Raw genomic sequence first — 230,686 nt, 5'->3', positions numbered from 1 at the left:
AGTGGAGTCCAGAATATAAGCCAGTTTTGAGCGGGAAACATAAAAGCGGTCGGTGACTGGCCGGGAAATCGAACCAACCGCCAAGCTGTTGAAATAATCATCAACAAAAATAAACACGCCAAGAAAAGCCGCTAAAAGTTTTGCACCGCGTTTACTTTTAATCTTAGTTTGCGCCCATTGTGCAAAAGCACGCGTACCGCCAGAGAGCGTCAGTAATGCTGTGGTCATGCCTAATAAAAGCAAGAAAGCAACAATACTCATATTCCAGGTATTGATGCTGTCACCATCTATAAACAGCCCTTCAATTTTGTTTCTCAAATAAGAGACAGTATTGAACATACTGAAATCAGTCAGCAATAACGCACCGATCAAAATGCCAATACCCAGCGAGAGAAGCACTCGTCGAGTAAGAATAGCAAGGCTTAACGCCACGAGTGGCGGTAAAATGGAAATGGAGGATTGGGAAAAATCTACTAGGTTCATGATCTCTACTACAACCGATCGTGGTTGGAGATCTACTGTTAAACACGGTACCGATGTCAACCGTGATGGGAAGCGATATAGGAAAGAGACTGATGCCCCTCCCGACCCCACAGTAGCGCTCCATAGTTAATTGTAAGTTACTATGGCAGTGTTGTCCCTTTCAGTGACAACCCCAGCAAGGTGATTTGACAGACCAGCCTTACTTCGGCATTAGCTCCTTTCACTGACGTTCCTCGGGGTCACCTCCCGCCAGTTACTGATAGATAATGCACCTCTACCCTTAGTCAAGGAATCGCGTATTCTACTTTTTGTTATCTGATTTGCAACTACAGAAAGCCAATATCTGCTACTTTGAGTTAATACTACTGCACTAATCTTCTGTATTTACTTACATTTGCGCCCAAAACGCACTGTAAATGAATATGAAATTATTAGCATTACAGCAAGTTAAAATATTCGTACTCCCCCATTTTATTAACAAGCAAAAAAACGAATGGTGCCGCCTTTCATTGTTCAAAGATAAAGTTCAAGTATAAAAAACCGCCTGATTAATAATGCAAACTAACAATTTTATTTGGCAGTTGGGTTTAAAAAGTATTACTATTGCAGATATAAAGTGATTCACTAATAATTAGTATAACGCCAACAGGAAATTTGAAATGTCTGATGCAATGAAAGCGCTATTAAACCTTCGTAGTCTTCGTGCACTTGCTCGTGAATATTCACTGGAGCAACTGAAAGAAGCCCTGGAAAAACTTCAGACCGTGGTTGATGAACGTGAAGAATCAGAAGCGGAAGAAATCGCGAAAGAAAAAGAGCGCGAAGAAAAACTGAAGCAATACCGAGATATGCTACTGGCTGATGGTATTGATCCTGAAGAACTGATGGCAAACATTGGTAAAGCAAAAACCAAGCGTGCAGCTCGCCCGCCTAAATACAAGTTCATCGATGAAAACGGTGAAGAGAAAACCTGGACAGGCCAAGGCCGCACGCCAAGCGCTCTTAAAAAAGCACTGGATGAAGGTAAATCTCTGGACGACTTCAAGCTTTGATCAAACAAGGTTGATCAAGACCAGATCAAAAAACCCGGCATTGCTACCGGGTTTTTTATTATTCGCAATTAATAACGCATATCGTTTTTTGTTCAGCTAAATCCGCAGCTACCGAATACTGTCTGCCAGTGTACTGACGGCTAACGCAAAATAATGCGACCGGTTCCATTTCAGTAATGTTTGGTAATTACCGTACACTAAGTAAGCTCTGCCATGATTATCGTCTGGTTGCACCAGCCATGCATTGATATCTACCTTAGGTAGCGCAGTGCCATTCAAACGGCGCACACCCAGTTGATCCCACTCAGACAACGTTTTCATCTTTTGGGATTCCACACCTTTCAGGGTATCGCTCAACCTATCTGGAATACGTACCTGGCGTCCCCATGTGTATTTGTCATCCCAACCTGATTTACTCAGGTAGTTGGCCGCAGAAGCAAAAACATCATCTTCCGTTTTCCAGATATCAGCTTTATCGTCGCCATTTCCGTCAACAGCAAAGGTCAGGTATGAGGTCGGCATAAACTGAGGCTGCCCCATGGCACCGGCCCAGGAGCCTTTCATATCCGCTGCAGTAATATGGCCTTGCTGTAAAATAGTTAAAGCCGCCATGACCTGCTCACGGAAGAAGGCTTCACGGCGACCTTCATAAGCAAGCGTCGTCAACGCTTCAATGACATTATACGAGCCGGTTAAGCGACCAAAATTACTTTCCACGCCCCACAATGCCACGATGAACCTGGGCTGAACACCATACTGACGCCCGATTCGCTCCAGTGCCGTTTTATGCTGCTGATAATACTTATTCGCCTGTTCAATTTTCCACTGGGGAACAGCTTTAGGTAAATATTCATCCAGTGTTAACTTCTTTTCTGGCTGATTTTTATCAGCTTTAACTGCACGTTCAATGAATGTGACATCAGCGAAGGCGGACTCAAGAATCGAATCATCTATCCCCTTCTCACGTGCTTCTTGTTTTAGCCCGGAGACATAATTATCAAAACTTTCATCAGCCGATACTATCGGTGATGCAAGGCCTAGTCCTAAGGACACAAAGACAGCTACCCATTGCTTACGCATATCCACCCTTTCATCGTCATGTATTATTTTCTGACTTATTTGCTTTGTATTCGTCTAGAAGGTTAGTCACAGGAGGCGGAATTTGCAGGTAATAACCCTGGGTAGAGAGCAACTCCCGTACCTTATTGATATCCGCCAACGCTAACTTCCTCTCATTACTCAGTTTTAGCACCATAACAAACTGAGGTGTACCAAAAGTGCTCAATAAGGCTTCAGGTACATCTGAAAAATCATCTTTGGTATTGATATATAAATAGGTGTTTTCTTTTTTAGAGCTTTTATAAATTGCACAAAACATGAGCTGACCTGCAGGTTACCAATCACCATTATCTGACCACAAAAAGCAGAAAACATTCCACCCCGAATCAGGATCAGGGTTCCTCTGCGTTCTGCGTTCACCATTGTGGCTATCATTTAAACTTTATACCGAACTCTGACAAGGAGAACTTGCTGAGACCTGCCTGGGAATATAACATGCTATAACCTATGTGATAACGTACCTGAGCGCGAAATTGTCCGCGTAAGATGAATAAGCCATGACAAAAACGGCAGAATTAAAAGGGGGCAGTTACACGCTCTCATCCTTACACTTGGCTGACGGCGGCTTAGAACAGGCAATCAGTTTCCTGAAGGACAAAGTGGAGCAGGCTCCGGCATTCTTTGCCCATGCGCCTCTGGTGATTGATGTCAGCCAGGCTGGCAGAGCACTTGATTTCGAACAACTTCGACAAGGCATTCAGGATGCGGGTATGATCCCCGTCGGGATCAGTGGCTGCAAGCCCTCTCACCTGCAAGCACAGGCGAAATCAGCCGGTTTTGCCATCATGAATGCCGCCAAGCAGGCCCGGGCCACCAGCCCGGTGATGGAGCCAGCAAAAGTGATTCGCACCCCGGTTAGATCGGGGCAACAGATTTATGCAAAAAATTGCGATCTCGTCGTATTGAATCATGTCAGCGCAGGTGCTGAAATTATTGCTGATGGATGTATCCATATTTATGGGTGTTTGCGTGGCCGGGCTATTGCCGGCGCCAGCGGCCAAACTCATGCTCAGATTTTCTGCCATAATTTACAGTCAGAGTTGATATCTATTGCTGGTAATTATTGGCTAAGTGACAAAATTCAAGACGCTTTTTGGGGAAAAAGTGTCGCTATCTCTCTGACTGACAACAATTTAAATATAGAGCATCTGGCTGTATAACTTTGAAAAGGAATAATACAGATGGCACGAATTATCGTGGTGACCTCAGGTAAAGGTGGGGTAGGTAAAACGACCTCCAGTGCGGCCATTGCGTCCGGCCTGGCCTTAAAAGGTAAAAAAACGGCCGTCATTGATTTTGATATCGGCCTGCGGAATCTGGACCTGATTATGGGCTGTGAACGCCGCGTTGTTTATGATTTCGTCAATGTTATCAATGGCGAGGCAAAACTTAATCAGGCGCTGATTAAAGACAAGCGTGTAGACAACCTGTTCGTCTTGCCGGCTTCACAAACCCGTGACAAAGATGCCCTAAGTAAAGAAGGTGTCGAAAAAGTCTTGTCTGAATTAGATGCACTGGGTTTCGACTTTATCATCTGTGACTCACCGGCAGGCATAGAGACAGGCGCGCTGATGGCCTTATATTTTGCAGATGAGGCGATAGTCACTACCAACCCTGAAGTGGCCTCTGTGCGCGATTCAGACCGTATCCTTGGTATTCTCGACTCTAAATCCCGTCGAGCCGAAAACAGTGAATCACCGGTTAAGCAACATTTATTGCTGACTCGTTATAATCCTTCGCGTGTGGTTCATGGCGATATGCTCAGCGTCGCGGATGTTGAAGAAATTCTGCACATTCCACTGCTAGGCGTCATACCTGAGAGCCAGTCTGTTCTGAATGCATCTAACAAAGGTGAACCCGTTATCCTGGACGCCGATTCAGATGCAGGTCAGGCATACCAGGACACAGTTGCACGCTTACTGGGTGAAGATCGCCCGTTCCGATTCTTAGAGGAAGAGAAAAAAGGCTTCCTGAAACGCATATTTGGAGGCTAACCACACTATGGCTTTGCTAGAGTTCTTCCGCCCCAAAAAACAGTCGACCGCGAGTGTGGCGAAAGAAAGGCTGCAGATCATTGTTGCTGAACGTCGCTCCGCGAGTATGGGTAATCCGAGTTATCTGCCCCAGCTCAAACAGGATATTCTTGAGGTTATCCGCCGTTACGTTGATGTCTCACCTGAGCATGTCACGGTACACCTCGATCAGAAAGAAGAAGACCTGTCGGTACTGGAACTCAATGTCACCCTGCCCGATGAAAAATAAAAAAATCCCCGGTTCGCCGGGGATTTTTTTCAGGTGTTAACTTGGTTTGTTACCGTACAAGCTTTAAGCCTGAACCAAAGGCAACACCCGGTGAGCAAAAAGCGCTCTTCGCCAGCCAGACAACATTTCAGGCAACTGATCTTCAGGGCAGCCCTTCTTCCATGCCCAACTCAGCAACTGATTAATTTGCTTCTTCGAGGCAAGAAACTCCGTCGCCAGCCCTGTTTCTTTGGCCACGGCATTTACTTCATCTTTGATGCGTTTAACCATTTGTTTATAGCCGGGCATTTCCATCAAACGAAACAATGGCTGCGGATAATCCAACTGGCTCATTTTTTCAACGTCTTTCACAATGGAAATCAAACGATTACCATGTCTTTGAATCTCACGCTCATCAAAACCTTCCTGAGCCATAACCGCTTTTGAGGTGATTTCATAGCGAGCAATTTTCCAAAGATGCAGCTCTTTGAGCACAAAGTTAAGTGCCAGATCGCGCTTTCTCGCTTCCCGAAGACGCCAGGAAGCCAGCTTCTGTAAGATAGCCAATTGATTAGGGGATAGCTGCCAGGCATTCTTTATGTCTGTGTAAACTTGCTCCGGGTCGGGAACACGGCTGCGCTTTACCAGCATGGTTTCGCATTCCTGACGCAGGGCATCCATCCACCCTTTCGCTTCCACTTTTGCCAAAAGCTGCTGATACAAAGGCAACAGATAAAAAACATCTGCGGCGGCATAATCAAGTTGCTTGTCACTCAGAGGACGAGCAAGCCAATTCGTTCTGGCTTCCCCTTTTTCCAACTCAACGCCCAGATATTCCTGCACTAAGGCACCAAATCCCGTCGACAAGCCGTGGCCGATAAAGGCCGCCATGATCTGAGTATCCAGCATAGGCGCGGGCATGCAGCCAGCAACAGACTGGAACACCTCCAGATCTTCACCACAGGCATGCAGCACTTTCACAACATCAGGATTTTGCATTAACGCCCATAACGGCGACATATCAGTCAGCTTGAGAGGATCAATCAAAGACAGAAGTTCGCCGTCATAAAGCTGGATCAGCCCCAACTGAGCAAACAGGGTCCGTGTACGAACAAATTCGGTATCCAACATTACCGCCTGTTGTTGACTTGCCTGCTGGCAAACCTCAGCCAGTCTGTCATTCGTGGTTATAATCTCAAATTTCAAAACTCACCTTTTTCAACATAACAAGCAGATACCAGCCTGTTTTCTCTGTGTTCTAACGCCATTCTCAGATGAATACTGGCTGCTGGCATAAAACAAAGTGCCGGCTATGTAAGCCGGCACTGAACCTGGAACAAGTTTATCCTAAAATTCAGGATTATGCTTGCGCTGTCTCTTTTTGCGCTACCTTCTCTGACTCTTCACGCAGTGCACGGCGCAGAATTTTACCGACATTGGTTTTCGGTAATTCATCTCTGAACTCCACCACTTTAGGCACTTTATAACCGGTCAAGTATTGACGGCAATGCGACAACAACTCTTCGCGGGTCAAGCTGGAATCGCGTTTCACAACACAAATCTTCACCACCTCGCCCGAAGCTTCATCCGGCTGACCGATTGCCGCCACTTCCAGCACTTTACTGTGCAAAGCGACAACATCTTCAACTTCATTGGGATACACATTGAAGCCAGAGACCAGGATCATATCTTTCTTACGGTCAACGATATGTAAGAAGCCGTCTTCGTCAAAGCGCACAACATCGCCTGTCGATAACCAGCCATCTTCTGTCAGCACCTCACGCGTTGCTTCAGGGCGCTGCCAGTAGCCTTTCATCACCTGAGGGCCATTGACCTGCAGTTCGCCGGTTTGATCCATGGCCAGAACGTTACCCTCTTCATCCACAATACGAATATCTGTCGAAGACACAGGCAGGCCAATCGAACCATTGTACTCAGTCAGGTTATGCGGATAAGCGGCCACCAGCGGCGAACACTCAGTCAGGCCATACCCTTCCAGCAAATAGTTCTTTGTGGTTGCTAACCATTTCTCCGCAACGGCACGCTGTACAGCCATACCACCACCTACAGACAGATGCAGACGGCTGAAGTCCAGTTCAAGAAAATCTTCATTATTGAGCAGCGCATTGAACAGTGTGTTTACACCGGTCAGCGCAGTGAACGGATAACGCTTCAGCTCTTTGACGAAAGCTGGTATATCCCTGGGATTGGTAATCAGCAGGTTCTGGCCGCCCATTTCAATGAACAGCAGACAGTTCACAGTAAGGGCAAAAACGTGATATAGCGGAAGCGCTGTAACCACCTGCTCACGACCATCATGCAAAATGGGTCCGTAGGCTGCTTTAGCCTGCAGCACATTGGCAATCATATTTCTGTGCGTCAGCACTGCGCCTTTCGCTACGCCGGTAGTCCCTCCGGTGTATTGCAGAAAAGCGATGTCCTCTCCTGAAATGAAAGGCTTCACGTATTGCATTCTGCGCCCGCGCTTCAGCGCATGATTCAGCGAGGTGGCATGCGGCAGGTGGTATTTAGGGACCATCTTTTTAATGTGCTTCACCACAAAATTAACCAGAGTGCCTTTGGGCCGGGAAAGTTGATCCCCAAGACTGGTTAAAATGACATGCTCAACACTGGTTTTTTCGACAATTTTCTCCAGCGTATGAGCGAAGTTCGACACAATCACAATGGCTTTTGCACCAGAGTCATTCAGTTGATGCTCCAGTTCACGAGGTGTGTATAGTGGGTTAACATTAACCACCACACAACCCGCACGGAGAATACCGAACAGCGCGATAGGATACTGAAGCAGGTTTGGCATCATGACAGCCACCCGATCACCCTTTTCGAGCTTCAGGTCATTTTGCAGATAAGCCGCAAATGCACGACTGCGTTCTTCCAGCTTTCTGAAAGTCATCACCTGACCCATATTGATATAGGCCGTTTGATCGGAATATTTCTGGACGGACTGTTCAAACAGTTCAACCAATGACGAGTAAGTATCAGGGTTGATTTCAGCCGGTACATCATCCGGATAGCGGTTAAGCCAAACCTTATCCACCATGCACTCTCCTTATATTTATTAGGGCTTAAAGCGCCAAAAATGGCTGTAGCGGGACATTCAAACACTTGTTCTATACAAGCATTACAGCACAATTAACATTGAATTAACACAACTGATTAGACCAGCTTATTGATTTTTGAACTGAGCAGCAAAATCTGCTCACAAACAAGCTGAGGGCTATCAAGATGACAGTGATGACCACCGGGTACCACTATTTGCCCGGCCTGTCTCAGCCATGACAAGCCAGCATCCGGTTCTTTCAGATAGGAAAAGCCTTTATCACCGATCACTGACAATACCGGACACTCAATTTGCCGCATCAGCGCCTTAACCTGTTCCTTTGTCATCCTGAACAACGAATCGCAACGCAATTTATCGTCATGACGCCAGTACCAGTGTTTGCCGTCGGTATAGGTCGCTCGCTGAACCAGCGGCCTGAGCTGATCGGGTGTCAGTCTGTTTACCCGACAACGAACAGATAATGCGGCCTGAAACGAATCCAGTTTAAATTCTGCAGACTGACGCTGCCTGCGCCGCATCCGGCTTTCAATGCCCTGACGCAGCCTTTCAGGCACCCGTTCAGCGCTTTCATGGAGTGGCGCAAGCCCTTCGATCAGCACCAGTCCAGTGACCGATTCGGGAAAGGCCCCAGCATAGGCTGCCGCAACCAGCGCCCCCAAAGAATGGCCAACCAACATAAGGTTTTGAGATGACAGAGACTGTATGATCTGAGCCAGATCGTCGACATAGTCCATGAAATAATAATAATTATCTGTCTGGCGATGTGCAGACAGACCATGCCCGGGCCAGTCGACAGCAACCAGATTGAACCTCACGGCCAGTGGCTCAAACAGCACAGCAAAGCTGGCAGCGTTATCGTGCCAGCCGTGCAGAAACAAGAGCGTAGGACGACGCCTTTCGGCATCGCTTATCGGAATGAGCTTGCCTCGCTGTATACTTTCCCGGCAAGGAGAAAAAGACGTGATTACCGCCAGCTCAGTGTCAGCAAGCGGTAATCGGCTTTCGTACATCATAGTCAGTTTCGCTGTTCAATCAGGCAGGTCGTCGTAACTAAGGAGTAACGCGGTACTGGACATCCAGATTATCTGGCCGTAAACCATAGTGGATATACTGACAGCGGATACCAAGGCAGCGGTAGTAGGCACTCACATCATCAACACGGATCTGCTCTTTGATTTGCCAGATCTGCTGGCCTTTAGCAAACACCACAGGATAGGTGTAATCGAAATCACCAATCTTACCCACCTCGCTGCCACGCAGCTGACCGGCAACGGTCACCAGTTTACCCTGAGCGTATTCGATAGGGTCGGCAAAACCATCAACATAAGCAATAAATCGCCCCTGAGGCGACGCTTTCAATTCAGGCTTGCCTGATTCATCTATAGGCAAGCTGGCTATTTCCAGCCGCGTACGTGACGCTTCATTGACCACTGAGGCAATCACGCCTCCCAGGCGCACCTCTTTACCCTGTACACCCTGAGGGTCTTCAATCACTTGGGTTAAGTCGGTTACTGGTGTTTCGGTCGATGTTTGCAGACTGTCTGGCAGTTGACTGCAACCACTCAATACCATCAAGGCAAATGCCAATATAGATTTTTTCACCACAGGATCCTTGTTAAAAAAGAAATTCGCGTCTGATGCTCTGCCGGCATCGAAGCTCAAACGTAGAAATCCACGCCTAACAAATGAGAGTATTCTTCCCTTTTAGCCTGATGCAGCACATCGAGATAAGCCGACAATGCCTGCTTATTTTTCCCCTGCGGGCTGTCGTACTGCACTCTGGCCTGAACCTCTTCAATAAAAGCCGGATCCTTGATCGTTTCCGCCACCGCTTTAGCAACCACAGTCGGCTGAGAAACAGGCGCAGCTGTCTGCTCAGCCTTTCGCTGTTTATCGGTTCGCTTCGGCCGTTGCGGCGCCTGCGTTGCTGTCGGTAAACGAGGTATGTTGACCATATTGACCTGTGTGTCTTGTTAGCTGTGAATACGCATTATTCACGGCCGGGCAATTTTTTCCACGTTACTTCATCACGCAGATAGACAGGGCTGGCATGTTCAGCGTCTACGGCTTCACCACGCTGCAGAGCAAATTGAGCCAGCCATGCCATATCCTGGGCTTCAGGGTAAAGCACTGTGCCGGCCTGCTTTTCGACAGTCAAAGCCTGTAATTGTTCCTGATAGGTTTGCCAGCCAGTACCTGCGGTAAACCAGCGGGTATCCTGTACAGAGATCAATCGCTGCTCTACCCGTTCTGGACGCAATACGGCTTCTTCACCGAGCACATGCCAGTCACCATCTTGCTGACGCTGATATTGCCCCCAGTAAATTTCGCCCATCCGCGCATCGATAGCAGCCAGGGTATGGCAAGCCTGATGTAAACGGTAGCTTCCCTGAGACATTGCTGCCAGTGTCGACACACCAACCATAGGCAAATCGGCACCAAATGCCAGTCCCTGAGCGATACCTATGCCAATCCGCACACCGGTGAAACTCCCCGGGCCACGACCGAACGCCAGCGCATCTAACTGGGTTAAACGCAAATCCGCTTCGGCGAGGACTTCATCAACCATAGGCAAAATTTTGGTAGTATGTTCACGCGGCGCAAATTCGCAACGCGCAATCACTTCACTGCCCACTAAAAGCGCAACAGAACAATTTTCAGTCGCGGTATCAACCGCTAAAATCTTACTGCTCATTCAAGCCTCTGAATGCTGGCTGTCGGCTGCTTGCTGCTCGGCGTGCAGTCCAGACAGAAATTGTCCGACACCGTCAACATCCCGCGTACGGGGGATCGGCGGCAGACTTCTTAAAAATACAGCGCCATAAGGGCGCGTGACCAAACGATTATCGCAGATAACCAGCACGCCTTTATCCTGCTGGTCACGGATTAACCGGCCTACCCCCTGCTTGAGGGTGATCACCGCATCCGGTATCTGAACTTGCGCGAAGGGGTCCCCGCCGCGCAGACGACAATCTTCTATCCGCGCCTTCAATAATGGGTCATCCGGCGCGGTAAAGGGAAGTTTGTCGATAATAACACAGCTCAGCGCCTGCCCTCTAACATCAATACCTTCCCAGAACGCACCTGTTGCAATAAGCAGCGCATTTCCCAATTCCAGATATTCTGAAAGCAGTTTTTGCTTACTGGTTTCTCCCTGAACCAGCACAGGCAAATCCAGGCAGGCGCGAAAGCCTTCCGCAAGATCCCGTACCATCTGGTGCGAGGTACAAAGGAAAAAACACCGCCCCTGGTTGGCCTCAATCACAGGTGCCATCAGAGTCACCAGTTTGGCCGCCAGTCCGTGACTGTTGGGTTCTGGTAAAAAACGGGGAACACACAGCAACGCCTGCTGCTGATAATCAAACGGGCTGGTCAGCGACATCTGCTCCGCAGGCTGCAGCCCTAAGCGATGACTGAAATGGCTGAAATCTTCATCAACAGCCAGTGTCGCAGAGGTAAAGATCCAGGCGCCTTTTTGCTTTTCTATCTGCTCATGAAACTTCTCTGCGACCGACAGCGGCGTAATATGCAAAGTAAAATGGCGGGGGGTGCATTCATACCAGTAGGAATAGCCAGTGATCGAGGTATCACACAAGCGTGTCAGTCTGGCTTTAAGCAAGGTGGTTCGTTCAAATGCGGCGTCCAGCAACTCACTGCGGCCAAGTGCCAGTTTGAGCACGTCATGTGCCAGATCCAGTGCATCATTCAGCCTCGTCAGCTCCCGTTGAATGGCCGGGCTGTTCACCGCCTCACGCCAGTTGCCGCGATAGCCGGGTTCGCCCATCACCAATCGCATATCAGCAGCGGCCTGACTCAGCCGGTCTGCGGTTTTTTCCAGCTGACGCATATCTCGTGCTTCAGTGCGATAACCGATAGTAATGTCTTTCGCCAGTTCCTGCAGTTGTCTGCTCGACAGACTTTGGCCGAAATACTGGCTGGCAATATCGGGGATCTGATGGGCTTCATCGAAAATAAACACATCCGCTTCCGGGATCAGCTCGCCAAAGCCTGTTTCTTTAATGGCCAGATCCGCCATGAACAAATGGTGGTTAACCACTACAACATCCGCATCCATGGCTTTTCGCCTGGCTTTCACGACAAAGCAGTCTTCAAAAGACGGGCACTCGCGCCCCAGGCAATTGTCGTTGGTTGAAGTAATAGTCGGAATCACCGGGCTGTCTTCGGCAATGGAATCACATTCGCTGATATCACCGGTTTTGGTAGCTGAAGACCAGCTGCGGATCGTCACCAGCTGGCTCAGCATGCCCTGATCGACAAAGCCACCATGGCTTTCGGTGATCTGACGGCTGAGCCTGTCGAGACAGAGATAATTTGAGCGCCCTTTCAGTAACGCCACTTTCCCTGTATAGCCCAGCGCCTGGGTCATCAAAGGTAAATCCCGGTAGAAAAGCTGTTCCTGCAGGTTTTTCGAGCCTGTGCTGATAATGGTTTTATGGCCCTTGAACAACGCCGGCACCAGATACGCAAAGGTTTTGCCTGTGCCTGTACCCGCTTCTACCACCAGTTGCTGCTGGTGTTTAATTGCCCGCCCGACCGCTTCTGCCATATCAATCTGTGGCTGACGTGCCTGAAAGCCAGGTATCGCCTTTTCCAATGCACCGCCGGGTTGAAAGAATTTTGCAATCATGAAGGCCAATCTATTGGTTATTTATCCAGTATCTTTCGGGATTATGCCAAGATTACCCCGTAACAGCCAGCGGCAGTTACCAGGAAAAATTATTGAGTCAGATCACAAAATCTTTTGACGTCGAAATCAAAGCCATGTAAAAAATTAATGACACAACTAATACATATAAGCACGCAACATAAGGACACCATGGAAAAGAAAACCCTGCTCACCGATTGCCCGGATGCCATGGGATTGATTTCTAAGATCACCAACATCTGCTACAAACACCAGCTCAACATTATCCACAACAAAGAGTTTGTCGATCACCGCCATCGGCAGTTCTTTATGCGTACTGAGCTGGAAGGGGTGTTTAACGATGAAACCTTTCTGTTCGATCTGGATCGCGCCCTGCCTGAAGGCAGCCACCGCCGTCTGGTGAGCTCTGCTCGCAAGAAAGTCGTGATTATGGTGACCAAAGAAGCACACTGCCTGGGCGATATCCTGGTAAAAGCCTATGACGGCACACTGGATATTGACATTGCAGCTGTCGTTGGTAACTACGACAAACTGGCTGGCCTGGTGGAAAAGTTTGATATCCCCTTCCACCATGTCTGCCATGAAGGTTTAAGCCGTGAAGAGCATGAAGCCAAATTACTTGACTGTGTAAACCAGTATTCACCCGATTATGTGGTGCTGGCAAAATACATGCGTATTCTGACGCCTGGTTTTGTCGCTCAGTTTCCGCACCGGATTATCAATATTCATCACAGTTTCCTTCCGGCATTTATTGGCGCGAAACCTTACTTGCAAGCCTATGAACGCGGGGTGAAGATCATTGGTGCCACGGCCCACTTCGTCACCAATGATTTGGATGAAGGCCCTATCATTACCCAGAACGTCATTCCGGTTGATCATAACTACAGTGCAGAAGACATGGCCCGTTCAGGACGTGATGTCGAAAAATCTGTTCTGAGCAAGGCACTCAGCCTGGTAGTAGAAGACAAGGTGTTCGTTTACGGCAATCGCACCGTGGTGCTGTAAACCTGTGGCGGAAAAGTGTTCATCGCTTCTCCGCCCTGGCTTTATGGCTCAGATCAGCCTTCACTCTCAATCACAGCTTTCAGCGAACACGGGTGCAGCTTAATGCATACCCCGTCCTTCTTAAACGCAAAGGTCGGGTTAGCCAGCCGCTCTTTCTCTCCTGCCGGTGAACTTGCTTTCACATCAATACCGGCTTGCTTCAAGTTGTCCCAGTCCAATCCGGGAAAACGCGCATCCAGAACCACTTTTAATTCCTCTGTGGTGGACGCCTGACAAGGCACCACAAATTCAACATGCTCCCACCCCTGAACCGGGTATGCTTTATCGCCCGGGTAAGGCAGCTCCAGTGCTTCAATCTGCCATTGGCCCGCTTGCACAGGCTGATGAAAACCAATCACAACAATAGGACGACCATTGATCACATTGGTTGACCACTCTTCACCGTATGCCAGCCATGCCTGATGCAATGCCGTCGCTAACGCAGTACTATTTACGCGCAGGGCAATGTGGTCTGCCTGACAGGCTGAAAGATCCAACCCCAGTAGTTCAGCAAGCCTCTCAATTTTACCCATAAATTCAGGTAATTGTGCCAGCATCTGCTCCGGTTGCAGATTTGCCTGCAGTAAATCTTGCATGTGATTTCTCCTCACTGATCTCAGGTCACCCATTATCCACAGAATCTTTGCCAGCAAAAGCCTTGAGCAACAAGCCTTCAGCCAGCCATTGCAATGAGAAAAATTTCAGCTTCTATCGCCTTTTCACCTTGCCAACTGCCCTGTGTTTATGGGTATTATTACGGCTAACTATTTTTAGTATCCATGCAGCCGCCTTTGCAGCCAGCAAGCTCCCGTCAGCACTACCCGGATGACCTTTTTAAAAACATCAGACAGGGTTGTTTTCACCTTTTCTGGTGTATTGCTGACCACGCTTCTGACCGGTTCAGGTGTAAGACGTAACTGCATAGCTTATTGAATACCCAAGACTTTTGCCTGCCTGTCAGGCTACAGACCGATTTAAAGGATAGACGTGTGAACATTCAAGCACTCATTAACGATAAAGTTTCCCTGGCGCTCGAAGCGGCCGGTGCCCCGGCAGGCAGCCCGGCAGCTGTTCGTCAGTCAGCCAAAGCACAGTTCGGTGATTACCAGGCCAACGGTGTGATGGGTGTTGCGAAAAAACTGGGAGCTAACCCGCGCGAGTTTGCACAAAAAGTCATCGATCAACTCGATCTGGGCGATATCGCAGAGAAAGTCGAGATCGCCGGTCCTGGTTTCATTAACATCTTTCTGAATAAAACCTGGCTGGCCGAGCGTGCAGAAGCGGCACTGACTGATGCCCGCCTGGGTGTGGCCACGCAGGAAAAACAAAATATCGTTGTCGACTATTCGGCACCCAATGTTGCCAAAGAAATGCACGTTGGTCACCTGCGCTCCACCATCATTGGTGATGCTGTGGTTCGTACACTGGAGTTTCTGGGACATAACGTCATTCGCGCCAACCACATAGGCGACTGGGGAACTCAGTTCGGCATGTTGATTGCCAACCTGGAACGTGTTCAGCAAGAATCTGGCGAGATCTCTATGGAACTGGCTGATCTGGAAGCTTTTTATCGTGAGTCGAAAAAACTGTACGATGAAGATGAAGCCTTTGCAGAACGCGCCCGTAACTATGTAGTGAAGCTGCAAAGTGGCGATCAGTACTGTGCTGATATGTGGAAGAAACTGGTCGACGTGACCATGGAGCAAAACCAGTATAACTATGATCGTCTGAATGTATCCCTGACCCGTGACAATGTGATGGGCGAGTCCATGTACAACGATATGCTGGCAGGGATTGTCGCCGATCTGAAAGCGAAGGGGCTGGCCGTAGAAGACGATGGCGCTCAGGTTGTTTTCCTGGATGAGTTCAAAAACAAAGATGGTGAGCCTATGGGGGTTATCATCCAGAAACGTGACGGCGGTTTCCTGTACACAACCACGGATATTGCCTGTGCGAAATACCGCTACGAGCATTTCAATGCCAACCGGGTGCTTTACTTTATCGATTCACGCCAGCACCAACACCTGATGCAGGCATGGACGATTGTCCGCAAAGCAGGTTACATCCCTGACGATGTGTCGCTGGAGCACCACGCTTTCGGTATGATGCTGGGTAAAGACGGTCGTCCGTTCAAAACACGCTCTGGCGGTACCGTTCGTCTGGCTGATCTGCTGGATGAAGCAGAATCACGCGCTAAGGTACTGATCGAAGAGAAGAACCCTGAGCTGGATGCGGCTGAGAAAACCAAGATTGCATCGACCGTCGCCATGGCCGCGGTGAAGTATGCTGATCTGTCCAAACACCGTACCACAGATTACGTGTTCGACTGGGAGAACATGCTGGCCTTCGAAGGCAATACAGCACCTTACATGCAATACGCCTACACCCGTGTCATTTCTGTATTTAAACGCGCAGGCCTGAACGAAAGTGAGCTGACACACCCAGTTGTGATCAATGGCGAGAAAGAGCAAGTGCTGCTGTCAAAACTGCTGCAATTTGAAGAAGCCGTGGAAACCGTGGCCCGTGAAGGCCATCCGCATGTTATGTGCAGCTACCTGTTTGAGCTGGCGGGGAATTTCTCCAGCTTCTATGAAGCCTGCCCGATTCTGAATGCCGATGAACCGGTCAAGCACAGCCGTCTGAAACTGGCGCTGCTGACAGCGAAAACCATCAAACAAGGTCTGGATTTACTGGGTATTGACACACTGGAACGTATGTAATCTGGCAGAACATCACATTTATCTAATTAAGCAAAGCTAAACATGCACAGCCTTCTGAGGTATCCTTAGAAGGCTTTTTTTTGGCACAAATTTTTGGATACCGGCCTTTTTCTGTTACATGGAATGTTGCAATGAGCCTCAATGACTCACACGAAACCGACGACGGTATGACTGACGAATTTCTCACGTCAACTCAAACCTTGCGTAAAGCCATTCCACTGATGATCAAGCATAAAGTCCCGACGACACCGGTGAATTACGCACTGTGGTACAGCTATACCACGAATCAGAATCCGATTCTCACTCAGGCCATAGACCAGAGTTTAGCGCAATACGGGCATTGTCCTCCCAGCCTGAGTGATTCGCTTTACCGAACCCATCTGGCTCATCACCCTGCCAGTGAGCAAGGGCAGGTAAGCCATAGCCTGCAAGCCATCATGGATGAACTTTGCCACACCATGAACGGATCTCAAAAAGAAACGCAGGCATTCCATCAAGCGTTATCCCGGACCTGCCAGCGGCTGAGCCAGAAAGCCGATCAGGGTGTCAACGTGCACGAAGCCAATGATTTGGTACAAGAATTACTGGATGAATCCAGACACATGCATCAATCCAGTACGCTTATGAACCAGCAACTGGAAAACGCTAATAAAGAAATTGAGAATCTGAGAAAAGCTCTGAAAGACAGCCTCAAATGTGCCAACGAAGATCCCTTGACCGGACTACTCAACCGACGCGCCTTTCAGCAAGACCTCAGCAGTTGTATCCAGCACGGCACACCTTTCAGTCTGGTCTTGCTGGATATTGATAACTTTAAAACCTTCAATGATGAATTTGGCCATTTAATGGGCGATAAAGTACTCTGCTCTGTTGCCCGCCACCTTCAATTCTGGTGCGAGCAAGGTATGCAGGCCTATCGCTACGGTGGCGAAGAGTTCGTTATTATCTTACCTGGCACTAACCTGCAACAAAGCAGAGACAAAGCAGAAAAATTACGTAAAACCCTCTCCGGCATTGCCGTGCAGGACAAACAATCGGGAAATACCGTCAGCTCTATTACTGCATCGTTTGGCATTGCAGAACAAACAGGAAAAGAAAACGGTCTGGCAGTGCTGGCCAGAGCCGACAAGTATCTGCTGCAGGCAAAAAATCTTGGCCGGAACCGGGTACTGCCTGTCTTATAACCCATTTACTGCCCGTATCTCGGGCCATGATGCAGATAGCTGATCTCATCTTGTGTCGATAATCTGCCGCAAACGGCATTGCGGTGCGGAAAGCGGCCGAAATCTTTGATGACCTGGAAATGACTGACAGCGTACTGATAGAAGTCGTCAAATTCTGGCTTATGCTCTTTCATGACCTCCTGCCGCAATTGGTCAAAACGAAACACACTCTCTTCCTGATCTTCCAATGCTTCTGAGTGCTCTAACGGCAAATAAAAGAACACTCTCTCAATAGGGGCTAACGCACGATCAAAATTCTTCGCCAGTCCGCGTTTACATATGGCCTGTGCCAATGAATCATAGCGGAAAGCGGCTGCCAAACCCCGATAGATGTTACGACTGAACTGATCAAGCAAAATAATCAGCGCCAGCGTCCCCTTAGGCGTTTCTGTCCACGCATTCAATTCACCCCGACCAGCACGGCTGACCAGATCCCTGAAACGTTCGGTGATTTCACAGTCTACTGCATCCCCGCCTTTAAACCACAGTGCCTGTTTATCTAGTTCGGTAACTTCCCCTTTGAGATTTCCGAACCAATAGGTAAGCACTTCCTCACACTCTGCCATGGTTTCCTCCTGCTTGTTCATAACAATAACTCTGAGATAATTAAGCCGCTTTCGTGCTTATACGTTCTAGTTTATCCTAGGGTGAGCTTGCTCGGTGCGATGGCTTTTTGTTGTAGCCTGATAGCTGACTTGTGAAGCACTTAATAGAAAGAAGGAATATTTCCATGAGTTTCACCCTTCATCCGAGACTAAGCGCGGATACTCAGTGGATTGGCGACTTACCGCTTTGCCGTGTGCTGCTGTCAAAAGAAGCCATTGGTCCCTGGTTGATTCTGGTCCCCAGATATGACGCATTACGTGAGATTCACCATATGTCTGCCGTGGATCAACAGCAGCTGATGGTAGAATCCAGCTCAACCGCCCAACTGCTTGAGACCTATTTCAGCCCCGATAAAATCAACATCGGCGCCTTAGGCAATTTAGTGCCGCAGCTTCATGTCCATCATATCGCCCGCTTTACGACAGATATTGCCTGGCCAGGACCTGTCTGGGGAAATACCGACGGCAGCCTGCACAGCGAAGATGAGCAACAACAACTGGTTGAACGATTGCAATTACTGTTCGGCCAAGTAAACGGCTTTACGCCAGCATAAATAGCTCAGCGAACAGCGACCGAGACGTTAATAACTCCAGCACTACACGCACGAGGGCCAGGCCCCATCGGTGCGACACACAGTCTATAAAGTAAAAAAACGCATCAAACGATGCGTTTTTTCTTTGTTACCCCGGCATAACCGCCAGCAGGTTCTGCCGTTCCCGATTCGCCAGTTTACGATAATCGGTCCGGGTTTTATTAGGCACAGGCTCAGCCTGAGGCAGCGGTACCTTCATGGCGTTCACTGCACGTCCGTATTTCAGCAACTCATAATGAAGATGCGGTCCCGTGGAACGTCCGGTATTCCCACTCAGTGCGATTTTGTCACCCATACGAACTTTCTGACCGACTTTTACCAGTATCTTGCTCAGATGAAGGTAGCGGGTTGAGTATTCCCGACCATGCTTGATCATAATGAAATTACCCGCCAAAGCATGTTTTTGCGCTTTAACTACCACGCCATCGCCTGTCGCAACCACAGGTGTGCCGACAGGCGTTGCAAAATCAGTACCGTTATGTGGCGAGACTCTGTGGGTGACGGGATGCTTGCGATGGGGATTAAACGATGAACTGATCCGAAAACGTTTCTGAGTCGGATATCGGTTCAGCGCCCGGTTCAGGCTTCGGCCTTCTTCGTCATAAAACTCACCATCGTCATAACGCATGGCAAACAGTTCCTGATTACGATTCATATAATACAGAGCCTTCACCTCACCCTGACCCACCGCTTTTCCGTCAATAAATTCACGTTCAAGCGTAATCGCAAAGCGGTCGCCCTTGCGGGCTTCTTTACCTAAATCAAACCGCCACTGCAGCGCTTTGACCAGGGTCTGAATTTGCGTCGGTGACAGACCGGCAGAGCGGGCCGACTGATAGAAGCTGCCGGAAACACGTCCGGTTAAACGTACAGGTTTAAACTCACCGGTGCGCTCCACTTCCTTATGCTCATAACCCTTTGAGGTCAGGGTATAAGTATCCGTCAGTTTCGCACTGCGTTCGATGGACAGTTCGCCGATCCGCCCTTCTTCATCCAGCGACCAGCCAATACTTTGTCCGACACGTAGAAACTGGATCGATTTATCTGCCTCAATCAGTTTGTACATATCTGAAATAGGCAGCGCATACTGAGTGAAAATTTCACCTAAGGTTTCACCGGAAGACACTTTGTGGGAATGTGCAACATCAGTGGCTTGATCCAACTGTTGTTCCAGCTCATCTTTGGGAACCTGAAAGTCCGGGTCTTCCGGGTCAAGCACAACACCAAGCGGTTCACTGTTTTGCTCGGACAGTGACAAGAGCTCCTCTGACAGCAGCGGGACTTCACGCCGCTGTTCCGATTCGCTGCGCGAACCGTAAGAGGGAGAGTGGACGACAGAAGGCTGCCACATAAGGGCAGCCGCAACGATAAGTGATGTAGAAGCAAGCGCAATTCGGTGTTGACGGGGGAGCTGATAAAACCGCCGGGCTGCAACCGTAAATATTTTCATTGTTATTTATTTAAGACATTCGGTAAAACTTCGTCCGAGTTCTTGCAGGAATCGAACATAACCTCCCTGGCCAGAGGCAATATCCGTTGCCATGGGATCCAGGGTTCCAATTTTGATGTCACTGCCATTTGTGACACTGTTAATGACCGCAGGTGAGAACTGCGGTTCCCTGAAAATACACTTAACCTGTGACTTTTTTAGCGTATTGCGGATAGCGATCAAGGTTTTTGCACCTGGGCGGCGATCCGGTGAAACCGTAAAGTGTCCCAGATTATGTAACCCAAACGTTTCCTCAAAATAGCCATAGGCATCGTGAAAAACATAGTACCCATTATCACGCACAGGCTGGAGCTGCTCTTTCAGGTTCTGTACAGTTTCATTAACACTGACAATGAACCGGGACAGGTTAGCCTCATATTGCGCACGATTCAACGGATCCAGTTCAATCAATGCAGTGCTGATCACTTTTGCAGCCTGAATTGCCTGATCCGGGCCCAGCCAAAGGTGCGGGTCGATGCCATCATGATGATGTTCATGCTCTTCGTGACCGCCATTACTTTCGTGACTTTCATGACTTTCGTGACCGTCATGATCTTCATGGCCTTCATAATCCCGGAAAGTAATTGTCTCTTGCGAGGTCAGTGAAAGCGCATTTTCCTGGCCACTGAGTATTTTGGTCAGAAAAGATTCCAGCTCCGGCCCGACCCAAACCACCAAATCCGCGGCTTTCAGCTTTTCCACATCAGATGGACGTAAAGCATAGTCATGGGGAGAGCTGCCGGCAGGCAACAGAGTTTCGCTCTGGCCGACACCTTCGACCAGCTCCTGCACAATCAGATTCACCGGATGTACAGTGGTCACAACATGCACATTGCTTGCTGAAACCGCAAAGGGTACCAACACCATTGCCGCAAAGTACCAGGCTCGAAAACGCAACATCTACCTACCCTAAAAATATTCAATGAAAAGAAGTTTGATAATGTTATAATATAACACCAACCGATAGCAACGAGATTCACACCCATTTATGGCCAGTACAATGTCCACCAAACCTTTGGTAGAACTTCAGAATGTTACTGTTAACGCTTCAGGCCGCCACATTCTTGATCTGGTTTCACTCCAGCTTGAACGCGGCCAGATCACCACTCTGATAGGTCCGAACGGGGCAGGCAAGTCCACGCTGGTGAAAGTCATTACCGGCTTGCGCAAGCCCACATCTGGCCGAGTCATTCGCTCACCGGGGCTACGCATTGGCTACGTACCACAAAAACTGCAGCTCAATGACACGCTGCCGCTTACCGTTGATCGTTTTATGGCATTAGGCGGGCGTTACAGCGCCCAGCAACGTCTGGATGCGCTGGCGCTGGCGAGCAGCGCGCACCTGATACACAGTAATATGCACAGCCTGTCGGGAGGAGAAACACAAAGAGTGCTACTGTCTCGCGCACTTTTGCAAAATCCAGACTTGCTGGTGCTTGATGAGCCTGTACAGGGCGTCGATGTCAACGGTCAGCTCGAACTCTACAGTTTAATTCAGTCGCTCAGAGATAAGCTGAACTGCGCGATAATGATGGTTTCTCATGATCTTCATCTGGTTATGGCTAAAACCGACCATGTCATCTGCCTGCAGCACCATGTCTGCTGTTCGGGTGAACCAGAGTCGATCACCTGTCACCCTTCTTATGTTGCGCTCTTTGGCACACAGCAAAGTGAGCAACTTGCACTGTATCACCATCACCACAATCACGAACACGATCTGGGCGGTAGCCTGGTAGGTCCATGCCAGCACGGAAAAAACAATGCTTGAATTTATGCTACCCGCCTTTGCCGCCGGCATTGGCATCGCTATATTAGCCGGGCCTTTGGGCTCCTTTGTTGTCTGGCGTAAAATGGCCTATTTCGGTGATACGCTGTCCCACGCCTCATTACTGGGCATAGCACTGGGCTTCTTGTTTAATATCAACCTCAACCTCGCTTTGGTGATCTGCTGTCTGACTCTGGCGGTCATTCTGGTCAGTTTACAAAAGCAGCGTTATATCGCTACTGACACGTTACTGGGCATTCTCGCTCACAGTGCGCTGTCGTTAGGCTTAGTCGCAATCAGTTTCATGGATCATGTCCGCATTGATTTGATGGCTTATCTTTTTGGTGACTTGCTGGCGGTGACAACCAATGATCTGGTATGGATTTACGGTGGTGGTGCGCTGGTCATGGCCGCTTTGATTGCATTATGGCGTCCGCTGCTGTCGATGACAGTCAACGAAGATCTGGCTCAGGTTGAAGGGGTTAACGTCGATCTGATGCGGTTATTACTGATGTTGATGGTCGGTATGGTGATTGCGGTAGCGATGAAATTTGTCGGCGCACTGATTATCACATCTTTGCTTATTATTCCGGCAGCCACAGCGCGCCGCTTTGCACAAAGCCCGGAAAGTATGGCAGTGATTGCCGCAATTCTGGGCTGCATTGCTGTGATGCTGGGGCTGTTACTGTCATGGCATTATGATACCCCGGCGGGCCCATCTGTGGTCGTCTCTGCCGCTTTGTTGTTTTTGCTCAGCCAGACAAAACGCTCAGAGGCCTGATCAGCGTAAGAAAGAACGGTATCTGTCCTGACAGGCCTGCTTGATACTCAATGTGGCTTCAAGCCTGCTCGATTTCGGCATGAATTCGAGCAGGCACTGATAGTATTGTTTGTCTTTGTCGGTCAGCAGAATATTATCCAGATACAGTTCACGACAGGCATTGGTTAGCCAGGTAATTGCCGCCGCCTCCTCAGCGGCAGAAACATACTCCAGTATGCAGTCATTGTACTGTTCGCGCTGTTCAGCGAAGCCCGCAGCCCATACAGGACCGTAACTCAGCCAATAGGCCATGCACCCAACCCTGATCAGGTCATTCATTTCTCATGTCTTCACAGCAGCATCCTGTTAACCGAATCTTCTCTATTAAAGATAGTTGACGCTGACAAGGACAGAGACCCCGCCTCAGAGCATTGCTGCGCTGAAAATAAAAAATCCGGGCGGCTTGCACACACCCGGATTTGTTTTCTGCGAAAGGCTTTACCGTTAGCCTCTGGATTTAAGGCATGGATAAGCACTTTTCATTTGTTATCAATTAGATAAAATCACAAGAATGTTGCTCAGCACCACGCGGGGGCTTGTAATGTTGCTTTTTCTGTTCGAGTTGCTGCAATAACACACTTTTGTGTGATTCATTCAGCAAAGTCCAATGGCAACCTTCGATCGCTCCTGCAAACATCCACAACAGTTTCTGATCAACATTTTTCCCCTGAGTCTGTTTTACCTGCAGATACGCATCCACCGCCCCCATCTGATGAAAAATATCAACATCATCGATACCGGATTTTTTCATCATCCTTTCGAGGGTCAAACGCAAGTTCGGCAGATCCCGTAACCGCTTGTTACGGGATGCTCCTTTGACTGTTTTTTCCTGCAATGCTATCGCGATTGAGCTTTGAATCAGCTCATTACAGAGCGATAACCGGGATGCATACAGAGGTGAGATATCGTAATAATTCACGACTGCCACCGTACTGCGCTTCACATGCTTGAACTTGTGGCAGCCCAATTCGAGCAGTTGCTGATCCAGCATTTCTCCACCACGAATATAAAGCTTTTCATTCGACAGCAGAGCATACATGGCCCCCTGAACGAAGATACCTGTCCCGCCAAACATGGAACGCTGTTCATTCGGTACAAAGGTATCCAGGTAATTTATGAATGTTTCTTTTGTAATCGACATAACATAAGTCCTAAATTTATTCTTCTTTGTCGATCTAAAACCAACGCCAACTATCATATGCAACAATGTCACACAGAAATTTTAAATTCCACATATGAAACAAAGTACAGATGAAAATGAGATTCAGAGCAAGTTCTTAAGAAAAATTGAATGCAAATTCAGGTAACTATGGGCATTTATCAATAAGTAATAATAAAAAATCCTGTGTCATATCCGCTGCTGATGATCGTTTTACACTGTGATAACGACTAAGGTTAAGAGAGAAAGGGAGAAAGGAATTAAGAGATATGCCTGATATTGCCCTGTTTCCTTCTGCCAGCCATGTGTTACCGGAAGGCAAACTGGAAATTACCATTACCGAACAGCGTTACCAGCGTATGCTGAAAGAGTCGATTGAAGGCCAGCGGGATTTTGCATTATGCATGCGCAGTGAAGAAGAAGAGAACGACGAGACCATTACCCGCATTCCCGCCATCGCAACCAAAGTCCAGGTGGTGGACTTTAACGCGTTAACTAACGGTTTGCTCAGCATAGTCGTGGAAGGTAAAACGAAAATACGGATTTTGTCGGTAAGGCATGAGAGTGATCGCCTGTTGATTGCTGACTACCTGCCATTCAGGGCATGGCCGCCAACACCTTTAACAGACAAACACCAGTGCTTAGTGGACAAACTGAAACTCTTTTTCGCCACTATGCCAGAAATTGGCGCCTTATATCCAATCAGTGAATTCGACGACTTAAGTTGGGTATGTCAACGCTGGATTGAATCACTACCGCTCGAAGTTCACTATAAGCAGCTATTAATTGCTCAGGATTCCCCTGCCCTCACTGCACGTTTTTTGCACAAGCTACTCGATAATAACCAGTTATTTGATGACGATATCAACTAACCCTTACATTGTTCTCAAAAATCACCTGGTCTGGTGTACTCAACTCATCTGACCAAGATAAAATAAGCAAAATCTCATAGGTTAACGTTCCCTCATGCCGCATGTATCTTTTTTCTGGTTAAAACCTGAAAACGACAAAATTTTGACAGGCCTGCAATCAGAGTTTCACGCGTTAGTGAAGGACGCGATCAAAGAAAACCGTCTGAAGCTACCGCCTATTCCTGACGTCCTGACAGAACTGCAGACCTTATGTAACAGAGACGACTCTACCGTTCGTGATGCAGCCACCTTGCTGCTGAATGACCCCGGTATGGCCGCAACTGTGATAAAAACCTCCAATACCATGATGTTTAATCGCCGTAACATTGTCTGCCACGATATTCAAACCGCTGTCAGTCGGCTCGGTATTTTCCGTGTCAGAGATATCATTACAGCAAAAACAGTCTTGGACATTAAACTGCACAGCAGCTTTGATATTGAATGCAAGTCTCTGTTATTAAACAGTGCCACCCGTTCCAGGCAACTGGCAGGTTCTATGGCATTAATTACCCAGAACCTGCTGCAATACCGTCCAGAGTTGAAAATTGAGCCAGAGAAAGCCCTGCTGGCCGGATTATTTGCCGACATTGGTTTATTCAGCCTGATACATGAATACCAAAACTACCTTGATAGCGGGAATTTTCTGGATATCAATTTTGCCAAATACGTCTTTGAACACTGCTGTAACAAATCCAGTCTGGATATCCTGAAACACTGGGGCTTCGACGAAGATTATCTTGAAGTCGCCTGTAATAAGCGTTTTTTTCCTGCTCACAAGAAAGAAGATGACATCACTTATCTGGATGTCGCCCGCATGGCTAATCATTTGTTACTGTTTAAAGACGATGATGACGCCATCGACGAGCATGAAGTTGAACTGGATCTGGCTGGCGCAGAAGTCATGTTTACTTTGACCAATCTGCCCGATGACGAATTTAACAGCCAAATCAACCACGTGTTGCTCAGCAGTGGTTTTTAATCTATCAGTAAGCCCCTTCCAGCCAGATCTCCTCCACTTAAGCGCTGTAGACACACAGCGCTCTATTGACCCTGTCTTCAACAGCCTGATAAGCTTCTGATTTCATTAACAGCCCATTGACAAAAAGGTTCATTGTCAGGACTGCACCAACCATGCAGTATCCGGGTGCTTTTTTTCGCCAGAACAGGCAACGTATTGTAAGGATACTCATGTTTTCAGGAATGCTTTTTATTTTCCTGCCACTTATCGTTGGCTACCTCATACCGGTCAGGAAAGACTCAGTACTTCAGTTTATTCACGCGCAGACATCACGCCTGGTGCTGGTGATTCTGTCACTGATGGGACTGAGCTTGGCCGGTTTGGACAATCTGGGAGAAAATCTCAGCCAGATCCTGTTATACACAATCACCTTCTTCCTCTGCATCAGCGCATCTAACCTGCTGGTACTGCCGCTGCTTGATAAGCGCTATCCATTGAAAACAGAGCATGGCCACCAGCAGCTTCCCAAAGCCAAAATGTTGCTGGAGTCAGCCAAGCTGATATTGGTCGTCGCCGTCGGGCTCATTGCTGGTCTGTTGCTGAACATGGATTTGAGCTGGGTTGACCGGGCAAGTGAAATCATTCTGTTACTGCTGCTGTTTTTAATCGGTATCCAGCTGCGCAACAGTGGCATGACGCTGCGACAGATCCTGCTCAACAAGCAAGGTATGCTGATCGCTTTAGTGATTATTGCGACCTCTTTACCAGGTGGGTTGCTCGCCGCCTGGCTGCTGGGTATTCCGCTGAATCACGGCCTGGCGATGGCCTCAGGGTTCGGCTGGTATTCGCTGGCAGGTATTTTGATGGGTGATGGCCTTGGACCTGTATACGGTGGCGCATCATTCTTGAATGAGCTGCTGCGGGAGCTGGTTGCGTTAACCATGATACCCGCCGTGATTTCACGCTTCCCTAACACAGCCATCGGCTATGCCGGTGCAACAGCAATGGACTTCACTTTACCTATTATCCAAAACTGTGGCGGTATTCGCTGCGTCCCAATTGCAATAGTCAGCGGATTCATTCTCAGCCTGTTGGTACCAGTGCTGATGCTGTTTTTTCTGTCGCTTTAAACCATAGTAACAATCCGCCGCCATCGGCGGTGAATTAGAAGTGGCAACAAAAAGCCTGGCAACTGCCAGGCTTTGATTATGGTTAAAGAAAAACCGTTACATCGGATTAAGCGTGATTGCGAATCCACTCATCCATTTCTGTACGCAAGTTATCAGACTTAGTCCCGAAGATAGCTTGCACACCGCCAGATACTACAACCACACCGGCTGCACCCAAGCGTTTCAGTTTGTCCTGATCAACGATATCGGTGTCTGCAACGCTGACACGCAAACGTGTAATACAGGCATCGAGGTTAGTGATGTTGGATTTACCGCCGAAGGCTTCAACCAGCTCACCAGCCAGCTCAGAACCCGTTGCGGTTTCAACATCCGCCGTTTCATCTTCACGACCCGGTGTTTTCAGATTCAGGGTACGGATAACAAAAGTGAATACCACGTAGTACAGTACGGCATAACACAGACCCAGAATCACCAGTGTCCACACGTTCTCTGCACGAGGCATCTGAACAATGAAGTCGATGAAACCGTTCGAGAAGGTATGGCCGTGTACAACACCCAGAGCATTGGTCAGTACATATGCCAGACCAGCCAGCAAAGCGTGAATCCCGTACAAGACTGGCGCGATGAACAGGAATGAGAACTCAATAGGTTCGGTAATGCCGGTCAGGAAAGATGTCAGGGCAGCCGATGCCATGATACCCATTACCTTGGCGCGGTTTTCAGGTTTAGCACAGTGAGCGATAGCAAATGCTGCTGCAGGCAAACCGAACATCTTAAACAGGTAACCACCCGCAAGCTGACCAAAACCGTTACCTGCGGCACGGGAAGCATCATCCGCAGTCAGGAAACAAGTCATGATACCACGTGCTGCTTCACCAGCATTGGTCACACAAGAACCCGCTTCATAGAAGAATGGCACGTTCCAGATGTGGTGCAGGCCAAATGGGATAAGAGAACGCTCAACGACACCGTAGATACCGAACGCCAGTACTGGGTTCTGGTTGGCAGCCCAGTCAGAGAATGTGGCAATCGCTGAACCGATTGGCGGCCAGATGAACGACAGCACAACACCCAACGCAATAGACAGAAAACCTGTGATGATAGGCACTGCACGCTTACCGGCAAAAAAGCCCAGGTATTCCGGTAACTGGATCTTAAAGAAGCGGTTGAACGCCCAGGCCGCCACACCACCGGCCAGGATACCACCCAGCACACCGGTCTCAATCTTGGCGACACCCATGACATCGGCCATCACCTTCAGGGTAGCAACCATGATACCGTAACCGACGATGGCAGACAGACCGGCAACACCGTCGTTTTTCGTAAAGCCCAGAGCCACACCAACGGCAAACAGCAGTGCCATCTGACCGAATACCGAGCCACCGGCCTGTTCCATCAAGTGAGAGACTACGTCAGGTAACCAGCTGAAGTTAGCAGCCCCCACACCTAACAGAATACCCGCTACCGGCAGAACCGATACAGGCAGCATCAGCGCCTTACCGACCTTCTGCAGGTTAGCAAAAAAGTTCTTAAACATATTGTGCTCCTGAGTGAGATGTTTGTTTTGTTTCAGCGGTTTCCAGCGACCTACCCCCGTAGTCATAATGCTAGCACCGCTCATTTTTATTGTTCGGCATAAGTATAAAATGCGGCGCCAAATATAACGTGACATCAATCAATATTGCCAACCGAAGATGAAAGTAAGTTTCAGTTTGACGCATAGATCACAATTAACAATCAACTCAAAAAACACATCAAAATCAAACAACTTAATTATAAATCAAATACTTAATGTAAGTATTTGGCATTACAGTCGAATGTAATTATATTTCACTTTTGTATCCCATGTTTCTTTATGTAACGAACGAAGATTTCATGGAATGACAGGTAAAGATTGGGAGGAGATTGAAAAAGGAGAGAAAAAATAAAATAAATGGATAAAACCTATTGGATTAATTTAAAAAAAGGAGCCTCAGCTCCTTTTTTATCCGTTTTAGCGTTTTGCCTGCGAAAAAAGTCGGAAAAAGTTTTCACTCGACACTCTGGCAACCTCAGCGGCAGAAACCCCTTTCAGCAGGCCTATATACTCTGCAACTTCTTTAACATAAGCAGGCTGATTTTCTTTACCGCGATAAGGGACAGGCGCTAAGTAGGGTGAATCTGTTTCCACCAATAGCCGCTCCAGAGGCAAACGACTCACCACATCTTTCAGCTCAGCAGCTTTATTAAAAGTCACAATTCCGGAAATGGAAATATAAAAGCCCAGCTCAATTGCCGCTTCTGCCATTTCCAGGCTTTCAGTGAAACAATGCAATACACCGCCACAGCGCTCAGCGCCTTCTTCGCGCAGAATACGAATGGTATCTTCACGCGCCATGCGGGTGTGAATGATCAACGGCTTGTTCAGCTCAACCGCCAAACGGATATGCTGACGGAAAATATCCTGTTGCTGTTCGGCCAGTTCAGGTTGGTAGTGGTAATCCAACCCGGTTTCACCGATAGCGACGACTTTATCATCACTGGCATATTGCCTCAGCAGGCCATAATCAAAGCCAGCTTCAATATCCAGCGGATGCACCCCACAAGATGCAAACACATGATCGAAAGGGGCAATCATCGCCATCATGGCAGGGAAACTGTTCAGGGTGACACCGACGGACAGAAAATACTCTACCCCCCGAGCCTGTGCTTTTGCCAGTACGTCTGCAACATCAGTATGCAGTTCGTTGTAATTCAATTTATCAAGGTGGCAATGGGAATCTACTAGCACCTGAATATCCTCTCGCGTTTCGGTGTATTTATGTTGCACTGATAAAGCCTGACAACCAGTCAGAGATCAACAACTCATCATTCAAACCGGGATGGCTTTCCAGTTCCCGAATCAGGGCATTAAGCCCTTTTATTTGCGCCAGCAATGTGACCGTGGTCAGCTGCCCCGCGATTTGCCTGACCAAAGGTGCTGATTCACAATGAATCAAGTGCTGCTCAGCGCCTTGCTGTACTTTCAGGCAGTCAACCAGAAAATAGCTCAGCCATTTCAGGCTTGAGTGGCCATCTTTCATGCAGCTGTCAGCCACACTGAACAGGCCACTATGGGGGGGAGACAGAAACTGATGAAAGCCGGCCAGCAAATGCTGATGACGGATATCCTGTCCCTGCTCGATAAACGCTAAGGCTGCCAGAGGCGCATTGCCGTTAAGCCGTACAGCCTCCAGTTTGATTGATTGCATCAGTTTATGTTCAACCCAGCGCTTAACATCCTGCTCAGGCGGCAGAGGCAGACGCCACTTGTTACACCGGCTGTTAATCGTTGGCAGTAAGCGATCCAGCTCAGTGGCGGTTAAGATGAACTGGCAGTTTGCCGGCGGTTCTTCCAGTGTTTTCAGCAAGGCATTCGCCGCCGCCTCACCCATATGCTCTGACTGCTCAATCAGTACCACACGCTTACCGCCAAGCTGGGAGGTTTCCCACGCCCAGTGGTTACACTGACGAACCATATCAACGCCAATGGCTTTGCCATCCTGCGGACTGATACTGTGACAATCTGGGTGGGTACCGGCTTCAAACAACTGGCAGCTGTGGCAGATCCCACAGGACTCTTCAACACCGTTCTGGCAGAGCACAGTTTTTGCCAGCTGGCGTATCAACACGTCCCCGGCGCACCCGGCAGGTGAAATCAACAGCATGGCGTGATGCAAACGATCCTGACTCAAAAGCTGCTGCCATTGCTGCCAGACCGTTGTCAGCCAGGGGTAACTCATGCTGACTCCTGCTGAGCCAGCCAGGCATTCAACTGCTGGCGGATATCCGACGTCACAGCTTCCAGTGATTGGGACGCATCAATAATCACCACTTTGCGGTTATTACGTGACAGCGCTAAAAACCGCTCCCGGGTTCGTTCGAAGAAAGACAGATCCATTTTTTCAATGCGATCCAAAGCCCCGCGTCCCCGAGCCCGTGACAAACCAAGCTCTGGGTCAATGTCCATGTAAATGGTCAGATCCGGTTCAAAATCGCCAAGCACCATGGTTTTGATCCCAGACATCAGCTCAGGGTCAAATCCCCTGCCGCCGCCCTGGTAAGCCTGCGACGACATATCATGACGATCGCCCACCACCCAGTGACCTGCACGCAGCGCAGGCTTAATAACATTTTCTACCAGTTGGCTGCGCGCCGCATACAGCAACAGCAACTCAGCCATATCTGTTAATGGCTCTTCCGGGTGCCCTTCTTTCACCAGCGCTCGCATTTGTTCTGCCAGGGGAGTCCCGCCTGGTTCGCGGGTAGACTGAATGTCGGTGATCCCCCGTGCCGCGAGCGTGTCCAGCACGGTTGCAATCGCGGTACTTTTACCCGCCCCTTCCAGGCCTTCGATGACGATAAATTTTCCGTTCATTTATTGTTTTAATATCTTCAGATAATGGCGAACAGCACGATTATGCTCGCTTAATGTTGTTGAGAAAGTATGGCCACCTTTTCCGTCGGCCACAAAATAGTAGTAACCTGTCTGGGCAGGTTTCACCGCGGCAATCACAGAGGCCGCGCTTGGCATAGCAATAGGTGTGGGTGGTAAGCCGTCTATGGTATAGGTGTTATAGGGTGTCGGTGTTCGCAAATCTTTTCTGCGAATATTGCCGTCAAATTTCTCCCCTAAGCCATAAATCACCGTCGGATCCGTTTGAAGACGCATCCCTTTGTGCAGACGATTCATAAAGACAGATGACACTTTAGCCCGCTCTTCATCAACCGCCGTTTCTTTCTCGATAATGGAAGCCATAATCAAGACTTCGTATGGATTATTGAGCGGAATCGAATCGTCCCGCTCTTTCCAGGCATTATCAAGCAACTCCGTCATATGCTTATAAGCGCGCTTGAGCAAAGCCAGATCAGATGTGCCCGCTGTATAGTGATAGGTTTCAGGTAACAGATACCCTTCCAGCTTATCGACATCGGCGCCGATAGCTTTGGCGATATCCTGCTCTGTCATCTGGGAAGTGTCGTTCTTCAGCATTGGGGCATTTTCCAGCTCAGCCAGCCAGTCGGAAAAACGGCCGCCTTCCAGTAAGGTGATCGCAAACTGGTGTTCTTTGCCCGAGGCCACCGTTTTCAGGATATCGCGCAGGGTATGTGCCTGCTCAATGGCATATGTACCCGCTTTAATTTGAGCCAGTTGCGGTTCGATCCGCCCGATCCAGCGCGCCCAGGGAGAGTCGGCGATCATCCCCATCTGAGTCAGCTGGTAAAGTAAGCCTCGGAAAGTGGAGCCCTGTCTGACCGTGAGATATGGTTCAGTATTTTTTAACAGCGGCTGGTCAATACTTGCTCTTACCTGCACATACGTCCAGCCTGCACCGCCTGCCAGGATGGCCCCCAGCAGTACAAACACCAATGCCAGTTTCTTTAGCACGTGTACAACCTCTTCATTATCGCTTTTAACGCACTGTGTTCAGTGTACGTTCTCATTTGGATTTTCGTGACCGGCACCAGGGCCATCAACGCATTAGTAATAAAGACTTCATCAGCGCAAAGCAAGGTGTCGAGCGGGCTTTTGACAAACTCAAGACAATAGCCCAAATCGCTTGCCTGCTGACAGACGTGCGCCCGCATTAAGCCATGCACCCCAGCCAGATCCAAAGCTGGCGTGTATAGCCTATTACCGCAACGCCAGAAAATATTGGAGGCACTGGTTTCCGCCACATGGTCATTCGCATCTAGCACTACAGCATCAAGCCAGCCATTCCGTTCAATTTCCTGCTTCAACAGCACCTGCTCCAAACGGTTCAGGTGCTTTAAGCCGGCTAACATGGGAGAAAGCCCGAGCCGCTGCTGACAAACTCCTAACTCGATACCTTCCTGCTGCCATTTCTCGTAAAAGGCTGGCCAGGTAAAGTCGGAAATAATGACCTGAGTCTGATGGCAGCCTGCAGGGCTGTAGCCTCGGCCTCCGGCACCCCGGCTGATAAGTATTTTTACAACCCCTTTTTCAGGGTATCCCCTGGCAAGAGACATCACCTTATCTGTTAGGGGCGACCAGTCTGGAGCATCAATGTCCAGTCTTTTCAAGGTCGTTTGCAGGCGTTCAAGGTGCAGATGCCAAAGCCTGGGTTCACTGTGTTCAACCAGCACAGTCGTAAAACAACCGTCGCCGTACTGCAAAGCACGAGCAGACACATCAACCGTGTCTTGTTCCACATAACCCTTTGCAACACTGTTGATCCACACCATTGCGACCCCCATAAAAAAACGGCCCGGTTAGATGACCGGGCCGTCTAGCATAACAGAATCGACTTAGATTTTCTTGAACAGCAAGGAGCCATTCGTGCCGCCGAATCCAAAGGAGTTACACAGTGCGTACTCCATCGAAACCTGACGGGCTTCACCCGGGACATAATCCAGGTCGCAACCTTCGTCTGGATTCTCCAGGTTGATAGTTGGCGGTACCGCCTGATCAACCAGAGACATAACAGTAATAATGGATTCCACAGAACCTGCTGCGCCCAGCAAGTGACCAGTCATTGACTTAGTTGAAGACACAAGCACCTTGTCTGCCGCTGCACCCAAGGCACGTTTAATGCCCAGTGTTTCGGCAACGTCACCAGCCGGTGTAGAGGTACCGTGTGCATTCACATAGCCAATCTGATCTTGCGAAATAGCAGCATCACGAATAGCAGCTTCCATAGCCAGGGCACCGCCAGAACCATCAGCACTTGGCGAGGTCATGTGAAAAGCATCACCACTCATACCAAAGCCAACCAGCTCAGCATAAATCTTGGCACCGCGCGCTTTCGCGTGCTCATACTCTTCCAACACCATCATGCCGGCACCGTCACCCAGGACGAAACCGTCACGATCTTTGTCCCAAGGACGAGACGCGCCCTGAGGATCATCGTTACGGGTAGACAGCGCTTTCGCCGCAGCAAAGCCTCCCATACCCAGCGGTGTTGAGGCTTTTTCTGCACCACCAGCCAGCATCATGTCCGCATCTCCGTATACAATCATACGGGCGGCGTGACCAATGTTGTGCAGGCCAGTCGTACAGGCAGTAGAAATTGCAATGTTTGGACCGCGCAGGCCATACATGATAGACAAATGACCGGCAATCATGTTGACAATAGTGGATGGTACAAAGAATGGGCTGATTTTACGCGGACCCTTCTCAAGCATTGCCTGATGGTTGACTTCAATCAGGCCAATACCACCAATACCTGAACCGATAGCAACACCAAAGCGACTGGCGTTGTCTTCGCCGACTTCAATACCAGAGTCTTTCAGCGCCTGAATACCAGCAGCCACGCCATACTGGATGAACAGATCCATTTTGCGGGCATCTTTCTTTGACATGTAATCTTCGCAATTGAAGTCTTTGACCATGCCAGCAAAACGGGTTGCAAAATCACTCGCATCGAAGTGCTCAATATTGCTGATACCACTCTGGCCTGCCAACAAGGCTTTCCATGAAGATTCGACAGTATTGCCAACCGGCGACAGCATACCCATGCCAGTTACAACTACGCGACGCTTAGACACGATTTATTCTCCGGGAACTGAAGTATTAAATAAGGATTTACAAATGAAAATCAGGCGGTCATGGAGACCGCCTGGAAGTGTTCTTGAGATTACTCAGCAGAAGCGCTTACAACGTAGTCGATAGCTGCCTGAACTGTAGTAATTTTCTCAGCTTCTTCATCTGGAATTTCTGTGTCGAATTCTTCTTCCAGAGCCATTACCAGCTCAACAGTATCCAGAGAGTCAGCACCCAGATCGTCAACAAAAGAAGCTTCGTTCTTTACTTCAGACTCATCTACGCCCAGCTGCTCAACGATGATTTTTTTTACGCGTTCTTCGATGTTGCTCATACTAATCTATTTCCTTAACAAGAGTTCGCTATTGCGATTTGCTGTAGTTTATTCATTACTGTAAAAGTTGCAACACTCAGGGTGCTGGTCAAACCACGATTCTGCGTCAAATCTACGTGAGTTTGACCTGCATCCAAAAAGATTTCAACTTTTTTGCTTAAATCATGTACATGCCGCCATTAACGTGCAGGGTTTCGCCTGTAACGTAACCAGCATCGTCAGAGGCTAGAAATGCAACAGCTGCTGCAATTTCACGCGGCTCGCCTAAACGTCCCGCAGGCACAGCAGACAACGTAGAGGCACGTTGCTCATCATTCAGAGCTTTGGTCATATCCGTTTCAATGAAACCAGGTGCCACAGCGTTCACTGTGATACCACGTGAAGCCACTTCGCGTGCCATGGATTTAGTGAAACCGATCACACCGGCTTTTGCCGCTGAATAGTTTGCCTGACCCGCATTACCCATAGTACCGACCACAGAACCAATGCTGATAATACGCCCATAACGCTTTTTCATCATTGAACGTAGCACAGCTTTAGACAGACGGAAAATCGAGGTCAGGTTAGTGTTGATGATATCCTGCCATTCGTCATCTTTCATTCGCATCAGCAGGTTATCGCGCGTAATACCGGCGTTGTTCACCAGAATATCAACATCACCAAATTCTTCTTTGATCTGCTTCAGTACTGCATCAATAGACTCAGGAGAAGTCACATTCAGTGCCAGACCTTTACCTTTATCACCCAGGTAAGCGCTAATCGCTTCCGCGCCACTTTCAGAAGTGGCAGTGCCGACTACGGTTGCACCACGTTCAACCAGGATTTCTGCGATCGCACGGCCGATGCCACGGCTTGCGCCGGTGACCAGAGCAACTTTACCTTCCAGGCTCATGTTTTTTCCTCTTTATATAGCCTGTCATTGTTTACAGGCTGATTATTCGGTTTGCCGCGTACTGACCAGCAGCTATCGCGACAACGTCAGATTATTTAGCCGCTGCCAGGCTGGCTGGATCATTCACAGCAGCGCCATTGAGCGATTTATCAATGCGCTTAGTCAGACCTGTCAGCACTTTGCCTGGCCCCACTTCCAGCAGCAGTTCGATACCTTCAGCGGCCATACGCTCGACAGATTCTGTCCAGCGCACAGGGCCATAGAGCTGTTTAACCAGCGCCAGCTTGATCGCTGCCGGGTCGGTTTCAGTCGCGACGTCCGCATTGTTAATCACTGGAATAACCGGCGGATTGAAAGTGACTGACTCAAGCGCCACGGCCAGCTTATCGGCAGCTGGTTTCATTAACGCGCAATGAGACGGTACAGACACAGGCAACGGCAGTGCGCGTTTCGCGCCTGCGGCTTTACACAGATCGTTCGCACGTTCCACTGCCGCTTTATGCCCTGCAATAACAACCTGACCCGGTGAATTAAAGTTAACCGGTGCAACCACCTCGCCCTGAGCCGCTTCTTCGCACGCTTTAGCAATAGCGTCATTGTCCAGACCAATGATAGCCGACATAGCACCCACACCGGCTGGTACCGCTTCTTGCATCAGTTGGCCGCGCAGCTCAACCAGCTTAATAGCATCGCTAAAATCCAGCACACCAGCACAAACCAATGCAGAATATTCGCCCAGACTATGGCCGGCCAGAACAGCAGGCTGTGCGCCCCCTTCTTGCTGCCAGACACGCCAGATAGCAACCGAAGCCGCCAAAAGAGCAGGCTGAGTGCGGTGAGTCTGGTTCAGATCTTCGGCCGGGCCATTCTGAATCAGCGCCCACAGGTCATAACCCAGGGCATCAGATGCTTGTGCAAAAGTTTGCTGTACGCTTTCATACTGCTCAGCCAGTTCAGCCAGCATGCCAACAGCCTGAGACCCCTGACCAGGGAAAACAATCGCGAACTTAGACATTCGAGAATCCTTATACAAAGAGAAATGGCATCCAAGATGCCATCAATGATGCGGTAATCAGGCGACTATTGATTAATTCCGCCTGTGCCTCATAGTAAAAAACGTGCGGTTCTATCAGAATTTCACCAGTGCCGAACCCCAGGTGAATCCACCACCAAAGGCTTCCAGCAACAGTGTCTGTCCCCGCTGGATGCGGCCGTCTCGTACGGCTTCATCCAGCGCGGCCGGCACCGTTGCCGCTGACGTGTTCCCTTGCTTATCCAAAGTCACGACAACCTGATCCATCGACATTGACAGCTTTTTCGCCGTCGCCGTAATAATGCGCAAATTGGCCTGATGCGGCACCAGCCAGTCCAAATCGGATTTTTCCATATTATTGGCGGCCAGTGTATCCGTCACCAGATTCGACAGCTGAGTGACGGCCACTTTGAAGACTTCATTGCCTGCCATGTAGAGCCATTTATTACAATCAAATGTCTCACCGTGTTCAGGCACAGCCAAACTGAGCAAACCGCCAAAATGGCCATCTGCATGTAGATGGGTAGAAATGATACCGGCTTCTTCACTGGCGCCCAGCACAACGGCCCCTGCACCATCACCAAATAAAATGATGGTGGAACGGTCTTGCGGGTCGCACTTATGGGACAGCGCATCCGCACCGATAACCAGAACCTTCTTCGCCATACCGGTTTTGATGTGTTGATCCGCCACACTCAAGGCATAGACAAAACCGGAACAGGCCGCCGCAAGATCAAATGCCGGGCACCCTTTGACGCCAAGCATGCCCTGTACCTGACAGGCTGCAGACGGAAAAGCATGGCTGGCTGAGGTTGTCGCAACAATAATTAAATCAATCTCGTCAGCCGCAACACCGGCCATTTCCATCGCACGGCTTGCAGCGTGATACCCCATTACTGCGACTGTTTCCTCTTCTGCCGCGATGCGACGCTCACGAATACCAGTGCGAGCGACAATCCACTCATCGCTGGTATCCACCATTTTCTCCAGATCCGCATTGGTACGAACCTGCTCTGGCAGATAGCTGCCAGTGCCTAATATTCTGCTATACATGAAGACTAAAAATGCCTCTCAAGTAGTACGTGTTCCAAACGGTCACTGATTTTTGCCGGTATCTTCCGCTTGATTTCATGTACTGCTTCACCAATTGCATTGGTAAAAGCAGCAATATCAGCACTTCCATGGCTTTTAACGACAATACCGCGCAATCCTAACAGACTTGCGCCATTGTACTGGTCGGGGTTCAGGCTTTGTATCTGACGGAACAGGTCACTAAACAGCCACTTAGCGATCAATCGCTTGATAGGATGCTGGCTGACAGCCTGTTTAAAGCTCTCTATAAAGAGATTAGCAACCCCTTCGCTGGTTTTCAGGCTAACATTGCCGACAAAACCATCACAGACAACCACGTCGGCTTTACCGTCATAGAGTTCATTGCCTTCAACATAGCCAATGTAATGTACATCCGGTGAACGGCTCAGCATAGATGCACAGCGTTTAACAAGATCGTTGCCTTTTATTTCTTCAGAACCAATATTGAGCAGGGCCACTTTGGGCGGCCTGCCCGTCATTTCCTGCTCCGCCAGTACCGATCCCATCACAGCAAACTGAAACAAAGTATCAGCATCACAAGATACATTGGCACCCAGATCCAGCAGCCATGTTTTGCCACCGCGGCGGCTGGGGATTGCGGACACTAAAGCAGGACGCTCCACGCCGGGTAATTGCTTCAACGTATAACGAGCCAATGCCATAAGAGCGCCGGTATTCCCTGCACTGACACAGGCATCCGCGTCACCTTCTGCCACAGCATCCAATGCCCGCCGCATAGACGAACCCTGGCTTTGGCGTAATGCTTGAGACGGACGAGTGTGATCAGCGATGGCACGATCGCAATGGACAACAGTCAGACGGGGATGATGAGTAGAATTGAGCGATGAGAGTTGAGCGGTGATTGCACTTTGATCACCGAAGAGGAGCAGATTTAGCGACGGGTATTGTAACAGTGCCTGCACGGCGGCAGGCACTGTTACCTGAGGACCGAAGTCCCCACCCATTGCATCAAGTGCAACGGTTAGACCAGTCAAGGTTCAACCTTATTTGTTGATAACCTTGCGGCCACGGTAAAAACCGTCAGCAGTCACGTGGTGACGCAGATGGGTTTCACCGCTGTTCTGATCGACAGATACAGCAGCGCCAGTCAGTGCATCGTGTGAACGACGCATACCACGTGCTGAACGTGATTTTTTGCTCTTTTGTACGGCCATTAACCCTACTCCTTATTACTTTTACTCAAGTTTTTTAATACTGCAAACGGATTCGGACGCTCATCAGCAACAGGGATCTCACCGAAGCTCATACCTGATGCAGTGACTGAACAGTCAGCTTCATCATGCATTGGCACTTGCGGTAACTCCAGAATCAGCTCATCTTCGATGAGTTGAAGCAGATTGATCTCACCATTTTCGTCGACTTCAGCCGGCTCATAAGCTTCCGGAAACTCATCTGCTTCCTCGGGTCTGAGGAGCGGACTATAACAGAAATCCACACTGTAATGGTGTTGGAATTCTTCCTGACATCGCTGGCAGGTTAACATCACATCAACATCAGCATGCCCACGCATGAATGCGATATGACGCTGGTCAAAGTCAAATGATAAGATGACGTTTGCATCACTTAAAACGCTGGAAGCCGATTCAGCCAGACGCTCTAAAAGCTCGGCTTTGATGATGCCATCATAGTCGAGCTTTTTTTGAGCAGCGCGGACCGGATCTACCGTCAGCGGCAATTTTACCTTTTGCATAGGGCGCGAATATTAGCCTTCTAATTGGTTTGAGTCAAAGGAAATGTGTCCGAAATCCCAGCTTTTGACCATTTCCCCCCAAGGGGTTTTCATTGCCCGTCCAAGTCCATGGTACGGCAGGTATAATAAGGTTGGTTCTGAGTTAAAACTAGCGTAGATTTCAGCTTATTGCTCCCCCAATCTCTGGGGGTAAAAACGCACTGAACACACCTACACATTGAGTCAAATCATGAAACAACCGCTACTTCTGGCTTCTACTTCTCCCTTCCGTCGCAGTCTGCTGGAGAAGTTCGGTTTACCGTTCGACTGCGCATCACCCAATATTGATGAAACACCGTTTCCTGATGAATCGGCTGAAACACTGGTAAAACGGCTGGCTGAAGCCAAAGCCCGAGCATGCCGGGCAGAACATCCGTCTCATATCATCATCGGCTCGGATCAGGTCTGCGTCATTAACGGCAAGATAGTGGGTAAACCTCATACCGCAGAGCAGGCCTGTGCCCAGCTCGCCGCCGCCAGCGGTCAGACAGTCACTTTTTATACTGGCCTGTGCGTCTATAACGCTCAGACTGATAACAGCGACGTCATCTGTGAACCCTTTCTCGTGCATTTTCGCACTCTGACGCAGGTTGAGATCCAACGTTATATTGAACGTGAACAACCATTACAGTGCGCCGGCAGCTTCAAAAGCGAAGGCTTAGGTATCGCGTTGTTTGACCGCCTTGAAGGCCGGGATCCCAATACCCTGATCGGTTTGCCCCTCATCAGTTTACGGGAGATGCTGTCCCGACAGGGTATTGACGTCCTTTGAATGCATTAACGCTGGCGAAGCGCCTCCAGCGTTCTGTTGAGCATGGCATCCATGGGCGCATTGATTTCCACTTTCTCACCCGAGTGCGGGTGTTCAAACTGAATATTCGCTGCATGTAAAAAGAGACGACTCAGCCCGGCCGTCTTGGTATACGCATCAAAACGCGGGTCACCGTATCTGTCATCCCAGGCAATGGGGTGACCTGTATACTGACAGTGCACACGGATCTGGTGCGTACGACCTGTGACCGGACTGGCCTGCACCAGCGTGGCCTCTGTAAAACTTTCCAGTACTTTAAAACGTGTATCAGACGCTTTACCGTTCGGATTAACCCGAACAATACTGTTGACTTCGTTTTTCAGCAGCGGAGCGGTGACTTTACGGCACTCTTTCGGCCACTGCCCCATGACTAACGCAAAATAATATTTCTGAACCGTTTTCTGCCTGAACTGTTCCTGAAGTTTACGCAGGGCTGAACGTTTCTTTGCTATCAGCAAAATGCCTGAAGTGTCTCTGTCTATCCTGTGTACTAACTCCAGAAAGCGCGCATCCGGGCGCAACGCCCGCAGTGCTTCGATGGCACCAAATTTCAGGCCACTGCCACCGTGTACAGCAGTACCTGACGGTTTATTGAGGATAAGCATGTGCTCATCTTCGTAAATGATGCAATTTTCCAGCTCAGCGACTTTGTCCAGTTTAGTGCTGACAGGTGCCGCTGCTTCTTTCTCTGGCAAGGTCACAGGCGGTACTCTCACCAGATCCCCTTCCTGGAGTTTGTACTCCGGTTTTATCCGTTTTTTGTTTACTCGCACCTCACCCTTACGCAAAATCCGGTAAATCATACTTTTGGGCACGTTTTTCAGTCGGGCACGGAGAAAATTATCAATCCTTTGCCCGGCAAAATCATCAGCAATAGCGATGAATTGCACTTTTGGTTTGTCATCTTTCATAGCCCAAGATTCTATCACGGCTATAAAGCAGATTGCCGCAAAAAAGTCACCCTGCTATGATTGCAGTCTGGAATAGGGGAATTTCCCACTTTCCGTGCCATGACGGTCATATTTTCGTCATGATGAATGTTTTTTATCCTGCTCTGCTTGGCGTCGCTGCAATAGGCGTAAGACGATAAGTCATGCAGAGTCATTATTAGTGTTCCGATTGCAGATTTTTTATCGGTGTTAGAGATACAACCGCGATGACGCGGTGTTACCGGCTGAGTACCGTAGGGTCTTAAAGCCACTTTTAATGGTCTTATACCATCTTTAAGTACAGCTGGCAGATACGTGTAGCCATAGAGCACTCCTGAAACATCCAACCGTGAGGTTGCAACCGTAAATCAGACTTGGGGTCAGGCAGCATCGGTAGAAAATCCAATATTGGCTCACTAAAACAACGACAATAAATGAGTACACAGAATGAAAAGAATGTTGATCAACGCAACTCAGAAGGAAGAGTTGCGCGTCGCATTAGTGGACGGTCAAAAGCTATTCGATCTTGATATCGAAAGCCCAGGACACGAATCTAAGAAAGCAAATATCTACAAAGGCCGCATTACCCGTATCGAACCTAGTCTTGAAGCCGCTTTCGTCGACTATGGTGCCGAGCGTCACGGTTTCCTCCCTCTGAAAGAAATTGCACGCGACTACTTCCCAGCCAACTACACCTATCAGGGTCGTCCTAATATTAAGGAAGTGCTGAAAGAAGGTCAGGAAGTTATCGTTCAAGTGGATAAAGAAGAACGCGGCAACAAAGGGGCTGCGCTGACAACCTTTATCTCTCTGGCGGGAAGTTACCTGGTACTGATGCCAAACAACCCTCGTGCCGGCGGTATATCGCGCCGAATCGAAGGGGAAGAACGCACACAACTGAAAGCCGCACTGAGCACCCTGCAGCTACCGGATGGCATGGGCCTGATCGTACGTACTGCTGGCGTGGGCAAATCCGCTGAAGAACTGGAATGGGATTTAAACGTACTGCTCAATCACTGGAGTGCAGTGAAAGAAGCCGCCGATGCCCACCCTGCTCCTTTCCTGATCCATCAGGAAAGTAACGTGATTGCCCGTGCTATTCGTGACTATCTGCGCCGTGATATTGGCGAGATTTTGATCGACAGCCCGAAAATCTTCGACCGCGCCCGCGATCACATCAAACTGATACGTCCTGATTTTCTGCCTAAAGTAAAACGTTACGAAGGCGAAGTACCGCTGTTCAGCCACTATCAGATTGAAAGCCAGATTGAATCGGCTTTCCAGCGTGAAGTGCGACTGCCTTCCGGTGGTTCTGTGGTTATTGACCCGACAGAAGCTCTGACTTCTATCGATATCAACTCAGCCCGCGCCACGAAGGGCGGTGATATCGAAGAAACCGCGCTGCAGACCAACCTGGAAGCGGCCGACGAGATCGCCCGTCAACTGCGTTTGCGCGACTTAGGCGGCCTGGTGGTTATCGACTTCATCGATATGACCCCGGTTCGTCACCAGCGTGAAGTGGAAAACCGCCTGCGCGAAGCCGTGCGAATGGACCGTGCCCGCGTGCAAATCGGCCGTATCTCCCGCTTCGGCCTGCTGGAAATGTCACGTCAGCGTTTGAGTCCTTCTCTGGCTGAAGCCAGCCACCATGTCTGCCCACGCTGTACAGGTACAGGTGTGGTACGTGATAACGAGTCGCTGTCTCTGTCTATTCTTCGCCTAATTGAAGAAGAAGCACTCAAAGACAACAGCTCTCAGGTACAGGCTATCGTACCGGTTGCTGTCGCGTCCTACCTGCTGAACGAGAAACGTCGCTCTGTACAACACATCGAAAAATATCACGATGTAAGAGTGGTGATCGTTCCTAACGCTGATATTGAAACACCGCATTTTGAAGTGCTGCGTGTACGTACCGGCGAAGAAAAAGACACCTTGTCTTACCACATTCCGCAAGTGCTGGAAGCTACACGTGAGACAGAAGCAGCGGAAGCGGCACCAGAGCGTGCAACCAAAAAGCGTGAAGAGCCCATTCTGCAAGGATTTACTGCGCCAAAAGCACCAGCGCCGGTTGTTAAGCCTGCACCTGCCACAGTCTCTGAGCCGACGGCCAAAGCAGCAAGCAAGCCTGGTCTGTTCCAGCGACTGTTCAGCGCTCTTGCCAGCTTCTTTAGCAGCACCGCTGAAGAGAAGCCTGCAGAAAAGCAAGAGACTACACCTGCCGTACGCCAGGATAACCGACGTGACAACCGTCGTGATAACCGCCGCGGCAAAGACGGCAGCCGTCAGGGTCAGAGCCGTAACCGTCAGGATGATGATCGCGATTCACGCGACGCGAAAGCTGGCGAAAAAGGTCAGCGTCAGCAGCGTCGCCGCAATGAGCGTCCTAAGCAAGACCGTAACGCCCAGGCTGAAAAGCCAGCGAAAGCGGCGGCACCGCGCACAATAGCTGATGAAGAAATCAAAGAGCAAAAACGCCAACGCCGCGATGAAGTGCAAAAGCAACGCCGTAAAGAAAAGCAGCAACAGGCTGAAACGGCAGAGGTAATTGACACCGTTGAAGCGACCACCGACAACGTTGAGCAACCAAAGACCGAGAAGGTAAAACAACGCCGTCAACGTCGCCAGCTGCATAAGAAGATCCGCCTGGAATCTGCAGAGCTGCAGCCAGCCGGTGACACAGAGCAAGCTCCTGCTGCGGTCAGCGATAAGACGCCAAGCCGTGTTAAGAACGTCGGTATCGAAATGGCCAAAGAAGCCAACTCTGCCGCTGAGCTAGAATCTGCCGATGTGCAGTCGGAAACAGATGCTCAGGAAGGTCAGGAAGGTCAACGCCGTAACCGCCGCTCACCACGACACCTGCGTGCCAGCGGTCAACGTCGTCGCCGCATCCGCGATACGCGTCCTCAACAGGATGAAGACCAGGTCGATCAGGCAGTCTCTGATGCCATTACCCATGCGGTAGAAGAAGTGTCTGACAGCCTGGGCGAAATGGAAAACGTGGTCTCCATTGTTGAGCGTCCTAAGCGTCGTCCAACTACCGGTGTGGCGTCTCCTGAAATGGCAATGGGTAAAGTCTGGCCTCGTCACGACAAGCCAGCTGTCCATGCAGAAGATACCGCCGCAGAAGATAGCGCCGAAGAAACTGAAACCCTTGCAGTAGCAGTACAGGCTGAGCAATCCGCCGAGGCACAGGCTGCATCACTGAGCGGTGTGGCCATGCCGGAACTGGCAATGGGTAAAGTCATGCCACTTCGTCAGACTGCAGCGCAAAGTGAGCCAGTACAAGCCCGCGTTGAGCAAGCCGAAACGGCAGCTGTGGCTGAAGCACCTGAAACCACCCAGGTTTCTGAGAGCGCGGCTCCCGACACTGACGTTTCCGTGCCTCTGGTAGCAGAAACTGTCACTGAAGCCGTCGCAGAAACTGTTGCGGAAAAGCAGGCAGAAGAAGCCAGTCCGCAAGAGACCGTTGAACCGCCTGTTATGGCCCAAGTGACAGCAGCCGTTAAGCAGCAAGTGACGGCAAGCGCACCCCGCGGGATTCACAGCGTGTCTCCGATGACTAAGGCACCTGCTCCACAGCAAGTGCTGGATACGACACCGGTAGCGATTGCACCGTTACGTACCAGTCAGATTCAAGCCCGTCAGGCAGGTAGTCAGACAGCAACTAACGTTGCTTCGGCGCCAATGACCAAAGCAGCCTCAGAGACACAAGAGTAACTCTGACGCAGTAATAAAGACAAAAAGCCATGCGTTTGCATGGCTTTTTACTTTCTGTGTTTCGGATTAACGTACATCTCCAGTCAGGCCACTTAACTCAGAGCCACTTACAGTGCACGCCAGATCACCTTTGTTTCAGACCAGCAACTATCCTGTCCGCAGCAGCTTCGATTAAATCCAGCACATGCTCGAAACCCTCCTCGCCGCCATAGTACGGGTCCGGTACTTCATCTTCCTCTGCATCCGCAAAGGCCAGTAACAAGGACAGCTTAGAAAGATATTCTGCCGGACAGATGGCTGTCAGATCAGACAAATTTTGCCTGTCCGCAACCAGAATTAAATCAAACTTTTCGAAATCGCCGACAACTATCTGGCGGGCGCGGATCCCCTCAAAGCTGTATCCTCTGGCTTCCCCGGCAGCACGCGAACGACTGTCCGGCCGTTTTCCTTCGTGATACCCAATCGTACCTGCAGAATCGATCTCAACCTCGACGCCCGCTTTCACTGCCTTAGCACGCAACACAGCTTCTGCGGTTGGCGAGCGGCAAATATTGCCCATGCAGACTAACAGCACGGACGGTTTTCTCTTATCTGGCATCCATTTCCCTCATCACTATCAGGTTATCTTTACGCTTGATTACAGAGTACGCATCCCTGCCAGGTCAATGCAATATTCAAACAAGCACAGCCTATCTGTGTCTTGCCTGTCGTTGTTTGCGCTGAGCTGCCACAACCACCACAGCCGCATGACGGATCACAGAGGTCAAACAATCACCACCGCCATAGGCGGTGGTTTAGAGGCGACAAAAAAGGGAGCGAAATCGCTCCCTTTTTGTCTGAGTCTCTGATGTTCTTTGCGTTATCTGATTAACAGCATAGGAACAGTGGCATCCACCAGAAGCCGGGTGGTATTACTGCCGACAAAGAACTGGCGCAGCTTAGAGTGACCATAAGCCCCCATCACTATCATGCCAATCGATTTTTCCTGCTGATATTGCAAAATTGCACTGCCTACTGATCCCGTCAGGCACACTTTAGTAACGTTAATACCTGCGTTGCTCAGGGTCTCGGCCGCAGACTCAAAGGCGTCGCGTTTGTTGTCAGCATCTTCCACCATCACTAAGTGGCACGCCATCCCCTTGAGTAACGGGGTATCAATGGCCTTCTGCACCAGCTTCTGGCTGGTTTCGCTGCCATCAAACGCCAGCAGATACTCAGCCGGTTCACTGAAATCGCCGTTAGCAATCAGAGTGTGGGTCGAAAATGCCCGAACCACACTTTCCAGCTGCGAGCCAATCGCCTTGGCATCCTGCTGATGTAACTCGCCGGATTTACCCAGCACCAGTACCCGAATTTCCGGCTCCAGTTCCAGTAACGTCTCGACAAGATGCCCATGCAGTTGCTGTTTCACCACAGCAGGGACGCCAGTATCAGTGACCAGAGATTCCAGATCATTGAGCAAAGCTTTGCTGTGCTGTATTTCCAGTTTGGAGCGTTTTTCATCCAGCTCGCTGAGCTCTTTCAGTAACGCTTCACGGCTGCCCAGACCAATTGTTCCGGACAGCTGAGAATCAGCCTGATACCTGTCTTTATCCAGCACGTGCAGCAGTTTTAGCGGTGTATCCAAACGCCTGGCTGTCCAGGCTGCCAGGTCCACCACGGCTTTCGAGTAATGCTGGCCGTCTATACATGCGGTAATATATTGCGTCATGATATCTCCTTAATGGCCGCCCATCAGTTTTTCAACTTCTTCCGGCTTGTCATGAACACCAAATTTATCAACTATGGTCGCTGTTGCTTCATTCATGCCAATGAGATCCACCTGAGTACCTTCGCGGCGGAACTTAATGACCACTTTATCCAGCGATGAGACGGCTGTGATATCCCAGAAGTGAGCCGATGACAGATCAATAGTGACACGCTCCAGCACTTCCTTGTAGTCAAAAGAGGCTAAAAATTGATCTGAAGAGGCAAAAAAGACTTGTCCTACAACACGATAAGTTCTTGCTTCGCCATTTTGTTCCAGATCACTCTTCACCACCATAAAGTGGCCGATCTTGTTGGCAAAGAACAAGGCTGCCAACAGAACACCGACAAACACACCGATAGCGAGGTTATGTGTTGCCACGACCACAGCAACGGTGGTGACCATCACAATATTGGTAGACAGCGGGTGTGATTTCAGATCTTTAATCGAAGACCAGGAGAAAGTACCAATAGACACCATAATCATGACAGCAACCAGCGCTGCCATTGGGATCTGCTTGATCCAGTCGCTGAGAAAAACCACCATAATCAGCAGGAACAAACCCGCGATAAAAGTTGATAATCTGCCCCGACCACCGGACTTGATGTTGATAATCGACTGACCAATCATGGCACAACCAGCCATACCGCCCAGGAAGCCCGTGGCAATATTTGCAACCCCCTGACCTTTACACTCACGGTTTTTGTCACTGCTGGTGTCAGTGAGATCATCGACGATTGTGGCTGTCATCATGGACTCCAGCAAACCGACTATGGCCAGGCCAGCTGAATATGGCAGGATAATCCATAAGGTTTCCAGGTTCAGCGGAACATCCGGCCACAGGAAAACAGGCAATGTATCAGGCAATTGCCCCATGTCGCCAACAGTGCGAATATCAATGCCAAAGGTCAATGTGACTGCAGTAATAACAAGAATACACACCAGTGGCGATGGAAGAACTTTGCCGACATAAGGCAAATAAGGGAACAGGTAGATAATACCCAAACCGGCCGCCGTCAGAGCATAAACGTGCCAGGTTACATCAGTCAGTTCAGGTAACTGGGCCATAAAGATCAAAATGGCTAATGCGTTAACAAATCCCGTGACGACCGAACGGGAAACAAATCGCATTAAATCACCCAATTTCAGATACCCGGCCGCGATTTGCAAGATACCGGTTAATACTGTGGCTGCCAGCAGATACTGCAAACCATGCTCTTTGACCAGAGTCACCATCAACAGCGCCATGGCACCGGTTGCCGCTGAAATCATGCCAGGACGGCCTCCGGTAAACGCAATAATTACCGCGATACTGAATGAGGCATACAGGCCGACTTTCGGGTCAACGCCGGCAATAATGGAAAAAGCAATCGCTTCTGGAATAAGAGCCAGTGCAACTACAAGCCCAGACAATACATCACCACGCACATTGGATAACCAATCGCGCTTTATCGTTTCTATCATAAAATTTCTCAAAAATTTGTGTAAACAAGAGGTTAGAAAGATTAGGGGTGGGTTGTCGGCTAAGGCGGCGTAATTGACATCTGTCTCTCCATGGCGTGTAAAAAGTGTGATCCTATTCACTCCTTTCGACCTAGTCAATAAAAATGCCTTTTTATCCAATCTGTTCGGGATCAGGCGCAACCTGAGTAAACCGAATGAAAAATATCTGCTGCTTCAGTAAATCCCCCTGAAGTGAAGCCATTATGGTTAAATAGCGCCTGAAAACCCACACACTGAAAATACGCCCATGACAGAACTGAAAACCCTGATGCTGTTTTTATTCACCGCACTGGCAGAAATACTTGGCTGCTACCTTCCCTATTTATGGTTGAGGGAAGGCAAATCCATTTGGCTGTTGTTCCCTGCTGCTATTTGCCTGGCGCTGTTCGCCTGGCTTTTGTCTTTGCACCCCACAGCGTCCGGCCGGGTATACGCTGCCTACGGCGGGGTTTATATCTTCGCTGCCATATTCTGGCTATGGTTGGTTGATGGCATCCGCCCTACGTTTTGGGATTTGCTCGGTGCGTCTGTCGCCATTACGGGCATGTGTATCATCATGTTTGCACCAAGGCATACATAGATATTTTCATCCGGTAAGGCTGATGCATATCTGTCAGTCTTTACTGCCAGTCTTACCTCAAATCGCACTGCAACGACATCAAATAGTGCTTTGCCCTTCGTCATTCACGGCGAATCACCACTACACTTGAACATTGACGTTATTAGCCTGTGTCAGTATTCAAGGAAAAAGTATGAAAAAATTATTAATCATCTTCGGCAGTACCCGGCCTAACCGTGGTGGCTTACCAGTTGCTGAGTGGGTAGTACAAGAAGCAGAAACTGCAGGACAGTTTGAAGTGGCATTTGCTGATCTGAAAACAGTGAACTTGCCCTTACTGGACGAACCTGATCACCCTGCCCAGCAAAAATATACCCAAGCTCATACTAAGCAATGGAGCCAGGCCGTCACTGCTGCGGATACCATTCTCTTTGTGACCCCGGAGTACGACTACTTTCCCCCTGCCGCATTAGTCAACGCCATTCAATTTCTGGCCAAAGAATGGGCTGGAAAGCCAACCGGCATTGTCAGTTATGGCGGGGTGTCCGGCGGGCTGCGTTCAACTCAGGCATTACGGCTGCTGCTGTCTGGCGTCGGTACGCTTACCCTGTCAGCTTCCGTGCCTATTGCCTTTTATAACCAATACATTAATGACCAAGGCGTGCTGGAAGCCAATGACGCAATGAAAAAAGGTCTCACGGGTTTGCTGACAGAATTGCAAAGAATGACCGAGCTTGTCGCGAGGGTATAAACACTGGCCAGACTCATCCGAAACATCAGACAGGCCACAAGATAGTGGCCTGTCCAATTCTACCCGTGCAAGCTAAACCACAGGATTATTTATCGGTGAAGCCTCAGCGCTAAAGAATAGACTACTGAGGCACTACCCGTGCGGTTCTGCCGGTGACATTAATCCGGACTTTCTGCCCCACCCGAAAAAGCATATTAGGATCAACAGCCTGGACGATGGCTATGGTTTCGCCTGAATCGAGTTTAATCGTCAGATTCACACCGTTACTTTCCGACAGATTCTGTGAGGCTTTACTCCCGGCATAACCACCCAGCAAGCCACCCCCGATGGCAGCAATGTCTGAACCGCTGCCGCCACCGATTTTCGATCCCAGTATCCCGCCCACAGCTGCACCGGCTATGGTGCCAACCACATTCTGCTCACCTTCTAAGGTCACAGGATCAATCTGAACAATAGTGCCGTATTTCACTTGCTGGATCTGCTGTGCCTGAGATCGGCCATAAGAATCACCGTAAGGGTTTCTTGCGCAGCCACTCACTGCCAGCGACACAATGAAAAAGACGAAAAGGACGAATTTCACAACATCACCTTCCTTACCTGCTAGGGTTCACGCTAAAAGTATAGCAATCCCTATTTTCCTCCATTGGCTAAGGAATGAGAGAGTCAGGTTGTCATTAAACCGCCAATCCCACTTGCGTCTTATGCTCTGCTCGAACACAATCATCTCTTTTCTATTCCGCAGGAACGCCAACTTAAAGAGGCAGTTATGACAGACGAACACAATAAACAGGATCGTTACAAAACCCGGCAGCAAAAAGTCAAAGAAGAAGTCGATGCCCGAGTGGCTGCAGCTCAGACAGAAAAAGGCATCCTGCTGGTCATTACCGGTAACGGTAAAGGTAAATCCACCTCTGGTTTCGGCACTATTGCCCGCGCGGTCGGTCATGGTCAGAAATGTGGTGTCGGTCAGTTTATCAAAGGCACCTGGGACAATGGCGAGCGGAACCTGCTAGAACAACACGACGTCACTTTCGCTGTCATGGGCACAGGATTTACCTGGGACACGCAAGACAAAGAAGCCGATACACTCGCGGCGCAGACCACCTGGACTGAATGCAAAAAAATGCTGACAGACGCCAGCTATGACGTGGTATTGCTCGACGAGCTGACTTACATGCTGACTTACGGCTATCTGGATATCGATGAGGTGCTGGACACTATCGCGCAGCGCCCACCGGAGCAATCCGTGGTGGTAACAGGCCGCGCGGCTCACCGTCGCCTGACTGACATGGCCGATACCGTTTCAGAAGTTCGCAACATCAAACACGCCTTTGAGAGCGGTATTAAAGCCCGCAAAGGCGTAGACTGGTAATCAGGACGACGGCAGCGCCGAATGATGACAGGCCTCAGACGTATGGCAGAGGTCTGCATCAATATCCTGACTGCCCAACAGGCGCAGCCACAAAGAAGGTAAATGTTTTATCCGCACCGCAGGACTGCTCAATTGCACTGGCAGCGGGAATTGCCAGTCTTCATGGTTCTCCCGGCTGGCAAACACAAACCGGAACGGCAGATAATCCACCATGCCCAGACGCAGATCTGTGGCGATGATCTGGCTGCCGTTATCTTCATAGCGAATGAACTGACGGGTAAAACGTTCAAGCGCCTGTAATGTTGAAGGCTTGTCGGTCAGTGGCCAGTGACCACGGGCTTTCTCAAGAAAGTCTACAGTGTCTGATCCATCCAGCAGTGACGACAACCCTTCCCAGTAGCTGTCCTCGCCTAACACCACAATTCGCCATAACACGGTATTAAAAGGCGTTGGCGAAACAAAAACCGGCTTGCCTTCCAGTGGCGTTCCTGCCACCTGATTTTCTACTCTCTGCTCAATCATGTGCAACGCCACTACTGACCATATCAGGTACAGACTGGACAGGATAACACCGGCTTTGCACAGGCTGGCAATACGATCACGCCACAGCAGCGTGGCCAGCAACGTCACTAACAGCGGTAGGGTATAAAGCGGATCAATAATGAAGACACTGGACACCGCCACGCTGACAGGTAAAGGCCACAAAAGCTGAGTACCGTAAGCGGTAAAGGCATCCAGAATGGGATGGGTGATCAGGCAGGCCGCCACCAGGCCCCACAACCGCAAGAAACTGAATGAGCTGGCTGGCCGCCATCGGTGCCAGCACCACGCCAGTAACAACGAAAGCGGAAACAGCACAAAAAGAGAGTGGCTGAAGCCGCGATGCTTCACCATATCCGATACAGGATCGCCATAATCGATCAACACATCCAGATCCGGCAAGGTTCCCAGCATGGCACCGGCCACCAGCACTTTGGGTGAGGCTTTTCGGCCAGCTATCATGCCGGCAACAGCAGCGCCCAACGCCGCCTGTGTAACTGAATCCAAGGTCACTCTCCATGGTTTTTTGCTGATTGTACCAAACCGCTCAGTCAGAGATAGCCCAACTACATTATCAGTAACAAAATAGCGGCAGGCACTAAAAAGGCCAGCGGTTTACCCGACTGGCCCTGATCTCATTGGTTTGACGCAAACTGCGCGTTAGTTAAACAGTCCTTTCAGCAACTTATCCGTAGCTTCTTTGACTTTATCGTCACCGGCTTTGTCGCCCAGCAATTTATCCAGACCGCGTTGCACTTCCTTGTTGGCCTTTTCTTCCAGTCTGTCGGCTTCTTTTTCGGCTTTTGCTTCCAGTTCTTTCGCCCGCTTATCCAGCTCGCTGTTCCGCTTCACCAGCTCTTTAAAGTTGATGGCATAATCTGGCGCCTGCCAGGTCCCGGTAATATCAAGCGGCACTGTGATATCCGCGACTTCGTCTACCGATTTACCGCCCTGTCCTTTACTGGTGGCCACCACAGAGGTGTCAATCTGAAACGCCAGTGACTGCTCGGTCAGATCCGTATTCCCTTTGCCATCGACACGCAGCAGAGGCGAAGCCAGATGCATATTATTGGTCGCCGCTTTGCCGTCCTTCAGTATGAAGGTCGCCGTCAGCGCAGAGAAATCTGTCTTTTTCGGCTCGTCCTGTACAGTATCAGACTGGCCTTTCAGTTTGGCCTTGGCTTCACGGATCATCTTGGGAATATTGATCCCGTTAACCGCACCATCGGCAAAATTGATGGCGATTGTTCCATCCAGGTTCTTCTTGAGCCGCGACTCTGCCAGGCCTTTGCCTGCCACTTCGACATCAATGTTACCCGTGCCAGCCAGAATATCATTCTCGGCAACATCGACCAGTAAAGGCTGTACCTGTACACCCTGAATGGTATTGCTGATCTGGTACACCGGCAATGAACCGTTCGCATCCAGTCTGGCTGTGGCGGATATTGTCCCGTCATACAGATCTGCCGCGAATTTGTTGAGAGTAAACACGCCATTTTTAACCGCTATCGCCAGATCAACATTGCTCAGCCTGGCGTTGGCCGCCACAAAGCGCTTGACCTTCACAGTGCCGTCGACATCGAGCTGTTTCAAGACCGACAGATCAGGCTCCTGTTCGCTGACAGGTGCATCGCCAGCCGGTGCAGAAGCCGTGCCTGAGGTGTCTGACGGTTTGGCCTCCTCACTGGCTGCAGCCTCTGCGTCGCCACCGGTCCAGTTGTCGACATTGATCTCCTCACTGCTGAGCGCAAAACGGATCACCGGAATATCGGCCTGTTTGAAAGAGGCATCGCCGTTCAACGCCAGTTCATCCGCCTTCACTGTCAATCCGCTCAGGGTCGCCATAGCGGCTTTAAGATCGTATTCAGCATCGCCAGACATGGCCACTTTCATCGTCGGCCGGGGCAGAGCGGCACCTTCGAGATCTGATTTCAGATCCAGCGCCTGCAGCGAAATGTTCGCCTTATCCTGGCTGACCCTAATCCGGGTTTTACCCTCAGCATTGAAGGCAAGATCAGGGATCTGCCCTTTGGCTGACAGTGTCACGTTACTCCACTCGCCCAGATTAAAGGCATCCAGTTTCACCGTGACATTATCCAGCTGAGTGCCGGCTTCTGTCATGCTGGCGGAGAGCTCGGTGTTTTTCAGCGCCGCGTTATCCAGATTTTCCGCCAACTGCAGGCTGGTTTTGCCCTGGGCAGAGAAGCGCATCGCACCGTTTTGACCCGCCAGATCAAAATTCAGATCCGCCCATTCACCCGGTGCAAACTGGCTCAAATTCATGTTCAGCGAGTCCAGCGCAGTGACAGTACCTGCCTGATCGTCCCGCAGGCTGACACTGGCATTTTCAAGCGCTATGCCTGCCAGACTGATCACCCATTTCTCACCGGTTGCTGTTTCGCCTTCGGCCACCACTTCACCCTCACCTGACGCTGTCGGCTGTGCCTCAGTTTCCCGGGAGTCAGACGCCCTGTCTGTGGTCGTTTTATCGCCACCTAAGCCATCCAGATTACTGACGCCATCTTTGCGCGTCTGAATAAACACACGGGCATCTTTGAGCGTGACCTGACCAATTTCCAGCCGGTTGGACAGCAACGGAAGTACAGACACAGACACACCCGCTTCGTTGAACTGAACCAGGTTAGCTTCATCAAAACCTGCCGGATTACGAAACTCGGTCCGGCCTATCGCAAAGCCCACGCTCGGGAAAAAACGCCAGCCGATATCGCCTTCAATAACCAGATCACGGCCCGTGGCCTTTTTCACCTGTTCCGCAATCAAAGGCTTAAATTGGTTCGGGTCGACCAGCGTCACCAGAACGCCAATCGCCACCACCACAACCAGCACGATCGCCAGCAGTACATAGAGAATTTTTTTCATTCTGTCCTCGGAATGTGTGCCATGTTGAACAACATTTATTGACCTGTGACACACTAAAAATGCCAACAAAAAATGTCAAAATACCTGATTTATTAAAGCAAAAAATAAGGCCACCGTTAAGGTGACCTTATCATTCTGACTACAATTTAATGCGCTTCTGACAAAAATCAGCGATGTTTCTTCTCGTCTTCATTGATTCGGCTGGCAACCGCACCCTGCTGATTATGATATTTCGCATTGGCGCGCTTGTTGTAAGGTTTCTCAGCAGAACCTGACAGCACCTCAAAACTCAGAGCACCAATGGGCATGTGCGGACGCAGTGCCAGCGGCAGCCGGCCACTGTTATAAAATTCCAGCACAATCCTGCCAGCCCAGCCCGGGTCGATACGGTGCGCTGTGACGTGTACCATCAAACCCAAACGGGCCAGCGAAGAGCGTCCGTCCAGCCAGCCGACAATGTTATCCGGTAAGGTGACAGATTCATGAGTCACCGCCAGCGCCAGTTGTCCCGGATGCAGGAAAAAGGCATCGCCATCGGCGACTTCAATCTCATCACTCATGACTTTTTCGAGCTGTGCCGCAACATCTTCTTTTTTGCCGGAGAGATCGATAAACGGCGCACCGTGGTCAGTAAAAATACGGAAATTATTACCTAAGGTGACATCGATTGTCAGACCGCTAATCACATCATTTGACGGGCGCGGCTCAATACTGATCTTACCTTCATCAAGATAGGCCTTGATGTCCTTGTCACAAAGTCTCATGTTGCGGGTTATCTCCAGGGCAAAAAATCATAAATACTATCGGAAATGCTTGCCGCCACTATAACGACCTGTTCGCAGCAGGTCTATCTTTGCAGCCGCTTGCGTGACATGTTGTCACGCCTTTTAATACAACACCGAATTCAGGAGACAAAAAAGGCTGACCTGAGCCAGCCGTTGCCATACCTTACGCTTTAAGCAAGCGGGCAATATGCGCTTTTAACACATCGATAGCAATTCGGTTCTTGCCGCCTCGTGGCACAATAATATCGGCATATTGTTTCGACGGTTCAATGAACTGCATAAACATAGGGCGGACGGTTTTCTGATATTGCTGCAGTACCGATGACATTGTCCGGCCGCGTTCTGCCACATCGCGCTGCAAACGGCGCAGCAGGCAGATATCCAGCGGGGTATCCATGAACACAGTTGCATGCATCAGGTCACGTAAACGGGGATCCGTCAGCAGCAGGATACCTTCCAGAATGATCACCTTCTTTGGAGTCAGCGAGGTGGTTTCCGTCATGCGAGTGTGCTCGCTGTAGCTATACTGCGGCACTTCCACCGCTTCACCACGCATCAGGGTTTCGAGGTGCTCACAAAGCAAATCATGGTCAAGGGCATTGGGATGGTCATAATTGGTCTTTACCCGTTCATCCATACTCAGGTGACTTTGATCGTTATAGTAACAATCTTCCGTAATAACACCGATCTGTTGATCGCCAACTTTTTCTCTAAGTTCGTTGTAAACCGTTCTGGCAATCAAACTTTTACCGGAAGCAGACGCGCCTGCAATCCCGATAATTACGCATTGGTGTGAATGTTCAGACATATCAGAAAGCACCTGTAAGAATATCTAGCGGGTTATTACCCAAATTCAGTAACCGGCCCCACTCAGCGGCACAGCACTATACTGCAGGTAAAAATTAAACCGCACGATTATAAGGAGTTGACGCCTTGGATACCAGAGCAAATGCGATCTTGCGCTCAAAACATTATGCAAATGCAACGGCAAACAAGGCTGAAACAGTTACATTGACTGCAATTAGAGAGTTTTAATACTGATCTGCTCTGCCACAGGTTGCCCATGCCAATAGAGTCGGCTGGCTACGCGCCCGGCTAACTCTATATAAGCCTGAGCCTGCTCACTGTCAGGTGATGACGCCACTGTCGGTGTGCCTTCGTCAATATCCTGACGAATCTGAATATGCAGTGGCACCTGAGCCAGCAAAGGAATCGCGTAGTCCCGCGCCATTCTCTCCGCCCCTCCGGTGCCAAAAATCGCCTCATGGTGACCGCAGGCGCTGCATATGTGGTAGCTCATGTTTTCCACCACGCCGAGTACGGGCACATGCACTTTACTGAACATATTTACTCCCTTAATGGCATCAGCCAGGGCCAGATCCTGCGGGGTGGTGATCACCACAGCCCCGGTGACCGGCATTTGCTGCGCCATGGTCAGCTGGATATCTCCCGTGCCAGGCGGCATGTCCACCACCAGATAGTCCAGCTCCGGCCACAGAGTTTCATTCATGATCTGCGACAGAGCTTTCGATGCCATCGGGCCGCGCCACACAGTCGCATTATCAGCCGGCACCAGGTAGCCGACAGAATTGGTATACAGGCCATGCGCCAGCACCGGGGACATCATTTTTCCGTCCGGTGAGGACGGTTTTTCATCTACCGCGCCCAGCATCATAGGCACAGATGGCCCATAAATATCGGCATCCAGCAGCCCGACCCGGGCGCCCAGCGCCTGTAATCCCAGCGCCAGATTCACGGCTGTCGTCGACTTGCCTACGCCGCCTTTGGCCGAACTGACGACCAGCAGATTCTTAACGCCTTTCAATAGCGGCTTGTCATTGGCGGCCAGCGGCGTAACCCGCACTTTGACACTGACGTTCAGATCAGTGGCAATCTGCTGAGCCTGCTGATCAGCAATCCAGTCTGTCAAGGCATCGGCCACAGACGAAGCGGCAAAAGGCAGCGTGATGATCACCGCCTGATCACCTTGCCAGTGGACGAGACCGGGAGTATCCGCCCACTCATGTACCAGCCAGGGATGTGTAAACTGATTTAACCAGTCACACAATGCCGCTTTATCGGCAAAAGGACTGTTAGGATTATTCACCATGAGAAAGACCTGCTTTGTTCGTTGTAATACGCTGTTTTTATCCTATCACTTTGCGTCTGAAACCGCTCTAATTGTCAGTGATTTCGGCTATGAATCAGGCCTGCCTTGGGGTACTATTCAAGGCTTATTATCTTTTTTACCCATCATGAGCGAATAGAGAAATATGGCTGCAAACCCAAGAAAAATTCTGGTGACCTGCGCCCTGCCGTACGCTAACGGTTCTATCCACCTTGGCCACATGCTTGAGCATATCCAAGCGGATATCTGGGTGCGCTATCAGCGCCTTCGCGGCAACGAAGTTCATTTCATCTGTGCAGACGACGCGCACGGTACGCCAATTATGCTTAAGGCCCAACAGATGGGGATGGAGCCTGAGCAAATGATTGACGAAGTGAGCAAAGAGCACCAGGCGGATTTTGCTGGCTTCGATATCAGCTTTGATAACTACCACAGCACGCACTCTGAAGAGAACCGCGAGCTGTCTTCTTTCATCTATAACGAACTCAAGAAAAACGGCTTTATTACCAGCCGCACTATTTCTCAGCTGTTCGATCCAGAGAAAGAAATGTTTCTGCCGGACCGTTTTGTCAAAGGCACCTGCCCGAAATGTAAAGCAGACGATCAGTACGGTGATAACTGTGACAACTGTGGTGAAACTTACAGCCCGACGGATCTGATCAACCCGAAATCTGCAGTTTCTGGCGCCACGCCTGTAATGAAAGATTCAGTGCACTTCTTCTTTGACCTGCCTCAGTTTGAAAGCATGTTAAAAGCGTGGACCAAATCCGGTGCGCTGCAGGAAGAAACATCGAATAAGATGCAGGAATGGTTCGATGGCGGACTGCAGCAATGGGATATCTCCCGTGATGCGCCTTACTTCGGCTTTGAAATCCCGGGCGAAACCGGCAAGTATTTTTATGTCTGGCTGGACGCGCCTATCGGTTACATGGGTTCATTCAAAAACCTGTGTGACAAGCGTGACGATCTGAACTTTGATGAGTTCTGGAACAAAGACAGCTCCACTGAGCTTTACCATTTCATCGGTAAAGACATAGTGTATTTCCACAGCCTGTTCTGGCCAGCCATGCTGGACGGTGCCGGTCTGCGCAAACCGAGCAATGTCTTTGTTCACGGCTATGTCACAGTCAACGGTGCCAAAATGTCCAAGTCTAAGGGGACATTTGTCAAAGCCAGCACTTATCTGGAACATTTGGATCCTGAGTGCCTGCGATACTACTACGCCGCCAAACTGAACAACCGTATTGATGATCTCGACCTGAATCTGGAAGACTTCTCACAACGCGTCAACAGCGATGTCGTGAACAAGATTGTCAACCTGGCTTCCCGTAACGCAGGTTTCATTACCAAACGCTTCGATGGCAAACTGGCCGACACCTTCGCAGAACCGGCGCTGTACCAGGAATTCGTGGCGGCGTCTGACCGTATTGCCGAGTTATATGAGAACCGTGAATTTGGTCGTGCCATCCGCGAAATTACTGCCCTGGCTGACAAAGCTAACCAGTACGTCGATGAGAAAGCACCTTGGGTTGTAGCGAAAGAAGAAGGCAAAGATTCTGAACTGCAGTCAATCTGCTCTGTCGGTATTAACCTGTTCCGCGTGCTGATGACTTACCTCAAACCTGTGATGCCAAAACTGGCAGAGCGCGTTGAAGGATTCCTCAATGAAACCCTGACCTGGGATGGTATTGCACAGCCGCTGACAGGCCATGAGATTGCCAAGTTCAAAGCCCTGTTCAGCCGAATCGACAGCAAACACATTGAAGCTATGGTTGAGGCGTCTAAAGAAGATGCTGCCGCTGAAAAAGCCGCAACAACCCAGCCCGCCGCGGGCCCATTAGTCGATGAACCAATCGCGGATGAAATCGAGTTCGATGACTTTGCAAAAGTGGATCTGCGTATCGCAAAAATCATCAGTTGTGAGTCTGTGCCAAAAGCGGACAAACTGCTGAAATTCCAGCTCGATATCGGCGGCGAAACCCGTCAGGTTTTCTCTGGCATTAAGTCAGCCTATAACCCGGAAGATCTGGTCGGCAAGCTAACGGTTGTCGTGGCTAACCTCAAACCGCGTAAAATGAAGTTTGGTATGTCAGAAGGCATGATCCTGGCTGCCGGTCCTGGCGGCAAAGAGCTATGGCTGCTGGAACCTCATGAAGGTGCCCAGCCTGGCATGCGTGTAATGTAAAGCGGTTTCACAGAAAAACACCTGAAAAAAGGAGCTGTCGCTCCTTTTTTTTATCCTTCTTTCCCCTTGTTCCGCACGTTCACCCGCCGGCGACTCTCTCGCATTCATGCACTTCTCAGCAGCACCTACAGCCTACACACTCAGCTTTTGATTTCATCAAAATCGCAAAGAGCAGACGATATAACCAAAAAATGCTTGCTATATCAGTATATAAAGCAATCAAACGGTTTCTGGTTTGTTAATAAGAATAAGGCTTTATTAACAACAAACCCAATAAAGTGTGATCTCATACAAGCTTTAAATCATGACATTGATTTTACATCGCGGGTTTGTAACTGGAACTGGTAATCTGCTCCGCGCTCTGAGGATCAGTAACAGAGCCACATATAATAAGGAGTGTTCTTTCATGAAAACCCAAAACAAAAAACTGTCCCTGACCGCTCGAGTCATTCTCGGTATGGTGCTGGGTATTTTGACTGGATTTATCATCCGCTCGCTTTTCGCTGACACGGCATTTGTTCAGGACTACATAGTGAACGGCCTGTTCGAAGTAGGCGGCTCAATCTTTATTGCCAGCCTGAAGATGCTGGTTGTGCCACTCGTTTTCGTCTCACTGGTATGCGGTACCAGCACTCTGAGCGATATCAGCACTCTTGGCCGTCTTGGCGGTAAAACACTGGCTTTCTATCTCACCACTACGGCTGTGGCTATTACGCTTGCCCTGACAATGGGCACGCTGTTTAAGCCTGGCGAAGGTGCAGATCTGGCGGCCGCGACCTCATTTGCAGCCAAGGAAGCACCTTCACTGGGTGAAGTGATCATTGGCATGTTCCCGACCAACCCTATCAATTCCATGGCTCAGGGCAATACGCTGCAGATCATCGTATTTGCCATTCTGCTCGGTATTGCCATCAGTGCAGCAGGTAAAGCGGGTGAACGCATTGCCGGCGTCTTTGCCGATCTGAACGAAGTGATCATGAAACTGGTGGCATTGCTGATGCACATCGCGCCATACGGTGTATTCTTCCTGATGGCAAAACTGTTCACCGGTCTGGGTTTGGATGCTATCTATAACCTGATGGGTTACTTCCTGGTACTGAGTTGTACCCTGATTCTGCATGCCGTGTTCACTTACGGCCTGATGCTGAAAATGTTCTCGGGCCTGAGCCCATTCGTTTTCTTCAAGAAGATGGAAGATGCGATCATGTTCGCCTTCTCAACGGCCTCTTCCAATGCCACCATCCCGGTGACGATGGAAACGGCGACCAAGCGCCTGGGTGTCAGCAATAAAGTGGCCTCATTCACTGTACCATTGGGCGCGACCATCAACATGGATGGCACCGCCATTATGCAAGGTGTGGCCACTGCCTTTATTGCTCAGGCATTCAATATCGACCTGACCATGGGCGATTACATGGCAGTGATCATGACAGCAACGCTGGCCTCAATCGGTACCGCCGGTGTCCCTGGTGTCGGGCTGATCATGCTGGCGATGGTATTGAATCAGGTAGGGTTGCCGGTAGAAGGTATTGCTATCATCATGGGTGTTGACCGCCTGCTGGATATGATTCGCACTGCCGTCAACATCACAGGCGACAGTGTTGTCACCTGTATTGTCGGTAAATCTGAAAACGAGATAGATATCAGCCGCTTTAACGATCCAAAAGCGGGTGAAGCTGACGAAGAAGTGCACCTGCACAAAGCCTGATGCGAAAGCTGGATAGTAACCTCTGAGGCCCCATATCGGGGCCTCTTCTTTTATCTGCTCAACCAATTTCTCTCCTTGCCTCATTCTGTGGCATCACAAGTTTTTAAATGCACCAAAACAGTGCAATCAAAGTGTACCAATGACGCTACCTTAAAAAATTTCCCAATTTAATCATATAGATAGAAAATGATACCTGCTAAAAAATCTGGCTCGCTTTTTGCGTTATGGCTAGGTCGTTAAGAAACTGCAACTCAGGCTTAAACAAGCTGACCCAGAAACAGAATCAAAACGTCAAAGAGGATCAACAAAGTATTTATGCCATTTACTGGCATTCAGGGAGTCGATATGTGGATTATTCTTGGTTTAACACTGACTGTGCTGGCACTCACTGCTTGGTATTTCTACAACAAACAGCAGCAGGCACAAACTGAAGCACACTTCGATCAGATCCTTGGGCTTCGGCAGCTCATTCAACTGCTGCGCCAGCACAGGCGTCTGTCCCATAGCCATCTTATGAAAAGCCAACTCACAGAAAGTCGAGGCGAAATCCTGCCGGTTTTTCCTGAACAGAATGCCATCCTGAGTTTGAGCCATACTCTGCTGAGTCAGGCCGGGCTTGAGCAAAAACCCATGTACCGGATTCTGACTCAGCATTTGCAGCAGTTAAGCACTGAGTGGCCGCAGTATTCTATGTCGCGTAACCAGGCCAGTCATGGCAAAAACATTCGCCATGTTATGTATCTGATTGATGACCACTTAACTACCAGCCTGCTCATTGCAGACAAAAGCACCCTGTTCGAGCAGTATCAGCAGTTCTGGCCGGTCACACTGAATGCACTGGATACCCTGGCCCAGTTCCGCTCAACAGTGGCGGTGTTTCATCCGGGTAACAGTAAGCAGGAAGTATTACTGCGCAGGCATCTGCATTTGCTGCAACGCCGACTGGGACAAATGAACCTGATGCTCAAAATACCCGGGCCGTCGCTAATGGCAGATCAGCTGGAGAACGACCTGACCACTTTGCTGCAATCGGCCAGTGCAAGCAAAGCATGCCGGCTGGCACTGTATAAGTTCTCACTCAGCTTGTCGGATAACATTTTCTATTTATTTGATGCCAAATTGACTGAGATTGCTCATTCGCTGGCGATAGACGATTTCCCGCTGGATATCAGCGCCAGTCTGCTTCCCCTGCTGGAACAGGCTGAATCTGAAGCTGCTGGTCAAACCGAACTCAAGCTTCAAGCCTGATAACAATGCCCCCGCCTCTGACGCAGCGGCCAGAACAGGTAGCAGTCAAGGTAACTAGCGGTCAAAGTAGGTAACAGGACATAAAAAAACCCAGCGCGCAGGCTGGGTTTTTCATTTGACTGTCATCACGGAAATTAACCGATGTGAGTCAGACCGCCCATGTACTGACGCAGCACTTCAGGGATCTCAATGCAACCATCAGCCTGCTGATAGTTTTCCAGCACTGCGACCATGGTGCGGCCAACCGCCAGACCCGAGCCATTCAGAGTATGTACCAGCTCAGGCTTCTTCTCGCCTTTACGGCGGAAGCGTGCCTGCATCCGGCGTGCCTGGAAATCACCCACATTGGAGCAGGAAGAGATCTCACGGTAAGTATTCTGCGCCGGCAGCCAGACTTCCAGATCGTACGTCTTCATCGCACCAAAGCCCATATCACCAGTACAGAGAATCACTTTACGGTAAGGCAGTTCCAGCAGTTGCAGTACTTTCTCTGCCTGGCCGGTCAGCTCTTCCAGTGCCGCCATAGAATCTTCCGGACGGGTGATCTGAACCAGTTCCACTTTATCGAACTGATGCATACGAATCAGGCCACGGGTATCACGACCATAGGAACCGGCTTCAGAGCGGAAGCAAGGCGTATGTGCCGTCATCTTGATTGGCAGTTCAGCTTCGTCAACTATGGTATCGCGAACCATATTGGTCAGCGGCACTTCCGCGGTCGGGATCAGCGACATACCCACGCCTTCTTCGGTCGCAGGCTTGGTATTGAACAGATCTTCGCCGAATTTCGGCAACTGGCCCGTACCGTACAGGCTGTCTTGATTGACCAGGTAAGGGACATACATTTCGGTATAGCCATGCTCCTGGGTGTGGAGATCGAGCATGAACTGCGCCAATGCACGGTGCAGACGGGCGAACTGGCCCTTCATTACGATGAAACGGGAGCCAGAGAGTTTTACCGCGCTGGCAAAGTCCAGACCTTCAGCCATCTCGCCCAGATCAACGTGATCTTTCACAGCAAAATCGTAAGTCTTAGGTTCGCCCCAGCGTGAAATTTCGACGTTCTCGTCTTCATCTTTACCGATTGGCGCGGAGTCATCCGCTATATTCGGAATAGACAGCTCAATGTCGCTGAGCTGAGACTGAATCTCAGCCAGCGCTTTTTTAGCGTTATCCAGCTCAGAACCCAGGCCAGCGACCTCTGCCATGACTTTATCGGCTTCTTCGTGCTCGCCCTTGCCTTTCAGCTGACCAATTAACTTCGAGCGGGAATTACGCAAGGACTGCAGTTCTTCCGTTTTCACCTGAATCGACTTACGTTGCTCTTCCAGGGAACGAAGTGTTTCTACATCAAGGGTAAACCCACGGTGCGCTAATTTTTCTGCTGTCGCGTCCAGCTCAGTTCGAAGAAGTTTTGAATCTAGCATGCTAATCCTGTGCTCGTCATAGAATGTTGCACAAAATTTAACCCGTTCGCGGGTTAAATAAGTTGAAATCTGAATACGTTAGAATCACTAACGCAAGTTGATAAACGATACCCAAAAAGCCTGATTATTGATAGCGTTTCTGCGGGCTTTTTGCATCCAAGGAAGCCAGATATTCCAGCTTCTCAGCAATTTTACTCTCTAAACCACGCTCTGAGGGCTGATAGTACTTCCTGCTCTGTAGCTCAGGGGGCAGATAGCACTCCCCTGCCGCATACGCGCCAGGCTCATCATGGGCATACCGATACTCAGCACCGTAACCCAGATCTTTCATCAGTGTGGTTGGTGCATTTCTCAGATGAGGAGGGACTTCGTAGTCGGGCAGATTGGCCGCATCCGCTTTTGCCTGATTAAATGCAGTGTAGACCGCATTACTTTTGGGTGCAGAAGCAAGATACACAATGGCTTGCGCGATCGCCCTTTCACCTTCATAAGCGCCCACCCGGGTGAAACAATCCCAGGCCGCAATCGCGACTTGCATGCCACGCGGGTCGGCATTGCCGACATCTTCAGACGCTATGGCCAGTAATCGGCGGGCGACATAAAGGGGATCGCAACCTGCCTGTAGCATGCGCGCATACCAGTATAAGGCGCCATCCGGACTGGAGCCGCGGATTGACTTGTGGACCGCGGAAATCATGTCGTACCAGAGATCGCCTTTGTTATCAAAACGGGTGTTCTTCTCACCGGCGACTTCAGCCAGCAGCGCTAAAGTGATGACTTTACTGCCCTGATGCGCCTCTGCCATATCCGCCAGCAGCTCCAGGTAGTTCAGTGCCATACGCGCATCGCCATTAACCAGTGCCGCCAGGTTTTCTTTCACATCCGGAGCAAAGGTCAGGCTGTCGTCCCTGATGCCGCGCTCTGCATCATCCATCGCCTGATTGATGACTGTCAGTATGTCGTCTGTCGTCAGAGACTTAAGCTTATAGACCCGGGCGCGGGATAACAGTGCATTGTTCAGCTCGAAAGACGGATTTTCAGTGGTCGCGCCAATGAATGTCACAGTGCCATCTTCAATATGCGGCAAAAACGCATCCTGCTGGCTTTTATTGAAACGGTGCACCTCATCGACAAACAAAATGGTGCGCCGGCCGGCGTGCTGATTCTGACGTGCTTTATCTATGGCAGCACGAATATCTTTGACGCCCGAGGTCACTGCCGATACACGCTCTACTTCAGCATTGGCATAGTGAGCCGCAACTTCCGCCAGCGTCGTTTTGCCGGTGCCGGGCGGCCCCCAGAGAATCATGGAGTGTAGATGCCCGGCCTCCAGCGCTCTTCGTAAAGGCTTGCCCTGGCCGAGTATATGTTGCTGGCCAATGTACTCTTCTACCGTACGCGGACGCATGCGCGCAGCCAGGGGGCGAAAATCCGAGGAAAAATTTAAGCTGAGGTTATCCACGCTGACCATCCATCACTGAAAAAGGCGGTATCTCTACCGCCTGAATAAGACTCTCTCGTTTTTAACGCAATCAGCGCTTATCGTCCAGCTCTACGCCCGGAGGGGGAGCGAAGCTGTATTGCTTACGATCTTGCTTGCCACGCGTAAACCGGGCAAAGCGAAACTGGCTGAGCTGACCGTCCTGCTCTTCAACGGAAAAACCGCGAACCTGGCCATCCCGGCCGACTGTGACCACAAACTTCCCGGTCACTGCAGCGCTGTCTTTTGGCGTCAGTGTAAACGTATCAGCCGTCTGGGCTACGTTGTATCTCGCCCAATCCTGATTCTGGTTGCGAATCAATAAAACAAAGGGAGTCTGCGCGGTGGCATCGTCCAGTTTCATCGCCGTTACCTGCTCTACCATAGGGGTGTAGTACCAGAGGGTACGGCCATCTGACACCAGCAGATTTTCATCCGGCGTGTCGGCATGCCATCTGAACAAATTCGGGCGCTGAACCGAAACATTCCCCTGACCCTCAACCAGCAAATCCCCTTCAGGGCTGGTGACCTTCTGAGTGAATGTGGCACTGAAGGCATCGACTTTATTCAGACGCTGACTCAACTCCTGCTGGGCACTGGCTAATGCCAGTACTGGAAACAGTGCAGCGGCCAGAATCACGCCCTGAATGGTTTTTGTTATTTGCTGATTTTTCATCATACATCAATCTCCTGCTGGAGCCGGCGCCAGCACTTCGCGGTTACCATTATGGCCCGGAGGACTGACAATACCGTGTGCTTCCAGCTGTTCTACAATACGGGCGGCGCGGTTATAGCCAATTTTGAAACGGCGTTGTACGCCAGAAACGGATCCGCGACGGCTCTCTGCCACGAAGGCAGCGACCTGATCAAAGAGCTGATCAAGATCATCCTCACCACCGGATGAAGTTTCCCCTGGCAACATGGCTTCCGACCCCTGGTCTGAGTTCAGAATTCCGTCGATATACTGGGGTTTGCCCCGGGCTTTCCAGTCGTTCACCACATTATGGACATCATCATCGGATGCAAAGGCACCGTGAACACGTATGGTGTGACTCTGACCTGCCGGCAGATACAACATATCACCCATGCCCAGCAACGATTCTGCCCCACCCTGATCCAGAATAGTCCGTGAGTCTGTCTTGGTTGAGACGGTAAACGCCATACGGCTTGGAATATTGGCCTTGATCAGACCGGTAATCACATCCACCGACGGACGCTGAGTCGCCAGCACCAGGTGAATACCAGAGGCTCGCGCTTTCTGCGCCAGACGAGCGATCAGCTCTTCCACTTTCTTGCCGACCACCATCATGAGATCGGCAAACTCATCCACTATGACCACAATACTTGGCATTTTCTCCAACAGCGGTGGATGTTCATCCATACTATCGCCAGGTTTCCACAGCGGATCATGGATTGGGTGACCGGCGGCGGCAGCTTCTTTCAGCTTGGCATTATAACCGGCCAGGTTTCGCACCCCTACCGCGGCCATCAGTTTGTAGCGGCGTTCCATTTCCCCCACACACCAGCGAAGCGCATTACCGGCGTCTTTCATGTCAGTGACGACTTCGGTCAGCAGATGCGGAATGCCTTCGTAAATAGACAACTCCAGCATTTTCGGGTCGATCATGATGAAACGGCAATCCTCTGGCTTACATTTGTAAAGCAGGCTGAGGATCATCACGTTGACACCCACAGATTTACCAGAGCCTGTGGTACCGGCCACCAGTAAGTGAGGCATTTTACTCAAATCAGCGGCAACCGCCTCACCGGCAATGTCATAGCCCAGCACGATAGGAAGTGGACCGCGCATGTTCATAAAGCGCTCACTGCCCAGCACTTCAGACATATAAACCGTTTCGCGGCTCTCGTTCGGCAATTCCAGACCGATATAAGGCTTGCCCGGGATCACTTCCACAACGCGCACTGCATAGGCAGACAAAGCACGGGCCAGATCTTTCGCCAGCCCTGAGATGCGGCTCACTTTGACACCGGGTGCCAAATCCAGCTCATAGCGCGTGATCACCGGGCCAGGATAAATCCCAACCACCTTGGCTTTAATTTTGTAATCCGCCAGCTTAGATTCCACCAAACGGGCGGTATTCTTTAATTCTTCTTCACTGGTTGGCTGCACATTTTGTGTTGGCGGCTGCAGGAGATCCAAAGTCGGCATCGGTGAAGTCGGTTTAGGCAAATCGACATCTTTTTTCATCAGGAACGGATTATCCAGCCCCGCTGCGTAGGCTTGCTGCTGTTGTGCCTGCTGCGCTTCGCGAATTTTGCGCTGAAAAGCCTCTTCATCAGATTCTTGGTCATCAGCGTATTCAGCCTCGTCCTCAGTTTCTGAGGCTATGCCAGCACGCTCCAGTTCAGACATACCATCACGGACACCGATCTCAATATCCGTATCGGGCATGGGTTCGTCTTGCCAGGGTATATCCTCATCAGGTTCAGCAACTGCGTACTCCTGCTCCGGCGCAGATTGGTACTCAGACATCACCGGCTCTTCCCCGACCAGGGACAGATCGCCGATAACGGGTTCATCCACCCTGTCATGAGTGGACGGGTCCTGCTGGCTCAGTTGGTCCTGACCCGGCTGTTCATAACTGTCTGTAAGAGTGTCGGCCTGGGCGTTGTCCGACTCGGCGGCATACACGCTGTAATCATCATTTTCAGCCAGCTGGGACTGCAAGTCCGCAATCGTCACGCCAGCGATATCCGGATTGGATCCCAGCGGCTGACTGGCGGAGGCTGCAGCGGGCTTGCTGCGTTCTGGCATCACAATGGCAGGTTCTGACTGCCCAGGCGCATGCGCCGGCTTAACCTCAGGGCGAGCCTGATTGATCTGAGCCGGCTTCTCAACAGCCGTATCCGAAACCCGTGTGTCGGCCAGCGGCGTTGGAGTATAGGCAATACGTTCTGGACGACGCAGTAATACGTCATCCTCGTCAATGTCTGTCTCGTCCTTGTGCGTCAGCCTGGCGGCATAAGCTGTCTGGCTTTCGTCTGGAATATCAGCAGCAAAAGGCGTCAGTGTCTGCGGCTTTTCGCCACGGACTCTGTTGAGCAACCAGCCTAACATCCCTAAGGTTGTCTCACCTATGCCATCCACCACGCGCAGCCAGGAAATGCCGGTCAGCAGGGTAAAACCCACCGCCCATAAAAACATCAGAACCAGTGTCGTGCCAAGCAGGCTAAACAGCGGCAGAGTCAGATTGGCGACGACATCGCCGATAACACCACCGGAGGAGAAGTACCAGATATCATCAAAGTTCAGATCGGCAAGGCCACAACTGGTCAGAAACAGTAACAGCAAGCCTAACAGGCGGGTGCCGTATATCATGTAGTCCGCCGCTTCCCGTTCACCACGACGACGGAACATCACCCAGGTCACTCCCAGCATAACAAGCGGTAAAGGGTACGCCAGCGAGCCAAAAGTGAAAAAGGCGGTGTCGGCCACCATAGCACCGAATGCGCCGGCTTTATTTTGCACCGTACCCTGCCAGGCCGTTTGCGACCAGGACGGATCGGCCGGGTTAAAACTGACCAGGGCAACCATGATATACACTGCGGCAAGAATACCGATGATCAAAAAACTTTCCAGCAGGCGCTGTCCGCCTGACAGGCGTATAGGCTGAGTTTTGCCTCTAACTATCCTCAAAAACTCTCTCCGGTCTTGCTAATACTGACTGTAAGCCGGGGGTAATCAACGTCCTGTGGGTGACCCAGCTGAATTTGCGTTTGATATATCACCCAGGCCGCTTTAAGGGGCTTGGGTGTTGTGGCCTATTTTATACCACTTAACGGGTAATGTTACCTGCCTGAGAAAATGTGGGAGCAAAGTAGGAAAACGATGTGAACAACACAGAATGCACGCCCGTTGACACTTTCACTCACTTTGCGCACTCCCGCAGCACGCTTGGCTCCACCCTACAAGCTGTAATTGTAGTTTGTTGATAACACAAATAATTCATCCCAATGTCAAATAGATGATGGGATGCCGACTTTTTCAGCAATTGAGACACAAAACAGTATAACTGCCACAAAAACGAAACAAGCGGCGCAAGGCCGCTTGGTATTGATTGAAATCAGACTGGCTCCGGGCCAATTAACGCGTTTTGATAACCAGGTTATTGGTCTGTTTCACTTCTTCCATTACAACATATGTACGAGTGTCGTTTACACCCGGTAAGCGCAGCAGGGTTTCACCCAGCAGCTTACGGTATGCAGACATATCCGATACACGTGTTTTTAACAGGTAGTCGAAATCGCCCGACACCAGATGGCACTCTTGAATATCTTCCAGCTCCTGAACCGAACGGTTAAATTGCTCAAAGACATCGGGTGCACCACGATTAAGGGTAATTTCAACGAAAACGAGCAGAGATGCGTCCAGATATTGCGGGTTCAGCAACGCAGTATAGCCGCTGATGTACCCCTGGCGCTCCAGGCGACGTACACGCTCCAGACAAGGAGTTGGAGACAATCCAACACGTTTAGACAACTCAACGTTTGAAATTCGTCCGTCCTTCTGAAGTTCGTTCAGAATGTTGCGGTCGATGCGATCCAACTCCTTGGAGGGTTTCTTTTTGGTATCTACCATTTTTTATTCCACCTATTTACTTCCTTGCAAAAAAATATACTACATCTACTAGTTATTTAGTATCAAATACTCTTTTAGTCAAACTATACTGCCATTAGCTCTGTCATTTCAACCTTGTCCATAGCTAACCCTGCTACATAGATCAAGGAGCACAGCATGATCATCGGTGTGCCTAAAGAAATCAAAGACCACGAATACCGAGTAGGCCTTGTAACCAGCAGCGTCAGAGAACTGGTTTCGCTAGGTCATCAGGTACTGATTGAAACCCAGGCCGGAGCAGGTATAGGGTTGTCCGATGCAGATTATCAATCTGCCGGAGCAACGATTCTTTCGACTGCTTCAGAAGTTTTTACCAGATCAGAGCTAATTATTAAAGTAAAAGAACCCCAGACCGTCGAAAGAGCCATGCTTCGCGAAGGGCAAATTCTATTCACTTATCTACATCTGGCCCCTGATTTTGAGCAGACAAAGGAGCTGATTCAGAGCAAATCTATTTGTATTGCTTATGAAACGGTAAAAGACCATAAAGGCCGGCTTCCTTTACTGGCGCCCATGTCTGAGGTAGCCGGCAGGATGTCGGTTCAGGCCGCTGCGCAAACGCTGGAAAATACCCGTGGCGGCAGAGGTTTGCTGCTCAGCGGTGTACCCGGGGTCGAGCCAGCCAAAGTCCTCATTTTAGGCGGTGGTGTTGTGGGTTCGAATGCCGCCCGTCTGGCGGTAGGGATGCGTGCTGATGTCACTGTGCTGGATCGTAACCTGGATACGTTACGGGCGCTGGACTGCGAGTTTCAGGGCAAAGTGAAGCTGCTTTACTCGACGGATGATCTGATTGACCGTCTGGTGCCTGATACCGATGTGATTATCGGCGCGGTGCTCATTCCCGGTGCAGCTGCCCCTAAGCTCATCACGGCCGGGCACGTTAAAGCTATGAAGCACGGTTCATGCCTTGTTGATGTGGCGATTGATCAGGGCGGCTGTTTTGAAACTTCTCATCCGACCACGCATACCAACCCAACCTACATAGTAGACAATGTCGTGCACTACTGTGTCGCCAATATGCCCGGTGCGGTGGCACGAACTTCGGCGTTTGCGCTCAACAATGCCACGCTGCCGTATATCATCAGTCTGGCCGGTAAAGGCTATAAGCAGGCGTTACGGGATGATCCCGGCTTTCTGGCCGGTTTAAATGTCATACACGGTAAAGTGACATATCGCGAAGTCGCTGAAGCCTTTAACCTTCACTATACCGATCCGACGGTTGCCCTGAGCATGCACTAAACTGCGCCTGTTACATTTCGCTGCCCCTAGCGCTGAAAACCTGGTTTCCGGCGCTTTTTCGTTGAGTTTCCTGAACAGCTATGGTCTGCTCTTTCCTTACGCCTGCATTTTCCCTACAATCGATGCCTTATTGATAAGTGACGCTGACTAAGTCTGGAGAAACAATGAGTAACGCAAAACACAGTAAACTACTCATCCTAGGTTCTGGCCCCGCCGGTTATACGGCAGCTGTCTACGCGGCCCGTGCCAATCTCAATCCAGTCATGATTACTGGCATGCAGCAAGGCGGCCAGCTTACCACGACGACAGAAGTTGAAAACTGGCCTGGCGACGCGGAAGGACTGACAGGTCCGGCACTGATGGACCGCATGAAAGAGCATGCTGAAAAATTCAATACTGAGATCATTTTCGATCACATCAACGAAACCGATTTCAGCCAGCGTCCTTTCCATCTGAAAGGCGATAACGGTGAATACACCTGCGACGCATTGATCATTGCAACCGGTGCGTCCGCAAAATATATCGGTCTGGATTCCGAACAAACGTTCCAGGGCCGCGGTGTCTCTGCCTGCGCCACCTGTGACGGATTTTTCTACCGTAACCAGAAAGTTGCTGTGGTCGGCGGTGGTAATACCGCAGTAGAAGAAGCCCTGTATCTGGCCAACATCGCGTCCGAAGTGCATCTGGTACACAGACGTGACACCTTCCGCGCCGAGAAAATTCTTATCGATCGCCTGATGGACAAAGTCCATAACGGCAATATCGTCCTGCACACAGATCGCACCCTGGAAGAAGTGCTGGGTGATGACATGGGCGTGACAGGTGTACGCCTGAAAGCGACCCAGTCTGATAAAACTGAAGATCTGGACGTGATGGGCGTGTTCATTGCTATCGGCCACCAGCCGAACACCGGCATTTTCAGCGGTCAGCTGGCAATGGAAAATGGCTATATCAAAGTCCAGTCCGGCCTGGAAGGCAATGCAACACAAACCAGCGTTCCTGGTGTATTTGCCGCCGGAGATGTCATGGATCACGTCTACCGCCAGGCTATCACCTCTGCTGGCACAGGTTGCATGGCCGCGCTGGATGCGGAACGCTACCTTGACGCGTTAAACAGCAAGTAAAAACTGAAACTACGGCCACGGCAATCGACCGCGGCCTTTTTTGCCTTCCCCCTTTGGGAAACCAGAATTTGACCAACCATACAGCGCTACTTTAAAAAATGGATAAACAATTACAGCGCGAATTGACCAAATGGTTAAAATCGCAAAGCAAGCTTGCCAAACCCTGGCTCATGCTGAGTGTCGGCATGGGATTCCTGTCGGGTCTGCTCCTGGTAGCCCAGGCCGGACTGCTCGCCTACATTTTGCAGCAACTGATCATTGAACACACTGACAAGTACCAGCTGATCGCGCATTTTGCCGGCCTGATTGCTGTGGTTGCACTGCGTGCCGCCTGCAGCTGGGGTCGTGAAGTGGCAGGATACCGGTGCGGAGAGCATATCCGCCTGCATATCCGTCAGCTGATCATTCAACGGCTGCATCAGCTTGGCCCGGCGTTTATCAAAGGTCGTCCTGCCGGTTCCTGGGCCAGCCTGATTCTGGAACAGGTTGAAGAAATGCAGGATTTCTTTGCCCGCTATATCCCTCAGATGGCGCTGTCTGTCCTTATCCCGGTTGTCATTCTGGTGGCGGTATTTCCGTTTAACTGGGCGGCCGGCCTGATTTTCCTGATCACTGCGCCGTTAGTTCCCTTGTTCATGGCGCTGGTCGGTATGGGTGCTGCCGATGCAAGCCGACGCAACTTTACAGCCATGCAACGCCTGTCCGGCCACTTTTATGACCGCCTGCAGGGCCTGGCAACACTGCGACTGTTCAACCGCGCAGACGCTGAAGCAGAAAACCTGCACGATGCCGCCGATACACTGCGCAAACGCACTATGGAAGTGCTGCGCATGGCCTTTCTGTCATCCGCCGTGCTGGAATTTTTCACGGCCATTTCCATCGCACTGGTCGCGGTATATTTTGGTTTTTCTTTCATTGGCGAACTGGATTTCGGCCATTATGGCCTGCCTATCACTTTGTTCACCGGTTTCTTTATTCTGCTGCTGGCACCTGAGTTCTATCAGCCGCTGAGAGATCTGGGCACCTATTACCACGCCAAAGCACAAGCCATTGGCGCCGCAGAATCCATAGTGACATTCCTCAATACCCAGGCCGACGACATGAGTCAGGGTGAGCAACCGCTGCCTTCACCCGAGACCATCCGCATCAGTCTGACCGACGTCAAAGTGCTCAGCCCGCAAGGACAGGTTCTGGCAGGCCCGCTGAGTTTTGATATTGATGCGAAACAACAAGTGGCTCTGGTTGGCCCCAGCGGTGCCGGTAAAACCAGCCTGTTAAATGCCCTGCTGGGTTTCCTGCCCTATGAAGGCAGCATCAAAGTAAATGGTGCTGAACTGCGCGAAATCGACCCAGCCCAATGGCGCCAGGCTATCAGCTGGGTTGGCCAAAATCCGCTGCTTATTCACGGCAGCATTCGCGATAATATTACACTAGGCAACCCATTAGCTACCAACGAGCATATCCGGCAAGTGGCTGACAAAGCCTTCGCCAGTGAGTTTATTCAACATCTGGAACGGGGCTTTGATCATCCGGTCGGTGATCGTTCAGCCGGTCTGTCCGTGGGCCAGGCACAGCGGCTGGCCGTCGCCCGTGCCCTGCTTCAGAACGGCAGTTTCTGGCTTTTAGATGAACCCACCGCCAGCCTGGATGCTAACAGCGAACACCTGGTGCAACAGAGCCTTAACCAGGCTACACAAGGCCAGACCACCCTGATGATCAGCCACCGTCTCGACCAGCTGACCAGTATGGATAAGGTGCTGGTGCTGGAAAACGGCCAGATTGTTCAGCAAGGCCATTTCAGCCAGATTAGCCGCGAAGGCTTATTAGCCGACATGTTGTCCCACACAGATAAGAGGGATCTCGATGCGTGATTTAATCCCTTACATTAAACTCTACCGTCGTCATTGGTTTGGCCTGACCCTGGGTATGTTGCTGGGGCTGGCGACCCTGCTTGCTGCCATGAGCCTGCTGACACTGTCTGGCTGGTTCCTTGCCGCCTCTGCCGTTGCGGGTATGACGATTGCCCGTGAAACCTTCAACTACATGTTACCTGCATCGGGTGTGCGTGGTTTTTCCATCGCCCGTACCGCTGGCCGGTGGGGAGAACGTGTTGTCAGCCACAATGCGACCTTTAAGCTACTGGCCGATCTGCGCATTTTCTTCTTCCGTAAGCTCATTCCGCTGATTCCCGGCCGTCAGACCAATCTGCGCGACGCCGATTTGCTAAACCGCCTGGTTGCTGATGTGGATGCCATGGACCACGTTTACCTGCGGCTGATCAGCCCCTTAGTGATTGGGGTGATTGGTATCCTGGCGATCAGTGGCTTTCTGGCCTGGTTTGACCCTGCGCTTGGCCTGGTACTCGGTTGCCTGCTGTTTACCCTGATGCTTTCTCTGCCGGTTGTCTTTTATAAACTGGGCAAGAAGCACGGTGAAACGCTGACGATGGCAAAAGCCGGATTCAGAATACGCCTGCTCGACTGGTTACAAGGCCAGGCCGAGCTCTTACTGTTTAACGCAGAGCCCGCGTACAGAGAGCGGACACTGAGTGAGCAAAGTCAGCTGCTGCTGGCACAGCGCCGCATGGCCAGCCTGACAGGGATGGCGAATGCGATGTTATTGCTGGCCACCGGATGGTCTCTGGTACTCATGCTGTGGTTAGCGGCTGACGGTGTGGGGGGCAGCACGCCCGATCCTATGATTGCGCTCGCTGCTTTTGCCACTATGGCCAGCTTTGAGCTGATGATGCCGGTTGCCGGGGCTTTCCAGTATCTGGGGCAAACACTCTCCTCGGCCAGACGCCTGAATGAAATCATTCATGCCACGCCCGACACACAGTTTGATCCTCAGGGCCATCAAGCCAGTGTTAGGGGCGAGATTAAAATTCAAGACGTCAGCTTTAGCTACTTCGGCAGCGAACAATCCGTGCTCAACCATGTCACTCTTGAGCTCAAAGCCGGTGAAAAACTGGCGCTGCTTGGACGCACAGGCTGTGGTAAATCAACCCTGCTGCAATTGCTGACCCGTAACTGGGATCCGCAGCAAGGTCAGATCACACTGGATGGCACGCCGCTTTGTCAATGGCAGGAAGCGGCACTGCGTGATGCTGTCAGCGTGGTCAGCCAGCGTGTCGATATCTTTAACGGCACAGTGCGCGATAACCTGCAACTAGCCAAACCGGATGCCACCGACAGCGAGCTGACAGCCGTACTGACCAAAGTCGGACTGGAGAAACTGCTGGACGGTAATGGCCTGAATACCTGGCTGGGTGACGGGGGCCGGCAAATTTCCGGGGGCGAACGCCGCCGTATGGGCATCGCCCGTGCGCTTCTTTATGATGCCCCCATTTTACTGCTCGATGAACCAACCGAAGGGCTGGACCGCCGGACTGAACAACAGATCCTGTCTTTGCTGTTCGAGCACATGCCGGATAAAACAGTGGTCTTCATTACCCACCGTCTGGTCGGGCTGGAGCAAATGGATCAGATTTGTCTGATGGATCAGGGCAACATCATAGAACGTGGCAATCACGCTTCTCTGATGGCCCTGAACGGGCGCTACACTGAACTCTGGCGTCGGGTTTAACTCATGCAACAGAAAGGCGCTGGAGCGATTCCAGCGCCTTTCTCTCAGTCTGGCTCACATTTGTTCTGACTCACTTGTTCTGGCTATGGATAAGTGCGGTCAACTCTGACCCCTTCGTCAAAATAGAGAATCCGGACGTTATCACCTGACTGAAACAGCATATTCGGATCAATATCCTGAATCACATCCACCAGCTTACCGTCATCGGTTTTTATCAGTAATTCCACCAGCTTGTACTGCCGGATTGACTGACCAATATGCTGATTTTGATAGGCAACTCCAGCGCCCGCCAAAGCACCAACCGTGGTCGCGACCTCACGGCCATGTCCTCCTCCGAACTGATTACCGATCAAGCCGCCCACCACTGCACCTAATAAAGTCTGCCAACCGTTATGTTCGGAGTTGACCACTTGCTGCTGGGTAATATAACGTACCGTTTCCAGTTGACCGAAAACAACCTGATTGACCGGGCGCGCCTGATTGCGATTATAAGGCGCGGCTTGCGACACGCACGAAAACAGCAAAACGAACCATAACCACTTTCTCATACTGATATTCTCCACCTACATTGTATTTATATGGCTATATATTTGCCTGAGCTCGACTCAGTCGACTTACAGTTTCCCCATCCGAGCACAGCGCTTGATGATCCCAATGGCCTGTTGGCATTTGGTGGTGATCTCAGTGCCCAGCGACTTGTTCATGCTTATCGGCAAGGCATCTTCCCCTGGTACGCTGAAGGTGAGCCCCTGTTATGGTGGAGCCCGTCTCCCAGAGCGATTATCCTGCCAGAGATATTTCAGCCAAGTAAGAGTCTGAAAAAGTTTTACCGCAAATCAGGCTATCAGGTCACTCTGAACCATGCCTGTCATCAAGTCATAGAGAAATGCGCTTACAGCCGCGGGGTTGATGCCACCTGGATCACTTCCGCCATGATTAAAGCCTATCAGCACTTACATAACCAGGGTCACTGCCATTCCGTTGAAGTCTGGCATGACGACCAGCTTGTTGGCGGCTTATATGGCATTAGCGTCGGTACCGTCTTTTGCGGTGAATCCATGTTTTCGCTCGCCGACAATGCCTCAAAGATTGCATTCTGGCACTTCTGCCGGCATTTCAGCGCACATAACGGCAGTCTTATCGACTGTCAGATTATGAACTCGCACCTTGCTTCTCTGGGCGCGCAGGAAGTGCCTCGTGACGCATTTTTGCAAACCTTAGGACAACAAAGATGCGCCATACTTAAATCAGGTTGTTATTCGCCCCAGGTTATTGCGTAGTAGGTTATCATGAGTCTTCCCACTATACGCTTAGGCTTTACTCCGGAAATCAGTTGCAGTTATTTACCTGAGCAAAAAGAGCAGCTTGGCGTAGTTGTTGACCATCGCTGGTTAACGGCTTCTGGCTACGGCGCTCTGCTTGGCTGCGGATATCGTCGCAGCGGTCAGGCCATTTATAAACCTATGTGTGACCAGTGCCATGCCTGTACTCCCCTTCGTGTTGACTGCACTAACTTCACTCCCAGCAAAAGCCAGAAAAGGCAGTTAAAACAGCTCAATGGCTTTCGGGCTGAATTCAAGAACCAGCTTAATGATGACTGGTTCCCTCTCTATGAACGATATATCCGGGAAAGACATGCGCACGGGGCCATGTATCCGGCCAGCAGACAGCAGTTTTTTGAGTTTTGCCAGGCAAACTGGATGGAAACCCGTTTTTTGCACCTCTATCAGGATCAGCAATTACTGGCTGTCGCCGTCACCGATTTTTTTGACCAGGCACTGAGCGCAGTCTATACCTTCTTCGAGCCGAACTACCCGTTATCGCTGGGCACTCTCTGCGTGCTGAAGCAAATCCAGTACTGCCGGGATACCGGACGACGCTGGCTCTACCCCGGTTATCAGATTGATGACTGCCCTGCGATGAACTATAAAACCCGCTTCAGGCCTTACCAAAAGCTGATTCAGGGCCAATGGCAATAAGATTATTATTTATCCCCCCTGCTTCTGCCTCATTAAAAGGAACGAAGTTTGCAACAAAAGCTGACAAAGGGCAGCAGCAAGGGTAAAATTGCGGGCCTGAACTTTACACTTAAACAGTTTCAAGGCATTATCCGGCCCAATCAGATGCAAGGCACGGTAGCCTAAGAGGATTCAATGGCAAAAGAAGACGTAATCGAAATGCAAGGTACTGTACTGGATACACTACCTAATACTATGTTCCGCGTTGAGCTGGAAAACGGTCACGTAGTGACTGCACACATTTCTGGCAAAATGCGCAAAAACTACATCCGTATCCTGACCGGCGACAAGGTGACAGTTGAGCTGACTCCTTACGATCTGTCTAAAGGCCGCATCGTCTTCCGTTCACGCTAATTTGCGCCGGGCTGGTGAACATCAGACTGGCCCAGCTGCGAAGCACACCATACTATCGCCTTCATAAGCTAAGGCATAAAAAACGGGACTCTCAAGTCCCGTTTTTGTTAGCTGTCACTGGCTGAAGCCGGCGTTTTAATGCGCGGGTTCCATCTCACTGCTGAAGCGGAAATCCAGTGTACCGTCATCTTTTAAGGTTACACGCACCGAACCACCATTGACCAGCGAGCCGAACAGCAACTCGTTCGCCATAGGTTTTTTCAGGTTTTCCTGAATGACCCTGGCCATTGGCCGGGCACCCATAGACTTGTCATAGCCTTTATTTGCCAGCCATTCACGTGCTTCATTTGACACTTCCATTGAGACGCCACGGGCATCCAGCTGGGCCTGCAGCTCAACAATGAATTTATCAACAACCTGATTGATAACATCTTTTTCCAGGTGATTGAACCAAATGATGTTATCCAGACGGTTACGAAATTCAGGTGCAAAGACCCGCTTGATTTCCGACATCGCATCATGGCTGTGATCCTGCTGAACAAGCCCAATGGATTTACGTACCGTCTCCTGAACACCGGCATTAGTCGTCATCACCAAAATCACGTTGCGGAAATCCGCTTTACGTCCGTTATTATCAGTCAGGGTCCCGTTATCCATTACCTGCAGCAACAGGTTAAAGACGTCCGGGTGCGCTTTCTCTATTTCATCCAGCAGCACAACAGAGTGCGGATGCTTAATGACGGCATCGGTCAGCAAACCACCCTGATCAAAACCAACATAGCCCGGAGGCGCACCAATCAAACGGCTGACAGTATGGCGCTCCATGTACTCAGACATATCAAACCTCAGCAGTTCGATGCCCAGCATTTTCGCCAATTGCACCGTCACCTCGGTTTTACCTACCCCTGTCGGGCCGGCAAACAGGAATGAACCCACGGGTTTATTATCAGCCCCTAACCCGGCACGGCTGAGTTTGATAACTTCGGTCAGCGCTTCTATCGCCTTATCCTGACCAAAGACCAGCATCTTAAGCTTGTTGTCCAGGTTCAGCAGAACCTCTTTATCGCTTGAGGAAACCGATTTTTCAGGGATACGGGCAATACGCGCGATCATGGCTTCAATGTCGCTGACATTGATGGTTTTCTTACGCTTACTGACAGGTGCCAGACGGCAACGCGCACCGGCTTCATCAATGACATCAATTGCCTTATCAGGTAAATGGCGCTCATTGATATACTTAGCAGAAAGCTCAACTGCCGCCCGAATGGCTTTATTGGTGTACCTGACTTCATGGTGGGCTTCGTATTTCGTTTTCAGCCCCATGAGTATTTTCGTGGTATCGTCCAACGAAGGTTCAACAATATCAATCTTTTGGAATCGACGAGCCAGCGCTCTCTCTTTCTCAAAAATATTGCTGTATTCCTGATAAGTGGTTGACCCCATACAACGGATTTTACCGCTGCTCAGCAAAGGCTTGATCAAATTAGCCGCATCAACCTGTCCACCAGAAGCCGCTCCCGCGCCTATGATGGTATGAATTTCATCGATGAACAGGACGGCTTTCTCTTCTTTCTCAAGCTGCTTCAAAATCGCTTTGAAGCGTTTCTCAAAGTCGCCACGATACTTAGTGCCGGCCAACAGTGAGCCGATATCCAGCGAGTAGATAACACAATCTTTAATAATGTCGGGGACCTGACCTTCAACGATACGCCAGGCAAGGCCTTCCGCGATAGCCGTCTTACCCACCCCGGCCTCACCGACCAGCAAAGGGTTATTTTTACGACGACGGCACAACACCTGAACGGTACGTTCAAGCTCATATTCACGGCCAATTAATGGATCGATAGCACCGGCCCGGGCCAGCTGATTGAGATTTGTGGCAAAGTTTTCCAGACGGTCTTCACCGCCTTCAGCACGAGGATCGTCAGGACTGACCTCTGACTGATTCAAATCATCACTGTCACTGTCTTTTACTGTGCCATGAGAAATGAAATTGACCACATCAAGTCGACTGATATCACTTTTCTTAAGCAGATAGGCCGCATGCGATTCCTGTTCACTGAAAATAGCCACCAGCACATTGGCACCGGTCACTTCGCTGCGGCCCGATGACTGTACATGGAAAACCGCGCGTTGTAGTACGCGCTGAAAGCTCAGTGTTGGCTGGGTTTCCCTGCTTTCGTCATCGGCAGGGATTAATGGCGTGGTTTGTTCAATGAAGGCATCCAGTTCTTTTCGAAGGGTGTCCAGATTAGCACGGCACGCTAACAGGGCTTCCTGAGCAGCAGGATTCTCCAATAGCGCCAACAGCAGATGCTCAACCGTCATAAACTCATGGCGTTTTTCCCTTGCCCGCGCGAAGGCACCATTGAGACTGGTTTCAAGTTCTTTATTTAGCATAAGGCACCTCCCCTAAATACCACTTGATTTGGCGTGCCGGAAAAAGTCAGGCTTTTTCCATGGTACACAGTAGCGGATGTTCATGCTCTCTTGCATACATCATGACTTGAGCCACTTTGGTTTCAGCGACTTCGGCAGTAAAAATGCCGCACACTGCCTTCCCCTCATAATGCACAGCCAGCATCAACTGTGTTGCTCTCTCCAAATCCATGGAGAAGAACTTCTGTAACACTTCTATCACAAAATCCATCGGTGTGTAATCATCATTATTTAAAATCACTTTATACATCGATGGCGGCTTAACCTGAGTGTCCTCCTTATTCAGTATGTCTGACTCTGGGCTAATCCTTTCGCTTAACTTACTCATATTCTCATCTTAGTCATTTGTTCAATCGGTTGCTAGATTGCGACGGACAAAAAAGATTTCATCCAAATGTTACAAGTCTTGCTTGACTGTCTAAGTCTTTTTACTAAAGTGTACCTTGTAGTAGATACTAACTGCATCAAAATAGCATTTATATTCAAGTCATGTTAAAACAGTACTGATAAATAAATGCTAAATGGAAATTGAATGCAAAGAGGGATGTAAAAGCATGGCAACAGGTACAGTTAAATGGTTCAACAACGCAAAAGGCTTCGGTTTCATTTGTCCTGAAAACGGTGAAGGCGATATCTTTGCACACTATTCAACTATCCAGATGGAAGGATATCGAACGCTGAAAGCAGGTCAACAAGTTAACTACACCGTTCAAACTGGCCCGAAAGGCTATCACGCCAGTGAAATCGTCCCCATCGATGTTGAAAGCGCCAGTAAATAAACGTAGCTGACACATTTACATCACTTTATCCAGGTGGGCGACTGCTCACCTTTAGCTATTGCCTCTCCCACCCTACTGACAACCTACTCTTCAAGCATTTCATCTCTGGTTATGCTTTTTCATCACCACTTCATTGACAATCAAGTGAATAAACAGTGAATAAATCACAAGAAAACAAGTAATTAACAATTCAGTTAACAACTGGCTATTCAGCCCGCGTTTTCTTATCGTTTTGAACAAGCGCTTGTGGGCTAATTATGACCGATCTCATAGAAACAACACAATGCCAGGGGCATGCTTTTCTCAGGCCATGGGATAAATAATCGAGTAAAAACAAAAAGGCCCAGCCGAAGCCGAGCCTTTTTCAAAGCGATTAAACTGACTTACATTTGTTCAATCATATCGCCAGCGAACTCTGAACATTTACGCAGTGTTGCGCCGTCCATCAGACGTTCAAAGTCGTAAGTCACAGTCTTGTTGCGGATTGCCGCTTCCATAGACTTGATGATCATGTCGGCAGCTTCAGTCCAACCCAGGTGACGCAGCATCATTTCAGCAGACAGAATCAGAGAACCCGGGTTCACTTTATCCTGACCAGCATACTTAGGTGCAGTACCATGAGTAGCTTCAAACAGTGCAACACCATCACCGATGTTGGCACCAGGTGCGATACCGATACCACCTACCTGAGCAGCCAGTGCATCAGAAATGTAGTCACCGTTCAGGTTCATAGTCGCAATCACATCATACTCAGCCGGACGCAGCAGGATCTGCTGCAGGAATGCGTCTGCAATGCTGTCTTTGATGATGATTTCTTTACCTGTGTTAGGGTTTTTCAGCGTCATCCATGGGCCGCCATCCAGCAGCTCAGCACCGAATTCTTTCGCTACTTCGTAACCCCAGTCTTTAAAGGCACCTTCAGTAAACTTCATGATGTTGCCTTTATGAACCAGCGTCAGTGAATCACGGTCATTGTCGATGGTGTACTGTACTGCTGCACGTACCAGGCGCTTAGTACCTTCTTCAGATACTGGCTTGATGCCGATACCGCAGTCTTTAGAGAAGCGGATCTTAGTCGCGCCCATCTCGTCTTGCAGGAACTTGATAACTTTATCTGCTTCGGCTGTACCCGCTTTGAACTCGATACCTGCATAGATATCTTCTGAGTTTTCACGGTAGATAACCATATCAGTCAGTTCAGGTTGTTTCAGCGGGCTTGGTACGCCTTCAAAATAACGAACCGGGCGAGCACAGATATACAGATCCAGCTCTTGGCGCAGTGCAACGTTCAGAGAACGAATGCCGCCGCCAACAGGTGTAGTCAGTGGACCTTTAATTGCAACTTTGTATTCACGAATAAAATCAAGTGTTTCTTGAGGAAGCCAAGCATCTTCACCGTAAATCTGAGTCGATTTTTCACCGGTGTAGATCTCCATCCAGGAAATTTTACGGTCGCCGCCGTATGCTTTCTGAACTGCCGCATCAACCACTTTGATCATTGCAGGGCTTACATCAACGCCAATACCATCACCTTCAATAAAAGGAATGATCGGGTTGTTAGGAACGACCAGCTTACCATTGGCATCAAGGGCAATTTTCTGACCTTCTGCTGGTACAACTACTTTACTATCCATTAAATTCTCCTAGCGTCCGTTTGTTATCTTTTTGTAAGATGCGGGGGAATCATACTTGAAAATTCACCAGCACGCCATGGGTGGTTTTTTACGTTATAATGGTGCGCTCACAAAATACTTATCCCCTTTACTTTGTATCGCCATGAAAACTCAACGTACCCGACGCACCACCCGGAACGACGATCGTAACCCGTCCCGTCAGCCTGGCGCCAAACCGCGAAAATCACGTACTACCTCTCAGCCAGGCCGTCACCGTGGTCCGCAGAAGATCATTCTTTTTAACAAGCCCTTCAATGTGTTGACGCAATTTAGCGGAGAGCCGGGAGACAAAACACTCGCTGACTACATCCCGGTAAAAGATGTCTATGCCGCAGGGCGTTTGGACAAAGACAGCGAAGGCCTGCTGGTGCTGACCAATGACGGTATCCTGCAAGCGCGCCTGACACAGCCCAGCTCCAAGCAGCCCAAAACTTACTGGGTGCAGGTCGAAGGCATTCCAGATGAAGAGCAGCTCAAAGCATTACGTACAGGTGTTACATTAAAAGACGGTATGACATTGCCGGCCGATGTCACCGTCATTGAAACACCTGCGGTTTGGGACAGGCATCCGCCGATTCGTGAGCGTAAAAATATCCCGACCACCTGGCTCAGCATAACCTTAAGAGAAGGACGAAACCGGCAAGTCCGCCGTATGACGGCCCATATAGGTCACCCCACTCTCAGATTGATCCGCTATCAAATGGCTGACTGGACTGTCGATGGTCTGGCTCCCGGTGAATGGCGGGAAGTCTCTCTCTGACAACGACAGGCTGGCCGGGGAGATTTACCGGCGCGTTAATTTTGCTAAAACACTACACATTAGCGGAGAGTTACACTATCATTGCCGGCAAATAGCAAACGATTGCGTTAGTGGTGATTAACGAGTGATCGCACAGGCTGACAGCCCAATTTGCCGATAAAAGATGAATAAAGTGTGAAGCGGTTCTCGATCTGTTTCAGTTCGCAGCTTTCTGTTAGAATTACGCCCTTATCACTTATTCAAGATTGAAGAGAAAAATGTCAGATAACAGCCAGAAAAAAGTTATTGTCGGCATGTCCGGCGGCGTCGATTCCTCGGTTTCTGCTTACCTGCTACTTCAACAAGGCTACCAGGTAGAAGGCCTGTTCATGAAGAACTGGGAAGAAGATGACAATGACGAGTACTGCTCAGCGGCAGAAGATCTCGCGGACGCACAGGCTGTGTGCGACAAACTGGGCATTCATCTTCATACGATCAACTTTGCTGCTGAGTACTGGGACAATGTGTTCGAATACTTTCTTGCAGAATATAAAGCTGGCCGTACCCCAAACCCTGACATTCTGTGTAACAAAGAAATCAAATTTAAGGCATTCCTGGAGTTTGCCGATGAAGTGCTGGATGCTGATTATATTGCCATGGGACACTATACCCGTCGCACTTTCCCTACCCAGCCCGGCCAAAAAGCACAGATGTTACGCGGACTGGATAACAACAAAGACCAGAGCTATTTCCTTTATACCCTGAGCCACGATCAGGTAGCACGTAGTCTGTTCCCTGTCGGTGAACTGGAAAAACCGGAAGTACGCCGCATCGCTGAAGAGCAAGGGCTGATCACCGCCAAGAAAAAAGACTCTACCGGTATCTGTTTCATCGGCGAGCGCAAGTTCACCGATTTTCTGGGTAAGTACCTGCCTGCACAACCAGGCGATATTGTGACGGCAGAAGACGGTAAAGTTATCGGACAGCATCAGGGACTGATGTATCACACCCTGGGCCAGCGCAAAGGCCTGCTGATTGGTGGTTTGAAAGACAGCTCAGATGAGCCCTGGTATGTCGTTGATAAAGATATTGAGAAGAACCTGCTGATTGTCGGACAAGGAAAAGATCATCCGCGCCTGCAATCTAACGGTCTGATCGCCGCTCAGCTGCACTGGGTGGATCGCGAACCAGTGCGTGAGCCGGTGAAATGCACGGTAAAGACTCGTTATCGCCAGCAGGATACGCCTTGCACCCTTATTCCTGTTGATGACAACAGCATCAAAGTCATTTTTGATGAGCCGCAAATCGCAGTGACGCCAGGCCAGTCAGCGGTGTTTTATCAGGGTGATGTGTGTCTTGGCGGCGGCATCATTGAAGAGCGGATTTAAAGGGGCAGTCCATGGCTTATACAATTTATGACAGAACCATTGCGTTTGCAGGTATTTGTCAGGCAGTGAAATTAGTACAGACTGTTGCTCGCACAGGTACTTGTGATAACGATGCTTTCGTCACCTGTTTACGCTCCCTGACCTCGACAAGCCCAAACAACGTAATTGAAATTTTTGGTGAAGAAGCTGACCTCAGGTTAGGCCTCAGCACCATGATCAATGAAATTGACAATACACCTGCAGGCAGTGAAATTACCCGCTATCTGGTCAGTGTGATGGCGTTGGAGCGTAAGCTGGCCAGTCGTCGCGACAGTATGGCGCAGTTGGGCGACCGGATTGATATGGTGAAACGCCAGCTGGATCATTTCGACCTGCTTGATGACCAGATGATCAGCAACATGGCCAGTGTGTATCTGGATATCATCAGCCCGCTTGGCCCGCGCATTCAGGTCACAGGGACGCCGGCTCAGTTGCAACAGCAACAAGTGCAGCACAAGGTACGTGCCCTGTTGCTGGCTGCTGTTCGCAGTGCCGTATTGTGGCGTCAGGTCGGCGGTAAGCGCCGTCATCTGATTTTTGGCCGCAAACAGATGCTTGAACAGGCAAAAATCATTCAGGCCCGAAGCTAAACACTATTCTCAGAGAACGCCTGCTGGGCGTTCTGTAACTCAGCTATAACCCTTTAATCAGGAGAGAGACATCATGGAACTGTCAGCATTGACTGCTGTTTCCCCGGTAGACGGCCGCTACGGTAGCAAAACCAGCGCACTGCGCAGTATCTTCAGTGAATTTGGTCTGCTGAAATACCGTACCATCGTTGAAATTCGCTGGCTGCAAAAACTGGCAGCGACTGACGCTATCGCGGAAGTTCCGGCCTTCAGCGCTGAAGCCAATGCCTTCCTGGATCGTATTGCCGCTGAATTCAGCGAGCAAGATGCACTGCGTATCAAAACCATTGAGCGCACGACCAACCACGATGTGAAAGCCGTAGAGTACTTCCTGAAGGAAAAAGTGGCTGATAATCCTGAGCTGCACGCGGTGAATGAATTCATTCACTTTGCCTGTACGTCTGAAGACATCAACAACCTGTCGCACGCTTTAATGCTAAAAGAAGCGCGTGAGCAAGTCATGCTGCCTGAAGTACGTAACGTGATTGACGCCATTAAAGCACTGGCAGCGGAGTACCGTGAAGTGCCTCTGTTGTCCCGTACACACGGCCAGCCGGCTTCACCAAGTACCATGGGTAAAGAAATGGCTAACGTGGCGTACCGTATGGAACGTCAGTACCGTCAGATTGAACAGGTAGAACTGCTGGGTAAAATCAACGGCGCTGTCGGTAACTACAATGCCCACCTTTCTGCTTATCCGGATATCGACTGGCACCAATACAGCGAAGAGTTCGTCACCTCTCTGGGTCTGGACTGGAACCCGTACACCACGCAAATTGAACCACACGATTACATCGCAGAACTGTTTGACGCCTTTGCACGCTTCAACACTATCCTGATCGATTTTGATCGTGATGTCTGGGGCTATATCGCTCTGGGCCACTTCAAGCAAAAGACCATTGCCGGTGAAATCGGTTCTTCCACCATGCCGCACAAAGTCAACCCGATTGACTTTGAAAACTCAGAAGGCAACCTGGGTCTGGCGAATGCTATCTTTGCTCACCTGGCTCAAAAACTGCCGATTTCCCGCTGGCAGCGTGACCTGACCGACTCTACGGTATTGCGTAACCTGGGTGTTGGCTGCGGTTATGCCATCATTGCTTACACTTCTACCCTGAAAGGGATCAGCAAGCTGGAAGTCAACCAGGCTGCACTGGAAGCCGAGCTGGACAAAAACTGGGAAGTGCTGGCCGAACCGGTACAAACAGTGATGCGTCGTTACGGTATCGAAAAGCCGTATGAGAAGCTGAAAGAGCTGACCCGCGGCAAACGTGTCGACGGCGAGGGTATGCGTCAGTTCATCGATGGTCTGGATTTGCCGGAACACGAAAAAACACGCCTGAAATCCATGACACCGGCTAACTACATTGGTGATGCAATTAAACTGACTGATCAACTCTGATCGGCTTATTTATTGTGTCTCAAGGCCAGCATAGGATGCTGGCCTTTTTAGTTTCTGCCGGTCTGCCCCCAATCACTGATATAATCGCCCTTAAATTTCTAACCGATGAAGACTATGTATCAATTTACCTTCTCGTTCAGCGAGTTCTTATCGACTTACTGGCAAAAGCAACCCACAGTGATTAAAGGCGGTTTTGCCGATTTCGTTGACCCTATCTCGCCAGATGAACTGGCCGGACTGGCGATGGAAGAAGAAGTCGACTCCCGTTATATTGCACGTCAGGGTGAAGACTGGCAGGTCGAACAAGGGCCGCTGAGCTTCGAAAACCTGCCGGATGATCACTGGTCTTTCATGGTGCAGGCAGCCAACCACTGGCACAGCGGCGCGGCCAGGCTGGTCAAACCGTTTCAGGCAATGCCCGGCTGGCTGTTTGATGATCTGATGATCAGCTACTCCACCCCTGGAGGCGGTGTCGGCCCTCATTTCGACCAGTATGATGTTTTCATTATTCAGGGTTCCGGACAACGCCGCTGGCGTGTCGGCCCGCGCAAAGAGAACTACGAGGAGTGCTTCCGTCATCCGAATCTGCGCCAGATCACCGGGTTCGACCCAATCATAGATGAAGTGCTGGAGCCGGGCGACATTCTGTATATTCCTGCCGGATTCCCCCATGACGGTTATGCACTGGAAACCGCAATGAGCTACTCAATGGGGTTCCGTTCACCAAAGCAACAGGAGCTTTTGAGCAGCTTTGCCGATTTCATCATCGAAAATGAACTGGGCGATGAACATTATCACAACCCGGATCTTCCGGCTCGTGACAAGGTCGGCGAACTGCCAGCCAGCGAATGTCAGGATCTGATAGCCATGATGCGCAACCTGATGGAAAAACCGGAAACCATGCATCAGTGGCTGGGTGAATACTTAAGCCTGAGCCGTCATAATATGGATGTGATCGCAGCTGATCCGGCCTGGTCGGGTAATGAAATCGTGGGCGCGCTGATGCAGGGCGAAACGCTGTTTAAGATTGGCGGTCTGCGCGCTTTTTACCATCAGGGGCACCCGCACACTGTCTATATTGATGGCGAGCGCTACCAGTTACCCGCCGGTTGTGAACAGGCCGCCGACTGGCTTTGCAATCAGGACAGTTTCTCCATCGCAGAGGTGGGTGAGCTCATCAATAACTCAGCATTAATTTTACTGCTGACCCAATGGGTTAACATGGGTTACTGGCATCAGGCCGACTAAATCAGGTTCCCGTTAAGGTAGAAAAGCCCGCACTGCGGGCTTTTTTTGGTCACGCTGACAGCGGCGGCGCTGTCACACTTTGAACTGACCTGCTAACTCTTGCTGTTTATGAGACAAGGAGGTTAAACGCTGGCCTATAGTGGCCGAATTTTCAGCCTGACCGAGAATGGTTTCACTCAGCTCGCGGATATTCGATACATTACGGTTCACTTCTCCGGCGACCGCACGCTGCTCACCCGCGGCATGCATAATTTGCTCATTCATAGACTGAATCGCACGGACCGCTTCGGTAATACGCTCCAGACTCGCGACAGCTTCACTGACCTGACGGGCGGTATCACCTGCCAGCTGGTTGCCTTCTTCAATCGCATTCACCACATCACGGGTGCCCTGCTGCAACACCTCAATCACGTTGCGGATCTGGCCGACAGAGTCCTGAGTCCGGCTGGCGAGCTGACGCACCTCGTCCGCGACCACTGCAAACCCACGGCCTTGCTCCCCGGCCCGCGCCGCTTCAATGGCCGCATTCAGGGCCAGCAGGTTTGTCTGTTCTGAAATGCCGGCAATCACCTGCAGGATCTGATTGATATCTTCGCTGTTGCGTTCCAGGTCACGGGCGACAGGCACAGCCGTTTCCATCCGGGAAACCAGATGGTTCATGGATTCTGCTGAGGCATGAATCACACTCTGGCCCTCTACAGCAGCTGAGTCTGCATCCCGGGCAGCACCAACCGCTGTTTCGGTATGACTGACAACCTGCTCGGCCGTCTGCGACATCTCTTCAGAAGCCGTCGCTACCATGTCGACTTCTTTAAACTGCGCCTGGCTGCCGTCACGGGTATGGCTCGCTACCTGTGCGGCCTCATTGGCCGTGGTGCCGACTTCATCAACCGCAATGATCACTTGCGAGATGGTGTGCTGCAATTTATCCAGGAAACGGTTAAACCAGGTTGCCAGCTCCCCCAGCTCGTCTTGCTGGCCAACATGAAGGCGCTGGGTTAAATCCCCTTCTCCTGAGGCAATATCTTTCAATCGTTCGGCAATCTGACGAATCGGGGCAACCAGACGAGCGGCAGCAAACCACAGCATCAGCAAACCAGCCGCTGCAATCATCAGGCTGGCCATCAACTGAATAGCAGAAGATTCATCTCGCTGTTTTTGAATCGCATTATCCAAGGCCGTTGCTTCCACCAGCACTTTTTCAGCCGGTAACTGAATAACCACACCCCAGGTTGTCTGACCCAGTTCAACCGGATTGTAAGCGGTCAGCCAGCTTTGATCCTGACTCCAGCCCACCACTTGCGTGCCCTGTCTGAGCCAGTCAGTCAGCGTAGCAGGAAGGCCATCGCCTGGCATTACCGTGCTGCCCACCCTGTCACTGGCCTGATCCCAGGCAACAACGGTGCCATTCTGACTGATCAGAGAAACCTTACCGCTGGCGTTAAACAGGTTATCGTCTACGGTATTGATGACACTCTGCAAGGTATCCAGCTTCACATCAATACCCATCACACCAACGGCTTTACCCTTTACAATCAGCGGAATAGTAATGGAGCTCAGCAGTACCTTCTGGCCATTATCGGTAGAGAATACCGGATCCTGAACACAGGATTCCCTGCCATTGAGGCTGCAGGTATACCAGGCATTGCTAGCCTTATCGCCAATTTTCGCTTCACTGATAATGCGTTGCTCAGCTTCGCCACTGTCGCCGCGGTACCAGTAGGGTGAAAATCGCCCGGTCGCATTGGCTCCGACATAGGCAGCATCGGCGTAGTTGCCATCTTCACCATCCAGGGCGTCCGGCTCAAACACCACAAACGCGCCATGAATGTTGGCAAATTCATTGACAGAACGGCGGAGTAACTCGGTAATTGAGCCGCGAAGTTCTGCACTGTTGGTGTAATTTTCTTCCGCGTTATATTTCAGAAACAGCACACTCTGAGCCAGCATCTCTGCCCTGTGTGACGCTTCATCAAAAAATTGCTGAACAGAAATCGCCTGTCTTTCAGCCTGTGCTTTTACCAGCTCTTGCGACTGATTTCGCAACGAACTGAATGACTGCTGGCTAACCAGTTGCTGACTTTGTCCCGAGAAGTAAAACGAAAGGCTGGTGAGTACCGCAGCGGTTGCCAGTAAGGCAAACCCCGCCATCAGGGTAATTTTCCACTGAACCGAAAGTGACCGCATATAACCGTCCTTGTAAGTCAAATCAGTCAAAATGTAACTTTTGATGATAACAACATCAACAAGTTGTTAACAAAACACTCAAAAGTTTGATTTTTATTCAATTTATCAGAGATGTAACAAAAAAAGCGCGGGTTTTACACCGCGCTTAAAGCCTGTCACAGGCTTAAATCAGTGCACATTCAAGCAAGCCACAGCATGCACGTCTCCGCCTTCTAATTGAGGCTTTTTCTGCGCACAGCTGTCGGTTGCCTGCGGGCAGCGTGTTCTGAACACGCAGCCCGAGGGTGGATTCATGGGTGAAGGTAAATCACCTTCAAGCAACTGAATGGTCTTATTGCGCTCTTTCTCCGGATCCGGAATAGGAACAGCCGACATCAGTGCCTTGGTATAAGGGTGCTTAGGTCCGTCAAACAGTGCATCTCCCTCACCGATTTCAACGGCATTACCCAGATACATCACCATGACACGATCCGAGATATGCTTCACCACCGACAGGTCGTGGGCAATAAATATCAGGCTCAGGCCCATCTCTTTCTGAAGTGATTTCAACAGGTTGACCACCTGAGCCTGGATAGACACGTCCAGTGCCGACACCGGCTCATCACAGATAATCAGTTTTGGCCTCAGGATCAACGCACGTGCAATACCGATACGCTGACACTGACCGCCGGAGAACTCATGCGGATAACGATTGATCACGTTAGGTAACAAGCCTACCTTATTCATCATTTCTTTCACCCTGGCCTTGACTTCATCTGTCGTCAGCTCCGGATAAAAGGTTTTCAATGGCTCGGCAATGATATCTCCCACCGTCATACGCGGGTTCAGAGAGGCCAGCGGATCCTGGAAAATCATCTGGATTTCTTTGCGTTTTTCACGCATCGCATTGTGTTCCAGCTTGGTCAGATCCTGCCCCAGCCAGACAACATTGCCTTCTGTAGCTTGCACCAGACCAATGACTGCACGGGCAAAGGTCGACTTACCACAGCCCGACTCACCCACAACGCCCAGAGTTTCTCCTTCGTACAAACGAATTCCGACCCCGTCGACAGCTTTCAGCTTAAGCGGTTTGGTCCAGGGCCAGGCTGACTTGGGTGCAATGTTGAAGTGAACCTTGAGATCTTTAATATCGAGTAAAACTTTCTTTTCTGCTTGCATTACCACGTCCCCACATCAGAAAAACATGCACGTAAACGCCCCTCAGCAAAAGGTTCCAGTGAAGGGGCTTCCTGTGAACAGCGGCTGCTGACACGGTGGCAACGCTCCTGATACGGACAGCCGACAGGCAGGCGCAGTAAGTTAGGCGGATTGCCAGGAATCGTCGGCAATTCTTCACCTTCGGTATCCAGACGGGGAATCGCTCTCAGCAGACCTTCGGTGTAAGGGTGAGCAGGTTTATAGAAAATCTCATCGATTTTGCCATATTCCATGGTACGGCCAGCGTACATGACCAGCACTTTGTCACAGCTACCGGCTACTACGCCCAGATCATGGGTGATCATAATAATGGCGGTGTTGAAGTCGCTTTTCAGCTCGTTGAGCAAATCCATGATTTGCGCCTGTACGGTAACGTCCAGGGCCGTGGTTGGTTCATCGGCAATCAGCAGTTTCGGACGACACAGCAACGCCATAGCGATCATCACACGCTGGCGCATACCGCCGGAAAACTCGTGCGGGTACATGGTAATTCGCTTGCGTGCTTCCGGAATTTTCACTGCATCAAGCATGCGTACACTTTCTTCGAAAGCTTCGGCACGCCCCAGACCTTTATGCAGCATCAGCACTTCCATCAGCTGATCGCTGACTTTCATGTAAGGATTCAGCGATGTCATCGGGTCCTGGAAAATCATCGCGATCTGCTCGGCGCGGATCTTATTGAGTTCACGCTCCGGCAAATTCAGGATTTCACGGCCTTCAAATTTCGCGCTGCCGCTAATCTTACCGTTCTTGGCAAGCAAACCCATAATGGAGAACACGGTCTGGCTTTTGCCTGAACCCGACTCACCCACTATCCCCAGGGTTTCCCCCTGGTTAAGAGAAAAATTCAAATCATTCACTGCGGTGACAATACCATCTTGCGTGGTGAACTCTACCCGCAGATCTTTGACATCTAATAAGCTCATATTTCACTTCCTTATCTTGCCGCCGTGCAGTCAGTGTTCCAGCAAGGTAACCTGAACAGCGGCAATGAATATTCCTTGGTTTTATCTGTCTTTCGGATCCAGCGCGTCGCGCAGGCCATCGCCAACATAGTTAAAGCAGAATAAAGTCAGGACCATAAATATCGCAGGGAACAACAGCTGCCAGATGGCAATCTCCATTGTTTGTGCCCCTTCTTGCAGCAAGGCGCCCCAGCTGGTCATTGGCTCCTGTACACCCAGACCAAGGAAACTCAGGAAAGATTCGGTCAAAATCATCTGCGGTACCAGCAGTGTTGAATACACAGCAACAATACCCAGTACGTTAGGCACGATATGACGGGTAATAATATTCCAGCGGCTGACACCAGACACATGGGCAGCTTCGATAAATTCTTTGCTGCGCAGTGACAACGTCTGACCACGTACGATACGGGCCATATCCAGCCAGGAAATAGCGCCAATCGCCACGAAGATCAGCATGATATTACGACCAAAGAAGGTCACCAGGACGATCACAAAGAACATAAACGGAATCGAGTACAGAATTTCCAGAATACGCATCATGACACGGTCGGTGCGGCCGCCAAGAAAGCCGGACGTTGCGCCGTACAAGGTGCCGATAACAACAGCAACCAGGGCACCGAGAATGCCGACCATTAATGAGATACGGCCGCCGGTCAGGGTACGCGTATACAAATCACGCCCCAGACTGTCTGTGCCGAACAAGTGACCTTCCGAACCAAGGCTTGGTGCGGCATGCAATGCATACCAATCGGTGTCATCAAAGGCGTACTGACTGAACATAGGCCCGAAAATAACAGCCAGGCAGATCAAAGACAGAATAGCCAGGCTGATCATAGCGGCTTTGTTACGTGTAAATCGGGTACGGGCATCCTGCCACAGACTGCGGCCTTCAATTTCCAGCTGCTCTGAAAACTTCTCTACCGCGTTTACGTTTTCTTTTTTAGTTAACATCATCGGTCAGCTTCCTCAGTAGCGGATTTTCGGATCGATATACGCCAGAACAATATCAACAATAGCGTTGAACAGAATGGTAAGCGTACCGATCAGAATAGTAATACCAAGCACCAGTGAATAATCACGGTTGAAGGCTGCATTCACGAAAAGCTTACCAATTCCTGGCAGACCGAAGATGGTTTCAATCACAACAGAACCAGTAATAATACCGACAAATGCAGGGCCCATATATGAGACAACAGGCAACATCGCTGGCTTGAGCGCATGCTTGACAATGATATACGGGTAACTCAGGCCTTTGGCACGGGCAGTACGGATAAAGTTGCTGTTCAGTGTTTCAATCATGCTGCCACGGGTAATTCGGGCAAATGTCGCCACATACAGCAGCGCCATCCCTAACATAGGCAGCAGCATGAATTTAACCGAACCATCCTGCCAGCCACCAGCAGGTAACCATTGCATGTTAATTGAAAAGATATAAATGAGGACAGGCGCCAGAATAAAGGATGGCATCACCACCCCAGCCATGGCCGTAGACATTATCAGGTAATCAAGCCAGGTATTTTGCTTGAGTGCGGCAAGGGTTCCGACAGTGACCCCCATCACCAGCGCAAACACAAAAGCAAAAAAACCAATTTTTGCAGAAACCGGCAAGGCATCCTGAACCAGCTCATTCACGCTGAAATCTTTATATTTAAAAGACGGGCCAAAGTCGCCCTGCAGAATATTACCCAGGTAAGTGGTGTACTGTTCGAAAACAGGCTTATCCAGACCATACTTAGCTTCGATATTTGCCATCACTTCCGGCGGAAGTGGGCGCTCACTTGAGAACGGATTACCCGGCGCGAAGCGCATCAGGAAAAATGAGATTGTGATCAGAACCAACAGCGTTGGGATCGCCTCAAAAATCCGTTTTGCAACAAATTTAATCATAATTGTTACCGACTAATAGCTGTGACAGAATTGCCGCATCTCCTCACCCTACTGAGGAGGAGATGCGGGCTAGTCTTATATTTTTGATTCTTACTGTTTATTATTCAGCAATGATGTACATGTCTTTGGTGAACATCTTGTCTTCCGCATTATTACGTGGGTAACCACCCACTTTCGGGTTCACAAGACGTGCTTTCACGTACTGATAGATAGGCGCGATTGGCATATCTTTCGCCAGCAGTTTTTCAGCCTCGACGTACAGTGCTTCACGCTCAGCATCAGACGTTGAGTCAAGAGCTTTTGCCATGATGTCGTCGTACGCTTTGCTGTGATAGCGAGGATCATTTGAAGAGTTGTTGCTTTGCATCAGAGACAGGAAGCTCGATGCTTCATTATAGTCACCACACCAACCGGCACGTGTGACAGAGAAATTACCCTGACGACGGTTGTCCAGGTAGGTCTTCCACTCCTGATTTTCCAGCTCAGCGGTCACACCCAGGCTCTTCTTCCACATTGAGGCGATAGCAACTGCAATTTTCTTGTGGTTTTCTGAGGTGTTATAGAGCAGTGTAAAGTTCAGCGGGTTGCTGCTGTCGAAACCTGCTTCTTTCAGCAGTTCTTTGGCTTTCGCCACACGCTCTTTCTGCGTCATACCCGCATATTCTGGCGCAACCGGATCAAAGCCAGCTGTGATTTCCGGTGTCAGGAAGTAAGCCGGTTTCTGGCCCTGGCCCAGCAGTGCTTTAGTGATGATGTCACGGTCAATCGCGAAAGACAGGGCTTTACGCACACGCACATCATTGAATGGTGCTTTTTCGTTGTTAAAACCATAGTAGTAAGAACACAGGTTACCCGAGATAGCCACATCTTCAGGGTGCTCTTTTTCCAGGCGACGGAAATGCTCATTGGGCAATTCGTTGGTGATATCAATTTCACCGGCCAGGAAACGGTTCATTTCTGCAACCTGGTTTTCGATTGGCAGGTAAGTCACTTTGTCGATGACAGTGTGCTCGTTATCCCAGTAGTAAGGGTTGCGCTTCATTTCGATGCGTTCATTCACAACCCAGTTGTCCATTACGTAAGCACCGTTACCCACGAAGTTTTCTGGCTTGGTCCAGTCATCACCAAATTTTTCAACCACTTTCTGGTTGACGGGTTTCACTGTGGTGTGGCCCATCATCTTAACGAAGTAAGGAACGGCCTGCTCAAGCTCGATGCGCAGTGTGTTGTCATCTACTGCGAAAACACCCAGCGAGCTAACTTCTTTCTTCCCAGCAATAATATCTGCAGCATTCTTCATGGTCGTCATTTCCAGATACCATGAATAAGGGGAAGCAGTAGCAGGATCTACCGCACGCTTGAAGCTGTATACGAAGTCACCGGCTGTGACAGGATCACCGTTTGACCATTTAGCATCTTTGCGCAGGTGGAAAATAAACGTGCGGTTATCTTTGGTTTCCCAGTTTTCTGCAACACCTGGAACTGTATTTCCGTCACCATCCTGGTTAACCAGACCTTCCAGCAAATCGCGAATTACGTGGGACTCCGGCACACCTTCCGTTTTGTGCGGGTCGATAGAGGCAACTTCAGTACCATTACCACGTACCAGTTCTTGCTTCTCAGCCAGTTTCACACCAGCCGGTACATTTGCGGCCATTGCAGAAAATGAAGCTGCTGCAGCAGAAACACCCGCGCCAAGCAGAAGTGCCTGAGTAATTTTGTTCTTAAACATGCATTATCTCCAATACATTATTTCATTGCGTCCATGACTTTCTTCAACCAGGTTAATGATAACCGTTATCATGCATTGTTATTCCAATTAACAATGATAAAACAGCCGAAGAATTGGTTGAAAACTTTAACAGTAACTAACAATATTTGCCATAAAATCATCACAAAACAGCGAACACACCTCATAAAAATGACTAATAAAGACAAAAGTTTCGATTGAAAATACACAGACAGATAATTTATCCACTTTATTCATCGTTAATAGTCAATACAGCTAAACATACTGATAAAATGAATAAATGTGCAATTTAATAACATAACAAGTCACAAAATCATCATTTTATGTGGAATGAATTTAAGTCTTAACAAATATGCAACCTTTAACTTTTAGAATCTTGATCGAACGCAACAAAAAAAGCGCCAAAATTGGCGCTTTCTAAGACAAAATAATCGTTATTTTCGATCTGATTCAGTTCTTAACTGTTCGTGGCTGTCATCAAACGTCTCACTTTTTCCTTCTCGCTGCATGTCTCGATCATCATGCATCTGATCAGAAAATGGGGCTCTAATGCCAGCATCTTCCAGAATCTGTTTAACTCGTCTGTTCGATACGCGTCTGTGCTTCATACCCCCCTCCTTTGCTAAAACAGAAAATCAATGTGTTATTTACTGCAGTAAAATTCCAGGCTGGTAAAAACAATTATGCCTTCACGGTTGGCGCAAACACCACAGCGGCCGTTTCCCGCAGATATTAACTATGGCACAAAATTTCATGCTCTGCCGAAGGCGGATTTTAAGAACAAAAGCGCATAAAAAAAACGCTGTTAGATTTTGTTTTCACATCCCCATTTCAACGCAATTTTCAAGTATCTCAGCCAGATTTTTAGCGCTAATATCACCGATATTGGCAGGGCTATTCTACTGGCAGCAGTGAAGGCAAATGCCAATCAACCTGTTCCTGAATATTTCCGTTAGTGATCGAGAGTGCAACTATGAGACCAGCCGGCGGCGCATCACGCCCCAGCCCTTCACGAGTCCGTCATGGCTACATGCCACCAGCGCGTAAAGTGAAAGAAGAAGATATTAAGTAAGCATGTAAGAGTAATTATCTACTCTTAATGTGATGAAATAGCCCCAGATTTGGGGCTATTTTTTGTTTTGTACTTTTTTGCTGTAACCTGCTTATAAACATAAACCCGGCACCATGGCACCGGGTTCAAAGGCAGTAGTATTTGCAAGTTACGAACTGCAGTTACGCGGAGGGATTACCAATAAACACGGTAACCGACAGCGAAAGAGTTTTCTGCATCTTTCACGCCGCGAGCAACATTGATGTTAGCTTCATCATTTTTGTAACCAAGAGTTGCACCGTCTGCATACCCGTATTCAGCGTAAACGCGAGACCAGCTGTTCAGATGATAAACACCACCTAAATAGATCACAGTGTAATCATCTGACAGACTATTAGTGCCATCTTCTGCATCAAAGTTAGTAAATTCGTAACCACCGTAAAGGCTTGCATTACTCGCAATACTATAAGAAGTCGCTAACATGAAGCTATCTACGTCAATGGTACGGTTAGTGCCGTTTTGTTCAAAAGAACCATTGTTGTAACTCAAGCCGACAAGCGCAGGGCCGAATGAACGTTCAACAGTCGCTTCAAAGTAAGTGCTTTCAATGTCCGCTTTAATATCTTTCTTAACGTCATTGCCAGCCTGATCCTGACCTACAGTCTGAGAACCAACTTTGTAAGATTTATCGTTGTAGTAACCACCACCAGCGTGAACATTAAAACCAGCAACCGTAGTACCTACATACAGCTCACCCAGTTCTGCATTGGTATCATCTTCAGACAAACCGAATGTTGAGTTCACCCAGAAGTTTTCACCTTCAAACTTGTACTTGATCGCTGAATCGTGGCGACCACCTGATAGCTTTTCAGATGTCTGACCTATACCTGTACCACCAAAGAAGTACGAGTAATCTGCGCCCCAGACGTCATCAGTAGAAATCCACTGGCGACCAAAAGTAAAAGTACCGGCCTGTGTTGCAAAGCCTGCAAAATGCAGACGGTTTTTAATATCGTATGAACCTTCAGAATAACCAACACCGAATTCAACAGAACCGACTACATCTAAGTCTTCGTTTACGGCATATTTGGCATTCACACCGGCACGTGAAGAACCCGCGTTCAGGGTAACGTCTTTATCTTCTTTCTTTTCCAACTGAGTACGCAGCTGGCCATAAAAATCAACGAACTTTCCTTCTTCGTTGATCAACTCATAAGCATTCGCTGTGTTGGCAATCAATAAGGTAGGGATTGCTACTGCTAAAAGTGTCTTTTTCATTTTACATTCCTGTAACGATTTTATGTTATTTGGCCCCATCCAAGGACGACAAAAACTTAACAGGCACTGAACAGCGGCGCAACAGAACATTTCAACATCAACGCAACATAATAGTATAAAAAACCACCAATTTGCTAAACGTGATCACGATCCTCTGTGAATAAATAACCAGTTAAATGAAATAAAAAACCAAAAAAGAAGGATTGCATTGAATGCAGGGTATCATTTCATTCACAAAGCTGAACCTAAGCTTAATTATTTTTGGTTATAAGGCTTATAAAATTAGAATTAAAAAGATATAAATATTTTTTTTGAACTTTCTAGATTAGTGGTCTTTTAAGCACAATAAAAAAGTGTCATTTTTCACCCTTTATATTGTTAATACTGTGTTTACAAACATAAGTAGAGCAAAAATTCGCCACTACAGTGGGAGACTGGTTTTATACATCGGGTATGCATTTTTTAAGCAAAGGTATGCATTTGATATTAACGTAAAATAACGTTAACAAAGAATATGTCAGCTAGAGATCACAGTTCAATGCGGGTTATTAGGATGGTTTCACTGTTGCGGATAGATTAACAGGTGTTTTACTCTAGTCTCAGGGAGGCAATAGAAGACACACCTATTAATCAGGTTTAACATTTATTTTTGCCAGCGCTGCCTGGCTTGCTGGTCCGTTTCTCTGGCATCGACCCAGCTGGTTTCACCTTCCCTGACCTCTTTCTTCCAGAAAGGTGCCTCGGTCTTCAGGTAATCCATGATGAATTCACAGGCTTGAAAAGCCGCTCCCCGGTGCGCGCTGGATACCCCGACAAACACTATCTGGTCGCCTGCAGTTAACTGACCAACCCGATGGATGACAGTTGCAGCCAAAACCGGCCAGCGTGACTTCGCTTGTTCAACAATAGATAGCAACGACTTTTCCGTCATGCCAGGATAATGTTCAAGAGTCAGAGTCGACACTGATTCGCCCAGGTTCATATCCCTGACTTTGCCGACGAAAGTCACCACAGCGCCAGCCTGGTTTCCTTCGGCTAAGGCTTGATATTCCTGCGCTAAACTGAAGTCCTCAGCCTGCACGCAAATCTTATCTGTCATCTTTCACCCCCCGGTAACCGGTGGAAAAAAGGCCACTTCATCGCCGTCGTTCAGTTGGATATCCAACGGACAGATAGTTTGATTGACGGCCACTAACAATTTATCGTTATCCAGTGCCAGCGCCCATTTCTCACCGCGCGATGATAAAAATGCACGTAAGTCTTCAGCTGTTGGATACTCAAACGGTACTTGCAATTTATCTTCACCGATCAATTCGCGCACTTGGGCAAAAAACAGCACAGTAATCATAAGCCCTCTCCCTGTATATCCGTTGTTACCTGAAAATCGCCGGATTTTCCGCCGCGTTTTTCCAGCAACCTGACAGGGCCGATAACCATGTCTTTCTGTACCGCTTTACACATATCATAGATGGTCAACGCCGCCACCGATGCCGCCGTCAGGGCTTCCATCTCAACGCCGGTTTTCCCTGCCAGCTTACAGGCAGAGACAATACGTACCCTGTTCTGTTCAGGCTGAGCCTCTAACTGAACTTCAACTTTCGATAACAGCAGTGGATGGCAAAGGGGGATCAGATCCCAGGTTTTCTTTGCCGCCTGAATACCTGCAATTCTGGCGGTAGCAAACACATCACCTTTGTGATGCTGGCCGGAGACAATCAATTGCAGTGTTTTATCCGACATGGTGACGAAAGCTTCAGCTTTCGCTTCACGAACGGTTTCCGCTTTTTCCGATACGTCCACCATATTCGCTTCGCCGGACGCATTAATATGAGTCAGTTCTGTCATGCGTTTCTCTTTAATATTGAATCAGGGAAAACTGCGTCAGCCGCCGATAGAAGCCAGATGCGGCGTCATACCCGTAATGCCATCCTGCAGGTAATGACTGACTGATTTTTCTGTCAGTCCCCCCCGGATTCTGGCGATCAGAGCATCATGCTGATTATCGCTGGCCAGTAAATCACGCAGCTCAACACCATGATCACCAAAAAGACAAAGATGCAGCTTACCCCGCGCCGATACTCTCAAACGGTTACAGGTGGTACAAAAGCCTTTTTCATACGGCATGATCAGGCCAATCTCGCCCAGATAATCTGGATGATAGAAAACCTGTGCCGGACCGTCATTCAACCCGCGGGGTTTAAGTAGCCAACCATTGGCTATCAACGTATTACGAATACTGACACCGGACACATGGCGCTGTTTGAACAGCTCATCCATCTCTCCTGTCTGCATCAGTTCAATGAAGCGAAGCTGAATCCGGCGATCTTTTATCCATGCCAGAAACTGCGGTAACTGCTCGGCATTCATGCCTTTGAGCAGCACAGTATTCACTTTGATCTGCTCGTAGCCGGCTTCAAAGGCTGCATCGACACCTCGCATTACCTGGTGAAACAGATTTTCACCCGTAATGAGATGGAACTGGCGGGGATCCAGGCTATCGACACTGACATTAATATTTGTCAGCCCGGCCTGGCGCCATTGATGAACTTGCTTCTCCATCCGGTATCCATTGGTGGTGGTTGCCACTTTTTCGATACCAGGCTGTGAAGCAACAGTATGGATGATGTCGGTAAAATCCCGCCGCAAGCTCGGTTCACCGCCGGTGATCCTTACTTTGGTGGTGCCGCAGTCAGCAAAGGCCGACGTGACACGGCGAATCTCGTCCAGGGTAAGGAAAGAGGGCTTTTTCCCATGCTCAGGATGATAGCCATCAGGCAGACAGTAAGTACACCTGAAGTTACAGACATCAGTGATTGACAGGCGCAAATAATAAAATTTGCGCTGGTAGTTATCTTCAAATTGTTTCGCCACGGAACACCTTTCCAAATACGGGAGGCCAGCTCATTTCTGAACTCACCCTGAGTGAAACCAGCACAGGCCGGTCACTGGCGACACCCTCTTATCATGGACGATTCCGTTATGCCTTCATGACTTAGAAGAGAGTCGCTCGGAGTTTTGATGGCAGTTATGCGTCAGAATATTTTACAAAGAATTTTCACACTCTTCACAGAAAACACACAACAGCGTTGTAATTTCACATTACCAGAGTTTAGCTCTGATTGACAAATAATTGAGAATTACCTTTTTAAGTCTACCCCTAGCCCACAGAAGCGACAATACTACTAAGGAGTAGTCTCTTTTATCTGAGCGGATGTAGGCAGGGAGGGGTTATGTCGGACATTGTAGAATCTGCAACCGTTGAAGACATTGCTTTGTATCTACAACGGGAAGAAGGGATTGATGCCCATCTTGCCCGCAGTCAGGCCAAGCAGGTCATAGACAGCTTTACCGATATGAGAAGCAAAGGGTTAATCAAGGGCTGGTATTTTGACGAGCAAAATCATTTAGAACTGTTACCCAGTGATGCTGCAATGAAAATCATCGCTAATCATAAGTAGGATCGCCGCAAACAGTTATGCTACCTGTTCATGCAATTTGCAGAGGGATATTTGCAATTTGCAAAGCGATTTGCATTTCAAAACGATGGCAAATTTATGACAGAGCTATACTGCATATGAAAATCCGGCATCCAATTTGCAGTAGGTATGTTAAGCAACGTCGATGAGACCAAAGACCAACTAAAATGAAAAAATTGGAGCCGACAATGAGTGACATGATCCCACTGATATTTCAACAGCGTCACATCCTGCCAGGCGGTCGGATCCCAGTGCGTATCCCGCCGGGCAGCCAGATGGAGACATTCAAAGTTGCCCTGGCATCTGACAATGGCTTCGGCATCTGCATGTTCGATGAGGACGAACATGGTCAGCATTTTTGTTACATAGGTACGCGAGTGACTGTCGAAGATTTTGACATTTCAAGTCAGGATGGCGCTTTGATCGCGACCTTATACGGACACAGTAATTTCCGGATAAAATCGTTAAATCAAGCTGACAATGGCGTGTTTTATGCTGATCCTGAAGACATTCCCCAGTGGCCTGATATGACACTGCGCGATGATCAGCAACCACTGGCTGAAAAACTTCAGGTAATGTTTAACAATCACCCTGAGTTGGACAAGCTGCATCAGACGAAATACCTGAATAATCTCAGTTGGTTATGCCAGCGCTGGCTTGAATTACTGCCACTGCCGGCATTTCAGAAACAGGCCTTACTGACAGCGCCAAATTGCCTGAATACGTACGACTATCTTCAGAGCATCATGCAGCAAAACCACTGAACATTGTTCGCCAGCCAGCACTGAAATCAGTGCTGGCTGCACATTTTATTCCACTGCAGCGGAATGCCACTTTCCCACTCGCCCGCCCTTGGGTACACTTTCCATTCAGCACACTATTCAATAACGAGCATTCCTTAACCTATGAGCAGCCATGTATCTCCAACCTCTGCCAGAATTGTCGCTATCGGCGGTGGTCACGGCCTGGGGCGAATTCTGTCTTCCCTTTCCTGCTTTGGTTCTCATGTCACAGGCATAGTGGCGACCACTGACAATGGCGGCTCTACCGGGCGCATCAGAGCATCCATGGGCGGCATTGCCTGGGGAGATACCAGAAACTGTATCAATCAGTTAATCACTGAACCGTCTATTGGCTCAATGTTATTTGAATACAGATTCAGAGGTAATGGCGATCTGAACGGACATAATCTTGGCAATCTCATTCTGACTGCTTTAGACAACTTATGTATTCGTCCACTTGAAGCCATTAACCTGATCCGGGAAATCCTGCACGTGGAGACTCAGATCCTCCCGATGTCAGAACATCCGACGGATTTGGCAGCCTGGTTACCCGACGGCAATATCATTAGCGGTGAAACCAGTATTGATGAGCTGCAACAGATCCCGAAGCGCCTGTTTATCGAGCCTTCCGTGCCCGCGACTAAAGAAGCGTTAATAGCAATAAAAGAAGCGGATCTTGTCTTGCTTGGACCGGGTAGTTTTCTGACCAGTATCATGCCGCCACTGCTGTTAAATGACCTCGCCAATGAACTGAAAATCTGTAATGCACCCGTTTATTTCATAGCCAATCTCGATAAAGAAAAAGGGCCGGCAGGCAGTATGTCACTGGAAACTATGTTGTACTGGTGCGAAAGGGCGATGGGGGGAAGAAAAATTGACGGTGTTTTATCGGACAAACACAGGCCAGAGCTGAACGAAAGCTATGACCAGGTGGTTGGGGAGTTTGCCTCCCGCAACCATGAATGGCGCCATGACCGGCAGAAGCTAAAAAATGCGGTTGAAAGCCTCCTGATCCGACGCTAAATGCCGGTACTGTTGCGCCATGTCGCCCACTAACTGTTGCAGCTCAGGTAAGTGATCGTTGACCCAGGACTCTTGTCCCTGCTTAACTCTCGATTCGCACTCCTGAGCCATTTGGGCTAATTCATCAGCTCCAAAACTGGCGGCGCTGCTTTTTATCGCATGACTAATCTCCCGGATTTGCATCACGCTGGGCTGCTCAGTTAATTGCTGTAAATATTGCTCTAACTCGCCGCTGAAAACTTCAAGCAAGAGTGCAACAGTTTCCTGGCCAACTTCAACAGCCAAGCGTTTTAATGTTGCTTCATTAATAATGGCAGTCATTTATTCTTTCTCCCTTTGACTACTCTCGGCCTCTTGCCAAGCCTGTAATTTTCTATAGATAGTAGATGGGCTGACTTCCAGTAAACCGGCAGCTCTGGGGATATTCCCGTCACAGGCTGCGATTGCTGACTGTATTGTTCGCTTCTCTACCTTCCACAATGGTTCAATCTGACTGGGACTCGCAACGGACAAACTATCCAAACTGTGGATAACCGTTCCAGGTTCCGGTAAAGATGATGTGGACACAGCACTAACTGATGCAATTTCAACGCCAGAAACTTGCTTGAGGGATGGAGGGAGCATCTGAACGAGTACTTCTTCGCCATCATTGAGCACAACAATGTTGCGGATAACGTTTTGCAACTCACGCACATTCCCGGGCCAGGTGTGCTGACGGAAGCGTTCAATTACATCTGGTGAAAAACGGCTAAAGCGCTTCCCTTCTTCCACCGAGATATGCCCCAGCAAAGCATGAGCAATTTCAATAACATCGTCGCTGCGATCACGAAGCGGCGGCAAACTGATAGGAATAACATGCAGGCGGTAATACAGGTCTTCACGAAACCGCCCTTGTTTAACTTCTTCCCAGGGATTGCGGTTGGTGGCACAAACAAAGCGAACATCAACCGAGCTGGTTACGGAAGAACCCACCTTCTGAAACGTGCCGGTCTGAATAAACCGTAGCAATTTGCTTTGCAATTCCAAATCCATTTCGCAAAGCTCGTCCAAAAACAAGGTGCCTTTGTTGGCCAGCTCAACAGCGCCTTGTCTTTCTGTCAGCGCACCGGTAAACGCGCCTTTTACATGGCCGAACAATTCACTTTCAATCAGTTCTTTGGGTATAGCCGCACAGTTCAGTGCAACAAACGGGCAATTGGCGCGCGGGCTCGCGGCATGAACGGCTTCAGCACACACTTCTTTGCCTGTGCCACTCTCACCGGTTATAAATACCGTCGCTTTACTCGATGCTGCGGATTCTATAACGCGATACACCGCCTGCATTGGCAGACTGGTTCCGATAAACCCTTGATATTGTGCGCCTTGAGTGACTGACATTGCTTTATTGTCGTTTTTGTCATTTTTCAGGGCATTGTTCACCGTGATGCGCAGCCGATCCGCTTCGCAGGGTTTGATCAGGAAATCTTTAGCGCCATAACGCATCGCTTCCACGGCCACATCAATGGAGCCATGGGCCGTCATGATCACCACGGGCAACTTAGGGTGATGCTTACGTACCTGCTCAAGCACCGTCATGCCTGTCATATCAGGTAATCGTAAATCTAACAGTACCAGCTCAGGCACCGAGTCTTTCATTGCTGCCAGAGCTTCCGCACCGGTACCGACTATTTTGACGTCTAACCCTAACGGATTAAGGTAGGATTTATACAAGGCCGCAACTGATGCAGTATCTTCTACCATCAGTACTTGTCGTGCTTTCAGCTTGTTATCCATTTATCCTCCGACGCAGTTTCCCTGATCTAATTGTAATCACTGGAAAAAATTACTGCCTGCTGACTTTTGTATTATCGGCCATTTACCATTTCGCATTGCAAATCGGTTTGCAAAATGCAAAAAACTATCTCTAGTATAACTTTTTTGTGCAGACATGGTGACCAGAAATCCCAAATAATCACTTTCCGAGGCACTTTAAAAAGTTGGCACGCTTGCTGCATTAATATAATCGACTCTGATAGAGTCAACCTAGCCAACTGACGTTGTTTGTGGAATATTTCACTTAAACAATGATGCCAACCGAACGATTTACGGTTGGCTTTTTTTTTGGCTGCGTTTCAGTGGAAGGGTCGCAGGAAGCCACCCTCAGACTGGGAGGCCCTTTCAGCTGTTAGCGATGAACTGCTCGCGAAGCGAATGAATTTGATCACGTAGCTGTGCCGCTTTCTCAAATTCCAGTTCCTGTGCCATATCATACATTTGCGCTTCCAGTTTCTGGATCTCAGTTTCCAGTTCCTGCGGAGACATCAGGTTATAGCTACCCCGGCGTTCCGCCACTTTATGTAACTGCTCCGCTTTACTGGCTCGGCGTGTACGTCCTTTACCCAGTTCCATGATATCCGCAACTTGCTTATTCAGAGCCTTAGGTTCGATACCTCTTTCCCTGTTATACGCATCCTGCTTTTCCCGGCGCCGTTCGGTTTCAGACATTGCACGCTGCATTGACCCCGTGATGCGGTCGGCATAAAGAATGGCTTTACCCGACAGGTTGCGTGCAGCCCGGCCAATGGTCTGAATCAGTGAACGCTCAGAGCGCAGAAAACCTTCTTTATCGGCATCCAGAATGGCCACCAAAGACACTTCCGGCATATCCAGACCTTCTCGCAGCAGGTTAATCCCGACCAGCACATCAAATTCACCCAAGCGTAAATCACGAATGATCTCGACCCTTTCGACAGTATCTATGTCTGAATGCAGGTATCTGACCCTGACGCCATGCTCATCCAGGTATTCAGTAAGATCCTCGGCCATACGTTTGGTCAGGGTGGTCACCAGCACCCGCTCATTGATCGCTGCACGGAGCCGGATTTCCGACAACAAATCGTCAACCTGCGTAGAAACCGGTCTGACTTCAATGATTGGGTCCAACAATCCTGTCGGACGGACAACCTGCTCCGCAATATCATTACCGGATTTATTTTTTTCATAATCGCCGGGCGTGGCAGAGACATAAATCGTCTGAGGCGCCAAAGACTCGAACTCTTCAAACTTCAAAGGCCGGTTATCAAGGGCGGAAGGAAGGCGGAAACCGTACTCAACAAGATTTTCCTTACGGGAACGGTCTCCTCTGTACATAGCGCCGATCTGGGAGACAGTCACGTGCGACTCATCAATAATCAGTAAGCCGTCAGGCGGCAGATAATCAAAAAGCGTTGGCGGCGGCTCGCCTTCGGCACGGCCGCTGAGATAGCGTGAATAGTTTTCGATACCAGAGCAAAAGCCAAGCTCATGCATCATCTCCAGATCAAACTGCGTGCGCTGAGCAATTCGCTGCTCTTCCACCAGCTTATTATTGTCAATAAGCTGCTGACGACGAATAGCCAGATCGACTTTGATTTTTTCAACCGCCTCAAGGATACGTTCGCGAGGCGTAACATAGTGGGTCTTAGGATAGATAGTCGCCCGCGGCATATCTTTTTGAATGATCGCGCCGGTCAGCGGGTCAAACCGGCTGATGCAATCCACTTCATCATCAAACAGCTCAATACGAATCGCGTCATGATCGGATTCAGCAGGAAAGATATCGATCACCTCGCCTCTTACCCTAAAGTTGCCACGCTCAAAGGCAAGATCATTGCGTGTATACTGCAGTTCCGCCAACCGTCGCAGAATATCTCGCTGATCCAGCATGTCACCACGCCGCACATGCAACATCATTTTCAGATAAGAGTCTGGATCGCCCAAACCATAGATAGCCGATACAGAGGCAATAATCACCACATCCCGGCGCTCCATTAACGCTTTCGTAGCGGATAAACGCATCTGTTCGATATGCGCATTCACAGAAGAATCTTTTTCTATGAAAGTGTCCGTAGAAGGAACATATGCCTCTGGCTGGTAATAATCGTAGTAAGAGACAAAATACTCAACCGCATTATCAGGAAAGAACTCTTTCATTTCCCCGTAAAGCTGCGCCGCCAAAGTCTTATTAGGTGCAAGTATCAGAGTCGGCCTGTCGGCGCTGGCAATGACATTTGCCATAGTAAATGTTTTCCCTGAGCCAGTGACACCCAGCAGGGTTTGGTGTGCCAGACCGGAATCCAGACCTTCCAATAACTGTTGTATGGCTGTCGGCTGATCCCCGGCCGGGGCAAATGCAGAAGCCAGATTGAAGGATTTACTCATGACACCATCCGAAAAGTTCAGGTAATAGGATCTGATTCCATTGTGAGGCCACCGATATACTTGTCAACCAAGAAAGGTGAAATCAGCTATTGACCCAGACAAAATGTCGACGTAACATCATGCGCCTCAGTGACCTCCCTGCTGACTGATCACTGTCAAAAAAGTGATAGTTGATGTCAAATTTCCAGCTAAATTATACGCACTGCGAATAGATCACCATCCACAGCTTATCCTCAAACAGCATTTTTTCATTCACAGTCTCCTGATTATGAAATCTGATGTAGAGCTAAAAATCTAATTTGATTTTTTCAGCTTTATCGTTTTCTTTCTTGCTCCTCTGAAACAGCAGCTTATCTGCTCACTATGATATCGATTACAAATAGATTACTCAGAAAGGAAGAGCTCCGGTTTGCCGTTTACCCGACCACAATCAACACAGTTATCCACAGTTTCCGTGGATAAGTAGCCCAACCCCTTGTCTCTTCTGGTTTAGCAAAGATCAAGTCATTTTTTCCTGTTCTGACGCGAGACTATTTGGGAGCGATTTACGCCTCAATTCGGCTAAAAGAACAACAAACTTGAAAAACCCTTTGGCTGAGGAGTTGTTATAGCCGTCACAAAGGCAGATAATGTACCGCTCACTGGCAAGCATAAAAAAGTTGGTATGACGGAATACCTGTTACTTCTGATCGGCACCGTACTGGTCAACAACTTCGTTTTGGTCAAATTTCTGGGACTCTGCCCGTTTATGGGGGTGTCTAAAAAACTGGAAACCGCCATTGGTATGGGGCTCGCCACGACGTTTGTTCTCACACTCGCCTCTGTGAGTGCGTATTTGGTCGAAGCTTACATTTTGCAGCCTTTAGGCATTCAGTACCTGCGCACACTCAGCTTTATTCTTGTGATTGCGGTCGTCGTTCAGTTCACAGAAATGGTGGTACACAAAACCAGTCCGACACTGTATCGGTTACTGGGCATTTTTCTGCCCTTAATCACGACCAACTGTGCCGTGCTGGGTGTTGCTCTGCTCAATATCAATGAACGTCATAATTTCATTGAATCCGTGGTGTACGGATTTGGCGCCGCTGTCGGTTTTTCTCTGGTGCTCGTGCTCTTTGCTGCCATGCGTGAACGTATCGCGGCTGCCGATGTCCCCTCACCATTTAAAGGCGCATCCATTGCTATGATAACGGCGGGGCTGATGTCGCTCGCCTTTATGGGCTTCACCGGACTGGTTAAACTGTAATTATGAGCGGAATCTTAATTGCCATTATAGCTATCGCTGTCCTTGCTGCGATTTTTGGCCTGATCCTGGGCTTTGCCGCTGTTCGCTTCAAAGTTGAATCGGATCCAGTTGTTGAACAAATCGATGCCATCCTGCCACAGACCCAATGTGGTCAGTGCGGCTATCCGGGCTGTCGTCCTTATGCCGAGGCGATAGCCAATGGCGATGAAATCAACAAGTGCCCTCCGGGTGGACAGGCGACCATAGAAAAGCTGGCCGATTTAATGGGTGTTGAAGTCAAAGATTCAGCCCATGACGCAGAAAAAAGCATTAAAAAGGTGGCCTTTATTCATGAGGACATGTGTATCGGCTGTACCAAGTGTATCCAGGCCTGTCCGGTTGATGCTATCGCAGGTGCAACAAAAGCCCTGCATACCGTTATCAAAGATGAATGTACTGGCTGTGATCTCTGCGTTGCCCCCTGCCCGACGGATTGCATTGAGATGATCCCGGTTGAATCTACGCCTGAAAGCTGGCGCTGGAATCTGGATCAAATACCCGTGGTCAATCTTCCTGCCACTGAGCACCACGGTAATAAGGTAGAATAACCGTCATGCTGTCTATTATTGAACAACTCAAATTAGGAAAGCTTTGGGATTTTCCGGGTGGTATCCATCCGCCAGAACAAAAAAAACTCTCAAACCAAAGCCCGGTTTCAGCAGCCTTTTTACCGGATGAGCTGGTCATTCCGCTTAAGCAACACCTGGGCGCAGTCGGTAGTCTGTCTGTTGCTGTGGGTGATAAGGTGCTGAAAGGCCAGGCGCTGACGCATACCGATGTCGCTCTGAGCGTACCGGTACATGCACCAACATCGGGTGTCATTGCTGCCATTGAGGCAAGAACCATAGCCCACCCTTCCGGCTTATCTGATCGCTGCATCATCCTCAAACCCGATGGAAAAGACAGTTGGGGCACTAAAAACACCATTACCAACTACCTTGAAAGCGAACCGGCTGATCTGATTGAGCATATCCGCAGCTGTGGTATTTCCGGTATGGGCGGCGCTGGCTTTCCTACCGCGCGCAAGCTGCAAAGCGCGTCAGGTAAAACGGATCTGTTGATCATTAACGCCGCGGAATGTGAGCCTTATATTACAGCCGATGACCGTCTCATGCAGGATTATGCCGATGAGATTGTGGAAGGTATCCGCATCATCAGTTATATCCTCAAACCCAAAATGACCGTCATCGGGATTGAAGATAATAAGCCGGAAGCGATTGCAGCACTGACTCAGTCGGTAAAAGAGCAAGACAGTATACTAATCCGAGTGATCCCGACCAAATACCCGTCGGGTGGTGAAAAACAGCTGATCAAAATTCTGACCGGAAGAGAAGTCCCAACTCAGGGGATCCCGGCGGATATTGGCATTATGATGCAAAATATCGGCACGGCGCACGCGATAAAGAAAGCCGTCATTGACGGCGAACCGCTTATTCAGCGTGTGGTGACGATAACGGGCCAGACCGTCAGTACTCCCTGTAATACCTGGGCTTTACTTGGCACTCCTGTGCAGGCATTGCTCAATCGCTATGGCTATAAAATCGACAAAAAACAGCCTCGCGTAATTATGGGCGGCCCTATGATGGGCTTTACCTTACCGCATACTGAAGTCCCCATCACCAAAACGGCTAACTGCATACTTGCGCCAAGTCGCAAAGAGCTCAGTGCGCCGGGCGATGAAATGTCCTGTATCCGTTGTACTGCCTGTGCAGAAGCTTGCCCGGTTTCCCTGTTACCCCAGCAATTACAGTGGTATGCCAAAGACGGCGATTATGACAAATGTGAAGAATATAATCTGTTCGACTGCATAGAATGCGGGGCTTGCGCCTATGTTTGCCCCAGCGAAATTCCTCTTGTTCACTATTACCGCCAGGCCAAAGCGGAAATCCGCCACAGGAAACAGGATGCATTAAGTGCCGAGCGTGCCAAGCAGCGCTTCGAGGCCAAAAACGCCCGGATGGAACGGGAAAAAGAAGAACGTGAGCAACGCTTCCAGAAAGCGGCTGAGCAACGCCGTAAAGACATGGCAGCCAAAGGAGGCGATGATGCCGTGGCCGCTGCGATTGCTCGGGTAAAAGCGAAAAAAGAAGCGGATGCCGGTACTGAGGTGAAACCTGCCGTGGCCGCCGCGATTGCCAAAGCCAAAGCCAAGCAGGCTGAAGCGCAGGCAAAAGCACAATCAGCTGCACCGGGTGACACAGCCCTGCCAGACAACAGTGAAATGGCAAAACTGCGCGAAGAGCGTAAACGGCAGGCCCGGGAACAGAAAGCGGCCAAAGCCGCGGCTGAAGCTGATGCGCCGGTAGCCGCGCCTGAAGCAGAAGCAGCCAGGCCGTCAGAGGGCGACCCGAAAAAAGCGGCGGTCGCGGCCGCCATTGCCCGCGCTAAAGCCCGTAAAACGGCGCAAGCGGCTGAATCGCAGGCTGAACCACAAACTGATAAACCGGCTGAAGCTGCGCCAGACGAGCAGGCAACAGCAGACACTCAGGCCGATCCGAAAAAAGCCGCGGTTGCAGCAGCCATTGCCCGCGCCAAAGCCCGTAAAGCGGCCCAGGCAGCAGAATCGCAGGCTGATAAACCGGCTGATGCAGTAGCAGACGAGCAGGCAATAACTGACGTTCAGGCCGACCCGAAAAAAGCCGCGGTTGCAGCAGCCATTGCCCGCGCCAAAGCCCGTAAAGCGGCCCAAGCGGCTGAATCGCAGCCTGATAAACCGGCTGATGCAGTAGCAGACGAGCAGGCAATAACTGACACTCAGGCCGACCCGAAAAAAGCCGCGGTTGCAGCAGCCATTGCCCGCGCCAAAGCCCGTAAAGCGGCCCAGGCAGCAGAATCGCAGGCTGATAAACCGGCTGAAGCCGCGCCAGACGAGCAGGCAACAACTGACGCTCAGGCCGATCCGAAAAAAGCCGCGGTTGCAGCAGCCATTGCCCGCGCCAAAGCCCGTAAAGCGGCGCAAGCGGCTGAGAAAGAAGCCGCTGAGAAGAGTGCGGATAACAACAACAAACCCAACGAGGAAAACAAGTAGTGGCTTTTAATATTGCCAGTTCTCCCCATGCACACAGCCGTCGCAGCACCAATGACATCATGCGAAATGTCATTCTCTGCTGCGGCCTTGGATTTGCCGCTCAGTGGTATTTTTTCGGATGGGGTGTTGTCTTTCAGGTTTTATTCGCAGGATCGCTGGCTGTACTGGCTGAATGCCTTGTCCTGACAATACGTAAACGCCCTCTTCGTCAGGTTCGGGACAACAGCGCGTTATTGACCGGGATTCTGCTGGGTCTGTCCATACCGCCTCTGGCACCGTGGTGGATAGCCGTTATTGGTATTTTCTTTGCCATCATAGTTGCCAAACACCTGTACGGTGGACTGGGGCAGAACCTGTTTAATCCGGCCATGGTCGCTTATGTGGTGCTGTTGATCTCCTTCCCGGTTCCTATGACATCCTGGCTGCCGCCGGCTTCAATCAGTGATCATCCGGTGACTCTGATGGAAAGCCTGCATGTGATCTTTACCGGATTTACTGCAGATGGCTTCAGTGTCCACCAGCTGCGTAACGGTATTGACGGCGTGACTATGGCCACGCCGCTGGATACCCTTAAAACATCAATGAAAGCGGGCTTTACCGCATCAGAAGCAATGGAAAGCCCGGTCTTTGGTGCGCTGGCGGGAATCGGTTGGACCTGGGTCAATCTGGGTTTCTTTCTCGGCGGTTTAGTACTGCTGAAGCTACGGATTATTCAATGGCAGATTCCGGTCGCCATGCTTTCGGCTCTTTTCGTGATCAGCTTTCTGGGGTACATAATCAGTCCGGATGGTGCGGCGTCTCCCTTGATTCACCTGTTTTCAGGGGCGACTATGTTAGGGGCCTTTTTCATAGCCACGGATCCCGTTTCCGCATCCACCACCCTGCGCGGACGCCTTATTTTCGGTGCCATGATTGGTATTCTGACCTACCTGATCCGCACTTTTGGTGGTTTCCCGGATGGCATTGCCTTTAGCGTACTCTTGGCCAATATGTGTGTTCCGCTGATCGATTACTACACCCGTCCGCGGACTTACGGTCATTCCTAGGAGCGCCCATGATACTGAAAAACATGAAAAAAAACGGTGGTATTCTGGCTATTTCAGCTTTGCTTGCCACTGCCCTGGTCGCCCTGACGCATCAGGTCACCGCGTCGCGTATCCAAGAGCAGGAACAAAAGCAACTGCTGCAGGTGCTCAACCAGGTAATCCCGAAAGAGAATCATGACAACGAGCTCTACAAGAGCTGTATTCTGATCAGCGATCCGGCGTACCTTGGCACCAGCGAGCCGATGCCAGCCTATCTGGCGACCAAAGACGGTCAACCGAATGGTGTTGCCATTGAAGCCATCGCGCCGGATGGTTATAGCGGTGCCATTAAGGTGATTGTCGGGCTGGATATGACAGGTACAGTCACCGGGGTACGCGTACTGGCGCACCAGGAAACACCGGGACTGGGCGATAAAATTGACACTCGGATCACTGACTGGATTTACAGCTTTACCGGACGCAAACTTAACGGTGAGAAAGACGCTGCCTGGGCTGTACGTAAAGACGGCGGTGACTTCGATCAGTTTACCGGCGCCACTATTACCCCGCGCGCCGTGGTGAATGCCGTTAAGCGAGTGTCGCTGTATTTTAACCAGCATCAGGATACGCTGTTTACTCAACCGGCTAACTGCGAAGGAGCCTGAGCAAAATGAGTTCAACGCCAAATAACGAACTGATGGCTAACGGGCTGTGGCACAACAACCCGGCTATCGTGCAGCTACTGGGATTATGCCCGCTGCTGGCAGTCTCAGCCACGGTCACCAACGCCCTTGGACTGGGCATTGCCACTACTCTGGTGTTAGTGGGTTCTAACCTGATTGTGTCTCTCATTCGGGAGTGGGTGCCAAACGAAGTCCGCATTCCGATCTTTGTGATGATCATTGCGGCGCTGGTCACCTGTGTCCAGTTGCTGATGAACGCTTACACATACGGTCTGTTTTTGTCCCTGGGGATCTTTATCCCTCTGATAGTGACCAACTGCATCATCATTGGTCGCGCCGAATCATTTGCCTCAAAAAATGCACCTATGCCAGCCGTGATTGACGGGCTCTGGATGGGGCTGGGCATGACATCTGTACTGGTGGTGTTGGGTGCAGGACGTGAGATTCTAGGCAACGGCACCTTGTTTGACGGGGCCGACCGGCTGCTGGGTGACTGGGCGTCGGTGCTGCGGATAGAAGTCTTCAGCACAGAGAACAATTTCCTGCTGGCGATGCTGCCACCGGGCGCCTTTATTGGTGTCGGCTTCCTGATTGCCCTGAAGAACATTATTGACAAAAAGCAGGCAGAGAGAACACAGAGCGCAGAGAAAAAACCCGAGATCGAGCGGGTTCGTATTACCTCTGCGAACTGATTTTTACGAGCCTTTCATTATGATGAAAGCTCAGCAACATTGATCTCGGTAATTGGCATTCCCTACAATTTCTATCTGTGCCAGTAACCTGCCCTGCCGAACTTAGGAAGCGAGCATGAACAATCAGAAACGCGTTCAAATCCTTGAGCGATTGCGGGCTAATAACCCGCACCCGGAAACGGAACTTCACTGGAGCAACCCGTTTGAATTGCTGATAGCCGTATTGCTGTCAGCGCAGGCAACCGATGTCAGCGTCAACAAAGCCACCGCCAGGCTGTATCCTGTTGCCAACACACCGGAAGACATGCTGGCGCTGGGGGTCGAGGGTGTAAAAGAGCACATCAAGACCATAGGTCTGTTTAATTCTAAAGCTGAAAATGTCATCAAAACCTGCCGAATTCTGGTTGAGAAGCATGGCGGTGAAATCCCTGAAAACCGTGAAGCGCTGGAAGCCTTGCCGGGCGTCGGCCGTAAAACCGCCAATGTCGTGCTCAATACCGCTTTTGGCTGGCCGACTATCGCTGTTGATACCCATATCTTCCGTGTGTCCAACCGCACCAAATTCGCCATGGGCAAGAATGTCGACGAAGTCGAACAAAAGCTGCTGAAAGTGGTGCCGAAAGAATTCAAAGTCGATGTCCATCACTGGCTGATCCTGCATGGACGTTACACTTGTGTGGCACGCAAGCCCCGCTGCGGTAGCTGCATTATTGAAGATCTCTGTGAATTCAAAGACAAAGTCTATCCCGCTGAATAAGCTCTACTCTGAGGAGAAAAAAATGGCAAACGGACGCATTCTGCACACCATGTTACGCGTGGGTGATCTTGACCGTTCTATCGCTTTCTACACAGACATCATGGGCATGAAGCTGTTAAGAAAGTCGGATAACGAAGCCTACCAGTACACCCTGGCTTTTGTCGGTTATTCGGATGAATCCGAAGGGGCAGTCATCGAACTCACTTACAACTGGGGCACCACTGAGTACGACATGGGCAACGCTTATGGCCACATCGCCATTGGTGTCGATGATATCTATACCACCTGTGAAGCCATTAAAGCTTCAGGGGGGAACGTTACCCGCGAACCGGGCCCGGTTAAAGGCGGCACAACGCACATTGCCTTTGTTCGCGATCCTGACGGCTATCAGATTGAACTGATTCAGCGCAGCTGATAAACCGGATAACACGAAACGCAAAGAGGGCAGAATAGTTTCTGCCCTCTTGTTACGCACGATCACAGTTACGCACGATAACACCGATGAGTGGCTATTCCACTTTGCCAAAATATTCCGTCACTTCCGCCCGGTAATTTTCTTCCTGATTACCAGTATCTATGACATCCACTGAGTAATACGGCATTTTCGATTCTTTCAGTTTGTCGACCACATTATCAGTCAGATTGTCTGCGCTGATAGAGCTGAACACCTCATAAGTGGTTGACCGATTCAGCCCCATCTCCTCTGCCTGCTCCTTAGTGATGAGCTGAGCCTGAGTCGCTGCCGCCACCTCTTCTTTCATTGTTTCTAAGCCGCTATTCACTATGTCTTTGTCATCCGCAAAGACGGAAGAAGCGGCGATCATTATCACCATAGCCAAGAGTTGCCGTTTCATTTTTTCACCACGCTTTTTCTATTGTTATGTCGGATCAACGATCCTTGCTTCTATCAATCTAGCGTGTTTTGGCTATCTCTCTTCTTCAATAATGAGAACTGGTATAAGTAGATGACTCGCCACTATTGATAATGAGAAACGATCTCATTATTATTTACTAAATACAGGAGGAAACCACATGTCATTTACTTTCCCAGCATTACCCTATCCCTATGATGCGCTCGAACCCTATATTGATGCCAAAACCATGGAAGTGCACCACAGCCGTCATCATAAAACCTACTTTGAAAAATTCATCAGCGCCATTGAAAACACCAATCTCGAACAACTCACCCTTAAAGACATTTTTTCACGGGTTTCCGAATTCAGTCCTGCGGTCAGAAATCACGGCGGGGGCTACTACAATCACAACCTCTACTGGCAGTGCATGTCACCCAATGGTGGCGGGCAGCCTGTCGGCCTGCTGGCAGAAGCGATTCGATGCCACTTCGGCAGCTTTGATGAGTTTAAAACCGCCTTTTCAGACGCCGCTGCAGCTCACTTCGGCTCAGGTTTTATCTGGTTGACTGTCACTGGCGGGCGACTGGAGATTTCCTCAACCTCTAATCAGGACAATCCCCTGATGGATGTGGTGGAAAACCGCGGTACTCCAATCCTGACACTCGATGTGTGGGAACATGCTTATTACCTGACGTACCAGAATAAGCGTCCCGACTACATCAGTGCCTGGTGGCAGGTGGTTGACTGGGATCAGGTAGAACAACATTACCTGGATGCACTTCATCAATAAGAAGGAAATGTACTCATGAATGTGTCACGGTGGGAAATGCACACCTTGCTGGCAGCAGAAGCAGAGAAAGACCATAAACCCATGATGTCAGTGATCCATTATCAGCTTGCTCTGTCTGAATCGCAGCAATTGGAACCTGTCGATGGGAGTCTGGATGAGCTGGAAGAATTGCTGGCCATTAAAGTGACTGCCTGTCACAACATGGCCAGTTTTTGGCGAAAGCAGGGAGACGGCGACTACGAGCTGAAATATCTGCAACTGGCATCCGAACAGATTATGGCGCTGATTCCACAATGCCCGAACCGTGACTGTGAAGCCTTCATCAGCTCTTTGGGTTGCTGTAAGTCAGCGCTGATCGATTTTCTAAAACGCCACCCTAACCCCAAAGTGGCAAAACAGGTGGCGCATATCACCACCAGCAACCAGTGTGAGCTTATTGCCAGGTTCCGCTTGCAATGAGCACTCTATTCCCTCATTCGCGATCACGTGAATGAGGGAATACCGAATCACATCAGGCTGGAAGTCCGGCCCATGGAAATCACAACACGCCTGTTTTTATTGCGCCCCAGCGGAGTACTGTTATCCGCAATTGGACGTCGCTCACCAAACCCCTGAACTTCTATCCGATCTTTAGGCAGACCCAAAGAGACAAAATACTGCTCCAGCTTTTCTGCACGGCGCTCTGATAAAGACTGGTTGGTATTTTTTCCGCCAGAGGAATCACTGTAAGTCGCGACCAGGATCAGATCGATGTCCTGACTGTACTTAATAAAATCCGCAATTTGCGCCAGACGCTTCTGTGAGGCTTTGTTCAGCTCATCGCTGTTTTTATCGTAATGCAGCACAGTAAAAGAGATATCCTCAAAATTATAAGGCAGCAGATTGGCCAGACAGGTACTGAAAGTCTTATAACCCGCACTGAATGCCACGGCAGACAGGCCGACTTCAATCCTTTCATTTCTGTGCTGCCAGTCCTGATAACTGAAGGTAGGTATTTTCCCCTCTTCGAGTTCCGACAACATGTTCCATGCCATCTGCCCGCCCACATAACCGTCAAACTGCTTAAAGAATTTCAGTCGCGTCAACGGTTCAGCCGCATCACCGGGCCGCCATCGCGGAGGCATAGACACCAGGCTGACATTACTGGTCTGTCCCAGCGGGCGACGCATTTTCAGTTCAAAATCAAGGTTCATTTTTTTACTGGCACGGGATGTAAACTGCGCCTGACCAAAATTCGGGATGGCATGCTGCAACTGGCATTCCAGAGGCGTATCAACCACCATCTCCCAGGTAGATTCCCCGGGCGTCGCAACATAATATTTTCCTGCCCAAGCTGGCGAACAGGCACCCATCAGTGCTAAAGACCAAGCCCCCAGCTTCAATGGCAACGTCATTTTTATCATCCCGGTATAACCTACTTGCAAGTACTGGGTATTGTATCGGATTTTGTCGCAAAATCTTTAGCCGCAGTTTATCTTTCTGGCAACCTCCCAGTATCAGTGCCCTGCCGTCATACCTTAGCGGCAAGGGTTTAGCTTCTGAACCAGATCTGACATAATGCTGGCCTCATTTTTATCAGCAACATTATCATGAGCCAAGAAAACACATTAAATACCCTGAAAAGTCGCTTTCGTGGTTTCTTTCCTGTCGTTGTAGATGTAGAGACGGCCGGTTTCAATGCCAACACTGATGCCCTGCTTGAAATTTGTGCTGTCACCCTGACCATGGACGAAGAAGGATGGCTCAAACCTGCCAGCACACTGCATTTTCACATTACGCCTTTTGAGGGTGCGGTTATCCATCAGGAAGCATTGGATTTTAACGGTATCAAAGATCCGTTCAGCCCGTTACGTGGCGCGGTGACGGAAGAAGAAGCCCTGAAAGAAATCTATAAAGTCATACGGAAAGAACAAAAAGAAGAAGGCTGCTCCCGCGCCATCATGGTAGCGCATAATGCGAACTTTGATCACAGCTTCGTCATGGCCGCCTCTGAAAGGGCCAAGCTAAAGCGCATTCCCTTTCATCCTTTTGCCACATTTGATACCGCGGCACTGAGTGGCCTGGCGTTCGGTCAGACGGTGCTGGCTAAAGCCTGTGAAACAGCGAATATTCCATTTTGTAACAAAGAAGCGCATTCAGCTCTCTATGACACCGAACGAACCGCAGAATTATTTTGTGAGATCGTTAACAAATGGAAAAAATTAGGTGGATGGCCAGTCGCGGCACTTCAAACAGAAGAAGAAGCCTAAGGTCAGACCTGAAACAGAAACACTCATCAGACCTCCTACCAAAGCCCAGCCTTGCTGGGCCTTTTCACAAAAATGAAACAAACGTCCGAAATTAATTAAACATGAGTTTAAAACACAGATAAATAATACACCGTACAAATAGCCTTACTACACCTCAAACACCCTGTTACATATGGTTAACATTGGCGTAGCGAATCCTTATACTCCGAGTCTACAAGCTGATTCACCATTCTTTCGTGGATTGAAGAACGCGAAGCATATCAATAATAAACAACAAGAGAGGCAGCAGAATGTCCAAAAGATTTCATGTAACCGCACTCGCCGTAGCCGCCGCGCTGACATCCCTCCAGGCGCAAAGTGCTGGTTTCCAGGTAGCTGAACACTCCGCCAGCGGTTTAGGCCGGGCTTTCGCCGGTGAAGCCGCGATTGCCGATAACGCCGCAGTGCTGGCCCGTAACCCCGCCGCATCGACCATGTTCAAGCAGCGCGCCCTTTCGGGTGGCTTAAGCATTGTTGACCCGGCAATCGATGTCGACAGCGTTAATCGTGACCAAAAAGCCAATGACATTGCACCTCCGGGCTTTGTTCCTGCCGGTTACTATATTCAGCCGATCAACGACAAGCTGGCGTTTGGTCTGGCCCTATTTTCTAACTACGGTGTCACCACAGATTACGATCCCTCTTTCCATGCAGGTTCATCTGCGGGCGAGACGTCACTAATTACTGTGAATTTCAACCCAAGTATTGCTTATCGTGTAAACAAGCAACTGAGCCTGGGCGCAGGTGTCAGCGCAATTTATGGTTCAGCCGAGTTGAATCGCTTCTTAGGTGATCTCGCAGTATTTATTCCGGGCGCCGATCCAAGCGATAAGAGCGTCAATATGGAAGGTGATACCTGGGGATTTGGCTGGAACGTGGGGGCATTGTTTGAACTGAACGATAACAACCGCTTTGGCCTCAGCTACCGCTCACAGACCGATATGGACTTTGAAGGTGATTTTACCGACTACACAGGCCGTATCACTGGCTCTCCCAACAACACTGTACCGGGTGACTTAACCGTGGTGCTTCCTGCTATTGCTGAATTTTCCGGTTTCCATCAACTGAACAATCAGTGGGCGGTCCACTATAGCGTGCAATGGACACAATACAGCAAATTTGAAGAGCTGCGCGCAACAGGGGATCAATGCGTACCAGGATACGACGGCAGCGCAGGTCTGTGTTTGCTGAAAGATGAAAAGTATGACGACACCTTCCGTTATGCGATTGGTACAACCTATAACATCAACACAGAATGGACAGTACGCGGTGGCTATGCCTTTGATGAACAGGCTGGTAAACCAACCCTGAGCATTCCCGATACCGACCGTAACTGGTTTACAGCAGGTGCGACGTACAACTACAACGCAAATCTGTCGTTTGATGCCGGCATCGCTTACCTGATCGCCGATGAACTGACTTTCACCGAAGACGGCGACACCTTTGAGTCCAGTGGCGGCGCGATTATCGCTTCCGGCCAGGTGAACTACAGCTTCTAAGCCAATCGCTATCAGTTGAACAGAATTTAGGGATAAAATATGAACAAAAAATTACTTGCCCTGCTGGTTGCATCCAGCTTCTCACTTTACGGTTGTGGTGACGAACAAGGCCTGAGCGGTACGCCGACTATCGATCCGGATATTAAAAACAGCCTCAATGCCGAAACAAAAATTGCGTTTGATCTGATTTCGGACCCCAACAATCCAGTGATCATCAAGCCAACCTTCCTGGCAATGGATCAAAAAGACGGGACATTGAGTGTCGACGATTCAGCAAGCAACCCTGCTAATCTTGCCGATCCTCAAGTCGCACTGGGCAAAGCTGATGGCTGGAGCACCACACAACCAATTGTGATTGACTTCACCGGAAACGATTTAGATGCCAACACCGCTGCCAACGGATTCGTGCTCATCAAATCAGGCGATCCAACAAACAGCGCCGACAGTACGCAACCCGTTCAACTGTCTGCTGCCGATGGTGACTTCATGGTCCGCGTCTCGGGTAAGACACTAACTGTATTACCATTGAAACCTCTGGATCCGGCCAGTAACTATATGTTCGCTGTAACCAATGATCTAAAGGATGCCAAAGGAAATCCAGTTGGTATGACCAATACGTATGCCGGCCTGAAGTCCAAGGGCAGCGTACCATCAGAAAAGTTGGTGCCAGCTCAGGCAATCACCCACGCAGTTGAGCAAACCATTGCAGTAACGACAGGTGTTGCGCAGAACAAAATCATTTACTCCAGCTGGTTCACAACTACATCTGCTGGCGATGTTCTGTTTGCCACCAAAGGTGCCATTGCGCTAGCCGCACAGGCCATTGGTAAAGGCGGTACTGCCAATGCTGTCTGGAAAGGGACGGCGAACCCGAATAATGTCGATACAACGGGAATGTTTACTTTCACAGCCCCAACAGCCCTTGACATCACTGGCCTAGTACCTGCAGCGGTACAGACGCTTTATTCCACTATTGGCCTGACAACCCATGAAGGGACAGTTTCGATCCCCTACTTCCTCAACAAATCAGACGCTAATGATGCCTGGATGACCACTCCGTGGCAGAGCGGCATGCCAAGTCTGGCGAAAATCACCCACGTGCTTAAAAACGGAACAGATGCTGATAAAGCTGCAATAGCCCAACAATTAGCTGCACTGACACCATCAATCTCGACAACTGATCTGGCAATGGTTCGCAGTGATGCAGACATCCAGAAGAAGGTCATTTCCGCTTTAACCGGGGCCAAACTGACCTTAGCTAATGGCAGTCAATTAGACCCTGAGCGTCTCATCACCCAGTACAGTCCGATTCCTCAGCTAAAATCGATGGAGAGTGTGCCTTATACACTGGTCATGCCAGCATTGGCAAACTGTGGCACAGAACTCACGAATCAGACAGGTATCCCAGTCACCATGTACCAACATGGTATTACCGGTAATAAGGATTCTGTTCTGGCATTAGCACCCGGCATTATCGACGATAAGTGCATGGCAATGATTGCGATCGACCATCCATTACATGGCTCACGCGGCATCAAAGACAGTGGCGATAATGTTGTGCATGTAACCAGTCAATCAACACCAGATGTTTACATGAACCTGGCTTATCTGAACGTGGCGCGAGATAACTTCCGCGAATCCATCATTGATACGCTCAGTTTACGTACTGCGCTTGGCTTACAGTTCCAGATGAATCAAGCTGGTTCACCAAACCCGACAGCACCACTCACTTTGCTTTCACCGGTGGATAAAACAGGCAATCTGGTTGGTGTGAGTTACATCGGGCATTCTCTGGGTGCAATGACGGGTATTGGTTTCACGGCCACAGCCAATAAGCCAGTGACCACAGACACCGCTCTGGAAGCTGGCGCGTTTACTGTTAACCGTGCTGAGTATGCAAACCCAGGCGCCGGAATCGCTTATCTGTTGCTGAATTCCGACAGCTTTGGCCCATTGGTGAAAAGTAAACTCTTGGCGAGCAGAAACGAGCTATACAAAACCTATAGTCAGAGTGCCTGCATAACCCCTGAAACAGCACAAACCTGCTTTGATACTTTTGTAACAACTAAGATGAACGAGGCGCAACGCACTGAACTGTTTACTGAAATTGCTCTGTTCGCTTATGCGGCACAGTCTGTTCTAGATACCGTGGACCCGATCAACTTGATTGGTCAGGTTTCGGATGAGACACAGCAGTATATGACTATGGTGGTTGACGACAGCGTGATTCCAAACGGTCTGAATCCACAAACGGATGTTATCTATTCACCGTTTGGCGGTACACTGCCATTGATCAACAGCGGCTTCGAACAGTTTGAAAATACTGTATCAAGTGTCACTAAATCTGCAGGCATCTTTGTCAGCGGCAATCACAGTTCGATTGCAGATCCAGCCGCTGACCCTGCAACCACAACCGAAATGCAAGCGCAGGCAAAAACCTTCCTGACCGAAGGAAACATCACAGTGAGTAACTCCAGCCTGATGACAACCATGCCATAACACCTGCTGTTATCTCTCAAGTTCCAAAGGCCAGCTCCGCTGGCCTTTTTTATCTTTGCTGAATTGCCTTTGCATAACAAAAAACCTATCCCGAATCGCTTTGAACAACCTGATCGAGTCAGTATCAGACAGCCGTTCATTTGTATTCTGATTTACCTTTCACTATATCCGGCTAAAAATCCCACCCTGAGCATAGTTTTTTCTCGACATGTAAGAAATTTTCAGCAAACTAGACGGCCTGCACATTGCAGCCTGGATAGCATGATTATTCAGTTATGCAATAACACAACTATCAATGGAAAGTCGTTTTATGAATCCTGTCGTTATTTCCGTCTGCGTCATGCTGGTGCTGGCGCTGATGCGAGTCAACGTCGTGGTCGCACTGACCTTCAGTGCCATCCTCGGCGGACTTGTCGGAGGGCTCTCCCTCACAGATACCATCTCTGCCTTCGAAGGCGGATTGGGCGGCGGTGCTACCACAGCATTGAGCTATGCCATGCTGGGCACCTTCGCCGTTGCCATTTCCCGTTCGGGTATTACGGATGTACTGGCACAAAAAGTCATCAAACGTATCAGCGGCCATCATAATGCGGCAGCGGCGACCGGGGTGAAGTACTCAGTGCTGACCATTCTGCTGCTGCTGTCTATTTCATCGCAGAATGCGATTCCGGTGCACATTGCTTTCATCCCTATTGTGATTCCCCCTTTGCTGCATGTGTTCGCCAAACTTAAGCTGGATCGCCGCCTGATTGCCTGCGTACTGACCTTTGGTCTGGTGACACCTTACATGGTGCTGCCTGTGGGCTTTGGCGGTATTTTCCTCAATAATATCCTGCTGAAAAACCTGCATGACAATGGCCTGGATGTCGCCGCCAGCCAGGTGCCTTATGCCATGATTCTGCCGGCGGCCGGCATGCTGTTTGGTCTGCTGCTGGCCACCTTTGTCAGCTACCGCAAACCACGGGAATATTCTGAAGCGCAAATCCTGGCCAGCGAACCGGAGCACGCTGAGATCAACATGCAGCATGTTTATGTGGCCATGATTGCTATCGCGGCCGCTCTGGGCGTTCAGCTGTACAGTGGTTCGATGATCATCGGTGGTCTGGCCGGTTTCATGGTGTTTACCCTTGCCGGTGTGATCAAATGGAAAGATACCCATGACGTGTTCACCAAAGGCGTGCACATGATGGCAATGATAGGTTTCATCATGATTGCGGCTGCCGGTTTTGCGGCAGTCATGAAAGCCACTGGCGGGGTGGAAACCCTGGTCAGTTCGCTGTCTCATGCCATCGGCGACAACAAAGCGCTGGCTGCCCTGCTGATGCTGGTGGTTGGCCTGCTGGTGACTATGGGCATAGGGTCATCGTTCTCGACCATTCCCATCCTGGCGACTATCTATGTGCCATTATGTCTGAGCTTTGGCTTCTCGCCGCTGGCGACTGTGGCGCTGGTCGGTACTGCTGCTGCACTGGGTGATGCCGGATCGCCGGCCTCGGATTCAACCCTGGGCCCGACAGCCGGTCTGAATGCTGACGGCCAGCACGAGCACGTGTGGGACACAGTTGTGCCGACCTTTATTCACTACAACCTGCCGCTGATAGCCTTTGGCTGGCTGGCTTCCATGATGCTGTAAGCCGCTCATTGTTTGGCAGAAACAGAAAGACCCCGCAGTGCGGGGTCTTTTTTTATCAGTACAGCAGCTTTCAGAAATTATTCTGCGGCTTCAGCACTGTCGCGACGCGCTGCGGCTTCTTTGATCAAAGGTTGCAGTTCACCTTTCTGGAACATTTCCAGAATAATGTCACAGCCGCCAACCAGCTCGCCTTCAATCCACAGCTGCGGGAAAGTTGGCCATTGCGCGTAAATTGGCAGTTCAGCACGGATATCCGGGTTTTGCAGGATATCAACGTAAGCAAACTTTTCACCACAAGCCATCAGTGCCTGAGAAGCCTGTGAAGAGAAACCGCAGCTCGGCAGTTTTGGTGATCCTTTCATGTACAGCAGAATTGGGTTTTCTTCGATCTGCTGTTTGATTTTGTCGATGGTTTCCATAGCTTCCTCTAACAACGTTAGCTTTATAGTAAGTGTGATACCCACATTCTACTTTGTCACGGCAAGGAAAAAAACGCCTAATAAAAGTAAGGTTAAGACTTATACTTGTCTGAACGCTTGCTTGCCATCTTCTGCTTGCAGCGACCTTTTTCATTCAGACTACTTTTAATAAAGAAAAAACTTGCTAAAATGATTTGCAAACACGCAAGCCTATCGCTTGTATACAATAACAAACACAGTTTGAAGTGACGCAGGCTGTTGCCTGCTAACGGAAGCAATGTCGTGGGTCTGCCCACACCATCAATATGGAGAATCGAGTAATGGCATTCGAACTACCTGCTCTACCGTACGAGAAAAATGCACTTGAGCCACACATTTCTCAAGAAACGCTGGAATACCACCACGGTAAGCACCACAACACTTATGTTGTGAAACTGAACGGCCTGATCGAAGGTACTGAGTACGCAGACAAATCTCTGGAAGAGATCATCAAGACCTCGACTGGCGGTGTTTTCAACAACGCAGCTCAGATCTGGAACCACACTTTCTACTGGCACTGCCTGAGCCCGAACGGCGGCGGTGAGCCAACTGGCGCAGTGGCGGATGCCATTGTTAAAGCGTTTGGTTCTTTTGACGCATTCAAAGCAAAATTCACTGATTCAGCAATCAACAACTTTGGTTCATCATGGACTTGGTTGGTGAAAAAAGCAGACGGTTCTCTGGACATCGTTAACACGTCTAACGCTGGTACGCCACTGACTGAAGCAGGTGTCACTCCTCTGCTGACTGTTGATCTGTGGGAACACGCTTACTACATCGACTACCGTAACCTGCGTCCCGACTACATGAACGGTTTCTGGGCACTGGTTAACTGGGAATTCGTTGCTAATAACCTGGCAGCTTAATTCTCAAACCTAACGGTTAAGATCGCAAAAGGCCCGCACATTCAGTGCGGGCCTTTTCTTATGGTTCTTTGTTGTTGATTGTTCAGTTGCTGATTTTTCAGCAGGCAGCCCCACTACTTACTGAGCAATAACCTCTGGTCTGAATTATCAAACAATCAGGCTTTCTCTGCCAGAATGATACGCAGTGTACGGCGCAGCGGCTCAGCAGCACCCCACAACAGCTGATCACCCACAGTGAACGCATTCAGGAAATCATCGCCCATTGCCAGCTTACGCAGACGGCCCACAGGTACAGACAGAGTGCCTGTCACTTTCGTTGGCGTCAGCTCCTGCATAGTAATGTCGCGCTCATTCGGGATCACTTTAACCCAGTCATTGTGCGACGCAATAATACCTTCGATTTCATCCAGCGGGACGTTCTTCTTCAGTTTCAGCGTCAGCGCCTGGCTGTGACAACGCATCGCACCGATACGCACACAGGTACCGTCAATCGCAATCGGGCTGTTGCCGGTTGCCAGAATCTTGTTGGTCTCGACGCCGCCTTTCCACTCTTCTTTGCTCTGACCGTTTTCACGCTTCACATCGATCCAGGGGATCAGAGAGCCCGCCAACGGCACACCGAACTCAGATGTCGGGAAATCGGCAGAGCGCATGGCTTGCGCCACTTTACGGTCGATATCCAGAATAGACGTGGCCGGATTAGCCAGCTCGCTGGTAACGTTGTCATTAATAACACCCATCTGAGAGATCAACTCACGCATATTCTTGGCACCCGCGCCTGACGCCGCCTGATAAGTCTGGGAGGTCATCCACTCAACCAAACCTGCCTTAAACAGTCCGCCGACCGCCATCAGCATCAGGCTGACAGTACAGTTACCACCGGCGAATGAACGCACGCCAGAGTGGATACCCTGCTGAATCTGATCAAAGTTAACCGGATCCAGAGTGATGATGGTTTGATCATCCATACGCAGCGTAGACGCCGCATCAATCCAGTAACCTTTCCAGCCTGCCTGACGCAGCGCCGGATACACCTTCTCGGTATAGCTGCCACCCTGGCAGGTAATAATGGCATCAAGCTTCTTCAGTGCATCAATATCAAATGCATCATGAAGTACGCCTGCATCTTTACCGAAGTCAGGCGCAGGAATTCCAACCTGAGAGGTTGAAAAGAAAACAGGTTCAATATGGTCAAAGTCTTTTTCTTCCACCATACGTTGCATAAGCACGGAACCTACCATGCCGCGCCAACCGATCAAACCAACTTTCATCATAGCTTGCTACACTCCATGTTGACGTGATTGGGCACCTCCTAAATTGATTGGAGAAAAGCCACCTCAGTATGCAACAGGTCAAATAAAGGCCATCAGTGACACACTGACAGCCGCATACCCATTTCAATCACGTTTTTGAAAACCACATTCATGGCTGTTACGCGCCAGAAATACTCTGCATTATCGCAACGGCCATGAACCGAAGATAGCTAAATACCATAAAGCAAAGCCCCTACCAACGCAACAAAATGCCAAAATTAACTGGTGTCAAAGCTGTAACACAGCGCAGCATGATGAGCGCACCAGTTTTTTTAGAGCATTCAGCTAATTTGATGTCATTGAACAGAGCGATGATGCTAGATTTTCAGGGAATAAATCATGATTTTCCTGCAAAAGCTAAAACACTGTTTTTCACACTCTTTAATTCACTAAAGCGTGTATTCATTTATCTTTTCATCACTTTATCGCAATCAGAAGGTTGATTTACTCTCAACAGGCAAAAACCTTAAATAAGGCATCGAGAATGATGGATTCCAAGGCAGAGAAAAGGATCAAAAATAAGCAGATAATCAGGAGTGAAGCGTTGGGACAGCGCAGGCAAACTGGCTCTGAATAATAGATAAGGAATAACACGGATAAAGTGTCCGAAACACTAAAGTTAGATAAGACGTACTGCACAGATTTCCAACTGTACAGTACGACTGTTCAACTGCGTATCAGGTGTCGCTGTTCTGACGTCGCTGAAGCTGATCTTTCAGGTTCGGCGGTGTGCCTTTAATCGTCAGTGTGTCGGTGTCCGGATCGTAGAAAATTCGCTCACCCAGCAGCATGCTGTCAAAGTTGATCGTCAGCCCGCCACCGGAGCCGACAAACTTGGTCAGCTTACGCATGGCAGTCCGATCAGCCGGAAAGGTGTCTTCCAGCTCATAGCCTTGGTTGGAGGTGAACTGGTAGAAGTCGACCCCGGCCTCTGTGGCAGGTAATTCACCCGACAACTCTTTCACCGCAACTTCTTCACCGGACTGCAGCTGACCGTGGCAGTAATCGTAGACCTGCTTGCGGTATTGCTGCTTTTCCTCTTTATCCATACGAGAATCAGCACAGAAATCCTCAACCGCCTGCATCAGCACCTGATTCTGCACTTTGACATCCAGGCCGACTTCCGCCTGCAGGAAATCCAGGAAAAAGTCGGCCACTTTACGACCAACCCGCCCCTTGATAAAGGTCAGGTAGCGATTACATTCGGGATCAGTCTCCCAGGATGACAAGTCTATCCGGGCAACAATTTCCATTTTGCTGACATCCAGATAGTCTGTGGCGCTAATATCAAGTTGATCAGTCACCTTCATGCTGTGGCAGGTTGGCAGAAGACCAATGAAGAGATAATCGGTGGCCAGAGACTGGTATTGCGCCATGACCAGTGTCCCGGCATCAGCAAACGGATACTTCACCAGCTCAGATTGCAGACGTTGTGACGCCTGATTTGAAAAAGTCAGAAAATCCAGTTCTCCCTGGCGGCACTGTTTCAGCCAGTAACCGAATTCACTCTCTTCGGAGAATCGGCCAAAGCCTTTGGTACCCTTGCTGCTGTACACCCGGTGCAGTTCAGCAACCAGTTCAGTGGTGGTATCGGTATGTTCTAGTTCCTGCTCTCTCAACTGAACAGACAGCTCATCTTGTTCGTTTTTGGAGAATTGGTGCAGGATGACGTTGGAAAGCGTGAGACTCATAATGGAAAAGTTTTTCAGTAAATCTAAAGTGTAGGGTATTATAAGTCGCTTTCTTCACCATAAAACAAGACCTGATATGCCAATTACATCAAAATACAGTAATGAAAAAGTGGAACAGATCCTTAATGATGTGTTCGATGTCTTTGAAAAGCACGATACATCTGCTGAATTAGCGCTTATGATTGTAGGTAATGTTGCTACCAATATCATTAATGCCGATGTTCCGGCATCACAACGTCAAGCCATTGCTGATAAATTCGCCCAAGCTCTGCTGACCTCAATCAAGAAAGATTAATCCCAGCACCAGAGAGAAGAAGAACACAGGTATATGGTCTCCAGCGGAAACAACTACAAAGAAACCGTGTCTCAACTGATTAGCTGGGGACACTGGTTCAGTTTTTTCAATATTATCGCCGCCATGCTGTTAGGCACCCGGTACATTATCCATTCGGAGTGGCCGGAAACCCTGATGGGGCAGCTTTATATGGGCCTGAGCTGGGTGGGTCATTTCGGCTTTCTGGTTTTTGGCTTTTACATTCTCATTCTGTTTCCTGCCAGCTTTCTCATCCCTTCGCAGCGTTTGATGCGACTGTTTGCGGTGCTGGTTGGAACCATAGGTCAAACCATACTGATTCTGGACACCCATGCTTATGAAAGCCTGGATCTCCATCTCAGCCCTCTGGTCTGGGATCTGTTACTCAGTGGGGAACGCACCGAACTGAATGCCCGCTGGCAATACTTGTTCATAGTCGTGCCAGCCATTTTCCTGCTCCAGCTGTTCCTGTCTGAATGGCTGTGGCGCAAGCTGCGTAAACTTACACGCAAGCATGTCGGCGTACCGATTGCTTCTGTTTTCGGACTGTGTTTCCTCGCCAGCCATCTGCTCTACATTTGGGCCGATGCCAATCTTTATCGGCCCGTTACGGCGCAGCGATCCAATTTTCCGCTGTCTTATCCAATGACAGCCAAATCCTTTATGGAACGCCATGGCCTGTTAGACAGGCAGGAATATGCCCGTCTGCAGGAAAAGCAGGGCGTTGAAAACAGCGAGAGCATCCGCTATCCGCTCAAGCCGCTGTCATTCAGCGATAAAGGGACCGGCCAGAACCTGTTGGTTATTATGATCGATGGCTTACGCAGTGATATGGTCACAGCTGAAACCATGCCGTATCTGGCTGCCTACGCGCAGCAGAATCTGAACTTTACTGAGCATTACAGTACTGGAAACGACAGTACCCTGGGGACCTTTGGCTTATTTTATGGCCTGCCCGGCGCCTACAATACCAGTATCCGGGCAGAGCACAGCCCACCGGTCTTGCTCGAAACCCTCACTAAACGCGGGTATCGGTTTGGTTTGTTCAGCGGTTCAGGCTTTGCCGATGTCATCTATCCGCAGGCTATCTTCACCAAAGATCAGATAGCTTTAGCCGCGGCCCTGAACCCGGAGACATATAGCGATCAGCAAGCCATTACCAATATGCAAAGCTGGCTGAGCAAACAAACCGCAGGCAAACCCTGGTTTGGCTATCTGGAACTGGTATCAGTCCAGGATTACGAAGATTCTGACAATGCCGTTGCAGCCACATTTTCACCCTCGCTGAAAGACACTCAGCCCGGTGAAGACTCAAGCACAGATCCGGCTGAGCTACTGAAAAACAGTTATCGTAATTCGGCTTACTATGTTGATGAGCAATTGATTGCCATCTTTGATAGCCTGATTAAACGCGACATGCTGGACAATACTGTAGTGATTATCACCGCCAACCACGGTACTGAGTTTAATGAAACCGGCACCAATTCCTGGGGCTCGGGATCCAATTACAGCCAGTATCAGCTGAAAGTACCGCTGATCGTCCATTGGCCAGATAGCCAAACCGCACAGATCAGCCGGGCAACCAGTCACCTTGATATTGTCCCTACTCTGATGGAAACCCTGCTCAGTACCACGACAGCGCCTGAGTTTTACAGCAGTGGCATCAGTCTGTTCGATACCAGCAATAAACGTCGCTGGGTATTGGCTGGCGACCATCAGGACATTGTTGTTGTCCAGCCGGAAGGCACCACAATAGTTGATAAATACGGCAACTACACTGTGTACGACGCTGAATACAGAATGAAAGATAACGGGAAACCGAAACTCTCCACTTTGATGCAGGTAATGCATGAGCTGAAGCGGTTTTATCAGCCGGGGTCTGCGCAATAATCTCTCAACAGGGCAGCCCATATAGCTGCCCTGCTCTTTATGAACATTACCGGCCAGCCAACTAAACTAACTAATGGTAATCAATATTGCTGGCGTAGCATTGCTCATAGCCATCATTCCAGCCATTCGCGTATTTATTCTCTTTCTTCATTCTCTCGGGATCCTGACGAAACCCGTCATAGAAAGTCGTCGCCTGTACTTTTCGGCTGTCACAACCATCCTGATACCCTTCAAGATAATTGCGGGCAAATCCCAGTTCTGCGAGCTGAGCATGCCGTGTTTGGCCACATGCCGACAAAATCAGAGACAGTGATACCCACAATAAAAACACATGTCGTCTTTTCATGTTCTCACCTGACGGTGTAAATAAAGTCAAAATATCCCCGTAAGGTAAAAATAGTGAAACTTGTCAGTTAACTCTGTCTCAATAGTGACACAAGGGCCGTCTGGCTACTGAGCGACCTACGGCATGTCCAGGCCAGCCCGCCACAAATTGGCAACAAAGCCATCAACAAACACGCATTACCGCCTTCGTGCATCGTCCGCAAAATAAATACCTTCAGGGTGTCAATGCAACAAAACGCACACACACACATAATAAATTTGACTACGGCCAGATTTTAACTAATTGCTATATATGTTTATTGAATTTCCCGCGTTAGCACTCTGTTCTCTTTTCATTATTTTTATATCGTAATGTATTAAAAAACATTTCATTAACCCTCCAGGTCAGTAGCAGCGAGAACGGAATGGATTCCTTCTATCAGGCATACTTTTCACAATGGCAGACAGCAACAGAGAGGCCAGCAGTTATTGACGGGCTGCTTCCTCTGTTTTGCCGCCATTTGGGTGCCTCATCCTGTCGGCTGTTCGTAAAAAAGCACGCTGAGTGGACTCATTTCACGCATTGCACCCCATTCCATAGCTTGCCTATATCACCGCGTGATGAAGAGCTCGAAGGCTGGCTTTGTCAGCCGATGCCTTTTCACCGGCAGTCTGCTGAGAAGGCGGTGCTTTGGCTTCCGCTGCAACATCAGGGTACACCTATTGGCTTGCTGGCACTGAGTTATCCGGCAGGTTCGCCATGCACAGACCCTGACTATTTACAGCCTTGTATCCTCCACCTGAGTGCCGAGCTGAAAAATGACATCGCAGCAGAGCAGCCTGCCGGTTCGGGCCCGGTTTTACTGGATATGCTGCAGGGCTTGCACGACATCTCTTTCGCTTTATGGCGTGCTGAAAGTATTGACGATATGCTCTTTCATGCCGTCGAACAGGGAAAGAAAGTGCTGAAGATTGATCGTATCGCTATCTTTCTTCTGACAGGGCATAACCGGATGAAAGGCACTTATGGCACAGATACTGAAGGCAATACGGTAAAAGAAGCCTATTTTGAATCCCCTATCCCGCCTCACTGGTTCATTGACCATCCTCAGGCACAACACGGTTACCTGGCCATTGAAGAGAACACGTCGCTCTATCATGATTTACAGGAAATCGGGTTTGGCTGGAGTGCTTACACGTCACTGTGGGACGGGGATAAACGCGTCGGCTGGATAGCTTACGATAACCTGATCAACGGACGCCCGCTGGCTGACTATCACCCGCAGCTTCTCAAGCAGTTCAGCTTTATTGTCTCTCAGCATCTGGTTCGCAGACAGACAGAAGAACACCTCAGCCAGCTCAATGGCGAACTGGAAAAGCGCGTCACCGAACGGACGCGGGAATTGCAGCAGTTAAACCGGCAACTGGAACACACTTCCCGTCATGATCCCTTAACGCAGGTGCCGAACCGGCGGGTGTTTGATCAAACCCTGCCCTTAGAATGGCGCAGGGCCCAGCGGCACCAGTTACCCGTCTCATTGCTGATTATCGATGTGGATCACTTCAAGTCGTTCAATGACACTTATGGTCACGCGATGGGCGACCGTTGCCTGACCCTGATTGCCCAGACGCTGGTCTCGGTCGAACGTCGGGCCGGGGCACTGTTTGCCCGTTATGGCGGAGAAGAATTCGTTATCTTGCTGCCGGGTCAAAACGCTCAGGCAGCGATTGTCGCCGCCGAAAACACCTTGAAAGCGGTTCGTTCGTTGCTCATTCCTGTCAACGATCAGGAATACTGCAATGTCACTGTGAGTGTTGGCATCAGTTGTATGGTGCCGGACAAACAGTCGACAGCGGATCAACTGTTTAATCAGGCCGACAGCGCCTTATACAAAGCCAAATCGCTGGGCCGGGATGCCTTTTTTATTTACGACGACTAGCCGCTCTTTTCTGGCCGGTACTTTTCTGACCTGTAGCACCCGAATGTTGCCTGCCCCGCGTACGCCGGTTATAGCCGCCCTTTCCTTTACTGGCCGGAGGAGCAACCGCCTGAAGTGTTCGGAGGCTTGGCGGGACACCACCTGATTTGATCGACCCCATCAGTTGCTCAATCTGCTGTTGCAGCGCTCCCATAAACGGCTGGTAGGCATATTTCCGCTCAGCCATGTCCTGCAGCTGGTGTTCCCAATGTGCCGTCATGTCCGGGTAGGTCGCTTCATCAGGTAAGGCGTACACCAGAGCGCGGCCAGCGTCTGAGGCATGAATATTCTTCCCCTGACGGTAGAGTAACTGGCGCTTGAACAAGACTTCCATAATACCGGCCCGGGTTGCTTCCGTACCTAAACCGTCCGTGTCGCGCAGAATCTTCTTCAGCGATTTATCTGCCACAAATCTGGCGATCCCCGTCATCGCCTGAAGCAAAGTTGCTTCGGTAAAATGCTTAGGCGGCTCCGTCACCCTGTCTTTGATTTCTCCGTCCTGGCAGGTCAGCACTGTGCCTTTATCCAAAGGCGGCACTTTATCGGCCAGATCCTGCTCTTTGTCGGCATCGTCTTTACCCTGCAACACTTTCCAGCCCGGCTGCATCAGCTGGCGGCCTCTGGCAATAAACACTCCGCCTGCGATAGCAAACGTCAGCTTAGCTTCCGCGTAAACCGCCGCCGGGTAAAACTGCATCAGATACTGACGGGCAATCAACTGATAAACCTTGGCTTCCTGATCATTCAGGCTGCCGGGCTGCACCGCTTTCGGGGTGGGAATAATGGCATGGTGCGCATCCACTTTACTGTCATTCCAGGCTTTTGAGCGTATTGATAAATCTGCGCCCTTGACCGCCTCAAGCATCTGCGGTGCCGTTGAAGACACAGCTTTCACCACCTCACTGGCCTGATGATAGTGATCGGCCGGCAGATAGCGGCAGTCAGAACGCGGATAGGTGATGACTTTGTGCTTCTCGTACAACGACTGACAGCACGCCAGTACATCCGCCGCGCTCATGCCAAAGCGACGCGCTGTATCGATCTGCAGTGCCGACAGAGAATAAGGTAAGGGCGGCGATTGGCGGGTTTCTTTTCGCTCCGCATCCGAAACAGTGGCTGGCTGGCCCTTAATGCGCGCCACAACATTTTCACACAGCTTGCGATTAAGCACCCGGCCTTCATCGTCTTGCCAGGGTTCACAGGCCTTGCTCGGCTGCCAACGGGCGCGGATAACGTTGTCCTGATAGGGGATCAATGCATAGACATCATAGAAAGGAACCGGCACGAAATTGGCGATCTCGTCATCCCGGCGAGTCACCAGCCCAAGCACAGGTGTTTGTACCCTGCCGACCGACAGTACGCCTTTATAGCCGCCCCGCTGCCCGAGCAAGGTATAAGCACGAGACATATTCATGCCGTACAGCCAATCCGCCCGGGAGCGGGCCAGGGCTGACACAGACAGCGGAATAAAATCGCTATTGTCCCTTAACTGCCCGAGCGCTCTTTTGACTGCTGCCGGGTTAAGATCTGAGATAAGTAAGCGTTTCATGGCCGCTTTTTTCGCGGCGGCCAGCTTAACATAGTCGATCACTTCATCGACCAGCAGCTGACCTTCCCTGTCCGGATCGCCAGCATGTATCACTTCATCTGCCAGTTTAGCTAACTTGCGGACCACACTCAGTTGCTGCTTAGCCGATTTTCTCGGTGCCAGTTGCCACTGCTCAGGAATTATAGGCAAATCATCCAGATTCCATTTCTTATAACGCGGATCATACGCATCCGGCTCGACCTGCTCGAGCAAATGGCCGATACACCAGGTGACAATGTCGCCGTTGGCGACTTCAATGTAGCCTTGATGATTCTTATGCGGACGGGGTAAGACGGCTGCAATAGCACGTCCAAGGCTGGGTTTTTCAGCGATATAAAGACGGGTCATGAAGTCTGTAACTACTGGAAATAACTCTCCGCACTATAAAGAATTCAGCAATAGGTGACAATCATTACTGGATATAAACCCAGTAAAAGTTCACAAAGCCGTCGCAGGATTGAGGAGAGACAGGCAGCAATAAGCTGCCTGAAGAAGCCTGCAGGAAACTATACAGAAAGCTATAAATACTCAACAAATTGCGCCAAATCCCGCTCTGGCGCTTTCGCATCACGGCAATCCGGGGTACCCAGATACAGAAAACCGACAATCATATCATCACCCTGTACGCCCAGCGCTTCGCGTACCACAGTATGATATGCCCAGCTTCCTGTGCGCCAAAAGCCAGCATAACCCTGAGCAACCGCCGCCATCTGCATTGCCTGCGCCGCACAGCCTGCCGACAGATGTTGTTCAATCACTGGAATTTTATCGCTGGGCTGCACTTTAGCGACAACAGTAATCACCATAGGCGCACGGAAAGGGGCTTTAGAGGCTTTTTCGATCACCGCCTCTTCTGCCTTATCAGCCTGGGCAGCAGAGACCAGAATATCGGCCAGCTTATGCAAACCTTCGCCTTCCGAGACGATAAAACGCCAGGGCGTCAACGCACCGTGATCCGGTGCCCGCAGGCCGGCACGAAGAATATTGTCCAGCACTTCACCCTGAGGGGCCGGGGCGGTCATTTTAGGCAAGGAGCGACGATTAAGCAGCAGCGACAGTGCATCCATAGATTATGTATCCTCGATGATAACAATTCTTGTTAAATACCATACCACATCTGCTCTTCTGAGTAACGGCAACGAAAAGAGGCTCCCTCAGGAGCCTCTTGGTCACAGTAGCCGATACCTGCCGATATCTAAAGACGGGCGGCCAGCTCTGTTCCCTGACGGATAACACGCTTGGCATCCACTTCCCCGGCGAATTCAGCACCACCGATGACATGCACCTTGATGCCCAGCGCTTTGAGCGGTGCCGACAATTCTTCCACCGAAGTCTGACCGGCGCACAGCACAATATGATCAACTTCCAGCACGCGCTGCTGTCCTTCCACGCTGATATGCAGGCCTTGCTCATCAATCTTCTCATAGCTGACGCCGGAGAGCATTTCAACACCGCGTTTCAGCAACACCTGCTGGTGGATCCAGCCTGTCGTCTTACCCGGCCCTTTACCCATCTTGCCGGGCCTGCGCTGCATCAGCCACACCTGGCGCTCACTGTGCTCGCTTTGAGGCGTACATAAACCACCAGCATGGGTAATGGTTTTATCAATGCCCCAATCCTGTAACCAGCTGTCCAGAGAACTGTCCTGAGGTTCTGTCAGCATACTTGAGACATCCACCCCGATACCACCAGCACCGATCACAGCCACCCGCTGACCCAGCTGCACTTTATCGCGGATCAGTGTCTGATAATCTATCACCTTATCGCTGGCTTCCAATCCGGGAATGGCGGGAATACGAGGTTTCACCCCGGTCGAGACCACGACATCGTCATAGCCTTTAAGCTCATTGATATCCACCGCCTTGCCCAATTTCAGGTTCACACCTGTCTGGCTCAAACGGCGGGAGAAATAACGAATCGTTTCCCGGAATTCTTCTTTACCCGGAATTTGCATCGCCAGATTAAACTGCCCGCCGATATACTCGTTCTTCTCGTATAAATCGACCTCGAAGCCGCGTTCTGCAGCAGCCGTTGCGAAAGCCAGCCCAGCAGGACCCGCACCGATAACCGCCACTTTGCGGTGCTGTGCGGCCGGGGTCAGCACTAACTCTGTCTCATAACAGGCCTGAGGGTTAACCAGGCAACTTGCCCGCTTGCCGGCAAAAACATGATCCAGACAGGCCTGATTACAGCCAATACAGGTATTAATGTCGTCGGCACGGTTCTGTTCGGCCTTCAGCACAAAATCAGCGTCAGCCAGGAACGGACGGGCCATGGACACCATATCCGCCTGATCGGCAGCAAGAATGGACTCTGCCACCTCTGGCGTATTAATCCGGTTACAGGTCACCAGCGGGATAGACACTTTACCTTTCAGCTTTTCCGTTACCCAGCTGAACGCTGCCCGGGGAACCTGAGTCGCTATAGTAGGAACTCGCGCCTCATGCCAGCCGATACCGGTATTGAGAATGGTCACACCGGCGGCTTCCAGCGCCTGAGCCAGCTGTACCACTTCATCATAGGTACTGCCCTGCTCCACCAGATCCAGCATCGAAAGACGGAAAATAATAATAAAATCTGTGCCTACCCGGGCACGAACGGCTTTCACCAATTCAATAGGAAAACGGACCCGGTTCTCATAGCTACCGCCCCATTCATCGGTTCTGTGGTTGGAACGCTGACAGATAAACTGATTGATCAGATAACCTTCAGAGCCCATCAGCTCAACGCCGTCATAACCCGCTTCTCTCGCCAGCTCAGAGCTGCGTGCAAAGGCGTCAATGGTCTTGAGGATCTGGCGGCGGCTCATTTCTTTGGGCGTAAATTTAGAGATAGGTGCTTTAATGCCAGAAGCACTGACAGCAAACGGATGCATCGCATAGCGCCCGGCATGCAGAAGCTGAATGGCAATCTTGCCGCCTTCTTTGTGGACAGAATCTGTAATAACCCGGTGTGCCCTTGCCGCTCGTCCGCTGCTGAATTCGGCACTGAGTGGTGTCAAGCGGCCGCGAAAATTGGGTGCAAAGCCGCCAGTTACAATCAAGCCTACTCCACCTCTGGCGCGGGCAGCGTAAAAGGCAGACAGCTTTTTAAATCCATCGTGTGCTTCTTCCAGGCCAGTATGCATAGACCCCATCAACACCCGGTTTTTAAGCTGAGTGAAGCCAAGATCCAAAGGTGCCAGCAAGTGTGGGTAGGTAAGAGTGTCCATAGCTTCCCTATATCTCTTTAATTATTGTAGGTCAGACCAGTTATAGCATAGGGTTAACCTTCACTCAAACACCTGTTTACATAACCTCAACATCCATCACTGCTGCGGTACTTTCCAAATACGCAATTTTAGTCGCAATATAGCTATCATTAGGATTTTACACTGTGTCTCGGTTAGGATAAGCACTGGGATTTATTATCAGGAAAGGCCATGAAAGTACTACTAAAAGGCATTGCCAAAGTGCTGCGCGGATGTTGGAAGCTGTTGAGCTTTACCCGTCAGCTATTTTTTAACCTGTTTTTTATTGCTCTGATTGGGGTTATCATTTTTGCCTTTCAGCAAGGGGCTGAATCGCCGGTTCTGCCAGAAAAGGCCGCTTTGGTACTGGATATTGACGGCCCGATTGTTGAGCAGCGCTCCTACGTCAATCCCTTCGATCAATTTGTCGACAGCGCCATGGGTCAGGTGCCGGTTCAGGAAAATATCCTGTTTGACATCGTCGATACCATTCGGGCTGCCGCCAAGGATGACAGGATCACCGGCCTTATCCTGAATCTGAAAAGCATGCCAGAGACGAACCTGACGAAGCTGCGCTACATTGCCAAGGCCATTGAAGAATTCAAGCAGGCTGGCAAACCTGTCTATGCCACGGGCGATCACTACCGCCAGAGCCAGTACTACCTGGCCAGCTTCGCCGACAAAGTGTTCATGTCTGCCGACGGCGGCGTGATGCTGACAGGTTACGGCAGCTATTCGCTGTACTATAAAACCTTACTGGATAACCTGGATGTCACCACCCATGTCTTCCGCGTCGGGACCTATAAATCATTCGTTGAGCCCTACACCCGTGACAACATGTCAGACGCTGCCCGCGAAGCAAACACAGTCTGGCTCAACCAGATGTGGGACGCTTACACGCAGGATGTCGCACGTAACCGCCACATCCATGCCAGTGTCCTGAACCCTGAAGTCAAAGATCTGGTTGCAGAACTGAAAAGTGTCGAGGGCGATTTCGCACGCCTGAGCCAGAAAATGGGACTGGTAGACGAACTGATCAGCCGTACCCAACTACGCCAGACCTTTATCAAGGAATTTGGCAGCGATGGCGACCATGGCTTTAATCAGATCAGTTATTACGATTATCAGCCTTCGGTCAGTGCACCATTCGAGCCAAGCAGCAATGGTATTGCCATAGTCGTTGCCAGCGGCGCAATTGTCGATGGTCAGCAAGGGCAAGGCAGAGTCGGTGGCGACACAACGGCCGCTTTACTGCGAGAAGCCCGTCTTGATGATGACATTAAAGCGGTGATTCTGCGCGTTGACAGCCCTGGTGGCAGTGCCTTCGCTTCTGAGATTATCCGCAATGAAGTGGATGCATTAAAACTGGCTGGCAAGCCTGTAGTGGTGTCAATGTCCAGCCTGGCGGCATCCGGCGGTTACTGGATCTCGTCCAGCGCCAGTGAAATTATTGCTCAGCCAACCACTATCACAGGTTCTATCGGTATCTTCGGCATGCTGGCTACCTTTGAAAAAGGCCTGGAAAACATCGGGGTGCACAGCGATGGCGTCGGTACTACCCCCTTTGCCGGTATCGGGATAACCCGAGGCTTGCCTGACGATGTCGCTGAAATTTTCCAGCTGGGTATCGAAAACGGCTATCAGCGCTTTATCAGCCTGGTCAGCGAGAATCGCCATATATCACTCGAAGAGACAGACAAAATAGCACAAGGCCGGGTCTGGACGGGTCAGGATGCATTAAAACTGGGTCTGGTTGATCGTCTGGGTGATTTCGATGATGCCATTGTCTCTGCGGCCAAACTGGCAAAACTGGACAACTACGACATTCGCTGGATAGCCTTGCCGCTCAGCCCGATGGAGCAGTTTCTGCAGGATATGACGTCAGAAACCAGCGCGCGCATTGGCATGGCAATATCCGCCCAGCTACCCAATGTGTTCACGCCGGCTTTGCGCCATATTACAGCCGATATCACCAATATGAATAATTTCAATGATCCCAAAGGACAATATGCTTTCTGTCTGAATTGTTCCAGCACAGGAAATTAACTCTTTTCGGATTCACAGTGATGAAACTTGACTTAGCCCGGTATATCCGGGCTTTTTTTCGCCGGTTTTCACCGTATAATGCCTTCACCATCAATAACTATGCTGTACCCGTACTCTAATGACAAAAAAACATATCTATATCGCCTACACAGGCGGAACAATTGGAATGCAGAAGTCAGCTCACGGATATATTCCTGTCGCTGGTTTTATGGAACAGCAACTGCAGAACATGCCTGAGTTTCACCGCTCAGAAATGCCTGCATTCACTATCCATGAATATGCGCCACTGATTGACTCTTCAGATATGACTCCTGAAGACTGGCAACGCATTGCTGATGATATTAAGGCCAACTACGACAAGTTTGATGGATTTGTCATTCTTCATGGTACGGACACCATGGCCTATACCGCTTCTGCTTTATCCTTCATGCTGGAAAATCTGGGCAAGCCTGTGATTGTCACCGGCTCGCAAATCCCACTGGCAGAAATGCGCTCAGACGGTCAAAGCAACCTGCTTAATGCGCTGCATCTCGCGGCTAATTACCCGGTTAATGAAGTGACGGTTTTCTTCAATAACCAGCTTCTGCGCGGCAACCGCAGCACAAAAGCCCATGCCGACGGTTTCAATGCTTTTATTTCACCCAATATGCCAGCGCTGATCGAAGCAGGTATCAACATTCAGGTAAAACCAGCCACAGAGCTGAACAAACAGCCGGCAGGTGAGTTTCGGGTACACCAAATTACCCCGCAACCAATCGGTGTGATTACTATGTACCCCGGCATTTCACCTGAAGTTATCCGCAACACCCTGCGCCAGCCGGTCAACGCCATGATCCTGCTGACATTCGGAGTGGGTAATGCGCCGCAAAACGCTGATCTTCTGGCTCAGCTTAAAGAAGCGGCCGACCGCGGCGTCATAGTGGTTAACCTGACTCAGTGCCTGTCCGGAAAAGTGAACATGGATGGTTACGCAACTGGCTGTGCACTGGCGGATGCCGGCGTACTCAGTGGTTATGATATGACTCGGGAAGCCGCACTGGCGAAACTGCACTTTCTGCTCAGCCAGGCGCTGCCAACAGAAAAAGTGCGTGAGCTGATGCAACAGGACATCCGCGGCGAGTTATCCCGCTAATCAAGTTAATCGGACTCCCCCAATTGAGCCGCACTCGTGCGGCTCTTTTTATATCTCAGCTACACTTATAGCAAATTTCGTCTGTTGACTATGAGCAAGGTTGACTATGATTCTGCACGGCGCCTCCATTTCTCCTTTTGTCAGAAAAATCATGCTGGCCTTATCTTACAAAGGGCTGAATTACAACTTACAACCGCTCAACCCGTACCTGGAAAAAGAGTTGGCGCACAAACGCCATCCAATGGGAAAAGTGCCGGTGCTGGAACATGACAGTCTGACAGTTATCGACTCAACAGTTATTGCCCATTACCTTGACGACATCTACCCGGTTCCTCCGCTGTACCCGGGCGATGCCGGTGAAAGAGCAAAAATCCGGTGGCTGGAAGAATATGCCGATACCCGGCTCAGCGCACTGCTCGCTGGCGTGCTCTTCTATCAGAAAATTCTGAGGGGGCAGATTCTGGAAAAAGACGTTGATCAGGATGCCATTGACGACTGCATTCAGCATCATCTGCCGCCGGTTCTGAACTACCTGGAAGAACAAGTGCCGGCAGAAGGTTATATTACGACCCGTTTTTCGATGGCCGAAATTACGCTATGGAGTATTTTCCGCAGTGGCTGGATGGCTGGCTTAAGATTGAAACCTTACTATCCCAAACTGGCCATGTATCTGGAAGGTATTGAGCAAGAGCCCTGGGTGTCTAGTCTGGTGACGCAGGAAGATCATGAATTGAGTGGGTTTTACTGTGACCCTGTGCCTTTCACTGTGCCCAGGCAGTGATAACTGCAGATGAGCGCACCAGCCTTTACAGGGTCATAGGTGTCAGTTTTGCTGTAAAGTGAAACGGGCAATATCTGCCACAGGGGTTTCACTGTCTTCTATGGCAAAATCACGCTTGAGCTCAGATTTAGACTTAAAGCGAATCTCACCACCGGCTGCCACTGTCATATGCTCGGCCTCGGTATTATGACGAGACTGATACAGCATGACGGCCTGCATGGTGGACTCTTTCTGAGCCTCAGTTAATGGGGTGCCATCAGCCCATTTACCTGTTTCAGCCGCCGCCAGTAACTTTTGGTACACCTCTGGGGTCATGGCAGCCAGAATCTGTTGTACATCCATCCCATCTACTCCTCTTCATGCCCGACTATTTCAGGCCACTTGCAATGGTAGGCTACGATAATGACCTGAGTTTGCCAGTCAAGTAGCGTCTTGGTTTTAGTTTTCTTTTGTTTTCGTGATCACACTGCAGCAATGTCACATTATTCTTTCTCTCAGGTCAGTTTCTGCCGATAGGTATTAGGGTATTCTTGATTCTAGTGAACCCATCTATGAGTAACGCACCGCACATGACTTCTTCTGGCAAAAAAACGCGCAACATTTTGTTTTTTTTATCTGCTGTCGCATTTCTGCCAGCCTGCCAGGGCGAGTTTAAAACAACCGACAGTCTTTGCTCGGCACATCCCGAGCTATGTAAAGGACTGAATAACAATGACGGCCAGTGCCGTATCCAGCGTACAGATCTCATTTGGCAACGCTATAAACAGCTGAAAACGCCGACTGACATTGAAAAACTGCATACTCTTGAGTTCACCCGCAGCTACCAGTATTGCCTGGAGTATGCCGCAGAAATTGAACCAACCCGCTATAAAGAACGTAAATCAGTGCGGACCGCTGCGCTTATTCACAGCTATGAGGTCATGGAACAGCTAAGCGAAGAGCTGGCTGACTCCAAAGAACCCGAAGTTATTTATGACCGCTGGAGCCAGGGCGAGCACCAGGCTAAGGAAGAATTTCTGAAATTGGAAGGCACAGGCCAGCTTCAGACACCGGAATTGCAACTGGCACTGGCCTCTTTTTATACTGGTGTTGATAAAGCCAAAACTCGCCAGCTTCTGTTAAGAGCTCTGGAGCTTTATCAGGGTAAAGTTAAAGTGAAACCAGACATTATTCTGACACTGGCGACGCAGGCCCATCAGGACAACAACAAAACCGAAGCCTATTTATGGTCAAGAGTAGGTAGCCTGATGGGACTACCCGTGGCCAATTCAGAGACCTTATCGCGCCTGTATCCAATGCCGCAACAAGATAAAAGTCATCTGGATTCCTTAGCAGACAGCATCATACAGAGCATCAGTGCCGGCCATTTTAACCGTGTCTATGTAGAAAAAAATCTGATCTCCCTGCCAAGCCAGCAGCCCGACCAGCCACCGTCCTGACAACGCCATCACGGGCAGCACTGCCGTTACTCTACTTCACTGAATTGCAGTGAGACCGAATTGACGCAGTATCGCTGCCCGGTAGAAACCGGCCCATCATCAAATACATGCCCTAAATGACTGTCACACTCAGCGCAGCGAATTTCCGTTCGCTTCATCCCATGACTGGTATCGCTTAAATATCGAATTGAATCAGATTTAACAGGTGCATCAAAACTCGGCCAGCCACATCCCGAATCGTATTTTTGCTCAGAATGAAATAAGGCAATTTGACAACAAGTGCAGTGATATATTCCTGTTTTCTTATTATGCAATAACGTGCCTGAAAAAGGGGCTTCTGTGCCACCTTCCCGACAGACATAATATTGTTCATCTGATAGCAGTTCTTTCCAGTAAGAATTTGTTTTAAAAGCCATTTACCTGCCTGTAAACACAGTTTTCCAAAACCGTACTACTTAAAATTTGCCAATTTTTGCATATATGGCACATACTTTTGCTCGAAAGGTTTTTACATCGAAACAGTGCATTTAAGCATATTCCCCTGTATTTCGGGTACTGAATTAAAACTGAGCTACATCGTTGATTACTTTGCCAGCATTTATAGGTGAACTATTCATCTTTCGGCCAGGATTGTAATAAAAATCCGAAACTTTTTTGATTAAAGACAATTTGAGGTCTGTTTTTGCTTGCAGACCAGCGTTAGATTATGTAATTTTACTACCAGTTATCTTTCATTAGAAATTAAGTTGTGGAGCAACATAATGACTATCAAAGTAGGTATTAACGGTTTTGGCCGCATCGGTCGTTTCGTTTTCCGTGCTTCTGTAGAACGTGATGATATTGAAGTTGTCGGTATCAACGACCTGATCGACGTCGAGTACATGGCTTACATGCTGAAGTACGATTCAACTCACGGCCGTTTCAAAGGCACAGTTGAAGTTAAAGACGGTAACCTGATCGTTAACGGCAAGACTGTACGTGTTACCGCCGAACGCGATCCAGCAAGCCTGAACTGGGGTGCAATCGGTGTTGATGTTGTTGCAGAAGCAACGGGTATCTTCCTGACTGACGAGACTGCACGTAAGCACATCGAAGCGGGTGCAAAGAAAGTGGTTCTGACTGGTCCGTCTAAAGACGACACTCCTATGTTCGTAATGGGTGTGAACCACGAAACTTACCAGGGTCAGGAAATCGTTTCTAACGCGTCTTGTACTACTAACTGTCTGGCACCTATCGCTAAGGTTCTGAACGACAAGTGGGGCATCAAAGACGGTCTGATGACGACTGTTCACGCAACAACTGCTACTCAGAAAACTGTTGACGGTCCTTCTGCGAAAGACTGGCGCGGTGGCCGTGGTGCTTCTCAGAACATCATCCCATCTTCAACTGGTGCGGCTAAAGCTGTAGGTAAAGTCATTCCTGAGCTGAACGGCAAACTGACTGGTATGGCATTCCGCGTTCCAACAGCAGACGTTTCTGTTGTTGACCTGACTGTAAACCTGGAAAAACCTGCTACATACGAAGAAATTAAAGCTGAAATGAAGCGTGCTTCTGAAGCTGAGATGTCTGGCGTACTGGGTTACACAGAAGATGCCGTTGTTTCTCAGGATTTCATCGGTGAAGTACGTACTTCTGTATTCGACGCTGACGCAGGTATCGCTCTGACCGATACTTTCGTTAAGGTTGTTTCCTGGTATGACAACGAGATCGGTTACTCTAATAAAGTACTGGATCTGGTTGCTCACATCTCTAAGTAATACTTAGACGATGATTGAAAAGGCGGCTGATGGCCGCCTTTTTGCTATCTGTCATCCCGGATAGAGTCTCGACGGGCAGAAGTGTCGCCCGCTACCTTCATTGGCTTTTAAAGGAATCACTATGGACTTACGTCAACTCTCGACTTCAACAGTGCTTTCAGAACATATCAGCCTGTGCCGTCTTGATGGTGTGGATATCATTCGAATTCTTCACCCTGAATGCCAGGCAGCTATCTCATTATTTGGTGGTCATCTCTTAAGTTTCCAGCCTCAGGGACACGAAGATCTGATCTGGATGAGTGAAGCCGCCGACTTCTCGGGTAAGTCAGCTCTTCGTGGCGGCATTCCAGTTTGCTGGCCATGGTTCGGTAAAGTGGCCAGTCCATCGCACGGTTTTGCGCGTTCCAGTGTGTGGGAGCTGGAAAGTTTCAACGATCAGCAAAGCCATGTCACTGTCACGCTCACGCTGCATGACTCCCCCAAGTCCCGGGCTATATGGCCCTACCGCTTCCACAACCGGCTCCACTTTGAGTTCGATAAAACCCTCAAAGTCCAACTGACCAGCACCAATACCGACCAACGTCCGTGGCTTATGTCCGGCGCGCTTCATACCTATCTGGCCGTTGGAGACATAATGCAAACGAAATTGTCCGGATTGGGTAATGAATACCTCGACGGTCTGGCCGATCAGCAACGGCTTCCGACCAATGGTGTTTTACAATTCGATGACGCCGTAGACAGAGTTTACTGCCGGGCTGAGGACACGATTTATCTGGAAGATCCTGCCCTGTTTCGCCGTCTTCGCATGCATAACCATGGCCATGACAGCGCCGTGGTCTGGAACCCATGGCAGTCCGGTGCAGCAGGCATGGCTGACATGACACCGGATGGTTACACCACTATGCTGTGTGTGGAATCAGCACTGGCGGGTCAGGGTATTGTGCTGGAACCCGGGCAATCGCACAATCTCAGTACAGAAATCTGCGTCGAGTAACTGCCAGGCTCAGGAAAACCTGAGCCTGCCTTACCCCTGACTTCAACCTCTGATCTCAGGCCTGCATGGTAATATCCGCTTCAATCAGCACCCAGCCGTTACCATCCGGATCATTGAAAGTCGCGAAACGCCCTCCCATTAAGGTCACAATTTCTGACAGACTGACCCCCCGGTTGGTGAGCTCATCGTATGTCGAGGTAATATCATCAGTATGCACCACCAACCCCTGAACAGAACCTGCCCGCATTCCCCCAAATGGCATAACCAGACTAATGGTCGTCTCTGCGCCCTTAGGTGCCAGCTGTATCCAACGTTTATGGCTATCTGCCTTGTGATCCCTGATCAACTCAAATCCCAGTGCATCCCGGTAAAATAAAAGAGCCTGGCTTTGGTCCGATACAGGAATCGACACAGTATCAACCCGCGAAATCGGCATGTATCTCCTCCCCCTCAAGCTACACTTTTCTAGCTTAAATCAGAGCTGTTGATTTAGCTCAAAAAATAAGCAAGCAGTTTGATGGTGTACTCCGCCTCTGAGCCGATTTCCCAATGCTGAGACATCGCAGATAGCTGGCTGCCTTCGGTGCCTACCCCTAAAAAACCATCTTCCGCTGACTTTCCCATTACCCGCATCATTTAACGCCAACCCGCACAGCCGAAACCAGATTTCGCACCAGTTCCTACCGTTTGCCCGCTTCAACTCACTTTCCTGAAATAATGCGACTTCAGGCTGGATCTCGGCCCAGGTAAAGTGGCGTTTTTTTGAACAAGATGGCTTGCAGATCCCTGTTGATAGGAGGATAGTACCTCTATGGTAGGTTGTTTTTTGCCCACTATAGTCTGATGTGTCAGCTAAATTTTTCAGCAAAACCAACCACTCACTAAAGCAAATTAATTAGTTAGGTCTAGTCTTAGTTATGAGGGATGTGAAAGATTATTGATTTCGTCCTTTCTAAATGATTGAAGAACGATTCAGGGGGCATACCATGAGTATTTTTGACCACTATCGTCATCGCTATGAAGAAGCCAAGGATGAAGAGCTTTCATTGCAAGAATTCCTTGAGATTTGCCGTAACGATCGCAGTGCTTACGTAAACGCCGCAGAACGTCTTCTGATGGCCATTGGTGAACCGGAAATGGTAGATACCGCGAAAGACCCACGTCTGAGCCGGATATTTTCCAACCGCGTCATGTCACGCTATCCAACGTTTGAAGACTTCTATGGTATGGAAGAGGCCATTGAACAAATTGTTTCTTACCTGAAACATGCCGCTCAGGGCCTGGAAGAACGTAAACAAATCCTCTATCTGCTGGGTCCGGTAGGTGGCGGTAAATCCTCACTGGCTGAAAAGTTAAAAAGTCTGATGCAAAAAGTGCCCATTTATGTGCTGACTGCTAACGGTGAACGCAGTCCGGTAAATGACCACCCATTCTGCCTGTTCGACCCGCTTGAAGACGGCGAAATTCTGAACAAAGAATTTGGCATCCCTCATCGCTATCTGAATAACATTATGTCGCCATGGGCAGCGAAACGCTTGAAAGAATTCGGTGGAGATATCACCAAATTCAAAGTGGTGAAAGTGCGTCCATCCATTCTGCATCAGGTAGGTATCGCGAAAACAGAGCCTGGTGATGAGAACAATCAGGATATTTCATCTTTGGTCGGTAAAGTGGATATCCGTCAGCTTGAGCATTTTGCCCAGGATGACCCGGATGCCTACAGCTACTCAGGTGCGCTGTGTAAAGCCAATCAGGGCATGATGGAATTCGTGGAGATGTTCAAAGCACCGCTGAAAGTGCTGCACCCACTGCTGACCGCCACCCAGGAAGGTAACTATAACGGTACAGAAGGTCTGTCCGCCCTGCCTTTCGATGGCATTATTCTGGCTCACTCCAACGAATCAGAATGGCAGACATTCCGGAACAACAAAAATAATGAGGCGTTTCTCGATCGTGTTTACATAGTGAAAGTGCCTTATTGTCTGCGTGTGTCGGAAGAAATCAAGATTTACGAAAAACTACTGATGAACAGTGAACTGGCTAACTCGCCATGTTCTCCGAGTACGCTGGATATCCTGGCCCGCTTCTCAGTGCTGTCGCGCCTGAAAGAGCCGGAGAACTCAAGCATGTACTCAAAAATGCGGGTGTATGACGGTGAAACCCTCAAAGACACGGATCCAAAAGCCAAGTCTTATCAGGAATACCGCGATTACGCCGGTGTGGATGAAGGCATGGCTGGTCTGTCGACCCGCTTCGCGTTCAAAATCCTGTCTCGGGTGTTCAACTTCGATCACTCTGAAGTCGCCGCGAACCCGGTTCACCTGTTCTATGTTCTGGAACAACAGATTGAGCGTGAACAGTTCCCGCAGGAAAATGCCGAGAAATACCTGGAGCACCTGAAAGGCTACCTGATTCCCAAATATGTCGAATTCATCGGCAAGGAAATTCAGACCGCTTATCTGGAGTCCTATTCTGAGTACGGCCAGAACATTTTCGACCGTTATGTCAGTTATGCGGACTTCTGGATTCAGGATCAGGAATACCGCGATCCGGAAACAGGACAGCTGTTCGACCGCGCTGCATTGAACAACGAGCTTGAAAAAATCGAGAAGCCTGCCGGTATCAGTAATCCGAAAGACTTCCGTAACGAGATCGTCAACTTTGTATTGCGTGCACGTGCCAGCAATGCCGGTAAGAATCCGAACTGGACCAGCTACGAGAAACTGCGCACGGTTATTGAGAAGAAAATGTTCTCAAATACCGAAGAGTTGCTGCCTGTCATCTCGTTCAATGCCAAAACCTCTACGGAGGAGCAGAAGAAGCACGACGATTTTGTCGCCCGTATGATGGAAAAAGGCTATACCCGCAAGCAAGTACGTCTGTTGTCTGAATGGTATCTGCGCGTACGTAAATCATCGTAATTGATGGATGATGATCAAGGGGGAGAGCTTATGGCGCACTTTATCGACCGCAGGCTCAACGGCAAAAATAAGAGCACAGTGAACCGGCAGCGTTTTTTACGCCGGCACAAGCAACAGATCAAAGATTCTATTGCTGATGCCGTCAATAAACGCTCCATCACTGACGTGGAAAGCGGAGAGAGCATTACTATCCCTTCCCGCGACATACGTGAACCCTCGTTCCATCAGGGACGAGGTGGGCAGCGAGAAATCGTCCACCCTGGTAACGATCAGTTCAGCCCTGGTGACCGCATTGAGCGGCCCCAGGGAGGAGCCGGTTCCGGTGGGGCCGGCGAAGGTCAGGCCAGCCCTGATGGCGAGGGACAGGATGACTTTGTCTTTCAAATCTCTAAAGACGAGTATCTGGATCTGTTGTTTGAAGATCTCGAACTCCCTAATCTGAAGAAAAATCAGTTCAACAAACTTGTTGAGTGGAAAACCTTCCGCTCAGGGTTTAAATCTACCGGGGTACCGGCCAATATTGCTATTGTCAGGTCCCTGCGGAATTCACTTGCCCGTCGTACCGCAATGACGGCAGCAAAACGTCGCCAGTTACGAGAGCTGGAACTTGAACTCGACAGATTACAAAGCACAGAACCGGCACAGCCGTTTGATGAACAACGTGTGAAAGAAGAAATACAGACACTGCGTGATCGCATCAGCAAAGTGCCATTTATCGATACCTTTGACCTGAGATACAAAAACTACGAACGTCGCCCTATGCCCAGTAGTCAGGCAGTGATGTTCTGTCTGATGGACGTATCAGGTTCCATGGATCAGGCGACCAAGGATATGGCGAAACGCTTCTATATCCTGCTTTACCTGTTCCTGACACGAACCTACAAAAATGTGGAGGTGGTTTTTATCCGCCACCATACACAGGCTAAAGAAGTAGACGAACACGAGTTTTTCTATTCCCAGGAAACCGGGGGCACCATAGTATCCAGCGCATTGCGGCTGATGGATGAAATCATTAAGAAGCGGTACTCCCCTTCAGAATGGAACATCTATGCCGCGCAGGCTTCAGATGGCGACAACTGGGCGGATGATTCCCCTGGCTGCCGTGAGTTGCTCGACAAGCATATTCTGCCGGTTTCGCGTTATTACTCATACATTGAGATCACCCGTCGGGCTCATCAAACACTGTGGCGTGAATATGAGTCCCTGTTAGGCAATCATGAAAATTTTGCCATGCAGAACATTCGCAGCGTAGAAGACATCTTCCCGGTATTCCGAGAACTGTTCAAAAAACAAGTCCATTAATCCTAAGGTGCAGGGCGACTTAAAAACTCGCCCATCTGCAATCTACACTTAAGGGACAGCGCTGATTATTGGCCGACGCGCATCAGGGGAGTGGGTTATGGAAACAGAGATCAAACAAAAGGCACTCAGTGATGGTCCGGACTGGACATTTGAACTGCTTGATCAATACCACATGGAAATCAAGCGGGTGGCCAACCATTACCGGTTAGACGCCTACCCTAACCAGATCGAGATCATTACTGCCGAACAAATGATGGATGCCTATTCCAGCATCGGCATGCCGATTAACTACAATCACTGGTCATTCGGAAAGCGCTTTATTGAAACGGAGCGTGGTTACAAGCATGGTCAGATGGGGCTGGCGTATGAAATAGTGATCAACTCAGATCCCTGTATCGCCTACCTGATGGAAGAGAATACTATCACCATGCAGGCCCTGGTCATGGCCCATGCCAGCTATGGCCATAATTCATTCTTTAAAGGCAACTACCTGTTCAAAACCTGGACGGATGCCAGCTCAATTATTGATTACCTGCTGTTTGCTAAGAAATACATCTCTGAATGTGAGGAAAAATACGGTGATGTGGAGGTTGAAAAACTGCTCGACTCCTGTCATGCACTGATGAACTACGGCGTTGATCGTTACAAGCGCCCGCAAAAAATCTCGCTGGTTGAAGAAACCGCCCGTCAGAAAGCACGGGAAGACTACCTGCAAACGCAAGTAAATGCTCTGTGGCGCACTATTCCGGCGCAAGCGGAAAAGGATCTCCATAATGAAGAAATCCGTTTTCCTGCTGATCCACAGGAGAACATTCTGTACTTCATTGAAAAACATGCCCCGCTTCTTGAGCCCTGGCAGAGAGAAATCGTGCGGATTGTGCGCAAGATCAGCCAATATTTTTATCCTCAGAAACAGACCCAGGTCATGAATGAAGGCTGGGCGACGTTCTGGCACTACACCATTCTGAACCACCTCTATGATGAAGGGCTGGTAACTGATCGCTTTATGCTTGAGTTCCTGCACAGCCACACCAATGTAGTTGCACAGCCAACCTACAACAGTCCGTACTATAGCGGCATCAACCCCTATGCCCTCGGGTTTGCCATGTTCCAGGACATACGCCGGATCTGTGAACATCCCACCGAGGAAGATAAGTACTGGTTTCCTGACTTTGCCGGTAAAGACTGGCTGGATACTGTGCATTTTGCAATGGAGAACTTTAAGGACGAGAGTTTCATCAGCCAGTTTTTATCACCCAAACTGATCCGTGATTTTAAATTCTTTGCCGTTGATGACGATGACAGAAACAACTATGTGGAAGTCAATGCTATTCACAATGAAGAAGGGTACAGAGCCATTCGGGAAAAACTGTCGTCACAGTACAATCTGAGCAACAACGAGCCGAACTTACAAGTATGGAACGTGGCATTACGTGGCGACAGGTCGCTCACACTAAGGTACGTGCCGCATAACCGGATACCTTTGTCAGACAGCTATAACGAGGTGCTGAAACACCTTCACCGTCTGTGGGGATTTGATGTCATTCTCGAAGAAGAGTTGAGCGATGGCAGAAGTCATATTCTGTCGACCTGCCCTAACAGAAGCAGCAGTTACTCTTCAGAGCTCTGAATTAAAATCTTGCGCAAAAAAAGAGAGGCATTACGCCTCTCTTTTTCATTCACACGGTGATAAGCAGCAGATTACTGCTCTTCTTCGTGCAGATAACGTGCAATTTCGATACGGTGACTGTACCAGATAGCTCCGCTGTCGCGACCGTATTTTCGAATACGATCTGCTACCAGCTCTGACTGATGATTATCACAATATGACTTCAGATCACGATAATATGCCAACGCCAGCTCACACGCTTCACGGTTCATGAAGTAATACCCACCCACTCGGGTGTAAATCTTACGCAGACCGTTGATTGTCAGAACATACAGGATGTTACCTGAGTGGGTAGCCATTCCCTGAAACATGCGGTAATCAAAATAATTGAAGGCACGGGCACGGCAAATCTGCTCACACAGCTCCGGCTGTTCCTTACCATATTTATCCACAATTTTTCTGACTTCCAGCAGCAGCTCAGGCTTTACCTCACAGCTTTCCACGAAAGACTCGAAGCTGCTCGCAGCCAGAAGAGATTCGCAGGAATGGATAACATAATCCAGCAACTGGCTGACTTTTTCGCTGTTAGATTTCACCGCATAGCGCATGTAAACGGTGCTGATATCGGTACGGGCAGCCAGCAAATCTTCCAGAACGCGCTGAACATCCTGGCCATCCAGTGTAATAAGGGTATCCAGGATACTCAGTCCTGAAGTATCCATATAATTATTTACCCGGGTTGGCTTACCGTGTTGAATGGTCAGCCATCCATCACGTGCCAAACGCTGCAGCACTTCCCGTAAAGTTGTACGTGTCACACCAATCAGCTCTGATAATTCACGCTCTGCAGGTAAGATTGAGCCCTGCGGAAAATGATTATTCCAGATACTCTCAATGATGTATTTCTCAGCAAATGTTGCTGGGCTATCAGCCTTTATAACCATCAGTTAGTATTCCAAACTTGCTTCTTGCTTATCTTTTATAAACTCATCATACCACTAGTTATCGCTGAGTAGAAACCTTGCCTCCGGGAGTTTTGAAGTAAGTTAACAAAGGTGCAATATCCTGCAATCAAACCCTCATCCCAACTTATTGTTCTGGCAGATTTATTTCTAACCATTTCTGGTACAATCTCTAAGTCGTAGTCCATGGTTTGGATTTACACTCTATTTTTGTGTTACGAAATATTAACACCTTAACAAACAATTCATACAATCGGTTAAAATTGCGACCCGTAAATAAGGGGAGTCAGCAATGACAATTCCCCGGAAAGGAAGCGATTTGTCATCAAAATATCAGGGCTTTCAATGACTCGGAAACATTCTGGGCCAGGGCTGAGGTACGCCTGCTGTTTTGTTAACGCCCATAAATAACACAGAGATCAAAAAAATGGCTATCACGCTAGGGAACGCGTTTATTAAGAACTTTCTGGGTAAAGCGCCCGACTGGTATAAACTCACGATCATTGCCTTCTTGGTGATCAACCCCATCGTTTTTTTCTTCATCGACCCTTTTGTCGCTGGCTGGCTACTGGTTGTTGAGTTTATCTTCACTCTGGCAATGGCACTGAAATGCTACCCGCTCCAGCCTGGTGGTCTGCTGGCCATTGAGGCTGTCGCCATCGGCATGACGACACCTGAACTGGTCAAACATGAACTGGTCGCCAATATTGAAGTCTTGCTGCTGCTTATCTTCATGGTGGCGGGTATTTACTTTATGAAGCAGCTGCTGCTGTTCATTTTCACCAAGATATTGATAGGCATCCGCTCAAAAATTCTGCTGTCACTGTCTTTCTGTGTCATGGCAGCCTTCCTGTCGGCATTTTTGGATGCCCTGACTGTGATTGCCGTTGTGATCAGTGTGACCACAGGTTTCTACAGCATCTACCATAAAGTCGCCTCCGGTCAGGAGCCACATGCGTCTCACGACCACACTTCCGACCATGCCATTCAAGAACTGAGCCGCGATGATCTGGAAAACTACCGGGCCTTCCTGCGTAGCCTGCTGATGCATGCTGGTGTGGGTACCGCTCTGGGTGGTGTCATGACCATGGTCGGTGAACCGCAAAACCTGATCATTGCCAATCAGGCGGGCTGGCAGTTTGGCGAATTCTTCCTGCGTATGGCGCCTGTAACCGTGCCGGTTTTCTTTTGCGGCCTCATCACTTGTGCTCTGGTCGAAAAGTTTGGTTTGTGCGGCTACGGCGCCAAGCTTCCTGAAAACGTACGCAACATTCTGATCGACTACGATAACGAAGAACGTAAGCGTCGTACCAATCTGGATATCGCTAAACTCTGGATTCAAGTCATCATAGCCGTCTGGCTGATTGCCGGTCTGGCCCTGCATTTGGCTGCTGTCGGCTTGATTGGTCTGACCGTGATCATCCTGGCTACTGCATTTACCGGTATCATTGAAGAGCACTCTTTGGGTAAAGCCTTTGAAGAAGCTCTGCCATTCACCGCTCTGCTGGCCGTTTTCTTTTCAGTCGTGGCAGTGATCATTGAGCAAAAACTGTTCAGCCCTATTATTACTGCCGTACTGGAAATGGATGGCAGTGCGCAAATGGGGATGTTCTACATTGCCAACGGGCTGTTATCCATGGTGTCGGATAACGTTTTTGTCGGTACTGTCTATATCAATGAAGTGAAATCAGCGCTGATCGACGGCATGATTGACCGCGAACGCTTCGACATGTTGGCCGTAGCCATCAACACAGGCACCAACCTGCCATCGGTCGCGACGCCAAACGGTCAGGCTGCTTTCCTGTTTGCACTGACATCGGCATTGGCACCGTTGATCCGACTGTCATACGGACGCATGGTCTATATGGCACTGCCATATACACTGGTCTTGTCTCTGGTTGGTCTCGCAGGTATTGAGCTGACGCTGCTCCCTATGACGGAGTGGTTCTATCAAAACGGTTGGTTGTCCGCCGCCAGTGAAGCCATCCCACAATTGGCACCGGTAACTGGACACTAACGGGAATTTCTGGTTCTCTAGGTTGTCATAGCTTAAGCAAAACACTGAGTAACAAGGGGTTGTCGACTTTTGCGTTTACAGCCCCTTGGCTATATCTGACCGAGAGAATTTCATGCAGATGTTAAAAACCTTCAGCCAACGCCGTCTGTCGTGGCTACTGTTGTTAGTTTTCGCCGTCTTCTTCGAAGGCTGCGCCCTGTTTTTCCAGCACGCGATGAATCTGGCGCCCTGCGTCATGTGTATCTATGAGCGCATTGCGATGTTTGGGATTGGTATTGCAGCTCTGGTTGGCCTGATCGCGCCTGAGGTGAGTGTTGTTCGCTGGTCCGGACTGGCGCTATGGGGATACAGCGCCTGGCGTGGTCTGTCTCTGGCACAAGAACATGTCGGCTATCAGTTTAACCCCTCTCCATTTGCTACCTGCGATCTGTTCGTAAAACTGCCTGCCTGGGCACCACTGAATCAATGGGCACCCTGGTTATTCGAAGCTTACGGTGATTGCAGTAAAGTGGTATGGCAATTTCTGGGACAATCCATGCCGCAATGGCTGGTCATCATTTTCGCGGCTAACCTGATTGTCTGGGCTGTCATCGTGCTAGCTCAGTTTGTTAAATCAACCTCAAGCCGATACTGACAACACAGGAGGCACTATGCCTCCTGTGTTCCGTCACTGCTTTCGGCCACAACACTGCTTAAACTTTTTCCCGCTGCCGCACGGACAAGAGTCGTTGCGGCCAACCCCTTTATATGGGTTGATTGACTGCGCAGAGCTTCCCCCTTGCTGTAACTCATCAGCAGCCATTACCACCTCTGAAATCATAAAAGGCAGATTGGCATACAATGCACTGGGTTCTGGCATACCGTCGACGCCGTCATCTGCCATTTGAGTCAGCGTACCAGCCTCATCAAGAATCAGCATACAGGTCGTCAACAAGGCCGACAGCATTCTGCCGGTGCCATCGGGAATGGTTTTATTTTCCCAGTGCACTGCCACATGCGGCCAAACGGCCAGAAAGCCTTCGGCAAAATGCCCCATGGCCTCTGATACCCCCTGCGCTTCCTGCCACTGCATATCCAAAGGAAGACTGTACTCGCCGGATTTTATGGCCAGGTATTGGTGCTCAAAATGGGCCAGTATGCTGGCTCTGTCTTGCTGACTGATGGTCACTGGCTCATCTTCTGCCAGGCCACCGTTAACCAGCGCGGGCAGCCAGTTATCAGGCTCCATTGCAGCAGGGCTTGCATTTGCAGCAAGTAAAGCGCCTTCAATAAAGGCCGGCGGCATGCCTGCCCAGTCATCAGAGAGCGTGATCAATGTGGTCATGGTGTTTTCCTGTTTGTTGTTACCGGCGAGTATAACGCAAACGGAAAAGGCCGCAAATGTGACGATTTGTTGTTGAAATTTCATTCAAAACAACGCCAAAATGGCCTTAACGCTAACGGCTGTGGGTAACAAAGATGCAAAGAGAGGTCAGCGCTATTATTGCAGGAGCTACCGGCCTGGTGGGCAACGAGCTTCTGCACCTGCTGCTCGGTAACGGCACCATGGAAAAGGTATACGCCCTGACCCGTGTCGCATTGCCCTACCGCAGTAAAAACCTGGTGCAGATAGTGCATCCTGAATTACGTATCACAGAATGGGAAGATACCGATCCCGTCCCTGAGCTTGGCTTTATTTGCCTGGGCACCACCAAAAAGTCTGCCGGCAGCAAAGCCGGGCTTGAAGCCGTAGATGTAGAGCTGGTCAAGTCGGTGGCGCGCAGTATGTTACAGCTGGGCGTACAGCACCTTGTTGTCATCTCCAGCCTGGGTGCCACGCCCTACTCCCCTTCCTTCTATCTGCGTTGCAAAGCGAAAATGGAGCAGGCACTGAGTGACTTGGGCTTCAGCCATTGCATCTTCGTACGTCCGGGGCCGCTGAGCGGTGAGCGCTCAGAATCACGGCAAGATGAAGTGCTGTTGCAAAAGGGCTTGGAACTCGCGCAGCCTTTGCTTATCGGCCCGCTTTCGCACCTTGTCCCCATTCCGGCCGAAGACCTTGCCCTCACCATGCTGAATCTGGCAATCAAGGCGTTAGAGCTACCACCCACCTCTGCGGAAATTCACAGCGGCAATGCGCTAAGACGACAGGCTGCAGATACTCAGCGCCCTCAAGCCTGACAGATACTGAGCAAAAGGTGACAAGCCAGCTTAACCACACTACAATCTCGCCTCTTTAACTGAACAGCAGTAATCTGAGGCTATGAGACTGATACTTGGCCCGATGGAAGGTGTGCTTGACCACCTGATGCGGGAAATGCTCACTGAAATCAATGACTACGATCTGTGCGTGACTGAGTTTGTCCGCGTGATCGACCAGCGCCTGCCCAAAAGTGTCTTCTATCGTCTGTGCCCGGAGTTACTGCAAGGTGGAAAAACCCTGTCAGGCACACCTGTTCGTGTTCAGTTACTCGGACAAGATCCGGACTGGATGGCCGAAAACGCCCATCTTGCGGCTTCGCTGGGCTCTCCCGGTATCGATATCAACTTTGGCTGCCCGGCAAAGTCAGTCAATAAAAGCCGGGGAGGTGCGGTATTACTGCAAGAACCCGAGCTGATGTATCAGATCGTCAAAGCCGTCCGTGATGCGGTTGACCCGCGAGTGCCAGTCTCGGCCAAAGTCCGTTTAGGCTGGGATGATCCGGGTCACTGCTTTGAGATCACCGATGCGGTTTCGCAGGCCAAAGCGGATGAAATCACCATTCATGCCCGCACCAAAACCGATGGCTATAAAGCCGAGGCGATAAAATGGGATTACATACGTCAGGTAAAACAGACAGCACAGCTTTCAATCGTAGCGAACGGTGAAGTCTGGAACCATGCCGACGGGCAAGAGTGTATGAAAGCCACGCAAGCCGATGCTCTGATGGTGTGTCGCGGCGCGCTCAACCTGCCTAACCTGGGCAATGTAGTCAAATATAATCACCCCCACATGGTATGGGAGACGGTGCTGGATCTGCTGCTGAAATATTCCGGTTACGAAATCAAAGGGGATAAAGGCTTGTATTACCCAAACCGTGTCAAACAGTGGTTTGCTTACCTTCGCCACGAATACCCGCAAGCCAAAGCTCTGTTTGCTGATGTCCGCCGCCATAATAAGGCCGCTCCTATTGTCGAAGTGCTGCAATCTGCAAAAACGCAATTGTTACGGCAAGCCAGCTAGTTGCAGTGCAACTGACACAAAAACGTCATAAACAACACTTAGGCTTGAAACATGGAGAGCCTTGAATAAGTGGACTTAGAATGAAAGTGTTGTTTATCAGCCGTCACAATACTTGCCGAAGTATCCTTGCGGAAGCTGTCGCCAAACGTTTTTTACCTGCTCATTTTCACATCGCCAGTGCAGGCTCTGACCCAAAAGGTGAGTTGCCTGCATTCATACAAACTTACCTCAGCGCAATGGGCCTGAATCCGGCTGATTACCGAAGCAAGTCCTGGGAAGAGTTTTCACGGTTCCATCCTGATATTGTGATTTCTGTCGGCGATAGCCAGCATGGCGAACCTTGTCCGAACTGGCTGGCCGACGGCATACGGGTGAACTGGGATTTACCCAATCCCTTGACGCTCAGCCAAGACCCGGATGAGCAGGAAAAGGCCTGTGAACAAACCGCACTGCTGCTGAAACATCACGTCGATACGCTGAGTACACTGCCGATAGATAGCCTCAGTGCGGAAGAGATAAAGACAAAGCTCAGCCAAACCGCCTTGTAGCGCGTCGAATGTCATTTCATCCAGCTTAGTCGGCGTCAGACTGCGGGCAACGGACACTAGCGATTCGGGTGATTTAAAATGTGGTCCTCCCAGTCGATAACATCAATTTCGTACACGACTGTATCGCGGACCGACTGATTTGCCGCATGCATGGCGTCTTTGGAGCCGGTAATTAACGGGTGCCATTCCGGCAAGGGCTGACCTTCGGCCAGCAGGCGATAGGCGCAGGTGTCCGGCAACCAGCTAAACTCATCAATGCGCTCACGGGTAAGCTTGAGGCACTCTTCGCCCGATTCAAACCGGTTGGCATAGTCTTTACATGAACAGGTTTGGTCATCAAGTAAACTGCAGGCAACATTAGTGTAATAAACTTCATCGGTATCATCGTCGATAAGTTTATGCAGACAGCATTTACCGCAGCCGTCACACAGCGATTCCCACTCTGTATCTGTCATTGCTGTCAGGTCTTTCTCTTGCCAAAATGCTGCCATCACTGTGCCCCAATATCATGCGTTATTCGCCCTCTTATTGTAGGGATAAGAGGAAACAAGGCGGTGTTATAGCTGTCTGCCCGGCAAAGTGCAAGCCTCAGTCCGGATTTCCTTTCTTTGGCAGGCACACAACAGCCGCAAAGGTTGATTCCCGATACTATGGGTGATAATTTGCGCCACCAGCGTGAACGGCCAGTGATACTGGCCGGAATCACGAACGTGTCCACGAACGTGTTCACGAAGTGTCACTGTTGAATAAGACTGCCAGATAAGTATAGAAGGTTGGAATGGATTGTCGTTTAGGCTGCGGAGCCTGTTGTATTGCCCCGAGTATTTCTTCCCCCATTCCGGGTATGCCTGATGGCAAACCTGCCGGGGTGCGCTGTATTCAGCTAAACGACAATAATCTGTGCAAGCTTTTTGGCAAGCCGGAAAGACCGGCAGTATGTCATCACTTCAAACCCTGTCCGGACCTCTGCGGCACCACCAATCAGCAAGCGCTGTTCAACCTGACAGAGCTGGAGCAGATCTCAGACGTTCACTTTGCCGGATAATATTCGCAAGGCTGATTTGGCATGCTCTAATGCCTGATGGCCCGAGCTGGTCAGATAGCCGCCATCGGGTTGAGTGACGAGCCCTTTATCATACAAACGCTGTGCGGCAGAGATCATCTCAGAACTCGCGTCATGATTAACCTTGATCCCCTCCATATCACTGTGCATCGGGAACTTAACCAGCAGATTCAATTCTTGTACTAACTCTGGTGTCAGGGGCATAGCGACCTCTCCTCTTAAGAACTTATCTCCAAGCATAGTGAGAGAAACCCAAAGTCGCTGCGGTTTAGATCAAAACAACAGTAATTATCTGAAAAAAAAGAAAACCGCTTACCCCTCTTCGGGATAAGCGGTTTATGAAACGCTGAGTTTCTAAGGGTCTTTATACCCAGTCTGTCAGGCTTGAATACCGACAATCAGCCAAGGTGCATTCGGTGCGCTCAGATCACGCTCCAAATGCCAGATATCAGAGATATCTTCTTCTACCCCTTCATGGCTATCTTTGTAGCGCCCTGCAAACTTCACGCTCAGATGAGCGGTATTGGCATTGTAATCAGCACGAACCAGCTCTGCATCAACGTACATCACTTCAGTGTGCTGCTCGCCATCCAGCTTGTTACGCTCTGCTTTTAAGTCTTCAAACAGTGCCGGGCTGACATACTCACGGATGGTTTCCAGCTCATTGTAATTCCAGGCGCCTTGCAGTGTGCGGTAATGCTCACGAGCACCTTGCAAAAAAGCATTCATGTCAAAGCCAGGAGGCAGATTGAACGGCACATCACTATCGGTTGCGCGATACTCAGGCTGTGCACTCGCCGCACCGGTAAATGCATCCGCTTGCTGACGGTGCTGTGCCTGGGGTGAGTCACCGGCATACGCCTGCTGATGCCCCATTGCCGTCGGCTTGGTTTTGCGCATGCCTTTGAGGAACTTGAAAATCAGAAAAGCGATCAGGCCAAAAATCAGGATATCCATAAACTGAATACCTTCAAATGCCCCACCGAAGAATGCTGCCAGCAGTCCACCGGCAAGTAATCCGCCCAGCAGTCCGCCCATCAAGCCTTTTTTGCCGGCTGATGCCGTTGGGTTCTGTTTACTGATCGTATCTGTTTGCTGCGGTTGCTGTTTTTGCGCCGGAGCTGTTTTAAAGCTCTTGCCCAAAGATTTACTGCCGCCAAACTTTTTCGCTTCTGCGTGCGGAGCAGTGAAAGACACAGCCACCAGTAACGCGAACATGGTTATATAGCGTTTCATCAATCCTTTACCTTTGCCTATAAAATGCAATCCTTATGCATCCTAGCTGGGGGGATGGTAAAGTCAATCAGGTCTGTCGGCCAAATTGTTACCAAATTTAGCAGGATCGCCGAATTTGCTCCCTGTAAACCATTACACTTTTCAACAACAAGCTGACATCACTTCATAGTCAACAATGCGATCTTCTACGGCTAAGCTAATGAAATGGCTTGTTACTTTGTGTACATCCCACCTAGTATTAGGCAAGACCTACTTATCTCAATTCGCATACAGTGAGGCAATCACCATGCATGAAGCGACGCATCAGAACACACACAGTAAACTGATAGGTTATTTGCTTTGGATTTTTGGCTTTACCGGTGCCCACCGCTTTTATTACGGCAAACCTGTGACCGGCACACTGTGGTTCTTCACTCTGGGTCTGTTGGGCATTGGCTGGCTGATCGATCTGTTCCTGATCCCCGGCATGGACAAAGAAGCGGATCTTCGTTTCCAAAGTGGCGAACTGGACTATAACATTGCCTGGTTGCTGCTTACCTTTCTGGGTGTCTTCGGCGTGCACCGTATGTACATGGGAAAATGGATAAGCGGACTCTTGTATTTACTGACGTTTGGCTTTTTCCTGATTGGTGTTTTGATTGATTTCTGGACCCTGAATGAGCAGGTTTCGGTCAAAAATGCCGAACGCCGTTAATACAGGTAACGTTAATACAGGTAAATAGAGACATTCTTGACCCGGAAGTTTTGTTGCCCATAGAATATTGAACATTGTTCTATATTCTATACTTTTTATAGCACACGCAGCCTGTGCTATAAGGCAGCCAGCAAACTGTCCGGCCTTTTATTTGTGCTTAGCGCACCATGTAGGGAAGATCATGGCAAGACGAAACGATCACACGCGGGAAGAGCTCATCAGCATGACACTTGAGCAAGTCAAAAAGTTTCTCAGCGAGCACCCCCATCACGAACTCAGTTTACGTAAAGTGGCCGCAATGATTGGCTATGTGCCCAGCACCTTAGTCAATGTGTTTGGCAACTATAACCTGCTGTTACTCCATGCTGTTGCCCAAACCATGGATGAACTGTTTGCTGAGGCTGAAAAGCAGTTGCAGCAGTCAGAGTCTACAACAGACGCACTGCGCAAACTTGCCTACTGCTATCTCAATTTTGCGGTGGATAATCCTTACCGCTGGCAGCTGATTTTCCAGCACACCATGAATGGCGAGGAACTGCCTGAGTGGCAGAATGAACGCATCAACAACATGATCAACATGCTGGAAAGCCTTATCCGCCAGCTCATCCCCGACCAATCCGAAACCGCGGTGATGGAAGCCAGCCGTGTCTTGTGGGCTGGCGTGCATGGCATTACCCTGCTGACCGTTGACGATAAGCTCTTCACCTCAACGCCCGTTGACGGAAAAGCGCTGATCGACAACCTGCTGGACACTTACCTGAACAATTGGCAGGTATGAAGGAGTCCAGCCAGATGAGTCATTCACAATCCGCTTTACTGACCCAACGCCGTTTTCTCCCTTATTTCATTACCCAGGCGCTGGGTGCGTTTAACGACAACATTTATAAAAATGTTCTGCTAATTCTGATCGCTTTTGCAGCGCCGGGCACTTTGCCATTTGAGTCCGATTTCATTATCAACCTGGCCGCCGGTATCTTTATTTTGCCTTTCTTTTTGTTCTCGGCGTCTGCCGGTGTTCTGGCTGATTCCTATGACAAAGCCAGCATCATGCGAAAAGTGAAAATGGCTGAAATCATCATTATGGCTATGGCGGCTGTGGCTTTTGTGGCAGAAAATTATACCGCCTTACTGCTGCTGTTGTTCCTGATGGGCTCGCAATCGGCTTTCTTTGGCCCGGCCAAGTATGCCTTGTTGCCTCAGCACCTGAAAAAGGAAGAACTGGTTTCCGGCAATGCGTTGGTTGAGACAGGGACATTCCTGGCCATACTGATCGGTACCCTGCTTGCGGGGATCATTGCCGATCAGCAAGCAGCGAGAACCATAGCGGCAGTGGCTGTGGTGTCGTTCGCTGTCTTAGGCTATGCCAGTTCGCGTTATATCCCTGCAGCCAAGCCCTGCGGTGCAGGTCAGCGGTTTCGCTGGCAGCCGATCAGACAAACCCGCAAAACGCTGTCTATTGCAGCAAAAGATAAAGTGGTGTTGCAGTGCGTGCTGGGGATCAGCTGGTTCTGGTTTCTGGGGGCAAGTTATCTGACCCAGTTTCCCAACTTCGCCAAGTTATACCTTGGCGGTAATGCCGCTTCGGTTTCAGTATTGCTGACCTTGTTTTCCATCGGTATCGCTATCGGCTCACTGCTGTGCGACCGCCTGTCTGGCCATCGTATCGAGCCGGGCATCGTTCCGCTGGGCTCACTCGGCATCACCCTGTTTGGTGCAGACCTGATGTTCGCGACCCCTGATATAGCGCCAGTGTCAGACTCACTGTGGGCCTTTCTGACCCAACCGGATCTGATTCGGGTGTTCTTCTCACTGACCATGCTGGGTGTGTCTGGCGGTATCTATATCGTGCCACTGTATGCCATGATGCAAAACCGCGCCGAGCCGTCGGAGCGGGCGCAGGTGATTGCGGCGAACAATATCTGGAATGCCATTTTCATGGTCGTCAGCTCAGTGACAGCGATCGTTTTCCTGTCAGTACTGTCTTTGTCGATACCGCAGTTCTTCCTCTTCCTGGCGGTTCTCAATCTGCTGGTGCTGGGGTATATCTACCTGCAGGCGCCCGATTTTTTCTGGCGATTTATCATTTGGATTGTCAGCCACACCTTGTACCGGGTAAGCCACCAGCAGTTGGAGAACATTCCGAAGCAGGGCGGTGCATTAATTGTCTGCAACCATGTCAGCTATATGGATGCCTTGCTGCTGGCCGGTGCCTGCCCTCGCCCGATACGCTTTATCATGGATGAGGACATATTCAAATTGCCACTCATTAAAGCCTTCTGCAGCGCCTGTAAAGTCATTCCTATTGCCGCAAAAGACAGGCGATCTATTCAAAAAGCTTTTGAGGAAGTGGAATACTATCTGTCTCAAGGCGAATTAGTGTGTATCTTCCCGGAAGGAAAGCTCACTCATGATGGAGAAGTCGGGCCTTTCATGCGAGGTGTGGATCTCATCCTGAAACGCTCCCCTGCGCCTGTCATTCCGATGGCACTGCAAGGTTTGTGGGGCAGTTACTTCAGCCGTGAAGGCGGTAAAGCCTTGCTGAAGTGGCCGAAACGTTTCTGGTCGCGTGTGACTATTGTCGCCGGGACCCCGGTGAATGCGCAATCAGCCAATAGCGCGGCTTTACGTGAGACCGTTATTGCGCTGCGAGGCGAATCTCGCTAATACACTGACAAAACGGATAGTGCGTGGTTTTGCGCTTTCCGTTTTTATCCTGCCTTAAAAATTTATACAGAATAATCCACCAACATATTACTCAATAACAATCATTAAAACCAGCCATTATCCAGTGAAGCCGAGATATCATCGGCCTCACACCTCACAGACCACTTTTCACTCTTTTAGTTTATTATTCTGATAAATATTAAAATTACGCCCCTTCACATAATTTTTTCCTGCAAACCCTTTATCAAAAGGTGGCATTTAGTGTAATTTGTGGGAAATGTTCACTTTTTCGCAGGATGACCACATGCACAACATCGGGATGTCTACCAAGCTCAACAATGTTTGTTATGACATAAGGGGTCCCGTTCTTAAACATGCCAAGCGCATGGAAGAAGAAGGCCACAAAATTCTTAAGCTCAACATTGGCAACCCCGCCCCATTCGGTTTTGATGCTCCGGATGAAATCCTGGTCGACGTGATCCGCAATCTGCCAACCTCACAGGGTTACTGCGATTCAAAAGGCATTTACTCGGCACGTAAAGCCGTAGTGCAGCATTACCAGAGACGCGGCCTGCTGGATTTAGATGTCGAAGACGTATATATCGGCAATGGCGTATCCGAACTGATCGTCATGGCGATGCAGGCACTGCTGGATAACACGGATGAAATTCTGGTTCCTGCACCCGATTACCCGCTGTGGACTGCGGCCATATCCTTGTCTGGCGGCAATCCTGTGCACTATATCTGTGATGAAGAATCAGACTGGTATCCGGACCTTGACGACATTCGCAGTAAAATCACCCCGAAAACGCGCGGGATTGTGTTGATCAACCCGAACAACCCAACCGGTGCTGTCTACAGCCGTGACTTTTTGCTGGAAGTGATTGAAATCGCCCGTCAGCACAAACTGATTATCTTTGCCGACGAAATTTACGACAAAATTCTCTATGACGGCGCCCAGCACACTTCTATCGCACCACTGGCAGAAGACGTGTTCTGTGTCACCTTCAATGGTTTGTCTAAGTCTTACCGTGTCTGTGGCTTCCGCGCTGGCTGGATGTTGCTCTCAGGGCCACGCCACGTTGCCAAACGCTACATCGAAGGCCTGGATATGCTGGCCTCAATGCGTCTGTGTGCCAACGTGCCGATGCAGCATGCAGTACAGACAGCTTTAGGTGGCTACCAGAGCATTAACGAGCTTATCCTGCCTGGTGGTCGCTTGCTAGAGCAGAGAAACAAGGCCTACGACATGATTACGCAAATTCCCGGCGTGTCATGCGTGAAACCTAAAGGTGCCTTGTACTTATTCCCTAAACTGGATCAGAAGAAGTTCAACATTGTCGATGATCAGAAAATGGCACTGGACTTCCTACAGCAAGAGAAAGTACTGATAGTCCACGGCACAGGTTTTAACTGGAAAAAGCCGGATCACTTCCGCATAGTGACATTACCCAGGGTTGATGACCTGGAAATGGCCATCGGTCGTTTGGAGCGATTTCTTCACGGTTACCGCCAATAACTGGTTATTGGCAATAAACCCTTCAGTATGTATCGCAAAGCCCCGGTTCTCGGGGCTTTTGTTGTTTCCTAGGCTGCAAAAAATCTGTTAGGTTTAAATAGCAGTCTGATCAATGTGGAAACATCATGAAAACCAGCCATTTTTTTGCTCATCTCGCTCGTATGAAACTGATTCAGCGCTGGCCGCTTATGCGCTGCGTGGCAACTGAGAATGTCTCAGAACACAGCCTTCAGGTGGCTTTTGTCGCCCACGCTCTGGCATTGATCAAAAACCGCCACTTCGGTGGGCAGCTAAACCCTGAACGTATCGCCCTGCTGGCCATGTTTCATGATGCCAGTGAAGTACTGACAGGCGACATGCCAACACCGATCAAATACTTCAACCCGACTATTGCAGAAGAGTACAAAAAGATTGAACTGGCCGCCGAGCAAAGGCTGCTTTCTATGCTCCCCGACGAGTTTCAGGCCGACTACGCCCCTTTGCTGGTCAGTGATGCCATCGACCAGCAGGACTACCACATAGTCAAGCAGGCCGATACCTTGTGTGCTTACCTGAAATGTCTGGAAGAGCTCAGTGCCGGCAATCACGAATTCACACAGGCCAAGAAACGTCTCGAAGAAACGCTGGAAGAGCGAAAGACACAGGAAATGAGCTATTTCCTGAAAACCTTCGCCACCAGTTTCAACCTAACTTTGGATGAGATCAGTTAATGCCTTTACCCAGTGACCCAAGCACCGCTCTGTGGCAAGCAAGAAAGAGTCAGGAGCACAAGGAAAGACGCGATGATCACCGTACTGCCTATCAGCGTGATCGCGCCAGAATTCTTCACTCTGCGGCCTTTCGCCGCTTACAGGCCAAAACTCAGGTCCATGGCGCCGGTCACCACGACTTTTACCGCACCCGGCTGACCCACTCGCTGGAAGCTTCCCAAATCGGCACCGGCATCGTGGCTCAGCTGAAAATCAAGCAGCCCGAATTTCGCTCGCTCTTGCCCTCAAACAGCCTGATGGAAAGCCTGTGTCTGGCGCATGACATCGGGCATCCGCCGTTTGGCCATGGTGGTGAGGTAGCGCTCAATTATATGATGCGTGATCATGGTGGCTTTGAAGGCAATGCGCAGACTTTCAGAATTGTCACATTACTTGAGCCCTATACCGAAAAGTTTGGTATGAATTTATCACGCCGCACTTTGCTCGGGCTGCTGAAATACCCGGCTTTTATCCGCGATACAAGAGCCACAGAGCAACCCCCTGAAGTCAGCGACTTCCGGCATTTGCGCGCCAAAGACTGGCAGCCCGCCAAGGGAATTTACCGCGACGACAAAGAGACCTTTGAGTGGGTACTGTCTTCTCTTCCAGAGCAAGACAGGGAGCTGTTCGGTATGATGCGCAGCGAGCGGCATTCTCCCACTCAACACCTCAAAACACGCTTTAAGTCTTTAGACTGTTCCATCATGGAACTTGCCGACGACATTGCGTATGGCGTGCACGATTTGGAAGATGCCATCGTCATGGGCATAGTGACACAGAAACAATGGGAAGAGGCTGCAGCCAGCCAGTTACTGCACTGTGGGGAACCCTGGCTGGCTTCTCGGACGGAGTGGCTGAGTCAGCAGTTGTTTGCCGATCACCATCAGCGCAAAGATGCCATTGGTGCTTTGGTGAATGCCCTTATCACAGCGATTGAGATTGGCCCGACAACCGCCGAAAATGCCCCTGCATTCAGCGAACCACTGCTAAAATGGAACGCCTACCTGTCGGCCCCCATGGAAAGCGCCCTGACAGTACTGAAGCAATTTGTCAGCGAGTACGTGGTCCATAAACCGGAAATTCAGCTGCTTGAGTACAAAGGGCAGCAGATCATCATGGAAATGTTCGAGGCTTTCACCTCTGATCCCGAGCGGTTGCTGCCGGCCAGTACACGCGACCGCTGGCGCACAGCCATCCATCATAGTGAAAATGAACAGCGGATCATTGCTGACTATATTGCCGGGATGACAGACGGGTTCGCCCAACGTCTTTATAGCAACCTGTTTCAACCTGCCAGTGAATGGAAAATAGGGCCTATTGTTTAAGGCTGCTTGCCATAATGCCGTTCGAACAGTCCGGGCGGCATCTGACTGATCTGATAATCAATCATCTTTTCAAACGCAGTCACTAATGGCAAAAAACGCCGGCTTTCGCCTTCAAGCTGACTCAGGGCGTGAAAGGCCGCTTCAACGGTTGATAATCCTGATTGTTTGGGTGATTTTCGAATCCGGTAATTCCCCGCGGGTACATCATCAAGGCACACGCACGGCAAGGCTTGCAGGTTAGCTGACAAGCGCCACATTTTATACGCCTTCTTCCATGTACCATCCAAGAGTATTAATGTCGTCAGAGGAAGCGAATTTGATGCAGCCCGACGGGAAAGCGGCACAGCCTGCTCATCCGGATAGAGCACCGCAGCATGGCGATCAGGGTCAGCCAGCAGGCTATTAATTTCCTCATGCCGGCTGAAATCTTCACCTACCCATAAGCGCGCGTTTGGCAGCGATAAGGTCAGAATACGTGCCGTACCGAGCGGCCGGCTGACTTCAGACGGGTGTTGCAATATCCAGAGTTCAGTTCTAGCATCAATTTTTTCAATCCACTGGCAAATGCAGGCATTGCCTGCTTTACCGCAATCTTCACAGTATCGGCTCATTGAGGTGCCCTTGTTATCACGATCTCTGCTCCTGTCTCTGCTGGCAACCTGTCTTTTTTGTGTCGCAGCACAGCTTGCACCACTTCATGCACTGCTTGAATGGCAGCGTCCACTCATTGAAGCCGGGCAATGGTGGCGGATCCTAACAGGAAATTTCACCCACACCAATTGGGCCCATCTCGGCATGAATGTTTCAGGTTTGCTGATAATCAGTTATCTGTTCCGGTTTTACCTGACTGCAGGACGCTTCGGGCTGTTACTAGCCTCGTTAAGCTTGATTGTAGGCCTGTCTCTGTTTCTTACCAAGCTGGACGGTTACGCAGGATTGTCCGGCCTGTTACATGGGATTTTCATTTGGGGAGCCTGTCAGGATATTCGCACACAGCGTGCTGGTGGACGGTTATTGCTGATAGCCGGTATCCTAAAAATCAGCTGGGATTTGTATAGCGGAGGGTCCGCTGAAACTGCGTCCATGATTAAAGCACAGATTGCAGTGGAAGCGCATCTTGCAGGCGCTGTCGGTGGCTTCTTGTTAGCCATGCTGCCACCTGCTTTCAGGTTATCAGCATCACCCGTTAAATAATGCAGGTTGCAAGGGGCGCATTGCACCCCTTACAAGATAGTGGCGTTTCAGTCTTCAGCTCATCAGAGCTGAATGCGATCGCGGTTTTTGTCTACAGTAGAGGCGCCAATGCCTTTGACCTTACTCAGATCCTCGATAGTGGCAAATTTCCCATTCTGCTCCCGGTATTCAATAATGCTCTGAGCTTTATCCGGACCAACGCCTAATAGTAGCTTATCCAGTTCCTCAGCATTGGCACTATTGATATTAATTGTTATTTCAATCCCTTCATGCTTATCGGACGCATCCACCACTCCAGGTAAGACAACGCTCGACGCCAGCAAAATTAATGCAAATGTGTTTTTCATTTTTTCTCCTTGGTGTTAATTCAGCACAAGGATAATCATTTTTAATCACACAATAATGCTCGCCAGAATATGACAAGATAAAAAAACGACGGGCCGCACAAAGCGGCCCGTCTATTATAATTATCAATTACATTTAGTTTGCAGATGCGTCCAATACCGGATAGGTCACTTCTGCATCAGCGCGCAGAACATCAAGTAAAGCGGCTACATCCTGCTGAGCATTCATCTGAGCAACCTGTTCGGCCAGTTGCCCATTAGCGCTGGCCGAATCAATCTCAGGCTCAATCACTTTATCCAGCGCAATCACAACAACATTGCCCTGCTGGTCATGAGTCACACCATAGACCGACTTACCCGCTTCAGGTTTTGCCATCGCAAATGCTTCTTGTGCAATCACAGGATCGCTGCCACGACGACTGATAGTCTGAGGTTCAGAAAAGCTCAGTTCATACTGCTCCAAAATGGCGCTATCACCATTACGCAATGCAGCAAGAATCTCATCAGCCTGCTTCTCAGCCGCTTCTTCACCACGCTGGGCTGCCATTATCTCATGCACCTGAGCAGCAACCTCCTCAAACGGTAGCAGTTGTTCAGGGCGAGACTCATCAACACGCACAACAATGATATGCTCCGAACCCAACTCAATGACTTCAGAATTCAAACCATCTTCACGTACTTCCGCATTACCTAGCGCCTGGACAACAGCAGGTGAAGCCAACACGCCCTGGGCATTGTTAAGTGCGAAGAAGTCAGTCTTCTGTACTTTAGCATTGACCGCTTTAGCCGCATCATCCAATGAATCCGGTATCTCGAAAGCAGATTCCGCCAGTTTGGTCTGCAGCTGATAAAACGCTTCAGCCGCTTTTTGTTCACGCAGATCCGCTAACAGACCGCTGCGAACCTCGGCAAGAGGCTTGGCAGTAGGTGCTTTGACCGCTTCCAGCTGAATGATGTGATAGCCAAATGAGGATTTCACTACGCCAGACAGATCGCCTTGGTTTTCCAAAGCAAAAGCCGCTTCTTCAAACGCAGGGTCCATCACACCACGCTCAAACCAGTCCAGCTCACCACCCTGTTTCGCACTAAAAGTGTCATCCGATTTGGAGCTTGCCAGCTCGGAAAAATCCGCTCCCTGGTTCAGCTCGGCAAGAATCGCTTCCGCCTTTGACTGGGCCTCTGCATCGTCACCCTGAATCAGAATGTGGCGAACATGGCGCTGTTCAGGCGTCGAGAACTTAGTCAGGTTATCCTGATAATACGCATTCAGCTCATCATCACTGACATCCATGGTATTTTTCAGTGTATCGCCAGACAGCTCAATATAAGCAACTTTCACTTGCTCCGGACGTGTAAAGGCTTCCGGATGCTGCTCATAGTAATCTTTGCTGTCGCTTTCTGAGATCTCAACAGTTTCCTTAAACGTATCTAGGTTCAGGGTCAGACTGCGCACTTCACGCTGTTGTTGCTCCAGTTGCTGCAACTGAGTTAATTCGTTATTCAATGCAAAATCACTGCCCTGAATAGCGCTCAGCAGCTGCTGGCGCAGCATGTCGGTACGCATGTATTCGGCAAATTGATCAGGCGTGAAACGCGAGCGACGAAGCAAAGAAGCATACACTTCGTTGTCAAACTTACCGTCACGCTGAAACTCAGGCATTGAACGGATTGCTTGCTTCACCTGATCATCACTGATACGTAAGCCCAGCTCGTTAGCACGTTGCTCAATCAGCGCATCGTTCACCAAACGGTCTAGCACACTGCGACGAAACTGCTGAACATAGCCAGGGTCACCCATCAGCGTAGAAAAATACTCTCCCAGCTGCGACTGCATACGGTTACGTTCGTTCTGGTATGCCTGCTCGAACTGATTCTGGCTGATTTCCTCGCCGTCAATCTTTGCCGCTACAGGCTGATTAGAATTTGCCAGATAACTGCCTACACCGGCAAAGACAAAAGAAAATATGATTAGGGAGAGAATAATCTTCACCCAAATGCTGCTAACGCCTTCGCGCATCCGCTCCATCATAACGTGCCGTATCTCCTAGTTGTTCGAGCTGGCAATAACTGTTGATTACGATTCTGAAGAATCACAATCTGTTCACCCTGATACAATGTAAAAAAAGCGCATCAGATATGATGCGCTCTCGTGTTACGCAATAATGCCACTATATGACAAGAAGCGTAAGGTTTTGTTCATTTCAACTTACTGGCAAAGCCAGAATCAGTTGACAGAATCTTTCAGCGCTTTACCTGGTTTGAAACCTGGTACACGTGCTGCTGCGATTTGGATTTCTTCACCCGTTTGTGGGTTACGGCCGGTACGGGCAGCGCGCTCACGAACAGAGAATGTACCAAAACCAACCAGCGCAACCTGGTCACCTTCCTTCAGAGACTCAGATACTGCCTCAATGAAAGCGTCCAGCGCACGGCCAGCAGATGCTTTAGAAATATCAGCACCTTCGGCAATTTTATCAACCAATTGAGTTTTGTTCACGATTTCTTCCCCTCTATGAACATTGTCTTCCTGACAACAGCATAATCTATGTTTACGCTGTGACGACAAAGGACAATCAAAAACTTGTATCAGGTCTAATTTATCAGCTCATTGTGACACTGAACAGGCTGTAAGCCTTGTTATTATTGAGCTTACAGCAAATTAGACCCCACTTATAGCCAGACAGAAAAAGGCTGACAAGCGATTTCCACCACAGTCAGCCTCTTACATCTGTTAATTTTGCTGCATATCACTGTTTTGAGCATTTACCAGCTCGATCCCTGTCGGATTATTTTCCAGGGCGATGCGTAACACATCATCAATCCAGCGAACCGGGCGGACTTCCAAATCAGCAATAACGTTGTCTGGGATCTCTTCCAGATCACGTTCATTCTCTTTTGGAATCAGCACCGTTTTAATACCACCACGGTGTGCTGCCAGCAGTTTTTCTTTCAAACCACCGATAGGCAGAACTTCGCCACGCAGGGTAATTTCACCTGTCATCGCCACATCGCTGCGCACAGGGTTACCTGTCAGGCTCGACACCAGTGCCGTACACATTGCAATACCCGCACTTGGGCCGTCTTTAGGGGTTGCCCCTTCAGGAACATGAACATGGATATCACGCTTCTCATAGAAGTCGTTATTAATACCCAGTTTCTCTGCGCGAGTACGTACCACAGTCATTGCTGCCTGAATAGACTCCTGCATCACATCGCCGAGAGACCCGGTGTAAGACAGCTTGCCTTTGCCCGGCATAGACTCAGTTTCAATGGTTAGCAGATCGCCGCCCACCTCGGTCCACGCCAGCCCGGTGACTTGTCCAATACGGTTGCTTTCTTCTGCTTTTCCGTAGTCGAAGCGCTGCACACCCAAGTACTGCTTCAGGTTCGCCTGATTAATGGTGACCTTTTTCACTTTCGGGTTCAGCAGGATTTCTTTCACCGCTTTACGGCACAATTTGGAAATTTCACGCTCAAGATTACGCACGCCAGCTTCGCGGGTGTAGTAGCGGATGATGCCGATGATGGCAGAATCTTCTATCTCCACTTCGCCTTTTTTCAGGCCGTTACGTTGAATCTGTTTTTCCAGCAAGTGACGTTTGGCGATGTTGAGTTTTTCGTCCTCGGTATAACCAGACAGGCGAATCACTTCCATACGGTCCAGTAACGGGCCAGGAATATTCATCGAGTTCGATGTCGCCACGAACATCACGTCGGACAAATCGTAATCCACTTCCAGATAATGGTCGTTAAACGCATTGTTCTGTTCCGGATCCAGAACTTCCAGCAACGCTGATGCAGGATCGCCACGCATGTCGGAAGACATCTTGTCGATCTCATCCAGCAGGAACAGTGGGTTTTTCACGCCAACTTTGGCCATTTTCTGGATCAGCTTGCCTGGCATTGAGCCGATGTAAGTCCGGCGGTGACCACGGATTTCCGCTTCATCACGCACCCCGCCCAGCGCCATACGCACGTATTTACGGCCAGTGGCAGCAGCAATCGACTGCCCCAGAGACGTTTTACCGACACCAGGAGGGCCAACCAGACACAGGATCGGGCCTTTCAGCTTATTAATACGGCTCTGGACAGCTAAATACTCAAGAATGCGGTCTTTGACGCGTTCCAGACCATAATGATCGGCATTGAGGATCTCTTCCGCTTTAGCCAGATCTTTCTTGACCTTGGTACGCTTGTGCCAGGGCACACTCAGCATCCAGTCGATATAACCACGAACCACAGTCGCTTCAGCTGACATCGGCGACATCATTTTCAGCTTTTGCAATTCCTGCTCAGTTTTTTCACGTGCTTCGGCTGGCATCTTCGACTCGTCGATTTTTTTCTTCAACGATTCGAATTCGTCCGGTGCATCATCCAGCTCACCCAGTTCTTTCTGGATGGCTTTCATCTGCTCATTCAGATAGTACTCGCGCTGGCTCTTTTCCATCTGTTTCTTGACGCGGCCACGGATACGTTTCTCTACCTGCAGCAGATCAATTTCAGACTCCATCATGGCCATCAGGAACTCCAGACGTTCCGTGATATCCACAATTTCGAGCACTTTCTGCTTATCTGCCAGTTTCAGTGGCATGTGCGCAGCAATGGTATCGGCAAGGCGAGCGGCCTCATCAATACCATTCAGTGACGTAAGCACTTCAGGCGGGATCTTCTTGTTCAGCTTGATAAAGCCTTCAAACTGATTGATCGCAGTGCGAACCAGCACTTCCTGCTCGCGTTCGTCCATTTCCGGCGTGACCAGAAATTCCGCTTCCGCACTGAAAAATTCGTCGTCAGTCAACTTCTTAACGTTTGCACGCTGCTGACCTTCTACCAACACCTTCACTGTGCCATCAGGCAATTTCAGGAGCTGCAGTATGGTCGCCACTGTGCCGACATCATAGAGATCGTCAACGGTTGGTTCGTCAGTTGCCGCTTCTTTTTGGGCAACCAACAAAATTTGTTTATCGTTATCCATTGCGGTTTCAAGGCAACGAATGGATTTATCCCGGCCTACAAACAATGGAATAACCATATGAGGGTAGACCACCACGTCACGCAGTGGCAGAACGGGAATGGCAAGGCGTTCCGAACGCTCCAGGTTCATATTGTTCTCTCTTTCCGTTCAGTCTCTTTTAGTGAGTATATGGGGGCAGACTGACAAGATTCAACGGTCGATTTGCCAGAAAATCAAAAAGGAGGCCAAAGCCTCCTTTATTTACTCAAACTGTACGTTTTGCAACCACTTACTCGCCGCCTGCAGCTTGATTTTCAGTGTTTTCATAAATCAGCAAAGGTTCAGATTCACCTTTAATAACCGACTCATCAATCACTACTTTACTCACGCCTTCGGCAGAAGGTAGCTCATACATGGTATCCAGCAGCACCGCCTCTACGATAGAGCGAAGGCCACGTGCACCGGTTTTACGTTCCATGGCTTTACGGGCAATTGCCTGCAGCGCATCGTCACGAAATTCCAGTTCAACGTTTTCCAGCTCCAGTAATGCAGCATACTGTTTTGTCAGCGCATTTTTCGGCTCACGCAGAATCTGCACCAGAGCAGATTCATCCAGCTCACTCAAAATCGCAGTGACTGGCAGACGACCGATAAACTCAGGGATCAAACCGTATTTCACCAGATCTTCCGGTTCGACTTTCTCGAATAAATCACTGAGTGTGTTGCGCTGATCTTTAGAGCGGACTTCCGCACCAAAACCAATACCTGAACTGGTTGCCACACGTTGCTCTACCACTTTATCCAGGCCTGCAAATGCACCACCACAAATAAAGAGTATTTTCGATGTATCAACCTGCAGGAACTCCTGCTGAGGATGTTTACGACCGCCCTGTGGAGGCACAGAGGCAACCGTACCCTCGATCAATTTCAGCAGCGCCTGCTGCACACCTTCGCCAGACACGTCACGGGTAATTGATGGGTTGTCAGATTTACGGGAAATCTTGTCAATTTCATCAATATAAACTATTCCGCGCTCAGCTTTAGCGACATCGTAATCACATTTCTGCAGCAACTTCTGGATGATGTTTTCTACATCTTCACCGACATAACCGGCTTCGGTCAGGGTCGTTGCATCCGCCATAGTGAAAGGTACATCCAGCATACGCGCCAGCGTTTCTGCAAGCAGTGTTTTACCACTACCCGTCGGACCTATCAGCAGGATGTTACTTTTACCCAACTCGACACCATCACTTGTGGTGTCGCCATTACGCAAACGCTTGTAATGGTTGTAGACAGCTACAGCCAGTACTTTCTTCGCGTGATCCTGGCCGATGACATAATCATCTAAGTGCGTGCGGATCTCCCTTGGCGTTGGCAGTTCATTACCATCGCGCTTTGGCATAACTTCTTTGATTTCTTCGCGAATGATGTCGTTACACAGATCGACGCACTCATCGCAAATATACACAGAAGGGCCAGCAATCAGCTTGCGAACTTCATGCTGACTTTTACCGCAGAAAGAGCAGTACAGCAGTTTTCCACTACCACTCTCTTTTCGCTTATCTGTCATTCGCTAACCTCATATTGGGTTTCACCCATCCTTGCCTTGTTTTGAGTGTATAACATCTCTCGTCACTTTGCTGTCACCTTGCGCCTTCAGAGCACTGTGCACCATAATGACAGGTTAGTCACGCTTATTCAAAACGGCATCAACCAGTCCATACTCCGCAGCCTGCTCAGCAGACATGAAGTTGTCACGGTCTGTATCTTTTTCAACGATTTCCAATGGTTGGCCGGTATGGTCAGCCAGCAGATTGTTTAATCGCTTCTTAATTGTCAGAATTTCCTGAGCATGAATCTGAATATCAGAAGCCTGTCCCTGGAAACCGCCTAATGGTTGGTGGATCATTACACGGGAATTAGGCAGACAAAAACGTTTACCTTTCGCTCCACCTGCCAGCAGGAATGCACCCATTGAACATGCTTGTCCCATACAGAAGGTACTCACATCCGGTTTGATGTGTTGCATAGTGTCATAGATGGACATACCTGCAGTGACTGAGCCACCAGGGGAGTTAATATACAGGAAAATATCTTTGTCAGGGTTCTCTGACTCCAGGAACAACAGCTGTGCCACAACCAGGTTCGCCATCTGATCTTCAACCTGGCCGGTCAGAAAGATCACACGCTCCTTCAATAGTCGGGAATAGATGTCGTAGGAACGCTCGCCACGAGAGGTCTGCTCGACCACCATAGGAACCAGCGCATTCATAATTGGCGACATGGCGTTATTATCTTGGTAGCTCATAACCTTATTTCCCCAAAAAATTAATGGCCCGAATGATTGACTCATACGGACCATTGTTAGCAGAAGATTTGAAATGAAGTCAAATCTTTACAGTCATTTCAGTCATTTCAGTCAATTAAGCTGCTGGTTGCTGATTCATCAGCTCATTGAAGCTTACTTCTTTTTCTGAAACCTGTGCTTTAGCCAGTAGAGCATCAATCGCTTGTTCTTCCAGAGCAACATTACGCATGTTGTTCATCAGTTGCTCATTCTTTTCATAGTATGCAACAACTTCCGTTGGATCTTCATAAGCAGATGCCATTTCAGTGATCAGCGCCTTAACTCGCTCGTCATCGGCTTTCAGTTCTTCAGCCTTGATCACTTCACCCAGCAGCAGACCAACTACTACACGACGTTTAGCTTGCTCTTCGAACAGCTCACGTGGCAGCTCTGGTGCATTATCCGCATTACCGCCGAAACGCTGAACAGCCTGCTGACGCAGGGTGTTAACTTCCTGGTCAATCAGCGCAGAAGGTACAGCAATGTCGTTTTGTTCAATCAGACCATTCAGAACCTGATCCTTGATACGGCCTTTAACCGCTTGCTTCAGCTCGCGCTCCATGTTCTTGCGCACTTCAGCTTTCAGGCCTTCAACAGAACCGTCTTCAACGCCAAACTTCTTCACAAATTCGTCGTTCAGCTCTGGCAGCTCCTGAGCTTCTACTTTGTGCAGTTTGATGGCGAACACAGCCGCTTTACCTTTCAGGTTCTCGGCGTGATAGTCTTCAGGGAAAGTGACTTCAATGCTGAACTCTTCACCCGCTTTCTTACCAACGATACCTTCTTCGAAGCCTGGAATCATACGGCCCTGGCCCATTGCCAGAGGGAAAGCTTCTGCTTTACCGCCGTCGAATTCTTCACCGTCAATAGAACCAGTGAAATCGATAGTCACACGGCTGTCTGCGTCAGCAGCGGTATCAACTTCAGCCCAGTTAGCTTGCTGCTTACGCAGTGTTTCCAGCATCTGAGCAACGTCTTCTTCTTTCACTTCAGCAGCTGGCTTCTCGATAGCAATCTTGTCCAGACCCGTCAGTTCAATTTCAGGGAACACTTCGAAGGTTGCTTTGAAAACCAGATCCTTACCTTCAGCCATGTCGACTGGCGTGAACGTTGGCGCACCGGCTGGGTTAATTTTCTCTTTAACGATAGCTTCAATGTAATGACGCTGCATCACTTCACCCAGTACATCCTGACGTACAGATGCGCCGAACATACGTGCAACCATCTTGATTGGTGCTTTACCAGGACGGAAACCGTCAAAACGACGGGTTTTAGCGATTTTCTGCAACTGGGCAGTTACTGCATCTTCGATGTTTGCAGCAGGTACAGTAATCGTAATTTGGCGTTCTAGGCCTTCAGTGGTTTCAACGGTAACTTGCATTTTCTTAAACCTCAAAACTGACTCAGGTTGACTGAGTTATCTTGCCCGTCAGATCTCTGCTGACGCTGGCATCCTTTCGTGTTACGGCTTGAACACCATAACGCCTGAATTCGGTCAATTTCTGTATCACTAGCCAGTGCCACTGAAACAAAAATTAAAGCGCGGTATTATAACGACCCAGCCCTCTTTCGTCGAGGCATCTGGTGTCACACCAAGTGTAAACCTTCGGACAAGATAGGGTCTGAATTCGCATTTTCAAGAGAAAACACGAAAAAATTGCAGTTTAACCTCGCTTTTTTGTTCAAATATCGATTCAGTGCAGGAATTTTAATCAATACTGCATGCTGCTTTGCGCACTGTAACCAAAGATGAAAAATGAAGAAGCGAGTAGAAAAAGAAGGGTGTGACGAAGAAAAGTGGCGCGCCCTGCAGGATTCGAACCTGCGACCACATGCTTAGAAGGCACGTGCTCTATCCAACTGAGCTAAGGGCGCATTGTCTGAGAGTTAGCAACCAGGAGCGTTAACTAACGGGGGTGAATTATACGTCGCTTGAGATCAAGGTCAACGATAAAACGTTAAAATACCTCGCCAAATGCACCAAGCGGTTAAACTTACGGCAAACACCCTCCTTTGTTGCCTCAGCGAAACACATCCTTTCTCTGTACAGCTAAGCACTTATTATTTGAAAATCTTTAGATTGCAGTATTTTAGGCAGCAATTACTTCTTTATTAACGCAGGGATTTTATCTGAAGCCTGCAAAAAGCAAACGTTTGCGCTATAGATTTCCCCCCTTATCTCTGCGACAATATGCCTGCTCAGCTCATTTCTGTACAAAGGAAAATCATGGCCGCTCAAATCATTGATGGAAAACTTATCTCACAAACTGTCAGACAAGAAGTTGCTGCACGTGTTAAGGCTCGCACTGACGCGGGATTACGTGCACCTGGGTTAGCCGTCATTCTGGTAGGTCAGGATCCTGCCTCACAGATTTATGTCGGCAGCAAGCGTAAAGCCTGTGAAGAAGTGGGCTTTATCTCTCGCTCATTCGACCTTCCTGCTGATACTGCAGAAGTCGAACTGCTGGCGCTGATTGATGAACTGAATGCGGATCAGTCCATAGACGGGATACTGGTACAGTTGCCTCTGCCTGCAGGCATTGACTCCACCAAAGTGCTTGAACATATTAATCCCGAGAAAGATGTCGACGGTTTCCACCCCTATAACGTCGGGCGTCTGTGCCAGCGCATCCCGAAACTGCGCTCATGCACACCAAAGGGGATTATCACTTTGCTGGAGCGCTATAATATCCAGGCTCGTGGCAAACACGCGGTTATTGTGGGTGCTTCTAATATCGTTGGCCGCCCTATGACCCTTGAACTATTGCTTGCCGGCGCCACGACCACAACCTGTCACCGATTCACTCAGGATCTGGAAAGCCATGTTCGTCAGGCTGATATCCTGGTTGTCGCGGTAGGAAAGCCTAATTTTATTCCGGGTAGCTGGATTAAAGAAGGCGCGACTATCATAGATGTCGGTATCAATCGCCTGGACAACGGCACCCTGGTGGGTGATGTGGAATATGATGTCGCGCGCCAAAAGGCCAAACACATTACTCCCGTCCCTGGTGGTGTTGGCCCGATGACGGTTGCCACACTGATCGAAAATACCCTGCTGGCCTGTGAGCAATTCCACGAAAGCTGACAGGTATTTAGTTATCCAGAGACAAAAAAGCGAGGTAATCAACCTCGCTTTTTTTGTTATTCATCGGTACTGGCCAGCTTTTATAACCTGTTATAACCCGCGTTATTTCTGCAGCGTTTTCAGATAAGCCGCGAAATCATTCCCGAGCACAGGGTGGCGTAAGCCGTATTCTACGAATGCCTGCATATAACCCAGTTTACTGCCGCAATCATGACTCTTACCAGTCATGTGGAACGCATTAACCTGCTGCTTTTCCATCAACATATCAATTGCGTCTGTCAACTGAATTTCATCACCTGCACCAATCGGAGTTTTGGCAAGAATTTCCCAGATTTCGGCAGGAAGGATATAACGCCCCACGATAGCCAGGTTAGACGGCGCCTGATCAGCCGCTGGTTTCTCAACAACCTTGGCCATAGAGGCTGAATCGCCTGGCGCAATTTGCTCGCCATTCACATCAGCCACACCATAGTTAGACACTTCCGACATTGGTACTGGCTCTACCATGACCTGGCTAACACCTGTTTCATTGAACAGATTAACCATAGCTGCCATGTTCTCACTACGCAGATCGCTGGCAGCATCATCCAGAATCACATCTGGCAGGACAACGGCAAACGGCTCGTTGCCTACCAGTGGACGGGCACAAAGTACCGCATGGCCCAGGCCTTTTGCCTGGCCCTGACGCACATGCATTATGGTCACATCACTTGGACAGATGTTCTGTACTTCATCCAGCAACTGACGCTTAACCCGCTTTTCAAGCGTTGCTTCCAGCTCAAATGAAGTATCAAAGTGGTTTTCAATAGAGTTTTTAGACGAATGGGTAACCAGCACTATTTCTTTAATACCGGCCGCAACACATTCATTCACGACATATTGAATAAGAGGTTTGTCCACAATAGGCAGCATCTCTTTGGGAATGGCCTTTGTGGCTGGTAACATCCTGGTCCCTAAACCGGCTACCGGAATGACCGCTTTACGAACTGGGGAAGACTTTTGCATTGCTTTTTCCATGTACGTTGTCATTGTCAGTCGCAATATAACAAACTTGCCTTTATGCAGCGAGAGATCTGAGCAATAAGCGTGAGCTGGTGTCCTCAACGACAAAAAGACAGATTACGCAGGACAGAGATGGCGGAATGTTTAAGCCACGACCAGGTTACCCACGGCGGACGATATCTGCGTTATCTATACTGATTTTCACCGGTTTACCGAGCAAGTTTATCAGCATGAATGAGCGCTTTTCACCGTCAGGTTCCTGATAGATGGCTTCAAGGCCCTTAAACTGGCCTTGTTTGAGCTCGAGGCACTCGCCGGGTTTGGGCAGATTAGACAACAGACGTCTGTGTTCTTCGCAATTTTCATTCGTCATTAACTCAAACAGCAGTTCAGGCTGAACTTTTTGCGGGTATGCCCCCTGGCGGATAAAGTCAGCCACACCGCGCGTCGAGCGGACTGTGGTATAGCTGACATATTCAGGGTCAAAACAAACAAACATATAATTGGGGAACAGTGGTTCATTCACAGTGACACGTTTTCCGCGCACCACTTTCTCGACGAGTACCTGAGGGTAATAGCACTCTACGCCCTGACGATCCAGATTGACCACGGCCCGCTCCTGCTCGCTTCGCTTGCAATAAAGTAGGTACCAATCTTTCATATCGTCTCTGCCCGGAAAATGTCTGTCTGAAAGTGATTATATGGTGGGAGGTATAAACCTCAATAGTTTCCCTGTACATTGACGCTAAGCGTTTACTTTTCCAACGTTTTCCAGTTTACTCCTAAAGCTGATAGTGTATTGATTCTCCGCTAAACTTTCGTTTTTGCTTTCACTCCCGGATGGATTTCATGCTCTTTCATGGCGTCCAGTCGCTGAATTGTAATACTGAAATTAGCGGCGCCAATTTTGCTCAAAGACAAACGTGCGCCTGAATACGGCAGAACATACGAAGAGGTGAGGTTTTTTCGTGCCCCGTCTCCCAGACTGGTGCCAGCCGGGACTATCATTTCTCCATCGCTGGTTCTCAGCATCGCTTCCGATCCGGTTGACACCACCACCAGGCTTCTGTCACACGCATCAAAAATACCAAACAACCCCTTGATAGGCACAGCGTAACCCGACTGTTTCATCCCGTTTTCAATGGTTTGCAGCATACTGGAAATGTCATTCTCGCTTGCCATACGTTTGCGCAGATAGTCATTGAACAATGCACGTATCAGCAGCACAGTGGCCGCCCCCTGCCGGCCCCCTGACTCGGCATCAAGCAGATAGAAAGCCAGACGACCGTCCATCAACCAAGTGTAGTCGAGCAACACGGGCTGCACATCGGCAGACTGCAAAACGCAGTAGCTCATCTGCCAGTCTCCCTGACGGGACAAGGTGTCCGGCATCAGCCCCACCAGCAGCTCGCGAGCAATCTCCGGATTTGATTCCAGCTCATTGATATGCCACTGCAGTTCTTCATCTACCGTCGAGTCATGCTGCAATAGCTGGCTGGAAAAGTCTGTGTATTCGGTTGTGTTTTCCTGTGCTTTGAGTACCGACATCAGTGCAGCTTTCAGCACCATGATGTTATCCAGCGGTTTGACCAGAAAATCTTTAACGCCATGCCTGAGAGCGGCTGCGACATCGGCCATTTCACCGGTACCGGAAATGACAATGACAGGAATCATGGGGTAATGCAGTGAAACCTCTTCAACAAACTCCATGCCTGTCAATACAGGCATGGCCAGATCGCACAAAAGCACATCAGGGATACCGTCGCGCAGGGCCCGCAGTCCCTGTAAACCGTCTTCAGCTTCCCTGACCTCGCATCCTTGCGATAGCAAAAAGCCTGTTATCATCCGGCGAAACACCGGATCGTCCTCCACAATGAGGATATCTTTACCTTCTAGCAACGATTGTGCCCTCCATGAAACAAGGGGCCAAGAGCACAGAATAATATTCTGCTGAACAGGCACATCCTTCTAATTGAATCTGTGCGAAGTTGGGTAGTCGCGATGAATGTTCTCATTTAGGATAGGCGTAAAACCGCGCTACGTCAGGGCGTCTGCCTGTTCATGAACTTTAGTTTTAGTATTCTGTTATCCAGTTCAAAATCTTGCCCATTGCGAAACTCGTTTTGGTCCCTGAAGGTCCTATTTTAATAACACTCAATGTTAACCTCTTCACATTGAGTGTTTTGTTATACAATTCCCACTTTCTCATATCCGCTCACGACACGCCTATGAAGCTTGATGATTTAAATTTATTTCGCATTGTGGTTGAGGAAGGCAGCTATACCGCCGCTTCTCGCAAGCATCAGGTGCCTGTTGCCACACTGACCCGCCGTATACAGGCACTGGAAGAAAGCCTGAATCTGCGCCTGCTAAACCGCCATGCTCGTAAGCTGTCGCTGACTGAAGCTGGCCAGCAGTATTACCAGCTGTGTACGCCATTGCTTCAACAGTTACTGGATACCGCAGAAAATATTCGGGAAGAATCCAGAGGAGCAAGCGGACGACTCAAAATAGCGGCTCCGACCAATCTGAGCAAAGTCATGCTGCAACCTATGCTCAACGCCTTCATGCTCGAACACCCGGCTATCAGTATTGAATTGTTTCTGAGCAACGAACCCGAGCAGTTAGACCCAACTGACTGGGATGTTATCTTTCGTGTCGGTCCGCAACGTGATTCGGCACTGATTGCCCGTAAAATAAACGCGGTGGAAGATATACTGGTTGCCAGCCCAGATTATCTGCAACGTCACCCAACGCTCACTCATGCACAAGATCTGTCCAAGCACTCCCTGCTCAAAGGCTCTCCTCTGCTGCGCTGGCGGCTCAGCAACAAAGACGGAGAAAACATCACGGTTAATGAGAAGGGACGCTTCGAGTCCAATCAGCTGAATGTGGTCAGGAAAGCTTGTGTGGCCGGGCTGGGAATTACATTAATGCCAGATGCCATGCTGAAAAAATACATTCACAGCGGTGAGCTGGTACGAGTGCTGGATAACTGGTCGGCCAACCCGCGCAATGTCTATCTTCTCTATAACCACAAAGATCACCAGCCAGAGAAGCTGAGGCTGTTTATTGAGTTCGTAAGTCACTTCTTCAGCACATCCTGAGCCTGCTCTCCTTGCCAACCGGCAGAAGCCCGTCTAAACGTTATATGACAAAGAACACAAAAAGTGCCCGGATATGCACTGACAGTGTTCTGAACAACAACCTGCAATACGTTGTGCGATTTGCACCCTAGATAACGAGGATAGGTTATGATTCTGGGACATTTATTCGGGCTTTACACTCATCCCAAAAAAGAGTGGCACAACATTGATGAGCAGCATGAGGGGATGCAAAGCAGTTTGAGCCACATTATGCTGATCGCCTTGCTTCCGCCTATTTTTGCCTACATTTCCAGTGTGTTTATCGGCTGGCGGGTCGGGGCTGTTGACCCGATTTACCTGACACCGTCCAGTGCGCTGTTCATGTCTGTTGCCATGTACTTTGCCCTGATTGGCGGGGTATTTGCGCTTGCCTACCTGACATACTGGATGAGCCATACCTTTGGCTCAACACCAACCTATACCCAAGCGCTTGAATTGGCAGCTTACACAGCAACACCGCTGTTTATGATCAGTATTGCCGCCTTGTACCCTCAGTTGTGGTTTCTGATGATGGCCGGACTGGTCGGTATTACCTACTCCGTGTACCTGCTATACACAGGTGTCCCTATTCTGATGCACATTCCGGAAGAGCGCGGCTTTATCTATGCCAGCTCGATTGTAACCTGTGGCCTGGTATTGCTGGTTTCCATCATTGCCGGCTCAGTCATCCTGTGGAACATGGGATTGGGGCCACAGTTCAGCCACTAACCTGTCCCGGCTTCAACACATTAAAAAGGCAAGCTCCGGGAGCTTGCCTTTTTGTGTTCAGACACTGGTACTGACAGTAAACGACGTTACACGCCTTCGTTATACAGTTCCAGGTTTGCCAGTTCCTGCTGAATCTCACGTTGCGTTTTGGCATCCTCGCTGCGCAGCGTTTCCAGGTACTCTAAATACTGTTGATTCACATCGCCCGTGACATAGTTGCCATTAAAGACGGAGGTTTCGAACAGTTTAATGTCAGGGTTGCCTTCTGCAACCGCATCCACCAAATCCTGCAAGTCCTGGAAAATCAGACCGTCTGCACCGATCATCTTGCAGATTTCATCCACTTCACGACCATGAGCAATCAGTTCATTCGCGCTTGGCATATCAATGCCGTATACATTAGGGAAACGAATTTCCGGCGCCGCAGAAGCCAGGTAGACTTTTTTGGCACCCGCTTCACGCGCCATTTCAATGATTTGCTCAGAGGTGGTCCCACGTACAATCGAATCATCAATCAGGAGTACACTTTTACCCTTGAATTCAGAGCTGATCGCGTTCAGTTTACGACGCACTGACTTACGGCGCAGCTGCTGACCCGGCATGATAAAGGTACGGCCGACATAGCGGTTCTTCACAAAGCCCTGACGGTAAGGTTTATCAAGCGTACGGGCAATTTCCAGTGCACTGTCGCAAGAGGTTTCCGGAATCGGGATAACCACATCAATATCCAGATCATCCCACTCGCGCTTAATCTTCTCACCCAGCTTCTTACCCATATTCAGACGAGCGCTGTACACAGAAATCTTATCAATGAAAGAGTCTGGACGGGCAAAATACACGAACTCGAACACACATGGGTTCAAAGCCGGATTTTCAGCACACTGCTCAGTGAACAGTTGGCCGTCAAAAGTGATATAGACCGCCTCTCCCGGTGCAACATCACGCATGAAATCAAAACCCACCGCGTCCAGTGCCACCGATTCAGAGGCAACCATGTACTCGACTTTACCTTCAACTTCGCGCTTACCCAGGCACAGAGGGCGGATTCCGTGCGGGTCACGAAATGCCATAAGACCATGCCCGATAACCATAGCCACAACGGCATAAGCACCACGCACCTTTTTATGCACAGCACGAATCGCCGCAAAGATGTCATCTGAAGTTAACGGGTAGTTAGTCGCGCCTTCCAGCTGATGAGCCAGAACATTCAACAGAATTTCCGAGTCGGAAGAAGTGTTAACATGACGGCGAGCCTGCTCAAAGAGCGAATCTCTGATGTCGGCTGCGTTAGTCAGGTTACCATTGTGCGCCAGTGAAATACCGTAAGGAGAGTTCACATAAAAAGGCTGAGCCTCTGAAGCACTTGAGCTGCCCGCAGTAGGGTAACGAACGTGCCCAAGCCCTACGGTCCCCTGCAGACGCTGCATGTGTTTTGCTTCGAAGACGTCACGCACCAGGCCATTGGCCTTGCGCAGACGAAAACGATTGCTTTCCAGGGTAACAATACCGGCAGCATCCTGGCCACGGTGCTGCAGCACGGTCAGTGCATCATAAATAGACTGGTTAACCGGGGTGTTTCCCACGATTCCGACAATACCACACATGTCCTAAATCCTCGTCATGGATCATCAATAATTGCATTGAGTAACAATACGTTAGTTCGTTGTCTCCATACGGTTACTCAATGCAATTAATATAAATCCGGCGCTATAACGCGCCGGGAAGAAAACTGGAACTCTCTTTCAGGTAAGAGAAAAACCACTCAATTACCACACCAAACTGCGGGATTAACTGCGACGCCTGCCACCATTCTGCATCAGCAAAACCGGTAAAGGCATCCAGAAAAAACAGCACAGCGGCAATGATAAGCACACCGCGAAGGGCACCAAATACGATACCCAGCACCCTATCGGTACCGGACAAACCGGTTTTCTGCACCAGTTGCCCGATCACATAATTCACTACCGCTCCCACAATCAGTGTGGCAATGAACAATACCGCGATAGCACTGCCATTTCGTATGAGCTCATCCTGAATATTGGTGAAATACACCGCCAGTTCTTTGTAAAAATTGCTGGCAACAAAAAATGCCGCAAACCAAATCACCAGCGACAGCGCTTCCTTCACAAAACCACGGATCAAACTGACCAGTGAAGAAAAGGCAATCACCCCTAAAATGACATAATCAATCCAGATCATCTTCTACTTAATTCTTGTTGTTGGCGCGTATTCTAACAGAAAAAATCAGAACGCAAACGTTTACCTAAGGGTTGAGTGGGTTAAATCTGAGCAATTGCCCGTTAAGCCCGGTAAGTTTACGCAAATCGTCTGCTTTCCCTGACAGTTTATCTTTGTCGATCTCGGGTCCGACGACAACACGGGCCAAATCACCTGGTTTCAGCTGTTTTGGCAGAACGTGCGCCTGATAGCCTTTACTTCTCAGTTTCTCAACCAGTTGATGCGCATTCTCAAAATTACGGAACACCCCCAGCTGAATCACCCAGCCACTGTCTGTGTTGCCCGGTTGCGGTTCGCCGACAGGCTGCGGCTTGACGTTAACAGGCTCGGATACCGACTCGGGTAGTACAGGTTCTCCGGCAATTTGCTCAGTCACTGGCATAGGTGGTAATTCGGCTTCCGCATCCACGGGTTCCGGAATCGCAATCAGGTTGTCTCCATTACCAGTCTGAGGCTGCAAAGGAATACTGGCAAACTGCTCTTGGAAGTGCTGCTTTTTGCCATCAAAAAAATCAGGCAGAAAAATCACACCGATTGCGACCAGTACGATAGTTCCGACCAGACGACTCTGAAATTTACTCGCCACACTTACTCCTGTGTCTTAATGTAGCTGGACACTTCGCCAACTGTGTAAAACGAACCAAAGACAATCACGACATCTTCAGGTTGCGCCAGCATTAATGCCGCCTGATAAGCAAGTTCAGGTGCAGTATACAGATCGCCCTCAAACGTCAGATGCTCAGCAATTTCCTGGGCAGACGCGGCGCGAGGCCCCTTGAGCGAGGCCGGATACCAGGCATCCACTACCGCCTTCATCTCAATCAGGGTTGATGGGATGTCTTTATCACGCAGCATACCCACCACGCCGTGAATTTTACCCACCGGGCGGACATTCTTCAGCGCCTTGAGCTGACGGGCCAGATAATTTGCCGAATGCGGATTATGGGCCACATCAAGTAAAATCAGCGGATTATCCGCTACCGTTTCCATCCGGCCGGCAAGGCGCACTTTGGCTAAGCCGGAAACAATGTGCTGATCACTGATCTCCAGTTCAGCGACACCAAGTGCCATCAGCGCAGTGGCCGCGTTAGGTAAAGGTAAAGCAGGCAGAGGCAGCTGTTCCATGTCGAATGCACCGCACTTCCAGTTCCAGGTCTCTCCTGCCTGCTCGTAGGTATACTGATAGCCAACCTGATACAACTCAGCCCCAATACTGTCAGCATGCGCGGCCACGGAAGCAGGGGGATTGGGCTGACCGCAGACGGCTGGCTTCCCGGCACGGAAAATACCGGCCTTCTCATAGCCAATCACTTCGATGTCGTTCCCCAGCCAGTCCACATGATCAATGGCCAGACTGGTAATAACCGAGACATCATGATCCACAATATTGGTCGCATCCAGTCGGCCACCCAGTCCCACTTCTAACACCACAACATCTACCTGATGGGTTTTAAAGAGGTTGAGTGCGGCCAGTGTACCGAATTCGAACAGGCTCAGACTGGTGTCCTGCCGGTATGATTCTACCGCCGCAAACGCCTGACTGTGTTCACTGTCATCCAGCTCCTGACCATTAATGCGTACCCGCTCGTTGTAGCGCACCAAATGTGGTGAGCTGTACACACCCACACTGTATCCCGCCTGCTGCAGGATGGCTTCAAGAATGGCGCAGGTCGAACCTTTACCATTGGTGCCCGCAACAGTAATCACTGTCGGTGCCGGTTTGCGTAATCCGGCCCGCTCACCCACGGCCTGCACACGATCCAGCCCCAGCTCGATGGCACTGGTGTGAAGGTTTTCCAGATAAAGCAGCCAGTCATTTAGCGGTGAAGTAGCCGAAGGAACAGATTGCGGCGTTGCAGAGGAATCAGACATGTAACAGTACTAACTAATGTAATTAAGATGATGTCGCTTAATGTAGCATGAAGTACGCAGAATTTAACGGTTGAGAGCCAAACGAAGAAACGAAATGTGGAACAATAACGATATTTGCCTGACTGGCAGACCGCTTTTCACTTCTGTCTGCGCGAAAAAAAACGCCCGGTATACAACCAGGCGCTTTTTCGTCTTAAGCTTTGTCTTCCGCAGACTCGGTATCGCTGTCAGCTTCGACGTCCGCTGACACCTGCGGTTCCCTTTCGACAGGCACCACAAGCGGAGACTCAGCATTCATCATCTTGGCCAGCAGGCCGCCAATACGCTGACGCATTTCACGGCGGTCAACAATCATATCAATCGCGCCGTGCTCCAGCAGGAATTCACTGCGCTGGAAACCTTCAGGTAACTTCTCGCGTACAGTCTGCTCAATCACCCGCTGTCCGGCAAAGCCAATCAGCGCCTTAGGCTCGCCGATGTTGATATCACCCAACATCGCCAGACTGGCAGAAACACCGCCCATTGTCGGATCAGTCAGCACAGAGAAGAAAGGCAAACCTTTCGCCGACAAACGCTCCAGCGCCGCACTTGTTTTCGCCATTTGCATCAGAGACATCAGCGCTTCCTGCATACGGGCACCGCCGCTGGCAGAGAAACAAACCAGACCGCAGTTATTGGCAATCGCTTCATCAACCGCGCGAACAAACTTGGCACCGACAACCGATCCCATAGAGCCCCCCATGAAGGAGAACTCAAAGGCACAGGCAACCACAGGTTGCTGTAACAATGTCCCTTTCATGGCCACCAGCGCATCTTTTTCACCGCTGGCTTTCTGGGCCGCTGTAATACGGTCTTTGTATTTTTTCGAATCACGGAATTTCAGGTGATCTTTAGGCTCCAGCTCCGCAGCAATCTCCACCTGGCCTTCTTCATCGAGGAAGGTTTCCAGACGGCGGCGGGCTTTCATGCGCATGTGGTGATCACACTTTGGGCAAACTTCCAGATTGCGCTCAAGATCAGCGTAATAAAGTACCTGTTCACAAGAGGTACATTTCGTCCATACCCCTTCAGGGATAGATGCTTTACGAGACGTTACAATGTTGCTTTTTGTGAGGATCTTTTCAAGCCAGCTCATGAATGACCTTTCATTTACATCTCCCCCGCCCTGTGGCAAGGGATAATCAATTCGATAATTTCAAGTCCGGAATTAAAACACAAACTCGTCTAAGTGTAGATAAAAAACTGGTTGTACCTTGAGGAAATAGAGTGTTAACGGGATCTTAGCTCAAGAAACTTGACCGACCAGTTAACGTCCGACTGAACCATTACAGCTCAGATTTCACTCAACCTCTGCAGACCTTGCCTGCGCGACAACCAGTCAGCGCGATATTGCGCGTTAAAACAGATCACCTGCTCACAAAAAGAGCGGGCCTGCAGAAACGCAGGGCAAATCATAGGCTTCAGGATAATCCACTTCAACCAAATATAAGCCTTCCGCTTTTGCGGTCGCACCCGCTAAAGTACGATCTTTCTGCGCCAGCAGCCACTGAATCCATTCAGGTTTTTCTTCGCCCCGCCCCACTTTAATCAGGCTGCCTGTGATATTACGCACCATATGATGAACAAAAGCATTGGCCTTAATATCAATAATGACGTAATGGCCCTGCCGGGTGACATTCAGGTGCATCACATTACGCCACGGGCTGCGGGACTGGCAAAACACCGCCCGGAATGAAGTAAAGTCATTCTCGCCCAGCAGGTACTGTCCGGCCTGATGCATTTTTTCAGCATCCAGCTCACCGTGATAATGGCTGATACCCGAACCAAGGATAGCAGGCCGCAGCGCATGATTGTAAATGACATAGCGATAACGTCTGGCGGTGGCGCTGAAACGGGCATGGAACTCATCCGGTACTTCCTTTGCCCAGCGCACAGCAATGTCTTTGGGCAAATGGGCGTTGGTTCCCATCGTCCAGGCCACCAGCTTGCGCGGTGTATCACAATCAAAGTGCACCACTTGCCCGGTACCGTGCACACCGGCATCAGTACGACCGGCGCATTGCACCTCTATGGTCTGGTTGGCAATTTTGCTCAGCGCTTTTTCCAGTCTGCCCTGCACACTGTCAACGTCACGCTGACGCTGCCAACCAAAATAGCGGCTCCCGTCGTACTCAATTCCTAAGGCAATTCGCATGTCTGCACTCTTACTTATCTGAAAACCCTGCCAGCGTGTCCGCCAGCAAAGCGAAAGCAGGGATTATAAAAAAAGCGCCAAAAGAAAAGAAGTCCGCATACGCGGACTTCCTGTTCAGTCTGATGAAATGATCAGCGATCCATCTTTAATAACAGATTCGCAGCTTCACGGCTGACATCGCCATCACCGTTTTCAGCCACATCCTCCAATAAAAAGTATGCCCCATCAGTGTCATTCATTTCCAGATAGGCTTTGGCCAAATCGAGTTTGCTGGCGTATTCACCCGCACCGTCGACATCAATATCGCCAATGCCGGCTAACACATCCGGAAACTCATCCAGCCCCACATCCAGCTTCAGCGGTGCTGAATCCAGTTCAGGATCCGACTCCCCTTCCAGCTCTTTCATCAGTTCATCGATACTGATGTAAGGCTCATTGTCACTTGCTGAGGCTATCAGCTGGCTCTCTGCCTGAGTATCTGCGACGTCCACAGGCTCGTCAGTCTGTTCAGAGAGCGGCGGCTGCTCCCCCCAGTCCTCACTTTCCAGTTCAGGCTCAGGGATATCCGCTCCCCAGATGGCGTTTTCTTCCGGCGACAGCTCCTGATCATCCAGCTCGGACAGCGGCACACTTTCATGTAGCAGCCACTGTTCATGCTCGAACTCATCGGGATTGTTTTGTTCTGCTCTGGGTTCAGATTCAGGCTGTGGCTCCGGCAAAGATTCAGGCTCAGCCGGAACGTCGGCATCAGGCAACGCAAGATCAGACAGTTCCCCCCCAGGCTCAGCATCCGCACTGTCTTCGGTGCGCATTGAAGGCAGTGTCTCATCGGATTGAAGCTCATCAAACGTCTGCATAGCTGGCAGTTCAAGCTCAGGTTCTGCCAGCAACGCCGCCATATCCAAGCCTGCGGAGTCGATCATTTCATCGCTCCAGGGTTCATTCAGCTCTGGCTCTGGCTCTGGCTGTGACTCTGGCTCTGGCTGAGGCTGAGGCTGAGGCTGAGGCTGAGGCTGGACAGTCTGTGCTTCATCGCCGTGCTTCAGTTCCTGCTCGTACTGCTCCAGCTCCATCTGCTCTTCAAATGAGGCATTCAATGCATCATCTTCATCAAACTCAGGCAAGGTCGTCGGATCAATCACCGCATATTCATACTGAGGTTTGCCATGCATAGGCACAGCTTGCCCGGAAGAAGCCTCTTGCGACGCAGAATCATCTTGTAATGAAGGAGCATCTTGCTCCGGTACTGCCTGCGCCGGTTCTGCTTCTGTCTCAGCCAGCTCACCGTTTCGCTCAGCAGCCTGCGCGGCCAGCTGTAACTGCTCCGAGACTTTATTGAGCGCGGCCTGGGCATCATCATCAGACCAGTCTTTGTCATCCTCATCGTCTTGCCACGAGACCGCTTCAGGATCGAGCAGCGCAGCTTCTTCGTCGAACTCCGGAAATTCCTCCAGGTTGAACACAGGTTCCTGGCGTCCGGCAACGGCCTCATCCCAGGCAGGATCGAGTGTTGCTTCGGGCTGCTCCGCTGCTGCATCCAGCGCCGAGGTATGTTCATGTACCTGCTCGTCGTCCACAAACTCAGGCTCTGCAGCCTGTACTTGTGTCTGAGCCTGCTCCTGTGCTTTAACCTGTGCCTCATCGACAGCCTTTTCAGCCAGCTCCGATTTCAGATACGGGTTCTGTTCTATCAACTGGCTGGCTTCATCGCTGTCGTGATGCCACTGCACGGTATCGTGATCTTCCGCCGACTCGGTGTCTGGTGAAGCCGGTGCAGGCTCAGCAACCACATCCTGAGCGTCAGGTGCAGTGTGTTCCGCAACCTGCTGGGCAAACGTTTCTGTTGCTGCCCCTTCATCTGCGTCTTGCTCAGCAGACACACTTTTCTCTGGCTCTGCTTCAGTATCGCCAATCTCAGTTGCAGGTGCTTCGCTGTGTGAAACCGGTTCATTCACAGCGCCTGAATCCTCGGCTTCGATATTGTCGTCCGGGGCCGAATCTGCGCTGTCAGATTCCATAACGACTGAGTCATCCGTCTGGACGTCACTCAGCAGGCTATCAATATCATCCTGCTGCGGGTCCGCTTCAACGGTCAGCTCATCCTGGCTGGCTGTCGTTTCTGGCTCAGATTCTGGCTCAAATTCAGATTCAGCGACTGCTTCTGCTTCATCAGTCGCCGCCTGAACTGCGGCTGGTGGTGGCGCTGCATCGGCCACTTTCTCAGCTTCGGGCTCAGCGTCAAAAATACCAGTGTCAGATTCATCAGGGGCAGAGTCTTGGGTCTCTGTACCATCTGAAACCGAGTCACCGACATCGGCCATGCCTTGAAGGTATTCTTCAGGCGGCTCGCTTTGTGTCTCAGTGTCATCCAGCTCACTTAAGTGCTCATCGACGGTTTTTTTTTCAGAAAAAATCAGATCGTCGATGTCATCCGCACTAACAGTATCCTCTTCCTGAGGGTCTTCCTCATCCAGTGTCAGCAGCTCATCGAAAACATCTTTGTCTTCATCTGTGTTTTCTTCAGCATCCAGCTCAGGATCGATCTGCTCGTTGGGGTTATCTTCATCCAGCAACTCGTCCAGCAGGACCGTACTGTTTTCATCCAGCTCAAAGTCGCTGTCAGCATCACTTTCCTGATCATCAATCAGCTCGTCCAGTAACTCGGTGCTGCTGGCATCCAGGTTGAAGTCACTATTGAGATCGTCCAGTTCCCAATCCGCTTCAGCACTGTCATCCTGAATGCTGTCAGCCCGGGCATTGTTAACCGCAGAGCTGGCGGGCTCATTTTGCACGTCACCTTCACGTTCAAAATCCTGCATCAGTTCATTGAGAATGTCCTGATCCAGCATGCCGAGCTCAATACTGTCGGCTTTATTACCTGTCAGTTCACTGTCAGCAAAGGCATCGAACAGATCGTCATTGCGCTTGTCTTCGACGGGCTTTGCCGGCAATGCGTCCTCGTCTTCCAGTAAACCAACGGCAAGATCAAAGTCCGTTTCTTCGTTATCCTGTGCGCTGAAAGGCTTGTCCCAAATGCCACTCAGACTGTCTTCTTTTTCCTGCGGCGGCGCCTGATCAATCTGATCCAGTGCACGCTCCATATCCTGGAGACCAATGGCCTGATCGTTGTTCTTAACCGAGATATCACTCTTTGGCAATTCATTGCCAAAGGCGTCATCCAGCCCGTCCGTCAGATCCAGCTCATCAAGCTCTGCATCGTTATCATCAAACAGGTTGTCCGAGAAGATCGGATTGTCCTGCGGCGTCTTATCATCAAACAGATCGTCAAGACTGCTGTCTTCACTGTCCAGCCCCAGATGCGGTTCATCATCGTCCAGATCAGTGACTATAGGCTTAGGCGCTTCTTTGCTTACCTCAGCGACAGGGGGAGCTGTGTCTTCCTCTTTACGGCGCCGGCCAACGAAAAATGCCAGTAAGCCTGCAATTAAACTGCCGGGAATCAAAGCAGCACCTGCCAGTGCCCACGGGTTTGCAACCAGTTTATCCAGCCAGTGAACTGGCGGTTGTTCGACCAGCGGCGCGTCAAGCTGGCCTTGCTGCACTTTTTGCTGGGCAATGAATGACTGAATTTCGCCGCGCAGCTCCTCGTCACCCGCCAGCTGTTCTTTCAGCGCACCAATTTCATGCTGCATTTCAGACAAGCGAACACGAAGCAACTGATTACTTTCGCGTAATTTGGTCAGCTCTTCATCTGAGGTGTCAAGCTGCTCCTGAAGCGCAGGCGAAAGGGCACCGTTCGCCGTACCTGCGGCAGCGGCGGCAACACCCGCTGCAGGCGCGGTGGATGACACTGCTGGTGCGGCTGGGCGTTCTGGCGTGCTGGCAGCCACTGAAGGAGACTGAGCCTGAACCTGTGGCGCAGGTACGGCCGGTTTCGGTGCTGGCGCCGATCTGGGTGCAGAAGCTGAGCCTGTCCCCGACGTACCTGCTGATGCAGAGGCCGGACGGCTATTATTACCTCCGGTCGTATTGCCCGCGTTACCCGCGCGCGCGCGCGACTGCTCACGGCGCTGAAGATCAGTTTCTACGCGATTGCGTATCTGATCGGCATTTTCCGCCTGAATCTGAGCCATGGTCGGCATTCTCAGGCGGCTACCCGGGATCAGGCCATGAATATTGCTGTCAGTGAAGGCATTGGGGTTGGCACGGAAAATTGCCCCGAGGACCTGATAAATAGAAACGTTGTCATTGGGCTTATACCGCGACGCAATGGACCATAAGGTTTCGTTTTCGCCTGTCGGGCCGTAAATACCGACAGAGCGATTGCCGGGAGCCGTCGCTGGACGCGACGTGGCCGCGCGAGGCTGAGTCACAGCGGGTCGGGGCGATGGCGCGGGTGACACCGCAGGCGCCGGTGGTTGTACGGGCTCAGCAACCTGATCGGTCGGCCCCATAATTCGAACAGTGTTCGCTTGAACGGCGACAGGAAGCTGCAAAGCCGCCGATGCGATAACCACCGGTAAGATGGCACGTTTCATTTTATTTGATGAGTCAGACACTGCCTGCTGTCCTCTCTGGCAGAGATAGTAAACTAGGAATTCTTCGGCCTGTAGCCAGAATACTTGAGCGTAAATGCAAAACGACAGGCGTTTGTGAACATTAAAAGTGATTGTTGCCTGCCATGGCTTGATGTCAATCACCATGCCCGGCTTTTACTGTGAAGATCAAGAAATTGGCTAAAGGAACTCAAAGGCGTGCTCATTCGCACGCCTCTGAATCGCCGGGTGTATCCGGCCGCTTGGTGGCCGGAACAACTCGCTTTGTGTCTTACAGGTATTCCTGGATCAGTTTCTCTGCAATCTGCACGCTGTTGGTCGCTGCACCTTTACGGACGTTATCCGCCACCACCCACATATTCAGACCACAAGGGTGACTGATATCTTCCCGGATACGGCCGACCATGACATGGTTTTTGCCGATAGCGTCCACCACCTGAGTCGGGTACTCGCTGCCGTGGAACACTTCGATGCCATCGGCATTTTCCAGCAGGCTGATCACTTCTTCAATAATCACAGGCTGACAAGTTTCCACATGCACAGCTTCCGCATGGCCGTAGAATACCGGCACACGGACACAAGTCGGGTTCACGCGGATATTGGCATCGCCGAGAATTTTCTGGGTTTCCCACACCATTTTCATTTCTTCTTTGGTGTAGCCGTTATCCATGAACTCGTCGATCTGCGGCAGGCAATTAAAAGCAATCTGCTTAGAGTAGACTTTGTTTTCCACCGGCAAACCGTTCAGCAGCTTGGACGTCTGGCCAGCCAGTTCATTCACGCCACTCTTACCCGAGCCTGAAACAGACTGATAAGTCGCCACGTTAATCCGGTCGATGCCATAAGCATCATGAATCGGCTTCAGGGCCACCAGCATCTGAATCGTCGAACAGTTCGGGTTGGCCACTATGTTGCGATTACGAAAATCGGCCAGCGCTTCCGGGTTCACTTCCGGCACAACCAGTGGGATTTCAGGGTCGTAGCGGAAGCATGAGGTATTATCAATCACCACCACACCCGCGTCGGCGGCAATCGGCGCCCAATGTTCAGAGGCCTCAGAACCGGCAGAAAACAACGCCAGCTGCACCTGCGTCCAGTCGAAGTCTTCGACATTGGTCACACGGGCACTTTTACCCTTAAATCGCAGCGTCTTGCCCGCACCGCGCTCGGAGGCGAGCAGATACAGGTTACGGACAGGAAAATTACGCTCCTCCAGCACCTCAACCATGGCTTCCCCAACGGCACCGGTGGCTCCGAGAATGGCAATATCAAATTCCTGACTCATGGTGTTTCCTCAACAGTAAAACCTAATTTAGCCAGCGACTCTAACCCAAAATGCCCCTGACCTTCTACTGTGACCGCACTGTATTCGCGTCGATCCCAGTAATTTTTTCGCATCTTATCGAATTCCGACGCCATACCGGCATCATCGACCGCCTGCATCTTACGGCGAAAGAGGGCGTCATCCTTTCTGACATCATAGATCAACTGAATCAAGGTGAAGAGCGTGTCTTCATCCCACTCTCTGCTCAGCCGTGCCAAGGGCACAGGCGCAACCGGTAACAATTCTGCTGCTTCTACTCTGTCGTCGCGGCCAAGAAATTCGCAGAAGCTATTGAAAATCATAGTCGTGCCACGGGCTTTGCCTTCCAGGCCGTAACCTGCCACATGGGGGGTGGCAAATGCCAGCAAAGGCAATAGCTCGCGATCAACCAAAGGCTCATGCTCAAACACATCCAGTACCGCCGTCAGTGCTTTACCCTGACCGGTTTGCGACTGCTGCAGGGCATGTTTCAGTGCCAGGCTGTCGACTATAGGGCCCCGGGCGGCATTGATCAAAATCGCCCCGTCTTTCAGGCGGGAAAGAAACGCCTGATCCACCAGGTGATGAGTCGGGTAATCGCCCTGCGTTGTCAACGGTGTGTGCAGGGTGATGACATCGCATTGCTTAATCAGAGTGTCCAGCGAGGCAAACTGCCGCGGATCACCCTCCGCTTCTTTGAGGGGATCATTGAGCAAATAGCGGATACCTAAGGCATCCAGACAGCCTGCCAGATACGAGCCGACATTGCCGGCCCCGACAATCCCTACCGTTTTGTCGAAAATCGAAAAACCCTGCTGCTGGCCCAGCACCATCAGGCTGCTTAGCACATATTCAGCCACCCCGACCTTGTTACAGCCCGGCGCGGCTGTGTAGGCAATCCCTTTCGCTTCCACCGCGGCCTGATCAATATGGTCCTGACCGGCGGTTGCCGTGCCAATGAAACGCAGCTTGTCGGCTTTTGCCAGTAAATCGGCATTCACTTTGGTGACCGAACGTATCATGAGACCATCAATATCAACCAGATCTTCGGCTGTCAGTGTGCGGCCAGGCTTGGCGATAACCTCACCTAAACGACCGAACAGTTCAACCGCATAAGGCATGTTTTCATCTACAAGGATTTTCATTGGGGCTCCGAAAAAGTAGCGCGAATCAATTGCGGACTAGCATGGGAAAAAATTGGCTGATGTCAAGAAAAGCTCAGACTGACTAGCCATTCTGTAACGACAAAAAAACCCGGTATAAATACCGGGTTAAACATCCAGGATGGGGAAGAACACTCGATAAGTGCCGCGTCTGAATACTGGCGCGATACAGGAAACCCTGAGTATCGCGCCGCCCTGGAAATCAGGGGATACAGACTCTGCATAAAGCATCATCTGTATGCCGGCTTATCAGGCTTCGTATTTCTTGATCACCAGCGTCGCGTTGGTGCCGCCGAAACCAAACGAGTTCGACATCACGGTTTTCATCTTGGCATCACGGGTTTCACGCACAATGTCCAGGCCTTCTGCCGCCGGGTCCAGATTATCAATGTTAATGCTCGGGGCAATAAAGTCATTGTCCAGCATCAGCGTGGAGTAAATGGCTTCATGAACACCGGCAGCACCCAGAGCGTGACCTGTCATGGCTTTGGTGGCTGAAATCGCCGGACTATTCTGGCCGAACAGTTCCTGAATGGCACCCAGCTCTTTCACATCACCCACAGGCGTTGAGGTGCCGTGTGTGTTGATGTAATCGATAGGTGCATCCAGATCCTGCATCGCCATCTTCATACAACGCACTGCGCCTTCCCCTGAAGGGGCAACCATGTCATAACCATCCGATGTCGCGCCATAACCGACGATTTCACCGTAAATTTTCGCGCCGCGTGCCAGAGCATGCTCCAGCTCTTCCACGACAACCATGCCGCCGCCGCCGGAAATCACAAAACCGTCGCGATCGGCATCATAGGTACGTGATGCTTTTGATGGATCGTCATTGTACTTGGTTGACAGCGCGCCCATGGCATCGAACATCATGGTCAGTGACCAGTCCAGCTCTTCACCGCCACCGGCGAATACAACGTCTTGTTTGCCCAGTTGAATCAGCTCCAGCGCGTGGCCGATACAGTGCGCAGATGTCGCACAGGCAGAACTCATGGTGTAGTTGACACCACGAATCTTGAATGGGGTTGCCAGACAGGCAGACACGGTGGATGACATAGTACGAGGTACCATGTAAGGGCCGACACGCTTCACACCTTTCTCACGCAGAATATCTACGGCTGCAACCTGGTTATACGAAGATGCGCCACCCGAACCGGCCACCAGACCAGTACGTTCATTAGAGACCTGCTCTTCAGTCAGACCAGCATCTTCAATTGCCTGTTCCATAGACAAATACGCGAAGGCTGCGGCATCGCCCATGAAACGCATTTTTTTACGATCGATATGATCAGCCGGGTTCATTTTCAGGTCACCCCAGACATTGCTGCGCAGTTTTGCGTCTGCAAACTGCTGAGAAAAGTTAATGCCTGACTTACCTGTTTTCAGAGAATCCAGTACCTCTTTCACATTGTTACCGATACTGGATACGATACCCATGCCTGTAATTACGGCTCGTTTCATGATGAATTCCTACTGTCATTTAACGCGGTGATGATAACGGGTTTAGTAAGCTTAAGTGGTCAGCTTTCCCCGTGATCGGTTACAATCCGCTACTTATCGTGGTCAGTTGATGATCTTTTACCAAAGTTTGCCTGTAAGACATAGCGGCATTTCACATTTCTTGCTTAAAAAATCATCACGTTATCTTTACTAAGAGGTTTTCTTTTGTCCCATTCGTCGCCTAAACAGATTGAAAATGCCGTTCTGGACTGGAACGAAGCCGGTACGCCAGTTTCTCACGATTTCGACGACGTGTATTTCTCCAATGCCAACGGACTCGAAGAAACACGTTATGTCTTTTTGCAGCAGAATGGGCTGCCGACGCGCTGGGACACCTTTGACCGCCGCCGATTTGTTGTGGCAGAAACCGGCTTTGGCACGGGTCTGAATTTTCTTGCGGTCTGGCAATGGTTCAAAGCCTTTCGTCAGGCGAACCCGGACGCCAGTGTTAAAGAGCTGCATTTTATCAGTTTCGAAAAATTTCCTGTCACCCGTGAGGATCTGATCAAAGCCCATGAATCCTGGCCTGAGCTGGCCGATCTTGCCCGTCAGCTCCATGCTCATTATCCACCGGCCGTTGCCGACTGCCACCGCCTGGTGCTGGAAGATGGCATGATCACCCTGGACCTGTGGTTTGGTGACATTAAAACCTCTCTTCCTCAAGTATGGACCCCAGCAGGCGGGTTAGTCGACGCCTGGTTTCTCGATGGTTTTGCCCCCAGTAAAAATCCTGAGATGTGGAACCAGGATCTCTTCAACGGCATGGCAGCACTGGCCCGCGAAGCCTGTACCGCCGCCACATTCACCGCCGCCGGTTTTGTCCGCCGCGGACTGAACGATGCCGGTTTTGACATGAAAAAAGTCAAAGGGTTCGGCTACAAGCGAGATATGTTGGCCGGCACCTTGTCTGAACGCCGCCAGGGAGCCAGTTTTGCCCCCTGGTATGCCCGCCAGAGCGCTGCAGATTTATCCGATGTGGCTATCATTGGCGGCGGAATAGGATCAGCCGCGACCGCACTGGCACTGGTGCGGCGCGGCGTTCAGGTCAGCCTTTACTGTGCCGACGCCCTGCCCGCAGAAGGAGCATCAGGCAATCGCCAGGGTGCTGTCTACCCGCTGCTGAATGGTTCCAACGATGCGCTCAGTCGTTTCTTTGCCCCGGCTTATCTCTACGCCCGGCAGTTTGTCGAACAGGCTGCTGCAGTCAGTGATTTCAGCCATGACTGGTGCGGCGTCACTCAACTGGCCTGGAATGAGAAAACGGCAGAAAAACTGGATAAGATGCTGAGCGGCGGCTTTCCGCAGGATGTCGTTCATGCCCTGGATGTCGAACAGACTCAGGCCATCACAGGCGTAACAACCGGTCACCGCAGTGTGCACTACCCGCTTGGCGGCTGGCTGTGCCCGCAAGCGCTGACACGCGCCCTTATTCAACAGGCACAGGCAACAGGACGTTTGTCGCTGCATACTGATACTGACATCACCAGTCTGAGCCAGAATGACAGCGCTCGGTGGTCGCTGATCAGCCGTGATAACCGGCAATTCATCCATTCAACCGTGGTTGTTGCCAATGGGCATCGCTTTGCAGAATTCGCGCAGACCCGGGATATCCCTGCCTACTCAGTACGTGGTCAGGTCAGCCATGTGCCCAGCCAGGGTGAACTGGCGCAATTGAAATCGGTTCTGTGTTACGACGGTTATCTGACGCCGGTAAACCCAGACACACAGACGCACTGTATCGGCGCCAGTTATCGCCGCAACAGTACCGATCTGAGTTTCTCGCCAGAAGAACATCAGGATAACCAGACGCGGCTGGCAGAATGTCTGCCCGCTGTTGACTGGCCAACAGCCATCGATGTCTCCGCACAGGATGCCCGAACCGGTGTTCGCTGCGCCAGCCGGGATCATTTGCCTTTCGTCGGGGATGTCTGCCGCTTTGAGACGCTGCTGAGTCAGTATGCCGAACTGCGGGAGCAGCAAAGCGAAGCCGCGGATGTGCCTGTCTATTCCGGACTCTATGCCATGATAGGACTGGGTTCCCGCGGTCTCAGCTCAGCGCCGCTGCTGGGCGAAGTGCTGGCGTCCCAGTTATGCGGAGATCCACTGCCACTACCTCTGAGTGTCCTTGATGCTCTGCATCCGGGACGGATGTGGGTACGCAAATTACTCAAAGGAAAAGCGGTAGAAAGCTGATTCAGCAATATGCGTCATGCAAAATGTGGTAGCGCACAACCGTAATGGCTCTCCCCATTTACGTGGGAAGAGCACTCAATACCCGGCAGTGATACCGCTCAGGCGAGGTTCAGACTATTGCTGATTGGTGACCGGCGGCGCAGGGCTATCATCACCGCCGCCGGTGTCCGATAACGCAACACCTATCACCACAGCGGCCACCCCGACAGCAACCACAGTGGCCGTTAAGCCCCCTGCTGATGCCGCAGACGCCGTAGTGATGCCCGCCGCAGACCCTTTAGAGGCAGTTGCCGACGAGGTTGTCGCAGAAGATGTCGTTGCCGAAGAAGGGGTCGTCACTGGGGTTGATGTGGCCTTAGGCACAGCGGGCACTTCTGTTGCCGTTTCTGCCGCACTTACACCCACACTCATCATCATTCCAGCAACTATTACTCCAACCGCCATTAGCGCAATGACGGGCTTTCGGGAATCGATCCCCGTAAGGATTCTTGCAAGAGTTCTCATAGCAGTCCCTGACCATCTCAAATAACCAAAGAGGTAACTCAAGTATAGACAGGGATGCTAATTTTCTGTGATCTATGTCGAAATCAAACCGCAAGAAAAGTAAGACACTCACTCATTTTGGTCGGAACTCTCTGATTAATCAGCCCCAAACAGATCACGGGTGTAGACTTTCTCAAGCACATCTTCCAGCTCTGGCGTCATTCGGTTCGACACAATGACATCAGACATTGCCTTGAACTCCGCTAAGTCACGAATCACCGCAGAATGAAAGAATTCATCGTCTTTCAGCACAGGTTCGTAAACAACAACATCCACACCTTTGGCTTTAATGCGCTTCATGATGCCCTGAATCGATGATGCCCGGAAATTGTCTGAGCCGCTTTTCATGATCAGGCGGTACACCCCCACCACCCTGGGTTTTTTGCGCAAAATGGATTCAGCAATAAAGTCCTTGCGGGTGGAATTGGCATCAACGATGGCCCGGATCAGGTTGTTCGGCACTTCCTGATAGTTTGCCAGCAATTGCTTGGTGTCCTTGGGTAAACAATAACCGCCGTAACCAAACGAAGGATTGTTATAGTGGGTGCCAATACGCGGATCCAGTCCTACCCCCTGAATAATCTCACGGCTGTTCAGGCCATGCGCGGCGGCATAACTGTCCAGCTCATTGAAATAAGCCACCCGCATCGCTAAATAAGTATTGGAAAACAGTTTCACCGCTTCCGCTTCGGTCGAATGGGTGAACAGCACCGGAATATCGTCTTTAACCGCGCCTTCGATCAGCAGATTTGCGAAGGTTTCAGCCCGCTGCGATTGCTCACCTACAATAATGCGTGATGGATACAGGTTATCGTACAGCGCCCGGCCTTCACGAAGAAACTCAGGTGAAAACAAAACGTTATCAGTACCGAACTCTTCTTTTACCCGTTGGGTATAACCGACAGGAACCGTGGATTTAATCACCATCACAGCATCAGGGTTGATGGTAATAACATCGCGTATCACAGATTCCACTGATGCAGTATTAAAATAATTGGTCACCGGATCATAGTCGGTTGGCGTTGCTATGATGACGAAATCGGCATTTTCATAAGCGAGGTGTTTATCTGTCGTGGCCGTCAGGTTCAACTCACGGTGTTTGAGGTATTCGCTGATTTCTGTATCAACGATGGGGGAGAGCCTCTGATTAAGCTGATTTACCTTCTCTTCTACAATATCCAGCGCAATAACCTGATGGTTTTGTGCCAGTAATACAGCATTCGACAGGCCAACATAACCTGTTCCCGCTACTGTTATTTTCATTATCTGTCCTCAAACTCTGCCTACTTAACAACAATGATAGCCCCAGCTTAATGGGTTGATATGGAATGCAGATGACAAAGCCCATTAAACGGATTGAATATACTGCTCAGCTATCACTGTGTTATCGCGCAGAATAGAGTATCGAAAGACAGTCCTGATGCAAGCTATGACTTAATCCTGGTTCAGGTTTGCGCAAACTATCACCTTTGCATCCGGTTTGACCTTTTGCAAGCGTCGCGCCAGTGCTTCCTGAGCGGGTCTGTCGCCATGAACCAGACGAATTTCAGCAGGCCCTTTTTCAATGCCCTTCACAAAACGGATCAGATCCCGCTGATCGGCATGGGCTGAATACCCCGTCATAGTGTGCACTCTGGCGTTCACTTCAATGCGATTATTGTTAATCATCACTTCTTTGGCGCCATTTTGCAGCTCCCGGCCCAGTGTGCCCCTGGCCTGATAGCCAATAAGCAGCAGATCGGTTCTGGGATCAGGCAGCAAAGCCTCCAGATAATTCATGATCCGCCCGCCACTGCACATCCCGCTGGCAGCCACAATAACGGCCGGCTCTCCGCTGGCCTGCAGACGGTTAACCAAGCCGATATGATCGCTGTGTGCATCAATCTGGGTGCACTGATCAAAGTCCAGCGGGTGGCGACCGTTATCCAGCCTTGCCTTGGCTTCTTTGGTCCATAACCGCTTAAAGCCCTGATAGGCTTGAGTGATTTTCATGGCTAAGGGGGAATCAAGCACAATCGGCAAATTGAGCCACGGACTCTCCGCAGAGGGCTGGCTGATTTCATTGTTTACAATGTTTTCCAAATCAAAAAGCAGTTCCTGAGTGCGTCCCAGACTGAACGCCGGTATCAAAATAGCCCCGCCGTCTTTTAACGACTGCTCGACCACGCTTTTTAACGCCTGCTCTCTTGTTGCCACGCCAGGGTGACGCTTATTGCCATAGGTGCTTTCCAGCACCAGTACGTCAGCATGCAGCGGCGGTTCAGGGTCGACCAGCAGCGGGGTATTACTAGGGCCAAGATCGCCGGAGAACACCACTTTCTGGCGATCAGACAGCAGTAACTCGACATAAGCCGAGCCTAAAATGTGGCCTGCCTGGCGAAATGACAGGCTGACATCCTGGCCATCCGGCAGCATGATCTGCGCCCGGCAATCAAATGGCACAGGTTTTAGCTGAGAGCGCACCAACCGGATAAAGGCTTCGCACTTTTCATCGCTCAATCCCAGTTGCAATTTCAGTCCATCTTCGAGCATCAAAGGCAACAAGGCTGCTGTCGCTTCTGTGGCATAAATCGGCCCGCGAAAGCCAGCCGCTAATAACCAGGGAATACGGCCGACATGATCGATATGACAATGAGTCAGAATAAGTGCCCGAATGGGCTCAACAGGAAAGGTAATATCGTTGCTGACTTTGGCTTCCTCGCCCTGAAACACACCGCAATCGATTAGCAGACTGTATCTTCCTAGCTGTAGCTCATGACAAGAACCGGTCACCCCGTCCCTAGCTCCATGGTGTAAAATATTCACCTTATTCCCCTGGTATTAAGAGATTAAATAATTCACCCAGCATGACAAAGTTAATGACAGGTGAAACATTAACAGCAAAATTGCGCGACTGAATTCACGAAAAACTTTCATGCCCAACACAGGTTAATTTCAAATATTCGACGGCATGTCCGTTTAGTCAGGCCGCATCAGGTTCAGTCATCCTTTTGACCTTACTTTTCACCGGGCTTTTGTCCGTTTTTTTACTGGACGCTTGCCCGGCTTTTACCACGCTTTAAGTGCCATTGCGTAATTCGTCACCCGCTCAAAAAACACCCGATGCACAGAACCAAGGCTCTATGGCAGGTATCAAATTGCAGAAGAAACTAATGAAGCAATTCACAGTTTTCATCATTAAAAAATGAAATGCACATTGTATCTGGGATCAAGGCTTTATTTATTCAGCAATTCATTTATAAAGCTTATCGCAATAAATTACTGCGCGAACTGGCCGACAGACCAGCGCACAGATAGCAAGCTCGATTGCAGCCAATAATAAAAGGCACATTGAAAGTAGCCTCAGGCTCTCATATTTATTCAAAGGAAATATCATGAAAAAGTCAGTTTTGGCGACACTTATCATATCCTCGCTGGGATTAACCGCCTGTGGCGGTGGCAGCGGGAGTAATAAAGATAGTACAGGCTCCAATACTTCACCAACAGAGATCACCACGGCAGGTGTCGTCAATAAAGGGATAGTGAAGTCAGGCCAGGTCGCCGTGTGTGAAGCCACAGTCGCCAATACCAGCCAGCAACACTGTGTTTCTCCGTTGCTCACGACAACAACAAATGAAAAAGGCCAGTTTTCTCTGACAGGTCTTCCAGCCAATAAAGCCCTGCTGGTTGTTGTGACCAAAGGCACAGGCACCCAAATGAAATGTGACTACGTTGGCTGTCAGGATGCGAGCGGAAATCCGATTGAATTCGGCGAGTGGATGACAGTTCCAGACGAATTCAAACTGCTGGCCGTTATTGCTTCTTCAGGTGAAATCAAAACCGCCAATGTTAACAGCCTGACCAATCTGGCAGCTAAAAAAGCCATTGAACTGACCGGCGCTTTGGATCTGACGACTGACATAGTCAACAACAGCAATGCCATTATCGGGAAAGCGCTCGGCCTGACCAAGCCCATCACGGAAATGGGCTCAGTAGACATTACCGATGCGAGTGCCATTGCCGGTTCAGACAACGAAGATCTGCGCGCTGCCATTCTGTCGGCATCGATAGAACAAAGCCGCAAGAGTGGCAGTGTCAATATTGATGACTTAATTGACTATGATGCCAATGGCAAACTGGCCGTGAATAAAAATGTCGTCAGCCAGATCCAGGCTGATACCACTCAGGTAGTCAGTCAGGCAAAAGCCCATGCGAATAATCAGGGCAACACGGGTTCAAAACTGGATAATGCCGAGCAGGATGTTTCAGCCATTAATCCGGATAATATCGAGATTGGTATTGATATTGACAAACCCGTCGCTAACGCCGTCGTGCAGGCCAAAGACTTCATCAAACAAATCCGTACTGTCTATACTGCCGCGTCTGATGGCGGGGATCTGAATACCGGGCTGACAAACTTTGCTGACGAACTGGGCGATATAAGCAGTATCGCGCAGGAAGATACAGAAATGTTGCTGGAAAATGTCAATGGCGCCATCATTGCCATTAGTGAAGCCATGAAGCCAGATGCCAACTTCGAAGGCAGTATGTTGCTCACCAGCAACAACTACTACGTTTATAAAGACGGTGACCAGTATACCGTTCAGCAAAATGGCGTATCGCTGGTGGCAACAGGCTCTTACGACCATAGCACCAGAACAGTTACTGAAACCGACCAGAATTGTAGTTACTCAGATTACTGCACGAAGACTTCAACAGAAGAAGTGCATACTAATATCACGCTAAACGAGCTGGCTGCATATTATAATGACGCTTTAATACATGCTTCCGAAAGTCATGTTGTGTTGAGCGCCAAGATCACCAAAGAAGAGAAAAGAAACTATAGCAATCCTTCAACTGAGATCCATGAGTCCGAGTGGAGTACCTCGAAAGCCTCTCAGGTAAACACCTTAAAGCTTCAACTCTCTGAGGCAACGCTTGCATATTATAGCTACCAGGAAAATACACCATTCCAGAATACTTTTACGGGAAATATCACTCTTATCGCCGATGGTCTTTCTTCTGCCGATTTCAATGGTTATGAATACAGTGGATATTGGGATGGTACGGGCACTGATTGGTCCAACGAGAACAAAGACAGCTCCATCATCGAAGCCAAAAGCCTGACATTTAAAATTGATGGTGTTATTGCTTCAGACGATCAGGCAGTTTCAGCCTTGATGGATATCAGGCTAAATAACATGGGTGGTTATGTGCATCTAAAAGATATCACCCACATAACCAGTGGCCGTTACTGCGATTGGTGGTCTGACTGGGACAGCAGTTGCAATACAGTAAGTGAAGAAGTCATCACTGAAGAAAGTGTTGAAACCAAAGACAGCTTCATCAGAGCCAACGTCAAAATGGCACTAGGCGCTAACATTCTGAACGCTAACAATACTCCAGTTGCGACTGGCCTGTCGCTGGACATCTCCCGCAACGATTACAACCTGATCGAAGTGGATGCCGGAGTGACTTATAACGGTAAAGACACTTACCTGAGCACCAGCTACAAGCCTTACAGTGACAACAACACGCCTTATGTCTCGCTGCGCGATGGTAAAGGCCTGGTAGCGACCCTGACCGAAAAAGGGGAAGACGATATTGGCGGCACCATCTATGTGAACGGTAAATCGACCGGGACTATCAGCACGACCAACAATAATCTGTTGCTGATCCGTTATACCGACGGTTCCTTCGAGTCAATGTAAGCGATTTGCCCATTCATTCTTTTAGTCACGAGCCCTGATCTGTCAGGGCTCTCTTGTTGTAATTATGATGCTGACGACCTTAACAACCCTTACCGGCCTGAGCCTGCTGCCTCTGGCGCCGGGAACAGCGACCGACTCAGTCGCCCCATTCGTTCAGATAAACTCGCAAAGCTACGCCGAGAACAACAGTATTTATGCTTTGGTCAAAGGCAAGGAAAGTGATTATCAGGGCTCAAATCACGCCTTCACCTTTAACGAAGCCGCCTTTGGGCTGCGCTATCACAATGTGACGCTCAGCTACCTTTACCGCTATGAATGGTTTCTCAAACATTCCCCGGATGCACTGTTGCTCTATGGGGATTCCCTGAACCGGACAGACATGGTGCCCGGCAAAACCTATCAGGTGGATTTGAATGTTAACCATACCATTCAGCAAGGCATCCGCCTCGGCTGGCGTATGGAGCCGGCTGACAACCTGGCTTTTTATGTCGCAGGCAGCTATCTGAAGGCCACCGACTTAATGGAAGGTCAGCTACATGGCCAGGTTCAGCGCAGTGCCAGCGATGATATCAGCGGTCAGCTGAACCTGGACTATGTCTATGGTGAAGATGTACTGCTGGACCGAATTGCAGACAAACCCACCAGCCGCTACGGCTTCAGTACCGATCTGGGATTTGACTGGCACATTAACCGACACTGGTTTCTGTCGGCCTTTGTGCAGGATGCCTATGGCGAAATCATGTGGGATCGTGCGCCTTACACCACAGCCGTTGCCAACACCGCCACGGCAGAAACCGACGAGAATGGCTACATCAACATCAACCCTATCGCGAGTGGCTTTGAAGGTTACAAAGAATACAAACAGCGGCTGACCCCCAAGTACACAGGCCGCTTAGCCTACCTGTTTGGTGATACCGCATTGTCGGCCAGCCATTTTTATGGCTATGGTGCGCAATTAACGGATCTCGCTGTCAGCCATGGCTGGAGTACGGTCAGCACCCGGCTCTCGTATACCCTGCAGAGCCAGGCCATCGGACTGGCCCTCACCCACAGATACTGGTCGATGCAGGTGATCAGTGACAATCTGGACTACCAGCAAGCCAGTCAGCTGACCGTGATGCTGTCGGGCCAGGTGCCTTTCTGATGACGCCTTATTGGTCATGATTTGGGAGCAGAAAACGGCTGAAGCAACGCCAGCACTTCAGCCGTTTTCGTTTTCATCAGCGCGGAATCGCCACGGGACTCGACATTCAAACGCAAAACGGGTTCGGTATTTGATGCCCTGAGCTTAAAGCGCCAGTCAGAAAAACTCAGACTGATCCCGTCAGTCTGATCCAGTGCCAGTGCGTCCGGCTCGTACACAGCTCGGACTGTCGCGATGGCATCGTCAGTGTCAGTGACCGTCAGATTGATTTCACCGGAGGCCGGATAAGCCCGAACCCTGTCCGCGACCAGTTCTGACAGACACTGTCCTTTTACAGACAACAGCTGTGCCGCCAGCAACCAGGGGATCATGCCACTGTCGCAATAGGCAAAATCGCGAAAATAATGGTGGGCACTCATTTCACCGCCATATAGGGCGTCTTCCTGCCGCATCCTTTCTTTAATAAAAGCATGACCGGTTTTCGACTGGATCGCCTGTCCGCCATTGGCCGTGACGATATCGACCGTATTCCAGGTCAGACGAGGATCATGAATGATTTTGCTCGGCCGGGAGTCATTCGGATCTGCGGGCTGCTGCAAAAAAGCTTGTGCCAGCAAACCGACAATATAATAGCCTTCGATGAATTGGCCCTGCTCATCGAACAGAAAGCAGCGGTCAAAATCGCCGTCCCAGGCAATGCCCATATCGGCCTGATGCGCCCTCACCGCTTGTGAGGTCGACGCCCGGCACTCAGGCAATAACGGATTGGGAATCCCGTGAGGAAAAGTGCCATCGGGCTCATGGTGGATTTTCACAAACTCAATGGGGATCCGGCGCTGACCAAATTGCGCCTCCAGCGCATCAATCACATGTCCCGCCGCACCATTCCCCGCGTTCACTACCAGCCGCAGCGGTGTAATCTCTGACGGTGCGATATAAGACAGCAGGTGGTCAATATAGTCATTCAGCACACACTGGTGACGCAGCTGGCCGAGCTGATCGGGCGCCGCAAAATCATTTCTTTCAGCCAGTATGCGAATATCGTGTAAGCCCGTGTCGCCGCTGACAGGTATCGCCCCGGCCCTGACCAGCTTCATGCCATTGTAATTGATCGGATTATGGCTTGCCGTCACTTCAATCCCGTCAACAAGCAGGCTTTGCGCCGCGAAATATACCTCTTCTGTGCCGGTCAGACCGAGATCGATCACATCCACTCCGGCATCCATCAAGCCTTGCGCCAGTGCCATTTTCAGTGACGGCGATGACTGCCGCACATCGCCGCCAATCGCCACCGTTACTGGCCGGAAATGCTGGCCGTACGCCCGGCCGATCCGGTAAGCGATGTCCTCGTTCAGCTCCCGCCCCAGCTCACCGCGGATATCGTAGGCTTTAAAACAGGTGAGTCTTTCCATGCCGGCCTCCGTTTACCACTCGTACTTACACCCTTGCTACCCCGTCATTTCCCTGCTAATCCGTCATTCCCCTCTAATCCGTCATTCCCCTGTTATTTCATCATTCCTCTGTTATTCAGTCATTCCCGCGGAGGCGGGAATCCAAAAAGCCAGGCACAAATATACCAATAGATTCCCGCCTTCGCGGGAATGACATCCCAAGGTCTGGATTGACATCATGGACTTACCCATAAATTACCGCCGTCGTGCTGAGCACACTCAGCCCCCCTCCCAAAAAGCACCTTTGCGCTATTTCCGGCCGTACCTGTCTTCAAAGCGGACAATATCGTCTTCACCGAGATAACTGCCTGACTGCACTTCAATGATTTCCAGCGGAATTTTGCCCGGGTTCTCCAGCGCATGCACCACGCCGACCGGAATGTAAGTGGACTGATTTTCCGTCAGCAGCCAGGTTTTATCCCCCTGGGTGACTTTGGCCGTCCCCGATACCACCACCCAGTGTTCGGCGCGGTGATGATGCATTTGCAGCGATAATTTTTCACCCGGTTTGACCGTGATGTGTTTCACCTGATGACGGCCACCGCTATCAACCTGATCATACTTGCCCCAGGGGCGGTACACCTCGCGGTGCAGCTCGCATTCCGGGCGCTGTGCCGCTTTCAGTTGCGCCACTATCTCTTTGACATCCTGAACTTTATCTTTGGCGGCCACCAGTACCGCATCCTTGGTTTCAATCACCACTACGTTGTCCAGACCGACAGTCGCCACCAGACGGCTGTCGGCCCTGAGGTAACAATGGTGGCTCTGCGCAGTCAGCACATCCCCGATAACCACGTTACTTGCGGCATCTTTAGAACTGAGATCCCACAGCGATGACCAGGCGCCGACATCGCTCCAGCCGGCTTCCATTGGCACCATCACCGCTTGGCGGGTTTTCTCCATCACCGCATAATCAATCGACTCGGCCGGACAACCGGCAAAAGCCGAGCTGTCGATACGAATGAAATCCCGGTCCCGCTCAGGCGAAGCAACAGACTGACGGCAGGCGGCCAGAATGTCCGGCCGGAACTGAGACAGCTGCTGCAAATAGGCAGAAGCGCGAAACAGGAACATGCCGCTGTTCCAGTAATAGTGACCACTAACCAGATACTCTCTGGCAGTATTGAGATCCGGCTTTTCGACAAATTGTGCGACGTCAAAACCCGTACCAAGCGCCGCACCGCGTTTGATATAGCCGTACCCTGTCTCGGGCGACTGAGGGGGAATACCGAAAGTCACCAGCTTGCCGCTGTCAGCCAGCGGCAGCGCTGTCCTGACGGCCTGAGTAAAAGCGGCGGTATCCAGAATCAGATGGTCGGCCGCCAGCACCAGAAGTAAGGGATCACTGTCTTCCAAAGACAGGCAGTCAGGCGACTCCTGTGCCAGTAACGCCGCCAGCGCAATGGCAGGCGCGGTATTACGTCCCTGGGGCTCAAGCAGAAGATGACCCGGCTGGCTGGCGCAGTACCGCAACTGCTCTGCGGCAAGAAACCGGTGATCTTCCTGACAAATCACTAATGGGGACAGAGCATCCAGCTCAGCCAGACGATGAAGGGTTTGCTGCAGCATACTGACCGGGAACGATGAAGAGGCAATAGACGGGTTTTCAGCAGGCTGAAGGGCAAGAAATTGTTTGGGATACTGCTCACGCGATAAGGGCCACAAGCGACTGCCTGTCCCCCCAGCCAGAATAACCGGTAAAATCTGCATACGCCTTTCCCCTTCGCAAAAAAGTGCAAGATGCTCGGTACTTCTTTGTCAGGTATTTATACCAATCTACATTAGTCTTTTTTTATCACCTGTTCAGGCAAGTATAGACAAGGGGATTGAAGGCGCGCGGATGAAAAAGTACCAGCCACGACTGTATTGCTGAATGCACTGGCGACTTCCTGCCAGTTCAGCCGATCAACTTGAGATCGTTTTTCCGTTGGGTCTTCAGGTCGGTATAAAAGTTTTCATGCGAACCAAGGCTTAACAGGTAGAGCTTTAATTCGTTATCAACCCAAGAGTAACCAAGCAGCAATTCTTGTTTTTTCATCTTGAACTTATGAACTCGCAAATGTGACAAATCGCCTTTCTTCGGCTGCCCTATTTCTGGATTGGCAATAATCTTTTCGATCTCATCTTCAACGGTGCTGAGCTGCTTTGTTGGCAGTTTGCTCAGGGCTTTGGTGAAGCGCCTAGCCTCAAAGACCTCAATTTCTCTTTGTTCTTCGCTCATATGGCTTCACCAATCCCTGCTTAACCTCTTCTGTAGCTAATAATGATTCACGGACAAATTCATAAGACAGATCTGGGTTCTCCATCATGATTTTACCGATCTTGGCCCAGTACTCTATTTGCATAGGCACAGAGCGATTCTCCGCGATCCCATAAGCCTTGGCTTCGGAAACAAAGTCATCATTTAACCGGACGCTTGTTGCCATAGTTCAATCTCCTATTTAATAGTGATTTGAGTATAGACACAATGGCGCCAAACGCAATCTTTTGTCGCATTGAGAGCATTTAATCTTCTATCATACTCAGCAGCATCTGCGGATTCAGAGTCTGGGTATCGTCTTGCCCTGAAAGGACTTTTTCTGCCAGATCGCGTTTGTCCCGGTGAAGCTGGACAATTTTTTCTTCCACCGTATTTTCTGTGACCAGACGATAAACTGTCACCGGTCTGCTCTGTCCCATACGGTGCGCCCTGTCGCTGGCCTGATCTTCTACCGCCGGATTCCACCACGGATCCAAATGAATAACTGTATCGGCTTCAGTCAGGTTCAGGCCTGTCCCACCCGCTTTCAGGCTGATGAGAAAGACAGGATGCTTTCCTGCTTTAAACGCCTCAATCGCCGCTTTCCTCTGCTTACTGCTCGACTGTCCGTCCAGATAACTGAACGACAGCGAGGCTTGTTCCAGCTGCGCCGCAAAACGTTTCAGCAATTGCACAAACTGGCTGAACACCAAAATCTGATGGCCGCCTTCTATGGCTTCTGACACCAGAGCCAGGGCCTCCCTGAGCTTACTGCTCTCTTCCGCAAAGGAATCAAACACCAGACTGGCGTCACAGCATACCTGCCTTAAACGGGTCAGTGCGGCAAGCACCTCGACGACACCCTTACTGTTTTTGGCTGTTTTCAGGGCATCCTTACGGACGGCTTCATAAGCAGCACTTTCTTTGGCCGATAAATAGACGGTGTGGGTGATCTCGGTTTTGCTGGGCAGCTCAGATAACACCTCACCTTTCATTCGCCGCATAATGAAGGGGCTGATCAAGGCTTTCAGCCGCATCATATCCTCGGCATTACGCGCAGCCTGACCGTATTTTTGCCTGAACTGCTTCAGCGAACCCAGCAGGCCCGGATTCAGGAAAGCAAACTGGCTCCAAAGCTCTGTTAAATGATTTTCAACCGGGGTACCGGTCAGGGTAAAACGCCGCTCTGCCGTTAAACCAAATACCAGTTTTGCCCGTTTGGTCTGCGGGTTTTTAATCTGCTGCGCTTCGTCCAGCACTATGGTCTGCCAGTCTTTTTCCTGCATCGCTTCCTGACAGCGGGTCAGTAATCCGTAACTGACCAGTACAATGGTCTTTTCGCCCGCCGCGGCGATGGCTTCATTCCGGTTGTCCACCTGCTCCAGATCCACCACTGTCAGCTCCGGTGCAAAGCGCTGGCATTCTGCCTGCCAGTTGTGAATCACAGACTTGGGAGCCACAACCAGTGCCGCGCCCTCGCACTGATAATGGCGGATCAGACTGATGGCCTGCAAGGTTTTACCCAGCCCCATATCGTCTGCCAGACAGGCGCCAAAGCCGTGGTGTGATAAGTGCGCCGCCCACTGGACACTGGTTTTCTGATAATCCCTCAGCGGGGCCAGAATATGCTCGGCAACCACCGGCTTCTCTGACCATTTTTCTTGCAGCGACTGCCATCCCGCATCGCCCTGATGACTAAAGGTTTCCAGTACCTGTTGCAGGGGATAGGCCATCTGTACATCGACTTCCATCTCCTCATTGAGCAAACCGTCCAGCATTCGTAGCTGCTGCTGAAGTTCATCTTCCATCAGCACAACCAGGTTGTCGCTACCCTGCTCAATAAATCCCTGGCGGCTATTTGCCAGCAACAGACGCAGGTTCAGCTCCAGATGCTGATCCGTGGACGCCTTGCCTGTGACAGCAAACCAGTTTTTGCGTTTCTCGATATCCAGAGTCAGATCCTGGCGGGTCAGCACCTTTACCTGGCTGCTGCGCTGGCGCCAGTGAACCGGCACGTCCTGTAAATTCTGCACGGCTTTTATCAGCGATAACGCCGCTTCACCAGACAAGGCCCAGCGCCGTTGCTTGTTCGCTTTCAATCCCAGAAGCTTGCTCAGTGCCAGCGAATCCGCTTTTTCCTGGCTGAGATCACGCTGATACCATTGTTGATCCGGGCCGCTGATCCATGTCTCTCCCTGTCCCGAAGGCATGCTTATGCGATTTGCCGGCAGCTCACCGGACACATCATTCTGGTGCTCAATGGCCACATCCAGAGTGCCCTGATGCCAGTCCAGCCATAAATGCGGCCTCGCATCCCAGTGACCAGGCTGTATATTGCCTTTGTGCTGGCATGGGCTGTACCAGAGTAAATCCTTCTGCTGTTCCAGCGCCTCTGTCAGTGGCTGCAAATGCTCACTGCCCAGTTGCTCAGGTCTCGATTCGATAACTTCAATGAACTGAGGCGATATCGCTGAGGTATCCAGAAAACACCAGGCATCATCCATCACCTGGCGCAATGTTCCATTTGCCACTCGGGGAAAGACATCGAATGTCACCTGTTCACCGGCTTGCAACACGGCCAGCGGTTTGACACCGTGCAGACTGACGGACTGGCCGTCCTGACTGATGATGTTGTCACACGCCGACAAGGCTTTCAGTACCGGCAACACATCGGAAGCAGGTTGGCCCCAGCGAACCCTGTTCTGACGCTCCAGCTGCTGACAAACATTCCAGTCAGCATCTGACATCAAAGCTTCAGCCGCTGAATACTGGATGGAATACAGTTGAATCACCCGGCCTTTGGTCCAGCCACGTTTCCCCATTGACTGAATCCTTGGCTGAACTTTCAGTGATTTCAGGCACAACTCCCAGACCAGTCGCTGAGCTGCCTGATGCTCTTTATCCGACTGGATGGTCTGCGCCAGCTTTCTTAACCAGATATCCTGGCGGGCAGCCGGAACATAAAAAGGAGCGTCAGATTCGCTGATCTGTCCGGTAAGGTAACGCAGGGCGTGTTTGGCTCTGGCGGCTAACAGGCTTTCAGAATGACGGGATAAAATCACTTCCGTCAGCGGGTGCGCTTTCACCTGAGCCACCCATTGCTGATACTGTTTCGGGTTCGCTTGCTGCCATTGGCAAAGCATCAGCACATCCAGCAATAATTTCCCCCAGCTCACGTAATCTGCAATCACCATGAGTGAATCAAACCAATCGTCAACACCCGCCAAATATTCCTCTTGCTCACTGTAAGGCGCAATAATGACGTAAGCCTGCTGTTGCCAGAACTGGTCATACGCGATTTGCTGACTACGATGAACATCGAGGCTGTGCTGATAGCTTGCAACGGCTTCGGATTTGTCCAGTAAAGCCACCACAGCCAGATCAGCCAAGGCCGTATAGGAATAGCGTTTTGCCGTCATGGCAGAGAAAGCTGTGCGATGCTGCAAGTACTTTTCATCGAAAGGATCGCACAAGGGGTGGGAAACACTTCCGGCCCTGAGCGCCTGCCAATTATCCTCGGCAGGAGCCCAGACAACCTGCCTTCTGCCGTAATCTGTGATCGTCTTGCTGGCTAGCGGCTCCCATGCAATATTCCCCGTCGTGTAAAGCTGATTTAACAACCAGGCCCATCCCTGCAGGCTGTATTTCAGCCTGTCGTCTTCAATCAATGCCAGTAATTCCCACGCATCAGGATGCAGGAATAAATGCATCAGCAACCCTTCCGCCTGCGGAGAAATCGCCGAATAGGCAAACATCCAGCGGGTATTTGACAGCACAGAATAGACTTCCAGTTCCACAGAGATCTCATCAGCGCGGGTCATCACGGCATAGAGGGTTCGCTCCCGGCCAAATCGTAATAAGCTCTGTAATGCAGACAAAAACCCGTTCAGCGACAAGCTCCAGCTCTGTCTTTTTTTCATCACCAATCCTGCTTCCTGCATCGCAGACAGTGCTGCCTCTATCTCTGGGCCACTATAGCTATTGCTGATCTGCCGACACAGGCTTTTGGTGGTGATGCCAGATGTAATGAGAATCTGGGCTAACAGCTCTTCAGTAACAGAAGCTTCAGACTGTAAATATTGCATGGATTTCCCTGCTGGATGATATCAAACTATTTATCAAACATTGTTGCGACGCGAGTGATTGTAGAATATTGATGCTGTTGCAACAAATACTTACAGCTACCTAGCCCAAATCATTGCGATCAGGCTTGCTGGTGTTGGCGCCTAGCTGCACTTGGGACGGAGGGAGCAAAAGTAATAATTTACTTAGTGAATATTTTTTCTTCTCTTCCTAGAGAGACAAAATATTGGTAGTCTTTTTGCGTTTTGTATGCCTTCGGATAACAGCATGATAGCCGATTTTTTCTTTGTCTTTTTTTCTTCATTCGCCGCACTTTTTTTACTTCGAAAGGTCGCCAAACGTGTCGGTCTGGTGGATAAACCCAATGCCAGAAAACTGCATCAGGGGGCAGTCCCGCTTGTCGGGGGGTTGGCTATCTGTATTACGCTGGCCCAGTTTCTCTATTACTCGCCGACCATACTGGACGACGCCGGACTTTACGTTTTCTGTATCACCATTCTGGCCATCATCGGCGCGCTGGATGATAAATTTGATGTGAGCTTCAAGCTTCGCCTGGCGATCCAAGCCTTATTATCTGTCTGCATGATGGTTTTTGCCGGTCTGGAACTACATACTCTGGGGAATATGATCGGCTTTGGCAAAATAGATCTGGGGATGTTTGGCTATCTGGTGACTGTACTGGCGGTGATTGGCGCTATCAATGCCTTCAACATGGTCGACGGTATTGATGGCCTGCTGGGCGGGTTATCTATGGTGACCTTTGGCGGGCTGGGTATCATGCTGTTCCACGATGGTCAGCAATCGCTGGCGTATCTGTGCGGTATCATCATAGTGGCGATGATCCCTTATATCCTGCTTAACCTGGGGGCATTTGGCCGGCAGCGTAAAGTCTTTATGGGGGATGCAGGCAGTATGCTGATCGGTTTCACTGTGATCTGGTTTTTACTGCTGGCCAGCCAGAATGGCAACCGCCCACCATTGCGGCCAGTAACGGCACTCTGGATAATCGCCGTCCCCTTAATGGACATGACAGCCATCATGATCCGCCGAATCAAGCGCGGTGATTCGCCCTTTAAACCAGACCGCGAGCATTTGCACCATATCTTCCAGCGGCTGGGCCTTAATTCACTACAAACGCTGATCGCTATCTGCACTATTGCGACCTTACTGAGCGCTGTAGGTATTTATGGCGAGATTGCCAATGTGCCCGAGTATGTGATGTTCTGGTTATTCATCCTGAGTTTCCTCATCTACTTCTTCACACTGTCGAAAGTAGAAAAGTACTCGCCTCCGCAAGAAGCCTCTTAACGAAGCAAACAGCCGTATTTTCTGTGCGGCTGTTACTTGTTCACTTCTGTATATGGCTGTTTCAGCCACCTTGCAAATATATTGGACAGCAGTTCCAGTTAATTCATCTTCTCTCTAGTCCATTAAGCATGTACTTAATGGCTGACGCATCTTTATATGTTACAGAGATATTAAATCATATACAGATACAACAAATACAAGACCAAGACGATGAGAGAGATTTTACACGCTATGCTGAGGCGCACATTACAAGCGATAGTTAACACAGCTGAACGCTTGTGCCTGACAGCAGTATATTCAGCGGCCACGAACATCGGCTTTGTGCTGTTATGGACCGCTGTATGCTGGCTCAATCAGTTAGACCACTATGACAAAGCTGCAAAACAGATAAGAAGAGAAGACCGGCTGGGGCGTTAAATTAGCCAGTAAAGCAGACAGGTTCCTGGATAATGCACGAAAAAAACGCATAAAAAACCCAGGACAAGCCTGGGTTCATGTTCAACATCTTTGACTTCTGTTCAATCACTCACACGCATCCACCCAACAGTGAATTCGCTTAACGCTCTGAGGTTGCCTGCTCTGGTGTTTTCGGCTGACTACGGCCGGTCAGCTTGTGTATCCAGGTGGTAATACGCCAGATATGGCTGATCACGGCAAAATACACACCGAACATAATCATAAAGCTCAGCAACATCAGGGTTTCGTTAACCTGCGACATGTCCGACCAAATGCCGACTCCTGCCATACTGGCCGCCAGACCACAGATCACGACTAAGGTCATAAAAGGTGACAAACCAATACGCTGGCAAATATGGTGCAGGTGTTCACGGTCCGGCTTAAAGGGTGACTGGCCTTTGCGGATTCGGCGAATCATGATGGTGGCCATATCCATTAGCGGTAAAGCAATTAACCACAAGGCAGTGACCGGGCGCATGGCACTCAGCTCACCCTTCTGGGTCGCTTCCAGCAATAACCAGATAACAGTAAACCCAATGAAAATACTGCCGGCATCGCCCATAAAGACTTTAAACCGGCGCCCCAGAGGAAAACCGAGATTCAACAGAATGTAAGGAACCATAGCGGTGACTATCATGGTGCAGATAACAAACAATTCCGTGTTACCCGACACATAGAAGACATAACCGAGTGCCGCAAAACTGACCGATGCCAGGCCGCCTAACAGGCCATCAATACCATCAACCATGTTGAATGCGTTAATCGCACCAATGACCGCAAAAACAGTCAGCAGCGTGCTGGCAACTACGGGCAAAGCGAGAGGAAAATCCCCCAACATGTAACCCAGATAATGCAGGCTTTTATCACCGGCAAAAATCATCACCAGTGACACACACGCCTGTACCAGCAAACGCAATTTAAAACTGATGTCGTATCTGTCATCAATCACGCCGATAACCACCAAAACAGTGGCACAGCTTAAATACAGCCAGGGGTTCTGCGGAAACAGTTTAAAGAAACTAAAGGCTATCGCCAGCGTAACAAAGATTGACACGCCACCCACAAGCGGGATCACACCTTTATGGTGTTTTCGTTCGTTAGGCGCATCGACCAGTCCAACCCGTTTCGCCACTTTACGGCAGATAAACAGGCTGCAAAAGGACATCAGGAAAACAAACAAGAAAGCAGAAGTCATGGAATCATCCAAGTTGAAAAATTAATATAAATCTTCATATTTCTTTGCAATGACAGACCAAATATACTTTGATTTCGCAATTTTTTTCATATTTGAAGCATTTTTATTTGCTTCTCTCAGAGAATAATTATCTAACAAAGCCTCTAAATCACTCTCACTACCAAAGTACTGTGCTGAGTTATCTGTACTATATCTATTGAAGTCACAATCAAATGCAAAAACAGGCACTTCAAAATGCATTACTTCTACTAAGGAAGGATTTGTACCACCGGCTGAATGACCGTGTATATAGCCGCGACAATTATTCCTGTGCTCATACAGAACATCTAAATCATAAACTGGATCCAGCAATTCAATATTAGGTTCATGTTCATAACATCGCCGCACCTCCTGACCAAACGAGCTTTTATCCCAATTACCTATAAACTTGATTTTATGATCAGTTCCTTTAAAAGCCTCTAATATCATTTTGACATTATTTTCAGGCTCGATTCTGCAAAGTGCTAAAAAGTAATTCGATGGTATCTTTTTTACACTTTTCGTTAAAACATGATCACCGCCATAAGCAATGGTTTCAGTTTTTACATTGTATTCCTGCAAAACATAATCAGAAATAGCCTGGTTATCCGTCACTATCACATCTGAGTACTTAACAGCAATACGCTCTGATAATTTTAAAAACTTACGAGCAAACTCCCCCCACTTATCTCGCCGCCACTCTAAGCCATCTATATTCGTTATTACTTTTGCTGATGAGAAAAGTTTATAAATTGGTAGAAAAATACAACCAGAGACACCTAAAATTAAAACAACATCAGGCTTACTCCTGATACATTTAATAAGTGAAAGAATATCATATGGAATACTAGAAATACCATTAGCACTTAACGGTAAATAAGTGAGTTCTGCTTTATTGTAAGATTCTAACTTATCTTCATAAGACTCATCAGCACAAAACACTTGATATAAAAACTCTTCAGACGAGTATTTCGTCAGATTCTCAACTAAAGATTCGAAACCTCCATAACATGCAGGAATGCCGACTGTTCCGATAACTGCTATTTTCTTCACAACATCTCCGCATTTTCAAAAGTTTTTGCTGTACTATCTTTATCGGAAAGAATAGGCTCTACAGTTATAGGCCATGAAATCTTCAGCTTAGAATCATTCCACAGAATTGACTTCTCCACCTCTGGATTGTAATAATCCGTACATTTGTAAACAAACTCTGCTTCATCACTGGTGACATAAAAACCATGGGCAAAGCCTTCAGGAACCCATAGTTGCCGTTTATTTTCTGCTGACAGATATACGCCAACCCATTGCCCGAATGTTGGCGAGTCCTTTCGAATATCAACCGCAACATCAAACACTTCACCACTAACCACACGAACGAGTTTACCCTGAGTATTTTCAGTTTGGTAATGCAGGCCTCGTAAAATGCCTTTTTTAGATTTGGAATGGTTATCCTGTACAAATTGGCATGGTTTACCTGTGACTAATTCTTCAAATTTTTTCTGCTGCCAGGTTTCCATAAAGAAACCACGTTCATCACCAAAAACAGCAGGCTCAATAATCTTTACATCAGGAATATTAGTTTCTATGACTTTCATATTAATAGTCTTCAATTCGTTCTAATGCGTTACGCCAATTACTTGGTGTAATCCCAAATTCGCGCTGAATTTTTTCACAGTTGAGCTTTGAGTTTGCTGGGCGTTTCGCTGGAGTAGGAAATTCAGCTGTGCTAATTGCATTTAGCTGAGGTTTTTTATCGATTACCTGATGTTTTACTGCAGCATCAAAAATAGCGCTAGCAAACTCAAACCAGCTTACATGAGGCATGCCAGCAAAATGGTAAATACCATAACTGGTTGGCTGTCCGCTGGTAATATGCTGTGCAATCTGTATTAACGCTTCAGCAATATCGCCGGCATAGGTAGGGCCACCGAACTGGTCTCCTACAATTCCCAGGCTATCTCGTTCTTTCCCCAAGCGAAGCATGGTTTTGACGAAATTGGCGCCGTTTTCATGAAACACCCAAGCGGTACGCAAGATAATATGCTTCTGGCAGCATGCAGCAACGGCCTTCTCGCCAGCTAGCTTGGATGCACCGTAAGCACCTTGCGGGTTTGTTTTATCCAGCTCGCTGTAGCTGCCTTGCTTATCTCCTGCAAAGACATAATCGGTAGATATGTGCAGCAAAGCTGCGTTGATACTTTCCGCAGCTTTTGCCAAAAATTCAGGACCGGCAGCATTAATTTGATGCGCCAGTTCCTGTTCTTGCTCGGCTTTATCTACTGCGGTGTAAGCGGCAGCATTGATAATGACATCCGGTAAAAAGGCCTGAACTTGTGTTTGTACCTTTGCTTCATTGGTAATGTCTAATTGCTCGCGGGTTACCGCGAGCAATTCGGCATTTCCCTGAAGCTTATTAACAAGTGCCTGCCCCACCTGCCCATTAGCTCCCGTGATCAATATTTTCATGCTGACTGGTAATCCTTATTGATACTTGTATTTTTCGTCAATCAATCGTTTCAAATATTGGCCGTATTCATTCTTGAGCATCGGCTTGGCAATTTTCAGTAGTGCTTCATCGTTCAGCCAGTTATTGCGCCAGGCAATTTCTTCTAAACAAGCCACTTTCAGCCCCTGGATATGCTCGATGGTTTGCACGAAAGATGAGGCTTCATGCAAACTCTCATGTGTACCTGTATCCAGCCAGGCAAAACCGCGGCCTAACAGTTCGACATTCAGACTGTCATCTTCCAGATACATCTGATTGATTGAAGTAATTTCCAGCTCGCCGCGCTCGGAAGGCTTTACTTGCTTAGCGAAATCAACCACGCGGTTATCATAAAAGTACAAGCCTGTCACTGCATAATCAGACTTAGGCTCTTGAGGTTTCTCCTCAATAGACACAGCTTTCATTTGATCATCAAACTCGACCACACCAAAGCGTTCCGGATCTTTAACCTGATAACCAAATACAGTGGCACCTTGCTCACGCTGTGCAGCATGCTTCAGTGTTTTAGAAAATGACTGACCGTAGAAGATATTATCGCCGAGCACCAGACAACAACTGTCACCAGCAATGAATTCTTCACCGATAATAAAGGCTTGCGCCAGGCCATCCGGACTTGGCTGCACCGCATATTGCAGGTTAATACCAAAATCTGAACCATCACCCAGCAGGCGCTTAAAGGATTCATTATCTTCCGGTGTAGTGATAATCAGGATATCGCGAACCCCTGCCAGCATCAGCGTTGAGAGCGGATAATAAATCATAGGTTTATCGTAAACCGGTAACAACTGCTTAGACACGCCACGGGTAATGGGATAAAGACGTGTACCCGAACCGCCAGCTAAAATAATGCCTTTCATTATGCAGTTACTCCTAAACGTTCCATGCTGTATGACCCATCCAGAACACGTTGCCACCAGGTTTTATTATTCAGATACCACTCTACGGTTTTACGTAAACCTGTTTCAAAGGTTTCTTCTGGTGTCCAGCCCAGTTCACGCTCTATCTTACTGGCATCAATCGCATAGCGAACATCATGTCCGGGGCGATCAGCCACATAGGTGATCAGAGATTCGTAAGACGCCACACCAGCAGGTTTCTCAGGAACCAGTTCTTCCAGCAACGCACATAGGGTCTTCACCACTTCAATATTAGCTTTCTCGTTATGGCCGCCAATATTGTAGGTTTCGCCCACTTCCCCTTGTGTCACCACTGTATACAGAGCACGGGCATGGTCTTCCACATACAGCCAGTCACGGATCTGCATACCATCACCGTACACAGGCAAAGGCTTACCGTCTAATGCATTTAGAATCATCAGAGGGATCAGTTTTTCAGGGAAATGGTACGGGCCATAATTATTAGAGCAATTGGTGACAATAGTCGGGAAGCCATAAGTCCGTAACCAGGCACGAACCAGATGATCGCTTGATGCCTTAGATGCAGAATACGGACTGCTTGGTTTGTAAGACGTAGTTTCAGTGAACAGATCTGTTGTACCTTCGAGATCACCGTACACTTCATCGGTTGAAATATGGTGGAAACGAAAAGCCGTTTTACGAGCTTCGTCCAATTGGCTCCAATAGGCGCGTGACACTTCCAACAGGTTATAAGTGCCCATGATGTTGGTTTCAATAAATGCAGCTGGACCATCAATGGAACGATCAACATGGCTCTCGGCAGCCAAATGCATCACCAAATCAGGTTGATGTACTTCAAAGATGCGCGCCATCGCTTCGCGTTCACAGATATCCACCTGTTCAAAAACATAGCGACTATCATCTTGCACTGACAGTAATGATTCAAGATTCCCTGCGTAGGTCAATTTATCGACATTTATTACTGAATCATGGGTTTGGTTAATAATGTGGCGTACAACCGCAGAGCCGATGAAGCCTGCACCACCTGTAATTAAGATTTTCACTGATATCCTCGGAGTAAACACAATATATCTTGCGTTTTAACTTTCATAAGCTGGAAGTTAGAACGACTCTCAACGTTAAGTCGAACTACAGGTTCTGTATTTGATGTCCGCAAATTGAAGCGCCAGTCATCAAATTCAAGGCTAATCCCATCAGTTTCATCTATTTGTAGCGCTAGTCGCTCGTACTTATCTCTTACATAACTGATTGCCTCTTGTGGGTTTTCTAATTTTAAATTTATTTCACCAGAGGATGGATACGCTTCAATTCGCTCTCTAACAGCTTCAGATAGTTTTATCTTTCTTACAGAAAGTAACTCTGCGACCAATAACCAAGGAATCATGCCACTATCGCAATAAGCGAAATCTCGGAAGTAATGGTGTGCACTCATCTCTCCACCATAAATTGCATCTTCCTTTCGCATGCGCTCTTTAATAAAAGCATGTCCTGTTTTGGATATAATTGGTTCACCACCAGCTGCGTTCACAACATCAATGGTGTTCCAAGTTAAACGTGGATCATGAATAATTTTAGCGCCTGCTTCTTTTTTCAAAAAAGCTTCAGCTAATAGGCCTACGATATAATAGCCTTCTATAAACTCGCCCTTTTCATCAAAGAGGAAACAACGGTCAAAGTCGCCGTCCCAGGCAACCCCCATATCAGCATTGTGTTCGATAACAGCATTAGCAGTATGGGCACGACACTCTGGAAGTAGTGGATTTGGGATACCATTTGGGAAGTTGCCATTCGCTTCGTGATGGATTTTGATGAATTCAATCGGTATATTAAATGCGCTAAAGCGTTTTTCGATTTCATCGATCACATGTCCTGCCGCCCCATTACCTGAGTTCACAACTAACTTCATAGGCTTAATGTTACTAGGGATGATATAGGTCATCAGATGTTCAACATAAGGCACTAAGTTAGATTGTTGAACAAATTTTCCACGTTGGATCGCTTCTGGAAATTCGTTCTTCTCAGCGAGAGTTTTAATATCATAAAGTCCGCTATCACCACTTATTGGCTTTGCGTCTTCACGAACCAGTTTCATGCCATTATAGTTAATTGGGTTGTGGCTGGCAGTCACTTCAATGCCGCCGTCTATACCAAGATATTTGGTAGCAAAATAGACTTCTTCTGTACCTGTCATGCCAATGTCAATAACATCGACACCTGAATCTACCAACCCCTCTGCCAGTGCAAGCTTAAGCTCTTCTGACGTTAAACGTGCATCCCCCCCCACTACGACAGTTTTAGCCTGTAAATGATGACCAAACGCACGACCAATTCGATAAGCGATATCGTTGTTTAACTCTTCACCTAATTCTCCACGAATGTCATAAGCTTTAAAACACGTTAAATTAACCATGATCTGTTAGCTCCTACCGTACCGATCTTCAAAACGTACGATATCATCTTCTCCAAGATAACTACCGGTTTGTACTTCAATCATTTCCAATGGAATTTTACCCGGATTTTCCAACGCATGGATTGTACCTAATGGGATATAGGTCGATTCATCCTCTGTCACTAAAATAGTCTTTTCACCATTAGTCACTTTAGCTGTGCCTGATACCACAATCCAATGTTCAGAGCGGTGATGGTGCATTTGGATGGAGAGTTTCTCACCTGGCTTCACTGTAATTCGTTTCACTTGATCGCGTTTACCAAAATCAATCGAATCGTACTTGCCCCATGGACGATATACTTCTCGATGCAACTGATGTTCAGTGCGTCCAGCATCTCTTAGCTGGCTCACAATTGATTTTACATCTTGCACTTGGTCTTTAGCGGCAACCAACACGGCATCCTTAGTTTCAACCACGACCAAATTATGAACACCAACAGTGGCAATCAATTTATTCTCTGAATGCAAGTAGCTATTGGTCGAACCTACTGTAATCACATCACCTCTGGTGACATTCTGATTATCATCTTTATGTGAAACATCCCAAAGAGCAGACCATGAGCCTACATCACTCCAACCAGCATCCATTGGCACTACCATGGCACTGTCGGTCTTTTCCATAACGGCAAAATCAATTGAGTCATCCGGACACACTTCAAATTCAGCTTTATTTAGTCGGATAAAGTCCATATCTGGAACAACGACTGCCATAGCTTTCTTACAAGCGGAATAAATATCTGGACGGTGTTTTTTTAACTCTTCTAAATAACGAGAAGCTTTAAATAGAAACATGCCACTGTTCCAGTAATAGTCACCACTCGCTAGGTATTCTTCAGCGCTCTTCAAATCTGGCTTCTCTACAAACTTACATACTGTAAAGGCATCTCCTTCAGTTTCATCAGCTTTTATATAGCCATAACCGGTTTCAGGAGCAGTAGGAACAATACCAAAAGTCACTAACTTATCCGCTTGTGCATAATGAATGGCTTTTTCAACTGACGACTGGAAAGCTTGAATGGTTTCAATTAAGTGGTCTGCGGCCAAAACAAGTAAAAGTGGGTCTTCATTTTGCTCCGAACTCTGAATAGCTTGTAAAGCCGCCAGCGCAATTGCAGGTGCAGTATTACGGCTTACTGGTTCTAGAATGATTCCACTATGCTTATACCCACCAAATCGCAATTGCTCGGCGGCAATAAATCGGTGATCTTCATTGCAAATCAATAATGGAGGTTGATGATCTAAACCTTCAAGTCGGGAAAATGTCTGCTGAAGCAATGAATAGTCACCAGAAATATTCAAAAATTGCTTCGGATAAAGTTCACGAGATAATGGCCATAAACGACTACCTGAGCCACCGGCCATGATTACTGGCAATAACATAATAAAATCACCTTCAACGAAAAAAATAAAACATATCGACTATATAAATAAAAGCCAACACACAGCTATAAGTAAGGTTAATAACTGCAAACACAGAAGTGAGAACATACTAACCAAACAAAATGCACTAAATCATTTATATTTATCTAAACATTTTTTATAGGCATTAAATGTTTGCTCAGCTGTTTTTTCCCAAGTATATTCAGTTAATATTTTATCCCTTAACTTACTATCAAAATCCATAGTCATTACTTTTTCAATTCCACGCTGAATAGATTTAATATCACCAGGCTCCGAATATATCGCATAATCGCCAAAGTAATACTCTGTATCTCCGCGATCAGTAACTAAAATGTTTGATTCCATAACTCCAGCTTCCAAGCTACTTAATCCTGGCGTCTCCATCCACGAGATTAAAGCATGGGCTTTAGATACTTTATAAAGTTGTGCTAATTCGGACTGTTCGACGTGAGAAATAAAGTGAACATTTTCCCCCGCTATTTTTTTGCATTCATTATAATATTCAATACTATTAGGACTCGGCTTACCAACAATTACTAATTTATAAGGTGTGTTATTGATGGCCTTTATTAAATCTAACTGCGATTTTCTTATTTCTACTCTAGCTGCGCATAGTAAACAACCTTCAAACTTCTTAAATTTCTCAGATACTTCAACCGTTTGAAAATCGAAAACACTCGTATCAACAGCATTAACAACTACGAATCCATCCTTTTCAGGAGCATTCATATCCTTCCTAACACGAATCAGCTCAGTCTTACTGTTGGGTAGTAGTATATCTACAGAGTCCACAATCTCTTTTTGAGAATCCCAATGACCTTTAACAAAATAAGGGATCATATCTTTACTAAAGTTTTTATTTGAAAAAATTCTAGCGACGGCTTTGAGATACTCAACTTTATACTCACCTATATTTCGAGATATGAATCCAGCCAATCCACTTCTATTTTTCTGGTCACATTCGTAATAAGAGCCCCAAATTGTTGATAAAACCGAAGGTATTCTATTTTTTTTGGCTCTTCTAACATTTGCCAAAATATCTTGTGGGTTTCTGAGATTAAAAAAATGAATAAGATCATAGCCATTGAAATCAGGATTTTTTTCTGTTGCAATAGTAACATCAACACCTAGTGCACTTAAAAACTCAGCTGTTTTTTTTAACTGAATTGTGTCACCGCCTGGTCCAGAAAATACCGTATGTCTAGTTATAAATAATACTTTCATTAGAAACAACCTTTAAATGTTCCTTTAAGATAGCCTTTAATCATAAAATAATACATTGGAATTGCTATCATCTTTTTCTTTGTAATAAGTAGAGCTAATATTGAAACGGGTATTGTCAACAATATAGCAAACCGAGCAAGATACTTAAAAAAGTCCAACCTTTGTAATCCATCACCTTCACCATAGGCCTCTACTTTTTTAAATAGCTCTTGAGGGTCTTTAGGTAAGTCCCAATAAACTAAAGCGTTATGTTCAATAACGACCCTTTCTGTTTCCTCATATAAGTTCAAAATAAATTTAGTATCTTCAGCTGTATAAGAGTTTTCTGGGTACCCACCAACCTTTCTCCATAATTCTTTTTTAAAACCAAGAGATCTAGAACTAGGCAAGAATGATTTGGGATTATCAAACTGTTTAAAGTCTGGACAAAAAACATCCGCTAGATAGGACTGAAATTGGTTCTTTACTCGAGCACTGTATATTCCAGCTACAATATCTGCACCTTGCTTGAATGAGTTCATCATAGACTTACACCAATCAGACTCCAGCTCACAACCTGCATCAGTTACCAAAATAACATCCGAGGTTGTAGCTTCTATAGCCACATTTCTACCTCTAGCTATTGGACCTTTAGAATGTTTTTTGTTACATGTTTCATCAACAATCAATTTAAGGGTATTTATGGTTTGTAACTTATCATAAATTATTTTAACAGTTGAGTCTGTTGAGCCTCCATCAACAATTACTATCTCATCAGGTAATACAGACTGCTTTAATAGTGATTCCAAAAAGTAGGAAATAGATTCCTCTTCATTGAACACTGTGAAAATCAGTGAAAACTTCATTTATAGCTCTCTACTTAATTACTATGCTAGGGTTGTGTGAGTTGACAAGATTTCCATGCCTACAGAGACTCATGCCTAAAATCATTCCAAATAAAATTTGAAATTCAATTCTGCTGTGCATGTAATATATACAAACAAATAATATGGCAGCTACTCCTAGCCTTTCAGCTTTATGAAGGCCGAGTTTGGGGATTAATACGCCCGAATTCAACTTCGAAGTGCGACACTCTCCAATATCAAGCAGCCAAAGTCATTTCTTCAAATACAATGGCTGGCTGCTTGAAGCCTAAACACTTTCTTGGACGATAATTTATCCGCGATAA

General features: G+C 49.5%; 206 protein-coding genes, 1 tRNA gene and 2 riboswitches (1 of these 209 cut by a window edge). Of the genes, 85 read left to right on the top strand and 122 right to left on the bottom strand.

Features of this window, described 5'->3' with window-relative positions; genetic code table 11:
- Positions 1 to 483, bottom strand: the 5' portion of a protein-coding gene (locus tag IFO68_RS06980) for a Na+/H+ antiporter NhaC family protein (RefSeq protein ID WP_192015228.1). It extends 1,104 nt beyond the left edge of the window; only the first 483 of its 1,587 coding nucleotides appear in the window; the start codon lies at positions 481 to 483; its stop codon lies beyond the left edge, outside the window.
- A gap of 105 nt (positions 484 to 588) precedes the next feature.
- Positions 589 to 768, bottom strand: a riboswitch (Lysine riboswitch).
- Positions 769 to 1,142: 374 nt separating this feature from the next.
- Here IFO68_RS06980 and IFO68_RS06975 point away from each other — a divergent pair.
- Positions 1,143 to 1,535 carry an H-NS family histone-like protein gene (locus tag IFO68_RS06975; RefSeq protein WP_027253473.1) on the top strand — a complete coding sequence of 131 codons (393 nt, stop codon included), beginning with the start codon at positions 1,143 to 1,145 and terminating at the stop codon, positions 1,533 to 1,535.
- Between the two features lie 108 nt (positions 1,536 to 1,643).
- On the opposite strand, the gene IFO68_RS06970 is transcribed toward IFO68_RS06975, so the two are convergent.
- A complete protein-coding gene (locus tag IFO68_RS06970) occupies positions 1,644 to 2,615 on the bottom strand; it encodes a lytic murein transglycosylase (protein WP_192015227.1) in 972 nt (323 codons plus the stop codon).
- Positions 2,616 to 2,631: 16 nt separating this feature from the next.
- Positions 2,632 to 2,913, bottom strand: coding sequence for a YcgL domain-containing protein (locus IFO68_RS06965; protein WP_192015226.1), 282 nt, complete (start codon positions 2,911 to 2,913; stop codon positions 2,632 to 2,634).
- Positions 2,914 to 3,151: 238 nt separating this feature from the next.
- On the opposite strand from IFO68_RS06965, the gene minC reads away from it, so the two are divergent.
- The 3 genes from minC to minE are packed head-to-tail and all read left to right on the top strand — an operon-like array spanning position 3,152 to position 4,916.
- Entirely contained in the window at positions 3,152 to 3,814 is a 663-nt protein-coding gene (minC, locus tag IFO68_RS06960; RefSeq protein WP_161446324.1) for a septum site-determining protein MinC, read from the top strand.
- Between the two features lie 21 nt (positions 3,815 to 3,835).
- Positions 3,836 to 4,648: a septum site-determining protein MinD gene (gene minD, locus IFO68_RS06955; RefSeq protein ID WP_046222509.1), complete on the top strand. Its 813-nt coding sequence runs from the start codon at positions 3,836 to 3,838 to the stop codon at positions 4,646 to 4,648.
- 7 nt (positions 4,649 to 4,655) lie between these two features.
- The gene (gene minE, locus IFO68_RS06950; RefSeq protein WP_027253478.1) at positions 4,656 to 4,916 is read left to right on the top strand and encodes a cell division topological specificity factor MinE; all 261 of its coding nucleotides are present in this window, start codon (positions 4,656 to 4,658) and stop codon (positions 4,914 to 4,916) included.
- A 63-nt stretch (positions 4,917 to 4,979) separates the two neighbouring features.
- Here minE and rnd read toward each other — a convergent pair whose 3' ends face one another.
- From rnd to IFO68_RS06915, 7 genes are all read right to left on the bottom strand, one after another.
- On the bottom strand, positions 4,980 to 6,101 hold the full coding sequence (rnd, locus tag IFO68_RS06945) for a ribonuclease D (protein WP_192015225.1): 1,122 nt from the start codon (positions 6,099 to 6,101) through the stop codon (positions 4,980 to 4,982).
- Between the two features lie 154 nt (positions 6,102 to 6,255).
- A complete protein-coding gene (fadD, locus tag IFO68_RS06940; RefSeq protein ID WP_192015369.1) occupies positions 6,256 to 7,953 on the bottom strand; it encodes a long-chain-fatty-acid--CoA ligase FadD in 1,698 nt (565 codons plus the stop codon).
- Positions 7,954 to 8,072: 119 nt separating this feature from the next.
- Positions 8,073 to 8,990, bottom strand: coding sequence for an alpha/beta fold hydrolase (locus IFO68_RS06935; protein WP_225445099.1), 918 nt, complete (start codon positions 8,988 to 8,990; stop codon positions 8,073 to 8,075).
- Between the two features lie 37 nt (positions 8,991 to 9,027).
- A complete protein-coding gene (locus tag IFO68_RS06930; protein WP_303453540.1) occupies positions 9,028 to 9,579 on the bottom strand; it encodes a Slp family lipoprotein in 552 nt (183 codons plus the stop codon).
- 56 nt (positions 9,580 to 9,635) lie between these two features.
- Positions 9,636 to 9,932 (bottom strand): chromosome partitioning protein ParA, encoded by a 297-nt coding sequence (locus IFO68_RS06925; RefSeq protein ID WP_192015224.1) that lies wholly within the window; start codon positions 9,930 to 9,932, stop codon positions 9,636 to 9,638.
- A 35-nt stretch (positions 9,933 to 9,967) separates the two neighbouring features.
- Positions 9,968 to 10,672 (bottom strand): tRNA (adenosine(37)-N6)-threonylcarbamoyltransferase complex dimerization subunit type 1 TsaB, encoded by a 705-nt coding sequence (gene tsaB, locus IFO68_RS06920; protein WP_192015223.1) that lies wholly within the window; start codon positions 10,670 to 10,672, stop codon positions 9,968 to 9,970.
- Positions 10,673 to 12,625, bottom strand: a complete 1,953-nt coding sequence (locus IFO68_RS06915; protein ID WP_192015222.1) for a DNA repair helicase YoaA — start codon at positions 12,623 to 12,625, stop codon at positions 10,673 to 10,675.
- Positions 12,626 to 12,814: 189 nt separating this feature from the next.
- Between IFO68_RS06915 and purU the strand changes: the two genes are divergently transcribed.
- On the top strand, positions 12,815 to 13,648 hold the full coding sequence (gene purU, locus IFO68_RS06910; RefSeq protein WP_192015221.1) for a formyltetrahydrofolate deformylase: 834 nt from the start codon (positions 12,815 to 12,817) through the stop codon (positions 13,646 to 13,648).
- Positions 13,649 to 13,701: 53 nt separating this feature from the next.
- Here purU and IFO68_RS06905 read toward each other — a convergent pair whose 3' ends face one another.
- Entirely contained in the window at positions 13,702 to 14,283 is a 582-nt protein-coding gene (locus tag IFO68_RS06905; RefSeq protein WP_192015220.1) for a VOC family protein, read from the bottom strand.
- Between the two features lie 393 nt (positions 14,284 to 14,676).
- On the opposite strand from IFO68_RS06905, the gene argS reads away from it, so the two are divergent.
- Both argS and IFO68_RS06895 read left to right on the top strand, forming a co-directional pair.
- The gene (gene argS, locus IFO68_RS06900; protein WP_192015219.1) at positions 14,677 to 16,407 is read left to right on the top strand and encodes an arginine--tRNA ligase; all 1,731 of its coding nucleotides are present in this window, start codon (positions 14,677 to 14,679) and stop codon (positions 16,405 to 16,407) included.
- A 131-nt stretch (positions 16,408 to 16,538) separates the two neighbouring features.
- Positions 16,539 to 17,591, top strand: coding sequence for a GGDEF domain-containing protein (locus tag IFO68_RS06895; protein WP_192015218.1), 1,053 nt, complete (start codon positions 16,539 to 16,541; stop codon positions 17,589 to 17,591).
- Positions 17,592 to 17,596: 5 nt separating this feature from the next.
- Here IFO68_RS06895 and IFO68_RS06890 read toward each other — a convergent pair whose 3' ends face one another.
- Positions 17,597 to 18,196, bottom strand: a complete 600-nt coding sequence (locus IFO68_RS06890; protein ID WP_192015217.1) for a DUF924 family protein — start codon at positions 18,194 to 18,196, stop codon at positions 17,597 to 17,599.
- 164 nt (positions 18,197 to 18,360) lie between these two features.
- Here IFO68_RS06890 and IFO68_RS06885 point away from each other — a divergent pair, with 164 nt between their 5' ends.
- Complete coding sequence (locus IFO68_RS06885; RefSeq protein WP_192015216.1) at positions 18,361 to 18,789, top strand: HIT domain-containing protein; 429 nt, start codon at positions 18,361 to 18,363, stop codon at positions 18,787 to 18,789.
- 127 nt (positions 18,790 to 18,916) lie between these two features.
- Here IFO68_RS06885 and mepM read toward each other — a convergent pair whose 3' ends face one another.
- Both mepM and znuA read right to left on the bottom strand, forming a co-directional pair.
- Positions 18,917 to 20,278, bottom strand: coding sequence for a murein DD-endopeptidase MepM (gene mepM / locus IFO68_RS06880; RefSeq protein ID WP_192015215.1), 1,362 nt, complete (start codon positions 20,276 to 20,278; stop codon positions 18,917 to 18,919).
- 6 nt (positions 20,279 to 20,284) lie between these two features.
- Complete coding sequence (gene znuA, locus IFO68_RS06875; RefSeq protein WP_192015214.1) at positions 20,285 to 21,217, bottom strand: zinc ABC transporter substrate-binding protein ZnuA; 933 nt, start codon at positions 21,215 to 21,217, stop codon at positions 20,285 to 20,287.
- 100 nt (positions 21,218 to 21,317) lie between these two features.
- On the opposite strand from znuA, the gene znuC reads away from it, so the two are divergent.
- Complete coding sequence (znuC, locus tag IFO68_RS06870; RefSeq protein ID WP_192015213.1) at positions 21,318 to 22,085, top strand: zinc ABC transporter ATP-binding protein ZnuC; 768 nt, start codon at positions 21,318 to 21,320, stop codon at positions 22,083 to 22,085.
- The gene (gene znuB, locus IFO68_RS06865) at positions 22,078 to 22,863 is read left to right on the top strand and encodes a zinc ABC transporter permease subunit ZnuB (protein WP_192015212.1); all 786 of its coding nucleotides are present in this window, start codon (positions 22,078 to 22,080) and stop codon (positions 22,861 to 22,863) included. The genes znuC and znuB overlap by 8 nt, the downstream gene beginning before the upstream one ends.
- Here the strand turns inward: znuB and IFO68_RS06860 are convergent, their stop codons facing one another.
- Together IFO68_RS06860 and IFO68_RS06855 are read right to left on the bottom strand one after the other, a co-directional pair.
- Positions 22,864 to 23,154, bottom strand: a complete 291-nt coding sequence (locus IFO68_RS06860) for a VF_A0006 family four-cysteine protein (protein WP_192015211.1) — start codon at positions 23,152 to 23,154, stop codon at positions 22,864 to 22,866.
- Positions 23,155 to 23,395: 241 nt separating this feature from the next.
- A complete protein-coding gene (locus IFO68_RS06855; protein ID WP_192015210.1) occupies positions 23,396 to 24,043 on the bottom strand; it encodes a TfoX/Sxy family DNA transformation protein in 648 nt (215 codons plus the stop codon).
- Positions 24,044 to 24,330: 287 nt separating this feature from the next.
- Here IFO68_RS06855 and IFO68_RS06850 point away from each other — a divergent pair, with 287 nt between their 5' ends.
- The 3 genes from IFO68_RS06850 to IFO68_RS06840 all read left to right on the top strand — a co-directional run bounded on the left by IFO68_RS06850 (position 24,331) and on the right by IFO68_RS06840 (position 27,060).
- Positions 24,331 to 24,933 (top strand): LON peptidase substrate-binding domain-containing protein, encoded by a 603-nt coding sequence (locus IFO68_RS06850; RefSeq protein ID WP_192015209.1) that lies wholly within the window; start codon positions 24,331 to 24,333, stop codon positions 24,931 to 24,933.
- Between the two features lie 94 nt (positions 24,934 to 25,027).
- Positions 25,028 to 25,951 carry an HDOD domain-containing protein gene (locus IFO68_RS06845; protein ID WP_192015208.1) on the top strand — a complete coding sequence of 308 codons (924 nt, stop codon included), beginning with the start codon at positions 25,028 to 25,030 and terminating at the stop codon, positions 25,949 to 25,951.
- Between the two features lie 209 nt (positions 25,952 to 26,160).
- The gene (locus IFO68_RS06840; protein ID WP_192015207.1) at positions 26,161 to 27,060 is read left to right on the top strand and encodes a LysO family transporter; all 900 of its coding nucleotides are present in this window, start codon (positions 26,161 to 26,163) and stop codon (positions 27,058 to 27,060) included.
- A gap of 106 nt (positions 27,061 to 27,166) precedes the next feature.
- Here the strand turns inward: IFO68_RS06840 and ptsG are convergent, their stop codons facing one another.
- The 14 genes from ptsG to yceD form a co-directional block, all read right to left on the bottom strand.
- The gene (gene ptsG / locus IFO68_RS06835) at positions 27,167 to 28,597 is read right to left on the bottom strand and encodes a PTS glucose transporter subunit IIBC (protein ID WP_192015206.1); all 1,431 of its coding nucleotides are present in this window, start codon (positions 28,595 to 28,597) and stop codon (positions 27,167 to 27,169) included.
- A 456-nt stretch (positions 28,598 to 29,053) separates the two neighbouring features.
- Positions 29,054 to 29,830, bottom strand: a complete 777-nt coding sequence (locus IFO68_RS06830; RefSeq protein ID WP_192015205.1) for a TatD family hydrolase — start codon at positions 29,828 to 29,830, stop codon at positions 29,054 to 29,056.
- A 28-nt stretch (positions 29,831 to 29,858) separates the two neighbouring features.
- On the bottom strand, positions 29,859 to 30,821 hold the full coding sequence (holB, locus tag IFO68_RS06825) for a DNA polymerase III subunit delta' (protein ID WP_192015204.1): 963 nt from the start codon (positions 30,819 to 30,821) through the stop codon (positions 29,859 to 29,861).
- Positions 30,818 to 31,456 (bottom strand): dTMP kinase, encoded by a 639-nt coding sequence (gene tmk, locus IFO68_RS06820; protein WP_192015203.1) that lies wholly within the window; start codon positions 31,454 to 31,456, stop codon positions 30,818 to 30,820. The genes holB and tmk overlap by 4 nt, the downstream gene beginning before the upstream one ends.
- Positions 31,457 to 32,467, bottom strand: a complete 1,011-nt coding sequence (gene mltG / locus IFO68_RS06815; RefSeq protein ID WP_192015202.1) for an endolytic transglycosylase MltG — start codon at positions 32,465 to 32,467, stop codon at positions 31,457 to 31,459.
- Positions 32,461 to 33,285 (bottom strand): aminodeoxychorismate lyase, encoded by an 825-nt coding sequence (gene pabC / locus IFO68_RS06810; protein ID WP_192015201.1) that lies wholly within the window; start codon positions 33,283 to 33,285, stop codon positions 32,461 to 32,463. The genes mltG and pabC overlap by 7 nt, the downstream gene beginning before the upstream one ends.
- A 63-nt stretch (positions 33,286 to 33,348) precedes the next feature.
- A complete protein-coding gene (gene fabF, locus IFO68_RS06805) occupies positions 33,349 to 34,587 on the bottom strand; it encodes a beta-ketoacyl-ACP synthase II (protein WP_192015200.1) in 1,239 nt (412 codons plus the stop codon).
- Positions 34,588 to 34,676: 89 nt separating this feature from the next.
- Positions 34,677 to 34,916, bottom strand: coding sequence for an acyl carrier protein (gene acpP, locus IFO68_RS06800; protein WP_027253507.1), 240 nt, complete (start codon positions 34,914 to 34,916; stop codon positions 34,677 to 34,679).
- Positions 34,917 to 35,073: 157 nt separating this feature from the next.
- Entirely contained in the window at positions 35,074 to 35,808 is a 735-nt protein-coding gene (fabG, locus tag IFO68_RS06795) for a 3-oxoacyl-ACP reductase FabG (RefSeq protein ID WP_192015199.1), read from the bottom strand.
- Between the two features lie 91 nt (positions 35,809 to 35,899).
- A complete protein-coding gene (gene fabD / locus IFO68_RS06790) occupies positions 35,900 to 36,823 on the bottom strand; it encodes an ACP S-malonyltransferase (RefSeq protein ID WP_192015198.1) in 924 nt (307 codons plus the stop codon).
- A 114-nt stretch (positions 36,824 to 36,937) separates the two neighbouring features.
- A complete protein-coding gene (locus IFO68_RS06785) occupies positions 36,938 to 37,894 on the bottom strand; it encodes a beta-ketoacyl-ACP synthase III (RefSeq protein WP_192015197.1) in 957 nt (318 codons plus the stop codon).
- A 5-nt stretch (positions 37,895 to 37,899) separates the two neighbouring features.
- Positions 37,900 to 38,928 carry a phosphate acyltransferase PlsX gene (gene plsX, locus IFO68_RS06780; RefSeq protein ID WP_192015196.1) on the bottom strand — a complete coding sequence of 343 codons (1,029 nt, stop codon included), beginning with the start codon at positions 38,926 to 38,928 and terminating at the stop codon, positions 37,900 to 37,902.
- A 9-nt stretch (positions 38,929 to 38,937) separates the two neighbouring features.
- Complete coding sequence (gene rpmF / locus IFO68_RS06775; RefSeq protein ID WP_192015195.1) at positions 38,938 to 39,108, bottom strand: 50S ribosomal protein L32; 171 nt, start codon at positions 39,106 to 39,108, stop codon at positions 38,938 to 38,940.
- A 5-nt stretch (positions 39,109 to 39,113) separates the two neighbouring features.
- Entirely contained in the window at positions 39,114 to 39,644 is a 531-nt protein-coding gene (gene yceD, locus IFO68_RS06770) for a 23S rRNA accumulation protein YceD (protein ID WP_027253513.1), read from the bottom strand.
- A gap of 229 nt (positions 39,645 to 39,873) precedes the next feature.
- On the opposite strand from yceD, the gene IFO68_RS06765 reads away from it, so the two are divergent.
- Positions 39,874 to 40,455 (top strand): Maf family protein, encoded by a 582-nt coding sequence (locus IFO68_RS06765; RefSeq protein ID WP_192015194.1) that lies wholly within the window; start codon positions 39,874 to 39,876, stop codon positions 40,453 to 40,455.
- Between the two features lie 5 nt (positions 40,456 to 40,460).
- Here the strand turns inward: IFO68_RS06765 and rluC are convergent, their stop codons facing one another.
- A complete protein-coding gene (gene rluC, locus IFO68_RS06760) occupies positions 40,461 to 41,405 on the bottom strand; it encodes a 23S rRNA pseudouridine(955/2504/2580) synthase RluC (RefSeq protein WP_192015193.1) in 945 nt (314 codons plus the stop codon).
- Positions 41,406 to 41,870: 465 nt separating this feature from the next.
- Here rluC and rne point away from each other — a divergent pair, with 465 nt between their 5' ends.
- The gene (rne, locus tag IFO68_RS06755; RefSeq protein WP_192015192.1) at positions 41,871 to 45,140 is read left to right on the top strand and encodes a ribonuclease E; all 3,270 of its coding nucleotides are present in this window, start codon (positions 41,871 to 41,873) and stop codon (positions 45,138 to 45,140) included.
- Between the two features lie 124 nt (positions 45,141 to 45,264).
- Here rne and IFO68_RS06750 read toward each other — a convergent pair whose 3' ends face one another.
- From IFO68_RS06750 to IFO68_RS06740, 3 genes are all read right to left on the bottom strand, one after another.
- Positions 45,265 to 45,738: a low molecular weight protein-tyrosine-phosphatase gene (locus IFO68_RS06750; protein ID WP_192015191.1), complete on the bottom strand. Its 474-nt coding sequence runs from the start codon at positions 45,736 to 45,738 to the stop codon at positions 45,265 to 45,267.
- A 261-nt stretch (positions 45,739 to 45,999) separates the two neighbouring features.
- Positions 46,000 to 46,851 carry a universal stress protein gene (locus tag IFO68_RS06745; RefSeq protein ID WP_192015190.1) on the bottom strand — a complete coding sequence of 284 codons (852 nt, stop codon included), beginning with the start codon at positions 46,849 to 46,851 and terminating at the stop codon, positions 46,000 to 46,002.
- 9 nt (positions 46,852 to 46,860) lie between these two features.
- On the bottom strand, positions 46,861 to 48,351 hold the full coding sequence (locus IFO68_RS06740) for a SulP family inorganic anion transporter (RefSeq protein ID WP_192015189.1): 1,491 nt from the start codon (positions 48,349 to 48,351) through the stop codon (positions 46,861 to 46,863).
- 286 nt (positions 48,352 to 48,637) lie between these two features.
- Between IFO68_RS06740 and IFO68_RS06735 the strand changes: the two genes are divergently transcribed.
- Both IFO68_RS06735 and IFO68_RS06730 read left to right on the top strand, forming a co-directional pair.
- Positions 48,638 to 48,970 (top strand): YnfA family protein, encoded by a 333-nt coding sequence (locus IFO68_RS06735; protein ID WP_192015188.1) that lies wholly within the window; start codon positions 48,638 to 48,640, stop codon positions 48,968 to 48,970.
- Positions 48,971 to 49,142: 172 nt separating this feature from the next.
- Positions 49,143 to 49,700 (top strand): NADPH-dependent FMN reductase, encoded by a 558-nt coding sequence (locus IFO68_RS06730; protein WP_192015187.1) that lies wholly within the window; start codon positions 49,143 to 49,145, stop codon positions 49,698 to 49,700.
- Positions 49,701 to 49,821: 121 nt separating this feature from the next.
- Here IFO68_RS06730 and IFO68_RS06725 read toward each other — a convergent pair whose 3' ends face one another.
- Positions 49,822 to 50,280 (bottom strand): outer membrane lipoprotein, encoded by a 459-nt coding sequence (locus tag IFO68_RS06725; protein WP_192015186.1) that lies wholly within the window; start codon positions 50,278 to 50,280, stop codon positions 49,822 to 49,824.
- A 186-nt stretch (positions 50,281 to 50,466) separates the two neighbouring features.
- Between IFO68_RS06725 and cobO the strand changes: the two genes are divergently transcribed.
- Complete coding sequence (gene cobO, locus IFO68_RS06720; RefSeq protein ID WP_192015185.1) at positions 50,467 to 51,072, top strand: cob(I)yrinic acid a,c-diamide adenosyltransferase; 606 nt, start codon at positions 50,467 to 50,469, stop codon at positions 51,070 to 51,072.
- Here the strand turns inward: cobO and IFO68_RS06715 are convergent, their stop codons facing one another.
- The 5 genes from IFO68_RS06715 to apbC form a co-directional block, all read right to left on the bottom strand.
- Positions 51,073 to 52,119 carry a metal-dependent hydrolase gene (locus tag IFO68_RS06715; protein WP_192015184.1) on the bottom strand — a complete coding sequence of 349 codons (1,047 nt, stop codon included), beginning with the start codon at positions 52,117 to 52,119 and terminating at the stop codon, positions 51,073 to 51,075.
- 153 nt (positions 52,120 to 52,272) lie between these two features.
- Entirely contained in the window at positions 52,273 to 54,492 is a 2,220-nt protein-coding gene (locus IFO68_RS06710) for an AsmA family protein (protein WP_192015183.1), read from the bottom strand.
- 167 nt (positions 54,493 to 54,659) lie between these two features.
- The gene (gene dcd / locus IFO68_RS06705) at positions 54,660 to 55,256 is read right to left on the bottom strand and encodes a dCTP deaminase (protein WP_192015182.1); all 597 of its coding nucleotides are present in this window, start codon (positions 55,254 to 55,256) and stop codon (positions 54,660 to 54,662) included.
- Between the two features lie 184 nt (positions 55,257 to 55,440).
- A complete protein-coding gene (udk, locus tag IFO68_RS06700) occupies positions 55,441 to 56,085 on the bottom strand; it encodes a uridine kinase (RefSeq protein WP_192015181.1) in 645 nt (214 codons plus the stop codon).
- Positions 56,086 to 56,298: 213 nt separating this feature from the next.
- The gene (apbC, locus tag IFO68_RS06695; protein ID WP_192015180.1) at positions 56,299 to 57,387 is read right to left on the bottom strand and encodes an iron-sulfur cluster carrier protein ApbC; all 1,089 of its coding nucleotides are present in this window, start codon (positions 57,385 to 57,387) and stop codon (positions 56,299 to 56,301) included.
- 163 nt (positions 57,388 to 57,550) lie between these two features.
- Here apbC and metG point away from each other — a divergent pair, with 163 nt between their 5' ends.
- The 3 genes from metG (at position 57,551) to IFO68_RS06680 (ending at position 62,546) form a co-directional block, all read left to right on the top strand.
- Positions 57,551 to 59,590, top strand: coding sequence for a methionine--tRNA ligase (gene metG, locus IFO68_RS06690; protein WP_192015179.1), 2,040 nt, complete (start codon positions 57,551 to 57,553; stop codon positions 59,588 to 59,590).
- Between the two features lie 406 nt (positions 59,591 to 59,996).
- Complete coding sequence (locus tag IFO68_RS06685) at positions 59,997 to 61,298, top strand: dicarboxylate/amino acid:cation symporter (protein ID WP_192015178.1); 1,302 nt, start codon at positions 59,997 to 59,999, stop codon at positions 61,296 to 61,298.
- A 345-nt stretch (positions 61,299 to 61,643) separates the two neighbouring features.
- On the top strand, positions 61,644 to 62,546 hold the full coding sequence (locus IFO68_RS06680) for a hypothetical protein (RefSeq protein ID WP_192015177.1): 903 nt from the start codon (positions 61,644 to 61,646) through the stop codon (positions 62,544 to 62,546).
- A 134-nt stretch (positions 62,547 to 62,680) separates the two neighbouring features.
- On the opposite strand, the gene serS is transcribed toward IFO68_RS06680, so the two are convergent.
- From serS to lrp, 5 genes are all read right to left on the bottom strand, one after another.
- Positions 62,681 to 63,973 (bottom strand): serine--tRNA ligase, encoded by a 1,293-nt coding sequence (serS, locus tag IFO68_RS06675; RefSeq protein WP_192015176.1) that lies wholly within the window; start codon positions 63,971 to 63,973, stop codon positions 62,681 to 62,683.
- Positions 63,974 to 64,097: 124 nt separating this feature from the next.
- Positions 64,098 to 65,435 (bottom strand): AAA family ATPase, encoded by a 1,338-nt coding sequence (locus tag IFO68_RS06670; RefSeq protein ID WP_192015175.1) that lies wholly within the window; start codon positions 65,433 to 65,435, stop codon positions 64,098 to 64,100.
- A gap of 70 nt (positions 65,436 to 65,505) precedes the next feature.
- Positions 65,506 to 66,102 carry an outer membrane lipoprotein periplasmic chaperone LolA gene (gene lolA, locus IFO68_RS06665; protein WP_375713942.1) on the bottom strand — a complete coding sequence of 199 codons (597 nt, stop codon included), beginning with the start codon at positions 66,100 to 66,102 and terminating at the stop codon, positions 65,506 to 65,508.
- A 33-nt stretch (positions 66,103 to 66,135) separates the two neighbouring features.
- Positions 66,136 to 69,111 carry a DNA translocase FtsK gene (locus IFO68_RS06660; protein WP_225445096.1) on the bottom strand — a complete coding sequence of 992 codons (2,976 nt, stop codon included), beginning with the start codon at positions 69,109 to 69,111 and terminating at the stop codon, positions 66,136 to 66,138.
- Positions 69,112 to 69,558: 447 nt separating this feature from the next.
- Positions 69,559 to 70,053: a leucine-responsive transcriptional regulator Lrp gene (gene lrp, locus IFO68_RS06655; RefSeq protein WP_027252761.1), complete on the bottom strand. Its 495-nt coding sequence runs from the start codon at positions 70,051 to 70,053 to the stop codon at positions 69,559 to 69,561.
- Positions 70,054 to 70,209: 156 nt separating this feature from the next.
- On the opposite strand from lrp, the gene ald reads away from it, so the two are divergent.
- The 4 genes from ald to cydC all read left to right on the top strand — a co-directional run bounded on the left by ald (position 70,210) and on the right by cydC (position 76,040).
- Positions 70,210 to 71,331, top strand: a complete 1,122-nt coding sequence (ald, locus tag IFO68_RS06650) for an alanine dehydrogenase (protein WP_192015174.1) — start codon at positions 70,210 to 70,212, stop codon at positions 71,329 to 71,331.
- A gap of 164 nt (positions 71,332 to 71,495) precedes the next feature.
- Complete coding sequence (gene trxB / locus IFO68_RS06645; protein WP_192015173.1) at positions 71,496 to 72,455, top strand: thioredoxin-disulfide reductase; 960 nt, start codon at positions 71,496 to 71,498, stop codon at positions 72,453 to 72,455.
- Positions 72,456 to 72,553: 98 nt separating this feature from the next.
- Complete coding sequence (gene cydD, locus IFO68_RS06640) at positions 72,554 to 74,326, top strand: heme ABC transporter permease/ATP-binding protein CydD (protein WP_192015172.1); 1,773 nt, start codon at positions 72,554 to 72,556, stop codon at positions 74,324 to 74,326.
- Positions 74,319 to 76,040 carry a heme ABC transporter ATP-binding protein/permease CydC gene (gene cydC, locus IFO68_RS06635; RefSeq protein ID WP_192015171.1) on the top strand — a complete coding sequence of 574 codons (1,722 nt, stop codon included), beginning with the start codon at positions 74,319 to 74,321 and terminating at the stop codon, positions 76,038 to 76,040. The genes cydD and cydC overlap by 8 nt, the downstream gene beginning before the upstream one ends.
- A gap of 83 nt (positions 76,041 to 76,123) precedes the next feature.
- Here the strand turns inward: cydC and IFO68_RS06630 are convergent, their stop codons facing one another.
- The gene (locus IFO68_RS06630; RefSeq protein ID WP_161445792.1) at positions 76,124 to 76,588 is read right to left on the bottom strand and encodes an outer membrane lipoprotein; all 465 of its coding nucleotides are present in this window, start codon (positions 76,586 to 76,588) and stop codon (positions 76,124 to 76,126) included.
- A gap of 30 nt (positions 76,589 to 76,618) precedes the next feature.
- Here IFO68_RS06630 and aat point away from each other — a divergent pair, with 30 nt between their 5' ends.
- The 3 genes from aat to infA all read left to right on the top strand — a co-directional run bounded on the left by aat (position 76,619) and on the right by infA (position 78,412).
- Positions 76,619 to 77,320 (top strand): leucyl/phenylalanyl-tRNA--protein transferase, encoded by a 702-nt coding sequence (aat, locus tag IFO68_RS06625; RefSeq protein WP_192015170.1) that lies wholly within the window; start codon positions 76,619 to 76,621, stop codon positions 77,318 to 77,320.
- 9 nt (positions 77,321 to 77,329) lie between these two features.
- The gene (locus tag IFO68_RS06620) at positions 77,330 to 78,019 is read left to right on the top strand and encodes an arginyltransferase (RefSeq protein ID WP_192015169.1); all 690 of its coding nucleotides are present in this window, start codon (positions 77,330 to 77,332) and stop codon (positions 78,017 to 78,019) included.
- 174 nt (positions 78,020 to 78,193) lie between these two features.
- Positions 78,194 to 78,412: a translation initiation factor IF-1 gene (gene infA, locus IFO68_RS06615; RefSeq protein ID WP_027252769.1), complete on the top strand. Its 219-nt coding sequence runs from the start codon at positions 78,194 to 78,196 to the stop codon at positions 78,410 to 78,412.
- 135 nt (positions 78,413 to 78,547) lie between these two features.
- Here the strand turns inward: infA and clpA are convergent, their stop codons facing one another.
- Both clpA and clpS read right to left on the bottom strand, forming a co-directional pair.
- Positions 78,548 to 80,812: an ATP-dependent Clp protease ATP-binding subunit ClpA gene (gene clpA, locus IFO68_RS06610; RefSeq protein WP_192015168.1), complete on the bottom strand. Its 2,265-nt coding sequence runs from the start codon at positions 80,810 to 80,812 to the stop codon at positions 78,548 to 78,550.
- Positions 80,813 to 80,858: 46 nt separating this feature from the next.
- Positions 80,859 to 81,179, bottom strand: coding sequence for an ATP-dependent Clp protease adapter ClpS (clpS, locus tag IFO68_RS06605; protein ID WP_161445786.1), 321 nt, complete (start codon positions 81,177 to 81,179; stop codon positions 80,859 to 80,861).
- 226 nt (positions 81,180 to 81,405) lie between these two features.
- Here clpS and cspD point away from each other — a divergent pair, with 226 nt between their 5' ends.
- Entirely contained in the window at positions 81,406 to 81,630 is a 225-nt protein-coding gene (gene cspD, locus IFO68_RS06600; protein WP_027252772.1) for a cold shock domain-containing protein CspD, read from the top strand.
- 383 nt (positions 81,631 to 82,013) lie between these two features.
- Here cspD and icd read toward each other — a convergent pair whose 3' ends face one another.
- Positions 82,014 to 83,264 carry an NADP-dependent isocitrate dehydrogenase gene (icd, locus tag IFO68_RS06595; RefSeq protein ID WP_192015167.1) on the bottom strand — a complete coding sequence of 417 codons (1,251 nt, stop codon included), beginning with the start codon at positions 83,262 to 83,264 and terminating at the stop codon, positions 82,014 to 82,016.
- Between the two features lie 142 nt (positions 83,265 to 83,406).
- Here icd and IFO68_RS06590 point away from each other — a divergent pair, with 142 nt between their 5' ends.
- From IFO68_RS06590 to IFO68_RS06570, 5 genes are all read left to right on the top strand, one after another.
- Complete coding sequence (locus IFO68_RS06590; RefSeq protein WP_192015166.1) at positions 83,407 to 84,063, top strand: pseudouridine synthase; 657 nt, start codon at positions 83,407 to 83,409, stop codon at positions 84,061 to 84,063.
- 257 nt (positions 84,064 to 84,320) lie between these two features.
- Positions 84,321 to 85,430, top strand: coding sequence for a tRNA 2-thiouridine(34) synthase MnmA (gene mnmA, locus IFO68_RS06585; RefSeq protein WP_192015165.1), 1,110 nt, complete (start codon positions 84,321 to 84,323; stop codon positions 85,428 to 85,430).
- 11 nt (positions 85,431 to 85,441) lie between these two features.
- Positions 85,442 to 86,059, top strand: coding sequence for a high frequency lysogenization protein HflD (hflD, locus tag IFO68_RS06580; protein WP_192015164.1), 618 nt, complete (start codon positions 85,442 to 85,444; stop codon positions 86,057 to 86,059).
- A gap of 73 nt (positions 86,060 to 86,132) precedes the next feature.
- Positions 86,133 to 87,500 carry an adenylosuccinate lyase gene (gene purB / locus IFO68_RS06575; RefSeq protein ID WP_192015163.1) on the top strand — a complete coding sequence of 456 codons (1,368 nt, stop codon included), beginning with the start codon at positions 86,133 to 86,135 and terminating at the stop codon, positions 87,498 to 87,500.
- Between the two features lie 114 nt (positions 87,501 to 87,614).
- Positions 87,615 to 88,748, top strand: coding sequence for a ribosomal protein uL16 3-hydroxylase (locus tag IFO68_RS06570; RefSeq protein WP_192015162.1), 1,134 nt, complete (start codon positions 87,615 to 87,617; stop codon positions 88,746 to 88,748).
- 72 nt (positions 88,749 to 88,820) lie between these two features.
- On the opposite strand, the gene IFO68_RS06565 is transcribed toward IFO68_RS06570, so the two are convergent.
- From IFO68_RS06565 to moaA, 12 genes are all read right to left on the bottom strand, one after another.
- Positions 88,821 to 90,935, bottom strand: a complete 2,115-nt coding sequence (locus IFO68_RS06565) for a methyl-accepting chemotaxis protein (protein WP_192015161.1) — start codon at positions 90,933 to 90,935, stop codon at positions 88,821 to 88,823.
- Between the two features lie 168 nt (positions 90,936 to 91,103).
- Positions 91,104 to 92,093 (bottom strand): murein tripeptide/oligopeptide ABC transporter ATP binding protein OppF, encoded by a 990-nt coding sequence (gene oppF, locus IFO68_RS06560; protein WP_192015160.1) that lies wholly within the window; start codon positions 92,091 to 92,093, stop codon positions 91,104 to 91,106.
- Positions 92,093 to 93,058 (bottom strand): ABC transporter ATP-binding protein, encoded by a 966-nt coding sequence (oppD, locus tag IFO68_RS06555; RefSeq protein ID WP_192015159.1) that lies wholly within the window; start codon positions 93,056 to 93,058, stop codon positions 92,093 to 92,095. Before oppD ends, oppF begins: the two co-directional genes overlap by 1 nt.
- 81 nt (positions 93,059 to 93,139) lie before the next feature.
- Entirely contained in the window at positions 93,140 to 94,051 is a 912-nt protein-coding gene (gene oppC, locus IFO68_RS06550; RefSeq protein WP_192015364.1) for an oligopeptide ABC transporter permease OppC, read from the bottom strand.
- Between the two features lie 15 nt (positions 94,052 to 94,066).
- Positions 94,067 to 94,987 (bottom strand): oligopeptide ABC transporter permease OppB, encoded by a 921-nt coding sequence (gene oppB / locus IFO68_RS06545; protein WP_192015158.1) that lies wholly within the window; start codon positions 94,985 to 94,987, stop codon positions 94,067 to 94,069.
- Between the two features lie 100 nt (positions 94,988 to 95,087).
- Positions 95,088 to 96,719 (bottom strand): ABC transporter substrate-binding protein, encoded by a 1,632-nt coding sequence (locus IFO68_RS06540; protein WP_192015157.1) that lies wholly within the window; start codon positions 96,717 to 96,719, stop codon positions 95,088 to 95,090.
- A gap of 452 nt (positions 96,720 to 97,171) precedes the next feature.
- Positions 97,172 to 97,345: a hypothetical protein gene (locus tag IFO68_RS06535; protein WP_192015156.1), complete on the bottom strand. Its 174-nt coding sequence runs from the start codon at positions 97,343 to 97,345 to the stop codon at positions 97,172 to 97,174.
- Positions 97,346 to 97,983: 638 nt separating this feature from the next.
- Complete coding sequence (locus IFO68_RS06530; protein ID WP_192015155.1) at positions 97,984 to 99,066, bottom strand: porin; 1,083 nt, start codon at positions 99,064 to 99,066, stop codon at positions 97,984 to 97,986.
- A 643-nt stretch (positions 99,067 to 99,709) separates the two neighbouring features.
- A complete protein-coding gene (gene moaE / locus IFO68_RS06525; RefSeq protein WP_192015154.1) occupies positions 99,710 to 100,165 on the bottom strand; it encodes a molybdopterin synthase catalytic subunit MoaE in 456 nt (151 codons plus the stop codon).
- A 3-nt stretch (positions 100,166 to 100,168) separates the two neighbouring features.
- The gene (gene moaD / locus IFO68_RS06520) at positions 100,169 to 100,414 is read right to left on the bottom strand and encodes a molybdopterin synthase sulfur carrier subunit (RefSeq protein WP_192015153.1); all 246 of its coding nucleotides are present in this window, start codon (positions 100,412 to 100,414) and stop codon (positions 100,169 to 100,171) included.
- Entirely contained in the window at positions 100,411 to 100,911 is a 501-nt protein-coding gene (moaC, locus tag IFO68_RS06515; RefSeq protein ID WP_192015152.1) for a cyclic pyranopterin monophosphate synthase MoaC, read from the bottom strand. The genes moaD and moaC overlap by 4 nt, the downstream gene beginning before the upstream one ends.
- A gap of 36 nt (positions 100,912 to 100,947) precedes the next feature.
- Complete coding sequence (gene moaA, locus IFO68_RS06510) at positions 100,948 to 101,937, bottom strand: GTP 3',8-cyclase MoaA (RefSeq protein WP_192015151.1); 990 nt, start codon at positions 101,935 to 101,937, stop codon at positions 100,948 to 100,950.
- Positions 101,926 to 102,092: riboswitch (molybdenum cofactor riboswitch) on the bottom strand. Its footprint overlaps the gene before it by 12 nt.
- Positions 102,093 to 102,296: 204 nt before the next feature.
- On the opposite strand from moaA, the gene IFO68_RS06505 reads away from it, so the two are divergent.
- From IFO68_RS06505 to yvcK, 3 genes are all read left to right on the top strand, one after another.
- Positions 102,297 to 102,524, top strand: coding sequence for a hypothetical protein (locus tag IFO68_RS06505; RefSeq protein ID WP_027252790.1), 228 nt, complete (start codon positions 102,297 to 102,299; stop codon positions 102,522 to 102,524).
- A gap of 206 nt (positions 102,525 to 102,730) precedes the next feature.
- Complete coding sequence (locus IFO68_RS06500; protein WP_027252791.1) at positions 102,731 to 103,306, top strand: LON peptidase substrate-binding domain-containing protein; 576 nt, start codon at positions 102,731 to 102,733, stop codon at positions 103,304 to 103,306.
- Between the two features lie 141 nt (positions 103,307 to 103,447).
- On the top strand, positions 103,448 to 104,347 hold the full coding sequence (gene yvcK / locus IFO68_RS06495) for a uridine diphosphate-N-acetylglucosamine-binding protein YvcK (RefSeq protein WP_192015150.1): 900 nt from the start codon (positions 103,448 to 103,450) through the stop codon (positions 104,345 to 104,347).
- Here yvcK and IFO68_RS06490 read toward each other — a convergent pair.
- The 3 genes from IFO68_RS06490 to uvrB all read right to left on the bottom strand — a co-directional run bounded on the left by IFO68_RS06490 (position 104,309) and on the right by uvrB (position 108,526).
- On the bottom strand, positions 104,309 to 104,668 hold the full coding sequence (locus IFO68_RS06490; RefSeq protein ID WP_192015149.1) for an Hpt domain-containing protein: 360 nt from the start codon (positions 104,666 to 104,668) through the stop codon (positions 104,309 to 104,311). The two genes, yvcK and IFO68_RS06490, sit on opposite strands and share 39 nt — an antisense overlap.
- A complete protein-coding gene (luxO, locus tag IFO68_RS06485; RefSeq protein ID WP_225445094.1) occupies positions 104,669 to 106,120 on the bottom strand; it encodes a quorum-sensing sigma-54 dependent transcriptional regulator LuxO in 1,452 nt (483 codons plus the stop codon).
- 384 nt (positions 106,121 to 106,504) lie between these two features.
- Entirely contained in the window at positions 106,505 to 108,526 is a 2,022-nt protein-coding gene (gene uvrB, locus IFO68_RS06480; protein WP_192015148.1) for an excinuclease ABC subunit UvrB, read from the bottom strand.
- Positions 108,527 to 109,190: 664 nt separating this feature from the next.
- Here uvrB and rsxA point away from each other — a divergent pair.
- From rsxA to gloA, 8 genes are all read left to right on the top strand, one after another.
- A complete protein-coding gene (rsxA, locus tag IFO68_RS06475) occupies positions 109,191 to 109,772 on the top strand; it encodes an electron transport complex subunit RsxA (protein ID WP_120511351.1) in 582 nt (193 codons plus the stop codon).
- A 2-nt stretch (positions 109,773 to 109,774) separates the two neighbouring features.
- Positions 109,775 to 110,359 carry an electron transport complex subunit RsxB gene (rsxB, locus tag IFO68_RS06470; RefSeq protein ID WP_027252797.1) on the top strand — a complete coding sequence of 195 codons (585 nt, stop codon included), beginning with the start codon at positions 109,775 to 109,777 and terminating at the stop codon, positions 110,357 to 110,359.
- 5 nt (positions 110,360 to 110,364) lie between these two features.
- Positions 110,365 to 112,839, top strand: coding sequence for an electron transport complex subunit RsxC (rsxC, locus tag IFO68_RS06465; RefSeq protein ID WP_192015147.1), 2,475 nt, complete (start codon positions 110,365 to 110,367; stop codon positions 112,837 to 112,839).
- Positions 112,839 to 113,885 carry an electron transport complex subunit RsxD gene (gene rsxD / locus IFO68_RS06460; protein ID WP_192015146.1) on the top strand — a complete coding sequence of 349 codons (1,047 nt, stop codon included), beginning with the start codon at positions 112,839 to 112,841 and terminating at the stop codon, positions 113,883 to 113,885. Before rsxC ends, rsxD begins: the two co-directional genes overlap by 1 nt.
- A gap of 11 nt (positions 113,886 to 113,896) precedes the next feature.
- Positions 113,897 to 114,529: an electron transport complex subunit RsxG gene (gene rsxG, locus IFO68_RS06455; RefSeq protein WP_192015362.1), complete on the top strand. Its 633-nt coding sequence runs from the start codon at positions 113,897 to 113,899 to the stop codon at positions 114,527 to 114,529.
- 5 nt (positions 114,530 to 114,534) lie between these two features.
- A complete protein-coding gene (locus IFO68_RS06450) occupies positions 114,535 to 115,239 on the top strand; it encodes an electron transport complex subunit E (RefSeq protein ID WP_192015145.1) in 705 nt (234 codons plus the stop codon).
- A 115-nt stretch (positions 115,240 to 115,354) separates the two neighbouring features.
- Positions 115,355 to 115,996: an endonuclease III gene (gene nth, locus IFO68_RS06445; protein ID WP_027252801.1), complete on the top strand. Its 642-nt coding sequence runs from the start codon at positions 115,355 to 115,357 to the stop codon at positions 115,994 to 115,996.
- 22 nt (positions 115,997 to 116,018) lie between these two features.
- The gene (gene gloA / locus IFO68_RS06440) at positions 116,019 to 116,411 is read left to right on the top strand and encodes a lactoylglutathione lyase (RefSeq protein ID WP_192015144.1); all 393 of its coding nucleotides are present in this window, start codon (positions 116,019 to 116,021) and stop codon (positions 116,409 to 116,411) included.
- 94 nt (positions 116,412 to 116,505) lie between these two features.
- On the opposite strand, the gene IFO68_RS06435 is transcribed toward gloA, so the two are convergent.
- A complete protein-coding gene (locus IFO68_RS06435) occupies positions 116,506 to 116,850 on the bottom strand; it encodes a hypothetical protein (protein WP_192015143.1) in 345 nt (114 codons plus the stop codon).
- Positions 116,851 to 117,028: 178 nt separating this feature from the next.
- Here IFO68_RS06435 and IFO68_RS06430 point away from each other — a divergent pair, with 178 nt between their 5' ends.
- Both IFO68_RS06430 and IFO68_RS06425 read left to right on the top strand, forming a co-directional pair.
- Entirely contained in the window at positions 117,029 to 117,640 is a 612-nt protein-coding gene (locus IFO68_RS06430; RefSeq protein WP_192015142.1) for a superoxide dismutase, read from the top strand.
- Positions 117,641 to 117,655: 15 nt separating this feature from the next.
- The gene (locus tag IFO68_RS06425) at positions 117,656 to 118,099 is read left to right on the top strand and encodes a DUF2753 family protein (RefSeq protein WP_161446505.1); all 444 of its coding nucleotides are present in this window, start codon (positions 117,656 to 117,658) and stop codon (positions 118,097 to 118,099) included.
- A gap of 47 nt (positions 118,100 to 118,146) precedes the next feature.
- Here the strand turns inward: IFO68_RS06425 and motY are convergent, their stop codons facing one another.
- Positions 118,147 to 118,992, bottom strand: coding sequence for a flagellar protein MotY (gene motY, locus IFO68_RS06420; protein ID WP_225445113.1), 846 nt, complete (start codon positions 118,990 to 118,992; stop codon positions 118,147 to 118,149).
- Between the two features lie 237 nt (positions 118,993 to 119,229).
- Here motY and rnt point away from each other — a divergent pair, with 237 nt between their 5' ends.
- The 4 genes from rnt to IFO68_RS06400 all read left to right on the top strand — a co-directional run bounded on the left by rnt (position 119,230) and on the right by IFO68_RS06400 (position 125,559).
- Positions 119,230 to 119,889: a ribonuclease T gene (gene rnt, locus IFO68_RS06415; protein ID WP_192015140.1), complete on the top strand. Its 660-nt coding sequence runs from the start codon at positions 119,230 to 119,232 to the stop codon at positions 119,887 to 119,889.
- A 290-nt stretch (positions 119,890 to 120,179) separates the two neighbouring features.
- Complete coding sequence (locus tag IFO68_RS06410) at positions 120,180 to 121,427, top strand: outer membrane protein transport protein (RefSeq protein WP_192015139.1); 1,248 nt, start codon at positions 120,180 to 120,182, stop codon at positions 121,425 to 121,427.
- Between the two features lie 39 nt (positions 121,428 to 121,466).
- The gene (locus IFO68_RS06405) at positions 121,467 to 123,926 is read left to right on the top strand and encodes a VolA/Pla-1 family phospholipase (RefSeq protein WP_192015138.1); all 2,460 of its coding nucleotides are present in this window, start codon (positions 121,467 to 121,469) and stop codon (positions 123,924 to 123,926) included.
- A gap of 310 nt (positions 123,927 to 124,236) precedes the next feature.
- Positions 124,237 to 125,559: a Na+/H+ antiporter family protein gene (locus tag IFO68_RS06400; protein ID WP_192015137.1), complete on the top strand. Its 1,323-nt coding sequence runs from the start codon at positions 124,237 to 124,239 to the stop codon at positions 125,557 to 125,559.
- A 77-nt stretch (positions 125,560 to 125,636) separates the two neighbouring features.
- Here the strand turns inward: IFO68_RS06400 and IFO68_RS06395 are convergent, their stop codons facing one another.
- Positions 125,637 to 125,978, bottom strand: coding sequence for a Grx4 family monothiol glutaredoxin (locus IFO68_RS06395; RefSeq protein WP_027252810.1), 342 nt, complete (start codon positions 125,976 to 125,978; stop codon positions 125,637 to 125,639).
- A 320-nt stretch (positions 125,979 to 126,298) separates the two neighbouring features.
- On the opposite strand from IFO68_RS06395, the gene sodB reads away from it, so the two are divergent.
- The gene (gene sodB, locus IFO68_RS06390) at positions 126,299 to 126,883 is read left to right on the top strand and encodes a superoxide dismutase [Fe] (protein ID WP_161455300.1); all 585 of its coding nucleotides are present in this window, start codon (positions 126,299 to 126,301) and stop codon (positions 126,881 to 126,883) included.
- 155 nt (positions 126,884 to 127,038) lie between these two features.
- On the opposite strand, the gene asd is transcribed toward sodB, so the two are convergent.
- Positions 127,039 to 128,154, bottom strand: coding sequence for an aspartate-semialdehyde dehydrogenase (asd, locus tag IFO68_RS06385; protein ID WP_192015361.1), 1,116 nt, complete (start codon positions 128,152 to 128,154; stop codon positions 127,039 to 127,041).
- A gap of 251 nt (positions 128,155 to 128,405) precedes the next feature.
- On the opposite strand from asd, the gene IFO68_RS06380 reads away from it, so the two are divergent.
- Positions 128,406 to 128,639, top strand: a complete 234-nt coding sequence (locus IFO68_RS06380; protein ID WP_192015136.1) for a hypothetical protein — start codon at positions 128,406 to 128,408, stop codon at positions 128,637 to 128,639.
- A gap of 234 nt (positions 128,640 to 128,873) precedes the next feature.
- On the opposite strand, the gene yejK is transcribed toward IFO68_RS06380, so the two are convergent.
- The gene (gene yejK, locus IFO68_RS06375) at positions 128,874 to 129,887 is read right to left on the bottom strand and encodes a nucleoid-associated protein YejK (RefSeq protein WP_192015135.1); all 1,014 of its coding nucleotides are present in this window, start codon (positions 129,885 to 129,887) and stop codon (positions 128,874 to 128,876) included.
- A 76-nt stretch (positions 129,888 to 129,963) separates the two neighbouring features.
- Here yejK and IFO68_RS06370 point away from each other — a divergent pair, with 76 nt between their 5' ends.
- Together IFO68_RS06370 and IFO68_RS06365 are read left to right on the top strand one after the other, a co-directional pair.
- The gene (locus IFO68_RS06370) at positions 129,964 to 130,182 is read left to right on the top strand and encodes a YejL family protein (RefSeq protein WP_027252814.1); all 219 of its coding nucleotides are present in this window, start codon (positions 129,964 to 129,966) and stop codon (positions 130,180 to 130,182) included.
- A gap of 33 nt (positions 130,183 to 130,215) precedes the next feature.
- Positions 130,216 to 132,090, top strand: coding sequence for a DUF3413 domain-containing protein (locus tag IFO68_RS06365; protein ID WP_192015134.1), 1,875 nt, complete (start codon positions 130,216 to 130,218; stop codon positions 132,088 to 132,090).
- Between the two features lie 70 nt (positions 132,091 to 132,160).
- Here IFO68_RS06365 and IFO68_RS06360 read toward each other — a convergent pair whose 3' ends face one another.
- Positions 132,161 to 132,436 (bottom strand): hypothetical protein, encoded by a 276-nt coding sequence (locus tag IFO68_RS06360; RefSeq protein ID WP_192015133.1) that lies wholly within the window; start codon positions 132,434 to 132,436, stop codon positions 132,161 to 132,163.
- A gap of 403 nt (positions 132,437 to 132,839) precedes the next feature.
- Here IFO68_RS06360 and IFO68_RS06355 point away from each other — a divergent pair, with 403 nt between their 5' ends.
- Complete coding sequence (locus IFO68_RS06355) at positions 132,840 to 134,354, top strand: GGDEF domain-containing protein (RefSeq protein WP_192015132.1); 1,515 nt, start codon at positions 132,840 to 132,842, stop codon at positions 134,352 to 134,354.
- Here IFO68_RS06355 and IFO68_RS06350 read toward each other — a convergent pair.
- The 3 genes from IFO68_RS06350 to IFO68_RS06340 form a co-directional block, all read right to left on the bottom strand.
- Positions 134,338 to 136,329 (bottom strand): DNA topoisomerase III, encoded by a 1,992-nt coding sequence (locus tag IFO68_RS06350; protein ID WP_192015131.1) that lies wholly within the window; start codon positions 136,327 to 136,329, stop codon positions 134,338 to 134,340. The two genes, IFO68_RS06355 and IFO68_RS06350, sit on opposite strands and share 17 nt — an antisense overlap.
- 170 nt (positions 136,330 to 136,499) lie before the next feature.
- Positions 136,500 to 137,048, bottom strand: a complete 549-nt coding sequence (locus IFO68_RS06345; RefSeq protein ID WP_192015130.1) for an NAD(P)H nitroreductase — start codon at positions 137,046 to 137,048, stop codon at positions 136,500 to 136,502.
- A 128-nt stretch (positions 137,049 to 137,176) separates the two neighbouring features.
- A complete protein-coding gene (locus IFO68_RS06340) occupies positions 137,177 to 139,192 on the bottom strand; it encodes an NADPH-dependent 2,4-dienoyl-CoA reductase (RefSeq protein ID WP_192015129.1) in 2,016 nt (671 codons plus the stop codon).
- A 210-nt stretch (positions 139,193 to 139,402) separates the two neighbouring features.
- Between IFO68_RS06340 and sppA the strand changes: the two genes are divergently transcribed.
- The 3 genes from sppA (at position 139,403) to IFO68_RS06325 (ending at position 143,169) form a co-directional block, all read left to right on the top strand.
- The gene (sppA, locus tag IFO68_RS06335) at positions 139,403 to 141,256 is read left to right on the top strand and encodes a signal peptide peptidase SppA (protein ID WP_192015128.1); all 1,854 of its coding nucleotides are present in this window, start codon (positions 139,403 to 139,405) and stop codon (positions 141,254 to 141,256) included.
- Positions 141,257 to 141,374: 118 nt separating this feature from the next.
- Positions 141,375 to 142,388: an asparaginase gene (ansA, locus tag IFO68_RS06330; protein WP_192015127.1), complete on the top strand. Its 1,014-nt coding sequence runs from the start codon at positions 141,375 to 141,377 to the stop codon at positions 142,386 to 142,388.
- Positions 142,389 to 142,494: 106 nt separating this feature from the next.
- Positions 142,495 to 143,169, top strand: a complete 675-nt coding sequence (locus IFO68_RS06325) for a glutathione S-transferase family protein (RefSeq protein WP_192015126.1) — start codon at positions 142,495 to 142,497, stop codon at positions 143,167 to 143,169.
- Between the two features lie 42 nt (positions 143,170 to 143,211).
- On the opposite strand, the gene IFO68_RS06320 is transcribed toward IFO68_RS06325, so the two are convergent.
- Complete coding sequence (locus tag IFO68_RS06320) at positions 143,212 to 143,511, bottom strand: YeaC family protein (RefSeq protein WP_192015125.1); 300 nt, start codon at positions 143,509 to 143,511, stop codon at positions 143,212 to 143,214.
- Positions 143,512 to 143,720: 209 nt separating this feature from the next.
- Between IFO68_RS06320 and IFO68_RS06315 the strand changes: the two genes are divergently transcribed.
- Complete coding sequence (locus IFO68_RS06315) at positions 143,721 to 144,608, top strand: DUF2989 domain-containing protein (protein ID WP_225445092.1); 888 nt, start codon at positions 143,721 to 143,723, stop codon at positions 144,606 to 144,608.
- Between the two features lie 26 nt (positions 144,609 to 144,634).
- Here IFO68_RS06315 and msrB read toward each other — a convergent pair whose 3' ends face one another.
- Positions 144,635 to 145,024, bottom strand: coding sequence for a peptide-methionine (R)-S-oxide reductase MsrB (msrB, locus tag IFO68_RS06310; RefSeq protein ID WP_192015124.1), 390 nt, complete (start codon positions 145,022 to 145,024; stop codon positions 144,635 to 144,637).
- Positions 145,025 to 145,369: 345 nt separating this feature from the next.
- On the opposite strand from msrB, the gene gap reads away from it, so the two are divergent.
- A complete protein-coding gene (gene gap, locus IFO68_RS06305; RefSeq protein WP_027252825.1) occupies positions 145,370 to 146,365 on the top strand; it encodes a type I glyceraldehyde-3-phosphate dehydrogenase in 996 nt (331 codons plus the stop codon).
- Between the two features lie 121 nt (positions 146,366 to 146,486).
- Positions 146,487 to 147,359: a D-hexose-6-phosphate mutarotase gene (locus IFO68_RS06300; protein ID WP_192015123.1), complete on the top strand. Its 873-nt coding sequence runs from the start codon at positions 146,487 to 146,489 to the stop codon at positions 147,357 to 147,359.
- Positions 147,360 to 147,414: 55 nt separating this feature from the next.
- On the opposite strand, the gene IFO68_RS06295 is transcribed toward IFO68_RS06300, so the two are convergent.
- Both IFO68_RS06295 and IFO68_RS21985 read right to left on the bottom strand, forming a co-directional pair.
- Entirely contained in the window at positions 147,415 to 147,795 is a 381-nt protein-coding gene (locus IFO68_RS06295; RefSeq protein WP_027252827.1) for a VOC family protein, read from the bottom strand.
- Between the two features lie 53 nt (positions 147,796 to 147,848).
- The gene (locus tag IFO68_RS21985) at positions 147,849 to 147,983 is read right to left on the bottom strand and encodes a hypothetical protein (RefSeq protein WP_272872720.1); all 135 of its coding nucleotides are present in this window, start codon (positions 147,981 to 147,983) and stop codon (positions 147,849 to 147,851) included.
- A gap of 362 nt (positions 147,984 to 148,345) precedes the next feature.
- Between IFO68_RS21985 and IFO68_RS06290 the strand changes: the two genes are divergently transcribed.
- The 3 genes from IFO68_RS06290 (at position 148,346) to IFO68_RS06280 (ending at position 153,212) form a co-directional block, all read left to right on the top strand.
- On the top strand, positions 148,346 to 150,280 hold the full coding sequence (locus IFO68_RS06290) for a PrkA family serine protein kinase (RefSeq protein ID WP_192015122.1): 1,935 nt from the start codon (positions 148,346 to 148,348) through the stop codon (positions 150,278 to 150,280).
- A gap of 30 nt (positions 150,281 to 150,310) precedes the next feature.
- Positions 150,311 to 151,582 (top strand): YeaH/YhbH family protein, encoded by a 1,272-nt coding sequence (locus tag IFO68_RS06285; RefSeq protein ID WP_192015121.1) that lies wholly within the window; start codon positions 150,311 to 150,313, stop codon positions 151,580 to 151,582.
- Between the two features lie 97 nt (positions 151,583 to 151,679).
- Positions 151,680 to 153,212, top strand: coding sequence for a SpoVR family protein (locus IFO68_RS06280; protein ID WP_192015120.1), 1,533 nt, complete (start codon positions 151,680 to 151,682; stop codon positions 153,210 to 153,212).
- A gap of 71 nt (positions 153,213 to 153,283) precedes the next feature.
- Here IFO68_RS06280 and fadR read toward each other — a convergent pair whose 3' ends face one another.
- Positions 153,284 to 154,135, bottom strand: a complete 852-nt coding sequence (gene fadR / locus IFO68_RS06275; protein WP_192015119.1) for a fatty acid metabolism transcriptional regulator FadR — start codon at positions 154,133 to 154,135, stop codon at positions 153,284 to 153,286.
- Between the two features lie 445 nt (positions 154,136 to 154,580).
- On the opposite strand from fadR, the gene nhaB reads away from it, so the two are divergent.
- Both nhaB and dsbB read left to right on the top strand, forming a co-directional pair.
- The gene (nhaB, locus tag IFO68_RS06270) at positions 154,581 to 156,170 is read left to right on the top strand and encodes a Na(+)/H(+) antiporter NhaB (protein ID WP_192015118.1); all 1,590 of its coding nucleotides are present in this window, start codon (positions 154,581 to 154,583) and stop codon (positions 156,168 to 156,170) included.
- A gap of 112 nt (positions 156,171 to 156,282) precedes the next feature.
- Positions 156,283 to 156,804, top strand: coding sequence for a disulfide bond formation protein DsbB (gene dsbB / locus IFO68_RS06265; protein WP_192015117.1), 522 nt, complete (start codon positions 156,283 to 156,285; stop codon positions 156,802 to 156,804).
- A 33-nt stretch (positions 156,805 to 156,837) separates the two neighbouring features.
- On the opposite strand, the gene IFO68_RS06260 is transcribed toward dsbB, so the two are convergent.
- On the bottom strand, positions 156,838 to 157,494 hold the full coding sequence (locus IFO68_RS06260; RefSeq protein WP_192015116.1) for an SEC-C metal-binding domain-containing protein: 657 nt from the start codon (positions 157,492 to 157,494) through the stop codon (positions 156,838 to 156,840).
- Positions 157,495 to 157,628: 134 nt separating this feature from the next.
- Between IFO68_RS06260 and IFO68_RS06255 the strand changes: the two genes are divergently transcribed.
- The 3 genes from IFO68_RS06255 to IFO68_RS06245 all read left to right on the top strand — a co-directional run bounded on the left by IFO68_RS06255 (position 157,629) and on the right by IFO68_RS06245 (position 159,920).
- The gene (locus IFO68_RS06255) at positions 157,629 to 158,330 is read left to right on the top strand and encodes an NAD-dependent epimerase/dehydratase family protein (RefSeq protein WP_192015115.1); all 702 of its coding nucleotides are present in this window, start codon (positions 157,629 to 157,631) and stop codon (positions 158,328 to 158,330) included.
- Between the two features lie 82 nt (positions 158,331 to 158,412).
- Positions 158,413 to 159,372 carry a tRNA dihydrouridine(16) synthase DusC gene (dusC, locus tag IFO68_RS06250; RefSeq protein ID WP_192015114.1) on the top strand — a complete coding sequence of 320 codons (960 nt, stop codon included), beginning with the start codon at positions 158,413 to 158,415 and terminating at the stop codon, positions 159,370 to 159,372.
- Between the two features lie 80 nt (positions 159,373 to 159,452).
- Positions 159,453 to 159,920 carry an arsenate reductase/protein-tyrosine-phosphatase family protein gene (locus IFO68_RS06245; protein WP_192015113.1) on the top strand — a complete coding sequence of 156 codons (468 nt, stop codon included), beginning with the start codon at positions 159,453 to 159,455 and terminating at the stop codon, positions 159,918 to 159,920.
- 56 nt (positions 159,921 to 159,976) lie between these two features.
- Here IFO68_RS06245 and IFO68_RS06240 read toward each other — a convergent pair whose 3' ends face one another.
- Positions 159,977 to 160,411: a YcgN family cysteine cluster protein gene (locus IFO68_RS06240; RefSeq protein ID WP_192015112.1), complete on the bottom strand. Its 435-nt coding sequence runs from the start codon at positions 160,409 to 160,411 to the stop codon at positions 159,977 to 159,979.
- Positions 160,412 to 160,698: 287 nt separating this feature from the next.
- Here IFO68_RS06240 and IFO68_RS06235 point away from each other — a divergent pair, with 287 nt between their 5' ends.
- A complete protein-coding gene (locus tag IFO68_RS06235; RefSeq protein WP_027252838.1) occupies positions 160,699 to 160,965 on the top strand; it encodes a YkgJ family cysteine cluster protein in 267 nt (88 codons plus the stop codon).
- Here the strand turns inward: IFO68_RS06235 and IFO68_RS06230 are convergent.
- Together IFO68_RS06230 and IFO68_RS06225 are read right to left on the bottom strand one after the other, a co-directional pair.
- Positions 160,942 to 161,187, bottom strand: coding sequence for a TIGR02647 family protein (locus IFO68_RS06230; RefSeq protein WP_192015111.1), 246 nt, complete (start codon positions 161,185 to 161,187; stop codon positions 160,942 to 160,944). The genes IFO68_RS06235 and IFO68_RS06230 overlap by 24 nt on opposite strands.
- Positions 161,188 to 161,361: 174 nt before the next feature.
- Positions 161,362 to 162,219 carry a Tim44 domain-containing protein gene (locus IFO68_RS06225; RefSeq protein ID WP_192015110.1) on the bottom strand — a complete coding sequence of 286 codons (858 nt, stop codon included), beginning with the start codon at positions 162,217 to 162,219 and terminating at the stop codon, positions 161,362 to 161,364.
- Between the two features lie 286 nt (positions 162,220 to 162,505).
- Between IFO68_RS06225 and IFO68_RS06220 the strand changes: the two genes are divergently transcribed.
- The 6 genes from IFO68_RS06220 to IFO68_RS06195 all read left to right on the top strand — a co-directional run bounded on the left by IFO68_RS06220 (position 162,506) and on the right by IFO68_RS06195 (position 169,170).
- Positions 162,506 to 162,913 carry an NINE protein gene (locus IFO68_RS06220; RefSeq protein WP_027252841.1) on the top strand — a complete coding sequence of 136 codons (408 nt, stop codon included), beginning with the start codon at positions 162,506 to 162,508 and terminating at the stop codon, positions 162,911 to 162,913.
- Between the two features lie 181 nt (positions 162,914 to 163,094).
- The gene (locus tag IFO68_RS06215) at positions 163,095 to 163,691 is read left to right on the top strand and encodes a TetR/AcrR family transcriptional regulator (protein WP_161446525.1); all 597 of its coding nucleotides are present in this window, start codon (positions 163,095 to 163,097) and stop codon (positions 163,689 to 163,691) included.
- Positions 163,692 to 163,705: 14 nt separating this feature from the next.
- Positions 163,706 to 165,577 carry an MFS transporter gene (locus IFO68_RS06210; protein WP_192015109.1) on the top strand — a complete coding sequence of 624 codons (1,872 nt, stop codon included), beginning with the start codon at positions 163,706 to 163,708 and terminating at the stop codon, positions 165,575 to 165,577.
- A 304-nt stretch (positions 165,578 to 165,881) separates the two neighbouring features.
- Positions 165,882 to 167,096: a pyridoxal phosphate-dependent aminotransferase gene (locus IFO68_RS06205; RefSeq protein ID WP_192015108.1), complete on the top strand. Its 1,215-nt coding sequence runs from the start codon at positions 165,882 to 165,884 to the stop codon at positions 167,094 to 167,096.
- Positions 167,097 to 167,221: 125 nt separating this feature from the next.
- Positions 167,222 to 167,806, top strand: coding sequence for a 5'-deoxynucleotidase (gene yfbR / locus IFO68_RS06200; RefSeq protein WP_046218758.1), 585 nt, complete (start codon positions 167,222 to 167,224; stop codon positions 167,804 to 167,806).
- On the top strand, positions 167,806 to 169,170 hold the full coding sequence (locus IFO68_RS06195; protein WP_192015107.1) for an anti-phage deoxyguanosine triphosphatase: 1,365 nt from the start codon (positions 167,806 to 167,808) through the stop codon (positions 169,168 to 169,170). The genes yfbR and IFO68_RS06195 overlap by 1 nt, the downstream gene beginning before the upstream one ends.
- On the opposite strand, the gene IFO68_RS06190 is transcribed toward IFO68_RS06195, so the two are convergent.
- Positions 169,167 to 169,781 carry a tRNA-uridine aminocarboxypropyltransferase gene (locus IFO68_RS06190; RefSeq protein ID WP_192015106.1) on the bottom strand — a complete coding sequence of 205 codons (615 nt, stop codon included), beginning with the start codon at positions 169,779 to 169,781 and terminating at the stop codon, positions 169,167 to 169,169. The two genes, IFO68_RS06195 and IFO68_RS06190, sit on opposite strands and share 4 nt — an antisense overlap.
- 10 nt (positions 169,782 to 169,791) lie before the next feature.
- Between IFO68_RS06190 and rrtA the strand changes: the two genes are divergently transcribed.
- A complete protein-coding gene (gene rrtA, locus IFO68_RS06185; protein WP_225445091.1) occupies positions 169,792 to 170,364 on the top strand; it encodes a rhombosortase in 573 nt (190 codons plus the stop codon).
- A gap of 62 nt (positions 170,365 to 170,426) precedes the next feature.
- On the opposite strand, the gene IFO68_RS06180 is transcribed toward rrtA, so the two are convergent.
- The 8 genes from IFO68_RS06180 to IFO68_RS06145 form a co-directional block, all read right to left on the bottom strand.
- Positions 170,427 to 170,711 carry a ComEA family DNA-binding protein gene (locus IFO68_RS06180; RefSeq protein ID WP_027252848.1) on the bottom strand — a complete coding sequence of 95 codons (285 nt, stop codon included), beginning with the start codon at positions 170,709 to 170,711 and terminating at the stop codon, positions 170,427 to 170,429.
- Positions 170,712 to 170,844: 133 nt separating this feature from the next.
- On the bottom strand, positions 170,845 to 172,737 hold the full coding sequence (gene ppiD / locus IFO68_RS06175) for a peptidylprolyl isomerase (RefSeq protein ID WP_192015104.1): 1,893 nt from the start codon (positions 172,735 to 172,737) through the stop codon (positions 170,845 to 170,847).
- Between the two features lie 195 nt (positions 172,738 to 172,932).
- Complete coding sequence (gene hupB, locus IFO68_RS06170) at positions 172,933 to 173,205, bottom strand: nucleoid-associated protein HU-beta (protein WP_027252850.1); 273 nt, start codon at positions 173,203 to 173,205, stop codon at positions 172,933 to 172,935.
- Positions 173,206 to 173,439: 234 nt separating this feature from the next.
- The gene (gene lon, locus IFO68_RS06165; RefSeq protein ID WP_192015103.1) at positions 173,440 to 175,812 is read right to left on the bottom strand and encodes an endopeptidase La; all 2,373 of its coding nucleotides are present in this window, start codon (positions 175,810 to 175,812) and stop codon (positions 173,440 to 173,442) included.
- Positions 175,813 to 175,951: 139 nt separating this feature from the next.
- Complete coding sequence (gene clpX, locus IFO68_RS06160) at positions 175,952 to 177,232, bottom strand: ATP-dependent protease ATP-binding subunit ClpX (RefSeq protein WP_027252852.1); 1,281 nt, start codon at positions 177,230 to 177,232, stop codon at positions 175,952 to 175,954.
- Between the two features lie 114 nt (positions 177,233 to 177,346).
- Complete coding sequence (gene clpP / locus IFO68_RS06155; protein ID WP_192015102.1) at positions 177,347 to 177,970, bottom strand: ATP-dependent Clp endopeptidase proteolytic subunit ClpP; 624 nt, start codon at positions 177,968 to 177,970, stop codon at positions 177,347 to 177,349.
- Positions 177,971 to 178,085: 115 nt separating this feature from the next.
- Positions 178,086 to 179,390, bottom strand: a complete 1,305-nt coding sequence (gene tig / locus IFO68_RS06150; RefSeq protein WP_192015101.1) for a trigger factor — start codon at positions 179,388 to 179,390, stop codon at positions 178,086 to 178,088.
- A 417-nt stretch (positions 179,391 to 179,807) separates the two neighbouring features.
- Positions 179,808 to 179,884 (bottom strand) — tRNA-Arg (locus tag IFO68_RS06145).
- A gap of 352 nt (positions 179,885 to 180,236) precedes the next feature.
- Here IFO68_RS06145 and folD point away from each other — a divergent pair.
- Complete coding sequence (folD, locus tag IFO68_RS06140; RefSeq protein WP_192015100.1) at positions 180,237 to 181,094, top strand: bifunctional methylenetetrahydrofolate dehydrogenase/methenyltetrahydrofolate cyclohydrolase FolD; 858 nt, start codon at positions 180,237 to 180,239, stop codon at positions 181,092 to 181,094.
- Between the two features lie 102 nt (positions 181,095 to 181,196).
- Here folD and galU read toward each other — a convergent pair whose 3' ends face one another.
- The 3 genes from galU to IFO68_RS06125 form a co-directional block, all read right to left on the bottom strand.
- Positions 181,197 to 182,099 (bottom strand): UTP--glucose-1-phosphate uridylyltransferase GalU, encoded by a 903-nt coding sequence (gene galU, locus IFO68_RS06135; RefSeq protein WP_192015099.1) that lies wholly within the window; start codon positions 182,097 to 182,099, stop codon positions 181,197 to 181,199.
- Between the two features lie 157 nt (positions 182,100 to 182,256).
- Positions 182,257 to 182,757, bottom strand: a complete 501-nt coding sequence (rfaH, locus tag IFO68_RS06130) for a transcription/translation regulatory transformer protein RfaH (protein WP_192015098.1) — start codon at positions 182,755 to 182,757, stop codon at positions 182,257 to 182,259.
- A gap of 149 nt (positions 182,758 to 182,906) precedes the next feature.
- Entirely contained in the window at positions 182,907 to 183,995 is a 1,089-nt protein-coding gene (locus tag IFO68_RS06125; RefSeq protein ID WP_192015097.1) for a response regulator, read from the bottom strand.
- Positions 183,996 to 184,324: 329 nt separating this feature from the next.
- Between IFO68_RS06125 and IFO68_RS06120 the strand changes: the two genes are divergently transcribed.
- Positions 184,325 to 185,203: a LysR family transcriptional regulator gene (locus IFO68_RS06120; RefSeq protein ID WP_192015096.1), complete on the top strand. Its 879-nt coding sequence runs from the start codon at positions 184,325 to 184,327 to the stop codon at positions 185,201 to 185,203.
- Between the two features lie 147 nt (positions 185,204 to 185,350).
- The gene (locus IFO68_RS06115; protein WP_161444961.1) at positions 185,351 to 185,950 is read left to right on the top strand and encodes a Yip1 family protein; all 600 of its coding nucleotides are present in this window, start codon (positions 185,351 to 185,353) and stop codon (positions 185,948 to 185,950) included.
- Positions 185,951 to 186,036: 86 nt separating this feature from the next.
- Here the strand turns inward: IFO68_RS06115 and purF are convergent, their stop codons facing one another.
- The 10 genes from purF to fabB form a co-directional block, all read right to left on the bottom strand.
- Positions 186,037 to 187,554: an amidophosphoribosyltransferase gene (purF, locus tag IFO68_RS06110; RefSeq protein WP_027252860.1), complete on the bottom strand. Its 1,518-nt coding sequence runs from the start codon at positions 187,552 to 187,554 to the stop codon at positions 186,037 to 186,039.
- Between the two features lie 103 nt (positions 187,555 to 187,657).
- A complete protein-coding gene (gene cvpA / locus IFO68_RS06105; RefSeq protein WP_027252861.1) occupies positions 187,658 to 188,149 on the bottom strand; it encodes a colicin V production protein in 492 nt (163 codons plus the stop codon).
- A gap of 64 nt (positions 188,150 to 188,213) precedes the next feature.
- The gene (locus IFO68_RS06100; RefSeq protein ID WP_192015095.1) at positions 188,214 to 188,774 is read right to left on the bottom strand and encodes an SPOR domain-containing protein; all 561 of its coding nucleotides are present in this window, start codon (positions 188,772 to 188,774) and stop codon (positions 188,214 to 188,216) included.
- 2 nt (positions 188,775 to 188,776) lie between these two features.
- On the bottom strand, positions 188,777 to 190,060 hold the full coding sequence (gene folC / locus IFO68_RS06095; protein ID WP_192015094.1) for a bifunctional tetrahydrofolate synthase/dihydrofolate synthase: 1,284 nt from the start codon (positions 190,058 to 190,060) through the stop codon (positions 188,777 to 188,779).
- A gap of 193 nt (positions 190,061 to 190,253) precedes the next feature.
- Positions 190,254 to 191,195 (bottom strand): acetyl-CoA carboxylase, carboxyltransferase subunit beta, encoded by a 942-nt coding sequence (accD, locus tag IFO68_RS06090; protein WP_192015093.1) that lies wholly within the window; start codon positions 191,193 to 191,195, stop codon positions 190,254 to 190,256.
- 279 nt (positions 191,196 to 191,474) lie between these two features.
- Positions 191,475 to 192,254: a tRNA pseudouridine(38-40) synthase TruA gene (gene truA / locus IFO68_RS06085; protein WP_192015092.1), complete on the bottom strand. Its 780-nt coding sequence runs from the start codon at positions 192,252 to 192,254 to the stop codon at positions 191,475 to 191,477.
- A 131-nt stretch (positions 192,255 to 192,385) separates the two neighbouring features.
- The gene (locus IFO68_RS06080) at positions 192,386 to 196,774 is read right to left on the bottom strand and encodes a FimV/HubP family polar landmark protein (RefSeq protein WP_192015091.1); all 4,389 of its coding nucleotides are present in this window, start codon (positions 196,772 to 196,774) and stop codon (positions 192,386 to 192,388) included.
- 268 nt (positions 196,775 to 197,042) lie between these two features.
- Positions 197,043 to 198,056 (bottom strand): aspartate-semialdehyde dehydrogenase, encoded by a 1,014-nt coding sequence (locus tag IFO68_RS06075; protein ID WP_192015090.1) that lies wholly within the window; start codon positions 198,054 to 198,056, stop codon positions 197,043 to 197,045.
- Positions 198,053 to 199,219: a 4-phosphoerythronate dehydrogenase gene (locus IFO68_RS06070; protein WP_192015089.1), complete on the bottom strand. Its 1,167-nt coding sequence runs from the start codon at positions 199,217 to 199,219 to the stop codon at positions 198,053 to 198,055. The genes IFO68_RS06075 and IFO68_RS06070 overlap by 4 nt, the downstream gene beginning before the upstream one ends.
- Positions 199,220 to 199,486: 267 nt before the next feature.
- Positions 199,487 to 200,701, bottom strand: coding sequence for a beta-ketoacyl-ACP synthase I (fabB, locus tag IFO68_RS06065; RefSeq protein WP_192015088.1), 1,215 nt, complete (start codon positions 200,699 to 200,701; stop codon positions 199,487 to 199,489).
- A gap of 204 nt (positions 200,702 to 200,905) precedes the next feature.
- Here fabB and mnmC point away from each other — a divergent pair, with 204 nt between their 5' ends.
- A complete protein-coding gene (gene mnmC, locus IFO68_RS06060; RefSeq protein WP_192015087.1) occupies positions 200,906 to 202,933 on the top strand; it encodes a bifunctional tRNA (5-methylaminomethyl-2-thiouridine)(34)-methyltransferase MnmC2/FAD-dependent 5-carboxymethylaminomethyl-2-thiouridine(34) oxidoreductase MnmC1 in 2,028 nt (675 codons plus the stop codon).
- 114 nt (positions 202,934 to 203,047) lie between these two features.
- Here mnmC and IFO68_RS06055 read toward each other — a convergent pair whose 3' ends face one another.
- The 3 genes from IFO68_RS06055 to IFO68_RS06045 all read right to left on the bottom strand — a co-directional run bounded on the left by IFO68_RS06055 (position 203,048) and on the right by IFO68_RS06045 (position 206,281).
- Entirely contained in the window at positions 203,048 to 203,437 is a 390-nt protein-coding gene (locus IFO68_RS06055; RefSeq protein ID WP_225445090.1) for a hypothetical protein, read from the bottom strand.
- Positions 203,438 to 203,572: 135 nt separating this feature from the next.
- Entirely contained in the window at positions 203,573 to 204,739 is a 1,167-nt protein-coding gene (locus tag IFO68_RS06050) for a nucleotide sugar dehydrogenase (protein ID WP_192015086.1), read from the bottom strand.
- A gap of 171 nt (positions 204,740 to 204,910) precedes the next feature.
- Positions 204,911 to 206,281: an MBL fold metallo-hydrolase RNA specificity domain-containing protein gene (locus tag IFO68_RS06045; protein ID WP_192015085.1), complete on the bottom strand. Its 1,371-nt coding sequence runs from the start codon at positions 206,279 to 206,281 to the stop codon at positions 204,911 to 204,913.
- Positions 206,282 to 206,850: 569 nt separating this feature from the next.
- On the opposite strand from IFO68_RS06045, the gene IFO68_RS06040 reads away from it, so the two are divergent.
- Complete coding sequence (locus tag IFO68_RS06040) at positions 206,851 to 209,166, top strand: hypothetical protein (protein WP_192015084.1); 2,316 nt, start codon at positions 206,851 to 206,853, stop codon at positions 209,164 to 209,166.
- 64 nt (positions 209,167 to 209,230) lie between these two features.
- Entirely contained in the window at positions 209,231 to 210,310 is a 1,080-nt protein-coding gene (locus IFO68_RS06035; RefSeq protein ID WP_192015083.1) for a hypothetical protein, read from the top strand.
- 14 nt (positions 210,311 to 210,324) lie between these two features.
- On the opposite strand, the gene IFO68_RS06030 is transcribed toward IFO68_RS06035, so the two are convergent.
- The 5 genes from IFO68_RS06030 to IFO68_RS06010 all read right to left on the bottom strand — a co-directional run bounded on the left by IFO68_RS06030 (position 210,325) and on the right by IFO68_RS06010 (position 218,085).
- Positions 210,325 to 211,722: a phosphohexomutase domain-containing protein gene (locus IFO68_RS06030; RefSeq protein ID WP_192015082.1), complete on the bottom strand. Its 1,398-nt coding sequence runs from the start codon at positions 211,720 to 211,722 to the stop codon at positions 210,325 to 210,327.
- 288 nt (positions 211,723 to 212,010) lie between these two features.
- Positions 212,011 to 213,471 carry a mannose-1-phosphate guanylyltransferase/mannose-6-phosphate isomerase gene (locus IFO68_RS06025; RefSeq protein WP_192015081.1) on the bottom strand — a complete coding sequence of 487 codons (1,461 nt, stop codon included), beginning with the start codon at positions 213,469 to 213,471 and terminating at the stop codon, positions 212,011 to 212,013.
- Between the two features lie 187 nt (positions 213,472 to 213,658).
- Positions 213,659 to 213,982: a type II toxin-antitoxin system RelE/ParE family toxin gene (locus IFO68_RS06020; protein WP_192015080.1), complete on the bottom strand. Its 324-nt coding sequence runs from the start codon at positions 213,980 to 213,982 to the stop codon at positions 213,659 to 213,661.
- Positions 213,957 to 214,187, bottom strand: coding sequence for a TA system antitoxin ParD family protein (locus tag IFO68_RS06015; protein WP_192015079.1), 231 nt, complete (start codon positions 214,185 to 214,187; stop codon positions 213,957 to 213,959). Before IFO68_RS06015 ends, IFO68_RS06020 begins: the two co-directional genes overlap by 26 nt.
- A 79-nt stretch (positions 214,188 to 214,266) precedes the next feature.
- The gene (locus tag IFO68_RS06010) at positions 214,267 to 218,085 is read right to left on the bottom strand and encodes a DEAD/DEAH box helicase (protein WP_192015078.1); all 3,819 of its coding nucleotides are present in this window, start codon (positions 218,083 to 218,085) and stop codon (positions 214,267 to 214,269) included.
- Between the two features lie 265 nt (positions 218,086 to 218,350).
- On the opposite strand from IFO68_RS06010, the gene wecA (IFO68_RS06005) reads away from it, so the two are divergent.
- Positions 218,351 to 219,391 carry a UDP-N-acetylglucosamine--undecaprenyl-phosphate N-acetylglucosaminephosphotransferase gene (gene wecA, locus IFO68_RS06005; protein ID WP_192015077.1) on the top strand — a complete coding sequence of 347 codons (1,041 nt, stop codon included), beginning with the start codon at positions 218,351 to 218,353 and terminating at the stop codon, positions 219,389 to 219,391.
- Between the two features lie 556 nt (positions 219,392 to 219,947).
- Here the strand turns inward: wecA (IFO68_RS06005) and wecA (IFO68_RS06000) are convergent.
- From wecA (IFO68_RS06000) to IFO68_RS05955, 10 genes are all read right to left on the bottom strand, one after another.
- Positions 219,948 to 221,042, bottom strand: a complete 1,095-nt coding sequence (wecA, locus tag IFO68_RS06000; RefSeq protein ID WP_192015076.1) for a UDP-N-acetylglucosamine--undecaprenyl-phosphate N-acetylglucosaminephosphotransferase — start codon at positions 221,040 to 221,042, stop codon at positions 219,948 to 219,950.
- 21 nt (positions 221,043 to 221,063) lie between these two features.
- Entirely contained in the window at positions 221,064 to 222,113 is a 1,050-nt protein-coding gene (locus IFO68_RS05995) for a DUF1972 domain-containing protein (protein WP_192015075.1), read from the bottom strand.
- On the bottom strand, positions 222,110 to 222,655 hold the full coding sequence (gene rfbC / locus IFO68_RS05990; RefSeq protein WP_192015074.1) for a dTDP-4-dehydrorhamnose 3,5-epimerase: 546 nt from the start codon (positions 222,653 to 222,655) through the stop codon (positions 222,110 to 222,112). Before rfbC ends, IFO68_RS05995 begins: the two co-directional genes overlap by 4 nt.
- A 1-nt stretch (position 222,656) precedes the next feature.
- Positions 222,657 to 223,526, bottom strand: a complete 870-nt coding sequence (gene rfbD, locus IFO68_RS05985; RefSeq protein ID WP_192015073.1) for a dTDP-4-dehydrorhamnose reductase — start codon at positions 223,524 to 223,526, stop codon at positions 222,657 to 222,659.
- A 15-nt stretch (positions 223,527 to 223,541) separates the two neighbouring features.
- A complete protein-coding gene (gene rfbA / locus IFO68_RS05980) occupies positions 223,542 to 224,423 on the bottom strand; it encodes a glucose-1-phosphate thymidylyltransferase RfbA (protein WP_192015072.1) in 882 nt (293 codons plus the stop codon).
- Positions 224,423 to 225,487, bottom strand: coding sequence for a dTDP-glucose 4,6-dehydratase (rfbB, locus tag IFO68_RS05975; protein WP_192015071.1), 1,065 nt, complete (start codon positions 225,485 to 225,487; stop codon positions 224,423 to 224,425). Before rfbB ends, rfbA begins: the two co-directional genes overlap by 1 nt.
- Positions 225,484 to 226,854, bottom strand: a complete 1,371-nt coding sequence (locus tag IFO68_RS05970) for a phosphohexomutase domain-containing protein (RefSeq protein WP_192015070.1) — start codon at positions 226,852 to 226,854, stop codon at positions 225,484 to 225,486. The genes rfbB and IFO68_RS05970 overlap by 4 nt, the downstream gene beginning before the upstream one ends.
- A gap of 6 nt (positions 226,855 to 226,860) precedes the next feature.
- Positions 226,861 to 228,273 (bottom strand): mannose-1-phosphate guanylyltransferase/mannose-6-phosphate isomerase, encoded by a 1,413-nt coding sequence (locus IFO68_RS05965; RefSeq protein ID WP_192015069.1) that lies wholly within the window; start codon positions 228,271 to 228,273, stop codon positions 226,861 to 226,863.
- Between the two features lie 132 nt (positions 228,274 to 228,405).
- Complete coding sequence (locus tag IFO68_RS05960) at positions 228,406 to 229,518, bottom strand: glycosyltransferase family 4 protein (protein ID WP_192015068.1); 1,113 nt, start codon at positions 229,516 to 229,518, stop codon at positions 228,406 to 228,408.
- Positions 229,518 to 230,363, bottom strand: coding sequence for a glycosyltransferase (locus IFO68_RS05955; RefSeq protein ID WP_192015067.1), 846 nt, complete (start codon positions 230,361 to 230,363; stop codon positions 229,518 to 229,520). The genes IFO68_RS05960 and IFO68_RS05955 overlap by 1 nt, the downstream gene beginning before the upstream one ends.
- Between the last annotated feature and the right edge of the window lie 323 nt (positions 230,364 to 230,686).

This window comes from Photobacterium arenosum (genome assembly GCF_014841115.1).
GTDB classification, from domain to species: Bacteria; Pseudomonadota; Gammaproteobacteria; order Enterobacterales; family Vibrionaceae; genus Photobacterium; species Photobacterium arenosum.
Note: the sequence above shows the minus strand (reverse complement) of the source record. Positions and strands in the feature narration are given on the sequence as shown.

What these genes read in the sequence shown, in the direction of transcription:
- IFO68_RS06975 (WP_027253473.1), top strand. Translation starts at nt 1,143, where the DNA reads ATGTCTGATGCAATGAAAGCGCTATTAAACCTTCGTAGTCTTCGTGCA.
- IFO68_RS06970 (WP_192015227.1), bottom strand. Translation starts at nt 2,615, where the DNA reads ATGCGTAAGCAATGGGTAGCTGTCTTTGTGTCCTTAGGACTAGGCCTT.
- IFO68_RS06965 (WP_192015226.1), bottom strand. Translation starts at nt 2,913, where the DNA reads ATGTTTTGTGCAATTTATAAAAGCTCTAAAAAAGAAAACACCTATTTA.
- minC (WP_161446324.1), top strand. Translation starts at nt 3,152, where the DNA reads ATGACAAAAACGGCAGAATTAAAAGGGGGCAGTTACACGCTCTCATCC.
- minD (WP_046222509.1), top strand. Translation starts at nt 3,836, where the DNA reads ATGGCACGAATTATCGTGGTGACCTCAGGTAAAGGTGGGGTAGGTAAA.
- minE (WP_027253478.1), top strand. Translation starts at nt 4,656, where the DNA reads ATGGCTTTGCTAGAGTTCTTCCGCCCCAAAAAACAGTCGACCGCGAGT.
- IFO68_RS06935 (WP_225445099.1), bottom strand. Translation starts at nt 8,990, where the DNA reads ATGATGTACGAAAGCCGATTACCGCTTGCTGACACTGAGCTGGCGGTA.
- IFO68_RS06925 (WP_192015224.1), bottom strand. Translation starts at nt 9,932, where the DNA reads ATGGTCAACATACCTCGTTTACCGACAGCAACGCAGGCGCCGCAACGG.
- tsaB (WP_192015223.1), bottom strand. Translation starts at nt 10,672, where the DNA reads ATGAGCAGTAAGATTTTAGCGGTTGATACCGCGACTGAAAATTGTTCT.
- IFO68_RS06915 (WP_192015222.1), bottom strand. Translation starts at nt 12,625, where the DNA reads ATGATTGCAAAATTCTTTCAACCCGGCGGTGCATTGGAAAAGGCGATA.
- purU (WP_192015221.1), top strand. Translation starts at nt 12,815, where the DNA reads ATGGAAAAGAAAACCCTGCTCACCGATTGCCCGGATGCCATGGGATTG.
- IFO68_RS06905 (WP_192015220.1), bottom strand. Translation starts at nt 14,283, where the DNA reads ATGCAAGATTTACTGCAGGCAAATCTGCAACCGGAGCAGATGCTGGCA.
- IFO68_RS06895 (WP_192015218.1), top strand. Translation starts at nt 16,539, where the DNA reads ATGAGCCTCAATGACTCACACGAAACCGACGACGGTATGACTGACGAA.
- IFO68_RS06890 (WP_192015217.1), bottom strand. Translation starts at nt 18,196, where the DNA reads ATGGCAGAGTGTGAGGAAGTGCTTACCTATTGGTTCGGAAATCTCAAA.
- IFO68_RS06885 (WP_192015216.1), top strand. Translation starts at nt 18,361, where the DNA reads ATGAGTTTCACCCTTCATCCGAGACTAAGCGCGGATACTCAGTGGATT.
- mepM (WP_192015215.1), bottom strand. Translation starts at nt 20,278, where the DNA reads ATGAAAATATTTACGGTTGCAGCCCGGCGGTTTTATCAGCTCCCCCGT.
- znuA (WP_192015214.1), bottom strand. Translation starts at nt 21,217, where the DNA reads ATGTTGCGTTTTCGAGCCTGGTACTTTGCGGCAATGGTGTTGGTACCC.
- znuC (WP_192015213.1), top strand. Translation starts at nt 21,318, where the DNA reads ATGTCCACCAAACCTTTGGTAGAACTTCAGAATGTTACTGTTAACGCT.
- znuB (WP_192015212.1), top strand. Translation starts at nt 22,078, where the DNA reads ATGCTTGAATTTATGCTACCCGCCTTTGCCGCCGGCATTGGCATCGCT.
- IFO68_RS06860 (WP_192015211.1), bottom strand. Translation starts at nt 23,154, where the DNA reads ATGGCCTATTGGCTGAGTTACGGTCCTGTATGGGCTGCGGGCTTCGCT.
- IFO68_RS06855 (WP_192015210.1), bottom strand. Translation starts at nt 24,043, where the DNA reads ATGTCGATTACAAAAGAAACATTCATAAATTACCTGGATACCTTTGTA.
- IFO68_RS06850 (WP_192015209.1), top strand. Translation starts at nt 24,331, where the DNA reads ATGCCTGATATTGCCCTGTTTCCTTCTGCCAGCCATGTGTTACCGGAA.
- IFO68_RS06845 (WP_192015208.1), top strand. Translation starts at nt 25,028, where the DNA reads ATGCCGCATGTATCTTTTTTCTGGTTAAAACCTGAAAACGACAAAATT.
- IFO68_RS06840 (WP_192015207.1), top strand. Translation starts at nt 26,161, where the DNA reads ATGTTTTCAGGAATGCTTTTTATTTTCCTGCCACTTATCGTTGGCTAC.
- ptsG (WP_192015206.1), bottom strand. Translation starts at nt 28,597, where the DNA reads ATGTTTAAGAACTTTTTTGCTAACCTGCAGAAGGTCGGTAAGGCGCTG.
- holB (WP_192015204.1), bottom strand. Translation starts at nt 30,821, where the DNA reads ATGAGTTACCCCTGGCTGACAACGGTCTGGCAGCAATGGCAGCAGCTT.
- tmk (WP_192015203.1), bottom strand. Translation starts at nt 31,456, where the DNA reads ATGAACGGAAAATTTATCGTCATCGAAGGCCTGGAAGGGGCGGGTAAA.
- pabC (WP_192015201.1), bottom strand. Translation starts at nt 33,285, where the DNA reads ATGGTGTGGATCAACAGTGTTGCAAAGGGTTATGTGGAACAAGACACG.
- acpP (WP_027253507.1), bottom strand. Translation starts at nt 34,916, where the DNA reads ATGAGCAACATCGAAGAACGCGTAAAAAAAATCATCGTTGAGCAGCTG.
- fabG (WP_192015199.1), bottom strand. Translation starts at nt 35,808, where the DNA reads ATGAGCCTGGAAGGTAAAGTTGCTCTGGTCACCGGCGCAAGCCGTGGC.
- fabD (WP_192015198.1), bottom strand. Translation starts at nt 36,823, where the DNA reads ATGTCTAAGTTCGCGATTGTTTTCCCTGGTCAGGGGTCTCAGGCTGTT.
- IFO68_RS06785 (WP_192015197.1), bottom strand. Translation starts at nt 37,894, where the DNA reads ATGTATAGCAGAATATTAGGCACTGGCAGCTATCTGCCAGAGCAGGTT.
- rpmF (WP_192015195.1), bottom strand. Translation starts at nt 39,108, where the DNA reads ATGGCCGTACAAAAGAGCAAAAAATCACGTTCAGCACGTGGTATGCGT.
- yceD (WP_027253513.1), bottom strand. Translation starts at nt 39,644, where the DNA reads ATGCAAAAGGTAAAATTGCCGCTGACGGTAGATCCGGTCCGCGCTGCT.
- IFO68_RS06765 (WP_192015194.1), top strand. Translation starts at nt 39,874, where the DNA reads ATGAAACAACCGCTACTTCTGGCTTCTACTTCTCCCTTCCGTCGCAGT.
- rluC (WP_192015193.1), bottom strand. Translation starts at nt 41,405, where the DNA reads ATGAAAGATGACAAACCAAAAGTGCAATTCATCGCTATTGCTGATGAT.
- rne (WP_192015192.1), top strand. Translation starts at nt 41,871, where the DNA reads ATGAAAAGAATGTTGATCAACGCAACTCAGAAGGAAGAGTTGCGCGTC.
- IFO68_RS06750 (WP_192015191.1), bottom strand. Translation starts at nt 45,738, where the DNA reads ATGCCAGATAAGAGAAAACCGTCCGTGCTGTTAGTCTGCATGGGCAAT.
- IFO68_RS06745 (WP_192015190.1), bottom strand. Translation starts at nt 46,851, where the DNA reads ATGACGCAATATATTACCGCATGTATAGACGGCCAGCATTACTCGAAA.
- IFO68_RS06740 (WP_192015189.1), bottom strand. Translation starts at nt 48,351, where the DNA reads ATGATAGAAACGATAAAGCGCGATTGGTTATCCAATGTGCGTGGTGAT.
- IFO68_RS06735 (WP_192015188.1), top strand. Translation starts at nt 48,638, where the DNA reads ATGACAGAACTGAAAACCCTGATGCTGTTTTTATTCACCGCACTGGCA.
- IFO68_RS06730 (WP_192015187.1), top strand. Translation starts at nt 49,143, where the DNA reads ATGAAAAAATTATTAATCATCTTCGGCAGTACCCGGCCTAACCGTGGT.
- cobO (WP_192015185.1), top strand. Translation starts at nt 50,467, where the DNA reads ATGACAGACGAACACAATAAACAGGATCGTTACAAAACCCGGCAGCAA.
- IFO68_RS06710 (WP_192015183.1), bottom strand. Translation starts at nt 54,492, where the DNA reads ATGAAAAAAATTCTCTATGTACTGCTGGCGATCGTGCTGGTTGTGGTG.
- dcd (WP_192015182.1), bottom strand. Translation starts at nt 55,256, where the DNA reads ATGAGACTTTGTGACAAGGACATCAAGGCCTATCTTGATGAAGGTAAG.
- udk (WP_192015181.1), bottom strand. Translation starts at nt 56,085, where the DNA reads ATGTCTGAACATTCACACCAATGCGTAATTATCGGGATTGCAGGCGCG.
- apbC (WP_192015180.1), bottom strand. Translation starts at nt 57,387, where the DNA reads ATGGTGAATAATCCTAACAGTCCTTTTGCCGATAAAGCGGCATTGTGT.
- metG (WP_192015179.1), top strand. Translation starts at nt 57,551, where the DNA reads ATGGCTGCAAACCCAAGAAAAATTCTGGTGACCTGCGCCCTGCCGTAC.
- IFO68_RS06685 (WP_192015178.1), top strand. Translation starts at nt 59,997, where the DNA reads ATGAAAACCCAAAACAAAAAACTGTCCCTGACCGCTCGAGTCATTCTC.
- IFO68_RS06680 (WP_192015177.1), top strand. Translation starts at nt 61,644, where the DNA reads ATGTGGATTATTCTTGGTTTAACACTGACTGTGCTGGCACTCACTGCT.
- serS (WP_192015176.1), bottom strand. Translation starts at nt 63,973, where the DNA reads ATGCTAGATTCAAAACTTCTTCGAACTGAGCTGGACGCGACAGCAGAA.
- lrp (WP_027252761.1), bottom strand. Translation starts at nt 70,053, where the DNA reads ATGGTAGATACCAAAAAGAAACCCTCCAAGGAGTTGGATCGCATCGAC.
- ald (WP_192015174.1), top strand. Translation starts at nt 70,210, where the DNA reads ATGATCATCGGTGTGCCTAAAGAAATCAAAGACCACGAATACCGAGTA.
- trxB (WP_192015173.1), top strand. Translation starts at nt 71,496, where the DNA reads ATGAGTAACGCAAAACACAGTAAACTACTCATCCTAGGTTCTGGCCCC.
- cydD (WP_192015172.1), top strand. Translation starts at nt 72,554, where the DNA reads ATGGATAAACAATTACAGCGCGAATTGACCAAATGGTTAAAATCGCAA.
- cydC (WP_192015171.1), top strand. Translation starts at nt 74,319, where the DNA reads ATGCGTGATTTAATCCCTTACATTAAACTCTACCGTCGTCATTGGTTT.
- IFO68_RS06630 (WP_161445792.1), bottom strand. Translation starts at nt 76,588, where the DNA reads ATGAGAAAGTGGTTATGGTTCGTTTTGCTGTTTTCGTGCGTGTCGCAA.
- aat (WP_192015170.1), top strand. Translation starts at nt 76,619, where the DNA reads ATGGCTATATATTTGCCTGAGCTCGACTCAGTCGACTTACAGTTTCCC.
- IFO68_RS06620 (WP_192015169.1), top strand. Translation starts at nt 77,330, where the DNA reads ATGAGTCTTCCCACTATACGCTTAGGCTTTACTCCGGAAATCAGTTGC.
- infA (WP_027252769.1), top strand. Translation starts at nt 78,194, where the DNA reads ATGGCAAAAGAAGACGTAATCGAAATGCAAGGTACTGTACTGGATACA.
- clpA (WP_192015168.1), bottom strand. Translation starts at nt 80,812, where the DNA reads ATGCTAAATAAAGAACTTGAAACCAGTCTCAATGGTGCCTTCGCGCGG.
- clpS (WP_161445786.1), bottom strand. Translation starts at nt 81,179, where the DNA reads ATGAGTAAGTTAAGCGAAAGGATTAGCCCAGAGTCAGACATACTGAAT.
- cspD (WP_027252772.1), top strand. Translation starts at nt 81,406, where the DNA reads ATGGCAACAGGTACAGTTAAATGGTTCAACAACGCAAAAGGCTTCGGT.
- icd (WP_192015167.1), bottom strand. Translation starts at nt 83,264, where the DNA reads ATGGATAGTAAAGTAGTTGTACCAGCAGAAGGTCAGAAAATTGCCCTT.
- IFO68_RS06590 (WP_192015166.1), top strand. Translation starts at nt 83,407, where the DNA reads ATGAAAACTCAACGTACCCGACGCACCACCCGGAACGACGATCGTAAC.
- mnmA (WP_192015165.1), top strand. Translation starts at nt 84,321, where the DNA reads ATGTCAGATAACAGCCAGAAAAAAGTTATTGTCGGCATGTCCGGCGGC.
- hflD (WP_192015164.1), top strand. Translation starts at nt 85,442, where the DNA reads ATGGCTTATACAATTTATGACAGAACCATTGCGTTTGCAGGTATTTGT.
- purB (WP_192015163.1), top strand. Translation starts at nt 86,133, where the DNA reads ATGGAACTGTCAGCATTGACTGCTGTTTCCCCGGTAGACGGCCGCTAC.
- IFO68_RS06570 (WP_192015162.1), top strand. Translation starts at nt 87,615, where the DNA reads ATGTATCAATTTACCTTCTCGTTCAGCGAGTTCTTATCGACTTACTGG.
- IFO68_RS06565 (WP_192015161.1), bottom strand. Translation starts at nt 90,935, where the DNA reads ATGCGGTCACTTTCGGTTCAGTGGAAAATTACCCTGATGGCGGGGTTT.
- oppF (WP_192015160.1), bottom strand. Translation starts at nt 92,093, where the DNA reads ATGCAAGCAGAAAAGAAAGTTTTACTCGATATTAAAGATCTCAAGGTT.
- oppD (WP_192015159.1), bottom strand. Translation starts at nt 93,058, where the DNA reads ATGAGCTTATTAGATGTCAAAGATCTGCGGGTAGAGTTCACCACGCAA.
- oppC (WP_192015364.1), bottom strand. Translation starts at nt 94,051, where the DNA reads ATGTTAACTAAAAAAGAAAACGTAAACGCGGTAGAGAAGTTTTCAGAG.
- oppB (WP_192015158.1), bottom strand. Translation starts at nt 94,987, where the DNA reads ATGATTAAATTTGTTGCAAAACGGATTTTTGAGGCGATCCCAACGCTG.
- IFO68_RS06540 (WP_192015157.1), bottom strand. Translation starts at nt 96,719, where the DNA reads ATGTTTAAGAACAAAATTACTCAGGCACTTCTGCTTGGCGCGGGTGTT.
- IFO68_RS06535 (WP_192015156.1), bottom strand. Translation starts at nt 97,345, where the DNA reads ATGAAGCACAGACGCGTATCGAACAGACGAGTTAAACAGATTCTGGAA.
- IFO68_RS06530 (WP_192015155.1), bottom strand. Translation starts at nt 99,066, where the DNA reads ATGAAAAAGACACTTTTAGCAGTAGCAATCCCTACCTTATTGATTGCC.
- moaE (WP_192015154.1), bottom strand. Translation starts at nt 100,165, where the DNA reads ATGACAGATAAGATTTGCGTGCAGGCTGAGGACTTCAGTTTAGCGCAG.
- moaD (WP_192015153.1), bottom strand. Translation starts at nt 100,414, where the DNA reads ATGATTACTGTGCTGTTTTTTGCCCAAGTGCGCGAATTGATCGGTGAA.
- moaC (WP_192015152.1), bottom strand. Translation starts at nt 100,911, where the DNA reads ATGACAGAACTGACTCATATTAATGCGTCCGGCGAAGCGAATATGGTG.
- IFO68_RS06505 (WP_027252790.1), top strand. Translation starts at nt 102,297, where the DNA reads ATGTCGGACATTGTAGAATCTGCAACCGTTGAAGACATTGCTTTGTAT.
- IFO68_RS06500 (WP_027252791.1), top strand. Translation starts at nt 102,731, where the DNA reads ATGAGTGACATGATCCCACTGATATTTCAACAGCGTCACATCCTGCCA.
- yvcK (WP_192015150.1), top strand. Translation starts at nt 103,448, where the DNA reads ATGAGCAGCCATGTATCTCCAACCTCTGCCAGAATTGTCGCTATCGGC.
- IFO68_RS06490 (WP_192015149.1), bottom strand. Translation starts at nt 104,668, where the DNA reads ATGACTGCCATTATTAATGAAGCAACATTAAAACGCTTGGCTGTTGAA.
- luxO (WP_225445094.1), bottom strand. Translation starts at nt 106,120, where the DNA reads ATGGATAACAAGCTGAAAGCACGACAAGTACTGATGGTAGAAGATACT.
- uvrB (WP_192015148.1), bottom strand. Translation starts at nt 108,526, where the DNA reads ATGAGTAAATCCTTCAATCTGGCTTCTGCATTTGCCCCGGCCGGGGAT.
- rsxA (WP_120511351.1), top strand. Translation starts at nt 109,191, where the DNA reads ATGACGGAATACCTGTTACTTCTGATCGGCACCGTACTGGTCAACAAC.
- rsxB (WP_027252797.1), top strand. Translation starts at nt 109,775, where the DNA reads ATGAGCGGAATCTTAATTGCCATTATAGCTATCGCTGTCCTTGCTGCG.
- rsxC (WP_192015147.1), top strand. Translation starts at nt 110,365, where the DNA reads ATGCTGTCTATTATTGAACAACTCAAATTAGGAAAGCTTTGGGATTTT.
- IFO68_RS06450 (WP_192015145.1), top strand. Translation starts at nt 114,535, where the DNA reads ATGAGTTCAACGCCAAATAACGAACTGATGGCTAACGGGCTGTGGCAC.
- nth (WP_027252801.1), top strand. Translation starts at nt 115,355, where the DNA reads ATGAACAATCAGAAACGCGTTCAAATCCTTGAGCGATTGCGGGCTAAT.
- gloA (WP_192015144.1), top strand. Translation starts at nt 116,019, where the DNA reads ATGGCAAACGGACGCATTCTGCACACCATGTTACGCGTGGGTGATCTT.
- IFO68_RS06435 (WP_192015143.1), bottom strand. Translation starts at nt 116,850, where the DNA reads ATGAAACGGCAACTCTTGGCTATGGTGATAATGATCGCCGCTTCTTCC.
- IFO68_RS06430 (WP_192015142.1), top strand. Translation starts at nt 117,029, where the DNA reads ATGTCATTTACTTTCCCAGCATTACCCTATCCCTATGATGCGCTCGAA.
- IFO68_RS06425 (WP_161446505.1), top strand. Translation starts at nt 117,656, where the DNA reads ATGAATGTGTCACGGTGGGAAATGCACACCTTGCTGGCAGCAGAAGCA.
- motY (WP_225445113.1), bottom strand. Translation starts at nt 118,992, where the DNA reads ATGGGTGCCTGTTCGCCAGCTTGGGCAGGAAAATATTATGTTGCGACG.
- rnt (WP_192015140.1), top strand. Translation starts at nt 119,230, where the DNA reads ATGAGCCAAGAAAACACATTAAATACCCTGAAAAGTCGCTTTCGTGGT.
- IFO68_RS06410 (WP_192015139.1), top strand. Translation starts at nt 120,180, where the DNA reads ATGTCCAAAAGATTTCATGTAACCGCACTCGCCGTAGCCGCCGCGCTG.
- IFO68_RS06405 (WP_192015138.1), top strand. Translation starts at nt 121,467, where the DNA reads ATGAACAAAAAATTACTTGCCCTGCTGGTTGCATCCAGCTTCTCACTT.
- IFO68_RS06400 (WP_192015137.1), top strand. Translation starts at nt 124,237, where the DNA reads ATGAATCCTGTCGTTATTTCCGTCTGCGTCATGCTGGTGCTGGCGCTG.
- IFO68_RS06395 (WP_027252810.1), bottom strand. Translation starts at nt 125,978, where the DNA reads ATGGAAACCATCGACAAAATCAAACAGCAGATCGAAGAAAACCCAATT.
- sodB (WP_161455300.1), top strand. Translation starts at nt 126,299, where the DNA reads ATGGCATTCGAACTACCTGCTCTACCGTACGAGAAAAATGCACTTGAG.
- asd (WP_192015361.1), bottom strand. Translation starts at nt 128,154, where the DNA reads ATGAAAGTTGGTTTGATCGGTTGGCGCGGCATGGTAGGTTCCGTGCTT.
- IFO68_RS06380 (WP_192015136.1), top strand. Translation starts at nt 128,406, where the DNA reads ATGCCAAAATTAACTGGTGTCAAAGCTGTAACACAGCGCAGCATGATG.
- yejK (WP_192015135.1), bottom strand. Translation starts at nt 129,887, where the DNA reads ATGAGTCTCACGCTTTCCAACGTCATCCTGCACCAATTCTCCAAAAAC.
- IFO68_RS06370 (WP_027252814.1), top strand. Translation starts at nt 129,964, where the DNA reads ATGCCAATTACATCAAAATACAGTAATGAAAAAGTGGAACAGATCCTT.
- IFO68_RS06365 (WP_192015134.1), top strand. Translation starts at nt 130,216, where the DNA reads ATGGTCTCCAGCGGAAACAACTACAAAGAAACCGTGTCTCAACTGATT.
- IFO68_RS06360 (WP_192015133.1), bottom strand. Translation starts at nt 132,436, where the DNA reads ATGAAAAGACGACATGTGTTTTTATTGTGGGTATCACTGTCTCTGATT.
- IFO68_RS06355 (WP_192015132.1), top strand. Translation starts at nt 132,840, where the DNA reads ATGGATTCCTTCTATCAGGCATACTTTTCACAATGGCAGACAGCAACA.
- IFO68_RS06350 (WP_192015131.1), bottom strand. Translation starts at nt 136,329, where the DNA reads ATGACCCGTCTTTATATCGCTGAAAAACCCAGCCTTGGACGTGCTATT.
- IFO68_RS06345 (WP_192015130.1), bottom strand. Translation starts at nt 137,048, where the DNA reads ATGGATGCACTGTCGCTGCTGCTTAATCGTCGCTCCTTGCCTAAAATG.
- IFO68_RS06340 (WP_192015129.1), bottom strand. Translation starts at nt 139,192, where the DNA reads ATGGACACTCTTACCTACCCACACTTGCTGGCACCTTTGGATCTTGGC.
- sppA (WP_192015128.1), top strand. Translation starts at nt 139,403, where the DNA reads ATGAAAGTACTACTAAAAGGCATTGCCAAAGTGCTGCGCGGATGTTGG.
- ansA (WP_192015127.1), top strand. Translation starts at nt 141,375, where the DNA reads ATGACAAAAAAACATATCTATATCGCCTACACAGGCGGAACAATTGGA.
- IFO68_RS06325 (WP_192015126.1), top strand. Translation starts at nt 142,495, where the DNA reads ATGATTCTGCACGGCGCCTCCATTTCTCCTTTTGTCAGAAAAATCATG.
- IFO68_RS06320 (WP_192015125.1), bottom strand. Translation starts at nt 143,511, where the DNA reads ATGGATGTACAACAGATTCTGGCTGCCATGACCCCAGAGGTGTACCAA.
- IFO68_RS06315 (WP_225445092.1), top strand. Translation starts at nt 143,721, where the DNA reads ATGAGTAACGCACCGCACATGACTTCTTCTGGCAAAAAAACGCGCAAC.
- msrB (WP_192015124.1), bottom strand. Translation starts at nt 145,024, where the DNA reads ATGGCTTTTAAAACAAATTCTTACTGGAAAGAACTGCTATCAGATGAA.
- gap (WP_027252825.1), top strand. Translation starts at nt 145,370, where the DNA reads ATGACTATCAAAGTAGGTATTAACGGTTTTGGCCGCATCGGTCGTTTC.
- IFO68_RS06300 (WP_192015123.1), top strand. Translation starts at nt 146,487, where the DNA reads ATGGACTTACGTCAACTCTCGACTTCAACAGTGCTTTCAGAACATATC.
- IFO68_RS06295 (WP_027252827.1), bottom strand. Translation starts at nt 147,795, where the DNA reads ATGCCGATTTCGCGGGTTGATACTGTGTCGATTCCTGTATCGGACCAA.
- IFO68_RS21985 (WP_272872720.1), bottom strand. Translation starts at nt 147,983, where the DNA reads ATGGGAAAGTCAGCGGAAGATGGTTTTTTAGGGGTAGGCACCGAAGGC.
- IFO68_RS06290 (WP_192015122.1), top strand. Translation starts at nt 148,346, where the DNA reads ATGAGTATTTTTGACCACTATCGTCATCGCTATGAAGAAGCCAAGGAT.
- IFO68_RS06285 (WP_192015121.1), top strand. Translation starts at nt 150,311, where the DNA reads ATGGCGCACTTTATCGACCGCAGGCTCAACGGCAAAAATAAGAGCACA.
- IFO68_RS06280 (WP_192015120.1), top strand. Translation starts at nt 151,680, where the DNA reads ATGGAAACAGAGATCAAACAAAAGGCACTCAGTGATGGTCCGGACTGG.
- fadR (WP_192015119.1), bottom strand. Translation starts at nt 154,135, where the DNA reads ATGGTTATAAAGGCTGATAGCCCAGCAACATTTGCTGAGAAATACATC.
- nhaB (WP_192015118.1), top strand. Translation starts at nt 154,581, where the DNA reads ATGGCTATCACGCTAGGGAACGCGTTTATTAAGAACTTTCTGGGTAAA.
- dsbB (WP_192015117.1), top strand. Translation starts at nt 156,283, where the DNA reads ATGCAGATGTTAAAAACCTTCAGCCAACGCCGTCTGTCGTGGCTACTG.
- IFO68_RS06260 (WP_192015116.1), bottom strand. Translation starts at nt 157,494, where the DNA reads ATGACCACATTGATCACGCTCTCTGATGACTGGGCAGGCATGCCGCCG.
- IFO68_RS06255 (WP_192015115.1), top strand. Translation starts at nt 157,629, where the DNA reads ATGCAAAGAGAGGTCAGCGCTATTATTGCAGGAGCTACCGGCCTGGTG.
- dusC (WP_192015114.1), top strand. Translation starts at nt 158,413, where the DNA reads ATGAGACTGATACTTGGCCCGATGGAAGGTGTGCTTGACCACCTGATG.
- IFO68_RS06245 (WP_192015113.1), top strand. Translation starts at nt 159,453, where the DNA reads ATGAAAGTGTTGTTTATCAGCCGTCACAATACTTGCCGAAGTATCCTT.
- IFO68_RS06240 (WP_192015112.1), bottom strand. Translation starts at nt 160,411, where the DNA reads ATGGCAGCATTTTGGCAAGAGAAAGACCTGACAGCAATGACAGATACA.
- IFO68_RS06235 (WP_027252838.1), top strand. Translation starts at nt 160,699, where the DNA reads ATGGATTGTCGTTTAGGCTGCGGAGCCTGTTGTATTGCCCCGAGTATT.
- IFO68_RS06230 (WP_192015111.1), bottom strand. Translation starts at nt 161,187, where the DNA reads ATGCCCCTGACACCAGAGTTAGTACAAGAATTGAATCTGCTGGTTAAG.
- IFO68_RS06225 (WP_192015110.1), bottom strand. Translation starts at nt 162,219, where the DNA reads ATGAAACGCTATATAACCATGTTCGCGTTACTGGTGGCTGTGTCTTTC.
- IFO68_RS06220 (WP_027252841.1), top strand. Translation starts at nt 162,506, where the DNA reads ATGCATGAAGCGACGCATCAGAACACACACAGTAAACTGATAGGTTAT.
- IFO68_RS06215 (WP_161446525.1), top strand. Translation starts at nt 163,095, where the DNA reads ATGGCAAGACGAAACGATCACACGCGGGAAGAGCTCATCAGCATGACA.
- IFO68_RS06210 (WP_192015109.1), top strand. Translation starts at nt 163,706, where the DNA reads ATGAGTCATTCACAATCCGCTTTACTGACCCAACGCCGTTTTCTCCCT.
- IFO68_RS06205 (WP_192015108.1), top strand. Translation starts at nt 165,882, where the DNA reads ATGCACAACATCGGGATGTCTACCAAGCTCAACAATGTTTGTTATGAC.
- yfbR (WP_046218758.1), top strand. Translation starts at nt 167,222, where the DNA reads ATGAAAACCAGCCATTTTTTTGCTCATCTCGCTCGTATGAAACTGATT.
- IFO68_RS06195 (WP_192015107.1), top strand. Translation starts at nt 167,806, where the DNA reads ATGCCTTTACCCAGTGACCCAAGCACCGCTCTGTGGCAAGCAAGAAAG.
- IFO68_RS06190 (WP_192015106.1), bottom strand. Translation starts at nt 169,781, where the DNA reads ATGAGCCGATACTGTGAAGATTGCGGTAAAGCAGGCAATGCCTGCATT.
- IFO68_RS06180 (WP_027252848.1), bottom strand. Translation starts at nt 170,711, where the DNA reads ATGAAAAACACATTTGCATTAATTTTGCTGGCGTCGAGCGTTGTCTTA.
- ppiD (WP_192015104.1), bottom strand. Translation starts at nt 172,737, where the DNA reads ATGATGGAGCGGATGCGCGAAGGCGTTAGCAGCATTTGGGTGAAGATT.
- lon (WP_192015103.1), bottom strand. Translation starts at nt 175,812, where the DNA reads ATGAACCTGGAGCGTTCGGAACGCCTTGCCATTCCCGTTCTGCCACTG.
- clpX (WP_027252852.1), bottom strand. Translation starts at nt 177,232, where the DNA reads ATGACAGATAAGCGAAAAGAGAGTGGTAGTGGAAAACTGCTGTACTGC.
- clpP (WP_192015102.1), bottom strand. Translation starts at nt 177,970, where the DNA reads ATGAGCTACCAAGATAATAACGCCATGTCGCCAATTATGAATGCGCTG.
- tig (WP_192015101.1), bottom strand. Translation starts at nt 179,390, where the DNA reads ATGCAAGTTACCGTTGAAACCACTGAAGGCCTAGAACGCCAAATTACG.
- folD (WP_192015100.1), top strand. Translation starts at nt 180,237, where the DNA reads ATGGCCGCTCAAATCATTGATGGAAAACTTATCTCACAAACTGTCAGA.
- galU (WP_192015099.1), bottom strand. Translation starts at nt 182,099, where the DNA reads ATGCAAAAGTCTTCCCCAGTTCGTAAAGCGGTCATTCCGGTAGCCGGT.
- rfaH (WP_192015098.1), bottom strand. Translation starts at nt 182,757, where the DNA reads ATGAAAGATTGGTACCTACTTTATTGCAAGCGAAGCGAGCAGGAGCGG.
- IFO68_RS06120 (WP_192015096.1), top strand. Translation starts at nt 184,325, where the DNA reads ATGAAGCTTGATGATTTAAATTTATTTCGCATTGTGGTTGAGGAAGGC.
- IFO68_RS06115 (WP_161444961.1), top strand. Translation starts at nt 185,351, where the DNA reads ATGATTCTGGGACATTTATTCGGGCTTTACACTCATCCCAAAAAAGAG.
- purF (WP_027252860.1), bottom strand. Translation starts at nt 187,554, where the DNA reads ATGTGTGGTATTGTCGGAATCGTGGGAAACACCCCGGTTAACCAGTCT.
- cvpA (WP_027252861.1), bottom strand. Translation starts at nt 188,149, where the DNA reads ATGATCTGGATTGATTATGTCATTTTAGGGGTGATTGCCTTTTCTTCA.
- folC (WP_192015094.1), bottom strand. Translation starts at nt 190,060, where the DNA reads ATGTCTGATTCCTCTGCAACGCCGCAATCTGTTCCTTCGGCTACTTCA.
- accD (WP_192015093.1), bottom strand. Translation starts at nt 191,195, where the DNA reads ATGAGCTGGCTTGAAAAGATCCTCACAAAAAGCAACATTGTAACGTCT.
- truA (WP_192015092.1), bottom strand. Translation starts at nt 192,254, where the DNA reads ATGCGAATTGCCTTAGGAATTGAGTACGACGGGAGCCGCTATTTTGGT.
- IFO68_RS06075 (WP_192015090.1), bottom strand. Translation starts at nt 198,056, where the DNA reads ATGAGTCAGGAATTTGATATTGCCATTCTCGGAGCCACCGGTGCCGTT.
- IFO68_RS06070 (WP_192015089.1), bottom strand. Translation starts at nt 199,219, where the DNA reads ATGAAAATCCTTGTAGATGAAAACATGCCTTATGCGGTTGAACTGTTC.
- fabB (WP_192015088.1), bottom strand. Translation starts at nt 200,701, where the DNA reads ATGAAACGAGCCGTAATTACAGGCATGGGTATCGTATCCAGTATCGGT.
- IFO68_RS06055 (WP_225445090.1), bottom strand. Translation starts at nt 203,437, where the DNA reads ATGAGAACTCTTGCAAGAATCCTTACGGGGATCGATTCCCGAAAGCCC.
- IFO68_RS06050 (WP_192015086.1), bottom strand. Translation starts at nt 204,739, where the DNA reads ATGAAAATAACAGTAGCGGGAACAGGTTATGTTGGCCTGTCGAATGCT.
- IFO68_RS06040 (WP_192015084.1), top strand. Translation starts at nt 206,851, where the DNA reads ATGAAAAAGTCAGTTTTGGCGACACTTATCATATCCTCGCTGGGATTA.
- IFO68_RS06035 (WP_192015083.1), top strand. Translation starts at nt 209,231, where the DNA reads ATGATGCTGACGACCTTAACAACCCTTACCGGCCTGAGCCTGCTGCCT.
- IFO68_RS06030 (WP_192015082.1), bottom strand. Translation starts at nt 211,722, where the DNA reads ATGGAAAGACTCACCTGTTTTAAAGCCTACGATATCCGCGGTGAGCTG.
- IFO68_RS06025 (WP_192015081.1), bottom strand. Translation starts at nt 213,471, where the DNA reads ATGCAGATTTTACCGGTTATTCTGGCTGGGGGGACAGGCAGTCGCTTG.
- IFO68_RS06020 (WP_192015080.1), bottom strand. Translation starts at nt 213,982, where the DNA reads ATGAGCGAAGAACAAAGAGAAATTGAGGTCTTTGAGGCTAGGCGCTTC.
- IFO68_RS06015 (WP_192015079.1), bottom strand. Translation starts at nt 214,187, where the DNA reads ATGGCAACAAGCGTCCGGTTAAATGATGACTTTGTTTCCGAAGCCAAG.
- IFO68_RS06010 (WP_192015078.1), bottom strand. Translation starts at nt 218,085, where the DNA reads ATGCAATATTTACAGTCTGAAGCTTCTGTTACTGAAGAGCTGTTAGCC.
- wecA (WP_192015077.1), top strand. Translation starts at nt 218,351, where the DNA reads ATGATAGCCGATTTTTTCTTTGTCTTTTTTTCTTCATTCGCCGCACTT.
- wecA (WP_192015076.1), bottom strand. Translation starts at nt 221,042, where the DNA reads ATGACTTCTGCTTTCTTGTTTGTTTTCCTGATGTCCTTTTGCAGCCTG.
- rfbC (WP_192015074.1), bottom strand. Translation starts at nt 222,655, where the DNA reads ATGAAAGTCATAGAAACTAATATTCCTGATGTAAAGATTATTGAGCCT.
- rfbD (WP_192015073.1), bottom strand. Translation starts at nt 223,526, where the DNA reads ATGAAAATATTGATCACGGGAGCTAATGGGCAGGTGGGGCAGGCACTT.
- rfbA (WP_192015072.1), bottom strand. Translation starts at nt 224,423, where the DNA reads ATGAAAGGCATTATTTTAGCTGGCGGTTCGGGTACACGTCTTTATCCC.
- IFO68_RS05970 (WP_192015070.1), bottom strand. Translation starts at nt 226,854, where the DNA reads ATGGTTAATTTAACGTGTTTTAAAGCTTATGACATTCGTGGAGAATTA.
- IFO68_RS05965 (WP_192015069.1), bottom strand. Translation starts at nt 228,273, where the DNA reads ATGTTATTGCCAGTAATCATGGCCGGTGGCTCAGGTAGTCGTTTATGG.
- IFO68_RS05960 (WP_192015068.1), bottom strand. Translation starts at nt 229,518, where the DNA reads ATGAAAGTATTATTTATAACTAGACATACGGTATTTTCTGGACCAGGC.
- IFO68_RS05955 (WP_192015067.1), bottom strand. Translation starts at nt 230,363, where the DNA reads ATGAAGTTTTCACTGATTTTCACAGTGTTCAATGAAGAGGAATCTATT.